Below are 227,725 nucleotides of genomic sequence, written 5' to 3'. Positions count from 1 at the left end.
AGGCCGTTGGTGACGCGGCCGAGCTGTTCCTCGATCGCCGTCTGCTCGACCATCGACAGGCCAAGCCCGCCATTTTCCTTGGCATGATTGATGCCGGCCAGGCCCCAGTCACGCACCTGCTGCCTCACGGCCTCGCGGCGCTCCATCGGCAGTTCGCCGTGCTCGTCGGTGATCTGCTCCAGCGGCAGCAGGACCTGGTCGCAGAAGTCGCGGCCCTTCCTGGAGAGTTCCTTTTCGCGTGGGCTGAGATCGAAATTCATGGACGTCCTCGATTTATCGTGATGAGCGGTTGGCATTCCTGCCAACGACAAGTGCGTCGACGGCGACGCAGCCGCGATCGGAAACCAGCAGCGGGTTGACGTCCATCTCGTCGATGAGATCGCCAAGATCGGCGGCCAGCATCGAGAAACGGGCAAGTGCCGCGTAAAGCGCCGGTTTGTCGGCCGGCGGCATGCCGCGCGCGCCATCGAACAAGGGGCTGGCTCTCAGCCTGCCGACCAGGGCTCGCGCCTGTTCGAAGCTCAGCGGCGGCAGGGCGACGGCGCGGTCCTTGAGGATTTCGATCCAGATGCCACCCGAGGCGACGACCAGATAGGGCCCGAACTGTTCGTCACGGATCAGGCCAAAGGCGATCTCGACGCCTTTGTGCGCCATGGCGGCGACGAGCACCTGGGGGCCGAGCCGTGCCGACATGTCGCAGTAGCTCCGTCCCAGCGCTGTCTCGTCGGCGAGCCCGAGCACCACGCCGGCCTGGTCGGACTTATGCTGGATGCCGGCCGCGGTCTTGAGGGCGACGGGAAAGCCGATGTCGCGCGCTGCCTGGAGGACCTCGGCCGATGTGTTGGCCCTGATCGAATGGGGTGTGGCGATGCCGTAGTCGGCCAGCAGCGCCAGCGCTTCGCTTTCGTCGAAGGGCAAGCCTTGGCCGAGGCGGGTCCGCCAACGCTCGCGGATACCTCTGGGCACCGCGGGCGGGTAGGTATGCTGGAGGGAGCGGCGGTCGCGGAAGGCCAGGAGATTGCGGATGGCGTGCAGCCCCTCGTCGGTGCCGTCGATGACCGGCACGCCGGCTTCGGTGGTGGCAAGCGCCAGCGCGCGGTGATTCACCGTCGCGTAGTTGCTGACCACGGCAACGGGCTTGCCGGTCTTGGCGCGGGAGCGGATCACCGCCCGGGTAAAGCCTTCGGCGATATACGAGCCGTCACGGATGTCCTGGAACAGGACCCCGACGGCGGTGTCGGGATCGGCCAGCATGGCGTCCATGCAGGCCTCGACATGCGTCTCGAAATCAGAACCGGAACCCCAGACATCGAGCGGGTTCGCCGGCTGCAGCCCGCTGTCGAGATGAAGCCGCAGATCCTCTCTGGTCGTTTCAGAGATGGTCGCGAACGGCACGCCCGCCCTTGCCGCGAGATCGGCGACCATTTCGCGCTCGCCGCCGGAATCATGCAGGCTGGCAAGGCCGCCGCTCGCGGCCGGCCTGCCCGCGGAAAACAGCAGCAGATTGGCCGCCAACTGGTCCAGCGTATCGACGCTGACCACGCCCCATCTTGTGAACAGCGCCTCATAGGCGCCGTCATCACCGGCAATGGCGCCGCTATGGCTGGCGGCGAAGCCCGCGCTCAGTTCCGTGCGCCCGACCTTCAGCACCACGACGGGAATGCCGCGACTATCCGCCTTTTCGAGGCAGCGCGCGAACTCCCTGGGCTTGCGCGCCGTTTCCAGGAACAGGCCGACGACCTTTGTCGCGGGCTGGTCGAGCGCCCAGTCGACATAGTCGGCGGCCGTGGTCGTCAGTTCGCGGCCGCTGGAAACACAGAGCGAGAATTTCAGCCGCTGGTCATTGTAGGCCAGCGCGCTGAACGCCGAACCCGATTGGGTGATCAGCGCCACACCGCCAGGTTTCATGGCGAGATCGGACGCGTAGCCGGAGACGCGCAGGCCAATGCCAGGGTTGCAGAAACCCATGCCATTGCCGCCGCAAATGACGATGCCGGCGTCCTCGGCTATCCTTGCCAGCCGATCGGCGAGGCCGTCATTGGCGGCACCGGTCAGGTCGCAACTGGCGAAGATGGTGACAGCCTTGGCGCCGTGGAGCACAGCCGCCAGCAGATTGTCTTCGAGGTAATCGTTGGCGACGCCGAGCACGACGTGATCAACCGTCTCGGGCAGGCTTGCCAGATCTGGAAAGCAGGGCACGCCTTCGACCGCATCGTATTTCGGGTTGATTGCGTAGAGCCGGCCCCGAAAGCCGTCCATCGCCGCCGCGCGGACCATCGTATTGCCCGGCGTATTGGGGCGGATGGATGCGCCGACAAAGGCAATCGATGCCGGCCGCAGCAGCGGATCGAGGCGATGCCCGGCTTCTGTCATGCCGTCAACGGCGGCAATGGCTCCAGTCAACAATCTGCTCCCTCGGCTCGTTCCCAAAGCCTCGTCCGTCGTGCTGCGGGTGTTCTTGGTTTCGCGGCTTCGCGGACAGGGATGACTATAGGACGCGGAATCGATCGCGCACGGTCCGAAATAGTCACGAGCCGATGACTACAGGTCATGGCCCCGGGACGCGCCGGCTTTCCCCGATTGCTCAGCTCGCCAGGATTTCCTGTTTCAGCACGGCCATTTCGTTGAGCAGCCAGTCCCGCACCAGGATCGCCGGCTTGCGCAGCGGACGCCTGGCCGTTGCCACCAGGTAATAGTGGTCGCCGGTGCGCAACTCATGCCGGCCGCCCTTGACCAGGCCTTTCTGGAGCAATTCATGCGCCACGACATGCCACCAGCCGAGCGCCATGCCTCGTCCCTTGATGGCCGACTGGATGACCAGCGTATAATCCGAGAAGGTCAGGCTGCGGCTGCCCGCCGGCTGCGGATAGTCGAACTGGGCCAGGTAGCGCTGCCAGGGGATGCGGATCGAGCCGGAAAGATGGGCAAGCGTGTGCCGGCCGAGATCGGCGCAATCGTCGAGGCTGCCATGTTCCGCAAGGTAGGCAGGGCTGCAGACCGGCAGCACGACCTCTTCCATCAGCTCCCAGCTCTGCTGCTCGGCGTTTGGCGGCTGGTTGTAGCGGATGGCCAGGTCGACATCCTCGACCGGTCCGCTCGGCTCGCCGCGCACCAGCTGAAAGCGCAGGTCGATGCCCGGAAAGCTCGCCTGGAAGCGGTCGAAACGCGGCATGAACCAGTGCATGGCGAAGGCCGACGAGAGGGACAGCGTGACGGTTCCCGCTTCACCCTGCCGCGCGCGAATATCGTCCAGCGCGATCTCGATCTGCTGGAAACCACTGCCGACGGCGCCATACAGCATGCGGCCCTCATCGGTCAGTTCGATACCGGTCGGCGAGCGGATGAAAAGCTTGACGTCGAGATGGCTTTCCAGCCGCGCGATCATACGGCTGACCGCCGACTGGGTGACATTGAATTCCCGAGCCGCGACGGTAAAATTGAGATGGCGCGCGGCGGCCTCGAACATGAAGATCGCGTTGGGCGAGGGAAGCAGTTTGCGCAGTGTCATGAAAGCCGGACGCCCTCGCGGTCCAAGGAGGTTTTAGATTATCGTTGACTGATCAATCAGTCTACGGAATTATATCGGTACCATCATCATCAAACGGGGACCGCCTTGGTTCCAGATGGGGCCACGATGTCGCCGATTGCGAATGGTACGGGATCGGTGAACTGCCAGCCACACAAATCCGGGCACAAGCCGATGCAACGCCTCCATGTGAATGCCGCCGACGGCATGGCCGTCCTTGATGCGCGGGCCGATAGCTGGGCAGCGCTCTGCGCTGCCTTGCCGCCGGACGTTGCGAGGCATGTGTCTGCCTTGCAGGCCATCGCCGGCGTCCTCGGTGTCGTGCAACACAGCGCCGAAGGTCGCCCTGTCGCGGTCATGATCGGCCAGCGTCGCCCGGTCGCGGCGATGATGCGCATCGTTCTGTTCTGGACCGCGCCAAGCTTTTTCGCGGCCGACACCGCCCGTGTCCTCGAAATGCTGGAGAAGGAGGCGTTCAGCCGAGCGGTCCTGTGCCTGCGTGCCGACGAAGACATCTCCCGGCGCATCGGCGCGCATTCCTGGCAAGGCAGGGGCGCGTTCCACGAGCACTGGATCGGCATCCGCCCGGACCGGCCGGATGCTATACCCCCATTCTATCCGCAAAGCGCCGGATTCACCTGCGGTCCCTCCGCACTCGCCATGGCGATGGGCGGCCTCGATTCGGCGATCCAGCCTGATCGCACGCTTGAGATCGACCTGTGGCGGGAAGCCACGACGATCATTGGCCCGACCGGCCCGGGCGGCTGCGACCCCTATGGCCTCGCGCTAGCCGCGCATCGGCGCGGCTTGCGGGTCGAAGTGTTCATGAGCAGCGCGCAACCGATCTTTCTCGACCGCGCGAGCACGGATGAACGGCGTGGCCTGATGGAGTTCGTCCAGGCCGGCTTCAAGCGTGAGGCCGGGCTGGCGGGCATTCCCGTCGAGCGTCGCGCCTTCGCGATCGACGAACTGGGGCAGGCGCTGGATCGCGGGCTTCTGGCGCTGGTGCTGATCGATCAGGCGCCGATGATGGGCTACACCTGTCCGCACTGGATCCTGGTGCATGGCCATGGCGATGGGGTCTATTTCATCAACGACCCGTGGATCGAGCCGGAACGGTTCGAACTACCGGCCGACGTGTTCGATCTTTCCGTCGCCGGACCGATGCTGGACCGCATGGCCTGGTATGGAACGCCGGCCTATCGCGCCGCCGTGCTGATCGGCTCTGCACAGCGGATCGGGTAAAGGGTATTCGGGCCACGCCCATCGGGCGCGGCCCCTCCAGTCCTCCGGCTGCCGCGATCAGAAGGTGATGGCGGAGCTCAGGAAGAATGTCCGGCCCGGCTCGGGAAAACCGTCGGCCAGTTCGTAGTCGGTGTCGAGGATATTCCTGACGCCGAAGTCGAAACTCATGTTCTCGCGCAGCCTGTAGTTCATGCTGAGATTGACCAGGGCAAATCCCTTGGTCTGGAAGAAATTGTTCTCCAGACGGTCTGTCGACCAGCGCGCGCTGTAGAGTTCGATGCCCGGCGACACGGTAAGATCTTCCCACGGCAGCCACTCGGCATAGATATAGGCGCTGTGGTCGGGCGTACCGATCGGCTGCAATCCGGGCCGCACCGGATCGATCAACTGCCGCTTCAGATAGGTGTAGCGCGCACCGAGCGTCAGGTTGGACAGGGCCTCCCACTCGCCATAGAGCTCGACGCCGTAATACCTGCCGTCTCCGACATTCTGGTTCTGAACCTTTCCACCGCCGACATTGTAGGACTGGATCACGTCGGTGAGGTCGCTGTAGAAGACCGAGCCGCCGAGTTGCAGCGTCTTGAGCGGCCTGCCCGACCAACCGATTTCATAGTTCGTGGCGCGTTCGGGACGAAGGTCCGGATTGGGCAGCGCGTCGCCGAAGCGCGTGCTGAAGCGTTCGAACAGCGTCGGGAACCGGCTGCGCGACGATAAGCTGGCATGGAATTCCGAAATGTCGCTCTGCCGGAAGATGCTGGCGAACTGCCAGTTGACGGCGGAGCTGCCGCCACGCGGATATTCGTAAAGGCCGGCGCCTGTATTGTATTCCTGCGCGATGCCCAGACTGTTGGTGTCGTAGCTGACACCGCCAACGAAATCCAACCTGTCGGTGGCATGGAACGTGTCCTCAGCGGCCACGGACCATGTGTCCTCGGCCGTCTTCTGCCAAGGTTCGATGACGGATGTCGGAAGGCCAGGCGCCACCAGCTGCTGCTCGTTGTGAATGTCGCGGCGGAAGTGAAGCGCGGTCTTCAGCGTGTTCATCGCGATCAAGTCGGTGCCGCCTTCGAGGCTGAAACCGAGCGCGTGATCCCTGTAGTAGCTGTCGAAAGAGCGTGTCGTCACCCGCTTTTCGAACTTCGCGTCGTCGTAGGCCGAAAGCAGATTGTCGAAGCTGTTGTAGTAGACCTTGGACTTTACGTAGGACTCGTTACCGATGGCCGTGTTGGAATTGAAAGCCAGGGTGCCGATGTTCCAGTAAGGCCAGTTCCAGTTGCGCTGGTAGGTCGTGCCGGGTGGTTGCGATGTGATGCCGCGAACCGGTTCATGGACGCTGAAGGGCGCCCCCTTGTCGCCTTCCTGGTGGGTGTAGCTGATCACATATTCGTCGGTGGCATTCGGCGTGAAGCCGGCCTTCACGTTGGCTCGCCAATCCCTGACGTTCGAGAAATCGCGGCGGCCACCATCCTCGACCACGCCGCCGCCGATGGCGACCGGATCGTAGTGGCGCGACAGGAACCAGCCGTCGCTGTCGCGGAACGAACCGCTGGCCAGCAGATAGAAGTTCTCCTGCTTCGAGCCTACGGAACCGGATGTGGTGAACGCTGCCAGCTTGCCGGTGTTGCCGACATCGACCCCGGTGCGAAGCTCGCCCTCAAGCTCGCGCGTCGGCTTCCTCGTCACCAGGTTGATGGCGCCGCCCATGCCGCCGGGGCCGCTGAGAACCGAGACATAGCCCTTCTGGATCTGGATCTCGGCGAGGTCCGGCGTCAGGAACCGGCCATAGTCCAGGCGGTTGTCGGCGGGAAGATAGATGCGGACGCCATCGACATAGAGCGGCACCTGGAAGCGGTCGAAGCCGCGCACGAAGATCAGCCGCTCGTTGCGGCTGCCACCGGTGTTGGCGACCTCGACGCCTGGCGTGGTCACCACGGCATCGTCCAGCGTGTTGCGGTTGCTTTCATGAATGTCCTCGACCGTCACGACGCCTTGCGAGATCGACTGGCCGCCAATCTCGGACTGCTTGCCGGTCCCGCCATAGATGACGATCTGGCCAAGTTCGAAGACGGGCGCTGTCCCGCCGGCAAAACGTTCCCGAGCGGGTGCGTGCTGCTCGTCCGGCTTCTTCTTGATCTCCTGCTTTTCCTCGGCTGCAGCGCCAGCCAAGGGCACGGTGCTCGACAAAAGTACCAACGAAATTCCAGACAATATGCGTCGCAATGGATCGCCCCCCGATCGTATTTCAAACCCAGTTTTCGACCACCGAAGCGCATGTTTCGGTTGCGCGGCTTCCCACAGCGTTGCCAGTCGTTATATTTGTATGAATACAGAGGATTTTGGTTTGTTCAAGCGTCGTTAGCCGATTGCGCGAATGGACCAACGTATTGGTGGATCATTGGTCCTGAACTGGGCCGGTGGCTCCAGTGGTTCCGCTTGACCGGTGTATCCGATCAACCATAACTATGGCCCCATCCACGGTTGCCGGGCACGGAGACGGTCATGAATCGCCGCGGTTTTCTGATCGCACTCAGCCTGATGCTTCAGGCGCTGTTCTTGTTTCCACAACCAGCCGGCGCTGAAACACGCAGCTTCGTCGATGCGGCTGGCCGCAAGGTCGAGATCCCCGACACCGTGCACCGCGTTCTGGCGGCCGGGCCACCGGCTTCGGTGCTGCTCTACGCGCTGGCGCCGGACAAGATGGTCGGCTGGGTGCGCGAACCGGGCGCCGACGAAAAGGCCTTCATCGCCGCACCCTACCGCGACCTGCCCGCCTATGGCCGCCTGACCGGCAAGGGCAACACGGCCAATATCGAGATGGTGCTGAAGATGAAGCCCGACCTCATCATCGATGTCGGCACCGTCGATGCGACCTATGCTTCGCTCGCCGATCGCGTCCAGCAGCAGACAGGCATCCCCTACATCCTCATCGACGGTACCTTCGCCAGGACGCCGGATTCGCTGCGCACGCTGGGCGACCTGCTTGGCGTCAAGGACAAGGGCGAGGAACTGGCTGGCTATGCCGAGACGACGCTGAAACGCGTCGATGCCGTGGCCGCCGCCATTCCCGCCGACAAGCGGCCGCGCGTCTATTATGGCCGTGGGCCCAAGGGGCTGGAGACCGGGCTGGCCGGCTCCATCAACATGGAGGTTCTGGGCGCCGTCGGCGCGGCCAATGTCGCCGAGGCCGCGGGTTCCGGCGGGCTGGCCAATGTCTCGCTCGAGCAGGTGCTGTCTTGGAACCCCGAGGTCATCCTGACGCTCGATCCCAATTTCCAGGCCTCGGTGCTGCGTGACCCGCTATGGGCTGACATCGCGGCGGTCAAGCAAGGCCGGGTCTACCGTGCGCCGACCTTGCCGTTCGGCTGGTTCGATTCACCGCCCGGGGTCAACAGGCTGATCGGCGTCGCCTGGCTGACCAGCGTGCTCTATCCCGGCAGCCATGTCGATCTGCGGTCGGAAACACGCGACTTCTACAAGCACTTCTATCATGTCGAGTTGACGGACGCGCAGCTCGACGGCCTGCTTGCCCAAGCTGCGGCGAAGCCATGAGCCAAGGCCAGCCAAGGGCCGCCGCCATTTTTCGGACCGCCGCTCCGTCGTTGCTGCTGGTGGTCGTGGTCCTTATTTCGTTGGTTATCGGCAAATATAACGTCTCCATGCGCGATATCGTCACGGTCATCGGCGCGAAACTGACGGGAGTGCCAAGCGGCCTCCCGGCGACCGCGGAGGCCGTGGTGTGGAACGTGCGGCTTCCGCGCGTCGCCTGCGCCCTGTTCGTCGGGGCCTCCCTTGCCGCCGCCGGAACAGTCTACCAGGGCCTGTTCCGCAACCCGCTGGTCTCGCCGGACATACTCGGTGTCTCGGCAGGCGCGAGCCTTGGTGCCGTGCTGGGCATCTTCCTGTCGCTGCCTGTCCTGGCCATCCAGGGGCTGGCCTTTGCCGGCGGGCTGGGCGCGGTCGGGCTGGTCTATATGATCGGCGCCGCCGTTCGCGGCCATGACCCTATCCTTGTGCTGGTACTCGCCGGCGTTGCCATCGGCGCGCTGCTCGGCGCCTGCATTTCGCTGCTGAAAGTGCTTGCCGATCCCTATAACCAGTTGCCGGCCATCACCTTCTGGCTGCTGGGAAGCCTGGCAAGCGTGACGCGCGGCGATTTCCTGTCGGTGCTGCCGGCGATGATCGTCGGCCTGATTCCGATGGTGCTGCTGCGCTGGCGGGTCAACCTGATGACGCTGGACGACCAGGAAGCGCGCGCGCTCGGCATCGAGACGACACGGATGCGGATCATCCTCATTGCCGCGGCGACGCTGATGACGGCGGCGGCGGTGTCGATCTCCGGCATCATCGGCTGGATCGGCCTTCTGGTGCCGCATGTGGCGCGCCTGCTTGTCGGCCCGAATTTCTCGAAACTGCTTCCGGCCTCGCTGCTTCTGGGCGGCGGCTACCTCGTCGCCGTCGATATGCTGGCGCGTAGCATGGCGCAGATCGAGGTGCCGCTGGGCATCCTGACGGCGGCGATCGGCGCGCCGTTCTTCATCTGGCTGCTGATGACGACGCGGCGGGGATGGCAATGATCCTGTCCGCCGTCGATCTGGCATTTGGCTATGGTGGTGCGCCGATCGGACGCGACCTGACGCTGTCGGTCGACCAGGGCGAAGTGCTCTGCCTGCTAGGGCCCAATGGCTGCGGCAAGACAACGTTGTTCAAGACGCTGCTCGGCCTCATTCCGAGCCTTGGTGGCCGGCTGGAGCTGGACGGACGGGCGGTGTCGGCGTTCTCACGGCCGGAATTCGCACGGCGCGTCGGCTATGTGCCGCAAGTCAGCGCCGGCTATTTTCCGTTCGAGGTGATGGATGTCGTGCTGATGGGAAGGGCAAGCCGCATCGGCGCCTTCGCGCTGCCTTCAGCCGCCGACCATGCGGTGGCACGTGACGCCCTCGAGACGCTCGGCATCGGGCATCTCGCCTCGCGAAGCTTCTCGGCTATCAGCGGCGGCGAGAGGCAGATGGTGCTGGTCGCGCGAGCGCTGGCGCAGGAGCCAACGCTGATCGTCATGGACGAACCAACCGCCAGCCTCGATTTCGGCAACCAGGCCCGGGTGCTCGAGCGCATCGGCGCGCTGGCCGCGTCCGGCCTGACCATCGTTTTGTCGACGCATGATCCAGGCCATGCCTTCGCCTGCGCCGACAAGGTCGCGCTGATGAAGGCTGGAACGATCGTGGCCACGGGCTCGCCCGAAGGCGTGCTGACGCCACGAGCGCTGGGCGAGCTCTACGGCGTCGAGGTGACGGTGGCGTGGCTGGAGGAGGCAGGCCGTTACACCTGCGCTCCTTCGCTGAGGGCGCTGAACAGGCCAGTCTAGCTTCCGAGCGGATACGGCATATAGCCGACGAAGCCGGCGATCTTCCAGCTTCCGGCGACCTTGCGGCAGAAATACAGCGTTTGCCATTTCAGCCTGTCGACACTGCCGTCGGCCTTGGCAACGGAGCCGTCGAACTTCTTGTGCAGCACGGCGCGGTCGCCATCGACATCGATGTCGCGCAGATTGGTGACGCGAAACAGCGCCTCGCGCAGCGGCTCGGCGAATTTCGTTGCCGCCGTCTCACTGGCCTGGCGCAGCCATTCGTCGCGATAGACCTCAAGCCTCGGGAACTGCAGCCGCCAGGCGTCGGCGTTGCTTAGGAAATGCGCGTGCATGCCGAAGAAGCTTTCGGCCGCGAAATCATCCTCGACCATCGACCAGTCCTGGCCGATGAAGGCGTCGATGTCGCGCCGCACCAGCATTTCCCAAAGCGCATGGCGGTCGGCGTCACCCGTGGGAAACGGGTTCTTGTCGAAGGTCATTCTGTTCTCTCCTGTCCGGCACTATGCTGGCCGCGCGGCCAGCTTCGTTGTCTGCGATGACATCAGCGGTGACGCAGAATGCGGAGACGCATGTAATAAAGCAACATTTTTCTCGGAAAATGTTGCTTTCCAACAAGAGCTCTATGAGGATCATGGCGACAGGGCTAGAGCACGAGCCCGTCAACTCAACAGGAGGTTATGCCTTGCCAAAGCAATGTTTCGGAACGTCCCATGTCCCGCTCTCCCCTGCTGTCCGCGCCGGCGACACGGTCTATGTCTCGGGCCAGGTGCCGGTCGGCGGCGACGGCGTCGTGGTCAAGGGCGGCATCACCGAGCAGACCGAACAGGTTCTGGCCAATGTGAAGGCCGCCCTGGCGCTCGCCGGCTGCACCATGGACGACGTGGTCAAGACCACGGTGTGGCTCGAGGACGCGCGCGATTTCGGCGCCTTTAACGCTGTCTATGCCCGGCATTTTCCCAGGAACCCGCCGGCGCGCACCACGGTCGAGTCGCGGCTGATGATCGACATCAAGATCGAAGTCGAAGCGGTCGCCTACCGTCCTCTTTGACGCGACGAAGCAGACAGCCGGAGGAAGCGCGAATGCAGTTTGATCTGCTGCTCAAGGGGGGACGCCTGATCGATCCGGCGTCGGGCATCGACGCGCAACGCGATGTCGCCATCGCCGACGGCCGGATCGCCGCCATGGATGCGGATATCCCCGCCGAGCGCGCGGCGCGTATCGTCGATGCCTCAGGCTGCATTGTCGCGCCCGGCCTCGTGGACCTGCACAGCCATGTTTACTGGGGCGGCACGTCGCTCGGAGTCGATGCCGACCGGCTCGCAGCCAAGAGCGGGACCACCACCTTCATCGACGCGGGCAGCGCTGGGGCTGGCAATTTCCTCGGCTTCCGCCGCCATGTCATGGAGCGGTCGAAGGTTCGTATCCTCGCCTATGTCAACATTTCCTTCGCCGGCATCTTCGGCTTCTCGCAGACTGTCTCGGTCGGCGAGTGTGGCGACCTGCGGCTGTGCGAACCGCGCGAGGTGGTGGCTGCGGCGCGCGAGCATGTCGAGGTGGTGGTAGGTGTGAAGGTCCGCTCCGGCAAGCATGCCGGCGGCACCAGCGGCATCGCGCCGGTCGATCTGGCGCTGGAGGCCGCCGACCAGGCAGGCCTGCCGCTGATGGCGCATATCGACGAGCCGCCGCCGGGCCGCTCGGAAGTGCTGCCGCGCCTGCGCAAGGGCGACATCCTCACCCATTGCTTCCGCCCCTTCCCCAACGCGCCGGTCTTCGCCTCCGGCGCGGTGCGGCCCGACATGCGGCTGGCGCGCGAGCGTGGCGTCATCTTCGACCTTGGCCACGGCATGGGTTCGTTCGACTTCGAGGTGGCGCGGGCGATGCTGAAGGATGGGCTGGCGCCGGACGTCATCTCAAGCGACGTGCATCTCTACTGCGTCGACGGGCCGGCGTTCGACATATTGGTCTGCATGTCGAAACTGCTCGCGCTCGGCATGCCGCTGGTCGAGGTGCTGCGCGCGGCCACGCGGCGGCCGGCGGAAGCGATCGCGCGACCTGAGCTCGGCGTGCTCAATCTCGGCGGCGTGGCCGACGTCGCGCTGCTGCGCATGCGCGCCGGCCGCTTTACTTTCGTCGATGCGGTGGGGGCGTCCATGGTTGCCGACCAGAGGCTGGTGTCGGAGGGGATCGTTGTCGGCGGCACGTGGTGGCCGAACAAGGCGGTGAACGATGTCAGCGAGACGGAGCGTTTTCAGGCGCATGCCAGCCATACGCATGTCGAGGTGGCGGCACGGCACTTCGGGCACCGGCATGAGTGATATCTTCCCCTCGGGGAGATAGCCGCCAGGCCTGTCTTTCGGCAGCGCATTTGGCGAATGGCTTCCCCCACTCCGTCGCTGCTTCGCAGCGCCACCTCTCCCCCCTCCGGAGGGAGAGGAAGGGAGCCAACCGTGTTTAAGCTCGCGCCGTTCCTCTCCCCCGTCGATCGGGGGAGAGGTGTCGAGCGAAGCTCGACGGAGTGGGGGTCGAACCTTACCCAGCGTTGCTCGGCTCCCCGTAAACCGGCGTCGCAAGACCCTCCATGCGCGCCTTGAGCTGCAGCGCGACATATTTCGAGTAGAAGCGCGACAGCGCCAGGTTGCCGCCGTGGAACCACAGCGCTTCCTGAGCCGTCGGCTTCCACATGTTGCGCAACTCGCCCTGCCACGGACCCGGATCGCCTTTTACGCCCGAGCCAAGGCCCCAGCACGGCCCGACCTTGTCGGCGACGTCGCGCGAGACGATCGCCGCGACGGTCTCGTTCATCGACTGGTAGCCGGTGCAGGCGATGATGGCGTCGACAGCCAGTTCGGTGCCGTCCTCGAACAGGATGCCGCCCGGCGTCAGCGACTGGATGGCGACGCCGCTGCGGATGCCGATCTCGCCGTCGATGATCAGATCGGAGGCGCCGACATCGATGTAATAGCCGGAACCGGTACGGTAGGCCTTCATCAGCAGGCCGGTCTCGTCATGGCCGAAGTCGATGGCGAAGCCGGTGGCGCGCAAGCGGTCGTAGAAGGCCGCGTCGCGCGCCTTGATCACCTCGTAAAGCGCGCGCTGGCCCTTGGATACCAGGGCGAAGGGCGTCGAGGCGACGATCATATCCGCCTTCTCGGTGGTGATGCCGCGCGCCAGCGCACCCTCCGAAAAGATCTCGAAGCCGACATCCATCAGCGTGTCGGACTTGACCACGGTGGTCGGTGACCGCTGGATCATGGTGACTTCCGCGCCGGCTTCCCAGAGATCGACGCTGACATCATGCCCGGAGCTTGCCGCGCCGATGACCGCGACGCGCTTGCCGCGAAATTTTTCGCCGCTGGAATACTGGCTGGAGTGCAGCACCTCGCCCTTGAACCGGTCGGACCCGGGCAGGTCGATTTGCCGGGGCGGGCCATAGGCGCCGGTGGCGAAGACGATATGCCTGGGCTTCAGCGTGATGTGCTGGCCGACACGATCGACAACGACGGTCCAGGCCTTTTCGGCCTCGTCATAGGTGGCGCTGACGCATTTCGTGGCGACCCAATAGTTGAGCTCCATGACGCGCGTGTACATTTCCAGCCAGTCGCCCATCTTGTCCTTGGGCGTGAACACCGGCCAGTTTTCCGGGAACGGGATGTAGGGCAGATGGTCGTACCAGACGGGGTCGTGCAGCACGAGCGAGCGGTAGCGCTTGCGCCAGGAATCGCCGGGTCGGGCGTTCTTCTCGATCACGATGGCGGGCACGCCGAGTTGCCGCAGACGCGCGCCCAGCATGATGCCGCCCTGGCCGCCGCCGATGACCAGGCAGTAGGGTTGCTCGCTGGCGCCGAGATCGCGTGTCTCGCGCGCCCTTGCCTCCGACCATGTCTCGCGGTGGGGGTCGGCCTTGTGGCGGACGCCCAGCGGCCGCGCCGGGCCCCTGCGTTCCTCGAAACCCTTGAGATCCTTCATCGCCGTGAACAGCGTGCGGCACCGGCCGTCGCGCAGACGCATGACGCCCTGCCCCCAGGCCGACGCCGTCTCGAAGGTGAACCAGGCCTCGATCGTGCCTTCGGTCTCGGTCGCCTCGCCGGTCAGTTCCCATGCGGCCGGCTTCGTCGTTGCCAGCGTTGCGTCCAGCATGTGCTCGATCGCCGCGCGTCCTTCCATGGTCTTGATGTTCCATGTGAAGGTTAGCAGATCGCGCCAGTAGCAAGCATCGGCGAACAGCTTGCTCACGGCCGCAAGATCGCGCGCTTCGAGCCCCCGCGCAAAGGCCGCAAGCCAGGTGGTCGCCTGTTTCGATGGTGCGATTTCGAGCATCTGTGTCCCCCTCATGCAATGCGCCCAATCCTTATTGGGCGATAGATATCGAAATCGGCGCTGCGCCGCTTCCCTTCTCACTTGAGGGAGAAGGTGGATCGGCGCGTAGCGCCGAGACGGATGAGCATCTGTGTTTGTTGTCAAGGACGATAAGGCTCCAGATGCGGTCTTTTGTGATGGGTGCATCGGCCATGGCGACGAGCTTTCGCATAACAGCGGCGAGGACGATCTTTGCGGGTTTGCCCGCCTTGCGCAGCTGCCGCGCCCCCTGGGCTACTACGACATGTCGGAAACGGACATCGACCGCTACAACGCCAAATGGGCGGACTCGGTCTTTGCCTTCCCTTTCAACATTTCGGGACAGCCGGCGATCTCGCTGCCGCTCGGTTGGTCGAAAGGCGGCGTGCCGATCGGCGTGCAACTGGTTGGCCGCCATGGCGACGAGGCGACCGTGCTGGCGGCGTCGGCGCAGCTGGAACAGGAGATGCCCTGGAAGGGCCGCCGGCCGCCGAGTGCCTTATGACGATCGAACGCTTCGAGCCGTTTTCCCGGCGCGGCGCCTATCGTTCCTGCTTCAGACGCCGGCAGAGCTCGTCAAGCTGCTCCAGCGTCCGGTAGGAGACGCGAAGCACACCGCCACGTTCCTTGTGATCGATCGCGACCATCATGCCGATCGTATCGGACATCAGCTTTTCCAGCGCCAGCGTGTTGGCATCCTTTTGCACCGGCTCTTTCGGCTTTGGCGCGGTCGAAGCGCCCGCCGGCAGCTGCGCGAGCGCTTCGGCCTGACGTACCGAAAGGCCCTCTTCGACGATACGCTTGGCGAGGCCGGCCGGATCCTCGGCCGTCACCAGCGTGCGGGCGTGGCCGGCCGACAGCGCACCGTCGACCAGCATGTCGCGAATGACGTCCGGCAGCTTCAAAAGCCTCAGCGTGTTGGCAACATGACTGCGGCTCTTGCCGATGACCTGGCCGAGATCAGCCTGGGTGTAGCCGTGGTCGTCGATCAGCTGCTGATAGCCCAACGCCTCTTCCACCGGATTGAGGTCCGTACGCTGTACGTTTTCGATGATGGCCAGCTCGAGCGCCGTGCGATCATTCACCTCACGGATGATGACCGGTATCTCGGTCAGGCCGGCGCGCTGCGCCGCGCGCCAGCGCCGCTCGCCCGCGATGATCTCGTAGCGTCCTGCCTGGGTGGCCGACGGCCGCGCCACGACCGGCTGGACCACGCCGTGTTCGCGGATCGACTGGGCGAGATCCGTCAGATCGGCATCGCCGAAATGCCGGCGCGGATTCTTCGGGTTCGGGATGACGAACTCGATCGGCACCTTGCCGTCGGCCGTCATGTTCGGCTTTTCCGGCGCGCTAGGGCGGTCGATCTCGCCGATCAGTGCCGCAAGTCCCCGTCCCAGTCTTTTTCTCGAAAGGTCTTCGCTCATCGTCATTCCAGATCGTTTCGGTATCGAATCGGCTTCTTGTACTTAAGGGAGGCGCCTCCGGAAGCCGGGATCCCAGCCCTTTCGACCGCCCGCGTCAGGCGGCGCGCAATTTGCGCTCGCGACGGATCACCTCGGAGGCCAGTTGAAGATAGGCTTGGCTGCCCGAGCATTTCAGATCGTAAAGGATTGCAGGCTTGCCATAGGACGGCGCTTCCGAAACGCGCACATTGCGGGGGATTATGGTTTCGTAAACCTTGTCGCCCATATGCGCCCGCACATCCTGCACCACCTGGTTGGCAAGATTGTTGCGGCCGTCATACATTGTCAGCACGATGCCCTGGATGGTCAGGTCCGGATTGATCGAGCGGCGGACCTGCTCGACCGTCTCCAGCAATTGGCTGAGGCCTTCAAGCGCGAAAAACTCGCATTGCAACGGCACCAGCACTGAATCGGCCGCTGCCATCGAGTTGAGCGTCAGAAGATTGAGCGATGGCGGGCAGTCGATGAGTACATAGCCAAAGCCCGCCGAACGAGCCGACGCGGCGCGCAGCGCATTGCGCAGCCGCAGGACCCGGTCCGGCGCCGACGCGATTTCCATTTCGATGCCAAGCAGGTCGAGCGTCGACGGCACGATCGACAGGCCAGGCACAGCGGTTGGGACGGCCGCGGCTTCCAGCTCCAGTTCGCCGGTAAGCACATCATAGGACGAGACCTTGCGGTCCTTGCGGTCGATGCCGAGCCCGGTGCTGGCGTTGCCTTGCGGGTCGAGGTCGACGATCAGCACTTTTTCGCCGATCGCCGCCAGCGCGGTAGCCAGATTGATGGCGGTGGTCGTCTTGCCGACACCGCCCTTCTGGTTGGCTACGGTGATGATTCGAGGGCCATTCTTCATCATGGGTTTATGCCAGAAGTTCATTCTTGGGTCGCCACAAGCAGGTCAGATGGGTCAGATCAGACAGGTCTGAGATCGGACAATTCGAGGATGACGCCGTGCGGGTCGGTCATGCTTGGATGTTCTACCAGATCGAACGCCCAGCGGTGAGCGCTTTCTTCGACCTCCGCGCGGTAATCCCGGCCTTTGTGGAAAAGACCCCGCGTTCCCCTTGTCAGCCACGGCGCCGACAGGTCGAGCAAGGTCGAAAGCGAAGCCAGCGCACGTGCCGTGACGATCTGCGGCGCCGGCACCAGCGGGTAACTGTCGTCGATTCGCTTGGCGACGACGCGTGCTGGCAGATTGAACTGTCCGACAACGGATTGCAGGAAGGACGCCTTTTTCCGATTGCTTTCAACGAGATCGATGCTGGCGCCCTGGCGCTCAGCAAGCAGAAAGGCCAGCACCAATCCTGGAAATCCCCCACCCGAACCAAGGTCTACCCATTTCGTGGCCCGCGGCTCGATCCGTGCCAACTGGGCGCTATCGAGGATGTGCCGTTCCCAGACATGCCCGAGTGTCGACGGCGCGACGAGATTGATGCTGCGGTTCCACTTCTGGAACATCGTCTCGAACGCTGCCAGACGATCGAATGTTTCACGTGAAACTTTGCCTGCTGCTTCTTCCAGGCTCACCAGCGATGCACTGGTCACGCAACAACTCTCCTTGCCGCGCTCTCGGCGTTACGTACGTGGGCAACAATGATCGCAAGTGCCGCCGGTGTCATCCCTTCCATGCGCTGCGCGTCGGCAATGGAGCGCGGACGTCTGACCAGCATCTTCTGCTTCAGCTCATTCGACAATCCCGGAACATCGGCGAATTCCAGATCCTGGGGAATCAAGCGGCTCTCTTCATGCCGCATCTGCGCCACATCCGCTTTCTGCCGGTCAAGATAGACCGAATACCTTGCTTCCGTTTCGAGACGTTCCGCCGTTTTGCCGTCGATGGCGCCGAACTCGGGCGCGACACGCGTCAGCCACGCGACATCAACACCCGGATGCGCGAGCAGCTCGTAGGCCGAGCGCCGAACGCCATCCTTATTGATCTCAAGCCCATGTCGCGCAGCCTCGTTGGGGGTCATGCTGACGCCGACAGCAAGGTCGCGCGCCCTGGCGAGATCATTCATTACGGTCTCGAATCGAGTTGCCCGCTCAGGCGAAACGATGCCAAGCCCAATTGCGATCGGCGTTAGCCGCTCATCGGCATTGTCGGCACGCAGGGATAGCCGGAACTCGGCCCGTGACGTAAACATGCGGTAGGGCTCCGCGATGCCGCGGCTGGTCAGATCGTCGACCATCACGCCGATATAGGCTTCGGTACGGCTGAACACGATCTGGTCACTCGCGGAAGCCCGGCGCGCTGCATTGAGGCCCGCGAGCAGTCCCTGCGCGGCAGCCTCCTCATAGCCGGTCGTGCCGTTGATCTGCCCCGCCAGGAACAGGCCGGCGACCCGCTTGGCTTCCAGCGTCGGCTGGAGTTCGCGCGGGTCGACGTGGTCATACTCTATCGCGTAGCCGGGCTGCAGCATTACCGCGCGTTCAAGGCCCGGAATTGTCTTGAGAATATCGAGCTGGACGTCCTCCGGCAGCGAGGTCGAAATACCATTTGGATAGACCGTGTCATCGTCGAGCCCCTCTGGCTCGAGGAAAATCTGGTGCCCTTCCCTGTCGCCGAACTTGACGATCTTATCCTCGATCGACGGGCAGTAGCGGGGCCCGACACCTTCGATAGAGCCAGAATACATCGCCGAACGGCCAAGATTGGCGCGGATCAACGCATGCGTGTCGGGCGTCGTCCGGGTGATACCGCAATGGATCTGCCGATTCTCGATACGATCGGTCATCAGCGAAAATGGAACCGGATCCTCGTCGGCGGCCTGACTTTCAAGTGATGTCCAGTCGATCGTGCGGCCGTCGAGCCGGGGCGGCGTGCCCGTCTTGAGCCGCCCAAGCGCGAAACCGGCTCTCGTCATCGTCGTCGACAGGCCGATACTGGCCCGTTCGTTCATGCGGCCAGCGACGATCTTCTTTTCCCCTATGTGGATGAGCCCGCGCAAGAAGGTGCCGGTGGTCAGCACCACTGCGCCACAGCCAAGCCTTCTGCCGTCAGCGAGGAGGACAGCAACAAGCCGACCGTCCTTGATCTCGAAATCCAGAACCTCTGCCTCGACCACGTCGAGATTGTTCTGTTGCCGAATCATCTCCTGCATCGCCAGGCGATAGAGTTTCCTGTCGGCCTGCGTACGTGGCCCCCTGACCGCGGGTCCTTTACGACGGTTGAGCAAGCGGAACTGGATACCCGCGGCATCGGCGACGCGGCCCATCAAGCCATCCAACGCATCGATCTCACGAACGAGGTGGCCCTTGCCGAGGCCGCCGATCGCCGGATTGCAGGACATGACGCCGATCGTGTCGAAGCGAAGCGTCACCAGCGCGGTTCTTGCGCCGGCACGCGCGGCGGCACTGGCGGCCTCGCTCCCGGCATGGCCTCCACCCACCACAACGACATCGTAGTGATCGCTCATCTCATTGTCCCGGATTCGATTTCACCAGACACATGTCCCCAAGGTCATGCGCTGTCAAGAAAGCTCAGTGCACGTTTCACGTGAAACACTTCTTGGCACACCCTTTTGCGATGTTTCACGTGAGTCAGCCGACACGCCGGTTTCACGTGAGTCATGGACTACCTGCTTGATGCGACATTGGAAATGTTTCACGTGAGTCATTTTCCTATGCAGAACTGAGAGAAGATGACGTCCAGCATGTCCTCGACATCGACCGCCCCGACAATGCGGCCAAGCCGATCAGCAGCCAGGCGCAGTTCCTCGGCCCGCAACTCCTGTTCCGCTGAGCCTTTGGCCATCGCGCCGGCCAAAAAGTGCTTCGTCTCCTTGAGAAGCTCGACGTGCCGGAGACGCGATGGCAGAATGTCCCCGGACCCTCCAACCTCGGCAGTTGCGCGATCCGCAATATGCTTCATCAGTTCTCCGAGACCCCTTCCGTCCATGGTCGAGATGGCCAACTCATAGCGCCCGCGGGATGAATCGGCTTGTAGGCCCAGGAGATCCAGCTTCGTTCCAACCCTGAAAACCGGTGCATCCGAGGGCAGTTCCCCGACATCGATTGGCTCAAGCATATCTTCCAGCCAGAGCACCAGATCCGCGCCGTGCGCCCTGGTCCTCGCCTTCTCGATGCCAATGGCCTCGATCTTGCCCGGCGTCTCGCGCAAGCCGGCTGTATCGACAATCCTGATCCGCATGCCTTCGACGTCCAGCGCCAGCTCTAGAATGTCGCGGGTCGTTCCGGGCTCATCCGTTACAATAGCGGCATCACGGCGCGCCAGAGCGTTGAACAGACTCGACTTTCCCGCATTCGGAGCGCCAAGGATGACGACCTCGAACCCGTCCCGGATGATCTCGGCGGCGCGAAAACCGGCGACATGACGATCGATCTCTTCAATCATCACATTAACATCGCACCAAACCGTATCCGAAACGGAACCGGGCACATCGTCCTCGTCAGCGAAATCGATCTCAGCCTCGATCATGGCCCGAGCATGGATGAGCCGGCGACGCCAGGCGAGGTAAAGCTCGCTCTGGACGCCCTCGGCGTTGAGAACGGCGAAACGCCGCTGGGCCTCGGTCTCCGCGTTGACCAGATCCGCCAGCGCCTCCGTTTCAACCAGATCAAGCTTGCCGTTCAGAAAGGCGCGCCGGGTGAATTCGCCAGGCTCGGCGTGCCTTACGCCCTCGAAGCCGGTGATGGTCTCCAGTACCCTTGCCACCACCGCGCGGCCGCCGTGAACGTGAAACTCCGCCACATCCTCGCCGGTGAAACTGTCTGGACCGGGAAAGAACAGCACGAGACCCGTGTCCAGCAGGGTTTTGTCCGGCGCCTTGAGCTTGTGCAAGGTCGCCACTCGGTCTTTAACCGTGCCCCCAGCTATCGTTTCGATAACGAATCGAGTCTTTGGGCCTGAGATCCGGATAACGGCGACACCCGCCGGCAGGCGCCCGCTGGAAAGCGCGACGATCGAATCCCCTGAAATCATTTGCCCGCCCCGTCGAACCGACCTAGCCTCGCTGTCCCGATCATACTGTCCCGGATTGCTTCATTGTGACATTGCCTCCCAAAAACCTGCTCGCCGAAGAGGCCAGCCCTTATCTGCGGCAGCACAGCGACAATCCCGTGCATTGGCGGGCATGGTCGCCGGCATCGCTCGCCGAGGCCAAAACGCTCAACCGGCCGATTCTGCTCTCCATTGGCTATGCCGCTTGCCATTGGTGCCACGTCATGGCGCACGAAAGCTTCGAACATGACGGAGTGGCGGCGGTCATGAACCGTCTCTTCGTCAATATCAAGGTGGACAGGGAGGAACGGCCGGACATCGACCAGATCTATATGGCGGCATTGTCCTCCATGGGCGAGCAGGGCGGATGGCCGCTGACAATGTTCCTTACCCCCGACGGAAAGCCGTTCTGGGGCGGCACGTACTTTCCACGCGAGCCGCGCTATGGCCGTCCAGGCTTCATCCAGGTCATGGAAGCCATCGACAAGGCCTGGCGTGAGAAGAAGGAGAGTCTTGGCCAAAGCGCGGATGGGCTGACTTCCCATGTCGAGGCCCGCCTCGCCGGCATCCATGCAAAGGCCACGCTCGAGCGCGGCACACTGGCAAATCTCGCCGCCGGCATCGACGGCATGATCGACAGGGATCTCGGCGGCTTGCGCGGTGCGCCAAAGTTCCCCAATGCACCCTTCATGCTGACCCTATGGCTGTCATGGCTGCGAGACGGAAATACCTCGCATCGCGACGCCGTCCTCGTCAGCCTTGAGCGCATGCTGGCCGGTGGTATCTACGACCATATCGGCGGCGGCCTCAGTCGCTATTCGACCGATGCGGAGTGGCTGGTGCCGCATTTCGAAAAGATGCTCTACGACAACGCCCAGCTGATCCGGCTGTGCAACTGGGCGTATGCCGAGACGGGAAACGATTTGTTCCGGATACGAATCGAAGAAACCATTGACTGGCTGCTGCGCGAAATGCGCGTCGAGGGCGGTGCATTCGCTGCAAGTCTCGATGCCGATTCCGACGGCGAGGAAGGGCTGTTCTACACCTGGGAAAGGGCCGAGCTCGAAACCGTTCTAGATACCGATTCCGCATTATTTTTCAGATACTTCACGCTTTCCAAGCCGCACAGCTGGGAAGGCAAGCCGATTGTCCACCAGTCAGCCTCCCAGCAAACCAAAAGCGTGGTTGATCGTGATCGGCTTGCCCCGTTCAAGGCCAGACTGCTCGCCGCCAGGGAGACCCGCATCAGGCCCGGCCGCGACGGCAAGGCGCTCACCGACTGGAACGGCCTGATGATATCGGCGCTTGCCGAGTCCGGCCGCTCCCTCAACCGCGCCGACTGGATCGAGGCAGCGGAGATTGCCTTCGGGCATATCGACGGTGCAAGCCAGCACGACCGCTTGCCGCATTCGATGCTCGGCGAACGCAAACTGTTCCCTGCGATGTCCAGCGACTACGCGGCGATGACCAACGCAGCTATTTCGCTGTACGAAGCCACCGGCCGGTCAAGCTATATCGATCGCGCCCGCCACTTCATCGAACAACTCGACCAATGGCATCAGGATGCCGGGAAAACCGGGCACTACCTGACCGCCTCCGACAGCACCGACGTGCCGATCCGGATCAGGGGCGATGTCGACGAGGCTATTCCTTCGGCAACCAGCCAGATCATCGAAGCGCTGGTTCGCCTGTCCTCCGCTACCGGCGATCTCGTGCTTCAGGAGAAAGCCTGGAGCGCCGCCGAGCATGCGGCCGGTCGCGTCGCCCGCCAGGCCCATGGCCAGGCCGGCGTGGTCAACGCCTGCGCCCTGGCCATCGAGCCGATGAAGCTGGTTCTGGTAGACAACCCTGATGATGCAAGCCTTGTTCCGGTAGCGAATCGGAGTCCGGATCCGCGTCGAGTGGATATTGTCGTGGGGGTTGGTTCGGAAGCGAATCGACCCACCCTGCCGGGCGGGATCTCGCCTCCAACCGACAAGCCCGGCGCCTGGCTTTGCACCGGACAGGTCTGCTTGCCGGTGATCATCGACCCCGAGGCGCTAAAACGTCTGCTCCACCGCGAACACACTATTATCGCGCCGTAACGGAACGGACCCGATTCAAATCCGCCGCCAGTATGCCACAAGAAAAAGCCCCGGCCCGAAGATCGGACCGAGGCCTTTAAGGAACGTTCTCATTGCCGAGGCAGCCAGTGCACCAAGTGGCGTCAGGCCACCGACAATCCGATCAGGTGTTCATCGAATCGAAGAAATCGGCGTTGGTCTTGGTCTGCTTGAGCTTGTCGATGAGGAACTCGATCGCGTCGGTGGTTCCCATCGGCGCCAGGATGCGGCGCAGCACGAAGATCTTCTGCAGGTCCGAACGCGCGACCAGCAGGTCTTCCTTGCGGGTGCCGGACTTGAGGATGTCCATGGCCGGATAGATGCGCTTGTCCGCCACCTTGCGGTCGAGCACGATTTCCGAATTGCCGGTGCCCTTGAACTCTTCGAAGATCACTTCGTCCATGCGGCTGCCGGTGTCGATCAGCGCGGTGGCGATGATGGTCAGCGAACCGCCTTCCTCGATGTTGCGGGCGGCACCGAAGAAGCGCTTCGGACGCTGCAGGGCGTTGGCGTCGACACCGCCGGTCAGCACCTTGCCGGATGACGGCACGACGGTGTTGTAGGCGCGGCCGAGGCGGGTGATGGAATCCAGCAGGATGACGACGTCGCGGCCATGTTCGACCAGGCGTTTGGCCTTCTCGATGACCATTTCCGCCACCTGCACGTGACGCACCGCCGGCTCGTCGAAGGTCGAGGAGACGACCTCGCCCTTCACCGATCGCTGCATGTCGGTCACTTCCTCGGGACGCTCGTCGATCAGCAGAACGATCAGGTAGCATTCGGGATGATTGGTGGTGATCGAGTGGGCGATGTTCTGAAGCAGCACAGTCTTGCCGGTGCGCGGCTGCGCCACGATCAACGCGCGCTGGCCCTTGCCGAGCGGCGCCACCAGGTCGATGACGCGGGCGGAGATATCCTTGGAGGTCGGGACCTCCATTTCCATCTTCAACCGCGAGGTCGGATAAAGCGGCGTCAGATTGTCGAAATGGATCTTGTGGCGGATCTTTTCGGGATCGTCGAAATTGATCGTGTTGACCTTGAGCAGCGCGAAATAGCGCTCGCCCTCTTTCGGGCTGCGGATCGGCCCTTCGACCGTGTCGCCGGTCTTCAGCGAAAAGCGACGGATCTGCGATGGCGAAATGTAGATATCGTCGGGACCCGGCAGATAGTTGGCATTGGCCGAACGCAGGAAGCCGAAACCGTCCTGCAGCACTTCGACGACGCCATCACCGATGATCTCGACATCCTGTGCGGCCAGCTTCTTCAGGATCGCGAACATCAGTTCCTGCTTGCGCATGACGCTGGCGTTCTCGACCTCGAGCGATTCGGCATAAGCGATCAGCTCTGGCGGCTTCTTGTTCTTGAACTCTGCGAGTTTCATTTCCTGCATAGACGGACCTTGAGTAGATGGAGTCTGGGAATAGATGGAGTCTGGGTAAGCTTTGGGAAAAATAGGCGGGATGCGATGAATGCCTGGCGCGGCCGGATGCAATGAAGGGCGGCGCATGACGGGAAGGAAGGCCCGTCTTTTATCGTCGGTCCGTTGAAAGAGCAAGCTGCCTTTTGCGGCCGTACGACGTCAGAATGGCTTGACGATCACCAGGATGACAATCGCGACCATCAGCAATGTGGGGATCTCGTTGACAATCCGCCAGTGGCGAGCCGGCTTTTCGTTGCGATCCTCGGCGAATTTGCGCACCGCGCCGGCGAGGTAGCCATGAATGGCGGACAACAGCAGCACGGCGCCGATCTTGGCGTGCAACCAGCCGCCTTGAAAGCCAAAGCCCTTCCAGGCCAGCCACAGTCCGAACACCCAGGTGAGTATCATCGCCGGATTGATGATGCCGCGCAGCAGGCGGCGTTCCATCACCTTGAATGTCTCCGACTGCACGGAGCCCTTCTGGGCATCGGCATGATAGACCAGCAACCGCGGCAGATAGAGCATGCCCGCCATCCAGGAGATGACGGCAAGGACATGGATCGCCTTCGCCCACGGATAGAAGCTGTCCGGCGCCAGGAAAAAAAGCGCCGCCGTCAGGACGATGAGAACACCTATCCCGATGGTCATGCGCATCATCGCCTGCCCCGTGCCATTGGTATTGCTCATCTGGGCCATCAGCGTATCGCGCTCCGCACCATCTTCACCATCGCTTCGACATGCGCGATCGGCGTCTCGGGCGTGATGCCGTGACCAAGGTTGAAGATCAGCGGACCGTTCCCAAGCGACTTCAGGATCGCTTCGACCCCATCGGACAGGGCGTTGCCGCCAGCCACGAGCCGCAAGGGATCGAGATTGCCCTGAACGGCACCCGAGCGCTGCAAATCCTTCGCCGCCACCAGGGGCACCGTCCAATCGATCCCCAGCCCTGTTACGCCGGTCTTCTCGCGATAGGTCTGATAGCGGGCACCAGCGCCCTTCGGAAAACCGATGATGGGAACACCGGGATGGACGGCGCGGACCTGCCTGACGATCTCCGCCACCGGCGCGATGCAAAACAAGTCGAAAGACGCATCGTCGAGCACGCCCGACCATGAATCGAAGATTTGCACCACATCCGCGCCCGCTTCGATCTGACGGATCAGATAGGCCGCGGAATGATCGGCGAGCACCTTGAGCAACTGAACAAAAGCCGCCGGCTCGCGATATGAAAACAGTCTCGCGGGCGCCTGATCCGGCGTGCCATGGCCGGCGATCATGTAGGTCGCCACGGTCCAAGGCGCGCCGCAGAAACCGATCAGCGTCGTTTCCCCGGGCAATCTTGCCCGCAAGCGCCTCACCGTTTCATAGACCGGTTCGAGATTCACGTGAAACGTTTGGCCATCGAGAGCCCCGATTTCCGCCGGCGTGATCGGCGTCAGCAGCGGCCCGCGTCCCTCCTCGAAGCGGACATCGCGGCCAAGTGCATGGGGAACGACAAGAATATCCGAGAACAGGATCGACGCATCGAAGCCGAACCGCTCGATCGGCTGCAGCGTCACTTCCACGGCCAGGTCGGGGTTGTAGCACAGATCAAGGAATGAACCGGCCTTCCTGCGCGTCTCGCGATACTCCGGCAGGTAGCGCCCGGCCTGTCTCATCATCCAGAGCGGTGGTGGGAACACCGCTCCGCCTTTCAGGACGTCCAGCATGATCCGGTTTTCGGGCATCGAGCGCTCGCTTCTCCCTGCGTCCCTATAATCAAATATCTTATTTTAAAGAATCTTCTGATTCTAAGAGTCTGTTGGTTGTGGTGGTTGTCACCTGTCCCGCTTTGGCTCGAAAAAGGCCAGCCTCCATATTGTCGCGTACATCTTCCAGCGGCTTGGAGGGTTCTGGGGACAGTTCGATATTCCAGAACGGAGTCAACGCGTTATCGTTGCCGATAAAAGATTGGCCTTGTGGATAGAGCAAGGCCTGTTCAGCCCGTCCCCAAACTTGTCCCCAGCCGCCCGACGAAGCCGACAGAGCATCGAATTGTGGACAAACTGCCATCTGATACAGTCGCCTCCGACCGGCCTGTCTTTTCATCCCGCTTTATCCACATCCGCCCACAGCCCCAGGTGACCCCTGTGAACAAACCCCAGAGCTTCTTCCATCTGCATCTGATTTCAGATGCGACCGGCGAAACGCTGCTTGCCGCCGGCCGAGCGGCCTCCGCGCAGTACAAGGATGCGCGCGCCATCGAGCATATCTATCCGCTCATCCGCACCGAAAAGCAGGTCGCCAAAGTGTTCGAGGATATCGAGGAGGAGCCGGGCATCATTCTCTATACCGTCGTCGACCAGAAGCTTGCCCGCGGCATCGACGAGCGCTGCGCGACCATGGGCCTGCCCTGTGTTTCCGTGCTGGAGCCGGTGCTCACGGTCTTTCAATCCTATCTCGGTACGCCCGCGGGCCGCCGTGTCGGCGCCCAGCATGTTCTCGACGCGGAATATTTCCGCCGCATCGACGCGCTCAACTTCACCATGGAGCATGATGACGGTCAGCTGCCGGCCAATATGGATGATGCCGATATCGTGCTGATCGGCATTTCGCGGACGTCGAAGACACCGACCAGCATCTATCTTGCCAATCGTGGCATCAAGACCGCCAATATACCGATCGTACTCGGCGTGCCGGTTCCCGAAAGTCTGGTCAACGCGAAGGTCCCGCTGATTGTCGGTCTGATCGCCACCGCCGAACGTATCTCGCATGTCCGCCAGAACCGCATCCTGGGCAACAGCAGTTCCTACGAGGCGACCGACTATGTCGACCGCGCGGCCATCACCGAGGAGCTCGCCTATGCCCGCCAGATCTGCACGCGGCACGGTTGGCCGATGATCGACGTCAGCAGGCGCTCGATCGAGGAGACGGCGGCGGCCATCGTTGCCCTGCGGGGGAAGACGCGCTAGGCGTGTCGAAATTCAGGATGCTGGCCTGACCTGAATCTCTAGACCTTAGTGACGGTCAGGAACCGGGTGGAAAAAATGACTGAGAAAATCATCCTCGCTTCGGGCAGTCCGTTCCGGAAGGCAATGCTCGTCAATGCCGGGATCGACGTCGAGGCTGTTCCCGCCGAAGTCGATGAGCGTGCGCTCGAAGCGCCCTTGCAAGGCAGTGGCGCCTCCCCCGAGGATGTCGCCCTGGTGCTGGCCGAGGCCAAGGCCACCGAGGTCAGCGAGCGCCGGCGTGGTGCTCTGGTGCTCGGCTGCGACCAGACGCTGTCGCTCGGCGACGAAGTCTTCCACAAGCCGGCCGACATGGAAGGCGCGCGTCGCCATCTTTTGGCGCTGTCGGGCAAGACCCATCAGCTCAACAGCGCCGCGGTGCTGGTGCGTGACGGCCAGGTTCTGTGGCGTTACGTGGGTATCGCCTCGATGACCATGCGCAAGCTCGACCCCGGCTTCATCGGCCGTCATCTCGCCCATGTCGGCGACAAGGCGCTGGCAAGCGTGGGCGCCTACCAGATCGAAGGCGAAGGCATCCAGCTGTTCGACAAGATCGAAGGCGATCATTTCACCATCGTCGGCCTGCCGCTTTTGCCGCTGCTGGTCGAACTGCGCACGCTCGGAGCGATCGATGGCTGAGGCGACGAAGAAGGCTTTTGTCACTGGCCACCCGATCAAGCATTCGCGCTCGCCCAGGATTCACGGTCACTGGCTCGCCAAACACGGCATCGACGGCAGCTATCAGGCGATCGATGTCGCGCCGCGGGACTTCGCCGAGTTCCTGGCGACGCTTCAGGCAAACGGTTACCGCGGCGGCAATGTCACCATCCCGCACAAGGAAGCCGCTTTCGCGCTGGTCGACCGCCGTGATCAGGCGGCGGAAGAGATCGGCGCCGTCAACACGCTGTGGTTCGAGGACGGCGGACTGTGGGGCGGCAACACCGACGACCATGGCTTTGCCGCCAATCTCGACGAACATGCGCCGGGCTGGGCGAACAATGGGCCAGCGGTCGTGCTGGGCGCCGGCGGCGCCTCCCGCGCCATCATCCATGCGCTGAAGCAGCGTGGCGTCAGGGACATTCGCATCGTCAACCGCACGCTGGCACGGGCGGAAGAGCTGCGGCATCGCTTTGGCGCCGGCGTCTCGGCCCATGCCATGGCCGCGGCCGACGAATTGCTTGGCGATGCCGGCCTGCTGGTCAACACCACCGCACTCGGCATGCATGGCAACGAAACTCTGTCCGCCGATCCGACCCGACTGCCGGACCATGCCATCGTGACCGATATCGTCTACGTGCCGCTCGAAACGCCGCTGCTCGCCGCTGCCCGCGCGCGGGGTCTGCGCACCGTCGATGGCCTCGGCATGTTGCTGCATCAGGCCGCGCCCGGCTTCGAGCGCTGGTTCGGCGTCAGGCCACGGGTCACGGCCGAGCTGCGATCCCTCGTCGTTGCCGACCTGGTGCCGAAAGCATGATGGTTCTTGGTCTCACCGGATCGATCGGCATGGGCAAGTCGACGACGGCGAAGATGTTCGCCGAAGCCGGCGTGCCCGTTCACGATTCCGACGAAACGGTGCATCGCCTCTATGCGGGCAAGGCTGTTCCTCTGGTCGAGGATGCCTTTCCCGGAACCACCGCCTCGGGTTCGGTCGATCGCACCTTGCTGGCTGGGCGCGTGCTGGGCGATGCCGCCGCGCTGAAAAAGCTCGAATCAATCGTCCATCCGCTTGTGCGCGCCGAGGCCGACGCCTTCCTGGCCCGCAATCTGGCGGCCGGCGCGCCGATCGCCGTGCTCGACATCCCTCTCCTTTTCGAGACCGGCGGGCGCGATCGCGTCGACAAGGTGGTGGTCGTCACCGCGCCCGCCGACATCCAGCGCGCGCGTGTGCTGGCGCGCCCGGGCATGACCCAAGAGAAGCTGGCGTTGATATTGGCCAAGCAGGTTCCCGACGCCGACAAGCGCAGGCTTGCGGATTTCGTCATCGACACCGGCAACGGTTTGGACGCCGCCCGTGCCGCGGTGAAGGCGATCATAGCCGAGCTGAGCGGGGATAAGGCCGGCGGCGACCGCCGCTGACCTTGCTGCGGGCGCCGCGCACCGCCATCATTAGCCAGACAAAGCTTCAGCAGACTGATTCGATGCGCGAGATCATCTTCGATACCGAAACCACTGGCCTCGACTCCCGCGAGGACCGGGTCATCGAATTGGGCGGCGTCGAGCTGGTCAACCGCTTCCCGACGGGAAAGACCTTCCACCACTACATCAACCCACAGGGTCGCGCGATCCACGCCGAAGCGCAGGCCGTACATGGCATCAGCGCCGCTGATCTGCAGGGCAAGCCGACATTTGCCGAAATCGCCGAGGAATGGCTGGCCTTCACCGACGGCGCCAAGCTGATCGCGCACAATGCCACCTTCGACGTCGGCTTCCTCAATGTCGAATTCGGCCGGCTGGGTCATCCGGTCATCGACAACGGCCGTGTCGTCGACACGCTGGCGCTGGCGCGCCGCAAGCATCCGATGGGTCCCAATTCGCTTGACGCGCTCTGCCGGCGCTACGGCATCGACAATACGAGGCGCACCAAGCACGGCGCCCTGCTCGATTCCGAACTGCTGGCCGAGGTTTATATCGAGCTGATCGGCGGCAAGCAGGCCGCCCTCGTCCTCGACAGCGCAACGGCGCCAGCCCAGGGCGGCGAAAACGTACGCCAGATCGAGATCATCGTCGGCGAGCGCCCCGCGCCCCTGCCATCCCGTCTGACCGACGCCGATCGCGCCGCGCATGCCGGCCTGGTCGCCACGCTGGGCGAGAAAGCCCTGTGGCTGCGGGTTCTCGGCAACTAGAGCGTGATCCCGAAAAGTGGAATCCGGTTTTCGCGGACAAACGGTTCCCGTTTGTCCAGAGATCATGCTCAAACAAACAGATAGAGCCCCATCCCGATTTCCATCGGGATGGCACAGGACCTAGAGCAATTCCAGGAAAAGTGTGAAACGGCTTTCCGTCCGGAACTGCGGAGAAACGACGCTTCAAAGCCAATCCCAACAAAAAACCCGGCGCGAGGCCGGGTTTTTCAATTCGAAACCTGAAGAGCTGCTTAGCTGACCTGGACCTTGCTCGCGGCGGCCTGATCCTCGGCCAGCTTCTGCTGGAACATCTGCGCGAAATCGATGGGGTCGAGCATCAGCGGCGGGAAGCCGCCATTGCGGGTTGCCTCGGCGATGATCTGCCGGGCGAACGGGAACAGCAGCCGGGGGCATTCGATGAACAGGATCGGCAGCATGTGCTCCTGCGGGAAGCCACTGATGTTGAAAACGCCGCCATAGACCAGTTCGACGTTGAACAGCACTTCCTGGTCGAAGGACGCCTTGGCGTTCAGGGTCAGGTTGACGTCGAACTGCTTGTCGGACAGCGGATTGGCATTGACGTTGACATTGATGGCGATACCGGGAGCCTTGTCGCGGCCGCGCAGGGAATTCGGTGCGCCGGGGCTTTCGAAGGACAGGTCCTTCACATACTGGGCGAGCACGTTGAGCGAGGGCTGCTGCGCCGCGTTGCCGTTACCATTGGCCGCGCCGGTGGGCGCATTCTCATTGCTGGCCATAAGCCGTTGTCCTTTTGCCTGGGCAGCCGTGCTGACCGGATTGAAATCGGGCGTTCGCTACCATGGTCGGCATGACAAGACAAGGTTTGCCGCCTTCAGGTCCGGTCCAATCGCCTTGACCTTTTGTGGGTGGAGATCGATAGCCTAAAGCCAGTGTTGACCTTCGCCGCTGAGCCTCCTCCCCCGCATGAGACAGGCAGCGCGACACTTCCGGTCACGGTTCTGCCAATCGCCAGCGTCGCAAGGGCGGCGGCTATACGCCTGGTGACAGGGCGGTTCAATCGTCTTTAAGGCGGCGCCAGGGGGAGTTGTGGTCGGGTCCGCGCTTGAAGTCGTCCTCGCGCGAATAGTCTCCGTCTTCGAGATCGATGACCTTTTCGCGCCGCTGGGAGCGAAAGCCGCCGGTGCTGAAACTGGTCGCCAGCACGATACGGCCCTTGAACAGGCGCCAGGCCAGATCGCGCACCGGCGGCAGGAACAGCAGCAGGCCGAAAATATCGGTGATGAAGCCCGGAATGATCAGGAGGATCGCCGCCAGCACGATCATGGCGCCATGCGCCAGCTGCCGGCTCGGATCGTGACCGGCATCCATCTCGGCGCGCACCCGTTTCATGACCCCTAGACCCTGGTGCCTCAGCAGCAAGGCGCCGGCAACGCTCGAAGCCAGTACCAGTCCGACCGTCGCCAGCGCGCCGATCTGGCGGCCGACAATGACGAAACCGGCGATTTCCAGGAAGGGAAGCGCGAGGACGAACAAAGGGAGGAGCGAAATGCGCAAGTGGTGACCGATCGTTTCGATGTTTTGCCGCCCGCGGGCAATCGCCGCTGGCTCTGAGCCCGTTAGATAGGTATGCCTGCCTTTGATTTGAATGATTGCGCCTAGCGTTCTATATGGTTTGAATGTTGAACGCTATGCGACCGTGGCCATTGCTTGGCCGGGCGGTCCGGCCAGGGCAGGGATTGATTGGCGGAAGATATGGGATTCTTCGACTTCGGCACCATCTTCTTTCTGATTGCGGCAGTGGTGATCTTTTTCCAGCTGCGCAATGTTCTGGGCCGTCGCACGGGCAATGAACGTCCGCCCTTCGATCCCTATACGGCGGCGCGCGCCGGTGAAAAGGATCCCCCGGCGAAAGCCGAGAACGTCGTGTCGCTGCCACGCAAGCGGGCGCCGGGCGAGCCGGCCAGCGACGCCTATGCCGCGATCGATGCTTTCGCCAAGCCCGACACCGACCTCAACAAGGGTCTGCGCGCGATCAAGGACAACGACCCGACCTTCGATCCGAAGACTTTCGTCGACGGCGCCAAGATGGCCTACGAGATGATCGTGATGGCTTATGCCGACGGCGATCGCAAGACGCTGAAGAACCTGTTGTCGCGTGAGGTCTATGACGGTTTCGTCGCCGCCATCGGCGAGCGCGAGGCCAAGTCGGAAAAGATTCAGTCCTCCTTCGTCGGCATCGACAAGGCCGACATCGTCTCGGCCGAGATGAAGGGCGGCGAGGCTCATGTCACGCTGCGCATCATCAGCGAGCTGATTTCGGCGACGCGCGACAAGGCAGGCGCCGTCATCGACGGCGATCCGGAAACCGTCGCCGAGGTCAAGGATGTCTGGACCTTCGCGCGCGACACACGCTCGCGCGATCCGAACTGGAAGCTCGTCGCTACCGAGGAAGAAGACTGAATCTGCCACGTCGGCGAGGCTTCCGTGTCGTTGTCGACCCTCTTCACCGAAAGATCCTTCGCCGAGTTGCCCGGCTGGGATGATGACGATCATCTCGCCGCCTTCGCGGCGTTTCGGCGCTCGGCATTCCATATCCTGGCAAAGCCCTATCGCTCCGGCGCACTCGGCGTTGATTTCAACGCCTTCTCCCCGGCTTACGACGAAGCCCGTACCATTTCGCCAGCGAATCGATCGGAGGCGCGGGCATTCTTCGAGCATCATTTCGTCCCCGCGACCATAAATCCCGACAATGGCGCGCGTGCCGGGCTTGTCACCGGCTTCTACGAGCCGGAAGTCGCGGCCTCGCCGGTGCGGACGGAGCGTTTTTCGGTACCGCTGCTGGCGCGTCCAAAAGATCTCATCGATATCGGTGACGAGAACCGGCCAGCCGGCTTGGATCCTTATCTGGCCTTCGGCCGCGAGACGCCTGACGGACCGGTCGAATATTTCGATCGCGGCGAAATCGAGCGCGGCGCGCTGGCCGGCAAGGGTCTGGAGATCGCCTGGCTTGCCGACAAGGTCGACGCTTTCTTCATCCACGTGCAGGGCGCGGCGCGGTTGCAGATGACCGATGGCAGGCTTTGCCGCGTCACCTACGCCGCCAAGTCCGGCCAACGCTTCACCGGTCCGGGCAAGATCCTCAGCGAGATCGGCGAGATCCCGCTTGAGAAAGTGACGATGCAGTCGATCCGCGCCTGGTTCAAGGCGCACCCGGACCGCGTCGACGAGATCCTGTGGCGCAACCGTTCCTATATTTTCTTCCGCGAAGCCGCGGTCGAGGACGCAATGCTCGGCCCCATCGCCGCCGCCAAGGTGCCGTTGACGCCGGGCCGCTCCGTCGCCGTCGACCGGTTGCTCCATACCTTCGGCACGCCATTCTATATCGACGCGCCGTCCCTTCTGGCGTTCGACGGAAAACCGTTCCGGCGCCTGATGATCGCGCAGGATACCGGTTCCGCCATCACCGGCACGGCGCGAGGCGACCTGTTCGCCGGCTCTGGCGACGCTGCCGGAGAGATCGCCGGCGTTGTCCGCAATGCGGCCGATTTCCATGCCCTGCTACCGCGCGCGCTCGTTTCGGGGGCGAATCGATGACGCGGACGACCGACAGGTTGAACGAAGACGACCGGGTTCTCTGGAACCTGGTGGCACGGACGGCAAAGCCCCTGAAGGGCTATCGAGCCGTTGACATTCCCGTGGTGGTCGAGGCCAAGCCGGCATCGCCTCAGCAGGTTCCGGCCGTTGCAAATGCGGGCGCGACGCCAAAACCAAAGGCGCAGCATGTCTCCCACGCCCTCGACGAACCGACACTGGACAAGCTTGCCAAGGGCCGGCTGCCGATCGAGGGCCGCGTCGATCTGCACGGCCTGACCCAGGAGGCAGCCTATTCGCTGCTGTTCTCCTTCCTGCACCGGGCCCATGCCGGCGGCGTCCGCTATGTGTTGGTGATCACCGGCAAGGGCTCTTCGTCGGGTGGGGATGGCGTGCTGCGCCGTTCGGTGCCGGCATGGCTGTCGACGCCGGCTTTCCGGCCCCTCGTCTCGAGCCACGATCATGCCGCCCGCAATCATGGCGGCTCGGGCGCGCTCTACGTGCGGCTGCGGCGCATCCGTTCGTGAGGGCGATGTCGTGACCCCGTTCGGCGAAAGACTGCGTTCGTTGCGGCATGAGCGCGGTGTGAGCCAGAAGGACATGGCGGCGGCCATCGGTGTCAGCGCCGCCTATCTGTCGGCCCTCGAACATGGCCGTCGCGGCGCGCCGACCTGGACGCTGATCCAGAAGATCATCGGCTATTTCAACGTGATCTGGGACGAGGCGGAAGAGCTGGCGCGGCTGGCCGAAGCCTCGCATCCGCGCGTCAGGCTCGACACGTCGGGTCTTACCCCGGCGGCAACGGAACTCGCCAACCTGCTGGCCGAGAATATTGAAAAGCTGCGCGAAGAAGACCTTCACAGCATAACCGCGTCCATCCGCGCGGCACTGGGCCGGCGATAACGCACGCCCGTAACTACTGCACCGCGCCGACCAGCACCTGTTGCCCGCCGCGGATCGAGACCCAGCGGCCGGGATTGTCGATCGCCTGCCGCTTGAGGAAGCGGTAGCCGGTCTGGTCCCAGGCCTTGACCTTGTCGTTCAGATTGTCGAGCACATAGTCGCCTCTGTCGGTGCGCACCGTCAGCACCGCGTGGCCCTCCCCGTCGGGCTTGCGCACCACGGTGATCAGCAGATCGGCGAGCGACACGCCGATGCGGTTGAGCTGCCGGCGCTTTTCCAGCACATAGTCCTCGCAGTCGCCGACGCCGTTGTCCGGATAGGCCCAGACCTCGTCCTTGCCATGGATTTCAAGGTCGCTCATTGGTTTGACGGCGGCGTTGACACTGGCGGTGACGCTGGTCAGCTTGCGCAACAGCGCTTTGTTCATGTTCGCCGGTGCAAGATCGCCCGGGCGACCAGAGCATTCGGCCGGGTGGGCCTTGCAGAAGTCATAGTGGCCGATCGGCTGCGATGTGGGCCCGCCGGTTGCCATCGACGTTTGTGACATGGCCGGCGCCGCCCAGCATCCCGAGATCGCAATGCCGGCCGCCGCGTACCGCGGCAGCTTTCGCGCCATTGAAACCATTGTCCCCGCCCGCCCCTGTTTGTTAACGAAACGTTAAAGGCGGTTTATAGTCCGTGTCAAACAGGGACACGGCCAGATTGACGGCATGGTTACCTGGGATGGCGGGGAAGGTCGCGCGGCAGCTCCATTCACGCAGCCGCACGCACTGTTCAAAACCGTGTCGGGTAGAGCGTCGCCTACCTCTTGGCGGTACGCACCAGCTTGGGCTTCACCGCAACGCGGTCCTGCCGGCCGTAGCTGGTGATGAAATCGACGATGCGCGGCACGATTTCGGAGCGGAAGCGCGAGCCGTTGAAGACACCATAATGGCCGACGGCTGGCTGCATGTAGTGGGCCTTCTTGTCGGCGGGAATGTTGATGCAGAGATCCTGCGCCGCCTTGGTCTGGCCGAGGCCCGAAATGTCGTCGTTCTCGCCTTCGACGGTGAACAGGGCAACGTTGCGGATCGCCGAAGGATCGATCTTCGTGCCGCGGTGCGTCATCTCGCCCTTCGGCAAGGCCTGGCGCACAAACACGGTGTCGACGGTCTGCAGGTAGAATTCGGCCGTCAGGTCCATCACCGCCAGGTATTCGTCGTAGAAATCGCGGTGCTTCTCGGCATTGTCGCCGTCATGCTTCACTAGGTGCATGAAGAAGTCCTTGTGGGCGATGATGTGGCGGTCGAGATTCATGCTCATGAAGCCCGAAAGCTGCAGGAAGCCCGGATAGACTTCGCGGCCGAAGCCGGGGACCGGCCATGGCGCGTGCATGATGACATTGTCGCGGAACCAGTCGATGCCCTTTTCCTGCGCAAGCAGGTTGACGGCGGTCGGATTGCGGCGCGTGTCGATCGGCCCGCCCATCAATGTCATGGTCGAGGGCACGAAGGGATCTCCCTTCGCCTCCATCAGCGCCACGGCCGCCAGCACCGGGACCGAGGGCTGGCACACCGCCATGACATGGGTATCGGGGCCCAGCGCGTGCAGCATGTCGATGACATAGTCGATATAGTCGTCGAGATCGAAGCCGCCGTCCGCCAGCGGCACCATCCGGGCATCGACCCAGTCGGTGATGTGCACGTCGGCATAGGGCAGCATGGCTTCCACCGTGCCGCGCAGCAGCGTTGCATAGTGGCCGGACATGGGCGCCACGATCAGCAGCTTCGGATCCGGCCGGCGTCCTTCGGGAACGGCGCGCTCGAAGCGGATCAGATTGCAGAAGGGTCGCGACCAGACGGTCTTTTCGACGACGTCGACGCTTTTCCAGTCGACCACCGTCTTGGCCAGTCCAAAACTCGGCTTGCTGTAGCGGCGCGTGGTGCGCTCGAACAGTTCAGCGGTCGCCGCGACCGAACGGCCCCAGGCCGTGTGCGAAAACGGGTTGAGCGGATTGGTATAGAGCATGCGCACCGCATCGGCGTAGAGCCGGGCCGGCTGCAGGGCCGCATGGTTCATTTCGTAGAGCTGGTAGAACATCGAGAACCCCGCTGCTGCCTGCGACCGAAGGGACGACGGGCAGCGCCGAGCCTTGAATGTCTCGCGGCGAAGTTAACAACTAATTGCTGCGATGCAATACGTTACGTCGGGTAATCATTGCTCGTTCTTTGGTCCTAGGCGTTGGGAATCCGCTTCGAACGGGGGCTGCCGGCTCATTGTGCGACTGCGAAGTGTCCGGCCGAGGCCGGACACTCAAACCCTCAGACGCGCGCCATGCAGACGGCGGTCTGGCCCGAACTGATGAAGCCCAGTTGATTGGCGGCACCCTTCGACAGGTCGAGGACACGGCCCTTGATGAAGGGACCGCGATCATTGATGCGCACCACGACACTGCGGCCATTGCTCTTGTTGGTGACCTTCAGCTTGGTGCCGAAGGGCAAGGTACGGTGGGCGGCCGTCAGTGCCGATGGGTTCATGCGCTCGCCGGATGCGGTCTTGGAGTGCAGTGAATACCAGGAGGCGCGACCACACTGGGCGGCGCCGGCCGAGGCGGATGCACCGCCGACCAACAGGCCAGCAGCTATCGTTACCGCGACAAGCGCGGTCTGGTTTGTTTTCTTCATCTTTTGAGGAGGGCTCCGTTTTTGACAGGGCCAATCCGTTAGGTGGCGAATAAGGCATGAAATGCGGCAGTGATCTGTCGGTTCCGTGGCGAGGGCACACGTTTGGAGTCACCGGGAAACAGTTTGTCAGGCATTTTCCCTGAGAAAATTACGATTCCTTGATGAATTTCGCTCCGGTATTCGGGATGTCTTCGGCCCGATCAGGTGCTAACATCCAAGTAGAGCCAAAGACTGATTGGTGACTTCCTTCGGCTCTTTCATCGCGGTGCGCGCGCAGCGCACGATCGACTTGGGAAGGGGATTCAGGCGGTGAGATTGATCAGGAATTTGCTGGCCTTGATTGTGCTGGCCATCGGTGCGCTCTGGGCGCTCCAGGGGATCGGCGTTGTCGGGGGAAGCTTCATGACCGGCCAGTCGCAATGGCTCTACATCGGCATCGTCACAATGCTGATCGGTGTTGCAGGGCTGGTATGGGCGAACCGATAGGGGTGAACTGTCGAGCCAAGCGCGACGGGTTGTGGAAGCCGCGCTTCAATCGCGCCGCCGCCGCGAGCCAACCCCGAAGGCCCTGCCTGCGACAGCCTTATGCAAACAGCTGATCCAGGATCTTGCCTTCCAGCTGGGCGAGCTCGGGTGAACCGCGCCGGCGCGGCCGCGCAATTGGCACCTCCAGGTCCAAGGCGATGCTGCCATCACGGATCACCACGACCCGGTCGGCCAGCGCGACCGCCTCGGCGACATCATGCGTGACCAGCACCGCCGTGAATTTCTGCGCGACCCAGATGCGTTCGAGGAGCTGTTGCATCTCGATGCGGGTCAGGGCGTCGAGCGCGCCCAACGGTTCGTCCAGCGCCAGGATCTGCGGGTGGCCCACCAGGGCACGCGCCAGCGCCACGCGCTGCTTCTGGCCGCCGGACAGCACGGAAGGCCACTCGTCGGCACGATCGACAAGGCCGACTTCGCCAAGAATGGCGAGCGAGCGCTCTCGCGCCTCCGCGCCTGAAGCGATCCCCGTCAGGCCAACCTCCACATTCCCCACCACGCTGGCCCAGGGCAGCAGACGTGGTTCCTGGAACATGAAGCGCGTGCGGCTGTGCCCGTCTTCCTCGGCCCCAAAGGTCAGCGATCCGGCCGTGGGCCGGTCAAGCCCGGCCAGCAGCCGCAGCAATGTGCTCTTGCCGCAGCCGCTCTTGCCGATGACGGCGAGAAACTGCCCGGCCGGTACGTCGAGATCGATCCCGTCCAGCACCACCTTGTCGCCAAACCGCTTGCCCACGCCCTTGAAGGCCAAGGCGCGCTTTCTTGCGACCCGCGCAGGCTGCGCCTGGGGCGCTTCGACGAATGAGCGGACGGCGGCGAGGCTGGCAGCAGGCATCGGAAACCCTCACACGTTCTGGAAGGCGGGATGCCAACTCAGCGACACCCGCTCGAGCAGGCGGGCAAGGCTGTCGGCGAGCTTGCCGAGCAGCGCGTAGATGACGATCGACAGCACCACGACGTCGATCAGCAGGAATTCGCGCGCCTGCATGGCCATGTAGCCGAGGCCCGAACTGGCCGAGACGGTTTCGGCGACGATCAAGGTCAGCCACATGATGCCCAGCGCATAGCGCAGGCCCACGAAGATCGCCGGCAGCGCGCCGGGCAGGATCACACGGAAGAACAGCGTGCGGCGGTCCATGCCGTAGACGCGGCCCATCTCGACCAGCTGCGGGTCGACGCTCTGGATGCCGAGCAGCGTGTTGACATAGATCGGAAAGAACACGCCGAGCGCCACCAGGAAGAGCTTGGCTTCCTCGTCGATGCCGAACCACAGGATGACGAGCGGGATCAGGGCCAGATGCGGGATGTTGCGGATCATCTGCAGCGTGGTGTCGGTGAGGCCTCGGCTCAGCGTCGACAATCCGTTGGCGAGGCCGAGCGCAAAGCCGATCGTCCCGCCGACGGCAAAGCCGGAAAGCGCCCGCGCGGTGCTGACGCCGATGTTGCGGACCAGCTCGCCCGACAGCGTCAGACGCCAGAAGGCCTCGGCGACGGCACTGGGCGCCGGCAATACGTTCGGCGACATGACACCCGCGCGCGAGGCGATCTCCCAGCCGGCGACGATCAGCACGGGCAACAGCCAGCCGATGCTGTTGCGGCCGAGACGCCCGCTGGCGCTCATGACGACGCCTGCAGTCGATTGGCGCCGTGGAAGCCGACCGAGAATTCGTTGGCGATGTCCTTGCGCGCCCTTTGCCGTTTGGTGCCGAGCCCGAGTTTTGGAAACAGCAGCTCGGCGACGCGGTAGGCTTCTTCCAAATGCGGGTAGCCTGAACCGATGATGGTGTCGATGCCGATCGCCTGATACTCCCGAATACGCTCGGCGATCTGCTCGGGTGTGCCGACCAGCGCTGTCCCGGCGCCGCCACGCACCAGCCCGACGCCGGCCCACAGATTGGGCGACACGACCAGCCGGTCTCTGCGACCGCCATGCAGCTCGGCCATGCGGCGCTGGCCGACCGAGTCCATCTGGTTCAGGAAACGCGCCTGTGCGTTATCGATCTGGGCGTCGGTGACATGGCTGATCAACCGCTCGGCGGCGCGCCAGGCTTCGTCCTCGGTTTCGCGAACGATGAAATGCAGCCTGATGCCGAAGCGCAGGTTGCGGCCGCGCCGTGCCGCCTTGTTGCGCGCCGAGGCGACCTTCTCGGCCACCTGAGCTGGTGGCTCGCCCCAGGTCAGATACATGTCGACCAGATCGGCGGCCAGCTCCTGCCCGGCATCCGACGATCCGCCGAAATAGAGCGGCGGCCGCTCCTGCAAAGGCGGAAGGTCGAGGCGTCCGTTCTCGACACGGTAATATTTGCCGTCGAAGTTGACGCGTTCGCCCGACACCAGCGCCCGCCAGATGGTCAGGAATTCATGCGCCTGGGCATAGCGCTCGTCATGCGGCAGGAACACGCCGTCGCCGGCGAGCTCCGTCGGGTTGCCGCCGACCACCACGTTGAGCAACAGACGGGCGTTGCTCAACCGGTCGAGGGCCGCGGTCTGCCGCGCGGCGAAGGTCGGCAATGTCACGCCGGGCCGTAGTGCCACCAGGAATTTGAGCTTTTCGGTCAACGTCGCGAGGCCGGTTGCGGTGATCCAGGAATCCTCGCAGTTCTGCCCGGTCGGCAAGAGCACGCCGGGAAAGCCGAGCCTGTCGACCGCTTGGGCGATCTCCTTGAAGTAGCCGAATTCGGGTGGCCGCTGCTGCTCCTCGGAGCCGAGATAGGAGCCGTCGCCATGCGTCGGAATGAACCAGAAGAAGTCGAGCGGCGCGGTGTTGGCTGGCACGGTCATGTCGGACCTCCTGGAGATGCAGGCGCAAAGGGCAAGGCGCGCGGGCGTTGCCCGGTGAGGGATCAGTTGCCGGGTGCGGTCCACACCGCGTCGGAAATCCGCACCGCCTTCGGGATCAGCCCGAGCTTGTAGAAGCGGTCGGCTGTCGCCTGCTGGCCGGCGATGATCTCGTCGGTGATCGGGAAGATGCCGAATTTGCCGCGGTTGGCGGCGATCGTCTGTGCGTCGAGCGGCACGCCGGTCACCTCATGCAGGGCGGCGGCCACCTTGTCGCGGTTCTGGTCAGCCCATTTCGCGGCCTCGCCAAGCGCCGCGATGGTCGTTGTGACGACCTCGGGATGCGCCTTGGCGAAATCCTTGTTGGCGATGAAATAGGTATTCACCTTGAGCACGTCGCTGGAACGCGCCAGCACGCGCGGCTGATAGCGCGTTTCGGCGATGGCGAAGAAGGGATCCCACACGGCCCATGCATCGATCTGGTCGCTGGCGAAGGCGGCGGCCGCGTCCGCCGGGCTGAGATAGACGGGTGTGACCTGATCGAACGGAATGCCCGCCTTTTCCAGCGCCGCGACGAGCAGATTGTGCGCGCTGGTGCCTTTGCCGACGCCGACCCGCTTGCCCTTGAGGTCCGCGACTGATTGTACGGGCGAAGCCGGCTTGACGAAGATCGCTTCGCCATCGCCATTGGAGGGCAGTGCCGCCGCATAGACGATGTTGGCGCCGGCGGATTGGCCAAAGATCGGCGGCGCATCGCCTGTCCAGCCGACATTGACGGCGCCGACGTTCAACGCCTCCACCAGCGGCGGTCCGGCCGAGAATTCGACCCACTTCACCGTGATGCCCTTGTCGCTCAGCGCCTTCTCGATCACCTGCTGTTGTCTGGCGATCACCGGCAGGCCGGTTTTCTGGTAGCCGATGTTGAGCTGTTTCAGCTCCTGCGCCGTGGCGCCGAATGAGAGGCAAATGCTTGCGGCAAGCACGCCTGCGCCGAAGGCACGTCGCGTCAGATTGAACATGATCCCACTCCTTCAACCCGGAGACGGCGCGGAAAACTCCCGCCCGGCCGGAACTGGAGTCAGGCTAGGTAGGTCTATAAATTTAGTAGAGAAATAATTTTGCGACTTCTCGATGCCTTTTGGAATTGTTTCCCGCCAAGAGCCGGGACGAGGCGCAAATCGCGACGATATCAATGAGACCAATATTGCCAGGCCCAGTAGAAGCTCTCGTCGCGCGGCGGAAGACGATTGCGCTCGGCATCCCAACGCACTGGCGCCGGCGACCGGACCTCGCTGTCGGATGACGGTTTATCGTTGGCCCTGGGCAGGCGAAGCAACGCGCCCAACTGGGCGAACAGCACTGCTGTGGAATGGGTCATTGCCATCTCTCCGTTTTTCGATCACAGCCGTCCGTCGGCGGCATTGCTGTTTCCTTTGACAAAGGGCCTGCCGCGCCGGCAGGCCCGGCGATCAGTCCTAGACCGGGCGCCCGGCGGCGGTGGCCGCCTTGACCTCGACCAGACGTCCGCTGTGCACATCGTAGACGTAGCCATGGATCGGGATATGGCTGGGCACCAACGGGTGCTCGCGGATGCGGCGGACATCCTGCTCTACGCTTTCCTGCTGGTCGTTGATCGTGTGCCATTTGACGAAATGGCCATGCGAGCTGCCGTGGCCATGCTTGGGATTGCTCCACACCTTGCCGTCGAACGATGCGGTCTCGAGGCTGTCCTCGAGCAGGTCGCCGATGATCTCGTCCGAGAACAGCTCCATCCCGCAATTGGTGTGATGGATCACGAACCACTCATTGGTGCCGAGCAGCTTGTGCGAGATGACGAGGGAGCGGATCGCGTCGTCCGTTGCCCGTCCGCCGGCATTGCGGATGACATGCGCGTCACCCTCGGCAAGCCCGGCATATTTGGCCGGATCGAGCCGGGCATCCATGCATGTCAGGATGGCGAAGCCGCGCGCCGGCGGCAAGGCCAGATCCTTCTTGACGCCGAAATCGGCGGCATAGCCAGCATTGGCCTCGAGAACTTCGTTGAGTATCCGCGAATTGTCTCTTGTCGACATGGTCGTCTCCATTGGAGGGTTCAGTCGCGCATGGACGGCGTTCGAGCCTCTGAACGGGCCCCGTTGTCAGTCACGTCCCGCCCACGGAACGAGAACGCGCTCGATCCTGCGGATGGTGAATTCAAGGACGAAGGCGATGGCCGCGATCACCAGAATGCCCATCACCACAACGTCGGTGACGAGGAACTGGGCCGCCGACTGGATCATGAAGCCGAGCCCGCGCGTCGCCGCCACCAGTTCGGCCGCCACCAGCGTCGACCAGCCGGCGCCGAGCGCGATGCGCAAGCCGGTCAGGATCGCGGGCAGGGCGCTGGGCAGGATGACCAGCCGGATGACCTGCAGCCGGGTCGCGCCAAGCGAACGCGCGGCATTGACCCGCTCCTGCGAGACGCCGCGAACGCCGGAGGCGGTCGAAAGCGCTACAGGCGCCAGCATGGCGATGGCGATGACCAGGATCTTGGACGGCTCGCCGATGCCGAACCAGATGATGACCAGTGGCAGGTAGGCGAGCGGCGGGATCGGCCGCAGGAACTCCAGCAACGGATCGAAGATGCCGCGCCCGATGGTGCTGATGCCGATGGCCAGTCCCACGGGAACGCCGATGAGGATGGCGGCGACCAGTGCCGCGAAGACCCGGCCCAGGCTGGCGACGATATGCTGGGCGAGCGTCGCATCGACGAAGCCGTCACGGGTCACGACGATGAACTTGTTCCATACGGCTATTGGGGAGGGCAGGAACACCGGCGACACGAGCTGGAGGCGGGCGGATAGCGCCCATACGGCCAGCACAGCGAGGATGGTGACGGCGCTGACCACGCGTGCCGAAACGCCTTTGCGCTTCGGGCTTGGTCGCGACCATGGCACGGACAGGCCATCGGCCTCGTCGACCCTGGAGCTTGGGCGTTCGCTGTAGGAGGACATGGTCATGCCGCCTCTCCCTCGAAGATGGCGTCGGTGAGTTCGCCGCGAGCCGCCGCGAATGCCGGATCGGCCTTGATGGCGCGAATGGCTTCGCCGCTCGCGTAACGCCGGCTGAAGCCGGGCTCGAATGTCCGCACCACGCGGCCTGGTCCGGGCGCCAGCACGACGATGCGGGTGGCGAGAACCAGCGCCTCCTCGATGCCGTGCGTGACCATCAGCACGCCGACGCGGCTTGCCGTCCACAGATCGAGCAACGTCGTCTGCATGCGCTCGCGCGTCAGCGCGTCGAGCGCCCCAAGCGGTTCATCGAGCAGCAGGAATTCAGGTTCGGCGGCGAGCGCGCGGGCGAGGCCGACGCGCTGGCGCATGCCGCCGGAGAGCTCCCAGATATGCTTGTCGCCGGCATCGGTGAGCTTCACCAGCGCCAGCAATTCGTCCGCACGCCGGGCGCGCTCCCGTTGCTGGATGCCGCGCAGCCGCGGCGCGAAGGCGACATTCTCGCGCGCCGTCAGCCATGGAAACAGCGCATCGTTCTGGAACACCACGGCGCGCTCCGAGCCCGGCGCGGTGATCGGTTTGCCGTTGATCGAGGCGTTGCCGCGCGCCGGCGCCACCAGGCCGGCCGCGACATTGAGCAGCGAGGTCTTGCCGCAGCCGGAACGGCCGACAAGCACGACGAAGTCGCCCTTGGCGACATTGATGGACACGCGCTCCACCGCGGGTGCCGGCTGGCCGTCATAGTGAACGGAGACTCTGTCTAGCACGAGATGCGGCATTGGTTCCCGCGGGTCGGGTGGATGAACCCACCTGCCCCGGACCACCCCTCGTCGGCGGGTCCGGGGCAGGCAGCACGCGGCGTCAGGGAAGAGAACCGCGCGTGTTACGAGAGCGTCGTGAGTCCACGAACCGGCGCTCCAAAATACTCGCTCAGTTCGAGGCCAGGGCCTGGGTGGCGTATTTCGACGACACGTATTTCGAATAGTCGGGCAGCACGGCGTCGATCTTGCCCTGCTCCTTCAGGAAGGCGGACGTCGCCTCGATCGCCTTGACCGTGCCGCCGCCGAGGAATTTGTCCGATGCCTGCTCCTCCAGCGTCGGGAAGACGTAGCCCTTCAGGAGCTGCGGTACTTCCTCCAGCTTGGCGCCGGTGATCTTGGCGATCTTGGCGGCCTGCGGCGACGACACCGACCACGCGTCCGGCTTGGCCAGGAAGTCCGCATAGGCCGCACCCGTAACCTTGACGAAGTCACGCACCGCTTCCGGGTTCTTGTCGGCAAAGTCGGTGCGCACGATCCAGGCGTCGAAGGTGGGCGCCCCCCATGCGGCGACCTGCGATGAGTTCAACACCACCTTGCCCGTCGTCTTGATCTGGCCGAGCGCCGGATCCCAGACGTAGGCCGCGTCGATGTCGCCGCGCGCGAAGGCCGCCGCGATTTCCGGCGGCCGCAGGTTGAGGATCCGCACCGACTTCGGATCGACATTCTCGTGCTTCAGCGCGGCAAGCAGGCTGTAATGCGTCGTCGAGACGAAAGGCACGGCCACCTTCTTGCCGGCGAGGTCGCCGACCTTTTCGATGCCGGTCCCGTTGCGGGCAACGAGCGCCTCGGATTCACCGATCAGGCCGACGATGTAGATGGTCTGGATGGGAAGCTCGCGGCTGGCGGCGGCGGCCAGGGGGCTCGACCCGACATAGCCGATATCGACGGAGCCGGAAGCAACGGCGGCGATGACGTCGGCGCCGGAATCGAACTTCCGCCAGTCGATGGCAGCCTTGGTTGCCTTTTCGTAAGCACCGTCGGCTTGCGGCACTTTCGAGGGTTCGACCACTGTCTGGTAGCCGATGGTGATCTTGAGATCCTGCGCTTCGACCGGGCCAAGGAAGGCGGCGCCGGCAAATGCCGCGGACGACAGGAGAATAATGCGTCGCGAAATGGTGGACATGAAAGGCTCCATGAAAACAGGGAAGACCGGATTGCCCATCCATAGTCGGTTAATTCTATCGCCCTTGTAGAGTTAAATCCTTCTAGTCGGACTGGTTCGTTGGGAAAAACTTACCTGCCGGAGGCGGGCAAAGCGGATTCGGCGGCTGGAACAGGCTTCACCGCCCCGGGGATCAGTCAGGCCTGGCTTCATCGATGCATGGGCAAAGCCGGCGTGCCGCAGCCGGTTTGACTGACGCCATCGCCAATTTTTTACCGTGGCCTCCATGGCGGCAAATTCCAACCATTCGAGGCCTGGGAATTGAAAACCCTTTCCACGTGTTCGGCGATAACTATAGTATTCTTATCGACATTAGGGAGTTGGAGAGGACGATGAGCGACCATCATACGCCTGCGATCGCTCGCGGCACGCATCGGCCTTCGGAGTTCCTCATGCCGCACGCGGCGACGATCGATGCCTCCGCACTTCGCGCCGCTTGCCTGCCGCCGCAATTCTGTGTCTTGAATGGCACAAAAGCAGGCTAAAATGGCCACAGCGGCTTGAAAACGAAGCAAAATCAACGTTTCTTGGCTTGTACATAATGTCGCTAGAATTTATCTATGAAGGTGGGCTGGTCCTGGTGGCGATCCACCGGAGCACCCACGATTTTGACGCGGATGGCCTGGCGCCCTCGCATGACAGAGAAATTTTGATTTCATGCTCACAAAAAAGGGCAAGTACGGCCTCAAGGCGCTCGTCCATCTCGCGCAATTGCCCGCCGGAGAGCTTGCATTCGTCAACGACATCGCTGCCGGCAGCAACATCCCCAAGAAGTTTCTCGATGCCATCCTGGGCGAGTTGCGCAATGCCGGCTTTGTCCAGAGCCGCAAGGGCAAGGACGGCGGCTACCGCCTCGCACGGCCGGCCGATGAAATCAAGGTCGGCCACGTCGTGCGTGTCCTCGACGGGCCGCTGGCTCCTATTCCCTGCGCCAGCCGCACCCAGTACCAGCGCTGTGAAGACTGCAATGAGGCGACATGCCAAGTCCGACATCTGATGCTGGAAGTAAGGCAGGCAATCGCCGAGGTGCTGGACAACCGCAGCCTCGCCGAGATGCGCGATATCGGCCTCGACGACCTGCCGGTCGCGAGGGGCATCGACGACCTGCCGGTCGCGGTGAAGGTGCAGGCCTGACGCTGGCGCTTCTTGCACGGCTGGCATGCGCATGACCGGGCGCGCGAACTCCATCATCATTGTTGGCGGCGGTGCCAGTGGCGTCGTGCTGGCCGCGCATCTCTTGAAATCGCCCAATCCCGATCTGCGCGTGACGCTGATCGAGAAACGCCCGCATTTCGGGCAAGGCATCGCCTATTCCACGCTGCTATCGGCCCATGTGCTCAACGTCGCCGCGACCGGCATGAGCGCCTATGCCGATGATCCCGGCAATTTCTGGCGCTGGCTGCTGGAACGCGGCCTGGCAACGGCGGACCAGGCGCCGGTCTATGCTCCGCGCAGCCTCTATGCCCGCTATCTTGGAGAATTGCTCGACGATCTCGAAGCGCGGGAACAGCAGACGGGGCGGCTTCGGCTGATCCGCGAGGAGAGCCGGTCGATCAAGCCCACCGCGTCCGGCGTCGAAGTGACCTTGGCCAACGGCACCAGCGTCGTCGCCCATCTGGCCATTCTGGCTACCGGCCATGACGAGATGCCAGCCCAGGGGCATGCCATCAGGATGGGGTCGGAAGCCGATACCGAGCTTCCCCCCGATGCAAGCGTCATGGTGCTGGGCACTGGCCTGAGCATGGTCGACGCATTCCTGGCGCTCGAGCAGCGCGGCCATCGCGGCGACATCATCGCGGTGTCCAGGCGCGGCCTGCTGCCGTCGCCGCATCGCAAGGGCAACCCGATCAAGCTGGATGTCGCCGACATTCCGCTGGGCACCCAGCTTTCCTACTTCGTCGGCTGGTTCCGCGACCTGATCCGGGAGAATCAGAAGGCAGGCAGGGATTGGCGCGACGTCGTCGACGGATTGCGGCCGTTCAACCAGAAGATCTGGCAGAACTGGCCCGCGTCGGCCAAGCGCCGCTTCGTCGAACACACAAAGGCCTGGTGGGATATCCACCGCCACCGCATGGCGCCGGAAGTCTATGCCAAGGTGACCGAGGCCGTGCAATCCGGCCGCATCCGCCTCGTTGCCGGCCGCGTCGTCGACATCGCGCAGGGCAGCGAATTCACCGTCCAGGTCCAGTCGCGCCACACGCAGCGCATCGAAACATTCGAGGTGGCGCGCATCTACGATTGCAGCGGCATCGTCAGGGACATCTCGACCTCGTCGAACAGCGTGGTGCGCTCGCTGGTCGACCGAGGGCTGGCGCGGCCCGACCCCATGAGGATCGGCCTCGACGTGTCGGCCAATTGTGAAATCATTTCCGGCGACGGCGTGGTTTCCAAAAAAATCCTCGCCGTCGGCCCGCTGACGCGCGGCACGTTCTTCGAGATCGACGCCATTCCTGACATTCGCGTTCAATGCGCCAGGCTGAGCAAGCAGCTTCTCGGTTAGAGGCCTCGCGCCGCGAAAACCGGAATTTCATTCCCCGTCTGGCCGGTTGATTGGCACGATCTATCTTCTTTCTCGCAACAAACGGCTGGAAAAGAGGATAAGCTGCCGCTCTGCTTGGAGACGGTTGCTTGACCATGGAGCATCGAGCATGAGCGAGCACGGAAATGCCGCTGCGGACAGCGGATCCTCCCGCCTGCGTCCGCCCTACAAGTCGGTTCTCGACCTGATCGGCCAGACGCCGGTGGTCGAACTGACCAAGTTCGACACTGGCAAATGCCGGCTGTTCATCAAGCTCGAAAGCCAGAATCCCGGCGGCTCGATCAAGGACCGCATCGCACTGTCGATGATTGCCGCGGCCGAGAAAGAGGGCAAGCTCAGGCGCGGCGGCACCATCGTCGAGGCAACCGCCGGCAACACCGGCCTCGGCCTCGCCCAGGTCGGCATCCCCAAGGGCTATCGCATCGTGCTGGTCGTGCCCGACAAGATGTCGCGCGAAAAGATCCAGCACCTGCGTGCGCTCGGCGCCGAAGTGCGCATGACCCGCTCCGATGTCGGCAAGGGCCACGCCGAATACTATCAGGACATGGCCGAGAAGCTCGCGGCGGAAGTGCCCGGCGCCTTCTATGCCAACCAGTTCGCCAACCCGGCCAATCCGATGGCGCATGAAACCACCACCGGCCCGGAAATCTTCGCGCAGCTCGACGGCAACGTCGACGCGGTGGTCGTCGGCGTCGGCTCGGGCGGCACGCTGACCGGGCTTGGCCGCTATTTCGCCAGGGTCTCGCCGAAGACCGAGATGGTGCTGGCCGATCCCGTCGGTTCGGTGCTGGCGCCGCTGATCAAGACGGGCAAGATGGAAGAGGCCGGCAGCTGGACGGTGGAGGGCATCGGCGAGGATTTCGTGCCGCCCAATGCCGACCTGTCGCTGGTCAGGAAGGCCTACTCCATCCCCGACAAGCAGAGCATGCTGGCCGTGCGCGACCTGTTGTCCAAGGAAGGCATCCTCGCTGGTTCGTCCTCGGGAACGCTGTTGTCGGCGGCGCTGCGCTATTGCCGCGAGCAGACGGTGCCGAAGCGCGTCGTCACCTTCGTCTGCGACAGCGGCAACAAATATCTGTCGAAGGTTTTCGACGATTTCTGGCTGGCCGAGCAGGGCCTGGCCGAGCACGAGCAGCATGGCGACCTGCGCGACCTGGTGATGCGCTCGCACCGCACCGGCGACACCGTCTGGGTCGGCCCGGACGAGAGCCTGCTCAACGCCTATGGCCGCATGCGCCGCTCCGATGTCTCGCAGCTGCCGGTGCTCGACAATGGCAAGCTGGTCGGCATCGTCGACGAAAGCGATATCCTGGCCAAGGTCGACGGCCCCTATGACGGGCGCTGGGAGCGCTTCAACGGTCCGGTGCGCACGGCGATGACCTCGAATCCGCACACGCTGCAGGCCAGCCAGACGCTGGATGCGCTGCTGCCGGTGTTCGACCGCAACGAGGTCGCCATCATCTTCGACGGCGACGAATTCGTCGGCCTTATAACCCGTATCGACCTGATCAATCATTTGAGGCGCGCACGATGACCATCAACGTATCTGGCAAGAACCGCCTGGCCTTTTCCACCCGCGCCATCCATGGCGGCCAGAGCCACGATCCCCTGACCGGGGCGGTGATGGTGCCGATCTACGCCACCTCGACCTTTGCCCAGCAGTCGCCCGGCGTGCACAAGGGTTTCGAATATGCCCGCAGCCAGAACCCGACGCGCTTCGCCTTCGAGCGCGCCGCGGCCGACCTCGAGAGCGGCACGGCGGCCTTTGCCTTCGCCTCCGGCCTGGCGGCGATATCGACGGTGCTGGAACTGCTCGATTCCGGTGCCCATATCGTCGCCACCGACGACATCTATGGCGGCTCCTTCCGCCTGATGGAGCGGGTGCGCAAACGCTCTGCCAACCTGCAGGTCAGCTTCGTTGATTTCACCGATCTCGAGGCGGTCGAGGCCGCGATCCGCCCGGACACGAAGCTGCTCTGGGTCGAGACGCCGACCAACCCGCTGCTGCGCATCGTCGACCTCGAAGGCGTCGCGGCCCTCGCCAGGCGCAAGGGGGTTCTCACCGTCGCCGACAACACCTTCTGCAGCCCCTATATCCAGCGTCCGCTGGAGCTCGGCATCGACATCGTCGTCCATTCGACGACCAAGTACCTCAATGGCCATTCCGATATGGTCGGCGGCGTCGCGGTGGTCGGCGACAACAAGGACCTCGCCGCCCAGCTGAAATTCCTGCAGAACGCCATCGGCGCCATCTCCGGCCCGTTCGACAGTTTTCTGGCGTTGCGCGGCCTGAAGACACTGGCGCTGCGCATGGAGCGCCACTCCACCAATGGCCTCAAGATCGCGCAATGGCTGGAGACCCGCAAGGATGTGCGCCGCGTCATCTATCCCGGCCTTGCCAGCCACCCCCAGCATTCCATCGCCGTGCAGCAGATGCATGCCTTCGGCGGCATGATCACGGCCGTGCTCGACCGCGACCTTGCCGGGACAAAGCGCTTCCTCGAACGCACGCAGCTGTTCACGCTGGCCGAAAGCCTCGGCGGGGTGGAGAGCCTGATCGAGCACCCGGCGCTGATGACGCATGGGTCCATCCCCGCCGAGAAGCGGGAGGCGATCGGGATTTCGGATTCGCTGGTGCGGCTGTCGGCGGGCATCGAGGATGGCGACGACCTGATCGCCGATCTGGAGCAGGCGCTGGGGGGATAGCTCCCCTCAACTGTCGAGGTCGGCGCCGCCCCTCATTGTCCTGCCGGACATTTCTCCCCGTAAACGGGGCGAAAGAGGCTAACCGCGATTGGCGAAACCATCGATGTCCCTCGCCCGTTTACGGGGAGCGGATGCAGGCAGGGAGGCGGCGCCTACCTGACATGGGCCGTGACGATCGACGGTTGAAGCCATAAACCCGGTTGACCCGCACCCTCGAGCGGGGACTATGGCGCTGATCCAAACGCCGCCCGAGGACCCGCCGTATGAAATCCCCCATCTCCATCAGGCGCGGCGCCGTGGCCGCCATCTTCATCGACCTGCAGGAGGAGCACCGGCAGGACAGCCGCTACCTCGTCGATGGGTTCGCCGCCATTCTCGCCAATGCCCGCCGGCTGCAGGCGGCGGCGCGCGCGCATGGCGTTCCGCTCTGTCACTGGGCCTATATCGTTGATCTCGACACGCAGCACCGGCCCTTTCATCCGCTCGACGCACAGGGCAGGTCGGCCTTCTCCGACAAGAGCGATCCGCTGACCGAGATCTGTCCCGAAGTCGCGCCGGCGCCGGGGGAAGCCATGCTGGTCAAGGCCGAGGCCAGCGCCTTGCGCACCGGCCCCGCCGCCGACGGGCTCAAGGCACGCGGCGTCGAATGGCTGGTCGTCGCCGGCGTCTGGACCGAGGCCTGCGTCGACGCCACGGTCAAGGATGCAGTCGCGCGGGGCTTTCGCGTGCTGCTGGTCAAGGATGCCTGTGGCTCCGGCAGCGCCGCCATGCACCAGACCGGCATCCTCAACCTCGCCAACCGGCTCTATGGCGGCGCCGTCACCGACACCGAAGGCGCCTGCCGCCTGCTGGCCGGCGAAACGGTCACCGCCTGGCAAGTCGAAGGCTCCGTGCCGCTGCGCTTCACCTTCGAGACGGCGGCTGGGCTATACGAGGCGCTCTGAGGCCGGTTCGGCATCCAGGCGCTGGACCGGCATTTCGAGAACATGTGGCTGGCGAGCTAAGCCGTCGCCGTTCCTGGGTTCCTCTCCCTCCGGAGGGGGGAGAGGTGGCCCGGCGAAGCCGGGACGGAGTGGGGGAAGCCCTCCGCGAGGCCAAAATTATGAGGACAAAGGGCTCAGCTATTGCGCGCTTTCCGGACGCCAGCGCCCGAAACAAGAGGCGAACCCGACGCGTCAGGCTTGCCTCACCAACGTCCAGATCCGCCCCACAAAAGTCAGCACCAGGAACGGATAACTGGCGGCGGGCAGCGGCGACAAGGTCGGCAGCAAGCGCGCGCCAGATGATCATGCCGGCCGAGACGACAAACAGCACGGCGGCCACAAAAGCGGCGAGCCGCATCCACCGCGCAAATGTCCTGGGCGCGCTGACCATGACCAGTGCGGCCGCCCAAAGCGTGATGCCGCCGACATAGGAGGGCACGCTGGCCTCCAGCCCCGCCGCATTGCCCGCCATCAGCAGCGTCTCGCCCGCCAGGAAGGTCAGGAACCCCGCTGCCACGCAATCATTGCCCAGCCGCTGGTATTTCATGGTCAGCAGCGCGGTCGCGACCACGAGTGCTGCGCCGTCGATCGTCCACAGCGTGTCGTTTAGCGGCGCGCTGGCTACGAAGGTGCCTGCCAGGCCAACGCGCCGATGGCGAGGCCGAGAGAGGCGATGGTGTCCAGGGTGGAATGTATTTGAGATCTCCCCAAGCCGTGCAGAGGATAAGCCAATTTGTTGCGGGTTCAATGGCGGTTGCCATCCGAGAACAGCATTTCAGACGGCACTAACCGGGCCGCGTAGTGACACCCTTGAATACCCGAGAAAGGTAGCAATCTAAAATATCTGTAGGATCAGAAATCCCTTTAGCCGTCCATTCTTGCTCTCATATCGAAGTGCCGAAAACCGGATTTCTGCATTTTCATCGAACCTATCGAGTGCGTTTGCGGATAGGCTGCGTACCACTTTAAAGACTGTTCCAGGGCTCCGGCTCACGTCAGCTAAGGTGAATGGAACAGGTCGGCCTTCGTTCTCAATATATATGCGACCTTTAAACGTATTTGAATTGTAGCTTGAAACTTTTCCGACGAATTTTTCCTGATCGCTCGTCAGATTGGTAACATTGATGTACTCGAAGGTATCCTTGTCAAGGACAGGTCCCGTCTGTCGGACGATTTGTCCTGCCTGACTTGCACCCAAAATAGCAGTTTCAGCGGTTCTCGAGTGGCTTATCGGTCGGTGTAAATCACGAACAGCGGGTTCTACCTTCTCAATTAACGATTCAAACTTGCCTTGATCAAGTTCGCGAGGGATTTCGTCTGACGTCGATCGATGTTCTTCGATCTGCTGCCCAAGGGACTTATCATAATCAACGTGAAAGCCGAGGCTTTCCGAAATTACATAGTCATAAGCAGATGTCAGCAAGTGTCCCAGAACAGAATCTTTTGAAGCAACGCCAGCACTCAATAATACGCTACCAGTAACGATCGCTACTGCACGCCAGCTACCTGGCTCTGGGGGAAGCGACAATATTACCGCATTTTTTAGCGACGGAGCTTGAGTTATTATTTCCCCATTTACAACTAGGTGCGTAGTCAATGCCAATGTACGTTGGAAAGCTCCGCACGCTTGCACGGCATCATAGAAGTCCAACAGATTACGGTCGGCTTCATTACCTTCAAATTGCAGAGTGAATTCCATGTTGCCCTCCCGATTGCCCAACTCATTGATACAATTATTTGAGGGAGGCGCATCTCATTTTTTAGGTCACTCACAATTACCAGACCGCGAGACAGCCATCGACGGGTGCGTTACCTCATGGTGATGTCGGAAAAGTGGGGCGGACTTCAATCTCAGCTGCGCAGACGTCTGACACACAAGATGTTGGGGTCACAAAAGCTACGCAAACGAATCCTTGACGGCGCAAAACGATTCGCCTTTTATAAGACATGTGCTCCTGTTGAGAGTGCGACCGGAAGTTCTGAGCCCGGTCTTTTTCACTGACTAGGTGCCATTTTTGCCCGCATTTTCTGTCTGTTACGAGGCTGGCGGAAGCGTTGGGATTATGAGGTAATTAAGCGACTAAAGAGAGAATAGTCGGACTGCACAAGTATCGGTCACCGCAATATTTAGTGTTTGCAGGTCGAATCGCTGGCAACTAATCTGAGAGTTCCTTTAGCGCAGATTTGAGAGAGGAAAAGAAATGCAGCGGGAGCGTCACCAAACAGAACCCGCTGCATTTTTTGTGACCAAACAATAGGAGGCCAAAAATGCAGCCGCCATAGGGTCAATCACTTCCCGGGGAAAGCCGCTTGTACCGGCCCAACTCGGCAGTCACCGGCAGGGTGACACGGGGCAGGGACGCGAATGTCCCTGCTCCACCATATTCGGGATTCTAACATGGGTGAATCTGGCGTCAAACGACTTCATAGTTTTCATCGGATTTCCCATCTTTTCTGGCTGTCCTAACCATGCATCTTTGTTTCGTAGATGAGAGCGGCACCCCTGCCAAACCCGGCGCTCAAACACCTCGCTACTTTGTGATTGCTGGTCTTGTTATACAAGAAGACCGGTGGCATCGAGCGTCAGGCATGTTGCAGGGACTAAAACTAATCGTGGATATCACGGTGAACTAAAGTGGCGCTTCTTTGCACCAGGAAATGCCGAGCCGAATAACCCGATGCGGGCTTGGCGGCAGACCGATCGGAATTCGTTTCGGACCGCAATCTTCCGCATCCTTATAGCCGACCGATCGATAAAGCTCGTAGCAGGAGTTTGCGATTCCACCCTCGCTTACCAACTAGGTAATGTGAATGATCAGTCAGACATCTATTTTCGTACTTACAAGGTAGTGACGGAACGGTTTCAGTATGCTCTCCAAGACATATCACGCGAAAGTGGGAGGACTTTTCACGGAATTATTATCGCTGACCACAGAGGTTCGGGTGACGACAAACGTCTTAGAGAGCAACATCAACGGTTGGTTGAACAGGCCGGTTCGTTCACCTCTAACTACCCCAACCTAATCGAGGGATGCTTCTTAACCCCGTCACAACTAAGTGTTGGTGTTCAGCTTGTTGATATGGTTGCTGGAGCGATTTGGCGGAGGTTCGAACATAATGATCCCACCTACCTAGAACAAATCAGAACGCTACTTCGAACAAGTCCCGCTGGAGTGATTGACGGGTTTGGAATCGCACGTTTCCCTAAACAGGGCTGGGATGGACCAATCGTCAATTAAGAGGGACGCCGGGTGGGGCCGTAACCCCACCGTGCAATTTGACGCACTCCCGGCTCCCATGATGTAAGCCAATCCGCCTTTATAATCAACGCTTATTCCGCTCCCGAAACGACCGTTCCCGTGCCGATGTCGGAATGGTCCAAGTGGCGGAAGTTGCATTTGACAAGATAGAGTGCGTTGAGATCGTCTGACGACGTTTTCTAATGATGCCCTCAATCACCCATCTTCAAGGCCTGGATAAACGCCTCCTGCGGGATATCCACCTTGCCGAACTGGCGCATCCGCTTCTTGCCCTCTTTCTGCTTGTCCAGCAGCTTGCGCTTGCGCGAGACGTCGCCGCCGTAGCACTTGGCGGTCACGTCCTTGCGCAGCGCCGAGATGGTTTCGCGGGCGATGACCTTGCCGCCGATGGCGGCCTGGATCGGGATCTTGAACAGATGGTTTGGGATAAGCTCCTTGAGCTTCTCGCACATCTGCCGGCCGCGCTTTTCCGCCGCCGTGCGGTGCACCAGCATCGACAGCGCGTCCACCGGCTCCTCGTTGACCAGGATCGACATCTTCACCAGGTCGCCTTCCTTGTAGTCGGTCAGGTGATAGTCGAAGGAGGCGTAGCCCTTGGAGATCGACTTCAGCCGGTCGTAGAAGTCGAAGACCACTTCGTTGAGCGGCAGGTCGTAGGTCAGCATGGCGCGCTTGCCGACATAGGACAGGTCGGCCTGGATGCCGCGCCGGTCCTGGCAGAGCTTCAGGATGCCGCCGAGATAATCGTCGGGCGTCAGGATGGTGGCGCGGATCCACGGCTCCTCGATATGGGCGATCTTCACCACGTCGGGCATGTCGGCGGGGTTGTGCAGTTCCTTCACCGAGCCGTCGGTGAGCATCAGCCGGTAGACCACGGATGGCGCCGTGGCGATCAGGTCGAGGTTGAACTCGCGCTCCAGCCGCTCCTGGATGATTTCCAGATGCAGCAGGCCGAGGAAGCCGCAGCGATAGCCGAAGCCGAGCGCCGCGGAGGTTTCCATCTCATAGGAGAAGGAGGCGTCGTTGAGGCGCAACTTGCCGACGGCGGCGCGCAGATCCTCGAAATCGGCGGCGTCGACCGGGAACAGGCCGCAGAACACCACCGGCTGCGCCGGCTTGAAGCCGGGCAGGGCCTGCGCGGTCGGCCGCTTGTCCTCGGTGATCGTGTCGCCGACGCGCGTGTCGGCCACTTCCTTGATCGAGCCGGTGAAGAAACCGAACTCGCCGGGGCCAAGCTCGTCGACATTGATGCGAGCCGGCGTGAACACGCCGGTGCGCTCGACCAGGTATTTGGCGTCGGTGCCCATCATGCGGATGGTCTGGCCCTTCTTCAGGACGCCGTCGATGACGCGCACCAGAACGATGACGCCGAGATAGGCGTCGTACCAGCTGTCGACCAGCATGGCTTTCAGCGGAGCCGTCGCATCGCCCTCGCGCGGCGGCGGCAACTGGTGGACGATCGCCTCCAGCACGTCGGGAATGCCGAGGCCCGTCTTGGCCGAGATCAGAACGGCGTTGGAAGCGTCGATGCCGATGACTTCTTCCACCTGCTCGCGGATGCGCTCGGGCTCGGCGGCGGGCAGGTCGACCTTGTTCAGCACCACGACGATCTCGTGGTTGTTGTCGAGCGCCTGGTAGACATTGGCCAGCGTCTGCGCCTCGACGCCCTGCGAGGCGTCGACCACCAGCAGCGAGCCCTCGCAGGCGGCCAGCGACCGCGACACTTCATAGGCGAAGTCGACATGTCCGGGCGTGTCGATGAGGTTGAGGATATAGTCCTCGCCATTGTTGGCGCGGTACTTCAGCCGCACGGTCTGCGCCTTGATGGTGATGCCGCGCTCGCGCTCGATGTCCATCGAGTCCAGCACCTGTTCCTTCATGTCGCGCAGTTCCAGCCCGCCGGTGGACTGGATCAGGCGGTCGGCCAGCGTGGATTTGCCATGGTCGATATGGGCGACGATGGAGAAATTGCGGATATGGTCGAGGGGCGTGCTCATGTCGCGCGCTTTAGCAGGGGCACGAAGCATCGGCAAGCCGCCCGGCATGGCGCGCATCCCTGCCGTTGCAGCGGTTTCAGCGCCAATCGCTAAAATTTAACCGATCGCGTTAGAGCAAAATTTCCAACCGGCATGTTAGCTGGATGGAATATTCCAGTTGCGAGGGGTCAACGAATGCTGCGGCTTGCAGGCAAGTTTCTCGGTTCCAAGAGTGGTTCTCTCATCCCGATCTTCGCCATCGGCATGATCCCGATCATCGCCGCCGTCGGCCTTTCGGTGGACTACACCTCGGCGGTCACCGACCGGGGCAACATGCAGGACGCGCTGGACGCGGCCACGCTGGCGATCATGACGCTGCCGACAACGACGACGCTGGCGGCCCGCCAGCAGGCGCTGTCGGACCAGTTCACGGCCAACAACGGTCAGGGCACCGCGACGCTCAACAGCTTCACCATCGCCGCCGACGGCACCGCCTCCGCAAGTACATCGGCCAGCTATTCCATGCCGACCAGTTTCATGCAGGTCGCCAGGATCAGCACGGTGCCGATCGGTGTCACATCCTCTGTCACCAAGACGCCGGCCCTGGTGCAGGCCACCTTCAAGATCGACAAGGCTTCGGGCTGGTGGAACAAGACCATCTACCTCTGGGGCACGCAGTTCGGCGCGACCACGGCGCAGAAGCTTATGCAGATCAGCTATACCTACAATGGCGCCGGCGATCCCAAGGGCTACGGCACCACCACTGTCTACACGGTCAACGGAAGCCAACTGACCCAGGTCCAGCAGCAGGTCTGCTCGACCAGCACCGTGTCGAATTTCAAGAACGCCCCCGCCGGGTCGATCCAGCAGACGAGCGGCAACAAGAACTATCTGACCACCTGCACCATGACGCCGGCCAACAGCTCCGGCGCGGTGATCGATGTCAGCCAGATGAACAGCCTCTACCTTGAAATGGATGTTCCTTCGGGAAACCCGACGGTCCTGAAGTCGAACGATCCAACCAAGTCGAACTACCTGTTCATTGGCGCGACCGACACGACGGCTGTCGAAATGCCGCTCGGCCAGGCCATCGACATCTTCACCGCAGTGCCTTGCGGCCAGCAGAGCACCCAGGCCTGGGAAGATGGCGGCTCCTCGGTGCCGGAGCCCATCACGGATGCCGACTTCTTCTACAACGTGACCGGCAAGTGCGACTTCAACCAGCGCCCGTCGCAGACGGTGCTGACGCAATAAGGGTGGTGACGCTCGACATCTCCCCCTCGAGGGGGAGATGTCGCCCAAGGCGACAGAGGGGGTCGCCGCGCGTGAAGCTCCAGCCCCTGTCGCCGCGGGAGGTCGCTCCCGGGCGAGCCGACCCCCTCTGGCCTGCCGGCCATCTCCCCCTCAAGGAGGGAGATCGGCTTTGGCGCTGGCCTTCGCCAATCTCCTCCTTGGCAAAGACGACAGATCCGTCATCACAAACCGGTGAGCGCTGTAACGAAGCGGCGCATGGCGGCGAAGTGGGAACATGAACGGCGCATCCAGGCGCCGCCACCCACGGAGCAAGCCGATGCCGCGATCAACAGCCAAACGCAGGTTCGTCACCTTGTCCAGCCTGGGCGCGCTTGCGCTCACGGCGTCACTCGTCACGGCGCACGCCCAGCCGCTCACCGTCGTCGAGCTGTTCACCAGCCAGGGCTGCTCGTCCTGCCCGCCAGCCAACGCCAACCTGATCAAGGTCAAGGACCAGCCGGGCGTGCTGGCGCTGTCCTTCAACGTCACCTACTGGGACTATCTCGGTTGGAAGGACACATTCGGCAGGCAGGAATTCACCCAGCGCCAGGTCAGCTACGAGCCGCCGCTCGGCCATGACGGTCCGTTCACGCCGCAAGTGGTTGTCAACGGCCATGCCGATGTTGTCGGCGCCGCGCCGGGCGAAATCGAGCATCTGATTTCGGCCAGCGGCCGCACCAGCGGGCCATCGCTGTCGCTCGATGGCGGCAAGATCAGCATCGGCGCCGGCTCGGCGCCGGGCGGGCGGGCCGACGTCTGGCTGGTCCGGTATCAGCGCGGCGTTGTCGAAGTCCCGGTGGCGCGCGGCGAAAACACCGGCCGCACGCTTCCCCACGCCAATGTCGTCCATTCGCTGCAAAAGCTCGGCAGCTGGACCGGCGGCGCCACGTCATTGTCGCTGCCCGCCGCGTCCGGTGGCTTCAGCACCGCCGTTCTCGTCCAGTCGCCCGGCGGCGGACCGATCCTGGCCGCCGCCACCAATTGAAGCTCGCCGGAAGCGATCCCGGCGGGATCGCGCTCCGACACGACCTCCGCACCGCCGCGCGACAGCGGCGCTGCCCATGCCGGCGGCCGACAAGGCCGCCACCCCAACCACCAACCCAGACCAACCCAAAGGAGACCATCATGACCAATCTTTCCCGACTGACCCTGCCAGCCCTCGCCCTCGCTCTTTGCTCCACGGCGCTGTTTGCCGGCGGCATCGCGCGCGCCGACGATGCCGTGAACGCCATGAAGCCAGCCGCCAACGCCATGAAGCCCGCGACGGATGCCATGAAACCGGCCGATCCGATGGCCTCCAATGCGATGAAACCCGCCGTCAACGCCATGAAGCCGGCCACGGATGCGATGAAGCCCGCCGATCCGATGGCATCGAACGCGATGAAGCCGGCGACCGACGCCATGAAGCCCGCGACCGACACCAACTGAAACCGGCCCCGCGCCATATCCGGTCCCGGCTTCAGGCCGCGGCCGGATGAGCGGGCGCACGTGAAAGTGACGCGCCGCCGCAACTCATGCGTCGCATGATCGTACCTAATGCAATAATGTCCCGTCCGATGGACGTCACAGGAGCTCAAGCCATGACCGACATTCAAAAACCAGCCGCGACGAAGACGCTGAATTTCACCAGGGGCGCGCTCGCCGCGCTGGCCCTGGCGGCCGCGGGCGCCGTTTTCTGGCAGTCGCCGGCAATCTCGGCCGAGGATGCCGTGGTGATCCCGCCGCCGGCGGTGGACGAGAAGGCCGCCAGCGGCACCGAGACGGCGATCTTCGCCGGCGGCTGCTTCTGGGGCGTGCAGGGCGTCTTCCAGCACGTCAAGGGTGTGACCAGGGCTGTATCCGGCTACACCGGCGGCAAGAAGGACACGGCCGTCTACGAGACGGTCGGCACCGGCCGCACCGGACATGCCGAATCCGTCGAGATCACCTATGAGCCGTCCAAGGTCACCTATGGCCAGCTGCTGCAGGTCTATTTCTCGGTCGCGCACAATCCGACGCAGCTGAACTATCAGGGTCCGGACGAGGGCACCCAGTACCGTTCGACGATCTTTGCCGAGAACGGCGCGCAGAAGAAGATCGCCGAAAGCTACATCGCCCAGCTCGACAAGGCCAAGGTGTTCCCGAAGCCGATCGTGACCACGCTGGAGATGGGCAAGACCTTCTATCCGGCCGAGGGCTACCACCAGGATTTCCTGACGCTGAACCCGACCTATCCCTACATCGTCTACAATGACCTGCCCAAGGTGGCGAACCTGAAGCAGCTGTTCCCCAACCTCTACAGCGAAAAGCCGGTGCTGGTGCAGTCGGCCAGCAACTGACGTTCCTCGCCTTCATCTCCCCCTCGAGGGGGAGATGTCGCCCAAGGCGACAGCGGGGCTCGCCGCGCGCGAAGCGCCCGCTTCTCTGTCGTGGATACGTTATCCAACCCCCAACACGGTCAGTCGTAGGTCAGATCGGTCGCCTTTCCGCCGAACACCCGGTAGGCGTAGAACGAATAGAAGATGATGACCGGCAGCACCACCACGGTGCCGACCAGGATGATGGCCAGGCTTTCTGGTGCCGATGCCGCCTGCCAGATGGTCAGCCTGTCGGGAACCACGAACGGGTAGAACGACCAGGCAAGACCGGCAAAGCCAAGCGCAAAGATGGCCGCCAGCGTCAGGAACGGCGTCAGCGAATGGCGATCGCCTGGCTTCGGCAGATGGAAGGTCTGCCGCCACAGCCACAGGAACAGCAGCGCCGACAGGATCGGCAACGGCGACAGATAGAGCATCTCCGGCCACAGGAACCATTTGTCGAAGATGCGAGGGCTGGCGAAGGGCGTCGCCAGCGACACGGCGGCCATGCCGAGCGCGGTCAGCACCAGCGCGGTCCGCAGCCAGAGCACGGCCTTCTTCTGCAACTCGCCCTCGGTCTTGTAGATCACCCAGGCCGCGCCCATCGCCGCGTAGGCCGCCGAAAGGCAGAACGCCACCAGCGCGCCGAAGGCCATGCCGCCCAGCCCGATATCGAGGCCAAGCACATAGACGCCCAGCATATAGCCCTGCGCCAGCGAGGCGATGACCGAGCCGAGGAAGAAGATGCGGTTCCAGCGGTGCTTCCTTCCGGCCGGAACCTTGGCGCGGAAATCGAAGGCGACGCCGCGCAGGATCAGGCCGACCAGCAGCACGAACACCGGGATGTAGAGCGCGGTGAGGATGATGCCGTGCGCCAGCGGGAAGGCCACCAGCAGCAGGCCGACCGCCAGCACCAGCCAGGTCTCGTTGGCGTCCCAGAACGGACCGATGGCGGCGATCATCGTGTCCTGCTCGCTGTCCTGGGCCACCGAAAACAGGATGCCGATGCCGAGATCGAACCCATCGAGGATGACATAGATCAGGATCGCCAGCCCCATCAGGCCGGCGAAGATCAGGGGGAGCAGGGTTGGCCAGTCGAAGGTCATTTTTCACGCTCCCAACCACGACAGGCCGGGTGTGCGGCCCTTGAGGCAATCGTTTCAGATTGATTGTCGAGACAGGCGCTGCCCCTCGTCGCCCTGCCGGGCACTTCTCCCCGTGTAGTGACGGGGAGAAGGAGGCTGGCCGCAACGCCAGCGCCCTTCCTGCTATCACGATGATGATTGGCGAAACCGGCGACTAGAGCGCCCCTCTCGCCGTCCCTATAGGGGGAGAGGATGCCGGCAGGCAGGTGAGGGGCGGCGCTGGCCTTGAACATCCGGGTCATCCCTACTCTCCCGCTGCCGGCTGCGACATCGGCGCGTTGAGAACCCCCGGCAGCGGCGAGGTGTCGCCCTCCTTCGCCGCCTTCAGCGCCAGGTGCACCAGCACGCCGAGATAGGCGATCAAAAGCAGCGCGTAGAGGATGAGATAGACGACGAGCGTCAGCGCGACATGGCTGCCGGCCACGGGTCCGACGGCGTCGGCTGTCTTCAGCACGCCTGTGACCAGCCAAGGCTGGCGGCCGATCTCGGTTGTGTACCAGCCGGCCAGCGTCGCCAGCCAGCCCGACAGCGCCATCGGCACCATCAGCATCGCCAGCGGCTTCGGCAGGCTGTGGCGACGCTTGAGGAAGAAAGCCGCCGACCAGGAGACGGCGAGCATCAGGAGCCCGGTGCCGACCATGATGCGGAAACCCCAGAACACCGGAAACACCGGCGGATGGTTGCCGGCATAGTCGTTCAGGCCCGGCACGACGCCGCTGGCGCTGTGGCGCAGGATGAGGCTCGCGCCATCGGGAATGGCCAGCTCGAACTTGTTTTCCTTGGCCGCTTCGTCGGGAATGGCGAACAGGATCAGCGGAACGTTGGGGCCGGTGTTCCAGTTGGCCTCCATGGCGGCGACCTTCTGCGGCTGATGCTCCAGCGTGTTCAGGCCGTGCTGGTCGCCGGCGAATATCTGGATCGGGATCAGGATGGCGGCGGTGAACACGCCGGTGCGCAAAGCCTTCCACATCGATTCCGAACGGTCGCCATGGAGGTAGCGCATCGCCGACAGGCCGGCGATCAGGAACGAGACCGTCAGGCCGGAGGCCAGCAGCATGTGCACCAGCCGATAGGGCATCGACGGATTGAAGACGATCGCCCACCAGTCGACGGCATGCGCCACGCCGTCGCGGATTTCGTAGCCGGCCGGTGTCTGCATCCAGGAATTGAGCGCGATGATCCAGAAGGCGGAAAGAGTGGTGCCGCCGGCCACCAGCACGGTCGCCATCGTGTGGACGCGGTTTGAGACGCGGCGAAAGCCGAACAGCATGATGCCGAGGAATGCCGCTTCGAGGAAGAAGGCGGTCAGGATCTCGTAGGCAAGCAACGGCCCGGCGATGTTGCCGACCTTTTCCATGTAGCCCGGCCAATTGGTGCCGAACTGGAAGCTCATGGTCACGCCGGAGACGACACCCATGGCGAAGGACAGCGCGAACACTTTCACCCAGGTAAAATAGGCGCGCATCCAGGCTGAATCGCCTGTCGCGTTGTAGCGAAGTTTGAAGAAGAGCAGCACCCAGCCCAGCGCAATGGTGATCGTTGGAAACAGGATGTGAAACGAAATATTCGCGCCGAACTGAATGCGCGAAAGTATGAGCGGGTCCATGGCGGGCTCCGGCTGCTGCCAATACTGGCGAAGAATAGGCTTGAAGCGGGTTCGGGTCAAAGCGGCGTCCTGCCGCGAGGCTCAACGCCACAGGACAATTTTACCGGTTGCGGGCGGTTCATTGCCCGGCGATTGCCTCCAATGTCCAGAACTGTCAGCAGCACCATTGACTTCCGGTTGCACGCGGCGGCATTCGGCCTATATCAGGGGACCTCTTTCAAGCAGCCGTTCAGCCATGCCCTCCATCCTGTCCATTTCCGGGGTCTCAAAGACCTACGCCACCGGCTTCACCGCGCTCAAGGAAGTCAACCTCGACATCCAGCGCGGCGAGATCTTCGCGTTGCTGGGGCCGAACGGAGCCGGCAAGACGACGCTGATCTCGATCGTCTGCGGCATCGTCAACCGCTCGACGGGCACGGTCACGGTCGACGGCCATGATATCGGCAGGGACTATCGCGCCGCGCGCGGCCTGATCGGCCTGGTGCCGCAAGAGCTGACCATCGATGCATTCGAGAGCGTCTGGGCGACGGTCAACTACAGCCGCGGCCTGTTCGGCAAGCCGGCAAACCCCGGCTTTGTCGAGAAGGTGCTGCGCGACCTGTCGCTGTGGGACAAGAAGGACGCCAAGGCGATCACGCTCTCCGGCGGCATGAAGCGGCGGCTGATGATCGCCAAGGCACTGTCGCATGAGCCGCGCATCCTGTTCCTCGACGAGCCGACGGCCGGCGTCGACGTCGAGCTGCGCCAGGACATGTGGGAGATGGTGCGCCGGCTGCGCGAGGACGGCGTCACCATCATCCTCACCACGCATTACATCGAGGAAGCCGAAGCGATGGCCGACCGTGTCGGCGTCATCAATCGCGGCGAGATCATCCTGGTCGAGAACAAGGCCGAGCTGATGCGCAAGCTTGGCCGCAAGCGCCTGGTGCTGGAACTGCGCAATCCGCTGACGGCCATTCCGGAGGCTTTCTCGCGCTACGCGCTGGAGCTGTCGCCGGACGGCGGGCAAATGACCTACACCTACGACAATCAGGCCGAGCGTCCCGGCGTCGCCTCGCTGCTCCGCGACCTCGAGGCCGGTGGCATCCAGTTCCGCGACATCGACACGCAAAACAGCTCGCTCGAGGAGATCTTCGTCAATCTGGTGAGGAGAGAGCCATGAACCTGCGTGCGGTCTGGGCGATCTACCGGGTCGAGATGGCGCGTGCGTTCCGCACCGTGCTGCAAAGCATCGTCTCGCCGGTCATCTCAACGTCGCTCTATTTCGTCGTCTTCGGCTCTGCCATCGGCTCGCGCATCACCGAGATCGACGGCATCAGCTATGGCGCCTTCATCGTGCCCGGCCTGATCATGCTGTCGCTCCTGACGCAGTCGATCTCAAACGCCTCCTTTGCGATCTATTTTCCGAAGTTCGTCGGCTCGATCTACGAATTGCTGTCGGCGCCGGTCTCCTATCTCGAGATCGTCATCGCCTATGTCGGAGGGGCCGCGACAAAGTCGATCATCCTTGGCCTGATCATCCTGGCCACCGCCTCGCTGTTCGTGCCGCTTCACATCCAGCATCCGTTCTGGATGGTCGCTTTCCTGGTGCTGACGGCGGTGACCTTCAGCCTTTTCGGCTTCATCATCGGCATCTGGGCGAAGAGTTTCGAGCAGCTGCAGCTGGTGCCGCTTCTGATCATCACGCCGCTGACCTTCCTTGGCGGCAGCTTCTATTCGATCAACATGCTGCCGGGCGTCTGGAAAACGATCACGCTGTTCAACCCGGTCGTGTACCTGATCAGCGGGTTCCGCTGGAGTTTCTACGGCAAGGCCGACGTCTCGGTCGGCGTCAGCCTGGGCATGACGCTGGTCTTCCTGGCCGTCTGCATCGCCATCGTCGCCTGGATATTCAAGACCGGCTATCGGCTGAGGAACTGACGCGGCATAGCGAGCTCCAGGCCTCGCGGACCTCAGATTGCCTTGAGCAGCCGCAGCAGCCCGAGCATCTCGACGTAGGTCCCCTCGCGGAAGGCGATGTAGACCGGCTCCTCGACGCCATGGAACCGGCGCTTGAAAGCCGCCTGTCCCTGCAGGTTGAACCGGCGGCGGTTGACCCATGCCGAGTCATAGGCGCGCTGGAAGGCATTGCGCCAGAAATCGCTTTCGGCAAATCCGCTTGGCCCGATATCGAGCAACGGCGACAGGCCCAGCGTGACGACCGAGACGCCTTCCTCGCGAAAGCGGTCAACGGCGAATTTTGTCAGGCCGATCTCGGCATGCGGCGAGGCATCGAGATGCTTGCGCTTGAAGGCCGTGGTGTAGCCGATGACCTTGCCGTCGCGAAACAGCGGATCGAAATCGAGCAGGGCGACCAGCCCGCCGTCCGGGCCATGCAGTACGAAGCGGCGCATGTCCGTGCCGAGATGTTCGTAAAACGGTCGGTTGAGGAAGCCCATTTCCGTCCGCTTGACGATGCGGTTGCCGCGCCAGTTGTCCGAAAGCCGGGCGATCTCGTCGAGGAAGACCGTCCGCTTGTCTTCGTCAAAGGTGAAGCCTTTCTTCAACAGCCAGCGCTCGGAATAGCGCACGGTCTCGTTGCGCTTTCCGGAAAAATCATGTCCGGGCAGGTTGAGTCGGGTGTCGATGCCCACGCGATTGATCTTGTAGCCGAGCCCGGCCAGCACCCGCGCCGTCGGCTCGCCGATCTGCACGAACCATGGACTTCCGGCGCTCTCGACGAAGCGCCTGATGTAGTCCGGCCGATCGGCCGGCGCCACGACCGGATCGCCGAGGGCGAAATGATGCTTCATCTTGGTGCCGAAAGCGATGTAGCCATCGGCATCGCCGAAATAGGAGAGCTTGCCCTGGACGGCGGTCGAATAGGCGAGAGAGAAGTCACCATGCCGGCGAACCAGTGCCAGGCGCTCGACATGCGTCAGCTCATGCCGTTTCACCTTGGGCGCCGCGCCTTCGAGTAGGCGATCGAAATAGATGCGCAAGGGGGGCATGGTCGAACTTCCGCGTGCCGGCTACCGCGCCGCGTGTCCCCTTGGACACGCAAGGAGCGCTGCACCGCTTTGATCTCTCCGCACGACCCGGCGTATCTTGGGGCCATGCCATGTTAATACGAAATCCACCAGCCCATGGACCTCGAATCAATCGCATTGACGCAACCTGATTATCGACCATATCGCGCAAGTGCCATATAGGGCGCAACTGGCGGGAATGCATCGAAAAAGGATTCGCGACGCAATGGCGGCAAGAACGACCGGGCCGGTGCCGAACGAGCCGGTGATCGTCATCGGCGCGGGCGCCGCGGGATTGGCGGCCGCGGACGCGCTGCGCAAGCGTGGCGTGCCGGTCGTTATCCTGGAAAGGGAACTTCGCCTTGCCGAGCCGTGGCGGCGCCGGCACCAACAGCTGCATCTCAACACGCACCGCGCGCTTTCCATGCTGCCGGGACTGGCCTACCCGCCCCGCACCCCGGCGTTTCCGCACAAGGGCGTCATCGTCGATTATCTGGAACGGTTTGCCGCCAAGCGGGGCCTCGCCGTCGAATTTGGCACGACGGTCGAGCGCATCGAGCGCAAGGATGGCGGCTGGCTCGTGCGCACCAGCAATGGCACGCGCCATGCCAGCCATGTGATCGTGGCCACGGGACGTGATCGCGTGCCGTGGATCCCGGACTGGGACGGGATACGATCCTTTGAGGGCCGGCTTGTCCACGCCGGCGATTTTGGCGCGGCGCAAGCCTATGCTGGCAAGAGCGTGCTTGTCGTGGGCGCCGGCAATTCCGGCTTCGATGTCCTCAACCACCTTTCCCGTGCCGGCACCGGCAAGATATGGCTTTCTGCAAGGCAAGGCCCGTCGCTGCTGCCCAAACGGATCGGCAGCGTGGCCGTCCATCGCTTCGCCGGCATCATGGCGAGTTTGCCGACATTCGTCGTCGACATGATGATTTCCGCCACGCAGCGCCTGATCTTCGGCGATCTCACCCGCCATGGGCTGCCGCCGGCGCCAAAGGGCGGCGCCAGCCGCCTCGGCACCGAACAGATCGCCATCGCTGTCGACGACGGTGCCGTGGCTGCACTCAAGGCGGGCCGCATCACGGTGGTCGCGCCGGTTGCGTCGTTCAATGGGAGAAGCGTGCGGCTTAGCGACGACAACGTCATCGAGCCGGACGTGGTGATCGCGGCGACCGGTTATCGCAGCGGTCTCGAAACCATGGTCGGCAATCTCGACGTCCTCGACGGCAAGGGCGTTTCAAAGGCCAATGGCGGCACGCCAACCGGCCAGCCCGGCCTTTGGTTCATCGGCATGCGGCCGAGCCTAACCAGCTATTTCCACAGCGCCGGCATCCAGGCCCGCGCCATCGCCAGGCAGATCGCAAAGGCGAGATGACGCGGCAGTCGGCGTCATCTCCCGGATACTATTTCAGCACTTTCCCGTCGGCGCCGAACCGATATGTCCTGGCTGGATCCGGCGTCGCATAAAGCGTCGCGCCGGGCTCGGCGTCATAGACGCCGAAGATACGCACGGTGATCAGCCCGGCCTTCTCGCAGTCGAGGTAGAGATTGGTGTCGGCGCCGAGATGCTCGGCATGGACGACGGTCCCCTTCCACGTTCCCGATGTCGGGTCGACGGTCAGATGCTCGGGACGCACGCCGATCGTCTTGGCAGTCTCGCCGAGGCGGCTTCCGTCGATGAAATTCATCTTCGGCGAGCCGATGAAGCCGGCGACGAACTCGTTGGCGGGCGAGTTGTAGAGTTCCATCGGCCCGCCGATCTGCTCGATCCTGCCCGCGTTCAGCACCACGATCTTGTCTGCCAGTGTCATCGCCTCGACCTGGTCGTGGGTGACGTAGATCATCGTCGCCTTGAGCCTGCGGTGCAGCTGCGCGATCTCCAGCCGTGTGTTGACGCGCAGCGCCGCATCGAGGTTCGACAACGGCTCGTCGAAAAGAAAGAGCTTGGGCTCGCGCACCACGGCGCGGCCGATGGCCACACGCTGGCGCTGGCCGCCGGAGAGTTCGGCCGGCCGCCTTTCCAGATAGGGTTCGAGCGACAGCATCGACGATGCGATACCGATGCGACGCTCGATCTCGGCCGCCGGCGTACCCGCCTGCTTGAGGCCAAGCCCCATATTGTTCTTGACCGTCAGATGTGGATAGAGCGCGTAGGTCTGGAAAACCATGGCGATGCCGCGTTTGGCCGGCGGTATGGTGGAGACGTCCACGCCGTCGATGACCACCCGGCCAGACGTCGAATCCTCCAGCCCGGCGATGACCCTGAGCAGGGTCGACTTGCCGCAGCCTGAAGGACCGACGAAGACGACAAATTCGCCATCGTTCACCTCGAGGTTGATGCCCTTCAGCACCTCGACCGGCCCGAAGGCCTTCTTCACGTTCTCGATGTTCAGCGAGCCCACGGCTTTGTCCCTGTTCTAGAGTTTCACGGCGGCGCCGCTGCGCACGCTCTCGTCGGCGGCCAGGCAGACGGCGAGCGACTTCACCGCGTCGTCCATGTGCTTGGTGAGATCCAGATCCTCGCGGATCGCCTTCAGCACGAAGGCCTGTTCGAGATCGCAGAGATCCTGATGGCCGGGTTCGCCCGCCATCGACAGCATATCGTCCGCCTTGATGAACTTGCCATCCGCGCCGGTCGCGGCACTGTGCAGGCGGATGGTCGAGGTCTTGGTATGGGTGTCGATGTCGTCGGACTTGACGCCCTCCTTCATGACGATCGACACGCAGCCATTCGGCGAAATAACATCCTTCACGAAGAAGGCGGTTTCCGAAATCATCGGCCCCCAGCCGGCTTCGTACCAGCCGACCGACCCGTCGTCGAACAGCACCTGCAGATGGCCGTAATTGTACATGGTCGGCGCGATCTCCTCGGTCAGCCGCAGCCCCATGCCGCGCACCTCGACCGGCTTGGCATCGGTGATCTGCAGCATGACGTCGAGATAATGCACGCCGCAGTCGACGATCGGCGATGTCGTCCGCATCAGCTGCTTGTGCGTCTCCCAGGTGTGGCCGGAGGATTGCTGGTTGAGGTTCATGCGAAACACGTAGGGTCCGCCGAGCTTGCGTGCCTCGGCGATCAGCCTGATCCATGACGGATGATGGCGAAGGATGTAGCCGATCACCAGCTTCTTGCCGTTGGCCTTGGCGGCCGCGACGACGCGTTGGGCGTCGGCCACCGTCGTTGCCAGCGGCTTTTCGACGAAGACGTGGCAGCCGGCCTCGAATGCCCGAACCGCATAATCGGCATGGCTGTCGGAGTAGGTGGCGATGCAGGCGACATCAGGCTTCTCGTCGCGCAACGCATCGTCGAAGGAACGCTTGATGCCGTAGCCTGAAAGCCCTTCGGGCAGCGGCACGTCGGAACGGTTGATAAGCGCCGCGATCTCGAAGCCCGGATTGCTGTGATAGGCCAGCGCATGGCTGCGGCCCATATTGCCGAGGCCGGCGACGACGACGCGAAGGGGTTTGTGCGAACTCACTTGACTGCTCCGGAAGTAATGCCGCGGATCAGCTGCCGCGAGAAGATGACGTAGAGGATGAGCACCGGCATGATCGCCAGCGAGAGTGCTGCCAGGATGGCATTCCAGTTGGTGACGAACTGACCAAGGAACAGCTGCGCGCCCAAGGTCACGGTCTTGGTCTCTTCCGACGGCGCCAGGATCAGCGGGAACCAAAGGTCGTTCCAGATCGGGATCATGGTGAAGACGGCGACCGTCGCCATCGATGGCCGCACCAATGGCAGCACCAGCCGGAAGAAGATCGTGTATTCGGACAGCCCGTCGATGCGCCCGGCGTTCTTCAAATCGTCGGACACCTGCTTCATGAATTCCGACAGGATGAAGACGGCCAGCGGCAGGCCTTGCGCGGTGTAGACCAGGATCAGCGATGTCAGCGTGTTGACCAGTCCGCTCGCCACCATCAACTGCAGGATGGCGACGGTGCCGAGCCTGATCGGGATCATGATGCCGAGCGCCAGATAGAGGCCCATCAGCGAATTGCCGCGAAACCGGTATTCCGACAGCGCGAACGCCGCCATCGCGCCGAACAGCAGCACGAAGAACAGCGAGGCGACGGTGACGACGAGGCTGTTCTGGAAATAGTGGATGAAATCGCCCTGGCCGATCACGGTGGTGTAGCCGATCAGGTCGAAGGTTTTTGGCGTCGGCGGGGTCAACGGCGCGCCGAAGATGCCGGCGCGGGACTTGAACGAATTCATGATGACCAGGATCACCGGAAACAGCGCGATCGCCGTGTAGGTCAACAGGATCGCGTGGGCGCCGATGGTGCGGGGGAGCGATCGGGTGGCGGTGCTCATCTCTTGCCCTCAGAACTGGTAGCGACGCAGGCGCGTCTGAACGAGGAACAGGTAGACGCAGACGCCGCCGAGGATGATCAGGAACATCATCGTGGCGATCGCCGCCCCCATGTTGGGGTCGCCGGTCTGCAGCTGGAAGCCGAAGAAGGCGCGGTAGAGAAAGGTGCCGAGGATGTCGGTCGAATAGTTCGGCCCGGCGAGCGCGCCTTGCGCGGTGTAGATCAGGTCGAAGGCGTTGAAATTGCCGACGAAGGTGAGGATCGAGATGATGCCGATCGACGGCAGGATCAGCGGCAGCTTGATCTTCCAGAACTGCGACAGGCCGGTGATCCCGTCGCATTCGGCCGCCTCGATCACTTCCTCGGGGATCGACAGCAGTGCCGCGTAGATCAGCATCATCGGGATGCCGACGAACTGCCAAACCGATATCAGGCTGAGCGCGGTCAGCGCGTATTGTTCCTTGCCGAGCCATGGCGTGAACAGGCTTTTCAGGCCGACCAGATCCATCATATGCGGCGCCACGCCCCACAGTGGCGAGAGAATCAGCTTCCAGGCGAAACCGACGATGACGAAGGAGAGGATGGTCGGCACGAAGATCGCCGTGCGGTAGAACGCGGCGAATCTGAGCCTTGGGCTGGACAGCAATGCGGCCAGCATGACGCCGATCGGGTTCTGCACCAGCATGTGGATGATGAAGAACCAGACATTGTTTCTCAATGCGTTCCAGAAACCCACGGACCAGTTGGGATCGCCGAACAGCGTCCGGAAATTTTCCAGCCCGATGAAGACCTGGTGCTGCTCGATGTTGCGGAACAGCGAAAGCTGCAGCGTGCCGGCCAGCGGCAGGATCATGATCGCCGTATAGACGAGCACGGCCGGCGCCAGGAAGATGCCTATATGCCAGCGGGTGGGTCGTTTCGGTCGTGTTTCTGCGGCCATGAGTTCGGTCCCCGCCGTCTCTCGGTTCTGAAGGGTGTGATGCTAGAAAAAGCCTCGATGCAATGCCCGTGTCCGTCCCCGGAGGAGGACAAGGCTTGCGACAGGTCAGCTGGCCTTGCCCGAAGAAAAAGGAGGGTAAGGCCGAGAGGCGGCGCCGACAATCGCAATCTGAAGACATCAGCACTCTGGAAGCCGGCCGGGCGTGTGCCCGGCCGGTCCGTTCCGGGAGTGCTTATTTTGCCGGCTTGTACCAGCTGTCGAGACCGGTCTGCAGCTTCTTGGCGGCGGCTTCCGGCGTGTCGGTGCCGTTGATGACGTTGGCCGATTCAACCCACGTCTCGTTCTCGAGGTTTGGCGTGCCGCGCGACAGGATCTGGTAGGTCGAGCGTATCGTCGACTTGCACTTGCCGCGCCAGGAGACGAATTCCTGCGCCAGCGGGTCCGCCATCTTCACCGGCGAGGAGTTCAGGCTGAAGAAGCCCGGCAGCGCGTTGGCGTAGATGGTGGCGAAGTCCGGCGAGGCGACCCAGGACAGGAAGGTCTTGGCCGCGTCGGCATTCTTCGAAGCCGCATTCAGGCCCATGCCGATATCGGTATGGTCGGAAATGTAGCAGGTGTCGCCGGCCTTCTCGACCGGCGGCGGGAAGGCGCCCATCTTGAACTGGGCCTGCGTGTTGAACAGGCCGATTTCCCACGAGCCGGCCGGGTAGATGGCGGCGCGGCCGAGCGTGAACAGGTTCTGGCTGTCCGGATAGGTCTGTGCTTCGAAGCCGTCGCCGAGGTAAGGCTTCCACTTGGCCAGTTCCTCGTATGGCGCGACCCAGTCCTTGTCGGTCAGCTTCTGCGTGCCCTTGATCAGGGCGGCGCGGCCGTCCTCGCCCTTCCAGTAGTTCGGACCGATGTTCTGGTAGCCCATGGTCGCGGCTTCCCACAGATCCTTGGTGCCCATCGCCATCGGGATATAGGTTCCGTCGGCCTTGATCTTGTCGAGCGCGGCGAAGAACTCGTCGCGGGTCTCCGGCACCTTGATGCCGAGCTTGTCGAAGGCGTCCTTGTTGTAGATGAAGCCGTGGATGACGGAGGCCATCGGCACGCAGAAGCTCGACTTGCCGTCGTCGGTCTGCCAGGCGGCCTTGGCCACCGGCGAGAAGTTCTCCATGCCGGGCAGCGACGTCAGATCGGCGAGGTTGCCCTTCTTGAACAGTTCAAGCGACTTGTCGAACGGGCGGCAGCTGATCAGGTCGCCCGCCGAGCCGGCGGCGAGCTTGGCGCCGAGGGCCGCGTCGTATTCGGTTGGAGCCGATGGTGCGAACACCACCTTGATACCGGGGTTCTTGGCTTCGAAAGCCGGGATCAGCTTGTCCTTCCAGATGGCAAGGTCGTCGCCGCGCCAGCTTTCGATGTTGAGCGTTACGTCGGCGGCATAAGCCACGCCGGCCGAGCCGAGAATGCTTGTACCGAGAAGAAGTGCCGTCAGTAGTTTCGTTTTCATGCTCAGTCTCCCTGTTGACCTTTTTCAGGTTCGGTTTTGATGAGAACAGAGGCGTTGCGCCCCTTGCTCCCCTCGATCTCGGAAAGGGCGGGCCGCAGCTTCTGGCCGGTCCCGTCCAGTAACTTCTCGGCCGCATCGGCGCTGTCGGCGCCGGCGGCGAGCAGAATGGCGGTCTTGACCGCGCCGCCGCTCTTTTCCAGCAGCCGGGCGGCCTCGTCCCTGCCGCGCCCGGTGACAGCGGCCACGATGCGCGCCGCGCGGTCGCGCAGCTTGATGTTGTCGGCCATGAGGTTGACCATGTAACCATCATGCACATGGCCAAGATGGACGGCGGTCAGCGTCGACAGCATATTGAGCGCGATTTTCTGGGCGGTGCCGGCGCCCATGCGAGTCGAGCCGGCGATCACCTCCGGCGGCGTTTCGAGCAGGATGGCCACGTCGGCCAGCCGCAGCAGCGGCGTGTCCTTGTTGTTGGCGATGGCGACAGTGGCGGCACCCCGACGCCGCGCGTCCTCGATGGCCCTGACCGCATAAGGTGTCGTGCCGCTGGCGGAGATGGCGATCAGGCAGTCCCCCTTGCCGATGCCGGCATCGGCAATCGCGGCCGAAGCCTCTTCGGTGTCGTCCTCCGGGCCGCCCGCAAGCACCTTGAAGGCGTCGTCGCCGCCGGCGATCAGGATGGCGATGCGTTCCCGCTTGATACCGAACGTTCCCGGCAGTTCCAGCGCATCGGCCAGCGCCATCAGGCCGGAGCTGCCGGCCGCCGCGTAAGCCAGCTTGCCACCGCCGTTCAGCCGGCTGGCGATTATTTCGGCGGCACGGGCAATGGCTGGAATGGCGCCGCGGACCGCCTTGGCGGCCTCGATCTGGGCGTCGGCGAGCGAGGAAAGGATGGCGTCCGGCGTCTGGATGTCCAGACCCCTGGCATTCTGGTGAAGCGCTTCGGTGCGCGTTTCGGCCATCCCATTTCCTCCAACCTTGGAAACAATACCAAAAAAATACCACTTGTCCACACGCATTAACGAATTTGCAGTCTGGAAATCAATGAGCCGGCGAAATGTCTAAGCTTTTCAATAAAATACGCCTTAATCTTTTTGGAACGGAAATTAATCCTTGGCTATTGGTATTTTATTGGTATTATCGGATCGGAGGAGAAATCGCGTGAATTTCGTGCTCGGTATCGATGGCGGTGGCACCAGCTGCAGGGCCGCCCTGGCAACGGCGGACGGCACTGTCGTCGGCCGCGCCAAAAGCGGCGCCGCCAATATCCGCACCGATCTCACCGGCGCGCGGGCCAACATAGTCGAGGCCGCGCGTCAGGCCTTTATCGCCGCCGGCCATGATCCGGAATTGATCCCGCGAACCCCCGCCATTCTCGGCCTCGCCGGCGCCAATGTCGGCACCTACCGGCAGCAGCTCGAGGCAATCCTGCCGTTCAGCATCAGCCGCGTCGAGACCGATGCCGAGATCGCGCTGGAAGGCGCGGTGGGCTCTGGAGATGGCGCCATGGCGATCCTCGGCACCGGCACCGCCTACATGGCGCGCAGGAACGGCATGTCGCGGGCGATCGGCGGCTGGGGGTTCCAGGTCGGCGACCAGGGCAGCGGCGCCCGCATAGGCCGTGACCTTCTCGAGCAGACGCTGCTTGCCTATGACGGCGTCCGCGAGGGTTCGCCGCTGACCGACAGCATGTTGGCCGTTTTCCGCGACAATCCCGAGGACGTGGTCGAATTCACCACCAACGCCAAGCCCGGCGATTTCGGCGGCTTCGCGCCGAAGGTCTTTGAGCACGCGGCGAAGGGCGACAGCGTAGCCAACTGGATCGTCGACAAAGCGGTCGCCGATGTCGAGGCTTCGCTTGGCGCGCTCGATCTTGCCGACGATGCGCCACTTTGCCTGCTCGGCGGGCTTGCACCGCTCTACGCGCCGCGTCTATCCGCGCGCTACCAGGCGCTGCTGATGCCGCCGCTCGACGACGCGCTTGGCGGCGCGGTGCGGATGGCGGCGCGTCTGTTCGCCAAAGCGGAGGCGGCACGATGAGCGAGGCCGCCGACCAGATCTTCGCCACGCTGAAACAGTCGGCGCAAAGCGGCGCCCCGCTTTATCTGCAGCTGCGCAAGAGCATCGAGGACGCCGTCAATCGCGGCCTGATCGGGCCGGGCGACGCGCTCCCTTCGGAGCGTGACATCGCAACCAAGGCAGACATTTCCCGCGTCACCGTGCGCAAGGCGGTGCAGGACCTCGTCAAGGGCGGCATTCTCGTCCAGCGCCATGGCTCCGGCACCTTCGTCGCGCCGCGCATGGAGCGCGTCGAGCAATCGCTGTCGCGGCTGACCTCCTTCACCGAGGACATGGCGCGGCGTGGCATGGCGGTGCGTTCGGCCTGGCTCGACCGAGGCCTTTACGCGCCTTCGCCCGACGAGATGATGGTGCTCGGCCTGTCGTCCAGCGAACTCGTGGCCAGGGTGGCGCGCCTGCGCATCGCCAACGACACGCCGCTGGCGATCGAACGCGCCTCGCTGTCGGCCAGCGTGCTGCCCGATCCGGCCGGTATTGGCTCCTCGCTCTATTCGGCGCTGGAGTTGACCGGCAACCGACCGGTGCGGGCGGTGCAGCGCATTTCCGCCGCCAATCTCGGCGATGGCGACGCGCGTCTGCTCGAAGTGCCGCCCGGCATCGCCGGCCTGCACATTGAACGTATTTCCTATCTGGCGAGCGGCAAGGTGATAGAATTCACCCGCTCCATCTACCGGGGCGACGCCTATGATTTCGTCGCCGAACTGCGGCTGACAGGGCCGAGCGAAGAGGGCCGACCATGAGTGCAGTGCCGACAATGACGACGGAAATGACCCATATGCGACGCGAGATCGAAGAGATCCCGGAGGCCGTCGCCCGCCTGCTCGATGGCTCTGGAGCGGCGCTGACCGCGGCCGGTCGCGGTATCCGCGAACGCGATCCGCACTTCGTCGTCACCGTCGCGCGCGGCTCGTCCGACCATGCCGCCACCTTCATGAAATACGCCGTCGAGCTCACAGCCGGCCTTGCGGTCGCTTCGGTCGGCCCGTCGATCGCATCGATCTATGGCGCCAGGCTCAGGCTCAACGGTTCCGCGTGCCTTGCGATCTCGCAGTCCGGCAAAAGCCCGGACATCGTCGCCATGGCGGAAGCGGCAAGGGCCGGCGGCGCACTGACCGTCGCCATCACCAACACCGCCGACTCGCCGCTGGCCCGCGCGTCGGACTATTCCATCGACATCCTGGCTGGGCCGGAGCGCAGCGTCGCGGCTACCAAGACCTTCATCAATTCCGCCGTCGCGGGCCTCGCCTTGATGGCGCATTCCACTGGTGACGAGGCGCTGCTGGCGGCACTTGCCCGCTTGCCCGATCATTTCCGCAAGGCGATCGCCTGCGACTGGATGAGCGTGCTGGCCGAGACGATCGAGAAGCAGAAGTCGCTGTTCATCCTCGGCCGCGGCCCATCGGCGGCGATGGCCAACGAGGCGGCGCTGAAGTTCAAGGAGACCTGCGGCATGCATGCCGAGGCCTACAGCGCGGCTGAAGTCATGCATGGGCCGCTGGCGCTGATCGGCCCCGACTTTCCGGTGCTGGCGCTGGCCGCGCGCGACGCGTCCGAACCGTCCGTCGCCGAGGCCGCCGACAGCCTGGCGGCCAAGGGTGCGCCCGTGTTCGTCACGTCGGCGCTTGCCAATCGCGCCACGCGCCTGCCGCATGTCGCCACGGGGCATCCGCTGACCGATCCGCTGACGCTGATCGTCTCCTTCTACATGTTCGTCGAGGCCTTCGCCCGCCATCGCGGCCTCGACCCGGACACGCCGCGCAATCTTCGCAAGGTTACGGAAACAGTATGAGCGACCGTTTTGCCCTGACTGGCGCCCGCATTTTCGACGGCGACGACTGGCATGAAGACCACGCGCTGGTCGTGCGCGATGGCCTTATCGAAGCCATCTTGCCGGACGGCGCCGTGCCTTCCGGTATCCGCGGGCTCGACACCGGCGGCGGCATCCTCGCGCCGGGCTTCGTCGACCTGCAGGTCAATGGCGGCGGTGGCGTCATGCTCAACGACCATCCCGACGTCGGCTCGATCGAGACCATCTGCCGGGCGCATGCGCCCTTCGGCACGACAGCGCTGCTGCCGACATTGATCACCGACACGCCTGAAATCACCGCCGCCGCGATCGCGGCGGGTGCGGAAGCCGCGCGGCTGAAGGTGCCCGGCTTCCTTGGCCTGCATCTCGAAGGGCCGCATCTGTCGGTCGCCCGCAAGGGCGCGCATGATCCCAAGCTGATCCGGCCGATGACGGATGCCGACCAGGCGGCGCTGATCGCAGCGCGCCAACAACTGCCGGTGCTGCTGACGACGATCGCACCCGAATCCGTCGATCCCGCCCGGGTTTCAGCCCTCGCCGGTGCGGGCGTCGTCGTCAGCCTCGGCCATTCGGACGCGGGCTATGCCAGGGCGCGTGAATTCGCCGATGCCGGCGCATCGATGGTCACGCATCTGTTCAACGCCATGAGCCAGATCGGCAACCGCGAGCCGGGGCTGGCGGGCGCGGCGATCGATATCGGCACGCTCTCCGCCGGCATCATCGCGGACGGCATCCATGTCGACCCCGCCACCATGGCGATCGCTCTTCGCGCCAAGCAGGGACCGGCAAGGATCGTCCTGGTCACCGACGCCATGGCGACGATCGGCACCGACATGACATCCTTCACGCTGAACGGTCGCACCATTTTCCGCAAGGATGGCTCCCTGCGGCTGGCGGACGGCACGCTGGCCGGCGCCGACCTCGACATGATTTCGGCCGTCCGCTTCGTCCATCGCGTCATCGGTATCGACCTGGGTGAGGCGTTGCGCATGGCTTCACTTTATCCGGCGCGGGCGATCGGCCAGTCTCACCGGCTCGGGCGGTTCGCCAATGGCACGGCGGCCGATATCGTCGCGCTGTCGGATGGCCTCGACGTCAAGGGCGTCTGGATCGACGGCGCCAGCGTCTTCGAGGCGGGCGCGAAGATCTAGAACAGGCCGCAACCTCATGTTTTGTTGCGACAGGGATTCGTGTGACACGAGCCTGCCGCGATCAAGGGGAATGAGCCCATGCACGAAGTCGACTGCGTTGTCGCCGGAGCGGGTGTCGTCGGCCTTGCCATCGCCAGGGCAATCGCCTTGTCAGGCAGATCGGTGCTGGTGGTCGAAAAGGCGGATGCCATCGGCACGGCCACGAGTGCGCGCAATTCCGAAGTCATCCATGCCGGGATCTATTATGCGCCAGGCAGTCTGAAAGCCCGGCTTTGCGTCGAAGGCCGCGAACGGCTCTACGCCTACTGCCGCGAGCGCAACATCGGCCATGCGCGAACCGGCAAGCTGATCGTCGCCGTCGAGCACGCCCAGCTCGATAAACTGTCCACGATCCGGACCAATGCTGAACGCTCCGGCGTCGCCGACCTCGAACTGCTGACGCGCGCGCAGGCGCGAAACCTCGAGCCTGCCCTGAATTGCGCCGGCGCATTGCTGTCGCCGTCGACCGGCATCATCGACGGCCATGCGCTGATGCTGTCGCTGCGCGGCGATGCGGAGGCAGCGGGCGCATCATTTGCATTCCTGACCACGGTTACCGGCGCCACACCCACAGCCGACGGGATCGAAATTCGCACGCGGGATGCCAATGGCGAGCCTTTCGCGCTGGAAACCGGCGCCTTCATCAACGCCGCCGGCCTCGACGCGCAGGCGCTGGCCGGTCGTATCGAGGGCTTTCCGCGAAACCGCATCCCGCCCTTGTGGCTCGCGCGCGGGAATTATTTTTCCCTTTCGGGCCGCTCGCCTTTTTCGCGGCTGATCTATCCGGTGCCTGTCGATGGCGGACTCGGTGTCCACCTGACCCTCGACCTTGCCGGCAGTGCCCGCTTCGGTCCGGATGTCGAATGGGTCGATGGCGTGGATTATACGGTCGACCCCTCCAGAAGCGCGGTCTTCCATGACGAGATCAGGCGCTATTGGCCCGGTCTGGCCGACGGCGCCCTGCAGCCGGCCTATGCCGGCATCAGGCCGAAGCTTACCGGTCCCGGCGAGCCGGCCGCCGACTTCGTGATCCAGGGACCGGCCGATCATGGCGTCGGCGGGATCGTCAATCTCTTCGGCATCGAGAGCCCGGGCCTGACGGCGAGCCTGGCGATCGCCGACCATGTTTGCCAGCTGCTATACCCGGAGCTTCACCTCAAGCGGACGTCATGAAACCTTTTGATTTCGAGGTCGTTGTGGGGCGCATGTCCGAGGCGAAACCCAAATCCAAACCGGCCGACGGTGTTACACCGCGCGGCGCTCCCGGCCCGCGCCAGCGAAAGCCGCGGCGCTCGACGCCGCCTGACGAGAAGTCGCGCGAAGAAACTCCACGTAAGAAGAAGCCGCGAGCCAAGAAGCTATCGATCGTCGAGGCGGCCGCGTCCGAAATGGCCGGCGAAGCTCCGCCGCCCGAGGCCATCGAACCCGACCCGGAATTGACGGCCGAGGAAACCGAGCAGGCGCGCAAGAAATACCTGCTGCGGCGCTTCTGGATCAGCGGGCGCGGATATTGGGGACGGCACGGCGACAAGCTCGGCTGGCCGCTGACCATCGGGCTGCTGATCCTGATCGGCGTCAATGTCGGCTTCCAGTACGGCATCAATGTCTGGAACCGCGCGATCTTCGACGCCATCGAAAGGCGCGACGCCCACACCGTCTATGTCCTGAGCGCCGTGTTCGTGCCGCTCGTGCTTGGCAGCATGAGCCTTGTGGTTGCCCAGGTTTACTTGCGCATGACGATGCAGCGCCGGTGGCGGTCCTGGCTGACCACCTCCGTGATAGCGCGCTGGCTTGCCAACGGCCGTTACTACCAGCTGAACCTCGTGAAGGGCGATCACCAGAACCCCGAAGCCCGTCTTTCGGAAGACCTGCGGGTCGCCACCGAATCGCCCGTCGATTTCGTCGCCGGGGTCATCTCCGCTTTCCTGTCCGCCTCGACCTTCATCGTGGTGTTGTGGACGATCGGCGGTGCCTTGAGCTTCACTTTGGCGGGATCGACCTTCACCGTGCCTGGCTTCCTCGTTGTTACCGCGGTGTTCTATGCCGCGATCACCTCCACCTCGATGTTCCTGATCGGCCGCGATTTTGTTCAGCTGTCCGAGAAGAAGAACCAGGCGGAAGCCGAATTCCGCTACGTGCTGACGCGCGTGCGCGAAAACGGCGAGAGCATCGCCTTGCTGGGAGGCGAGGAGGAGGAGCGCAGTGGCATCGACAAGACCTTCGCCGGCGTGCTCAAGCAATGGGCTCGGCTGACCGGCCAGCACATGCGCACGGCGGTGGTCTCGCAGGGCTCGAGCCTGTTCGCGCCGGTTGTGCCGGTTCTGCTTTGTGCCCCGAAATTCCTCGAAGGCTCGATGACGCTCGGACAAGTGATGCAGGCTGCTTCCGCCTTCGCCATCGTGCAGGGCGCCTTCGGCTGGCTGGTCGACAATTATCCGCGCCTTGCCGACTGGAACGCCTCGGCACGCCGCATCGCCTCGCTGATGATGTCGCTCGACGGACTCGAGCGCGCCGAACAGAGCGATGAACTCGGGCGCATCCAGCACGGCGACACGAAGGGTGATGCGATGCTCTCCCTCGACGATCTTTCCGTGACGCTCGACGACGGCACGTCCGTGGTCAAGGAAACCGAAGTGGTTGTGGAACCGGGCGAACGCTTGCTGGTGTCCGGCGAATCCGGCTCGGGCAAGTCCACGCTGGTGCGGGCGATCGCCGGCCTTTGGCCATGGGGAAGCGGCAGGGTCAATTTTCATCCCGAGAGGCGGCTCTTCATGCTGCCGCAACGGCCCTACATCCCGTCAGGCACGCTACGCCGTGTGATCGCCTACCCCGCGGCCGCCGACAACTGGAAGATCGAACAGATCAAGGCCGCCCTCGACAAGGTCGGTCTCGGTTACCTCGCAGGCCGGATCAAGGAGGATGCGCCCTGGGACCAGACGCTGTCGGGCGGCGAAAAGCAGCGGGTGGCCTTCGCACGCCTTTTGCTGCATCGCCCCGACATCGTCGTGCTGGACGAGGCGACCTCGGCACTGGATGAGAAGAGCCAGGACCAGATGATGGAAACGGTGATCCGTGAACTGCCCGAGGTCACCATCGTCAGCGTGGCGCACCGCGCCGAACTGGAAGCCTTCCATACCCGCAAGATCACGCTGGAGCGCCGCAAGGGCGGTGCGAAACTGGTCGGGGATATCGACCTTGTGCCCCGCAACCGCAAACGCGGCCTGATCCAGCGCGCCTTGTGGGGTTCCGGCACCAGGATCGAAAAGCCGCGCAAGCCGAAGTAACGCGCCGCGTGGGAGCATGATCCCGATTCCATCGGGATGGAACAGGCTCTACGATGCGTAGAGATCCTTGTAGGCATCGCGCAGCAGATTCTTCTGCACCTTGCCCATCGTGTTGCGCGGCAGTTCTTCGACGAAGATCACCCGTTTCGGATGCTTGTACTTCGCCACCCGTTCCGCGACGGCGCCGAGGATCTCGGCGGCGGTGATCGTCGAGGCGGGCGAGCGCACGACGACGGCGGTGACGCCTTCGCCGAAATCCGGATGCGCGACGCCGATGACCGCGCTTTCGCTGACCCCGTCGAGCGCGTCGATCTCGCTTTCAAGCTCCTTCGGATAGATGTTGTAGCCGCCCGAAATAATCAGATCCTTGCCGCGCCCGACGATGTGGACATAGCCATCGGCATCGATCATTCCGAGATCGCCGGTGATGAAGAAGCCGTCGCCGCGAAATTCGGCCTTGGTCTTTTCCGGCATGCGCCAGTAGCCGCCGAAGACGTTCGGGCCCTTCACCTCGATCATGCCGATCGTGCCTTGGGCAAGCGTCCCGCCGCCGTCTGGATCGGCGATGCGCAGAGACACCCCGGGCAAGGGAAAGCCGACCGTGCCGGCGCGCCGTTCGCCCTCATAGGGGTTCGACGTGTTCATGTTGGTCTCGGTCATGCCGTAGCGCTCGAGGATCGCGTGGCCGGTGCGCTCGCGCCAGGCCTTGTGCGTCTCGGCCAGCAGCGGCGCCGATCCGGAAACGAACAGGCGGATGGTCTTTGTCGATTCGTGATTCAAGCCGTCCTGCTGCAGCAGGCGCACATAGAAGGTCGGAACGCCCATCAGCGTGGTGGCACGCGGCAGCAGGGAGACGATGCGGGCGGGGTCGAACTTCGTTTCGAACAGCATGGAGCCGCCGGCCATCAGGATGACATTGGTGGCGACGAACAGGCCATGCGTGTGGAAGATCGGCAGCGCGTGGACCAGCACATCATCGGTGGTGAAGCGCCATTGGTCCACCAGCACCCGCGCGTTCGAGGCCAGGTTGTCGTGGCTGAGCATGGCGCCTTTCGAGCGCCCGGTCGTTCCAGACGTGTAGAGGATCGCCGCGAGATCGTGCGGCCCCCGCTCGACATCGTGGAAGTCGGTGGGCTGCCGCGAAGCCTGGTCCGTCAGCGATCCCTCGCCATTGCGGTCGAGCGTGACCACGACGGCGCCGGATGTCCCGACCAGTTTTTCGATATCAGCAGCCCTCATCGGATCGCAGACGATGACCCGTGGCTCGGCATCGCCGAAGAAATATCCAAGCTCGGTCAGAGTGTAGGCGGTGTTGAGAGGCAGGAAGACGGCGCCGGCACGCACGCAGGCGAGATAGAGCAGCAATGCCTGCGGGCTTTTCTCGACCTGCACGGCAACCCGGTCGCCCGGCTCGACATCCAGCTGCAGCAGCGCGTGCGCCAGCTGCGCCGAACGCGCCAGCATGTCGCCATAGGTGAGCCGGCGTCCGTCATCCGCCTCCAGCAGAAGCCGCTCTGGCGCGGGCATTCGCGAACGGAAAGCGTCGAACAGGTGATTGGTCATGATACCCTCCGACCGCGCGTCAGCGGGCCGCGCCGTCGGCCGCCGACCTAATCGCCTCGATGTTCGCCCGGTAGGCCTCGACGCTGTTGCCCTTGAAGACAGCCGCGCCCGCCACCAGGACGTTGGCGCCGGCGGCGGTGACCAGCGGCGCTGTTTCGGCGGAAACGCCGCCGTCGATCTCGATATGGATGGGGCGGTCGCCGATCAGCGCCTTCACCCGCTTCACCTTCTCGACGATGCCGGGAATGAAGGCTTGGCCGCCGAAGCCCGGATTGACGGTCATGATCAGGATCAGGTCGAGACGGTCGAGCACATATTCGATGGCGCTCTCGGGCGTTGCCGGGTTGAGCGAAACGCCGGCCTTCTTGCCGAGGTTGCGGATGGTCTGCAGCGAACGGTCGAGATGGGGGCCGGCCTCTGCATGCACGGTCATGCCATCGCAGCCGGCATCGGCGAAGGCGGCCAGATAGGGATCGGCCGGCGCGATCATCAGGTGGCAGTCGAAGAATGCCTTGGTCCGGTTGCGGATCGCCTTGATCACCGGTGGGCCGAAGGTGATGTTGGGCACGAAATGCCCGTCCATCACGTCGAGATGGATCCAGTCGGCGCCCGCCGCCGCGACCGCTTCCACTTCGTCGCCGAGCTTCGAAAAATCCGACGCCAGCACCGAGGGTGCGATCAGGGTTTTCTTGCTCATGGGACGGCCTTTCAGAATGCGGTTGCCTCGATCGATTGCCTAATGCCCGGAATGTGCCTTGTCGAGTGGGCACATCGTTCAGGCGAAGACGTTGGAGACGCGCTCCTGCATCACCCAGGAAAAAGATCCCGCCGGCGAACCGGCGGGATCCTTGTGCCTGCTGCCAGATCCTACTGCAGGTTCGTCAGAGGCCGTCTGGGCTGCTGCAGGTTCGGGTTGAGGAGCAGTCCAGGGTTGACCTCCATCGACGGGTTCCTGCGGCCCGGGATGCAGTTCGGGAACCGCCCGACAGTCCCTGGCGGGCAGAACCGCCTGCCGCCGACCGGCTGGCAGTGGCCGTTGATCATGCGGGCGCCGGGCGCGCATTCCTGCGAGGGTCTGCGGCATGCGCCGTCGATCACCTGGGTTCCACGCGGGCAGATGCAGGCGCCGCCCTTGCCGTGGACCTGACCGCGAATGTCGCACTGTTCCACGGTCCTGACTGGCACGCAGGCTTTGCCGCGCAGCTGTGTCCCATCCGGGCAGACGCAAGCGCCGTCCTGGGTGCGGACCTGGCCGCGCAGCAGCGTGCATTGCGAAGGCTTCGGCCGGTCCGGCACGCATGCCCTGTTCTGCCGGTGCGTCCCGTCAGGGCAGGTGCAGCTGCCGTCCTGTGTCCGCACCGCGCCGCGGATCGTGCACCCCTGCCTGATGACCTGGCAGGCGCCGTCAACCACCACGCCCTGCCGGCATACGCAGTCGCCATCGACGGTGCGGTACTGGCCAGGCAGCAAGGTGCACTGGCCCGAGGGTTGCGGGTTGCCCGGCGCGCATCGTCCGTTCCGCGGATCGGTTCCGTGCGGGCAGATACATTGCCCGTCGGTGGTCCGCACCTGGCCTGGCAGCAGCACGCAACGTTGCGGGATGGGAAGCGGCAGAAGGTTGATGCCGCCACCCGATGAGCACTGGCCGTTGCGGAAGCTGGTGCCTTGCGGACAGACGCAGTTGCCGGCGTCATTCATGACGAAGCCCGTTGAACACCCCTGCTTCAGCGGATGCGTGATGGTGAAGGGGTGGCAGGCATAGGCTTTGCCACGCTCGCCCTGCGCATTGGTGGCATTGCCTGGAAGCACGTCGGCTCCGCCCTGCACCTGCGTGTCCGGAGGCAGGACGCCGACACAGTTCTGCCCGTTCACCGTGCCCTGCAGGTTGGCCAGGCGGCCGTCGTCGGGGATGACCACGGTCACATGGTGGACATGGCTTTCCCCGGCGCCCAGCGACAGGTTGGCGATGCAGGACGCTGGCAGCGTCGCCGGTTCCGGCGAGCAGCCGAAACGCGGGTCGATCGAGGTGATCGCAACGCCATCCAGCCGGCCAAGACCGTCCACCCCGATCGCATCACCGATGCGGACCGGCCCCGAGAAAGCACTTGGCCCATCATTGGTGATGGTGATGGTGAACGAGCAGGGCCGACCGACCTGGCAGCTGCTGTCGCCGGTCTTTTCGACACGGATGCTGGAGCCGCCATTGGGATGACGGAAGCGTTCGGCAGCACAAGCCTTGTTGTTGGACAGGTCGGTTTCGCCGGGGATGGGCTTCACCTCGGCGCAGTTCTCGACCGTGTCCGACCGGTACCCCGCGGGCATCGTCGCCCTGACGACGATCGATGTCGAGGCGCCCGGCACGAGCGTGATGCTGGCATCGTCGCAACGGAACTGGCCGGGGCCACTCGGTCCGCACGTCCATGGCGGGGTCGGTCCGAAGGTCGAGGATGCCGGCGCGCCTCCAGGATAGGTATCGGTCACCGTCAACGGGCCGCTATAGGTGGCGGTGCCGTTGTTGATGACATCGATCACGAAGGTGCAGACGCCGTCGGCCGTGCACACTTCGCCGCGCGCCCGCTTCTTCAGGATCAGGTCGACCCTCTTTTCCACCGGAGGCTGGCAGTCGCGGTCGCGATCGCCACGCTGGCAGATCGGGATAGAGGCGCAGCTCCGGTCGTTCTGCTGGCTGCCGAACAGCGGCTTGCCACTTGCGCCGTAATCATAGGTGGCGCAGTTGCGCAACTCGTGGCCTTGCCAGGCCGGCGCCGGCTTGAAGCCGATCTTGAGCTCGACAAAGGCGCCCGGATTGAGCGTGGTCACCGGATAGGTGCACGCCATCGGGCTTGTGGTGGGCGTGCACACCCAGGGTGCGTTCGGCCCTGAATCGATGGTCGAACCGGCCGGCAGCGTCACCTCGTCGAGCACGATCTTGCCGTTGTAGGGAGCCGTGCCGACATTCGTGACCCGGATGGTGAAGTCGCAGCCGCCGGCCATCGTGCAACGTGGCACGTCGGCATGCTTTTCCACCTTGAGGTCGGGTTCCCCGTCCCGTGGCGGACATTTCAGGTCTGGCGGTATGACGATGTCGATCGTCTGCGTGCAGCAGAGCCCCCAGCCTTCCCTAGGGCCGCCATAGGCGTTGATCCCGGTGATGACGATATGGATGGTTTCGCCGGGCGACGCGCCGACGATCTTCCAGGTCAGCACGCCGCCGCCGGCCGGCACCTGCTGGGTGTCGGGAACGATGGTGATGCCGGCCGTGGTCGTCGAAAGCTGAACCCACTTTCCGCCCATCTCCGGACCGACCGGCATGTGGTAGATGAATGCGCCGCCGCCAGGCACGCAATCGACCGTGCCTCTTTCGATCTTGAAGCACTCGTGCTGGGCAGGCGGAGGCGGTGTGGGGCGGGGCGTGTCGCCACCGACGCTGGGAGGAGTGGCGCTCTGAGGCGCCTTGGCCGCGAGGTCTTCGGTGAAGCCCGGCGTGGTGCCGAGCATGGCGACCGCGATACCGGCCGCCATCAGCCAGAGCGCGCCGCGCCTGGCAAATGACAGGGGTTTCATGATGGTCTCCATGACGTTTGGCTGAGTGCTCGTCGCGAGCGGGGACAGGGCAAGAATGGTCATCTTTCCCTCCTCAGCGTTCGCAACTGACGGCAGGCGTCCGCAGCGGCACGGTCATCTTGCAGCAAGGGTAGTAGCCGCCCTTGTCCCGGTCGGACTTCCTGTAGAAGCAGAGCCCAACATTGACTGTGTCGCCCGGAGAGTGGCCGGTGATATCGATCGTATATGGCGCGCCAGGCGCGTGCGACTGGGGTGTGGTCACCCCGACGCCCGGCGTCCTGGATTGAGCCGTGATCGAATCGCCGCCCAAGCCGGCATGGTCATGAAGATAGAGATCGGCCTTGAGTCCCGACGGCGTGCAGAAATACTGGACGTCCTCGACATCGAGACAGGGAGGCAGGTTGCCGGGCGGTGGAAGGTCCGGCGGATAGAAGGCTGGCAGGTAGCCGCCACCCGGAATCTGTTCGTAATAGCCGGCACGGCCCTCGCAGGGGTGCCAGACCCTGACGTCGCCGACATGGCCTTCAACATCAGGGTCTTCGAAATAGCCGTCGAAATCGGTGAACCACGAGCCAAAGGGCGGCACGTTCGCCGGCTTGACCAGCGCTGAGGGCGTGATCTGCACGCCATGCACGGCCAGCGGCCCGCCGGCGGCGAGCCGGTCGGCAAGGGTGGGGTTCTCGCGCAGCTTGTCGCCGGTGTTGACCAGCGTGTCCGTGCAGACGCTGGTCTCGAGATTGCCGTCGGCGTCATAGCCATATTGCAGGTCGACACCCCCGGCCGACTGCCGGTTGCCCTCCGGGAAACCGACCGCGTATTCCTGCGGCACTGGCACCCAGGCCGATTCCGTTGCCGGATCGTCCGGATTTTCGCGCCAGTAGCGAATGACCTCGCCTTTGCCAGAATCGGCGAACAGGCTGTAGTCGTAGCGGTTCTCGACCGGGCCGCGCTGGGCCAGGTACATGAAGCCCTTGTTGTCGAAGGCGATGTCTGTGACGGCATTGTCCTGGTCGGCCTTGACCGTCAGTTCCCAGCGCGGATCGCCGGCGAACTTTCCGTCGCGGGCAATGCCGATCGACCAGATCTCGGCCTTCTCGCCGACCGAATAGTAAAGCCGGCCACCATGGTAGGCGACGGCCCAGACGCGGCGCTCGTCCTGCGTATAGCCCCAGGTCGCTGGGTTTTCCGTATCGAAGGCGGCGCCCTGTATGTCCATCACCGCGCCGTCATCGGCGACCGGGGCCAGACCGTGCGCCGGGCGTCCAGCCACGCCATGGTCGAACGTGTCCACCAAAGCGCCGTTGGCGTCGATGCGGTGGATTAGGCCGGTGTCGAGGTCGGAGGCGAAGAACTGGCGGTGGTTGATGTCGAAGGTGATGTTGCCGATGCCGGGACCGCTGTTGGTGTCGAGATCGGCGAATTTGCTGACTTGGCCGGTGATGCCGTCGATCTTCCAGATCGTGCCCGGTCCGCCGCCGTTCTCGGCGCCAAACTGGCCTTCCATGAAGGTGGCGCCGGCCGTGCCGTGCTGCTGCCGCCGCGGCCTCCCCGTGCCCTTTGTGTCTGGCGTGACGATGCGAATGCCATGCAGCGAACTTGCCGCCGCATAGAGGTTGGGAATGCCGGACGGAACGCCGTTGCGCACGCCGTCATCATAGGTGAGGCCGAAAACCTGGCCGATCTGGCCGGCCGTCACCTCGAAGGGCGGCGGCGTCGAGACAAGCTGGCCGGAGGCCGGCCCGCCGAGATGGGAAACATCGAACACGCGCAAGGTGGCGCGCGTCGTATCGATGAAGGTTTCGTCGACCGGATCGACGCCGGGCGGCAGGCCCTGGTCGAAGTTGGGGATGGTCGTGCCCGAAAAGCCGGTCACCGCCATCGAGCCGGGATAGATGATCTGCATCTGCGCGTCCTGCGCCCCGGCGGATCCGCCGGACCACAGGCTGGCGGTGAGGGCCAGCGCCAGGAAGGCACCGATCGTGTGGACGGCGTGGCGAAGGCGGCCGGCGGGGAGGATGAACGATCCGTGGACGCGAGACATGGAGCTATCCCCGTAGGCTGGGGGAGAAACGCCCGGACTTGCCGCGCGAATCAGGGCAAGGCGCGGCGCTCCGTCACGTTTTTCCCTGATCGAATTGTCTGCTTTCCTCGTTGTCACGATACGCCTGGTCTTACGCAGGGTCAACGGAATCAGCGGAAAGCCCAGCGCATCCGATCCGTCCCGAAGGCGGTGGTCGCGCAGGGCTCCCGCTGTTCCCGCAGACCGTGGAGCCTCGGGATTTCTGGTCATGGGGGCTTCCTTTCCGGGCCGCGCCATGCGGCTCCTGAGCGTCAGTCGCTGCTCGGAACGGAAAGGTTCATGGGCCTTGGCAGAAGGCGAGGCCTTCAGCTCATATGGCTGATCGGACAGTGTTCGCGCACGCAGACGGACTCGTCGCAGACCCGGCAGACGACATGCTGGTCGTCGCCGATGTCGACCAGCGCCGGCAGCAGCTTTTCCACGAGCGTACCCAGGATCTGCGTCTCTTCCGGGCTTAGAACGCCGATAGCGCGGTCGATGACGGAGCGGCGCGCGGCCAGGTTGCGCTGGAAAACGGTTTCACCGGCTTCGGTCAGGCGCAGCGCCTTCGACCTGCGGTCGCCGCCGATGCCGCTATCGCGCAACACCAGCCCCTGCTCGACAAGGTGGTCGATCAGCCTGACAGTCGCCGAATGCGACAAGGCGATATAGCGCCTGAGCACCTCGATCGACAGGCCGGGGTTCGAGCCGATCTGGACGACAGCGGCCACGGCGCTGGCGCCGAGGCCGGTTTCGGCGCTGAACGCCTTCTCCACCTTGTCGACCAAAGCGAGACCCATCGCGCCGAACATGTTTTCCAGCCGGAGCTTTTCCCGGCTTTCACTTGCGACGTCTTCTGCCATCACCATATCCTGGCGGGGATAGTCATATGCATGATGCATAGTTATGCCGTTCTCCGCCGGCCGGCAAGGACGGTGGACGTCTTCAGCAGAATGCTTGCGCGTTGCGAAGCCTGTTCTTATATACGCGCCAAGCCGTTCAGCGCCGGAATGCCGGTTGCTGGAACGGAATTTCTTGTGAACAGGGGCTTTCGTCGGAACGCCTGTACGGGTCCTGAGAGCCTGCTTAGCGGAGAGACTAGAAAAATGGCAAAAGTAATCGGTATCGACCTCGGCACCACCAACTCCTGCATCGCCATCATGGATGGCAAGGAGCCCAAGGTGATTGAGAATGCTGAAGGCGCGCGCACGACGCCTTCCATCGTCGCCATCTCGAGCGACGGTGAACGTCTGGTCGGTCAGCCGGCAAAGCGCCAGGCTGTCACCAATCCTGAAAACACGATCTTCGCGGTCAAGCGCCTGATCGGCCGCCGCTACGACGATCCGGTCACCGACAAGGACAAGAAGCTTGTCCCCTACAAGATCGTCAAGGGCGACAATGGCGACGCCTGGGTCGAAGCGGGCGGCAAGAAGCAGTCGCCCTCGCAGATCTCGGCCATGATCCTGCAGAAGATGAAGGAGACGGCGGAAGCCTATCTCGGCGAAAAGGTCGAGAAGGCGGTCATCACCGTTCCCGCCTATTTCAACGACGCCCAGCGCCAGGCCACCAAGGACGCCGGCAAGATCGCCGGCCTGGAAGTGCTGCGCATCATCAACGAGCCGACGGCTGCCGCGCTCGCCTACGGCCTCGACAAGAAGGATGGCAAGACCATTGCCGTCTATGACCTTGGCGGCGGCACGTTCGACATTTCGGTGCTCGAGATCGGCGACGGCGTGTTCGAGGTCAAGTCGACCAATGGCGACACCTTCCTCGGTGGCGAGGATTTCGACATGCGCCTCGTCGAATATCTGGCGGCCGAGTTCAAGAAGGAACAGGGCATCGACCTGAAGAACGACAAGCTCGCCTTGCAGCGGCTCAAGGAAGCCGCGGAAAAGGCCAAGATCGAGCTGTCGTCGACGACCCAGACCGAAATCAACCTGCCCTTCATCACCGCCGACGCGACCGGCCCGAAGCACCTGACGCTGAAGCTGACGCGCGCCAAGTTCGAAAGCCTGGTCGAGGATCTCGTCCAGCGCACCATCGAACCCTGCAAGGCGGCGCTCAAGGATGCCGGCCTGAAGGCTGGCGAGATCGACGAGGTCGTCCTGGTCGGCGGCATGACCCGCATGCCCAAGATCCAGGAGATCGTGAAGCAGTTCTTCGGCAAGGAGCCGCACAAGGGCGTCAACCCCGATGAGGTCGTCGCGCTCGGCGCCGCCATCCAGGCCGGCGTGCTGCAGGGCGACGTCAAGGACGTGCTGCTGCTCGACGTGACCCCGCTGTCGCTCGGCATCGAGACGCTGGGTGGCGTGTTCACCCGACTGATCGAGCGCAACACCACGATCCCGACCAAGAAGAGCCAGGTGTTCTCGACGGCCGAGGACAGTCAGTCGGCCGTGACCATCCGTGTCTTCCAGGGTGAGCGCGAAATGGCCGCCGACAACAAGGCGCTCGGCCAGTTCGACCTGGTCGGCATCCCGCCGGCACCGCGCGGCGTGCCGCAGATCGAGGTCACTTTCGACATCGACGCCAACGGCATCGTCAACGTGTCGGCCAAGGACAAGGGCACCGGCAAGGAGCACCAGATCCGCATCCAGGCATCGGGTGGCCTTTCGGACGCCGACATCGAAAAGATGGTGAAGGACGCCGAGGCCAATGCCGAGACCGACAAGAAGCGTCGCGGCCTGGTCGAGGCCCGCAACCAGGCCGAGGCAATGCTGCATTCCTCGGAGAAGTCGCTGAAGGAATATGGCGACAAGGTTTCGGAAGCCGACCGCAAGGCGATTACCGATGCCATCGCCGCCCTGAAGACGGCTTCCGAAGGCGATGACGCCGCCGATATAGAGGCCAAGTCGCAGGTGCTTGCCGAAGCTTCGATGAAGCTGGGCCAGGCCATGTACGAGGCTTCGCAGAAGGAAGCGGCGGAAGCCGACGCCAAGGCGGATGCCGCCAAGGACAGCGACGTGGTCGATGCAGATTTCGAGGAAATCGACGAAAACGACGACAAGAAGAAGTCGGCCTGAACGGCCTGACGGCTGAGAAAACGGAAAAGCCCGGCGCAAAGCCGGGCTTTTTTGCAACCTTGGCTGAAAAAAATATCGGCTTGGCCGAAAAAAAGCGGGCAAGCGCGCGCTGACACTGGCATCCCGGCTCCATCGCACCTAAATCGGAACGGCGTGCCGGCAAACGACGCCACAATGCATCAAGACGTTGAGCATCCGGACAGCGGGAAAAAATGAAAGCTGATTTCTACGAAACGCTGGGTGTCCAGAAGGGCGCCGACGAGAAGGAACTCAAGAGCGCTTTCCGCAAGCTCGCCATGCAGTTCCATCCCGACCGCAATCCGGGTGATCATTCCTGCGAACACAAGTTCAAGGAGATCAACGAAGCCTACGAGACGCTGAAGGACCCGCAGAAGCGCGCGGCCTATGACCGCTTCGGTCACGCCGCCTTCGAGCAGGGCGGCATGAATGGCGGCGCGCAAGGGTTTGGCGCCGGCGGCTTCGCCGACATCTTCGAGGACATTTTCGGCGACATGATGGGCGGGCGCCAGCGGCGCTCCTCGGGCGGCCGCGAGCGCGGCGCCGACTTGCGCTACAATATGGAAATCTCGCTGGAAGAGGCCTTCGCCGGCAAGACCGCGCAGATCCGCGTGCCGGCCTCGATCTCCTGCACCGAATGCTCGGGCACAGGCGCCAAGCCCGGCACCCAGCCTGTCACCTGCTCGATGTGCAACGGCCATGGCAAGGTTCGCGCCACGCAGGGCTTCTTCTCGATCGAACGCACCTGCCCGCAATGCCAGGGCCGTGGCCAGACCATCAAGGATCCGTGCCCGAAATGCGCCGGCCAGGGTCGCGTCACCGAGGAGCGCTCGCTGTCGGTCAACATTCCCGCCGGCATCGAGGATGGCACCCGCATCCGGCTTGCCAATGAAGGCGAGGCTGGGCTGCGTGGCGGCCCGTCCGGCGACCTCTATATTTTCCTGGCGGTCAAGCCGCATGAATTCTTCCAGCGCGACGGTGCCGATCTCTATTGCAAGGTGCCGATCTCAATGACGACGGCCGCTCTTGGCGGCTCCTTCGAGGTGACGACGCTGGACGGCAGCCAGACCAAGGTGAAGGTACCCGAGGGCACCCAGAACGGACGCCAGTTCCGCCTCAAGGGCAAGGGCATGCCGGTGCTGCGTCAGCCCAATATCGGCGATCTCTACATCCAGACGGCCGTCGAGACGCCGCAGAGCCTGTCGCGCCGGCAGCGCGAGCTGCTGGAAGAGTTCGAACAGCTTTCGTCCAAGGACAATTCGCCTCAGTCGAGCGGCTTTTTCAACCGCATGAAGGATTTCTTCGAATCCTTCGGCGAGCGCTGATGGATCTCGTCCAACAAGGCGAAGCTGTTTCGGCGCACGGCATGTCGTCGGCGGGAATCCCCTGCATGGCGCATGAAGACATGAAACGCGCCGTGCTTTGAGACGCGACAAAATATATCTTGTCCACGACATAGGCATGGCTACGCCTTGCCTTGCGCCGCTCAGGTGTTAAGTAACTTGAGGGGAGCGCTGAGGAGAGCTTGCATGACACGTGGTCCTGGACTGCGGAAAGCGCTTGTCGACAAATTCGACGACGAGCTCAAGTTCTTCAAGGGCTGGATCGACAAGCCGAAAACCGTCGGCTCGATCGTGCCGACCAGTTCCATCACCGCCCGCAAGATGGCCTCGATCGTCAATCCCAGGTCCGGGCTGCCGGTGCTTGAAGTCGGTCCCGGCACCGGTGTCATCACGCGCGCTATCCTGGCTCAAGGCGTGCGGCCCGAAAATCTCTACGCGGTTGAATATTCGACGGATTTCGTCCGCCACCTGCGCCAGCTCTATCCCGGCGTCAACGTCATCGAGGGCGACGCCTTCAACCTCAACGCCACCCTGGGCGAGAGGAGCGGGATGATCTTCGATTGCGTTGTTTCGGGCGTGCCGCTGCTCAACTTCCCCGTCGCCCAGCGCATCGCCTACATAGAAAGCCTGCTCGACCGCATCCCCGCTGGCCGGCCGATCGTGCAGCTGACCTATGGTCCGATGTCGCCGATCCCGGCAGGCCGTGGCGACTACACGGTCAAGCATTTCGATTTCATCTTCCGCAATATTCCGCCGACGCAGCTGTGGATCTACCGCCGCGAAGCGCATTAGGCGTGCTGGTGTTCAGGTGAGGCCGGCCTGCGAATGGCGGCTCCCAGCGCTTCCGCTGCTTACATACGAAAAGTACCCTCCGCTTCGGTTACCGGAAGCCGCCGTTCTAGACGCGGCCTGACCTTATCCTCGGCACACCCATCCCGCATGTGGCCCAAACCGGTTTCGTTTTTTGGGCCGGCGCGTTGATTTGAACAGCCTCTGGCTGTACCTGTCCGGGAACAAGGTTGGCCCATGGCAGTGATCCCGAAAATCCTCGTCTTCGCCGGTTCGGTCCGGACCGGAGCCTTCAGCGGCAGGACGGCCGACGTGGCGCAGACGGAACTCGCGATGCAGGGCGCGGTCGTGACCCGGATTTCGCTCGCCGACTATCCGCTGCCGATAGTCGACGAGGATCTGGAAAAGGAAAAAGGCATTCCCGAGAGTGCCATGAAGCTCGCCCGGCTGATCGCCGCCCATGACGGGCTCCTGATCGCGACCCCGGAATATAACGGCTCCATCCCGCCGCTGCTCAAGAATACGATCGACTGGGTGAGCCGGGTGCGCAAGGACAATGGTCGGCCCGTCAGGCCGCTTGCCGGCAAGGTCGCTGGCCTCTGTTCGTCCTCCAATGGCCACTTTGCCGGTATCCGCTGTATAAATCATCTGCGCGCCGTGCTGGTGCGTTGCCAGATGGAGGTGGTAACGCCCGAATGCTCGGTGCCCGACGGCGGCGACGCCTTCGACGAGGACGGCCATTTCCGGGATCAAAGACTGCAAAAATCGATGGAGCATCTATGCCGCACGTTGATCGAAACATCGCGCATGCTGTCGACCAGGGTCGAGGCGTGATCACGGACGCCATGCAGGCCCAATCCATCCAGGAAAGACTGATCGTCGGCCTGGACGTGCCGACGGTGGCTGAAGCCGAGAAGGTGGTGCGAGAGCTCGACGGCGTCGTCTCGTTCTACAAGATCGGCTACCAGCTCGCTTTTGCCGGCGGGCTCGACTTCGCCCGGGAACTGGCAAGCGGCGGCACCAGGGTCTTCCTCGACATGAAGCTGCTCGACATCGACAACACGGTCGCCAAGGGCGTCGAGAACATCATCAAGATGGGCATGAGCATGCTGACATTGCACGCCTATCCCAGGACGATGAAAGCGGCGGTCGAGGCGGCCAGGGGCAGCGACCTCTGCCTGCTAGGTGTCACCGTGCTGACCTCCATGGACGAACAGGATGTGATCGACGCCGGTTATGAATATGATCCGCATACGCTCGTGCTGAGGCGCTCCGAACAGGCGCTGCATGCCGGCATGGGCGGCATTGTCTGCTCCGCCGAGGAAACCGAGGCGGTGCGGCGTGTCGTCGGGCCGAACCTGGCGGTGGTCACCCCGGGAATCAGGCCCAAGGGCAGCGACCATGGCGACCAGAAGCGCGTGGTGACGCCGGCCCAGGCCATCCGCAGCGGCTCCAGCCATCTCGTGGTCGCCCGTCCGATCATAGGAGCGACGGACAGGCGTGCCGCGGCGGAAGCCATCCTTGCCGAAATGCGCTCGGCCTGAGCACCGGTTCCGGAACTCTACTCCAGCGCGGTCTGGCGACGTTTTCCGCGCTTCCGGCGCTCGCATAGTTTAAGTACGCTCCGCTCGTCACCCGCGGTGACCCCAAAAAACACCACCAGCCGTCTCGCCGGAGCGGCTTTCAAAACAGGTCCTCGCCTGCGCGGACAGCAACAGGAGAACAACCATGCCCAAGGGATACTGGATCGCTCGCGTCGATGTGCGCGACGCCGAAGGCTACAAGGAGTATGTCGCCGCCGCGAAGCTGGCCTTCGACCGTTTCGGGGCGAAATTCCTGGCACGCGGCGGTGAGCATGAGAAGGCCGAGGGCCCTGGCCGTGCGCGTAACGTCATCATCGAGTTCGAATCGCTTGGCGTGGCGCATGACTGCTACCACTCACCCGAATATCAGCGCGCGGTCGCCATCCGCCAGAAAGTCGCCGATGGCGAGATCGTGCTGGTCGAAGGCATCTGACGCACGGACGGATACCGCACCGGCGGGCGCGCGCCCTCTCTCAGTGCAGCGTTTGTCGCGCGTCGAGCGCCAGCGATTGGGCCTGGTGCCGGTGGCCGTGGATTTCGTAGCCGACGACGGTGACCGCCGGCGCCAGCGTCAGGATGATGAGGCAAACTGCCATGTCGACGCCTGCGAGCGCGGCGACAATGGCAAGCGCGACCGCCGCCGCGGTTGCCGCCAAAAGCCAGATATGGAAAAGGTCGAACCGAGGCACGAGGTAGTAGTAAAGCCCGTAGATCGCACCGAGGAAAATGGCGAGCGGCACTGCGGCGCAAAGCAGGGTCGCCAACGGGCCGATATGAGCCTTGTGCTCGATAAAATAGGCCGCGACATGCAGGCCGGCACCCGTCGCTACGATTGCAGCCACGACCAGCATCTGGCCATAGCCCCAGACGAAGGCGCGTTCCCGGTGCGCGTGGAGGACCGGTGCTGACGGCAGCATGTAATAGACCCACCACATGCCGAAAGTGAGCCCGGTGCCAGCAACGCCGACAAGCGCGGCATCGAGGTTCCAGCCCTGCTCCTCGACCACGGCCGACAGCGTCGCCAGCGTGCCGACAATGCTTTCGCCCAGCGCAATGATGGCGAACAGGCTGTAGCGCTCGGCCATATGGTGGGCATGCCAGGGGGTGCCGCCATTCCTGCGCTCGGCAATCACCGGCCCGGCAAGTTCGATGACAAGCAGGATCGCGCCAAGCACCAGGCTGGTCAGGACCGAGAAGTCGAACAGAATCTGCATCACCCAGCCGACCTGCGCGATGGAGATGGCGGTCACGTAAGTCAGGCAGATTTCGCGCCGCGCGGGGTCTTGCCTCGCCGCGCGAAGCCACTGGAAAATCATGGCTACGCGCATGATGACGTAGCCGAGCACCATGATGGAATTGTCGAGATGCTCGCCGTGCTCGATCGAGGCGAACATGCGCGGCAGGCCCATCGCCAGCACCAGCACGCCGATCATCTGCACCATGGTGACGAGGCGGAAGATCCAGTCATCGGTGTCGTAGGCGGACGAGAACCAGGAAAAATTGATCCAGGCCCAACAGATGGCGAAGCTCGCAAAGCCGAAGCCAAGCAGCGCGGCGGTATAATGGCCTTCGGCCAGGGAATGCGCCAGTTGCGACGATGCCAGGCCGAAGGCGGTGGCGAAGGTGAGGTCGAAAAGGAGCTCCAGCGGCGTGGCGACGCGATGCGCCTCATGCGGATCGCGTCCGCTCATGCGCCGGATATGGTGGTGCAGGCTTTCGGAGCTGACAGGCGGGGTGGTCATCGCGCGGCCTTCGTTGACAATACAGCGACAGTAGAGGCGATGCGGAAGGCGTCAAGGCAAGCTACCGAGCCGCAAACCTCTGCGGGCCGGACAGCCGGGCGGCCGCTGTTTCAGCCATGGCGTCGGCAAGGCTCATGCCCCATTGCGAGCCGCAATAGGCGCGAAAATCGAAGCAGGGCAGGCCGGGGCAGACCTCGAATTCAATCAGGTGAACGGTATCGTCGGCCTCGACCCGGAGGTCGATTGAAAACACATCGCGCAGGCCGAGCCCGCTCATCAGCCGCTCGGCGATGCGGCGTATCTTCGCATCGGCTCCCGGCTGGCTTTCGGCGACGGGCAGCAGTTTCGGCTCGGCGTATTTCCCTTCTGCCTTCGCCGCTTCGCCGGTCTCGCCGTAAAGCGCCATGCTGTCTTCCATGGTCTGGAAATCCGCGCCGGAATCGACAAAGGCGACACCCAGCGACTCGACCCCGGCCCCCGGCGTCAGACCAAGAAAACTGGCGCGTACGTTGCGCCCAGGGACGTAGGGCTGCACGACGACATCGTCGCGATAAGCCACGAAGACGCGCCGGCTCAGTTCCAGGGCATGGGCAAGATGATCGCAGCGCGAGTCCGGCCAGATACCGATCTTGGCGCCGAGACGGTTCGGCTTGACGAACCAGCCCGCGGCCGACGCCGGCGGCTCGACCAGCCACTCGCCATTGCGGGCAAGCCCCGCCTGCGGCACCGGCAGGCCGAACGCGCCAAGCACGGCGCCGGAGCGGAACTTGTCCTGGCAAAGCGCGAACAGGGAATCGTCGGCGCCGATCGTCCTCAACCCCTTCAGCCTGGCGAGTGCTGGTGCCGCGCCGCCACGGAAGTAGGCGATGCCGTCGGACAGCGTCCAGACCAGCGTGTTGCGTGGATCCTCGCCTTCGAGCGCCTGGGCGGCATCGTCAAGCTCCACTGGCGCGAAGGAGAGGCCGCGCTCCACGCAGGCGGCCCCAAGCATGCCGAACTCATGCGCAATGTCCGTCGACTGCGCCAGATAGGACGAAATTTCAGTGGCCCGATCGGGTGCGTAACCATCGGCGATCAGCCGATCGAAACAGGCCTTTTCCGGCTCGTAGACAAGGATCAGCTTCGGCTTGGTATCGGGCATGGTCGGACGGTTCCTGGCGGGCGGGTTGGCCTACCATCGCATGGCCGGGAGAAACGGCTTTCGCGAAACCGACGCGTCCCGGACGCCTGGGTGACAGCGGCAGGACTGCAACGACGCGGTGCGTCATCTCGCGCGCGGCAAACTCAGGCGATCAGCACGCGCGGCTCGAAGCGGCCGTTGACGGGAATGTCGAGCAGGAACGTCATGCCGGCCTGCGGATCGAGCTGCCGCTGTTTCTCATCCTTCCCCGACCACGCCGAAGTCACCGCCAGCCGGTCGGCTTTCCTGCCGACAAAGGCCGGGCAGGAGGGCTGCGTCACCGGCATGGCGACCGAACGGACAAGCTTGCCGTCGGGACCGTAGGCCTCGACGGCCTTGCCGCCCCAGCAGGCATTCCAGAGGATGCCGTCGCGATCGAGCACGGAGCCGTCTATATAGCCCCTGGACGAGCGATGATCGACAAAGACCTTCGGTTCGCCGGAAGGCAGGCCGGTTGCCGGGTCGCAGGCGACGCGCATCAGCAGGCCGCTGCTGGTATCGGTATAGTAGGCGATGGCTCCATCCTCGGAAAAGCAGATCGAGTTCGAGACCGTGATGTCCGAATACAGCTTGCGCAGCTCGCCCTTGAAGAACCAGTAGATAGCGCCGGCGCCCTTCTCTTCCTTCTTGCCCATCGTGCCCACCCAGAAGGCGCCGCAGGGGTGAACGCGCGAATCGTTGGAGCGGGTAACTGGATTGTCGGCTTCGATCGCCGTGTGCAGCGTCAGTTTGCCGGTCGCGACATCGCGCACGTGCAGGCCGGTTTCGGTGGCGATCAGCTGACGGCTGTCGTCGATGATGGCGACCGCGCTTGCCATCTGGCCGAGTTCGTGGACCTTGACCACGCCGCTGGAAAGACCCTTCTCCAGCATGTGGCCGTTGACGATGTCGAACCAGAACAGCGCGTCGCTGCCGGGGTCATAGCTCGGCCCCTCGCCAAGCTGGCAGACATGGTCGGAAAAGACGGAAACGATCTCGCTCATCATGCGTCTCCGAAAGCCGCGTCCCAGGCCGCGACGGCGGCGTGCGCGCGGGTCGCCACCTCGTCCACGCTCATGCCCGGCTTGAACAGACTGGAACCGAGCCCGAAAACAGTGACCCCGGCCGCCTTGTAACCGGCAAAGTCCTTGTCTGAAACGCCGCCGACCGCACCCACCAGCGTCGAGGGCGGCAGCACCGCGCGCATGGCGGAAATGCCGGCCGCGCCGATCACGCTGGCCGGGAAGAACTTCAGCGCCGACGCCCCGAGCCGGATCGCCAGGAAGGCCTCGGTCGGTGTCAGCACGCCCGGCATCGTCACCATGCCGTAATGCATCGCGCGGCCCATGACGTCGGCATCGATGTTGGGGCTGACCAGCAGCCGCCCGCCAGCCGTGTGCAGGCCGTCGACATCGGCGGGCGTCAGCACCGTGCCGGCGCCGACCAGGGCGGTTTTCGGAAGCACTTCCACGATTCTGGCGATGGACGAAAAAGGCTGAGGCGAATTGAGCGGCACCTCGATCGCCTCGATGCCTGCGTCGAAGATTGCCTTGCCCATTTCTATCGCGTCGGACGCTTTAAGACCGCGAAGGATAGCGACCAGCCCGCGCTTGAGCTTTGGAAAGGCGGCTGTCTGCGTCATCGGGCAACTCCGTTGCGGGCAATCATGCCATTCTCTCTTGCCGCTTCGATCAGGCCGGCGCGTACGGCTTCGTCCGCGTCGACGGGCCTGACCGCCAGCCCGGCAAGGCCAAGCGCCTCTCCGTAGAGTGACGCCAGCGCGCCGGAAGCAATCAGCACGATGGATGTGGATGTGGCTCCATAGCGGCGCCGCGCCGAAGCGATTTCGCCGCCGATCAGCAGGCCAGACAGGCAAGCCGCCGCATCATCGGGCTTGAGGTCCTGAAGCAGGCCGGCGGCGCGGATCGAGAACAGCCTCGATGTGACATCGCCGCCCTCGGCCAGCGCCGTCTCGCACCAGCGCCGGAAGAACGGGTTATCCGCCGTGACCGGCTTCGGATGTTCGCCCAGCGAATGGCGCAGGATCGAATGATCGGCCAGCACCGAGAACAGTTCGCCGGTCGGCCAGGTGCAGAAGCCGGCGACGCCGCCATCCTCGACCACGACCCATTTGGAATGCGTGCCGGGCATGCAGACGATATGACGTCCCTTTGCCGGCAAACCAGCGCCCGCGAGCTGCGTTTCCTCGCCGCGCATGACGTCCGGTGCGTCGGCTTGGCGCTGGGCAAGGCCCGGAACGATGCGGATGTCGCGCCTCTGGCCGGGAACGCGGGCAGCGCCCGCGAGGATGGCGTCGATCGGCGAGGGCACGGTGACATAGGGCGCCTCCAGCCAGCCTTGGCGCGAGCCTGCCATGCCGCAGATGATGACAGGCAGCTCGGCGGGCGCGCCCATGGCCGCCAGATGGCCTTCAAGAATGGTCGAAAAGCCTTTCTGCTGCGCGGTGATCAGCCCATCGTCGCCACGGCGCTCGGCAAGGACCTTTCCCGTTTCGTCGATCAGCCAGGCCCTCAGGCGCGTCGTGCCCCAGTCGATGGCGGCGACGGAAGCTGTCCCGCTCACAGGAAGCCACCGTCGACGATCAGCATCTGCGCGGTCAGCATGCGCGAAGCATCCGACGCCAGGAACAATGCCGTCCCGACCATGTCGTCGGGCTGCATCACTTCCTTGATGCACTGTTTGGCGACATGGGCGGCGAGAGCCTGCTCCGTCACCCAGAGCTCGCGTTGCCGTTCGGTGATCACCCAGCCGGGGGCGACCGCGTTGACGCGGATGCCGTCGTTCCCGAGCTTGCCGGCCAGGCCCTTGGTCAGGCCGACGATCGCCGCCTTGGCGGCGGTATAGGAGGGCATGTCGGGATGATTGATCAGATAGGATGTCGAGGTGAAGTTGATGATCGATCCGCCTCCGGCCAGCTTCATGCCCGGCGCCACCGCCTGCGCGGTGAAGAAGTGCGGCCGCAGATTGATCGCCTGGTTGTTGTCCCAGAATTCCACCGTCACATCCTCCACGGCGTGGCGATCGTCGACAGCGGCATTGTTGATCAGCACGGTGACATCGCCATGCGCTTCGGCCGCCTTGGCCGCCGCGGCGCGCAACGCATCGATGTCGCGCAGATCGGTCTTCAGATAGAGGGGCCGGCGTCCGTGCTCTTTCTCGATGCGGTCGGCAAGCATCAGGCTGGGGCCATCGGCGATGTCGATGAAGGCGACATGCGCGCCCTGGCGCACGAACCCCTCGGTCAGCGCGGCGCCGATGCCGGAACCACCACCGGTGATCAGCACCGAAGCACCTTCGAGGTCGGCAAAATGCGCCGATGGCATCATGATCTGTATCTCCAAGCGTGACCGGCGCGCATCCTAGCCAGACACGTCCGTCGGGCAAGGGCGAAAAGCAGATTCGTTTTGCTTATGTCTGACAAAAAGACATCGAGCCGCATCGTCAGCTCGGCCGCATCGCGGTCGGATCGCTGATCGGCTTTCAGATCGCCTTGGCGTGAAGGGCGCCCCGGAATGAATCACGCAGGTAGCCGAGCGTCGCGTCGGCGTCGACCGGCCTGCCGAACAGGTACCCCTGCCCCCCGGCACAGCCGAACTGGACGAGCCGGTCGGCCTGCGCCTCCTGCTCGATGCCTTCGGCGACAACGTCCATGCCAAGCCCCTCGCACATGGCCAGGATGGCCCGGATGATGTGTTCCGAAGGACGGTCGTCGAGGATGGAGGAGACGAAGGCGCGGTCGATCTTGAGCTTGTCGAAATGGAATTCGCGCAACCGGCCAAGCGAGGACTGCCCGGTGCCGAAATCGTCCAGCGACACACGGATGCCGACGCGGCGCAAATCCTCGACGATCTTTTCGGCCGAGGCCGGATCGTTCATCAGGCCGGTTTCGGTGATCTCGATCTCCAGCCGGCGCGGATCGAAGCCGGTGCGGTCGAGGATCGCCAGTATGTGCAGGCCGGTGTTCTGGTCGACGAGCTGCGACGGCGACAGGTTGAAGGACAGGAACAGGTCCTTGGGCCAGCTCCGGGCGGCTTCGGTGGCCTTGCGCAGCACCAGCTGCGACAGCGGGCCGATGATGCCGCGCTCCTCGGCGATGGGAATGAACACCGTTGGCGGCACCGAGCCGAGATCGCGGTCGGTCCAGCGCGCCAGCGTCTCGAAGCCAACGGTGCGGCGCGTGTTGAGATCGACGATGGGCTGGAAATGCGGCTCCACCTCGCCGGCCGAGACGGCGCGGCGCAGGGCCTGTTCGATGCGGGTGACGCGTTTGGCCGCCTCTTCCATCTCGCGTGTGTAGACGACCACCCGTCCGCGTCCCGAACGCTTGGCGTGGTACAAGGCGGTCTCGGCCTTGTTGACGAGGATTTCGGTGGTCTCGTCGCCCGAATAGAACAGCGAGCAGCCGACCGAGGCCGAAAGCCTGGCGGTGCGTTCGCCGACATCGTAGGGCGCCGACAGGATCTCGATCAGCATGCGGGATTTCTCGGCCGCGGCCTCCTCGCTGAACACCATCGGATAGAGAAAGGCGAACTCGTCGGCGCCGATGCGGCAGACCGTCGAGTAGCCGTCCATCGAGGCGCGCAGCCGCATCGCCACCTGGATCAGGATGTCGTCGCCGGCCTTGTGCCCGAACAAATCGTTTATCGGCTTGAAGCCGTCCAGGTCGAGGATGCCGACGGTGAACGGCGCCGGGTCGTCGGCCCGATCGCTGATCAGGCGGTCGACCTTGTCGAAGAATCGACGATGATTGCCAAGCCCGGTCAACGGATCTGTAAACGCCAGATCCGTCGTCTCCCTGTTTGCCTGACCGGTGCCAAACGAAGTTTGCATCGGTGTCCCTGTTCTAGAACTCGGAATTTATTTCCAGACTGGCAGCAAACCCTTTAGGAAACGTATCCCCAAGTCGACTTTTGTCAGGGCAATCTAGTCTGGCCCGAACAGTTGAAAAATACTTCTCAACTGTTTGGCCGCACGCGGTAGAGTTCGAGCTGGCTACCCTGCGTTGGTGCGACCGGTTCAAGCCATTCCGGTACGCTGCCGCTCACAAGACCAGCCAGAAAACCTCCTGGCGCGTTGAAGGTGAGAAGTCTGGTTTCTGGGTTGCCGCGGCACACCGCGACGAGACCGACGTGATGATCACTGATGATCGTCCTGGCGGTAGCGGCCGGGCCCATGAAGGCGTCGAGCGCCAGCAGGTTTCCGGCGATGTTGCGATGGTAGGGCCCGGCGAAAACGCGATGTCCGGTGTAGGCCAGGATGGGCGACCCGAGATTGGAAGTCGCCAGCACCGTGGTTCGCGGCTGCTGGCCAAGCATGGCGAATGTGGCCTTGCTCTCGCAGACGGCATCGGCGCTGATCCCGCCCGCGGCAGGCTTGCTGGTGTCGAAAGCGATGGAGGCGGCGGCCGCGGCGCCTGTCCACACGGCATTCACGGAAACCAGCCAAACCGCCGCCATCCGCAAGGCGACGCCGCGCGAGGCGCTCGTTTCCGCCCGTTCGCGCCATTTCGCGATCCAGGCCGAAAGCGGGATTACCGCGAAGGCAATCGAGAATGTCGAGGCGCGCACTTCCCAGGCGCTGACGACGAAGGCGACGAGGAGCAATGCGCCGACGAAGCTGTCCTGTCGGCGCCAGCCGCCGCGGCGCAGGCGAAGCGCCATCAGGATGATCGCAAGCAGGGGCGTGGCATAGCGCGCCGCGACCCGCGCCGGGTCCGAGAAGACGAGTTTGTAGAGGGACTGCGCCTCGTCGATATGGTCGAGCCACAGCGTCTTGATCCGGGGGTCGAGATTTGCGTAGGGCATCGCCAGGCATTGCGGGAACATGAGCACGACGATGGCGCCCAGCGCCGCCGCAAGCAGGCCGAGCGACATCACCCGGCGCTGCGGCGTGCGGTTCATGGCATCGACCGTGGCAATGGCCGCAAGGCCGGCGCCGCCGACGGCGGCGACCACGAACTGCACGATCGAGAATGCATCGCATTGCCCCTGGCCCCATGCGGACATCGGCACCGTGGTGACGAAAACGAAGGCGGAAATGCCGGCAAAGCCGAGGCCGAAATCGCGGGCGATCGTCCGCTCTCCGTGCCCCCCTGCAAGGAACAGCATGGCGACGATGACGCCGAGGGCTCCGGCATAGGGGGCGCTTTCCATGCCGATGGCTATGGTCAGCGCCGCGCAGATCCCCGACGGCAAGGCCGCCCATCCGCGGGCCGGCGCGTCGAGCAGCAGGCTGAGGCTCGCCAGGGTCAGCGTCAGCTGGATATTGTGGTGGTCGAGCGAACCCGGTGAAAAAATCCCGAGATAGTAGAGCGCCGCGCCGCCGACAATGACCGCCGGCACGACAGCGCGCTCTCCGCCGAAATTGCGCGCCGCGCGAATGATGAAGAACATCGAAAGCCACAATTGCAGGGCTGGCCAGAGCACCTGCACGATTTTCTCGGCAAGCGGCATGCTGCCGGTCAGGCCCGAGACGGCGAGGATGCCGAGGGCAAGGGGAGCGTCGAGCAGCCGCGACCAGTGCATGACGAAACCGCCTTCGGGCCCCATCCTGTATTGATGCATGTCGAACCAGCCCTGGCCGGCCAGGAGGTCGCGAACCTCGACCAGCTGCAGCAGGCTGTCGTTGTCGCCATGGGCGTTGGCCAGTTGCGGGAAACCCGCATAGGCACCGACGGCAACGGCCGCCAGCGCGGCAAGCAGCGCCAGCGCGAGATCGAACTTCCAGGCGCCGTCCTTGGCTGTGCCCATTTCATGACCTTTGGAGGAATGTCGACCGGTCCTAACCTAGCCTTAACGGCTTCAATAAATAGTAAAGCCGCCTGGGGAGGCCGGCTTTCAGCGCCGCCATGTCGCCGGGCGAGGCGCCGGAGACGAAAATGCCGCAAGAAGTTCGCTATGAACCGTCCATCGCCGTGCTCTTGCCTTGCTACAACGAGGAACTGACGATCGCCGAGGTGGTCAGGCGGTTTCGCGAAACGCTGCCTTCGGCGCGGATCTATGTCTACGACAACAATTCCAAGGATCTGACCGCGCTGCGGGCACGCGCGGCGGGCGCCATCGTCGTGCGCGAGCCGCGCCAGGGCAAGGGCAATGTGGTGCGCCGCATGTTCGCCGACATCGACGCCGACATCTACCTGATGGCGGATGGCGACGGCACCTACGCCCCCGAGGACGCGCCGCAGCTGATCAACACGCTGCTGACCGAACGCTCCGACATGGTGGTCGGCACCAGGCGCGGCGTTACCGACGATGCCGGCAGGGCCGGCCACGCTTTCGGCAACCGTATCTTCAACAGCCTCTACAAATGGCTGTTCGGCACCGACTTTACCGACATCTTCTCCGGCTATCGCGCCTTCACCAGGCGTTTCGTCAAGAGCTTCCCGGCCGTGTCCGGCGGCTTCGAGATCGAGACCGAAATGTCGGTCCATGCCTCGCAGCTCAAACTGCCGGTCAGCGAGATCGCGCTCGACTATGGCCGCCGTCCGGAAGGGTCGTCCTCGAAACTGTCGACCTATCGCGACGGCGCCAGGATCCTGTGGATGTTCGCCATGCTGTTGAAGGAAACGCAGCCGCTGCGCTTTTTCGGCGCCTTTTCGATATTCTTCCTCGGATCAAGCCTGTTCCTGATGGCGCCGGTGCTGATCGTGTTCGTCGAGACCGGCCTCGTCCCGCGCTTGCCGACCTGGGTGCTGTCCGTCGCGTTGCTGCTGCTGTCCATGCTGGCGGCGGTGACCGGGCTGATCCTCGATTCCGTGTCGCGCGGCCGGGCCGAGCAAAAGCGCATCTTCTATCTGTCGATGCCGTCGGGCCGCGTCGAGCGCCGCGAGCCTGCGGGCGAGCCCGAAACGCTCAAGACCCCGCACGGCAAGACGCCCCGCGCGGCCTGACGACTGACCATGAAACGCATCGTCCGTTTCATTTTCGCCGGCGGCATCGGCTTTTTTGCCGATGCGGCGGCACTCTGGTTGCTTCTGGACGTGACGCCGCTAGGGCCTTTCGTCGCCCGCATACTTTCGATCGGCTTCGCGCTTTGCGTCACCTGGTCGATCAACCGGAACCTGACCTTCCGGCCCTCCAGCCGTGGCATCGCACGGGAAGGCGCGCGCTATGGCGGCGTCGGCATCGCCACCAGCATCGTCAACTATCTCGTCTATTCGGCCATCCTGCTGGCGCTTCCGGCGGTACCGCCCTTGGCCGCACTCTTCGCCGCCTCGCTGGTTGCCATGACCCTGTCATTCCTCGGCTATTCGCGGCTGGTGTTCGACCGCTGAGGGCCCGTTCCGCCAAGCCTCGCCGGCAGCCCCAAGCCGCATCCGGCGCTGGCCCGATTGGCAGAACGCCGCGGGTTCCTTATATCGCTCTGGTCGACTGCGCTGGGGACCCGCCATGAAGCTGAAAATCGCCGTCCAGATGGACCACATCTCCACCGTGTCGATTGCCGGGGATACGTCCTTCGCGCTGTCACTGGAAGCACAGCGGCGCGGCCACCTCCTGTTCCACTACACGCCCGACCGGCTGTCGCTGCTAGATGGCAAGGTGTTTGCCCGCATCGAGGAAATGACGGTGCGGGATGAAAAGGGCAGCCATTATTCGCTGGGCGAGAAGGTGCGCACCGACCTGTCGGAGATGGATGTCGTCCTGCTCAGGCAGGATCCGCCCTTCGACATGAACTACATCACCACCACGCACATCCTCGAGCGCATCCATCCGAAGACGCTGGTGGTCAACGACCCTGCCTGGGTGCGCAACAGCCCGGAAAAGATTTTCGTCACCGAGTTTTCCGACCTGATGCCGGAGACGCTGATCACCAAGGATCCGCTCGAGGTCGCCGCCTTCCGCAAGGAGTTCGGCGACATCATCGTCAAGCCGCTCTACGGCAATGGCGGCGCCGGCATCTTCCATCTGCACGAGGCCGACCGCAACCTGGCCTCGCTGCTGGAAATGTTCGGCCAGATGTTCCGCGAGCCCTACATCGTGCAGCGCTATCTCAAGGACGTGCGCAAGGGCGACAAGCGCATCATCCTGATCGACGGCGAGCCGGTAGGCGCCATCAACCGCGTGCCGGCCGAGCACGATTCCCGCTCCAACATGCATGTCGGCGGCCGCGCCGAGAAGACCGAGCTGACGGAACGCGAACGCGAGATCTGCGCGCGCATCGGCCCGTCGCTGAAAGCGCGCGGTTTCATCCTGGTCGGCATCGACGTGATCGGCGACTACATGACCGAGATCAACGTGACGTCGCCGACCGGCGTGCGCGAAGTCCGCCGCTTCGGCGGCGCCGACATCGCCAGCCTGTTCTGGGATGCGGTCGAGGCGAAGCGGGCATAAGCCATTTTCATTTCGTGCAGCGCGGTTGATCGCACTGGTGATCATCAGACAGTCAGTTCAGCGGCACATTGATCCGCGCCTGTGCAGCGATGGCGGAGTAGCCGGTGGCTCCTATGCCATCATAGGAAATGGCAGTCGCCATGGCCACACCCCCCTGGGTACGGAAGTCGAGGCCAGCCTTGATCCGGCCGCGCAGGCCTGTCGGGCCCGTTGCTGTGTCGGATAGCGCGCCCAGGCCATCCACATTGGTGGAGGCGAAGTTCCAGATCAGTTCCGGCGTGAGCGATGGCTCGACCCACAGTCCGCCGTCGGTGGCAAAACCGTAAGAGAGTTCAGGAGAGAATTTGAGCTGGCCCAACTCGGTCTTCACGCCCGGAATGGTGACGCCAAAAGTGTCCTTGTAGGCGTCGGTCGTGTCCTGGAAGTAGGTGAAGCCCAGATTGGGTGTGAAGGTCACGCCCTGCCCCAGCGTCCACTTGCCCGCGACTTCCGTCGAGGCCAGCCACCTTGTAGACGTGAAGTCACCAGACTCAGGAAGGCTGTTGCCGGAGCGGCCCCAGCCGGCCCGCAACGTCCAGAACATCTGGTCGGTGAGGCGCACGGTGGCGTAAGGCCCGGCCATCCAGCCGGTGCCGGAGATCGTCGTGCCTGACGTCTGTTTCATCGCGTCGACCTGCGTGAACGCACCAATCAGTAAATTGGGGTTGATCACATAGTCGGCGCCAGCGGTGAACAGGCCGAACTGGCCGGTGCGTTCGCCATTGTAACCGGCGTAGATGCCCTCTGCCCACAGGTCGAAGGGCGAGTAGGAATGCGAGCCGCCGCCCTGTGAACCGTTCACGCCAAGTACCGCATCCTGCCACTTCCTGAACTGCGATAGCGAGCCGTGGAACGAAGCGGCAAAGCCGTCATGGGCATTCAACGTGGCATCAAAGGCGCCGGAATAGCTGAGCCGGTCCATCGATCCTGACTGACCGGCGTTCTGCACGGCACCCAGCAGCGTGGCCTGCAGGCCATAGGCATCCTGCAGGCCACCGGTGGCTTGATAGGCCATGGCGGCAATCGGGATGAGAGTACCGCCCGCTCCCGCATGTGATCCGAAAGCCGAAAGTGGCAGATCGGACTTCGGTGTCGCCACTACCTCTTGATTTGTGGAGCCCGAAGAGCCGCCGCCATTTTGGCCTGCGGCCTCGTTCAAACGGTCCATGCCATGACGACCGAAGTCAGCCTGGTTGCTGACGATCTGGTTGGCACGGTCCGAGATGAAGCCACCGATCGCCTTGGTCACCGCGCCAACATCCGTCGTCAAGACCGTGATCGTCTGCTGTGCTTGCTGGGCCGCCGCGTACTGGGCATTGCCTGCCTGGTTGGCGTTCACCACGCAACTGCCCGCCGCCGAGAGGAAGGACACGGTGCTGCCGGAAATGCTGCATACGCCCACGCCGCTCGAAGCGTCGATCGAGAACAGGACGGGCTCGCCGGAAGCGCCGCCGGTGGCCGACACCAGATAGTCCGGCGAATGGACATGGACGGGGCTGGGCGGTGTGGAGGTGAAGGTGATGGTCTGTCCGATGCTGTCGACCTTCAGGCTGAAGCTGTTCGTCGCCGTCGCACCGTTGGCGTCCGTGACCGTCACCTCATAGCTGGCCGCTGCACTGACCACGGTTGGCGTGCCGCTCACCAGCCCGTTGGTGGTGCCAAAGCTCAGACCTGCGGGCAGGGCGGGCAAGACGCCATAGGAGAGGGGGCTGGTTCCACCGCCGCCGGTAACGGGCGTGAACGGCGTCACCGGCGTGGTGACAGTGAGGGACTTCGTGGCCACCGCCTGTGTCGCGGTGACGGCGCTCTCGACGGCAAGCGAAAATGTGCTGGATGCCGTGGCCGCATTGGCGTCGGTCACCGTCACGGTATAGGTCGTGGCGGCTGATGTGACGCTTGGCGTGCCGGTGACTTGCCCGTTCGCCGTATTGAAGTTCAGTCCGGCGGGCAGGCCCGGTGACACGCCGTAGGTCAGGCTTCCGGCACCACCCGACCCGGTGACAGGGGTGAACGATGTCGCTGCATGGTTCTCGGTCAGTATTGTCGTCGCCACCGCTTGCGTGGCGGTGACCCCGCTGGTGACGGCGAGGCCGAAGGTGGCGGTGGCGGTGGCGCCTTGAGCGTCGGTGACTGTCACGGTGTAGGTGCCAGCCGCCGATGCGGTGGACGGCGTGCCGCTGATCTGTCCGTTCGAGGTGTCGAAGCTCAATCCTGCGGGCAGGGGCGGCGAGACGCCATAGGACAGCGGACTGGTTCCACCAGCGCCGGTTACTGGGGTGAATGATGTGGCCGCGTGGTTCTGGGTCAATATCGTCGTCGATACCGCCTGCGTCGCCGTGACCGCTCCGTTGACCGTCAGGGTGAAGATATTGGTTGCCGTTGCGCCATTCGCATCAGTCACCGTCACGGAATAGGACGAGCCCGTTGACGGAATGGTTGGCGTGCCGCTGATCTGCCCGGTGGAACTGCCGAAGCTCAGTCCCGTGGGCAACGCCGGGGATACACTATAAGTCAAGGGCGCGAGGCCTCCCGACCCGGTGACGGGGATGAAGGGCGTGGCGGCATGGTTCTGGGTCAGGTCTGTCGCACCAACAGCCTGCGTGGCGGTGACCGCACTGTTGACCGCCATCTGGAACGTGTTGCTGGCCTGGGCGCCCAAGGCATCCGTCACCGTTACAGTATAGGTCACGGCACCGCCTGCAGCCGACGGGGCACCGGAGATGCCGCCGGTTGTCGGGCTGATCGACACGCCGCTGGGGAGAGAGGGACTGATGCTATAGGTCAGAGGTGCCGCGCCGCCTCCGCCTGTGACGGGCACGAAGGCGGTCGCGGCGTAATTCTGGGTCAAGATTTTTGCGGGCACCGTCTGAGCGGCTGTCACTGCTGCGTTGACGGTCAAATCGAATGTCTTGGACGAGTTTTGTGACGGATTGGACTGATCGGTTGCCGTTACGGTGTAGGTTTTTGTCGCCGAAGTACTGGTGGCGGTTCCGGTGATGGCGCCGGTTGAAGTGTCGAATTGCAGGCCTGTCGGCAAAGCCGGCGATATGCCGAGCGTTATTGCGGGTGCGCCACCACCCGCCGCGACGGGTATGACAGAATTGATGGCCACGCCTTGATAGAAGTTCAACTGGCCGACAGCTTGGGTGGTCGTGAGCAAGTTATAGAAGTTGAGGGTCGCGTAGCCCTGGGTTCCAGACGCGCTGCCGGATTCCGTGGCTGTAGCAGCCTGTGTATTCGTATCAATGGACGTAAAGCCTGCGGACGATGGAAGCCGAATGTCGACTGTAAGGGTGCAACTGCCAAGGCCTGGAAGACTTGCGCCTGAGACAACAAGGCCATTGGGCCCATTGCCGACGTTGACACTGCCACCACACCCGTTGACCAGATTGTCTGGTGAGGGAAAGCTGGCGCCATTGCTGTTATGGATACTGACGGCAATGCCTGTAAGCGCCGCCGGATTGGGATTTGTCAGAACCAATTGCCCCTTCACCACCTGGCCAGCAATCGGCGTGCCTGAATAGATATATGACAGTGCGGCGTTCGGTGGGGACAGAGCCGTCACGGTCAACGGCGTGGCCGTCGTGGCTTTGGTTCCAGTGAGGGTTAGTGGTCCGGTGGCCGAAACGACGCCGGTCGTATAGCTGTAACCCGCGGCTACGGACGAAGTCACCTGCACAGTCACCGTGCAGCTTGAATGGGCGTCCAGCGTAACGCCGCTGAGACTGAGAGTCCCCGCGTTGAACGTGCTGTTGGTGCAGGAGTTGGTGGAATTGCCGCCGCCGGCCAGGGTGAGATTGGCGGGCAATGCCGAAGCCGCGAGGGCAATCCCGGTCAACTGATCACTGCCGGTATACTGATTGGGATTGGTTATGGTCAGGGTCAGCGTTGACGTCTGCGCCGCGGTGATCGAGGTTGGGCTGAACGCTGCCGCCACCGATGGAGGAACAGAAATGGAGAGTGCCGCATAAGCATCCGTTCCCTTTGCGCTCCCAGATTCGTTGGCTGTGGCGCCATTGGAGTTGCGGTTGTAGAGTGACGTAAATCCGGGGGAGGGTGGCAGCTGCACGTCGACATTGATTGTACAGCTTGCGCCGCTTGCCAAACTCGCGCCCGAGACGCTTGCAATGGAATCTCCGGAATTTGCATTAACGCTGCCGCCGCAGCTGTTGGACAAGTTGGCCGGCGAAGCGAATGCCGCGCCATTAGAAATGACGAATTGAGTCGCTATACCCGTGAGGATCGTGGCGGCGTTGGGATTTGACAGGGTCATTGTCGCTGTAACGACCTGGCTAGCCAGTCCATGTGCGACATTGAACGACACCGCGGAGTTGGGTGGCAATGGGCCGGCACCAGCGCTCGCGGTCCACGGGCCAGTGCCGGTCAATCCTGTGAAAAGGACCGCCGCACCAACAAGAAAGCGGGCCAGAACGGCCCAGCGCATAAAGTGATTTCCCACAGCCACGATAACCCCTGCACCCTGATGAAGGTGCTGGAAAACCATGTTCGCACGCACCCATTGCCCCACCGGGACTGTTCCAACGGCCTTGCGTTGCATTCAAGCCGAATGTGGCCGCTTGGGACGCTGGGTTAAACAATTGGGATCACGGGTAAAGCGTCGCTTCGCGAAATAAACCTGTGGGGATCGTTTGAGCTTATCTCCGCCGTGTGACAATCTCGCAGGCAACGACAAGAGTGTGTCTTCATGAATTCGCTTAAAGGCAAGCAGACGGTCTATATCGATTGTTACCAGGGGGTATTTCCTGAAAATGACCCTCAAAGCACTGTGTCTTTTGCGAAAATGATATCGCCGGCCTTCGATTTCGAGGTGCCGCCTTTCGCGAAGGATGTCCCGTTCTTTGCGACATCCGAAATCTATGGCCTGCCCCACGTGACGGTTTCGCGGGCCAAGAGCAGCGCCGGCCGTTTCACCCGCACGATGAGAACCATGGCGCGTCACGGCATGGATCAAATCCTGCTCGTCTGCTACACGCGCGGCCATCTCACCATGACGATTGCCGGCAAAACCAAACGTGTCGAGGCCGGGGATTTCGCGTTCATCGACCTTTCGCAGGAAGTGACAATCGAAGCGCCGGTGGTCGAGAATGTCAGCCTGGCCGTGTCGCGCCGCAGGCTTGAGCCAATGGTGCCATTCCTTGACGACGCTCACGGATTCGTACGCCCGCAAGGGCCGCTGACGACGATCCTGCGCGGCGTGATGGAAAACGTGATCGCAGTGGGACCGGGTCTCCCGGTTTCCGAGGCCGGTGCTGTCGCCGACACGATCATCCAATTGGCGGCGGCATGTCTTGAACCTTTGTCAAGCCAGCCGAACGAAGCCAGGTCAGGCCGTAGGGCGGTGTCACTGGCCGCAATCAAGGCCGCCATCGAGCAGCGGCTATCCGGTTCCGAGCTTACACTCCACACACTCATTGACGATTTTGGCATTACCCGCTCGACGCTTTACCGGATGTTTGAGCCGCTTGGGGGTGTCAGCGCCTATATCAACGAACGGAGGCTTCGCCATGCTTTTCGCCGGATGGCGGACGCGATGGAGCCAGAGATACGTATCTCGCAATTGGCGTTCGATCTTGGGTTCAGCCATCCGTCGGCATTCACGCGCGCCTTCAAGAAGCTTTTTGGCATGTCGCCGAAAGACGTCCGCCGTCTCGCCTCGCAATCGAAAACGGAAGAAATGGAGTTGATGGCGTCCCGCGACCTCCTGCAATATCTCAGGCCGATTGAGCGGCAATCCTTTACGATATCTGGCCTGGACCGCGTCCCAGGACAGGCAGGCAACGTCGGCGCCGCCGAAACGGCCGACTTCGCTCGAGCCTGACGGTGAGGGGCAAGCGATCGTTAGACGTTTTTATTTTGTATTAACCATGTTCCAATTCTACAACCAGCCTCAATCGGGTTGCAACTTAAGCGGCCACATGTTCTGACAATGTTCTTGATTTGATCAAGCAATTGATTGTGCTCGCGGGGGCCGGATCACCAGACTCCAACCGCACCCAACTGGTTGGTTTCGGCAGCGCCGAAACCGGTCGGCTAAAGCTCCGGAGCGTGCATGGACTCTCGCCACTTGCCCGGGTACCCTGAGCGAACCGTTCAAGGCTCTTCTTTTTTACCAGAAGCGATCGGGCGGAGCTTCATGAAGCAGGGCACGACTATGGCGGATGGACGTGCGATGGCCTCGACACTTCTCACCAACGGCAGCGCTCCCCGGAACGCTTCGCGCTTCTATGATGTCGAAGCGGATTGGACCCTCCTGCGGGGCTGCAATTTTCGCTGCACCTATTGCTTCTCGCCGCCAGAAGTCCTTGCCACCAAGATAGGCGCTCACGCCAGGCCGGAGAAGTGGCAGGAGGCATTCGATGCCACCGGGCTGACCTGGCTCCTCCACATCACTGGAGGGGAGCCGACCGCCTATCCCGAATTCGGTCGCCTGTGCCAGTTGCTGACGCAACGCCATTACCTGTCGATCAACACCAACCTGTCCCTGGATACGATCCTGTCGTTCATCGGTGCGGTTGACCCGGGGCGTATCCGTTTCATACACGCTGCCTTCCATCCCAACGAACGGGAGAGGAAAAATGGCATTGCCGCCTTTGTGCGACGCGCGGTGATGCTTCGCGACGCCGGCTTCACCATGCTGATCACCATGGTGGCGACGCCCGAGGTGCTCGCCAACTTCGACGAGATGGCCGGTCCCATCCGCGATGCCGGACTTGCCGTGACGCCCAAGATCCTGCGCGAAAATTTTCAGGGCAAACGCTATCCGGATGCCTATAGCGAGGTGGACAGAGCGCGATTCAGGAAGGCGCTCGCCGGCGGCCAGACCGCCTACAGGAATGTTCTCGACGGCATGGGCGAGGCGCCGACCATCAACTTCTTCAGCGACGAGGACTATCTCGACGGCGTGCCCTCCTTCAAGGGACGCACATGCGATGCGGGCCACAAGTTCGTGGCCATCACCCCCGAGGGCGATGTTTCCCTGTGTGGGGGACCGCAACTCGGCAACATGCTCGACGGCTCGCTCCGCCTGCGGGACAAGAGTTCGGTCTGCAATACGACCTATTGCGTCTATTTCTGCGCGAAGTACGCGCAGCCCGTCGTGGAGAAACCCAAGGGAGCATTGCTGGGTTGGGGACGCCGTCTCCTGTCGAGGACAAACACCCTCTCCAGATAGAACGTCGTGTAACCTTGGCGTCGAGTGGCTGCGGTCGCCTGACCACGGCGATGGCTCTCGGGTGTCGTCGAGCCTTTGACTTGCGAGCATTCAACTTAATTGCGCGCTGTAAGACCCCCGGTTGAAGACCGCGCATGGGCGACAGATGATCTTGTGCAAGCAGATGTTCCTGCAATGTTCTTGCTCAAGACGAAAATCCATGGTTGTATGGGCTGACCTCTCTCGCGGCCTGATCGCAGCCGCGAGAGAGCCCGTCTCTTGGGGGCTTGAGAAGAAATGGTAGCGCGGGTTCGCACGGTGGCTTTCCAGGGCATCGAGGCCGTGCCGGTCGATGTCCAGGTGATGATCGCGCCCGGCAAGGTCAACATGCATATCGTCGGCCTCGCCGACAAGGCGGTGGCCGAGAGCCGCGAGCGGGTGCAGGCGGCACTTCACGCCTCGGGCCTGTCGATGCCCTCGAAGAAGGTCACCGTCAATCTGGCGCCCGCCGACCTGCCGAAGGAAGGCAGCCACTACGACCTTCCCATCGCGCTCGGCTTGATGGCGGCGCTCGGCGCCATACCCGGCGACATGCTGGCCGGCTATGTGGTGCTGGGCGAACTGTCGCTCGACGGCACCATTGCCGCCGTCGCCGGCGCGCTGCCGGCGGCGATCGGCGCCAATGCCGAAGGCAAGGGCCTGATCTGTCCGTTCGCCTGCGGACCGGAGGCAGCCTGGGCGGGGCGGGAGTTCGATATCCTGGCGCCACGCAGCCTGATCGCGATCGCCAATCATTTTCGCGGCACGCAGGTGCTGTCGCGACCCGAGGCCGGCGTCCATGCCTCGGCGCGCGACCTGCCCGATCTATGCGATATCAAAGGCCAGGAGACCGCCAAGCGCGCGTTGGAAGTGGCGGCGGCCGGTGGCCACAATCTGCTGATGGTCGGGCCTCCCGGCTCGGGAAAATCGATGCTGGCGCAGCGTCTGCCGTCGATCCTGCCGCCGCTGGCGCCGAAGGAATTGCTGGAAGTCTCGATGATCGCCTCGGTGGCCGGCGAACTCGGTGAAGGCAAGCTGACCGACCGGCGCCCGTTCCGCGCCCCGCACCATTCGGCCTCGATGGCGGCCATGGTCGGCGGTGGCATACGCGCCCGACCGGGCGAAGTCTCGCTCGCCCATCACGGCGTGCTGTTCCTCGACGAATTCCCCGAATTCACGCCGCAGACGCTGGATGCGCTGCGCCAGCCGCTGGAAACCGGCGACTGCATGATCGCGCGCGCCAACCACCGCGTCACCTATCCGGCGCGCATCCAGCTGGTCGCGGCGATGAATCCTTGCCGTTGCGGCATGGCCGGCGAACCCGGCTATCGCTGTCTGCGTGGCGACCGCTGCCGCACCGACTACCAGGCGCGCATTTCCGGCCCGCTGCTTGACCGCATCGATCTGCGCATCGAAGTGCCGGCGGTCTCGGCCAGCGACCTGATCCGGCCGGACCGGGCGGAGAAGAGCGAGGCCGTGGCGTTGCGCGTGGCGCGCGCCCGGACCATCCAGCGCGAGCGTTTGGAACGCCTCGGCGTCATCAGCGCCACCACCAACGCGCACTGCTCGCCATCGATCATCGAGGCGATCGCGACGCCGGACGCCGCCGGCCTGTCGCTGCTGAAGGACGCCAGCGAAAAGCTCGGCTTTTCCGCCCGCGCCTATCACCGTGTGCTCAAGGTCGCGCGGACGCTCGCCGACCTCGACGCCAGCGAAACGGTCGGCCGCATTCATCTCGCCGAAGCGATTTCCTACCGGATGATGTCTGAACGGATGGCGCAGGCGGCCTGACGTTCCCCTGCCCCTTGAGGGAGGGTGGCCGCGAAGCGAACGGGAGTGGCCGCAACGGCGGTGCGCCTACTCCAATTCTGACGATGTGCCTCGGCAGGAGGATCGTCGGAATGGCCCGGATTCGGGCGGCGTTTCGAAATAGAGCGAGGCCGAGGGTTTTCGGCGACCCCTCCCGACCCTTCGGGCCACCCTCCCCTCAAGGGGGAGGGAGATGTCGGCGCCTACCCAGCCCTGTCCCTCGCCTTCAGCTCCAGCCGCCGCGCATGCAGCACCGGCTCGGTGTAGCCATTGGGCTGCACAGTGCCCTTGAACACCAGGTCGCAGGCGGCCTGGAAGGCGATGGAACTGTCGAAATCCGGTGCCATTGGCCGATAGAGCGGATCGCCGACATTCTGCCGGTCGACGATGGCCGCCATGCGCCGCAGGGAATCCATCACCTGGATGCGCGAACAGACATCGTGGCGCAGCCAGTTGGCGATGTGCTGCGAGGAGATGCGCAGCGTGGCACGATCCTCCATCAGCCCGACGTCGTTGATATCAGGCACTTTCGAGCAGCCGACGCCCTGGTCGATCCAGCGCACGACATAGCCCAGTATGCCCTGTGCGTTGTTGTCGAGTTCCTTCTGGATGTCGGCGTCGCTCCAGTTAGGGCGTACCGCGACCGGCACCGACAGAATGTCGTCGAGCTTGGCCTTGGGCCGGCTTTTCAGCGCCGCCTGCACCGCGTGGACATCGACCTTGTGATAGTGCGTCGCGTGCAGCGTCGCCGCCGTCGGCGACGGCACCCAGGCCGTGTTGGCGCCGGCCTTGGGATGGGCGATCTTCTCCACCAGCATCGCCGCCATCAGGTCGGGCATCGCCCACATGCCCTTGCCGATCTGCGCGTGGCCGGCCAGCCCGCATTCGAGACCAGTGTCGACATTCCACGCTTCATAGGCGGAAATCCAGGCGGCCTGCTTCATGTCGCCCTTGCGGATCATCGGCCCGGCTTCCATCGAGGTATGGATCTCGTCGCCGGTGCGGTCGAGGAAGCCGGTGTTGATGAAGACGACGCGCTCCCTGGCGGCGCGGATCGCCTCCTTGAGGTTGACGGTGGTGCGCCGCTCCTCGTCCATGATGCCCATCTTGATGGTATTCGGGGCCATGCCGAGCAGCGCCTCGACGCGGCCGAAAATCTCGGCGGCGAAGGCGACTTCCTCCGGACCATGCATCTTGGGCTTCACCACATACATCGAACCGGCGCGGGAATTGGCACGGCCGCCCCGCGGGCCGACATCATGCAGCGCGATCAGCGCCGTGATGGCGGCATCCATGATGCCTTCCGGCACTTCGTTGCCTTCGCGGTCGAGGATCGCCGGATTGGTCATCAGGTGGCCGACATTGCGTACCAGCATCAGCGAGCGGCCTGGCACGGTCAGCGTGCCGCCGTTGGGCGCCGTGTAGGTACGATCGGGATTGAGCTTGCGGGTGAAAGTCTTGCCGCCCTTGCTGATCTCCTCGGCAAGATCGCCCTTCATCAGGCCCAGCCAGTTGCGGTAGACGACCACCTTGTCCTCGGCATCCACGGCGGCAACCGAATCCTCGCAGTCCTGGATGGTGGTGACAGCCGATTCCAGGATGATGTCTGCAATGCCGGCCGGATCGGTCTTGCCGATCTGGTTGTCGCGGTCGATGACGATCTCGACGTGCAGGCCGTTCTTCACCAGCAGCACGGCATCGGGGTTGGCCGCATCGCCGCGATAGCCGGCGAATTGCCTGGGGTCGGCAAGCGTGGTCGAACTGGCGCCCACGCTCAGCCGCAGCGCGCCGTTCGCCACCGAAAGCCCGTTCACACCCGCCCATTTGCCGGAGGTGAGCGGCACGGATTCGTCGAGGAAATTCTTGGACCAGGCAACCACCTTGGCGCCGCGCGCGGGGTTGAAACTCTTGCCCTTCTCCGCGCCGCCCGTTTCGGGAATGGCGTCGGTGCCGTAGAGCGCGTCGTAGAGCGAACCCCAGCGCGCATTGGCGGCGTTCAGCGCATAGCGCGCGTTCATCACCGGCACCACCAGCTGCGGCCCGGCGACCACCGATATCTCCGGGTCGACATTCTCCGTCGTCACGCTGAAGGCCGGGCCTTCCGGCACGAGATAGCCGATCTCCTTGAGAAAGCCCTTGTAAGCGTCCATGTCGACGGGCGCGCCATTGTCGCGATACCAGCTGTCGAGTTTTTCCTGCATGACGTCGCGCTTGGCGAGCAGCGCGCGGTTCTTCGGGGCGAGCTCGTGGACGATGGCCGAAAAGCCCAGCCAGAATTTGCCCGGATCGATGCCGGTGCCCGACGCGGCTTCTTGCCCCACGAAATCATGAAGCTCGCGGGCAATCTGCAATCCGGCGATCTCGACGCGATCGGTCATCAGCGGCTCTCCAATGCTTGTGGCCGGCTTTGCCGGCCCCGGGGCCTTTGGCATGTCGGGTTTGCCCGGTCAATTCGGCTTAAGGTGCAAAGCGGCCATTTGCAGGCCGGCGTCGGCTGAATCTACACCGCGATCCTTGGCCTTCCAGATGCCACCGCCACAACATGCGCCTCGATGAACATGCGTTGGCCTTCCACGGTCGAGACCCGGAAATCAGTCACGACCTCGATTTCGGCGCTGTCCGTGCCGGCGTCCATGGCGCGCGCGGCGGCAATGGCGCGGACATCGCTTTCCGCCGACGCGATTGCCGTTGCCTCGTCGAGAAAGTCGCGCACGGTTTCGCCGGAGGCGACGCGGAACAAGCCTTCCTTGGGCTGGCTGACCCGCGCTTCGGCCGAAACCCGCACCTGGCCGACGACCGCGCCGAGCGCGTTGGCGACATCGGTATCCTCTGGCACCACGCAGTCATTGCCGATCAATGGCGGCAGGCCGGCATAGTGCAGCGGCGCGGAAGCGCCGAGGCCGATGACCGGCCGGTCGAGCGCGACGCTGAAGCGCGCAATACCGGGATGCGCGTCGACGGCGCGCTGCACCAGCGCGTGCGCCACGGTCGATGCGCCATCGAGCCCATCCTCGGCAAAGGCGGTTTCGAGGATGTATTCGGCCGACCAGCGGGTCAGCGTCACCAGCACCCGTTCCGAAATTGCCTCGGGCGAAGCGGCAATGGCTTGCCCCCGGCCGTCGCGCCGGCGCGCGAACAGCTCGGCGCCGAGGCGCGCCGAGGCCGCGTCCCAGTTCGCCTGCTTGGCCAGCACATGCGCGGCGTCGGAGGGCGTGAAGCCGGCAATGTGCACCAGCCCGCGCGACACCAGCCGGTTCAGCGTCGCGTTCTGCGCGTTCGAGGTCAGAAGCTTGTCGATGGCGATCGGCGTGGCCGTTATCACCTCATAGAGCCGCGCCTCGGCACCGGTCAGCCCGGCGGCCAGCCGGTCGGGCACGCCGGTCCTGACGGCGAACCGGCCGTCCATGCGGCCTGGGTTTGGCGAACGCAGCTGGCGCTCCAGCTCCAGGGTGACGGCTTCCTTATGCATCATGCCGGCCAGCGCCAGCGGCACCAGGCGGCGGGGTCCGAGCAGGATCTTCGGGTTGAGCGCGCCCTCTTCGAGCGTCACTTCGGAATCGCCGCCAAGGCCGAAGGTGCGCATGGCGACAGCCTCGACCATGGTACGGAAGCCGCCGACCGTGGCGCCCTCCGGGTCAAGCCGCGGCCGGCCCTTGTCGAGCACCGCAACGTCGGTGGTGGTGCCGCCAATGTCGGAGACCATGGCATTGTCCAGGCCCGTCATGTGGCGGGCGCCGACAAGGCTGGCGGCTGGCCCGGACAGGATGGTCTCGATCGGCCGCTGGCGGGCGAAAGCGGCCGACACCAGCGCGCCGTCGCCACGCACCACCATCAGCGGGGCCGCGATCTTGCGGGCTTCGAGGAAACCTTCGGTTGCCGCAACCAGCCGGTCGATCATCGAGATCAGTCTGGCATTGAGCAGCGTCGTCAGCGCCCGGCGCGGGCCGCCGAGCTTTGCCGACAGTTCATGGCTGGTGGTGACCGGCAGGCCGGTCTTCTGGCGGATCAGGTCGCGCGCGGTGATCTCATGCGCGGGATTGCGGGTGGCGAAATAGGCGCAGACGGCGAAGCCGGAAACGGATTTCTCGAGCTCGGGCAGCGCCGTCTCCAGCGCCGAGAGGTCCAGCTTCGCGGCATTGCCGTGCACGTCATGGCCGCCGGTGCAGAACACCACCGGGTCAGTGCCCAATGCCGTCTTCAGGCCGTCGCGGGCGAGATCCGCCTCGGAAAAGCCGATCATGATCAACGCCACGCGGCCGCCCTGGCCCTCGACCAGCGCGTTGGTGGCAAGCGTGGTCGACATCGACACCAGTTTTATCGCCGCCGGGTCCGTGCCGGCCTTCGCCAGCACCGCGTCGACCGCGCCGGAAATGCCCACCGCAAGATCGTGGCGTGTCGTCAGCGATTTGGCCTTGGCCAGCACCTTGCCCTTGCTTGGCGCCTCCGGCGGCCCGCCCGCCTCCGACCACAGCACGGCGTCGGTATAGGTGCCGCCGGTGTCTATCCCGAGGAACAGGGGCAGCGGTTTGCTTCTGGGGGTCATCTTTGGCGGGTGTCCGGACAGGCGAGGAACTTTGCTGTCCCGCCCTTAGCCGATACGGGTCAGCCGATAAAGATGCGAGAGATAGGCCAAGGGTGATCTCCCCCTCGAGGGCGGAGAGTCCTGGCTTCAGCCCACAAACCCGACCTTCTTGTGCGTGCCATCGCAGTAGGGCTTGTTGGCGGAATGGCCGCAGCGGCACAGGAAGGCGACAGTCGTCCGGTCGACCGTATGGCCGGTGCCGGTAACGATCTCGAGATTGCCTTCGAGCTTGAGCGGGCCATTCGCGGTTGGCTTTACGGTGAGCGGTCCGTCCCGCGCTTCGAGCGCCGGCGTGTCCTTCAGCACCGGCTCGCCGGTGGCGGCAAAGCCGGCCTTGGTGTGGCTGCCGTCGCAGAACGGCTTGTTTTCGGAGGCGCCGCAGCGGCAGAGCGTGGCGCGGAAGGTGGTTTCATCGCCGATCACGATCTCGGCATGAACAGCCAGCGGGCCGTTTTCGCGGATGCGCACGGTGTTGACCACCGGCGGCTTCTCCTGCGGTCCGCCATCCTTGCGGACATAGGTGATGGCGCCCGAAGGGCAGTTTTCGGCGATGGCTACGACCTTCTCGACGCTGGCCGCGTCGGGATGGATCCACTGCCCCGGCGCGTTGGGCACGAAGACGTGAGGATCGCCAAGCACGCAATTGCGTGAGTGGATGCAGCGCTTGCCGGAAAACCCGACGTCGATCTTTTCGCTTTCGACCATGCCAGCCACGGCTGTGCTCCTGTTGCCTGAAGCGCGCCGCCTCCCAGGCGGAAGCAGCGCACTTTGGGTATTTGCCTTTGCGTAGGCTATGTTCCAGCCAGGAAAAGCGTCAAGCTGGCAAACCGGTCAGGGGACGAGGTTGATTTCCTCGGTCTCGCCACCGGTGCATTTATAGCAGCAATCCTCGCATTTTTCCTTGTTGCCGGGCCCGACGCCCCAATATGTTCCCTCGTCGCCGTCGACCCAGGCGCCGTAGCAGATCGACTCGCCCTCGTTGCAGGATATCGGCAGCTGCTTGGTCTCGCCGTCATCAAGGTAATAGTCCTTGCCTTCACCGGGCCAGACATAGTCGCGGTCCTGGCTGTAGAGCTCGACACGCATGGCATTGGGATGGCTGTTCTTGATGGCAAAGGTGATGTCGGCGGCCTGCGCCGCGGGTGCGAGCATTACGGCAAGAGAAAGCGCGGCCAGAGTGCGGCGCGCATAGGTGTGAAACATCGTAAACCCCCGAAAAGAAACGGCCCGTCCGACCGCAACACATCCATGGCATGCCGCCGTGCCGCGAGGAAGGGGATCGCGGCGATCCGGTCCCGATTTCTGCGGTTGCATTTCATGCCGGCGGCTGCCGGATCGTGCGTGGCGGCGTTACGAAAACATCGACGGCGGTCCGCTCTCCTGACACTGCCCTGTCTGGAGGCCCTTGCTATCAAACGCATGCATCCAGGGTTGGAGACAGCAGGGGGACGATGAGCGGATTTGACGATTTCAATTTCCTGGTCGGCGAATGGTCGATCACCAACGAGTTCCTGCGCGGCCGGCTGATCGGCTCGACGGATTGGGAGACCTTCCCCGCCAGCTCGCGCGTCGAAAACGTGATGCCGATCCCGGGCGGCGGCTTCGGCGGCAATCTCGACCAGATGTTCGTCCCCGTGCGCGACTTCACCGGCATGACGCTGAGGCTCTACAATCCTGAATCCGGCCTGTGGTCGATCTACTGGTCGGACACCAAGAGTTTCAGGCTGTTTCCGCCCACGATCGGCCGCTTTGTCGATGGACGCGGCGAGTTCTTCGGCGACGATGTCGAGGGCGGCCGGCCCGTGCGCGTGCGCTTCCTTTGGACGGCTGGCGCCAGTCCACGCTGGGAACAGGCGTTTTCGACCGACGGCGGGGAGAGCTGGGAGCTCAACTGGGTGATGAAGTTCGAGCGGATGGCGGGGTAGTGCCCCGCGCATTGCCCTTCGCTATGGCTTCCTGCCCTTCGGGCGTTCAGGGCCTTCAAAAGGTTCCACTGGACCTTTCGATCCGCCCGAAGGCGGACCGGGCCTTCACCGTTCGTCGCTTCAATCGACAAATCGTTGTCTATTGATCGGCCTGCGGCCGACCGCTTCTCACTCGACCAGATCGATTGTCTCGGTCGAATGCTCGACGCAGGTGAAGCAGCAGGTGTCGCAGGGCTGGTCGTTGTCGGGCCCGACACCGGCGGAAATGCTGTCATTGCCGTTCACCCAGGCGCCGTAGCAGATGCGCTCACCGGCATTGCAGGAGATCGGGATCGATTTCTGCGAGCGCGGATCGATCAGGAAAACCTTGTCGTTGCCCGGCCAGACGGTCTCGCGGTCATGGCTGAACAGTTCGATCGCGATGGCCTCAGGACGCTTGTTCTTCGCGAAGAAAGCCATGTCCGCCGCATGCGCGGACGTGGTGAGGACCAAGGCGGCGAGAGCGGCAATGCGAAACAGCGTCACCATGGGCACCTCCCGAATCATTCCGGCAGATTCGCATGGACGCCCGAAACTAGGAAGATGCACCGGCCTTCCCGATCTCCGCTGCCAGCCGCACCACCTCCCGCACCAGCAGGTCCAGGTCCTCGCGCCGGGTGCGGTGGTTGTTGATCGCCACGCGCAGGCAGTGTTGGCCACGCACCGTCGTGTCCGAAAGTGCCGCGATGCCCTGTTCCTGCAGTCGCAGCATGATCTCGGTGTTGAGTGCCTTCAGCGCGTCGCCAGTCATGTCGCCAGTCATGCCGCCGGGCCGGCAGCGGAAGCAGACGATGTTGATGGTCGGGGGCACAACCAGTTCCAGCAGCGGCTCGGCCGCGATCAGGTCGGCGAGATAACCCGCCTGCGCGATGTTCTGGTCGATCAACCGGCCGAACTTCTCGATCCCATGTTCCTTCAGCGCCATCCACACCTTGAGCGCCCGAAAACCGCGCGTGGTCTGCAGCCCGTAATCGTGCAGCCACTGGCCGGAGGCCAGGCCGCGCGGCGTCGATTCCAGATATTCCGGCGTGACGGCGAAGGTGTTGCGATGCGCCGAGGCGTCCCTGACCAGGGCGCAGCCAACCTCGAATGGCGCGTGCAGCCATTTGTGCGGATCAAGGGCAACCGAGTCCGCCCATTTGATCCCGGCGACCTGATGGGCATTCCGTGGCGCGACCGCGATCAGCGCCCCGATGCAGCCGTCGACATGGAACCAGAGGTCTTCCTCGTGCGCCAGCTTGGCAAGCACCTGCAGACTGTCGATCGCTCCGGTGTTCACCGTGCCGGCGTTGCCAATGACACAGGCCGGCCTGAAACCCGCCTTGCGGTCCTCGGCGATCGCCGCCCGCAAGGCACCAATATCGATGCGCAGGCGGGCGTCGGTCGGAATACGGCGCAGCGCCTGGTTGCCAAGGCCAAGCGCTTCCATGGCCTTGCGGTGGCAGGAGTGGATTTGGTCCGAACCGTAGAATCGCAGCGGCTTCTCGATGGCGGCAACACCGTGCTCGCGCACGTTGATGCCTGCCTTGGTGTTGCGCGCCACGGTCAGCCCGATGATGTTGGCCATGGAGCCGCCGCTGACCAGCGTTCCGCTGGCCGAAGCCGGAAAGCCCAGCATCTGCTTGCACCAGCTCACCACCTGGCCGTCCATCAGCGCGGCGGCGTGGTCGCCGCCGCCGAGATTGGAGCCCTGGACCGCCGCGAGGAAATCGCCGAGCGCTCCGGCAAGGTTGCTGGATCCCATGTACCAGGACCAGAAGCGCGGATGGATGTTGCCCATCGGATAGGGCATCACCTTTTCCAAGACCTCGCCATAGACGTCGGTCAGCGGCGATGGCGATCGCGGCAGGGGAGCGGTGAAGAACGCTTTCACGTCACCGGGCATCGCCTGCCACACCGGGCGATCCCTGACATCGCGCAGGTAGGCGACGGCGTCGTCGACGATCCGATGCGACAGTGTCCGCACATCGGCCCAGTCCGAAGGGTCGAGCGTTTCCTCGGCCACCATGCCGAATGTGTCGTGCGCGGCATCCATGCCATGGCTCCCGTCAAGCCGCCGGGAACTGACAGCCAGGCGTCGAGCGCGACAGGGCGATCTCGTCGGCATCCATCTCGGCCTCGATGCCGTCGAACAGCGGCGTGGTCATGTAGCGTTCGCCCGTGTCGGGCAGCATGCACAGGATCACCGATCCGGCAGGCGCTTTCTCGGCGACCTGAAGCGCCACGGCAAAGGTCGATCCGCCGGAGATGCCGGTGAATATCCCTTCCTCCCGCGCCAGCGCCTTGGCCCATTTGATGCCTTCGGGTCCGGCAATCGGCATCACCTCGTCATAGAGGCTTGCGTCGATCGCCTCCTGCAGCACGTTAGGGATGAAATCCGGCGTCCACCCCTGGATCGGATGCGGCTCGAAGGCGGGATGGCTGGCCGACGGCGCGCCGTCGGCACCGCGCTCCTGCACCTTGCCGCTGCCGACGAGCTGGGCGTTCGCCGGTTCGGAAAGCACGATGCGGGTTTCCGGCCGTTCGCGGCGCAGCACCCGCGCAATGCCGACGACCGTGCCACCGGTGCCGTAGCCGGTGACGAAACAGTCGAGCCGCGATCCGGCGAAGTCGTTGACGATCTCGCGCGCCGTCGTCGCCTCATGGATGGCGGCATTGGCTTTGGTTTCGAACTGGCGGGCAAGGAACCAGCCATTCGCCTCGGCCAGTTCCACCGCCTTCTTGTACATGCCGAACCCTTTCTGGGCGCGCGGCGTCAGCACCACCTTGGCGCCCAGCATGCGCATCAGCTTGCGGCGCTCGACGGAAAAGCTGTCGGCCATCGTCACCACCAGCGGATAACCCTTCTGCGCGCAGACCATGGCCAGCCCGATGCCGGTGTTGCCGCTTGTCGCCTCGACGATGGTCTGCCCCGGCTTCAGCGCGCCGCCGCGCTCGCCCTCCTCGATGATGTTGAGGGCCAGCCGGTCCTTCACCGAAGCCGCCGGATTGAAGAACTCGGCCTTCACATAGATGGTCGCGTGGGCCGGCCCGAGATTGTTGATGCGGATCACCGGCGTGTCGCCGACCGTATCGAGAATGCTGTCGAACAAGCGCCCGCGCCCGGCCGTGGTCCTGATTTTCTGCTGATGCAACATGTCGGCTCACCTGTCCTCACAGGCCGGTTACAAACCGGCGGTTTGGGCGGCGAGGTTTCGAGACCTTGCCGCGCTACAACTCATTGACGCGCCGGCAATGCGGCGCGGGCTGCATTGGTTGATGCCGCCCTGTCGTTTTGGTGATAAAGGAGAGACCGACTGGTCAGCGTGGGAACAGGCGTGGAAACGCACGTGGAATCCGCCCGATCGAGCCCTGACGGCCGCAAGGCTGGCCTTGCCGTGCGGCTTTTTGGGCCGCTGACGGTTGTCCGCGATGGCGTTGACGTCGAACTGCCACGATCGCGCAAGCTGCGTGCGCTCCTTGCCTATCTGGTGCTGGCGCCGCATCCGGTTGGGCGCAGCCGCCTGTGCGAACTTTTGTGGGATGTGCCGAACGATCCTAGGGGTGAATTGCGCTGGTGCCTCAGCAAGCTGCGCGGCGTTCTCGACGAGCCGGGTCGCCGCCGGGTCGAGACGCAAGGCGATACGGTTGCGCTGCGGCTCGAGGACGATTTCGTCGACGCGACGGCCATTGCAAAGGCCGCCACGGAGGGCATCGCTGCGCTTGGCATGGCGAGGCTTCAGGCTCTGTCCAAGCTGTTCGCGGGTGATTTTCTCGATGGGTTGGAGCTTGATCGCAACCCATCTTTCAACGGCTGGCTGATCGCGCAGCGCCGCCGCTTCCAGTCATGCCATGCCGCTATCCTCGAACATCTCATAATGGGCCTCCCGGCGGGCTCGGAGGAGGTGTCGGCGCATCTCGACGGATGGGTGGAACTGGCGCCCTTCGATGTGCGCGCGCATGCGGCGCTGCTGGCAAATCTGGCCGGGCGCGGCCAGATTTGCGCGGCCGAGGCGCATATGCAGGCTACCGCTGCGCTGTTTCAGTCGGAGGAGCTGGATTTCAAACCGGTTCATGCTGCCTGGCAGGCGATCCGGAGACAACAACCCGGTCCGGCATTGCGTACATTGCCACGCTTCTTGCCGGCGGAACCCGTGGCGGCGGCAATCGTGGCCGACGCTTCCCCCGTCGAGAACCATCACGCCAGCCTTGCCGTGATGCCGTTTGTCGACGAGGCCGGCGCGGGCGGCGTTCGCGGCGGCCTGGCTGATGGCCTCACCCACGACATCATCACCCGACTGGCCAAGCTGCGGGATTTCTTCGTGATCGCGCGCGGCTCGGTCTTCGCGCTTGGCGAGAAGAACATCGCGCCGGAAGAAGCCGGCCGCCGGCTGAACGTCGACTATGTCACCACCGGCTGGGTACGCGGCCTGGCGGGCCGCATCATTGTCAGCGTCGAACTCGTCGAGGTGCGCACGGCCAGGATCGTCTGGTCCGAGACATTCGAACGCAGGCCGGACGATGTCTTCGCCGTGCTCGATGACATCGGCAACAGCATCGTCTCCTCGATCTCCATCGAGGTCGAGACGGTGGAGCGCAACCGCGCCATGCTGAAAGCGCCAAACTCGCTGAACGCCTGGGAGGCCTATCATCGCGGCCTATGGCACATGTACCGCTTCACCCGGTCCGAAAACGAGTTGGCGCGGCATTTCTTCGAAGTGGCCGTGCAGCGCGACCCGACATTCGCGCGCGCCTATGCCGGCCTGTCCTTCACCCATTGGCAAAGCGCTTTCCAGCGCTGGGGCGACCGCGACCGGGAAAGCGCGCTCGCCTTCGAAAGCGCCGGCCGCAGCCTGCTGGTCGACGACCACAATCCGGCCGCGCACTGGGCCATGGGCCGCGCCATGTGGCTGCGTGGCGAGCAGGACGGATCCTTGATCGAACTGGAGAGAGCCGTGGACCTGAGCCCGAACTTCGCGCTCGGCCATTACGCGCTGTCCTTCGTGCACTCGCAGTCAGGCGATCCGGCCGCCGCGATTGGCTCGTCCGACCATTCCCGCCACCTCAGCCCGTTCGATCCGCTGCTCTTCGGTATGCTCGGTGCTCGCGCCATGGCGCATGTCCGCCTCGGCCAGTTCGACGAGGCGGCCGAATGGGCTCTGAAGGCCGCCGCCCGGCCGAACGCCCATGCCATCATCCTGTCGATTGCCGCGCATTGCCTGGCGCTGGCGGGCCGGCTCGACGAGGCGCGGGGCTTTGCCGCCACCATCCGCAGGGCGCTGCCGCACTATTGCGCGGATGATTTCATCGATACCTTCCGTTTCGAGCCGGATGCGGCCGCGCTCTTCCGGCAAGGCGCCAGGCGCATCGGGCTGGGCTGAGGCCAATCGTCGCGACGAAACGTGGCGTCGGCGCCAACATAAGCCTCGCCATGGACAGCCAAAAAGCCGCGCCCAGCGCGACGGGTTGAACATCTTGTTGCCTTGGTGTCCGGTCAGGACCCAGAAGGCGTGATCCCGCCCGCGGCTTTTATTTGCCGCGCGGCCGGCTTACAAAGACTCTGAACAGAAATCCGAGAAGACAATTTTGCCCCTATCGCCTTCAAACCGTCTGAAGTCTCTGGCTACATTGCTGTGCGTGGCTGTTGCTTCCTGGGCAACGCCTGGCCTGGCAGCGGGATTCGACACCGGCATGATCCCGGGCGGACACATCGTCCTGCCGGCGCAACCGCCATCCGTCACCGTGTTCGTCTTCTCCGCTCTCGACGGCTGGTCGGCGGCGGACGAGGATCTTTCGAAGCGCCTGGTGGAGAAGGGCGCCGCCGTTGTCGGCGTCGACATGCCCAGCTACCTCGCCGCGATCAACAAGACCGATGGCGATTGCGTCTATCTGGTGTCGGACATCGAGACGCTGAGCCATGAGGTGATGCGCGCCGGAAAGGCTTCCGTCTACAAGCCGCCGATCCTGGCCGGATCCGGCACGGCCGGCGGCCTGGTGATGGGCATCGCCGCGCAGACGCCTCCGGCGACCATCGGCGGCAGCGTCGCCGTGGACCCGACCGAGACATTTCCGTCGAAGCGCACGCTGTGCAGCGGCGCGCCCCGGCATGATACCGCCAACGGCATCGTCTACGACCTGCTGCCGGGGCAGCTTCCGGAAAAACTGAATGTCGTGTTCACCCCCGCCGGCTCCGCCGACCAGCGCGGCCATATAGACAGCCTGATCAAGCAGGGCCACGCGATCAACCTCACGCAGAGCACCAGCGCCGCGGGGGACGCGCTCGAATCGGCCGTGGATGTCTTGCTCGCGCCGGCAGCTGGGTCCATTTCCGACCTGCCGCTCGCCGAGCTGCCGGCAACGCCGACCGAGGACACGATGGCCATCGTCTATTCGGGCGACGGCGGCTGGCGCGACATCGACAAATCGATCGCAACCGTCCTGCAAAGCAAGGGTATCCCGACGGTCGGAATCGATTCGCTTCGCTATTTCTGGTCTGCCAAGACGCCGCAGGCCATCGCCACCGACCTGGAAAACCTGATCGCTACCTACAAGGACCGCTGGCACGTCAAGCATGTCCTGCTGGTCGGCTATTCCTTCGGCGCCGACGTGCTGCCTTCGGTCTACAACGTCCTGGACAAGGCCACGGCGGCCGACATCGCGCAGATTTCACTGCTCGGCTTTTCCACGGGTGCGTCCTACGAGATTTCCGTCGAGGGCTGGCTTGGATCCAGCAGCGGCGACGAAGTCCCGACCCTGCCCGAGCTTCGCAAGATCAATCCGGCGATGATCCAGTGCTTTTATGGCGAGGACGAGGACGATACCGCGTGTCCGCAACTCGTGGGCACCCCGATCCAGACGATCAAGACCACCGGCGGACATCATTTCGATGGCGATTACAATGGTTTGACGCAGAAAATCATTGACGGATTGCACAAGCGGCTGGCGGCGCAACCTGCTCCTTGATTTGAGGTCAAGAATTTTGCGGCGCCCAATTGACGCCAAATTCTGAAGGGAATTATGCCACCCTTCAAGTATAACAGGCCAAGATTCGCAGTTCATCATCCACGCGGGGATCACCATCTTCGTCTCGGATGCTGAAGGCGTTTCCAGGCCGGCGTGGAAAATCCGGCCGCGCCGCGGGATATAGCAAGAGAGACGAAGGTAGGAATGTCGAATACAGACGATGTGGCGATGGCGGAGCCCAAAAGGCTGCGCTCCCATGCCGGCAAGGTGCTGGCCATTGCCATAGCGGCAGTGGCACTTGTGACGCTTCACCAGATGATTTCGGGGATGGACCCGTCCGAGATCCGGCGACAGGCGTTCACGCTCAGCCCCCATGCCATCCTTGCCGCTATCCTCGCGACATCTGCCAGTTTCGTGGCGCTGGGCCTTTACGACGTCATCGCCAGCCGCTCGGTTGCCCCCGGCCGCGTGACATGGCAGACCGCCGCCCTGTCCGGAATGGCCGGCTATGCCTTTTCCAACCTGCTTGGCTTCCATCTGCTGACGGGAGGCGCCATCCGGTTCCGCACCTATTCGCGCAGTGGCCTCGATGCAGGCGAGATCGGCCAGATCGTGCTGCTCACATGGCTGGCCATCTGGCTCGCCTTCGCCGTGGTGGTCTCCATGGCACTGATCTTCGATCCCGCCGGCATTCCGCTGATGGACCTGATCCATCCGGCGGCCGATCGCCTGCTGGGGGTCGCGATCCTGCTCGGCCTCATCTTCGCCATCGTGCGCGCGCGCGACCATGCCAGCACGATCAGCCTGTTTGGCTGGACGATACCGCTGCCCCAGCGAAACATGATCCTGCTGCAGCTGCTGGTGGGCACGTTCGACATCGTCGCCTCCGCCGCGACGCTCTACGTGCTGCTTCCCGCCGATGTCGCGGTCGGTCCGGCGCTGTTCCTGACCGTGTATGCGACCGCGCTGGTGGTGGGCGCGATCAGCCATGTTCCCGGCGGCGTCGGCGTGTTCGAAGCAACCGTCATCGCCGGTCTCGGACTGGCGGGCAGGGCGGATGTCCTTGCCGCGCTGGTCGTCTACAGGCTGATCTATTACGTGCTGCCGTTCGTCGTTGCGGCTGTCCTGCTCGCCGCGTTCGAATCGCGCTATTTCGTCTCCCGCCTGCCGGCCAGGCTGTCGGCGCCTCTGCGCAGCCTAAAGACCATGATGCCGCTGATAACGTCAGCGGTCGTCTTCATGTCGGGCATCGTGCTCCTGTTCTCCGGTGCCACGCCGGGCATTCCCGCCCGCCTCGACGCGCTGGAGGACGTGCTGCCGCTGTCGCTGGTCGAATCGTCGCATTTCCTCGGCAGCCTGCTCGGGCTGGCGCTGCTGATCGTGGCCTATGGGCTGCGCCGGCGCCTGTTCCATGCCTGGGCAATCTCCATGGTCCTGCTGGTTCTGGGGGCGCTCGCCTCGCTGGCCAAGGGGATCGATTGGGAGGAAGCGATGGTGCTCGGCGCCACCGCACTGTTCCTGCTTCTGTGCCGGGACGCATTCTATCGCCGGGCGCCGCTGGATGTCTCCAGGGTCTCGTGGCGCTGGCTCGGCCTGATCGGCCTGGTCGTGGCCGCCAGCACATGGCTCGGCTATTTCTCCTATCGCGACGTGGAATATTCCAACCAGCTGTTCTGGCAGTTCGAGTGGAGCGGCGACGCGACGCGCTTCCTGCGCGCGACGATCGGGCTGGCCATCGGCGTTTTCGCCCTTGCCATGTACCGCCTGATCCATCAGCCCGACGGCGGCAAGGTGCGGGCCAAGACCGAGGTTCACGCCGATATCGCCGACATCGTGGCGCAATCCCCGGATACGCAGGCCAACATCGCCCTGCTCGGCGACAAGGAGTTTCTCCTGTCGCCAAGCGAAAAGACCTTCATCATGTATGGCCGGGCCGGCAATTCCCTTGTGAGCATGGGCGACCCGATCGGCAATCCGGCGGAAGCCAATGAGCTTGTCTGGCGTTTCCGCGAAGTGGCCGACAAGCAGGCCAAACGCGCCGTCTTCTATGGCGTTCAGCCGGAGAACCTGCCGCTTTACCTGGACATGGGCTATTCCCTGCTCAAGCTTGGCGAGGTGGCCAGGGTCAATCTCCAGACCTTCAATCTCGAGGGCCAGAAGAACCAGGAGTTCCGATACGCCGACAGGCGGGCGACCCGCGAGGAAATCGCCTTCGAGATCATTCCGGCGGAGCAGGTACCGTCCATCATGGCGGAACTGCGCGAGGTTTCCGATACCTGGCTCAAGGAGAAGAACGGCTCCGAAAAGAGCTTCTCGCTGGGTCATTTCGACCCGGTCTATCTCGCCCGGTTCGATTGCGCGGTCATGAAGCAGCATGGGCGCATCGTCGCGTTCGCCAACATCTGGCGCGGCGGCGGCGTCGAGCTTTCGGTCGATCTCATGCGCTACAAGTCGGGCGTCTCGAAGGTGCTGATGGACGCCTTGTTCGTCCGGCTGTTCCTTTATGGCAAGGAACAGGGCTACACCTGGTTCAATCTGGGCGCGGCGCCGTTGTCGGGAATTCCCGACCATTCGCTTGCATCGCGCTGGAGCCGTCTTGCCCGGCTAGCTTTCCGCTACGGCGATGAGTTCTACAATTTTGGCGGCCTGCGCGCCTTCAAGCAGAAGTTCTCGCCCGTCTGGACGCCCCACTATCTTGCCTGCCCCGGCGGCTTCAACATTCCGCAGGTGCTGCTCGACATCAATTTCCTGGTTTCGGGCGGTCTGGGCAGGCTTATCGGGGCCAACAGCAACAAGGCGCCGGGACAGAAGTCCGAAGCTGCGTGATGCCCGCCAGTCGCGACCGAAAGTTCGCGACAGGCCCTTCCGGTTAACGAAGTCGGAAGGAGTTGTTTAACGGTTCCCCGCTATGTCTCCCTCCGAGGGGCACCAGCAAAGTGAGTACCAATGAGCGACAGCCCTGAAAAGCGCGGCGAATGGCGCGCCATTTTTTACGTCCAAGCCCGCGTTGCCATCCTGTTTGTGCCGGTTGTCGCCAGCCTGCTGATCATAGCGGCACTTGCCGGAAACGACCGCAAATCCGTTCCCGACGTCGACCGGACGGTCACGGGGTCCTTGAGATAGCGACTCGGGCCCCGGCTCAGTAAAAGCGGGGGATCGGACCGTTCTGTGGCGTGGTTCGGTCGCCAAGGTCCAGGAAAACCTCGTCGACATAGCACCAGCCCCAGCCTTCCGGAGGATCGTAGCCCTCGATGATCGGGTGGCTGGTGGCGTGAAAATGCTTGGTGGCGTGGCGGTTGGGCGAGTCGTCGCAGCAGCCCACATGGCCGCAGGTCCGGCACAGCCGCAGATGCACCCACCAAGATCCGCTCTTCAGGCATTCCTCGCAGCCAAGCGCGCTCGGCGTCACGTCCTTGATACCGGCCGCGTGTTTGCATTCATCCGCCATCACATTCTCCCGATCCGTTCAGGCGAGACGGCGTGGCTGCCGTCCTTCGCAAGATAGGCATGCAGCGCCGCAACCACCTGGGCGCCCTCGCCGACAGCCGCCGCGACGCGTTTGACCGAACCGGAGCGCACGTCGCCGATGGCAAACACGCCCCTGCGGCTTGTCTCCATCACGCCATGCGCCGATCCTAGCTCCGATCCGGTGCGCACGAAACCCTTGGCGTCCAGCATCACGTTGCAGTTCGCCAGCCAGTCGGTATTGGGGTCGGCGCCGATAAACAGGAAGAGATGCCGGATCGGCCGCGTCGCTTGCGCGCCGCTCACGCGATTGCGCCAGCGCACGGTGGCAAGATTTCCCTCGTCGCCTTCCAGCGCGTCGACCTCGGTTTGGGTCAGCACCTCGATGTTCGGCTGTGCCCTGATGCGCTCGACCAGATAACGCGACATGCTGGCATCCAGGCTGCCGCCGCGCACCAGCATCAAGACCTTTCGCACATGGCTCGCCAGGTAGACGGCGGCCTGCCCCGCCGAGTTGCCGGCGCCCACCAGTGCCACTTCCTGGCCGCCGCAAAGCCGCGCTTCGATCGGCGATGCCCAATAATGCACCGACGTTCCCTCGAACTGCGCCAGATTGGCGATGTCGAGGCGGCGATAGCGCGCCCCGCTGGCGATCACCACCGTGCGCGTCCGCAGCGTCTCGCCGTCGCCGACTTCAAGCCTGTAGCAATCGCCATCGTTCGCGGAGCCCAGCAGCTTCGCCTCGTCCGGTATCACCATTTCGACGCCGAATTTCTGCGCCTGGTTGTAGGCGCGCGCCATCAGCGCCATGCCCGAGATGCCGGTGGGGAAGCCGAGATAGTTCTCAATGCGCGAGGAGGCGCCCGCCTGGCCGCCGAAGGCTCGGCAATCGAGCACGATGGTGGACAGCCCCTCGGAGGCAGCATAAACGGCGGCGGCCAGCCCCGCGGGGCCGGCGCCGACGATGGCGACGTCATACAGCCTGTCGGCATCGATCGGCCTCAGCAGGCCGATGCAGCGGGCAAGGTCCTTCTCGCCGGGGTTCAGCAACAGCTTGCCGTTCGGACACAGCACGATCGGCAGGTGATGAGGATCCACCTCGAAGCGCTCCACCAGGGTCCTGGCGCAAGGGTCGACCGTGGAATCTAGCACGCGGTAGGGCTGGCCGCTGCGGGCCAGGAAGCCCTGCAGCCGCAACACGTCGCCATTGTCGACGGGCCCGATGATGATTGGCCCGCTCGTGGCGCTTTCCAGCAGCCCGACGCGGCGCAGGATCAGCGCCCGCATGATGCGTTCGCCCAGATTGGCTTCCTGCACCATCAGGTCGCGCAGCCTGTGCGAGGGGATGACAAACGCTTCTACCGGCCCAGAGGCCTCCGCGTTCACCAGCGAGGGTCGGGCCGACAACTGCGCCAACTCGCCGACAAAACTGCCCGGACCATGGGTGACGATCGTTTCGCGCCGGCCAAGCCCGCCATCCTGGGTGATGTCCACCGTGCCCGACAGGACGACGATCAGGCCTGGCGCGACGTCGCCGGCCTTTATGATGCGCTCGCCTGCGGCATAGGCGGTGGCCTCGCCGAAACGGCGCATGTGATCGATATCGGCCTCGGCCAGCGTGGGGAAGGCCTGGTCGCGACGGGCGCCGAAGATCGGGTTGGTGGCTTGAGACATGGTTTTGAGCCTAGCCCCATGATGGTGCGGTTTGAAGGGGTTTGTTCAGAGCCTAGCCGGGAGACGAGGTTGGCTGATAGCCGCCGCCTGCTCGTTCCGGCGGGCAATGTGAGGATCGCAAGGATTGGTGCTTTCGGCGGCCGCGAGCGCTGACAGCCAGTTGTCAGCTATGTCGTGGCACATTGTTTCCGAATTGCCGCGAAACCGACTCGCCGGCGCAGGATCCAGCTTGGAACGCAGCCCATGAAACAGATTGCCTTGTCGCTTTTCGTGATCGCGTCTTCGGGCGCCTATGTCTGGGATCAGTCCGGCAAGGCCCCCACCGGCGACGTGATCGACAACGCGGGCCCCGCCAGTGCCGCCGAGGAGAGCGTGTTGACGCCTCCTGTGCTGGCCAGCCCGGCTCCTGCGAATCCCGCTCCGGCGCCGGCCGCGCCATCGCCTGGAATCCCCCAACAAAATGTGCGGCTCGAGTCGCAGCCGACCACTCCTGCCGAGGTCGGCAGCGAAACCACGGCGGCGATCGCGGTTCCCGCGCAAGAGCCGCCAGCCGCCGCGAAGCCGCCCGCGGTCAGCCAGCCCGGGATTTCTCAGACAGCCGCTTCAACGCCGGAACAGGCTTCAGCCAAGCCTACCGCCTATGCGGCGGCCTTCGCCGCCACCCCGGCCGTTTACATCCCCATTCCCCAGCCGAGGCCGGACTATCAGCAGGCACCGGCCCGCGTCATCAAAGCCGCGATGAAGCCGACGGTGAGTGCAGCCACCAAGCCGGCAGCCCACGGCTTGACCGACGGCACCTACACTGGCCCTGTCGCCGACGCCTATTACGGTCTCATCCAGATCCAGGCTTCCATTCAGGGCGGCCGTCTCACATCCCTGAAAGTGCTGAAATATCCGAATGACCGCCGAACCTCGATCAGCATCAACCGGCAGGCGCTGCCGATGCTGCGTGACGAGGCGATCAGCGCGCAGAGCGCCAATGTCGACATCATTTCGGGCGCCACGCTGACCAGCAAGGCCTTTATCCAGTCACTTGGCGGCGCATTGAAGAAGGCGTCGTCCTGATCCATGCGCGATACACGGATTCTGATGGGCATGCCCGTTACCGTCGACATCGGCGGTGCATCGAGCGGCGTGCTTGTCGATACTGTCTTTGATTATTTCGAGCAGATCGACCAACGCTTCAGCACCTACCGGAGCGACAGCGAGATTTCGGCCATCAACCGGGGTGATCTTCCCGTCAGCGACTGGAGCGGCGAGATGATGGAAGTTGTGGCCCTCGCCGCACGGACGAAAAACGAGACGGACGGATATTTCGACATCCGCAAACCCGACGGTTCGCTGGACCCGTCGGGCATCGTCAAGGGATGGGCCATACGCAACGCGGCCGGGATCGTTCAGCGGGCCGGCATCGGCGATTTCTTCATCGAAGCTGGCGGCGACATCCAGTCCCGCGGCAGGAATGCCTCGGGCTTCGACTGGAGCGTCGGTATCCGCAATCCCTTCAAGGCCGACGAGGTCATCAAGATCGTCTATCCGCGCGGACATGGCGTCGCCACCTCCGGTACCTATGCGCGCGGGCAGCACATCTACAATCCGCTCGGGGTTGGCGGCCCGATCACAGAAATCGTCAGCCTGACCGTCATCGGCTCTGATGTGTTCGAAGCCGACCGTTTCGCCACCGCCGCCTTCGCGATGGGACGGGACGGGATTCTCTTTCTCGAACAGACGCCGGGCCTGGAGGGCTACGTTGTCGACAGCAACCACCGCGCCACGCCGACGAGCGGCTTCGGAGCATTCTGCCAACCATGATCAAGGCCATCGACAGGTTCCTCGACCACCAGACCATGTACCGTCTGGTCCTCTACTATCTGATGGCGTTGCTGGGCACGGCCCTTGTGCTCGGCTTCTTCAGGCTTGCGCCGCATGACCCGGTCGCGCTCGCCTTCACCACGGGATTGATGCTGGTCGCCTGCTGGATCACCAACAGGATTTTCGCGGCCGTCTTCAAGGTCCCGGCCAACAACGAGTCCGTCTACATTACGGCCTTCATCCTGGCGCTCATCCGCGATCCGGTCGCCGCCACCGACCTCAAGGGGATCGGTGCGGTGGTGTTCGCCTGCGTCTGGGCGATTTCGTCCAAGTTCATTCTCGCCATCGGCAGGAAGCATCTGTTCAACCCCGCCGCGCTCGGCGTGGCGCTGACCGCGCTGCTTCTCGACCAGCCGGCCACCTGGTGGGTCGGCGGCAATTTGCCATTGCTCCCCGTCGTGCTTGCCGGCGGCGTCCTCATCGTGCGCAAGTTGCGCCGGCTCGATCTGGTCGCCACATTCGTCGCCGTCGCGCTGGCGACGATCCTGGCGACCACCGAGCCATCGCAATACGTCGCCGCGCTGAGGGAGACGCTGGGGTCGTCGCCGCTGTTGTTCTTCGCCTTCGTGATGCTCACCGAGCCGCTGACGGCTCCGACGACGCGCTGGCCGCGCATAGCCTTCGCCGCCATCGTCGGCTTCCTGTTCGCCCCCAACATCCATGTCGGCTCGCTCTATTTCACTCCGGAACTGGCGCTTCTGGCCGGCAATCTCTTCGCCTACGCCGTGAGCCCGAAAGGACGCTTCGTGCTGACGCTCGAACGCATCGAACAATCGGCCGTCGACAGCTACGATTTCATCTTCAGGTCACCGCGAAAGCTCGCCTTCCAGGCCGGCCAGTATCTGGAGTGGACGCTTGGTCTCGACCGTTCCGACAATCGCGGCAACCGCCGCTATTTCACGGTGGCATCGGCGCCCACCGAGAATTCCGTGCGTCTTGGCGTCAAGTTCTATCCGCAATCGAGCGCTTTCAAGCAGGCGTTGGGCACGATGAAGCCGGGGAGCACGATCCACGCCTCCCAACTCGCCGGCGACTTCACATTGCCCACCGACCCCGAAACCAAGATCGCCTTCCTGGCCGGCGGCATCGGCATCACGCCATTCCGCTCGATGCTGCAATATCTCGTCGACAGTCATGAAAAGCGGCCGATCGTCGTCCTCTACGGGGCCGAGACCCAGCAGGACATCGCCTATCGCGACGTGCTCGGCGCGGCGAGACGGGAATTGGGCATAAAGACGGTGTTTGCGGTGGCGCGTGGGGCAGAGCGCGGCCAGTATCCCGGCTATATCGACGCGCGCCTGGTGCGTCTGGCCATCCCCGATTACCTGGAGCGCATATTCTATATTTCCGGCCCGCAGGCCATGGTCACGGCGGTACGCGGCAAGCTGCTGGCCATGGGCATTCGCCGCTCGAAGATAAAGGTCGACTATTTTCCAGGCTTTGCTTGAGTCAGCCGTGCCGGGGCAACGCGATGGTCACGACCAGGCCGGGTTCGGCATTGGTCATCGTCAGGCGGCCGCCATAAGCTTCCACGATATCTGAAACAATGGCCAGGCCCAGCCCGCTGCTGCCGCCCTTGCTGTCGAGCTGCACACCGCGAGACAAGGCGGATCCCCGGTGTGCGTCGGGAATCCCCGGGCCGTCATCGGCAACGGCGATCGACACCTCACCGTCGCTTGCCCACGCCTTGACCTGAACCGAGGATTTGGCGAAGCGCGCCGCGTTCTCCACCAGATTGCCAAGGATCTCCGAGAGGTCGCCTTCATCGACTGGCGCCAGGAAATCCTGCGCGACGTCGTTCACGAATGCGAGTTGCTTGCCGGCCGGCGTGCGTTTGACGACGCCGATGACGCCGGCCGCGGCTTCCCGGACCCGGCACGACGCCTTGCTGGAAACGCCGGGCGCCAGACGGGCGCGCGCCAGTTCCCGCTCGACATGGCGGCGGATCGCGCCGGCGCTCTTTTCGATCTCGTCGGCGAGCTCGGTCTCGCCCTTCTTGCGCAGGGCGCGGATGTCGGCTGACAGCACCTGAAGCGGCGTCTTGAGGCCGTGCGCGAGGTCGGTGGCGCGCGACCGAGCCCGTAGGAGGGCCTTCTCCTGCGCATCGAGGAGGCGGTTGATTTCGTCGGCGAGCGGCCGCACCTCGCTTGGCGCCCCCACCTCAAGCCGCGCGGTTCGCTGCGCGATGACGTTTCGAACGGCGATCCTCAGAGTCTCCAATGGCGCGAGGCCGACGGTGATCTGGATGAAGAAAGCCGCCATGAGAGCGGCGGCGAGCAGGATCAGCGCGGGGACGAGATCCCTGACATATTCGCTTACCGACACCGTGACGCTGCGATGGTCTTCCGCTGCGATGGCTCGAAAGGACCGGCCGTCGGCATCGGTTATGGTGCGTTCGACGGCGACGGTGAGCACGCCGCCCGGCCCCTTGAGTTCCTCGATCTTTCGCAGTTCGCCGCTGCCATCCAGCGCCGGCAAGGCAAGCGTTGCGTCCCACAGCGATCGTGAGCGCACCAGGGTGTGGCTGGACAGGTCTTCCACCTGCCAGTAGTGGCCGGACAGCGGATTGGCGAAGCGTGGATCGGTCAGGCCCGGCGCGACCGACAGCCGGCCGTCCGCCGCGAAGCCGGTTGCGCCGATCAACTCGTTGAGATCGACGGTCAGTTCGCTGACGATACGCCGCTCGACATTCAGTTCGAACAGATAGCGCAGCCCGACCCCGGCAATGGCAAGAGCGACCAGGATCGAGATGGTTGCCGCCGACCAGAGCCTGAAGCGGATCGAGTTGCCCATCAGGAGGGCTCGTCGGGCACGAAATATCCGAACCCGCGCCGCGTCTCGATGACATCGTTGCCGAGCTTGCGGCGCAGGCGCGCGACGATCACCTCGATAGCGTTGGGATCGCGGTCATTGCCCGAATCATACAGATGCTCCGCGAGTTCCGTCGGCGCCACGACGCGCCCGGCGTGATGCATGAGGAACGCCATCAGCCGGTATTCCAGCGGCGACAGGGAGACGGGAACGCCGCGCAGCGAAATACGCATCTGGCGGGTGTCCAGCAGCAAGGGGCCGGATTTCAGCACGGGTGCCGCCTGGCCCGCCGACCGGCGCAGGATGGCGCGCAGCCGCGCCAAAAGCTCCTCCATTTCAAACGGCTTGGGCAGGTAGTCGTCGGCGCCGGCGTTGATGCCCTCGACCCGCTCTGTCCACAGGCCCCTCGCCGTCAGGATGAGGACGGGAAAGCGGCGCGCATTGGCCCGCCAGCGCTTCAGCACCGTGAGGCCATCGAGCTTCGGCAGGCCGAGATCGAGAATCGCGGCGTCGTAGTTCTCCACATCGCCCGCGAACCAGGCGGCTTCGCCGTCGCGGACGCTGTCCACCGCCATTCCCGCGGCCTTGAGCACCGTAGCGATGTCGCCGGCAATGCGGGGCTCATCCTCGGCGAGCAGTATCTTCATCAGTCGCCGCCCCTGTTGCGCATCAGCACGCCGTCGCCGGCATCCACATCGACGATCCTGCGGCGCCCGTCCGCGGCAACCACCTGGAACCGATAGACCCACCTGTCGCCTATCTTGATGAAATCGACGGCCACGATATCGCCGGGGGCTTCGGCGCGAACCACGCCCAGTATGTTGGACAGGCCCTTTATCTCGCCGCGCTCGTAGAGATCCCGTGCCCGATCATGGTCGCCATCATCATCCCCGTCCGCCCGCGCGGCAAGCGGCCAGGCCAGGACGAGCCCGTACAGACCCAAGGTCGCAACGTATTTCAGGGTCCGTTTCATCCGCTTTGGTCTGAACCGCGATCAGGAGCCACTCGTCCCCGGCAGCATTCGCTTGAGGACGTCGTCCCTGCGGATGAAGTGATGCCAGAGCGCGGCCGCCGCGTGCAGTCCGGCAAGGATAAGGATCGCATTGGCGCAGAGGCTGTGAAGCTGTTTGATGAAACCAGCCGTGGCGCGGTCCGGGGAAACTGGAGCCGGAATGGTGAAGAGCCCGAAGAAACTCAAGGCGTCACCCCGGTACCAGGTCAGCAGGATGCCGAGAACCGGAATGGCCACAAGCAGCGCGTAGAGCAGAAGATGCGCGATCTTGGCCACCCATCGTTCAAGCTGTGACATTTCAGCGGGAAGGCCAGGTGTTCCCAAAGCAAGGCGCAGGCCGACGCGCACGACAACCAGCGCGAAAAGCAGCATCCCAAACGATATGTGAAACCACCAGACGAGAGCGCGGCCGGGATCGCCGCGCGGAAAGAGATCGACCACGTAGGTCAGGCCGTAAAGCCCGATCACAAGGAGAAACACGGCCCAGTGAATAGTCTTCTGGGCACTTGTGTAGGTGGGGTGCATCCGCGCATTCCAGTTTTGAATAGTTCTAAACTAGCCGCAATCATGTCAAAGCTTTGTCGAATCGCCATCCCCTTGGGGACCGAAATCGAGAGCCCTTGATTGCGACGACGAGAGGGGTCCCGGCACCAGACCTTGGCGATCGGGATCTGGCGGGACATTGGCTGAGGGAACCTGTCAGTTCGCTGACAGTCGGACCTCGGACACGGCGGACAAAGAAAAACCCCGACGGGACCGCGAATGGAATGGGACAGGATCAGGTGGTAGTTGTTGGATAGATGCCGAGCGCCCCGCCTGATATAAACGGATGGGGGCAAGCATATGGTCGAAGGCGAACAGGAACTCGTAGCCCGTGGCTGCGGTAAGTGGTCAGACCCGGACGTGCCAAAGGGTGGCTGGTCTTGCACATATGTCCGCGACCTTGGTTCGGGCAAAGATCGTCACAAGATCTGCGAGATGTGCGAGGCGATCCACATCCGCTTTGTTCATGTCATGCGGCATCCAATTGGTCTTGAGCTTGAGGCCGGCTGTATTTGCGCCGGCCACATGGAAAACAATCTCGCCGCTGCTAGGGCGCGCGACGATGACCGCAAGCGCGCGGCTGAACGTGTGGCACGCCGTGAGAAGGCTCTGGTCAAAGCTCGGACCCAACTCGGTAAGATCGATGTTGGAACGAAGAGCCACGATGATATGTCGTTGTTGGTGATCACGAAGCTGGAGCGGCTGCGCAAGATTGTTGCTCGTCGCGTTCGCGAAGCCGAGAAGGATGCGCGCGATCATGACTACATCGTAGAGCACATCGAGCATTCCAACTTTCTGGGTGAGGTGGAGCTGGCCATCAGCAAGGCCAAGGACCGGCTCAAGACACTGCTGGCTCGGGCACGGGCTGGGCAACTCGCCTTGGAGCTGGAACGCCCGGTCTGGTGGGAAACATCGAAGGGGCGACGCTTCACGACCTCGTACAACGACCGTGTCCAGATCTTCCGTCAAGGTGATGGGAAGTGGAGTGGGCTATACCAACTGGCCGGTGACACCGACCCAACATGGGCCAAGCAACGTTACCATGACATGGAAGCGGCAGCGAACGCCGCCCTTACCGTGCTGAGACACAAGCTTCGCAAGGCCGGTCGTCTTCCCGAATGAAACTGATCGAAGGGTCCTCCCCGGCCGTCAGGCGCAATGGGGGGCGGCTACGCGCGGATCGTCTGCAGCTATCAACATATTATCCGGCATCCAACATCGTGGAGGTCGGCGATAGGACAGTACGACTGTCGTATTGGCCTCCTTCGCCAACACGGCATAGTGTCGGCGAGGGGCCGGATTCTGGGTAGGACTGTATGCTGCCCGACCTAATCTATTTCAGCTCCGCCCAATCCACCAATCCGTGGTCTTTGACTGCCTCGATCTGGTCGGGCACTGTGTGCTGACAAAATATGACAAGGTTGCTGCAAGCGTAGCGGGCATTTGGGACAAGAATGCCGGACGGATCATTCGGCTCCATTGACCCTAGGAAGTGAGCGGCCTCGCCGACCTGCTGACAAGTTGGATATTCAGCTTTGCGGTAAAGGTAGTCTAGGCGTCCAAAGTTTGCGATATCGACACCAAGACGTGCCAACAAATGACGATCAGAGAGGTCGTAAATGCCGTTGAGAGAGACTTCAATTTCATGGAGAGTGTAGCGTAGCTTGGAGGGGAAAACTGGTTGCCCTGCTTTGAGGTGAAAGTACATCTCGGCTAACGCCAATCATGTTATGCCATCGTCACAATGAGTGGAACTGATTGGGAGGGGAAGTCAGGAGTGGTGAAGTTCATAGAGGTGGCTCCGACGCCCGATGTATTGATGGGCGTAAAGGCTGTATGGGGCCGCTCAAGTGAGCCGGTTATGTGCTTTGGGTCCCATGGCAACGCAGCACTTAAAGACAGGGCCCACTTCTCTCTCGCCCGAACTACAGCGGAACGGTCGGTCGATAAGCCGTATTTTCTTACGATTGGAGGGGGCGATCAAGTCCCTGACGACCTGCGAGGCCGCGTATTGGAACTCGTCAGATCAACTGGGGTCTACGGCGAGACCACCGCATTTGTACGCGATGACGAGTTGAAGGCCCGTCTTGCCCAATGGCCGGTGGCGGTTATCATCTCCGAAGTATACTCCGTTGTGGGCGAGCCTCGTCTTATCCAAGATCTCGGTCAGCCAGATCATCGGATTCTTACCAATGCCTTCGACCGAGTTAAGCGCGATGACGCCCAGATCCGCAGGCTATGGGAGACCCTAAAGGACCGGGAAATTGAGAGGCGATGGGAGATACAGCTCCCATCTGGTTTTCGAGATCCGGGTCGCGTGCAGATGTTTGGCTCGATGTATCCGCGCTTGGCCAGCACCTCCAGCGAAGGCAAGAGAGTGTGGAAACTTCAGAGGGAGATGGAACGTGACGCCGCCCTAGCTCGCGCGGCCAAGGCATCAAACCGCGCGAGAAATGGTGGCGTTATCATATGCGAGGCGTGCGGCTACTCAGATTCGCTTAGCATGATGTTCGATGCCCATCATCGTAGCCCCCTTTCAATTGGTCCACGAGAGACCCGAATGGACGATTTGGCCGTGCTATGCCCAACTTGTCATCGTTGGTCTCATGCGAAGGCGGAGGACAAGTTGTCGCCTATACCTGTGCATGAAATTGCTGAGGCTATGAGGCTGCAAGGTTCAACCTGATAGTAGCTGACGACTGATGGCAATCGATATGAAGTTGATCGGCCAACGGGCGGCACCTGCATGCCTGCGCGCGCGGCAGGAAATGCCCAACTCGGGCTGTGCAGGTAGAAGTGCATGTAGCGGGGGAGGTCTTGCAGCCGCTAAGGCGCAATTCTGCGTCTTAGCGGCTGAAAGATGGTGCCCAGAAGAGGACTCGAACCTCCACTCCTTGCGGAACACGGACCTGAACCGTGCGCGTCTACCAATTCCGCCATCTGGGCTGGTGCGGGCTCATGTAAGCGGGCAAGCTGTGTGTGTCAACGCGCTTTTTTCAAAGCATGATCCCGAAAGACGGGAACCGGTTTGGCGGACAAACGGTTTCGGTTTGTCCGCGGATCATGCTCGATCAAGAATAGCCGGCTCGCTTGCTGGCTCAGCTGTCCAGGACTTCCTTCGAAGCCACCGTCGAATCGGCGTTCAGCGTGTAGATGACCGGCACGCCTGTGCCCAGTTCCAGCTTGACGATCTCCTCGCCGGACTTGCCGTCCAGCGCCATGATCAGCGCGCGCAGCGAGTTGCCGTGGGCTGCCACCAGCACGGTGCCGCCGCGCAGAACGTGCGGCTGCAGATCGTGCAGATAATAGGGCCAGACGCGCGCGCCGGTGTCCTTCAGGCTTTCGCCGCCGGGCGGAGGCACGTCATAGGAGCGGCGCCAGACATGCACCTGCTCCTCGCCCCATTTCTGGCGCGCTTCATCCTTGTTGAGGCCGGAGAGGTCGCCATAGTCGCGTTCGTTCAGCGCCTGGTCGCGGATGGTTTTCAGATCGCTTTGGCCGACCGCGTCGAGAATGTGCTGGCAGGTCTTCTGGGCCCGGATAAGCGCCGAGGTGAAGGCGATGTCGAATTTCAGGCCACGTGCCTTCAGCTTCTGCCCGGCCGCCTTGGCCTCGGCGTGGCCCTGCTCGGTCAGGTCGACATCGCGCCAGCCGGTGAACAGGTTCTTCAGGTTCCATTCGCTCTGGCCATGGCGCACGAGCACAAGCGTTCTCGACATGTTTGCTCCTTCCGAAAGCAATTCCAGGAAAAGTGCGAGGCGGCTTTTCGTCCGGAATTGCGTTGAAACAGATTGATGATTCGCTCAGCCGAGGCCGAGCACGTCCCGCATCGAATACAATCCCGGCTTGCGGCCGCGCGCCCACAGCGCCGCCTTGACGGCGCCGCGCGCGAAGATGGCGCGGTCCTCTGCGTGGTGGGCAAGCGTGATGCGCTCACCCGTGCCGGCCAGCACCACGGAATGATCGCCGACCACCGACCCGCCGCGCAGCGCGGCGAAGCCGATCGTGCCTGTCTTGCGCACGCCGGTGTGGCCATCGCGCACCCGCACATCGTTGCCGGCCAGCGGGATGCCGCGCCCGGCGGCGGCGGCTTCACCCAGCAGCAACGCCGTGCCCGAAGGCGCGTCAACCTTGTGGCGGTGATGCATCTCCAGGATCTCGATGTCGAAATCATCGGCATCGAGCGCGCGCGCGGCCTGCTCCACGAGAACCGCCAGCAGATTGACGCCAAGGCTCATATTGCCGGACTTGACGATCGTCGCGTGGCGCGCCGCCGCGGCGATCCGGGCATTGTCGTCAGCCGTGCAGCCGGTAGTGCCGATGACATGGGCGATGCGCGCCTGCGCGGCATAGCCGGCGAATTCGACGGTCGAGGCGGGTGTCGTGAAATCGAGCACCCCGTCGGCCTTGGCGAAGGCCGGCAGCGGATCGTCGGAGATCGCCACGTTGATGATCCCGATGCCCGCGAGTTCGCCGGCATCCTTGCCAAGATGCGGCGAGTCGGCCCGTTCGATCGCCGCGGCGACGCGTGCGCCCGGGATCGTGTGAATGGCGCGGATCAGCGCCTGTCCCATGCGTCCGGCCGCGCCTACCACCACCAGACCCATGTCCCCTGCTTCACTCATGCGTCCCTCACCGCAGTCTTTTTCGAACGCGTCGCCCGGACCGGATTTTGAATCGGCTTGCTGTCGTCGACAAGCCCCAGCCCCTTCTTGCCCTGGATGCGGTGGAAACGGGAGTAGATGCTATCCGGGTCGGCCATCAGCGTCGCATGGGTGCCTTCCTCGACCAACCGTCCCTCTTCCAGCACGATGATGTGGTCAGCATTGACCACCGTCGACAGCCGGTGCGCGATGACGATGGTGGTGCGGCCCTGCATGACATGGGTCAGCGCTTCCTGGACGCGCGCCTCCGCCTCGTTGTCGAGCGCCGAGGTTGCCTCGTCGAGCAGCAGGATCGGTGCCTGCCGCACGATGGCGCGAGCGATCGAGACGCGCTGGCGCTGACCGCCGGAAAGGGTCGAGCCGCCTTCGCCGACCGGCGTATCGTAGCCTTGCGGCTGCTGGCGGATGAACTCGTCGGCTGCCGCCTGTTTCGCCGCCTGCTCGATCTCGGCGTCCGTGGCCGACAGACGGCCGTAGCGGATGTTGTCGCGGATCGTGCCCTCGAACAGATAGGGCGCCTGCGCCACATAGGCGATCGACTGCCGCAGCGAATGCTTGGTCACCTTGGAGATGTCCTGGCCATCGACCTCGATGCTGCCTTGGTCGACGTCGTAGAAGCGCTGCAAGAGCGCCACCAGCGTCGACTTGCCGGCGCCCGACGCACCGACGATCGCCGTGACCTTGCCGGCGGCGGCGGTAAAGCTCAGATCCCTCAGCACTGGCATGTCGGCGCTGTAGCCGAACGTAACATTGTCGAAGCGCACCTCGCCGGTGGTGATCCTGGCCTCGACAGCATCGGGTGCGTCGCCCTGTTTCGGCTCCAGGTCGAGCAATTCGTAGATCATGCGCGCATTGACCAGCGCACGTTCCATGCCCACCTGCGTGCGCGCCAGGCGTCTTGCCGGATCGTAGGCCATGATAAGCGCGGTGATGAAGGAAAACACCGCGCCCGGCGGCTGCCCAAGCACCAGTGCCCGGTAGCCGGAATAGCCAAGCACGGCGGTAATGGCGAGACCGCCCAGAATCTCGGAAATCGGCGACAGCCGCTCCGAGACGCGGGCGATCTTGTTGTTACGCTGCTCGGCCGTGTCCGCCATGATGCCGATGCGGCGCGCCAGCTCGGCCTCCAAGGTGAAGGCCTTGACGATGGCGATGCCTTGCGTGGCCTCCTGCACGGACCCGTTCAGCCGAGAATTGATAAGCACGGATTCGCGGTTGATACGCCGCAGTCGGCGGGTGATGTACACCACGGCCCAGATCAGCGGCGGTCCGATCAGCAGCGAGCTGAGCGACAACACCGGATCCTGGTAGATCATGACGCCGACGAGAGCGACCAGCGTGACCGCGTCGCGGCTGATGGAGGTCAGTGTCAGCGACAGCAGATCGCGAACGCCGCCCACATTCTCGCTGACCTGTGCCGCCAGCCGACCGGAACGTGTATCGTTGAAGAAGTTGACGCCGAGCTTCATCAGATGGTCGAAGCTGCGCTTCTGGTAGCGCGCGACCAGATTGTTGCCGATACTGGCCAACGCGACTGCCTGACCGTAACCGGCGAAGCCGCGCAGCAGGGAGGCTCCCATGAAACCGGCGCAGATCCACACGAGCATATCGCCGCGCCGTTCGTAGAAGATCTGGTTGATCATCGGGGCCATGATCCACGCCGTGAAGGCAGTGGTGCCGGAAACGATCAGCAGGCAGGTGACGGCAACGACATAGGTCCAGCGATACTCATTGCCGTTTTCAGCGAGGATGCGGCGGAGCACCGCTGTGACCTCGCCGGGCCGGACTTTCTGCTTTGTTGGGGTTTGAAGTGTCAAATCAGAGCGCTTTGTCGTTTTCCGCTGCCCGCGGTCGGGTTGCAATTTGGCCCCCTCTTAGCGCCACGGCGCCGGCTTGCCTATGCCTTGGGGTGACTAACTTCGTCGCGCCAGCGCCGTCCCGCCGTCTGGACGCCGAACATTGAGGGGTTGCGGGCATAGGCAGCGAGCCCTGACAGGGCGGCCAGCGGATGGGTGATCACGTAGACCGGCATGGTCCGCATCAGCTCGCTATGCGGCGCCTTGTCCTCGAAGGCGGCGCGGAAATTGCCCACCTTCAGCGCCGGCACGATCTTCTGAGCGATGCCGCCGGTCAGGAACACGCCGCCACGGCTCATGAACACCATTGCGAGATCGCCAGCGGTGCGCCCGAGGCAGGTGACGAACATCGACAGCGCTTCCTCCGAGACAGGGTCGGTCTTCGCCAGCGCGGCGGCGGTGATTTCGGCCGGCGTTGTGAACGGCGACGGTTTGCCGTCCGCCTTGGCCACTGCCCGGTAGGCATTGACCAGCCCACGCCCACTCAGGATCTGCTCGCCCGAAATGCGGCCCTCGAGCTTTTCGATATGCGGAAAGACCTCGAAATCGCGGGCAGAGCGCGGGCCGATGTCCATATGGCCGCCTTCGCCGGGCACCGGTATCCAGTGATTGAGCGCATGGACCAGCCCGGCGACGCCGAGCCCGGTTCCCGGGCCGAGCACGACGCGTCCCGCACCCGGCTCCGGCGTGCCGCCGCCGATCTTTTCCATATGCTCTTCGCCGAGTGCGACGACAGCCAGCGCCTGCGCCTCGAAATCATTGAGCACCACGATGTCGCTCAGACCCAGATTGGCGAACATCTTCCTAGGCTTGACGATCCAGGGGCAGTTGGTGAGCTGGATCTCGTCGCTGTCAACCGGTCCGGCCACGGCCAGCACCGCGGAATTGGGACGGATCGACGAGCGGTCGAGCACCGCCGCCTGGATGGCGTCGTCGATGGTGCTGTAATTGGCTGTTTGAACGATGGTCGGCTCGCCGGCCTCGGAATTCGCGTCGACAACGATCGAGAAGCGCGCATTGGTGCCGCCGATATCACCGATCAGGATCGGGAATCGCAACAAAGCGTCGTTGTCACCTGTGCTTGGCATGCTGTCGTCCGTCCCCGGCGCCCACGACGGCGTATCGCCGTTCATCCGTTGACTAGCGTATGAGTTTGAAAAGGGAAATCGCTTTTCGAAAGCTGCATCGCATAGAGACATGTTCTGCGGCCAAACAGCCACTATTTCGCGAAAACCGCAGGCTAAACCGATTCAACATCCCGAAAATGACAAGGACCTCAGTTTCCGGGGCGTGGCAACGGCAGCGGCGCGCCGCTCTCCGGCGTTGCCGTGAAGGCTCCAGTGGAGGCAGGCAAGCCGGCCGCGCCATCGGCCGTCGCGGCGGCCTCGGGCGCTGCTGTCGCGACAGGTGCGCCGCCGCCATGATAGGTGGCGGCTTCGGCGGAAGCCGGGCCGGGCGCGTCGAGCACCGCCTGGCATTCCTTGGGCAGGTTCGCCATCGTCATCAGGTCGCGCGCCTTGGGCGCATCAGGATTCTTGTTGGGCCGCCATGGCTCCTCGGTGAACCACCATGCCAGCGGCTTGCCGCAACCGTCGTCCGCCGGTGTCGCTTCCTGGCCCTTGCAGTTGGGCGAACCCGGCTGGCAGCCGATGCGCATGTGGAAATGATAGTCGTGGCCCCAGAATGGCCGGATCTTGCGCAGCCAGGCGCGGTCACCCTTGACCGTGTCGCACAGCTTCTTCTTGATCCCGGGATTGACCAGGATGCGCTCGACCTCGGGATAGCTCGCCGCCCGCTTCAGCAGTCGCGTATGCGCCGGCGTCCACAGCGCGTCCTTCACCAGATGTGTCTTCTCGTTGACCATCAAGGTAGCGCTCATGTTTTCGCGCTGCGCCATTGTCAGTGGACGGCTTGGCATCGGCGTGAGCCACATGTCGGCGTCGAGGCCGATCTGGTGCGAAGCATGGCCGGTCGTCATCGGGCCGCCGCGCGGCTGCGCGATGTCGCCGATCAAAAGGCCCGGCCAGCCGTCGGCCACGGCGTCGCGTGACAATTTCTCGATCAGCGCGATCATCGCCGGATGACCCCAGCGGCGGTTGCGCGACGGCCGCATCACCTCCCAGGTCGGGCCGTCCAGGGGAATGGCTACACCGCCGGCAAAGCAACCCTTGGAATAAAAGCCGAAGGATTGCGGCGCGGTCGCCGTCGGCAGCTTCTTGGCGCCGAACAGGTCCTTCGCCCGCTCCTGCGCCGCCGCCGGCTGTGCCAACAGAGCGAGCAGGCCGAACGCGGCGGCCAGCAAGGACGTTTTGCCAAGAGATGGCCGCTTCGCTGTCTTCATGAAACCGGATCCCCACCGCAATCCCAAGGCCGAATCATAGCACGCAATCAGGCATGCTTCGATCGCCTGGCATGATCTCGACAGTGGGAACCGATTTTCTCGGACAAACGGTTTCCGTTTGTCCAGATATCGTCCTCCAACAAAGAAGCTGGATCGAGACCACGATTCAAGCCTCGTCATCCTGGCCTAGCGCGTCATAGGGCTGCGCGCCGCGCCGTCGCGCCAGTTGCCATCCGCCCACATCCGGTCGAAGGCGGTGCGGTAGTCCGGAAAGCGGAAACCGTATCCCGTCGCCTTGATCGCGGCATTGGCGACACGCTTGTTCTCGCCATAGAAGGAGCGCGCCATGGGCGAGAGCTCGGCGCCGTCGAAGGGAATTTCGGGCGGCGGCGTGACACCCATCAGCGAAGCGGCATAGGTGACGACATCCTGCGGCGGCGCCGGCAGATCGTCGGTGATGTTGAAGATGCCGCCACGATTGCCGCCAGCGAGATGCCAGAGCGCGCCGGCGATGTCGTCGCAGTGGATGCGGTTGAAGACCTGGCCCGGCTTGACCAGCCGCCGGGCGGTGCCGTTCTCCAGATTGACGAATGCGTTGCGGCCTGGCCCGTAAATACCGGAAAGCCGCAGGATGGCGACCGGCCGGCTGATATCATCACCCAGTTTCAGCCATTGCTGTTCGGCTGTCACCCGAATCGTCGAGCGTTTTGAAACCGGGCGGCATTCGGCCGCTTCATCGACCCAATCGCCGCCATGATCGCCATAGACGCCCACCGTCGATAGGTAGGCGATCCATTCCAGTGCGGGCATGTCGGTCAAGATCGCCTTCCGGGCGGCGGTCAGCACGGGATCGCCGGCCTCCTCCGGTGCGACCGAGATCACCAGATGTGTCGTTTTGCGCAAAGCCTCACCGATCTCCGCGGTAAGCGTGCCGTCAAACGCCAGGGGTGCGATGCCGGCCTCGCGCAGCGCTTCGAATTTTCCCGGTGACCGCGTTGTCCCGAGGATCGTGGCGGCTTCGGAGTTGGCATCAGCGAAAGCCTTGCCCGAATAGCCGGCGCCGAAAATGAAGATATGCTTGTGGCTCATGCATGCGCCCCGGTTGGATTTGGCTTTGACAGCGCCAGCCGCCATTCGTCGCGCACGGCTTCGTCGCTCTCGGTCTTCAGGCCGGCAACGGCGCGTTCGCGGTATTCCGCGTCAGGCACCAGCCGCGCCAGCGCCCATATCGCCGCGCCCCGCACCAGCGGCGAGGTATCGTTTAGCAAAACCAGCACGATGCTGGCCAGCGCGGGCTCGCCGGAATTGCCGGTGGCGATCAGCACGTTGCGGACAAAGCGGTCGCGGCCGATGCGTTTTATCGGCGAACCGGAGAAGAAGGCGCGAAAGCCGGCGTCGTCGAGGACAAGCAGGTCGGACAATGCCGGCTCGCGCAGATCGTCGCGCGCCGCAAGCTTGGCTTCGGAAGCCGCCTGCGCGAACTTGTTCCACGGGCACGCGGCCAGGCAATCGTCGCAGCCATAGATGCGGTTGCCGATCCTTTCCCGGAATTCATGCGCGATCGGCCCCTTGTTCTCGATGGTGAGGTAGGAAATGCAGCGCCGCGCATCGAGCCTGTAAGGCGCGGGAAAAGCATCTGTCGGGCAGGCGTCGAGACAGGCGCGGCAGGAGCCGCAATGGTCGATCTCCGCCCGGTCGGGGGCCAGTTCGGCGGTGGTGAAGATGGTGCCGAGAAACAGCCAGGAGCCGTGCTCGCGGCTGACAAGGTTGGTGTGCTTGCCTTGCCAGCCAAGCCCGGCCGCTTCCGCCAGCGGTTTCTCCATCACCGGCGCGGTGTCGACGAACACTTTCACGTCGCCGCCGGCGCGCGCCACGATCTTGCCGGCGATCTCCTTCAGCCGACCCTTCATGACATCGTGATAGTCGCGGTTGCGCGCATAGGCGGAGATCGCGCCGCGGTCGCGCTTGGCCAGGATCGATCTGGGGTCGTCGTCCGGCCCGTAATTCATCGCCAGCACGATGATCGAGCGCACCTCGGGCCAAAGTGTGGAGGGTTGGCTGCGCCGTTCGAGCGTTTCGGCTATCCAGGCCATCGAGCCGTGAAAGCCGTCGGCGACGAATTCGGCGAGCCGTGCCGGCGCCAGCGGGATCGCATCGGGGGTGGTGACAGCGATGGCGTCGAAGCCGGCGCGCTGCGCCTCCGCGTCGATCAGCGCGCGCAGTTTCGACGCGTCAGAAGTCGAGGTCCGCATAGTGCGACACTGGCGATATCCCGCGCACTCGGTCGGTCAGAAGCGGCCGGAAGGAGGGCCGCGACTTCACCCGCGTGTACCATTCGCGCGCAGCGGCATGTTCGCGCCAATCGATCTCGCCGAGATAGTCGAGCACCGAAAGCGTCGCCGCCGCCGCCAGATCGGCATAGGTGACCCTGCTGCCGGCCAGCCAGTGGCGGGTACCGGCCAGCCAGTTGGTATATTTCAGATGCTGGCGGATATTGGCGCGCGCGGCGCGGATCGCCGCCGAATCGGGCGAGCCTCCGCCGGCGGTTTCCGGCATGACCGGCTTCAGCACGCGCTCGCGCACCAGATGCCGGGTCACCTCGCCTTCGGCCTTGGTGAGGTACCAGTCGGTGAGCCTGCGGATTTCGGCGCGCTGCATCGGGTCCTCGGCGAACAGCCGCTTGTCGCGCTTCAGGACGCCGCGCGTCTCATCGAGATATTCGGCGATCACCATGGCGCCGACGATCGGCACGTCGCCTTCGGCCAGCAGGATCGGCAGCGTCCCGGCCGGGTTCAGCGCCAGGAACTCCTTGCGCCGCGTCCACGGCTTTTCCTCGATCAGGGCCAATTCCTCGCCATATTCGCCAAACGCAAGGCGGACGAAGCGGCACGTGGCGAACATGGGATGATGGAAAAGCGTCAGCATGGGTCCGTGATGGTCAAAGCGCACTGGCGAATCGCCGGATGCGCCGGTAAGTCTTTGCCGCTCGTGTTAGCGGGCTGTCAGGGTGCAGCGACCTATAGGGGCACTTCCGCGCCATGACAAGCAAACCGTTCTATTAGCCGCCAATCGATTGCCGGGGTTGCCATGGAAAGCCAGACCATCGTCCAAGCCTTGCTGCTCGGTCTTCTGGAGGGGCTGACCGAGTTCATTCCGGTCTCGTCGACGGGTCACATCCTGCTCGCGGGCCACTTTCTCGGCTTCCAGTCCACCGGCAAGGCCTTCGAGATCCTTATCCAGCTCGGCGCGATCCTCGCCATTCTCGGCGTCTATTTCGGCCGTCTCTGGAAAATGCTGCTCGATCTGCCGCATGACCGGCTGACGCGGCATTTCGTCCTTGGCATCCTCATCGCCTTCCTGCCGGCGGCCATTCTGGGCGCTTTGGCGCATGATTTCATCAAGACGGTGCTGTTCGAATCGCCAAAGCTGATCTGCATCATGCTGATCATCGGCGGCGTCATCCTGCTGGTCGTCGATCGCATGAAGCTCAATCCCGTCTATCGCGACGTCGAGCGCTTCCCGACGCGGCTTTACCTTCAGATCGGCCTGTTCCAGTGCCTGTCGCTGATCCCGGGCACGTCGCGCTCGGGTTCCACCATCGTCGGCGCCCTGCTTCTTGGCGTCGACAAGCGCGCGGCGGCGGAGTTTTCCTTCTTCCTCGCCATGCCCACCATGGTCGGCGCCTTCGCCTATGACCTGTTCAAGAACCGCAACGTCTTGACATCCGCCGACCTGCCGATCATCGGCGTCGGCTTCATCGCCGCCTTCATCTCGGCGCTGATCGTCGTGCGCTTCCTGCTCGACTTCGTGTCGCGGCGCGGCTATTCGCTGTTCGGCTGGTGGCGGCTGGTCGTCGGCACCGTCGGCCTGGTAGCGCTGCTGATCTGGGGCTGACGCCCCGATCCGGCAGCGGGCGGGAATCCCGAAAACCGGGATCCCTGATGCCGTGCATCAACTGACGAAATAGCGCTGCCATTCGAAGTCGGTGATGTGCGACGCTTGCCAGGCATCAAACGCCGCCTGTTCGGCACGCCGGCTCTCAGCATAGTTGTCGCGAAAAGCCTCGCCAAACGCTTCGGCGCAAAAATCGGACGCGGCGAAAGCCTCGATCGAGGCGTTGAGCGTGCGCGGCAGCTTCGGCTTGTCGAGATTGGCAAGGTTCGATGTCACCGGCGCCTCCAGCGGCAGGTCTTTTTCAATGCCCTCGCAGCCGGCAGCCAGGATCGCGGCGATCGACAGATAGGGATTGATGTCGGCGCCCGGCGCGCGGTGCTCCAGCCGACAGGCGCCGTCATTCGGCGTCGTGATGGCGCGGATCGGCGCTGTGCGATTCTCGAAACCCCAGGCCACATCCTCAGGCGACCAGGCGCCACGGTCGAAACGGCGATAGGAATTGACCGTTGGCCGGAACAGGAGATGCGTTTCCTGCATCCGGTTGAGCACGCCGGCGAGGAATTTTTCGGCGACAGGCGTCAGCCGGTTCGGGCCGGCGGCGAAGGCCGGCTTGCCGTCGCGCCACAGGCTGACGTGATGATGCGCGCCGCAGGCGCTTTCCTTGCCCGGCGGCTGGAAGCGGGTCATGAAGGTGGCGACCAGGCCGCGCTCGGCGCAGAGTTCGCGCAGATGCAGCTTGGCGCGCATGGCATCGTCGGCCGCCTCCAGCGCCGACTTCGGCGTCAGCGCATATTCATACATGCCAAAACCATATTCGGTGACCAGCGAGGCGACGCCGATGCCGATGCTCTTCATGCGGGTGATGAATTCGGCGGCGAAATCCTGGTATTCGCCGCTGCGCACCAGATCGTAGTTGGTCAGCGAATGGCCCCAGGGCTTCAGTTCGCGGTAGCGCCCGGCGCGCATCAGGTCGTGGTCGGCGTGAAAAATGCCGAACTCGTATTCGAGCGCGAACATCGGCTCGTAGCCAAGCGCCTTGGCGCGCGCCTCGACGCGGGCCAGCACGCCGCGCGGGTCGAACGGGCAGACGGCACCATCGAGCATGTAGGAAGAGGTGATGGCCGAGGCGAATTTGGGCTTCCAGCCATGCTGAACCACGGTCGAGGGATCGATGATGCCCTTGATGTTGGGGAAGCCGTTTTCCTCATTCGCGCTTGGCGAAGCGAAGGCGACATCGCCCATCGGTTGGCCATCGCCATGGGTGACGCAATAGAGGATGGCATTGATCGATTCGCCATAAGGCGAAAGTTTCAACGGCGCGATCTTGGAGCGGAATGCTCCCGACGTGTCCACCGTATGCACCTCGACGAATTCGACGCCGCGCGATGCCAACTCTTTCTGCAACGCCTCGAGCTTCGGCGCGTACTCGGCCGTCCTGTCCTCAAATTCCACTGTCAGTCCTCCACCAAACCACGGGCGCCGCTATTTCGCGTTGCGCCTCAAAAATCGCGACAAGAGTTCGTCGAGCTCGTAGCGGCCACTGATGCCGCTTGGCCGGAAGGCCATGCACAGCACGATGACGACGCCGAGTGCCACACCCGACAGGCCGAGCATTTGCGGCAGCTGGATGCCGGCGATCGTCACGCCGGATTCGATGCTGCGGATGAATTCGAGCCCCACCGAAAGCACGATCACGCCGGTCACCGCACCCGTCACGGTCGCCATGCCGCCCAGGATCAGCATCGCCAGCGTGTTGAAGATCATCTGGAAGTAGAACAGCTTCGGGCTGATCGTGCCGGCGAAATAGGCGTAGAGGACCCCGGCGAGACCACAGATCAGCGCCGACAGCACCCATGACATCAGCCGCAGGCGCCGGGCATCGATGCCGAGCGCGGCCGCCGCTTGCGGGCTCTGGGCGCTTGCGCGGAGTTGCAGGCCCCAGCGGCTGTCCTTGAACAGCCGCGCCAGCACGATCACCACCACCGAAAACACCATCATCCAGGGCAGGCCGACCACTTTTGGAATGCCGAAGAAGGCCTGGTTGCCCTTGAACAGGTCGGTCCAGTTGAGAAACACCGAATGGACGATGATCAGCAGCGCCAGGCTGACGATGGTCGCGGCGACGCCTGACAGGCGGCTGATCACCTTGCCGCTGACGGCCGCGATGATGCCGACCACGATCAGCGCGATGAGCGCAGAAGACACCGGATCAAGCTGCAGCGTGGCGAAGCCGAAAGGGGCGTTGGGGATCGACAGTTTCTTCATCGCCAGCGGTGTCGACAGGATGGCGACGCCATAGGCGCCCAGGCCGACAAAGGCGCTGTGGCCGAGATTGGCGATGTTGCTGTTGCCCATGAACACCTGCAGGCCGACGACGACGATCAGGTTCACGAAGGCGCCAAGCGCCAGATAGGTGTAGTAGGTCGGCGCGAAATTCAGGATCGCCAGCCCGATCACCAAAACGGGCAGAGAGGTCACCAGCCCGCCGATCAGCGAGCGCGTCAGCGCGCCGCTGGGCGTAGCAGCAACCACCCGAGGCGCTGAATTTTCCAGGGCTTGCGACACTTCAAATCTCCTTGTCGCCAAGTTCAACCCGCTGGCCGAGCAGGCCTTCCGGCCGATAGACAAGCAGCGCGACGATGATCACGTAGGTGAGCGCGTCCTTGAAGCCCCCATATTCCTGCGGCAGCGCGACCAGCAGGCCGACCTCGATGAAGCCGAGCAGCATGCCGCCGGCCGCCGCCCCGGCCAGCGAGCCGAAGCCGCCGATGACGCAGGCGACGAAGGCCTTCAGCACCAGGCTGAAGCCGAGATCAGGCGAGACGCTGCCGCGCCGCGCGATGATGAAGACGGCGGCAATGCCGGCCAACGCGCCCGAGATGGCGAAGGCGGTGGCGATCACCCGGTTTGCCCGAATGCCCATCAGGCGCACCGTGGCGAAATCGCGCGACGCCGCCCGGATGGCGAGGCCGAGCGTCGAGCGGTTGAGGAAGAGCACCAGCGCCAGGATGGTCAGGCCGGAAACGACGAGTTCCATCACCTGCAGCGATGACACCGCGAAGGGGCCGAAGAACCACATCTGGTTGAGGCCGTTGAGGATCGAGACCGATTGCGGCTTGGGCGAGATCAGCAGCATGAACAGGTTCTGCACGACGATGCTGACGCCAAAGGCGGTGAGCAGCCCCGTCGTAGTCGGTGCATAGCGCACAGGCCGGAACGCCACCCGCTCGAAGGTGACGGCAGCCAGTGCCGCCGCCGTAACGGCGATCAGCACGGCGACGATCGGCGAGGTCAGGCCTAGTGCCGCCGCCACGAACACGCTGTAGGCGGACACGCCGATGATTTCGCCATGCGCGAAATTGACCAGGCCCATGATGGAAAACACGACGGCGAGGCCGAGTGCGACCAGCGAATATTCCGCGCCGAAGGCCAGCGCGTTGAGAAGCTGCTGCAAGGCATAGTCCATGTCGCCGCCTATCCGCCGATATAGAGGTTGAAGAGGCCGTGTTCGTCGGCAAGTTCGGAAGGCGGCCCGTCGTAGCGAAGTGTGCCGGCGCTGACGACGTAGACTCGGTCGGCGAAGCGCAGCGCCTGCTTTGCGTTCTGTTCGACCACCAGCAGCGTCAGCCCTTCCCGTTTGAGTTCGCCGATGAAATCGAAGATCTGCACCACGATCTTCGGCGCCAATCCGAGCGACGGCTCGTCGAGAAGCAAGAGCTTCGGCCGCGACATCAGCGATCGGGCAATGGCCAGCATCTGCTGCTCGCCGCCCGAAAGCGTGCCGGCGGCCTGCCCATAACGTTCGGCAAGCACCGGAAACAGCGCCAGGAAGCGCTCGATGTCTTGCCGGACGCCCTTTGGGTCACGCCGTGTCGCCGCACCCAGGCGCAGGTTCTCGCCAACCGTCAGGTTGGCGAAGATGTGTCGTCCCTCGGGCGTCGAGGTCAGGCCGGCGCGAATGCGGTCCTCTGTGCGGACACGCGAGATGTCCTGGCCGTCCAGCACGATGCGCCCGGAGGCCGGCGTGACCAGGCCGGTCAGCGCGTTGATGGTCGAGCTCTTGCCGGCGCCATTGGGTCCAAGCAGGGCGACGAGTTCGCCCCGCCCGACCTTCAGGCTGAGGTCACGCACAGCGCTTACCGCGCCGTAGCGGACGACCAGATTATCGACCGTCAACACGACAGGGCCTGCCAGGCTCGATCCATCATCACTTGACCCGTCTGCCCGTCAGTTCAATGCCGGAACGAAGGTCGGCGGCGTGTCGGTGATCAGCACCCGCTTGCCGTTCGAGAAGCCCATCACCGGGACGGCCTTGACGGGATAGCCTTTCTTCTCGGCGAAGGAGATGACCGGCGCCGTGGTGCCGGGATAGCCGCCCGGCGCGCGGATCGCCTCGCGCAAGGAGGCGGGATCGACGGTGCCGGACTTCTTCGCCGCCTCGTAGCTGATCTGCACCATGTCGGCGCCGAGCGCGTCGAAGATGCCGTTGATCTTGTAGCCGTCGGCCTTGCACTGGGCGAGGAACTTGTCGATCGGGCTGTCGATGCCGGTCGCGCCATGGGTGGCGAACATCACCTTTTCCAGCGACGCCGGATTGCCGACGGTGCCCTCCAGCGATTTGTCGTCAAAGGCATCGCAACCGGCGACCCAGCCGTCATAGCCATTGGCGCGCAACTGGCGAATGAAAATGCCGACATCCGGCAGCACGCCACAGATATGGATGGCGTCCGGCTTCTGCGGCAGTGCCTTGATGCTGGCGATCTGCGGCGACCAGTCGGTCGTGCCCCAGGAATAGTTGAGCTTGGAGACGACCTTGCCGCCGAGATGCTCGAACACTTCGCCGAACCATTCCGGCAGCTTTTCGGAGTAGGAGCCGGCATCGGGCGAGACCATCAGCGCCACGGTGCGCGCGCCCTTGCCGTAAAGCGCATTGGCCGTCGCCGCCGCGTTGATCGGATCGGGCACCGCGCCGGCGATGAAATTGTCCAGCCCGGCCTGCTGCATCTCGAGCTGCGTGTTCGGCGCCGAGAAGACGGTGGCGCCATAGGGCGCGGCGATTTGCGCCGTCGGGATCAGCGCATCCGGGAACGGCACGCCGGTGATGATCTGGGCGCCGGCGTCGAGGAATTTCTGGCCGAGCGACACCGAAAGCTGCGGATCCGAACGGTTGTCCTCGATCATCAGCTCGACCTTGGGATCACCGGCACTCGCCGCCTTGTTCAACTTGTCGGCCATGCAGCGCGCGCCTTCAGCCTCGCTATACGGCGCGTAGGTGCCGGTCATTGCCACCGCGAGCCCGATCTTCAGGTCGTTGGCCTCGGCATGCGCGACCTGCAACAGCCCTGCCGCGACAATCGCGGCTCCCAAAATCATCTTGTCCATTGAACCCCTCCTTCTCTCTTGTTGTTGCTGGCCCAGGGCGCCGTCACGATGTCTCGGACTGCCCGACATAGACCTCGATGACGCGTGGATCGCGCCACACCGCCTCGGTCTGCCCGGTTGCGATGACCTGGCCCTGGTCCATGACGCAGAGCCGGTCGCAGAGCCGGTTGATGAAACGCAGATCGTGGTCGATGACGATGGTGGCGCAGCCGACGTCGCGGCGGATGCCTTCGATCGCCACCGCCAGCGTCTCGGACTCGCCCTCATTGAGCCCGGCCGCCGGTTCGTCGAGCAGCAGCAGCGAAGGGCCGAGCGCCAGCGCGCGGGCGATTTCGAGCCGGCGCTGGCTGCCATAGGAGAGCGTGCCGGCCGGCACGTCGGCGAAGCCGTCCAGCTGATACTGGGCAAGCAACTGGTCGACGCCGATGCGCGCTGCCGCGTCGGGGCGAACCGCCTGGCACGTGATATGGGCGACCTCGACATTCTGCCGGACGGTCAGGTCCTTGAACAGCCGGATGGTCTGAAAAGTGCGGCCGACGCCGGCCCTCGCGCAATGTTCCGGCCCGCGACCGGTGATTTCTTTTCCCGCCAGCCTGACACTGCCGGTATCGGGCTTGAGCACGCCGGAGATGGCATTGACCAGCGTCGATTTTCCGGCGCCATTGGGGCCGATCAGGCCGAGGATCTCGCCGGCTTCGCAGGATAGCGAAGCACTGCGCAGGGCCTGCACGCCGCCAAAGGTCTTGCTGACTGACTTAACCGACAGCATCGGTCATCTCTCCCATCCCGGCCGATGGCTATTTCTCCTGTCGGCCGGTCAAAGAGATGCTAGACCTACGACTTTTCCATAACAAGTATTTTTTTCCATTTTAGAAAATATTCTTGAGACGGAGCCTTTTCCAGCCAGACGTTCAGCTGATCCGGACCCGTTGGGCGTCAGGCTCCGGCGGCTGCGGGAAGCCCATCGCGCGGCACGGTGTTCGACATCAGCATCACCACGGGCTCGTCGCCCAGCGCGATGTAGGCATGTTGCATTTCGCCGTCGAACAGGATGCTGTCGCCCGGCTGCAGCACCGTCGGATCATAATGGATCGTGTGCAGCTCCAGGCGACCGCTCAGCACGTGGATGAACTCCTCGCCGGAATGGCTGCGCCAGCCGCCATTCTCCTCGAAGCTCTTCGCCCGCAGCGTCACGCGCCAGAAAATGTTGGTCTTGTCGCGAAAATCGCTGCACAGGACCTCGAATTCCATGGCGTTGCCCTGGTGCAGGATGCCGCTGCCGGCGCGCGTGATCGAGCGGCGCGCCTGCATGCCGGGCTTGGGGCTGAACAGGAAGGACGCCACCGGCACGTGCAGCACGCCGGCGATCATCAGCGCGACATCGACCGTCAGCCGGGCCTTGCCGTTCTCGAGTTTCGACAGTTGCGACACCGAAAGGCCGGAGCGTTCGCTGAGGTCGCGCAGCGTGATGTTCTGCTCCTTGCGCGCATCGCGGATCTTGCTGCCCACATTGCCCTGCATCATCCACGCCCTTGGCTGTCGTGTTTCCAATTCGACAAGCTCTAGCGGCGCGCCTCGGGGGCGTCCAGCCTAGAGAGCAATTCCAGGAAAAGTGTGCGGCGGTTTTCCGTCCGGAATTGCGTCAAAACAACGAGATAAAGCGGTTCGCCGTTCGGCGAATCGCTTTAGACGGCTACGGCTGGTTTCGGCCATAGCGACATCGCGACGGTGGCGAAGACGGTCTCGAGCGTGCGGCTGACGAGCTCGAATGTTTCCGGATCGGAAAGCAGGTCGTTGCGCACTTCCAGATAGAGGCAAGGCCGGCCTTGCTCCAGCCCGTGCCGGTTCAGCGTGTAGCCGATCGCCTGGCGCCAGTCGTAAGGCTCGTTGTCGCCGATCCTCAAGCCTGCCGCCGCGCCGTGCGCGCCAAGGGTTTTCAGCACCGAAGTGACGAAAGGCGACGGCTCCCGCCACAGCACACCGATGTCGACATTGCGCCTGATGCCGCCCATCACCGGGGTGAAGGAATGCACCGAGATCAGCGCTTGCCGGCCCGCGGCGGCCTCGACAACAGCCTGTTCGAGCGGCGCCCAGGCAATGCGGGTTCGCAACTGGCGGTCCGCTGTATCAGCGGCCAGATTGCCGGGCACCGGGATGCCGCCGAGGTCCGGGCGCATGAAATCCCACTCATCGGCCGGGCGGTTGTAGTCGAGGAACAGCCGCGAATAATGCGCGATCACGGCCGGCGCCCGAAGCGTCTGCGAGAGCCGGCGCGTCAAGGCGTCTATGCCGATATCGACGGCGAAATGCGTGCCGAGATAAGGCCCTTCAAGGCCAAGGTCACGCCAAGGTGCCGGCACGAGATTGCCGGCGTGCTCGGCGATCAGCAGATAGGGGCTCGCCGCCTCGATCCGCAGCCGCTCCACGCTGGCGTCGGCCAGTGCGGCGACGCTCGCATCATCAAGCTTTCCAAGGCTCGCCGCGTTCACGGGCCGCTCCTCCGCTCAGCCGATAACCGAGCGGACATGGTACGACTTCGCCGCTGTCGCCTCCACCAGGCCGGCGCGGCCATTGGTACGGCCGAGCCCGGAATTCTTGATGCCACCCCAGGGCAGATGCAGGTCGGCATGGTCGCAGCGATTCAGATAGACGGTGCCGGCCTCGATCTCGTCGAGCAGCGCCACGCCGCGATCGATATCCCTGGTCCAGATCGAGGCGCTCAGGCCGAAATCGCTGTCGTTCATCAGGCGGATCGCCTCGTCGTCGCTGCCGACCGACTGGATGCAGGCCACCGGCCCGAACAGCTCGTCGCGCATGATCTGCATACTGTGATCGACTCCAACCAGCACCTCCGGCGCGACATAGGCAGCGCCGAGGCCAGAGGCCTTGAGCGTGCCGTCCTGCGGCATCAGGCGCCGGGCTCCTGCCCGCACCGCGCTGTCGGTAAGACCACGGATGGTGTCGGCGGCACTCGCCCGCACCACCGGGCCGACCATCGGCTTTTCGTCGAACGGGTGGCCGATGGACCATTTCGCCGTCTCGGCGACCAGCGCTTCGACGAAGCGGTCATGGATCGCCTTGTCGACATAGATGCGCTCGACCGAGCAGCAGGACTGGCCGGCATTGGAATAGGTGCCCTCGGCGATCAGCGGGACCGCCGCTTCGAGGTCGGCATCGGAGCGGACATAGGTCGGGTCCTTGCCGCCGAGTTCGAGATGGACCTGGGTGAAGGTGCCGGCCGCGGCGGCATGCACGCGACGGCCGCCATTGACGGAGCCGATGAAATTCACCGCGTTGAAGGCGCCGGACGCGATCAGCTTCTCCGCATCGGCATGGTCGAGATGCAGGCTCTGGAACACGCCTTCGGGACCGCCCGCGGCGCGAAAGGCTTCCTCGGCCTGCTCGGCGATCAGCGGCGTCTGCGGCGAATGCTTGAAGATCACGACATTGCCGGCAGCGAGCGGCGACGTGACCAGATAGCCCAGCATGGCGGTCGGATAATTCCAGGCGCAGATCGACAGGTGCAGCCCGCCCGCCACCGGCTTGGCATAGCGGCGGATGTTTTCATCCGAGGGGTACGGGATATCGGCCAGCGTTTCCGGCGCGACGCCGGCAAGCAGTTCGCCAACCAGCGCCAGGCGCGGCGTCTCGTCGGCCTGCCACAGCGGCCGGCCGATCTGCCATGCCACCATCTCGGCCAGCGGTGTCGCCCGCGCCTTCATCTCCTCGCCAAAGCGCAGCAGGATCGCCAGCCGGTCGGCCAGCTTCATGCGTCGCCAGGACGGCAGCGCGGCGCGCGCCCGGCTAAGCGCGCCCTCGATGGCCGGGCCATCGGCATAGGCGCGCGTCGTGTAGGTCGAGCCGTCGATCGGAGAGGTCACGGAAAAGGTGCGCACGCCCTGCAGGTTCATCGTCTTCCATCCGAGATGAGAGGTCATTTCGAGGCACGATATCGCGATTTTCCATTTTGGCAAATTTTTTCTAATCCGGCTTGATGGAATTTTTGTCCGCCCCTATTGTCCGCTCCATCGGCATTTCAGCAGAAGCAGACGAGGGTTCAGATGATCGCTTATGATTTCACCGGCAGGCATGCGGTCGTCGCCGGCGCGGGCGGCGGCATGGGCGAGGCGATCACGCTGGCCCTGCTCGAGGCCGGTGCGTCCGTCACCGCCATCGACGTCAAGGCCCGTCCGGCTTCGCTGGCCTCTTTTGACGACAGGCTCACCTTCGCCCAGGGGGATCTCACCGACGCCGGCTTTGTCGAGCAGGCAATCGGCACGGCCGGCCGCGAGCGCGGCGGCATCGACTATCTGGCCAATGTCGCGGGGGTGCTATGGTTCGGCCGCGACAAGTCGGCCCTCGAAATGGACCTCGACGTATGGGATGAGGTCTTCAACATCAATCTGAAATCCTTCGTGCACACCGCGCGCTCCGTCGTGCCGCATATGCGTGCGGGCGGGCGCGGCGGCGCCATGGTGCATTTCTCGACCATCCAGTGGTATCGCGGCGACGCCAACCCGCAGGACGCCTACCAGGCATCGAAGGCCGGCGTCTGCGCGTTGTCAAAATCACTCGCCATGCAGCTGGCCGGCGAGCGCATCCGCTCCAACGCCATCTGCCCGGGCATGGCGCTCACCCCGCTGCAGGCGCGCTGGGACACCGAGGAAAAGCGCTCGGCCGTGGCCAGCTACGCCCCGCTCGGCCGCATCGGCACGCCGCAGGACATGGCCAATGCCGCGCTGTTCCTGCTCTCGGACGCCGCGAGCTACATCACAGGCATCGAGCTTGCCGTCGATGGCGGCCTGCTCATGCGCATGTAAGTCGTCCCGACCAGGTCCGGTATCCTGCCTCGGCCTCCGGCGGAGGTGGGTAACCGGTCAGAAATCGTCGGGAAAGATGGCCTTGAGATAGAACCGGCATGCCATCTTCGCCATATCGCGTCCGGCGGGGCCGGTGGTTGCGAAAACCTGTCCGGAAATCCACAGCCCGTCGATCAGGGCGTTGAGGCTGCGGGCGACCAGGGCCGGGTCGAGATCGATCCGTCTCAGCTCGGCAAGGGCCGTGATATCGGCTTTCACGATGGCATCGTAGCGGGTCTTCAGCTCGGCGCAGCGCCGGCGATACTCCGGATTGCGCGCCGACTCCGCCCAGAAATCGGTGAAGACGGCGATGCGGCCGGCATTCGACATCTCGCTGTCGAAATCGAGTTCGATCATCCCCAGCAGGCGTGCGGTCGGCGAGTCATATTCGGGCCGGTTCAGACCGCGGTCGTACTCCTCGACCATGTGGTCGAGCGCGGCCAGCGTGATGCCTTCCTTCGATTTGAAATGGAACGACACGACGCCATAACTGCAGCCGGCTTCCTGGGCGATGTCGTTCATCGTGAAGCCGGCCAGGCCCTTGCGGGCGATGACAGTGAGCGCTGCCTCGATCAGCGAGCGGCGGCGCTCCTGCACCTGGTCCTCGCGCGTTGGTGCGCGCCGCTTGTCGGTCCGGTTCTCAGCGTGTGCCGCGGCTTGGTTCATGATCTCTGGTCTTGACCGGGATGTGTCCGGTCTGGATAGCAGCTTCGACGAAGCCGGCACAAGACTTTGCCGCCCGGGGCCGGAGGATCACGCCGTCCGATCTAGACGAGTTCCCCCCGCTCGATTTCGGCCGCCGCCCGCTCTATGCCCTGGCGCAGAATGCCGATCATGTCGTCGATCTGCTCCCTTGTGATGATCAGCGCCGGGGACATCACGCACATATTGCCGAGCGGGCGCACGATCAGCCCGAGTTCGGCGCAATGGGCGTCGATGCGGGCGCCAATCCGCTTGTCGAAATCGGTGACATCCGGCTTCGATCTGTCGACCAGGCATTCGACGCAGCCGACAAGGCCGCTGGCGCGGACATTCGCCACCAGCTTCAGGTCCGACAGGCTGTGAAGGCGCTGGGCGAAATAGCCGGAGATGTCGCGCACATGCTCCAGTATGCCGTCCTTCTCGATCACCGCGATGTTGGCGAGCGCGGCGGCACAGCTCACCGGATGGCCCGAATAGGTGTAGCCGTTCGAATAGTTGCTTCCTCTGGCGTTCTCGCCGCTGACCCTGTCCAGTAGCCGCTCGGAAATGGCAAAGCCGCCCAGCGGCACATAGCCGGAAGTGACGCCCTTGGCGAAGGTGATGATGTCGGGAACGACGCCGAACACTTTCTCCGACGCGAACCATTCGCCGCAGCGGCCGAAGCCGGTGACGACCTCGTCGGAGATGTAGACGATGTCATGCTCCTCGCAGACCGCCTTGAAACGGGCGTGATAGCCCTTGGGCGGGATGATGACGCCACCGGACGCCAGCAACGGCTCGGCCAGGAAGACAGCCACCTTGTCGGCGCCGATACGCGCGATCTCCTGGCGGAATTCGTCGACCAGGAAATCCAGGAACGCGGCCTCGTCCTTGCCGCCGGCAAGGCGGATATTGGGGCTTGAGATGAACGAGATCCTGTCCGAGACGATGTCGAAATTCGGCCAGTTGCCGGCGCGGCCCGAGCAGGCCGCCGTCAGCGTCGTGCTGCCGTGATAGCCCTCGCGACGCACGATGATGTGCTTCTTGTCCGGGCGTCCCAGCACATTGTTGTAGAATTCGACGAAGCGAAGCGCCGAATCCACCGCGGTCGAGCCGCCGGTGGTGAAGAAGACGCGATTGAGATCGCCCGGCGTCAGCGCGGCGATTCGCGCCGCGAGTTCCGCCGACGGCGAATTCGTTGTGTACCATGGCGAGTTATAGGCCAGTTGCAGCGCCTGCTTGGCGATGGCGTCGGCGATCTCATGACGGTTGTAGCCGATCTGCGTGCACCACATGCCGGCCGGGCCGTCGATCAGCCGGCGGCCCTTCGCGCCGATGACATAGATGCCCTCGCCACGGGCCAGCAGCGGACGTGCGGACTGGCCGAGCTTTTCCATGGCCTCGGATGGCGACAGCAGATGCCGTCGCGCGGCCTCTTCCATCTCCGTGGCATTCCATTGCGACCCGACCGCCTTGTTCATGAGGTTTCCTCCCGTCGCGGCGCGCCTTTGGTGCTGGCGCGACCTGTTCTTCTTGCCGAAGAAAAGGTCACAAATTGATTGTCCAGTCAATCAGTTTTCAACGGATGGACAGCTACCCCACCCTAAGCTGCTCTGCACTATGCGGAATGGGCGCGCCCCAGAACCAGCCTCAGGCCGGCGAAAGGGGAGGCAGTTCGAGTAGCGCTTGCGCGGCCGCGACGTCGGTGATCAGCAGCTTGGCGTTGGTCGCGGCGATGCCGGCGCGGATGGCGTGGATCTTGCGCACGCCTCCCGAGGAGATAATGACTTTCGGCACCCTGCTGATATCGGTGGGGTTGATGGCCATGGCGCGATGGTTGACGGGATGGTCGATGACGTTGCCGTCGGCATCGACGAAGTGACAGAGCACGTCGCCGACCGCGCCCGCGTCCTTCAGGCTCTTGGCGTCCGACCAGTTGAGGATGCCGCGGCGGAAGATAGAGGCCTGCGTGCTGACGTCGCCCACGCTGAGCAGCGCGATGTCGACGGCCCTCGCCCGCTCGTAGAGCTGCTTGAGGTCGTCCTGCTTCCACAGCGCGTCGGCCAGTTCGCGGTCGGGGACGAAGACAGGCGCGGTGATCTGGTAGAGCTCCGTCCGGTAGAATTCGGCGAAGCGCCATGCCACGGCGGAAGGGTTGTGCGCTGTGGCGTGGGTCAGGCCGCCGAGCAGCGAGATGACGGTCATGTCGTCGACCTCGCGCCAGATCAGCGACCGCATGCAGACCTGCAGCGTGGCGCCCCAGCCGACGCCGATCGAGAGCCCGTTGGTGACCTGTTCGGAAATGTAGCGCCCGGTGGCATGGCCGACGACGGCCGCGACGCTCTCTTCATCCGGGCTCGAAGCAGGTACCACGATCGCCTCGGTCAGGCCGAGATGCTTTTCCAGGTCGCGCTGCAGGCGGATCAGCGATTCGGCGTGCGAGTTGATGGTGATCTGGACGGTGCCGTCCTCGCGCGTCGCCGCCAGCAGGCGCAACGCCTTGATGCGGCTGATGCCGAGATGCTGGGCGACCTGTTCCTGCGTCAACCCTTCGACATAGTAGAGATAGGCGGCCCTGAGCTTGAGCTCGTCCTGGTCGGACTGGAATTTCGTCCGCCTCTGTTTCTTTTCGGACCCTGTCATGCCGCATCCCCCAAGATGATCCCCATTAGACGATTTGCCGGCGGAGGGAAATCGCGCCGGCGGTTCGCGGGCCGGTTGGCCCTGGGAATCTCGCAAGCTGAAAATAGCCGCGCTGACGCATGTTACAGAATTGTACAATAGTTATCAATATGGCATAAATGTACTAATTGTTAAGGCGCTTTGGCGCGGTCAGAAGGATACACTATGCGCATACTGCTCTCCAATGATGACGGAATCGACGCGCCTGGCCTGGCGATCCTGGAACGGGCGGCGTCGCTGCTGAGCGACGACGTCTGGACCGTGGCGCCCAGCGGCAACCGCAGCGGCTTCGGCCATTCGATCACGTTGCGGCAGGCCTTTGCCGTCGAGCAGGTGTCGGCCCGCCGCTATTCCTGCACCGGAACTCCGGCCGATTGCGTCATAGCCGCGATGCACTGGGTGTTCCGCGACGCCGCGAAACCAGACCTGGTGCTGTCGGGCATCAATGAAGGCCGCAACGTCGCCGAGGATGTCTCCTATTCCGGCACCATGGCGGTGGCGCGCGAAGCGGCGCTCTGCGGCATTGCCGGTGTCGCCTTCTCCATGCCGCGCGACAGCCAGGCCTATGGCGAGGACGATGTCGCGTGGCTGGCCGCACGCATCCAGGCGTTTTGGGACACGCGAAACGAATGGGCGCAGGAAGGACATTGGCTGAGCGTCAACCTGCCGCGCAATGTGCCGGCGCCGATGCGCGCGGCACGCATAGGCCGCGACAAATGCGCGACGCGGGTCGTCATCCATGCCGAGGACGCAAGCAGCGCCCGCATCGAGCCTCTGGCCGACCGCAACTACGCCACCACGCCTGGCGACGAGAACAGCCTGATCGATTCGGGCATCGCCTCGGTCACCTGCCTCAACTGGATGGGACATGGCGCCGTGCCGGCGGGTGCATTGTCGGAAGTCGAAGACGCGCTCGAACAGGCGGTCGCCTAGATCGAGGCGCACCAGATTAGGAACGAAAAAGGGCGCCGGGTTCACCGGCGCCCCCAGCATTTCAAAGCGTTGCGAAATCAGTATTTCGGGTAGACCTCGAGCAGGCAGTCGTCGAGATAGCTGTTGACGAAGCCGGGAATCGTCACCGCGCGGGTCTCGATGCCGCCGTCGTCGTGAAGCTCGTGCTCAAGATAGCCGACCTCGCGATTGCCGCCCATTTCCGGCACCAGTTCCTCGCGTGTCGTGAAGGCGATGGACGAGCACCATTCGAGCTTGACCCCGCCATGGCCGCGCGAGCGCTGCTGGTGCAGGTGTCCGCTGGCGATCATCTTCAACTGATTGTGCTCCATCAGCTCGCGCAAATTCGCGCGGCCGATTGGATCGACGGTCCAGTAGGTCAGTTCGGTGCTGTCGGGGGTGTCGACGTAAAGCGGCTGGTGCGAGAACAGAGCCAGGTGCCGCTCGCCCAACGTCGCCAGCTGTTCCCGGATCCAGTCATATTGCTGCCGCTCGCCATCGAGCCCCGAGCCGACGCGCAGCGAATTGATGCCGAGGAGCCGCCAGTTGCCGCGATCGATCGACCATCTGTCGGCGCCATAGTAGCGCTCGTAGCGGTCAAGCCTGGCCGGGCTGATGGCGCTGCCCATCACGGTTTCGGGCTGCGACAGGCGCGGATTGTCGCCGACATCGTGATTGCCTGGGATATAGCGGATGTCCTTGCCGGCCCGCTGCAGGAACTCGCGGCAGAACGGATAGTCCTCCTCGAAGCGGATGCCGTCGAGCGTGATGTCGCCGGTATGGATGATCAGGTCGTGATCGGCGGCCTTCAGCACATCGATCATGAGTTCGTTGTTCTCGTGAAAGCGGTGCGTTCGCGGCGACAGATGCGTGTCGGATATCTGCATGATTCGGATAGGGGACATGGAACTCTCTTTCGATGTGGTCGTGGATCTGACGCATAGCCGGCTCAGAAGTGTACAATTGTATTGACTTGTAAAAGATAGTTCAATATTCGATTTGAGCGATCAGCGGATCGCCGGCCTGATCGCGCATTTGCTGCGCTGGTTCCAGAGGGATCGGGTGGGGACGGGAATAGGGAGGCGGCCATGTCCGGCATTGAGATCAGGAATCTCAACAAGAGGTGGTCGACCTTCGACGCCGTCAAGGATGTCAACTTCGAGGTCAAGCCGGGCACGCTGACCGTGCTGCTCGGCCCGTCGGGCTGCGGCAAGTCGACGACCTTGCGCCTGATTGCCGGCCTCGACCCCGTCACCTCCGGCCAGATCTTCATCGGCGGCAGGGATGTCACCGGCCAGCCGCCGGCCAAGCGCGGGCTGGCCATGGTGTTCCAGTCCTATGCGCTGTTCCCGCATCTCAGTGTCGCCGAAAACATCGTCTTCGGTCTCAAGGTACGGCGGGTGCCGGCCGGGGAGCGGACGCGCCGCCTGAAGAAGGCAGTCGACATTCTCGGGCTGGGAGCGCTTCTTGACCGCAAGCCTTCCCAGCTTTCGGGTGGTCAGCAGCAGCGCGTCGCCCTCGGTCGCGCGATCGTCGCCGAGGCGTCGGTCTGCCTCATGGACGAGCCGCTCTCCAACCTCGACGCGCAGCTTCGCCACGAGATGCGCAAGGAAATCCGCACCATCCAGCAGGCGCTGGGCATGACCATGGTCTATGTCACCCACGACCAGATCGAGGCGATGAGTCTTGCCGACCAGGTCATCCTCATGCGCGGCGGCCGTATCGAGCAGAAGGCGGATCCTGTCGGCCTGTATCTGCGGCCGGCGACATCTTTCGCGGCGAAATTTATCGGCACACCGCCGATGAACCTGGTTTCCCTGTCGGATGGACCGGCCGGCGCCGTCGTCAAGGGATCGTCCGGCCCAGCGCTGGTCGAGGGCAATGGCGACGGGCTATTGCTGGGGCTGCGGCCCGAGGAAATCAGGATCGAGCAGGACGGCGTCGTGCCCGCGGTCGTCCGCTCCATCGAATACCATGGTGCCGACAGCATCCTCGAATGCAGTGTCGGCGACCAGCTGTTGCAGGTGCGCGTCGAGGGCATCCGGCGTCAGGCGGTCGGCGCCCAGGTGCGGCTGGGCTGGTTACCGGACGCCATGCATGTCTTCGACGACAGCGACGGCAGCCGTGTCGAACGCAGGGTGCTGATCGGCCAGGCCGCCGGCGAGCGCGCCTTGCGCGTCGTGCCCTGACGGCATGCCCGCCGCCCTGCGGCCCGGCTGAAGGCAATCACGAAAACATCGGAAAATCGGAGGAAACGATGCTGAACATCAGTGGTAAATGGATCGGCGCGGCGCTGCTGGGAGCAGGCCTGAGCCTTGGCGTGGCGCAGGCAGCGCCCGTCGAGATCAGCCTCTACTATCCCGTGGCCATCGGCGGCCCGGTGACCAAGATCGTCGACGACCTGATCACCCGGTTCGAGGCTGCCAATCCCGACATCAAGGTCAAGGCGATCTATTCGGGCACCTATTCCGAGACGATCAGCAAGTCGCTGACGGCGTTCAAGGCCGGCCAGCCGCCCGAGCTCGCGGTCATGCTCTCAGCCGATCTCTTCACGCTGATCGACGAGGGCGCCATCGCGCCGATCGACGATTTCGTGAAAAACGACGACGACAAGGCCTGGCTCGCAGGCTTTTCGCCGGTGTTCATGCTCAACAGCAAGAGCGAGGACAAGACCTGGGGCATCCCCTTCCAGCGCGGCACGACCGTGTTCTTCTGGAACAAGGATGCCTTCAAGCAAGCCGGCCTTGATCCGGATGTCGGTCCGAAGAACTGGGACGAGGTGGTCGACTTCGCCACCAAGCTCACCAAGCGCGACGCCGGCGGCAATGTCACCCGATGGGGCATGCAGGTGCCGTCGTCGCTGACATCCTACTGGCTGCTGCAGGGCTATGTCGCGCAGAATGGCGGCACGATCGCCGACATTTCCGGAACCAAGACCTATTTCGATTCTCCGGAGGTCGTCGAAGGGCTCCAGTATTGGGCTGACCTGGCTCTCAAGCACAAGGTGATGAAGCCAGGCGTCATCGAATGGGCGACCAACCCGAAGGACTTCTTCGAGGGCCGCGCCGCCATGATCACCACCACAAGCGGCAACCTGACCAACGTCAAGGCCAACGCGCCATTCCCCTTCGGCGTGCAGATGCTGCCCGAGCACAAGAAGCGCGGCGCCCCGACCAGCGGCGGCAACATCTTCATCTTCAATGGCACCGCGCCCGAAAAGCAGCAGGCGGCCTTCCAGTTCGTGAAGTGGCTGACCTCGGCCGATCAGGCCGCCGAATGGAGCATCAAGACCGGCTATATCGCGCCGCGCGACGATGCCTGGAACACGCCGGCCATGCAGGCCTATGTCAAGGAATTCCCGGGCGCTGCCGTCCCGCACGACCAGATCCCCTACATGGTGCCGGAACTCTCCACGCATGAAAACCAGCGCGTCGCCCGCGTCATCGACGATGGCATCGAGGCCGCGTTGACCGGCTCCAAGACGCCGGCACAGGCGATGAGCGACGCGCAGCAGGAAGCCGACCGCATCCTCAAGCAGTACCGCTGACCGACATGACGGGCGGCGGCGGGAAGCCGATCCGTCGCCCGGCTCCCCATCGCCGACAGGAAAGGCTGTTCCCGTGAACCACGGACGAAATCAGATCACCGCGTGGCTGCTGCTTCTTCCCGCCATCGTCCTGCTGGCGGCGTTCACCCACATTCCGGCGGTGATGACGCTGATCAACAGCTTCTACAACACCCCGCGTGGCGTGCGCCCGGCCAAATTCGTCGGCGTCGATCACTACACCGACATGCTGAGCGACCCGGTGTTCCTGGCCGCGTTGAAGAACAACGCCATCTATGCCATCGGCACGGTCCCCGTGGCGATCGGCCTCGCGATGCTGATGGCGCTCATCGTCAATTCCTCCATTCGCGGCAAGGGCCTGCTGCGCATGTCTTTCTTCCTGCCCACCATCCTGCCGATGATCGCGGTGGCCAATATCTGGCTGTTCTTCTACACGCCCGGCTACGGCCTCATCGACCGTTTCCTCGGCCTGTTCGGCTTTGCCGAACGCAACTGGCTGGGCGATGGCTCGACGGCACTTGGCAGCCTGATGGTGCTGGCCGTCTGGAAGGAAGCCGGCTTCTTCATGATCTTCTACCTGGCGGCGCTGCAGCAGATCAGCCCGTCGCTCGGCGAGGCCGCCGCTCTCGAAGGCGCGGGGCGCTGGTACTTCTTCCGCCGCGTCACCTTCCCGCTGCTGATGCCGACGACGCTTTTCGTGCTGATCAACGCCATCATCAACTCGTTCCGGCTGATCGACCACGTCATCGTCATGACACGCGGCGGCCCCGACAACGCCAGCACGCTGCTGCTCTACTACATCTACCAGACCGCGTTCCGCTTCTGGGACACCGGCTATGCCGCCGCGCTGACCATGGTCCTGCTGGCATTGCTCGCCGCGCTTGCCTTCGTGCAGTTCGGCATTCTCGACCGGAGGGTCCATTACAAATGACCGTCACCGCTCTCCCCCAGCCGATCCAGTCGCGCGAGCACGGTTTCTGGCACGCCATCGAGGTCTTCGGCTGCTATCTGCTCGGCGCGCTCTGGATCCTGCCGCTACTCTATGCTGTCTGGATGGCGTTCCATCCTGCCGAATTCGAGGTGCGCTTCGATTTGACGGCGCCGCTGACGCTGGCCAACTTCATCCAGGCCTGGAACGCGGCGCCCTTCGCCCGCTACTTCCTCAACACCTTCGTGCTGATCACGGTCATCCTGGCCTCGCAATTCGTCATATGCACGCTCGCCGCCTACGCCTTCGCCCGCTACGATTTTCGCGGCAAGACGGTGGTATTCATGCTGGTGCTGATCCAGCTGATGATCATGCCCGAGGTGCTGATGGTCGAGAACTACCGCACCATGGTCAAGCTCGGCCTCGTCGATACCGTGTGGGCGATGGGCCTGCCCTACATGGCCTCGGCCTTCGGCATCTTCCTGCTGCGCCAGGCCTTCCTCACGGTGCCCAAGGAACTGGACGACGCCGCCCGCGTCGAGGGCGCGGGGCCGCTCGGCATCCTGCTCAAGGTCTATGTTCCACTGTCGCGTCCCATCTATGTCGCCTACGGGCTGGTGTCGGTCAGCTATCACTGGAACAACCTGCTGTGGCCGCTGGTGATCACCAACTCTGTCTCGACCCGGCCGCTGACGGTCGGCCTGCAGGTCTTTGCCTCGCCCGACCAGGGCGTGCAATGGAGTATCATCTCGGCCGCCGCGCTGATGACATCGGCGCCGCTGCTGATCGGCTTCCTGCTGTTCCAGCGCCAGTTCGTCCAGAGCTTCATGCGGGCCGGTATCAAATAGCTGGCTCCAACCGGACATCGGGGCCCTTGCGCCCTATGTCTCACGCCTACCGGACCGACAGGACAGGCGGATCGACAGCCGGCTTTCCAAGGGAAAGGTTTTGGCTCGCGGAAGGCCTTGCGAAAGGGTCACAACGCGCGGAATTTTGGACATTAGTCTTGACAGAAATACAGATGTTCAATACCCGTCAAGCAGTTGAACAGCCTGTATTGTGGGAGGAATGATCGCTATGGCTTCCAATGTTTCGTTGACGGGCCTCGCCCGCGATCTCGAGGAACGAGCCAAGTCCGGCAAGCCGATTCGCATCGGCCTCATCGGCTCGGGCGAGATGGGCACGGACATCGTCACCCGCGTCGCCCACATGTCCGGCATCGAGATCGGCGCCATCTCCGAACTCAACCTTCCCGCCGCCAGCAAGGCGGTCGATATCGCCTTCCAGGAAACCGGGCACGCCCGCGAAGTCTCGAATGCGTCCGCGATGACCGCGGCAATGGAGGCCGGCAAGGTCGCCGTCACCAACGACGCCAACCTCGTCATCAACAATGATCTCATAGACGTCGTCATCGATGCCACGGGCGTCCCCGCGGTCGGCGCCGAGATCGGCCTGCGCGCCATGGAGCATGGCAAGCACCTGGTGATGATGAATGTCGAAGCCGACGTCACCATCGGCGCCTATCTCAAGAGCGAGGCGGACCGGCTGGGCGTCACCTATTCGCTGGGCGCGGGCGACGAGCCATCCTCCTGCATGGAACTGATCGAATTCGTCTCGGCGATGGGTCATCCGATCGTCGCCGCCGGCAAGGGCAAGAACAACCCGCTCAATATCGACGCGATTCCCGATGATTATGCCGAGGAAGCCAAGCGCCGGCACATGAACGTGCGCATGCTGGTCGAATTCGTCGATGGTTCCAAGACCATGGTCGAGATGGCGGCGATCGCCAATGCCACCGGCCTGGTGCCCGACAAGGCCGGCATGCATGGCCCGGCGGCGACGCTGGGCGAGCTTTCCAAGGTTCTCGTTCCTCAGAAGGACGGCGGCGTGCTGTCGCGTGTCGGCGTTGTCGACTACACGATCGGCAAGGGCGTCGCGCCCGGCGTCTTCGTCGTCGCCGACATGTCGCATCCGCGCATTTCCGAACGCATGGAGGATCTGAAGATGGGCAAGGGCCCGTACTTCACCTTCCACCGCCCCTATCACCTCACCTCGCTCGAAGTGCCGCTGACCTGCGCCCGCGTCGTGCTCTACGGCAAGGCCGACATGGTGCCGCTGGCCAAGCCCGTGGCCGAAGTCGCGGCCGTCGCCAAGAAGGACATGCAGCCCGGCGAGAAGCTCGATGCGATCGGCGAGTACTGCTACCGCGCCTGGATCATGACGGCGCCGGAAGCGCGTGCCGCCAAGGCCATTCCCTGCGGCCTGCTGCAGGGCGGATCGGTCACCGCGCCGATCAAGAAGGGTGAGCTCATCACCTATGCCAACGCCGCCCCCGCGCCGGGCTCCAAGATTGCCGAGCTGCGCGCGCGCCAGGACAAGCTCGTCTACGGCACTGTGGGAGCCTGATCATGCCCGAAGCCATCAAAGCCGTCGCGGACAGCCGCGCCAACCTGCCTTTTGTCTATCGCCAGTACAGCGCCGAGCAGCTCAGGCAGGTGCTTCACAAGATGTACCTCATCCGCCGCTTCGAAGAGGGCGCGGAAGAGAGCTACATGCGCGGCCTCATCCACGGCACCATGCACCTGTCGATCGGACAGGAAGCCAGCGCCATGGGCATCTGCATGCCGCTCGGCGAGGATGACCAGATCACGTCGACCCATCGCGGCCACGGCCACTGCATCGCCAAGGGCGCCGAGGTCAAGCGCATGTTCGCCGAGTTCTTCGGCAAGACCACCGGCTACTGCAAGGGCCGTGGCGGCTCGATGCACATCGCCGATGTCGCCAAGGGCAATCTCGGCGCCAACGGCATTGTTGGCGGCGGCATTCCGATCGCGGTCGGCGCGGCGCTCTCCTCCAAGATGATGAAGACCGGCAAGGTCGTCGTGTCATTCTTCGGCGACGGCGCCAACAATGAAGGCGCCTTCCACGAAGCGCTGAACATGGCCGCCATCTGGAAACTGCCGGTCATCTTCGTGTGCGAGAACAACGGTTACGGCATGTCGACGTCGACGGCGCGTTCCACCGCGGTCAAGAACATCGCCGACCGCGCCGCCGCCTATTCGATGCCTGGCGTCATCGTCAACGGCAACATCTTCTCGGAAGTCGCCGAGGCATCGCACAAGGCCGTCGAGCGTGCACGCGCCGGAGAGGGCCCGACGCTGATCGAGTCCAAGACCTATCGCCATCGTGGCCACTCCAAGAGCGATCGCAACCGCTATCGCACCAAGGAGGAGATCGAGGACTGGATGTCGAACCGCGACCCGATCACCCTGTTCGAAAACGAGCTGCGCGAGTTCGGCTTCATCGACGACAAGGGCATCGAGGCCGTGCGCGAGGCCGTTGCGAAGGAAATCGCCGACGGTATCGAGTTCGCCAAGAACAGCCCTTCCCCGGATGTCCGCGACACCGGCAATTATGTTTATACGGAGCAGGCGTGATGGACGCGATGGTGCGTGAGCTGAGTTATGCCCAGGCGATCCAGGAAGCCATGGCGGTTGCCATGGAGATGGACGAACGCGTCTTCCTGATGGGCGAGGATATCGGCGTCTATGGCGGCGCCTTCCAGGTCACCGGCGATCTGGTCGAGCGTTTCGGCGCTGACCGGGTGCTGGACACGCCGATTTCGGAACTGGGTGGCGCGGGCGTCGCGGTGGGCGCCGCCGTCACCGGCATGCGGCCGATCTTCGAGTTCCAGTTCTCCGATTTCGCCACGTTGGCCATGGAGCAGATCGTCAACCAGGCGGCAAAGATGCGCTTCATGCTGGGCGGCGAGGTTTCCGTGCCCGTGGTGATGCGTTTCCCGGCCGGTTCCGGCACGGGTGCAGCGGCGCAGCACAGCCAGAGCCTGGAGGCCTGGCTTGGCCATGTTCCCGGCTTGAAGGTCATCCAGCCGGCGACGCCCTACGATGCCAAGGGCATGCTGCTGGCGGCCGTCGCCGATCCCGATCCGGTCATGATCTTCGAGCACAAGCTGCTCTACAAGATGAAGGGCCCGGTTCCCGAGGGCTACTACACGGTCCCGATCGGCAAGGCCGACATCCGCCGCGAGGGCCGCGACCTGACCATCGTCGCCACCTCGATCATGGTGCACAAGGCCCTTGAGGCCGCCGCGATCCTGGAGGCCGAGGGCATCGACATCGAAGTCGTCGATCTCCGTACCATCAGGCCGATGGACAAGCAGACGGTCATCGACAGCGTCAAGAAGACGTCGCGGCTGATGTGCGTCTACGAGGCGGTCAAGACGCTGGGCATCGGCGCCGAGGTCAGCGCGATGATCGCCGAGAGCGACGCATTCGACTATCTGGATGCGCCGATCGTCAGGCTTGGCGGCGCGGAAACCCCGATCCCCTACAATCCCGAACTGGAAAAGGCCTCTGTGCCGCAGGTTCCCGACATCATCACCGCCGCGCGCGACCTCGTGAAGGGGGTTCGCTGATCCATGCCGACCGAAGTCATTCTTCCCAAGGTCGACATGGACATGGCGACCGGACAGATCTCGCGCTGGTTCGCGGCCGAGGGCGCGACGGTCAAGAAGGGCGATGTCCTCTTCGAGATCGAAACCGACAAGGCCGCGATGGAGATCGACGCCCCGGCCAGCGGCATACTGCGCGATGTCACCGGCAAGGAAGGCGTCGACATCGCGGTCGGCGCGCCCGTGGCCTGGATCTATGCCGAAGGCGAGGCCTATGAGGCTGGCGCCACCCCGGCAAGGGCCGAAGCGGCGGAACCGGTGTCGGAAACTTTCACCGCGGACGTTCCGCCGCCCCCCGCCGTCGATGGCGCGACGCCGGCACCTGTAGGCCACGATGCCGGCATCGGTCGTGCTACGCCGCTGGCACGTCGTCTGGCGCGTGAGGCCGGCCTTGCGCTGGCCGCCATATCCGGCACTGGCCCGCACGGCCGCGTGGTCAAGGCCGACGTCGACGCGGCGATTGCCGGTGGTGGCGCCAAGGCTGCTCCCGAAGCCAAGGCCGTGCCTGCCGCTGCTCCGGCTTCCGCCGCCACGGCCAGCGCGCCGGCGGCCAAGCCGGTGTCCGACGATCAGGTGCTGAAGCTGTTCCAGGATGGCTCCTACGACCTGATCCCGCATGACAACATGCGCAGGACCATCGCGCGCCGCCTTGTCGAAGCCAAATCCACGATCCCGCATTTCTACCTGACGCTCGATTGCGAAATCGATGCGCTGCTGGCGCTGCGCACGCAGCTCAATGCGGCCGCGCCGGTCAAGAAGACCGACAAGGGCGAGGCTCCCGCCTACAAGCTGTCGGTCAATGACATGATCATCAAGGCGATGGCCATGGCCTTGAAGGCGGTGCCGGATGCCAATGCGTCGTGGACCGAGAGTGCCATGGTCAAGCACAAGCATGTCGATGTCGGCGTGGCCGTGTCGATCCCCGGAGGCCTGATCACGCCGATCGTGCGCCATGCGGAAGAGAAGACGCTGTCGGTCATCTCCAACGAGGTCAAGGATCTGGCGAGCCGTGCCCGCAGCCGCAAGCTTAAGCCGGAAGAATACCAGGGCGGCACCACCGCGGTGTCCAACCTCGGCATGTTCGGCATCAAGGACTTCGCCGCCGTCATCAACCCGCCGCATGCGACGATCCTCGCGGTGGGCGCCGGCGAGCAGCGTGCTGTGGTGAAGAACGGCGAGATCAAGGTCGCGACCGTGATGTCGGTGACGTTGTCGACCGACCATCGTGCCGTCGACGGGGCGCTCGGCGCCGAACTGCTCGTCGCCTTCAAGCGGCTGATCGAAAACCCGATGGGCATGCTTATATAGCCTATCGTCGGTGTCGATCACCAAGCATGCGCGAGCAGGGGAATTCCCATGGCTGAGAACTACGACGTCATCATCATCGGTTCGGGCCCCGGCGGCTATGTCGCCGCCGTGCGCGCCGCGCAGCTTGGCTTCAGGACGGCGATCGTCGAGCGCGAGCATCTCGGCGGCATCTGCCTCAACTGGGGATGCATTCCGACCAAGGCCCTGCTGCGTTCGGCCGAGATCATGCACTATTCGGATCACCTCAAGGACTATGGCCTGAAGCTCGACGGCAAGGTCAGCGTCGACACGGCGGCCGTGGTCGACCGCTCGCGGAAAGTGTCGCTGCGTCTCAACAATGGCGTCGGCTTCCTGATGAAGAAGAACAAGGTCGACGTCATCTGGGGCGAGGCGAAGCTCACCAAGCCCAATGAGATCGTCGTTGCGAAGACGGCCAAGAAGCCGATAGAGCCGCAGCCGCCCGTGCCGAAGGGCGTCAAGGGCGAGGGAACCTATACCGCCAAGCACGTCATCATCGCCACCGGCGCCCGGCCGCGCGCGCTGCCCGGCATCGAGCCGGACGGCAAGCTGATCTGGACCTATTTCGAGGCGATGGTGCCACCGGAAATGCCGAAGTCGCTATTGGTGATGGGGTCCGGCGCCATCGGCATCGAATTCGCCTCCTTTTACCGCACCATGGGCGTCGACGTGACCGTGGTCGAGCTGCTGCCGGCGGTCATGCCGGTCGAGGATGCCGAAGTCTCGAAATTCGCGCAGAAGCAGTTCGAGAAGCAGGGGATGAAGATCATCCTCGAAGCCAAGGTGACCAAGGTCGAGAAGTCGGCCAATTCGATCACAGCACATGTCCAGATGAAGGACGGCAAGGTCGAGAAAATCACCGCCGATCGGATGATTTCGGCCGTCGGCGTGCAGGGCAACATCGAGAATCTCGGCCTTGAAGCGCTCGGCGTAAAGACCGATCGCGGCTGCGTGGTTGTTGACGGCTATGGCAAGACCAATGTTGCCGGTGTTTATGCCATCGGCGATGTCGCCGGCCCGCCCATGCTGGCGCACAAGGCGGAACACGAGGGTGTGGTTTGCGTCGAAAAGATCGCCAATTTCCCGGGCGTGCATGCCATCGACAAGCTCAAGATCCCCGGCTGCACCTACTGCAATCCTCAAGTCGCGTCCGTCGGCCTGACGGAAGCCAAGGCCTTGGCCGAGGGCAGGGAGATCCGTGTCGGCCGCTTCCCCTTCGCCGCCAACGGCAAGGCGATCGCGCTGGGCGAGGATCAGGGCTTCATCAAGACCATCTTCGACAAGAAGACCGGGCAGTTGCTGGGCGCGCATATGGTGGGCGCCGAAGTGACGGAACTGATCCAGGGCTTCGTCGTGGCAATGAACCTCGAGACCACCGAGGAAGAGTTGATGCACACCATCTTCCCGCATCCGACGCTGTCGGAGATGATGAAGGAAAGCGTGCTCGACGCTTATGGCCGCGCGCTGAACGCGTAGGCCAGGGTGTAGCCGGGACGGCTCGGATCGCTGCCGCCGGATCCGGGTGCCGACCTCGCGGCACCCGCGCAATCACGCGAAAAGCTACGCCGGAATGCCGATTTCGGCCAGTTGCAGGCTGACCTCCTGCCAGTCCGAACAGATGACGGACGCACCCGCGGCCGTCAATCGCGCCGCGTGCTCAGGATAGGTATGTCCGCCGCCCGTGTAGCCGATCGCCATCATGCCGGCGGCAACCGCGCCCTGGATGCCGAAGGGCGAATCCTCGATCACCACGCAATTGGCGGGATCGGCGCCCATTTTCGCGGCGGCGAACAGGAAGATATCCGGAGCCGGCTTGCCGTTCTTGACCATGGACGAACTGTAGATCGCGTCGCCGAAGAATTCAGCCAGTCCGGTCACCGACAGGCTGTGGTTTATGCGCTCGACGGAAGACGACGAGGCAACGCAGCGGTCGCCCTTGAGCGCCTTCAGGAAGGCGGTGATTCCCGGCGTCGGCTTCAACTCTTCTGAAAACAAGATCTTGGTCTCGGCCCAGATGTCGCCGTCGGCCGCCGCCGGAAACTGGTGGCCGGTCAGCTCCTTGATCCGCACGATGATGTCCGACTGCTTCATGCCGACGCACTGTGCGATGATGCCTCCATGGACGCCGCTCATGCCGTGCTTCTCATAAACGCGCTCGTAGGCCTTGGCGGCCAGCGGCTCGCTATCGACGAGAACGCCGTCGCAATCGAAAATGATAAGCTTTGAACGCGGCACGCGCTTCTCCCGAACGTCAATAGAATTCGCACATCGCTATCGATAAAAAGTCAAATGTTCAATAGCAGGCAAGCCCCGGTATCCCTGGCAAGGCCGCGAACGTTCACATCAGAGCTGGCGGATGGCGTCGCTCGGACGCCGTGACCCCAGTGCGCGCTGCATGGCCTGTCGGGACTGCGCATGGTCGGGCGTGATCCAGTTCGGTTCGGCGCCGAGGAAGCGGTCGAGGAAGGCCACCGCATAGGCCGGCATCTCCATCACGTTCTCGCGATAGGACCACCACGTGCGCAGGTCGTCAGCGCATTTGTCGATGCTGGGCGCACTGCCGAATTCCTGCTGATAGACGGCCGAAATCGCCGATACGCAATAATTGGTGTACAGAAATCCTTCGGGCCAGAAGCGGACGATCTCCAGCGTCTTGGCGTTCGCCTCCGTTTCGGTCAGCTCCGTGAGGCCCGATATCTCCTTGGCCGGCGCCTGCCGGATCAGTTCCCGCAGCACCAGTCCGGCGGCAAAGACGATGAAGTCGGCGCGGTCGATCTCGGCGAAGCGCTTTTGCGCTTCCATGATCTCGATCCAGTCAAGAAACGCCCTGGTGAGCTTCGTCTCATCGATCTCGTAGCGCACGCCGAACGTGTCCGAGACCACCTTGGCGCTGCTGCGGAAGGTAGCGCGAAACCAGCGCAACTGCCGCAACCGATGGCCCAGGTCGGGCATCAGGGCCAGTTCATCCTTGAATGGCAGATCCATTTCGCAATCCATCCTGTTTCGGCCAAAGCCAGGGTTGCGACCCTAGCATGCCTGCGCGAGCGCCGAAATCGCTCCGCGCTCCTGTGAATGACCTACAGAACGATTTATCATACATATTGACATTCGCGGAAACAAATGTTCTCACTTTGACGTTGGCTCGCAGTGCTGCAAACTGCGAGTCGACGGAGGCTTCGGGAGGAAACCGAAATGGCGATTTGGCAGTGGGGACTGCTTCTGCTTGTTATTGTCTGGGCGCTTCAGTCGCTCGGCGTCTGGCTGCAGATGCGACACTATTCCGATGTCTTCAAGGGCGTCACGGATCAGTACAAGGATGGATTTGTCGGCGCCGGCAATTTTCGCGGGCGGTTCGCCAAGGGCACCATAGTCCTGGTTGTGGTGACCCCCGACCTGGTCGTGCGTCGCCTGATGGTGATGACCGGCCGTTCGGTGTTCACCAAATTCAAGCGACATGAAGAATTCGAGGGCGTTCCCCTCGATCGACTCCGGTCCAACCCTGCGATCATGGGGGAGGGGGAACCCGGTGTGGCCGAGGCCGTGAAACGCGCGATCGAACAGATCGACAAGACACGGTCGGAGCCGGGGAAGAAGCCGGGCTTGTCCGGCTTGAATATGGCAAGGGCATAGAGGACGCCGCGCGCCGACTGGGATCAACCGGCAGGCGCGGCAATAAGGAGGAGAAATGTCTGTATTTTCGTTGTTGGCGCAGCATGCTGACATGGCCGTGCACAATCTGCATGTCGCGGGTGCCATGGTTTCGGATGCTGCTTTGCATGGCAAGCTCGCTGTCGAGCATGCCTCCGACCATCTCGTGGTTCTGGCGCAGGCGCAGACCGATAGCGCGCCGGTCACCGCCGATCAGCTGAAGGAACAGCTGAAAAACGTGCAGCAGGAAGAGCAGCTTGGCTGGCTCACGGCCATAGGCAAGCACTTCATCGGCATCTTCCAGAAAGGCGGCGAGGTTTTTGCCGGCTTTGTCACCGGCATCATCCCGACACTGGTCGTGCTGATGACGGCTTTCTACGCCGTGACCGAACTGGTCGGGGAAGAGCGTGTCCACGGTCTGGCGCGTGGCGCCGGCCGCATCGCGCTGACCCGCTATACGGTGCTGCCGCTGCTGGCGGTGTTCTTCCTCACCAACCCGATGGCCTACACCTTCGGCTCGTTCCTGGAAGAAAAGCACAAGCCCGCCTTCTACGACGCGGCCGTGTCCTACGTGCATCCGCCGCTCGGCCTTTTCCCGCACATCAACCCTGGCGAATATTTCGTCTGGGGCGGCATGCTCGTGGCCTTGCTCGACCTTGAGAAGCGGGGCGTCATCGCTGTCGGATACCACGTCAAGGTGGCGATCTGGTACGCGATCGTCGGCCTCGTCGTCATCCTGCTCAAGGGCATGCTGACCGAGCGCATCACCGCAATCATGGCACGCCGCCAGGGCGTCGAGCTGTAAGGGCGGGGAGGACATCATGGCCAAGATATACAAAGCCGTAAAGATTTCCCGGGGCAACACCGGCTGGGGTGGCCCGCTCGTGATCGAGCCGACCGCGCAGCGCAACAAGGTGGTTTCCGTGACGGGCGGGGGTATTCATCCGATCGCCGCGCAGATCGCCGAAATGACCGGCGCCGAAGCTGTTGACGGTTTCCGGGCGCCGCCGATCGAAAGCGAGATGGCGGTTGTCGTCGTCGATTGCGGCGGCACCGCCAGATGCGGCGTCTATCCGCGCAAGCGTATCCCGACCGTCAATCTGACGCCGGTCGGACAGTCTGGGCCGCTCGCCCAGTTCATCACGGAGGATATCTACGTTTCGGGTGTGAAGCCGGCCAACATCACCATGGCGGACGGATCCGAAGCGGCCACCACTGCCGGGGGAGCAGCATCGATGAGTTCAAGCAACAGCAATGCGCCTGCGGCGCCGGCACCGCTGCCGAGCGAAGGCGGCCTGATCGGCTTCATCAGCACGATAGGTCGCGCCATGGGTCGTATCGTCGGCATCTTCTTCAATGCCGGTCGCCGCACCATCGATCAGGTCATTCGCAATGTGCTGCCGTTCATGGCCTTCGTGACCATGCTCATCGGCCTGATCCTCTATACCGGCATCGGTGATATCCTGGCGCAGCCGATGGGTCCGCTGGCCAACAACATCGTCGGCCTGCTGGTCATCTCCGCCATCTGCGGTCTGCCGTTCCTGTCGCCCATCCTCGGGCCAGGCGCTGTCATCGCCCAGGTCATCGGCGTTGCCATCATCGGCCCGCAGATCGCCAACGGCACGATATCGCCCGCAATGGCCCTGCCGGCGCTGTTTGCCTACAACACCCAGGTGGGCTGCGACTTCGTGCCGGTTGGTCTCGCGCTCGGCGAAGCCAAGCCGAAGACCATCGAGATCGGTGTTCCGGCGGTGCTTATCAGCCGCCAGATCATGGGCCCCGTATCCGTGCTCATCGCATGGGTCGTCAGCCTGTTCGTTTTCTAGGGTAACAAGAATGAGGTTCGCCATATGACGGTTCTGTTGAGAACACGGGTCACTGCCATCGGGCCCGAAGTGGCGGATCTCGCCGAAGGGGGCGTTGTCATCCTGTTCGCGGATGGCTCGCCGCCCGAGCTTGCCGAGGTTTCCGTGCTCCACAAGACGGAGCACGGGCCAAGCGACGACGCGCCCGCCAGGGGCGCGTCGATCAGCCTTGGCGATGTTTCCGCTGTTATTACAGCCGTAGGCTCCAGCGCCTGGAGCAAGGTCCTCGAGATGGGCCACGTCGTCATCTCGTTCAATGGCGCCACCGAGGCCGAGAGGCCGGGCGAGATCTGCGCGGCGCAAGTCGACACGCAAGCGCTCGTGGCCGCCCTGAAGACGGGCGCGATCATCACCATCGCCGCCTAACGAATTCGCGCTGCCGCCATGTTGTGACGGCGCCAAGAAAAGCAGAGTATTTGCCATGGAACGCTCGACCATCGTCAGAGTGCATGAAGGTTTGCACGCCCGTCCCGCCACCCGCTTCGTCAAGCTGGCGAAGGGTTTCGAATCCGATGTCGAGATCATCAAGGACGGCAAGGCCGTCAGCGCCAAGAGCTCCGTCAAGCTGATGCTTCTGGGCGTCAAGGAAAACCAGGAAGTTGTGGTTCGCGCGACCGGCGCCGACGCCATCGAAGCCGTGGAAGCGCTGATCGGCTATCTCGAGAATCCCAAGGCGGGTCTCGACGATGAGGGCGAGACGCAGAGCCCGGCGAGCGGTGCTGCGGAAGCAGTGACGACCGCGCCCGAGTCGTTGAAAACAGAGCCTGCCGGCGCCGGCAGCCTGCGCGGCGTGGCTGCCAGCGAAGGCGTGGCCATCGGCCCGGCCTTCGCGCATTTCCCGCCACAGATCACCGCGCAGGCCCACACGCTCAAGGCCGACGAGATCGACGGTGAGATCGAGCGCTTCCGCGCCGCCGTTTCTGCCGTCCAGGCACGGATGGACCGCGCGCTGGCGCAGGACAGCCTGTCGGCCGGCGATCGCGGCATCATCGCGGCGCTCAGGGATATCGCCGCCGACGACACCTTGACCGGCGAGGCCGAGAAACAAATCAAGGGCGGTACCGATGCGGTGTCGGCCGTCGTTACCGCCGCCGCCACCATCGCCAGCGATTTCAGCGCGGTCGACGACCATTATCTCAACGCGCGGGCCGACGACGTGCAGGCTGTCGGGCGCCAGCTGTGCCTGGCGCTGCTCGGGCAGGACGACGTCAGCCTCGAAAATATCCCTGAAGGCGCGATCCTCATCGCCGACGACATCGGCGCCTGGGATCTGGCGCGTGCGCCGCTCAAGCGCATTGGCGGCGTGGTCTGCGGCCATGGCGGCGCCACCTCGCATATAGCCATCATCGCCCGCTCGCACGGCATACCGGCTGTGCTAGGCCTAGGCGACAAGATCAACGCGCTGCGCACGGCCCGCCAGGTGGCCCTCGACGGCAATTCCGGAGCTGTGATCATCGATCCCGACGCGGCCACGTCAGCCGATTTCGCCGAGCGGGTCGAGGCCGCCGCCAGGGAGCGCGCCGGGCTGACCGTGTTCAAGGGCGTCACGCCCAAGCGTTCGGACGGCACGGTCATCGAGGTCGCCGCCAACATCGGCTCGCTCGAGGAGATCGAGGCGGCACTCGACGCCGGCGCCATGGGCATAGGCCTGTTCCGCACCGAATTGCTGTTCATGCGCCACATGCATCTGCCCTCGGAGGACATGCAGGCCGAAACCTATTCGGCGCTGGCCAAGGCCTTCGCCCGGCATCCGGTCATCGTGCGCACGCTCGACATTGGCGGCGACAAGCCGATAGCCGGCATCGAATTTCCCGAGGAGGAGAACCCCTTTCTCGGCTGGCGCGGCATCCGCATGTGCCTCGACCGGCCCGACATCTTCAAGCGCCAGCTGCGCGCGCTGCTGCGCGCCGCCGTGCACGGCAACATCAAGGTGATGCTGCCAATGGTCTCCGACATCGGCGAGGTCCGGCAGACCCGCGTTCTCGTCGATGAATGCGCGGCCGAGCTTAAGGCCGAAGGCGTTGCGCATGCCATGTTCGACCTCGGCGTCATGATCGAAACGCCGGCCGCCGTGCTGATCGCGCCGGCGCTGGCGAAGGAGGTGTCGTTCTTCTCCATCGGCACCAATGACCTGACCCAGTACATCATGGCCGCCGACCGGCTGAACCCCACCGTTGCAAAACTCAACGACGTCACCAATCCGGCCGTCATGTCCGCCATCGAACTCACGGCGCGCGCTGGTGTCGCGGCCGGCATCATGGTCGGCATGTGCGGCGAGGCGGCGGGCCGGCCCGACCTGATCCCGATCTTCGTCAAGATGGGTCTGACCGAGCTCTCGATGAGCCCGGCCTCGATCCAGCGCGCCAAGAAGACGATATCGGCAATGGAAGCTTCAGCCTGACGATTATGGCAGGTGGGCGAGCAGCGCGGCGAAAACCCCCGTCAGCTCGCTCATCGGGTCCGCCTTGGCGAACGCCTGCAGGATCCGGTCATGGCGGACATTCGTCGCCAGCACCGCGATCTCCAGCATGTCGGGCTCCGACGAACCGTCCGTGGCGACGGTTGCCAGGCCGCAGGCCAGCGCCAGGGGCGCCAGACACCGTATGTCGAGGGCGATGCCATGCACGCCGGCAGGCATGTCCACCGGTGCCTCGCTGAAGCGGATCGGCCGCTGGCTGAGAAATTCCAGCAGCAATGCCGCGGTGGCGGCGGCGACCGGCGCAAGCTGTTCGGCTGGATTGCTGCCGGCCAGGGCGGCAAGCAGGTCGGCATGGCGCTTGCGCATCGCCGCGTGGACGGCGGCGAAATTCGCCTCGTGGATGCGGACGTCGGAAACCTTCAATTCGCCAAGCACCGTCTTTGCCAGATAATACATGTCGCGCCGGAACAGGCGCTCGCCGCCAAGCGGATCCTTGTCGCCGGCGGGGAAATAGCTGCGCAGGCTCTTCACCGTCGTGCCATCGACCTTGGCCGGGCGCTCATGCGGCACCAGTGATTCGGCCAGCGACAAAGCATCGTCGACGGCGCTCGCGGCATGGCTGAGCAGACCCTCTATGCCCTTGCCCGGAAAGGGCGGCAAATGGCTGGTGGCCTCTCGCAAGGCATCGCCCGCGCCGTCATGGCGGTTCTGGCGGATCGCGTCGCGCACCTCGCGCAGCCGGTCCTTCAGGTTGACGCGGACATCTTCGGATATTTGTCGCAGCATCGGGATCGCCTCAAATTGTCTGCCGGGTGCGGCCTTGGTGGCTGCCGTTAACCCTACATTGTTCCTATCGATTGGTCGATCAATAGGCGATACTAGACGCACATGCAGAATCGGTGACAGGCGCTGGCCTGGCGCCGCAGGGGGGAGGAACGGAAGTGGGAAGGCGGCGACAGAGCGAAACCGAAGGCGTGGCCGTGGCAGCCGAGCATCCCGTGAGCGAGAACCGCACCGACCGCCTGAGAATCCGTGCCGCCTGGATGTATTTCGTCGAGCAGATGACACAGAACGAGATCGCCGATGTGCTGGGCGTCGGCCGCGTCACCATCGTGCGCATGCTGGCTGAAGCTCGCTCGCGCAACGAGGTGAAGATCAGCATCGAGAGCGAACTGTCCGAGATCGTCAGGCTGGAACGCGGGTTGGAAAAGACTTTCGGCCTGCAGCAGGCGCTGGTGGCGCCGCTTTCGGCTCCCAATGCCGACCCGATCCCGGCCATCGCCGCCAAGACCGGGAGTTTCCTGTCCGACATGATGAAATCCGGCATGCGCGTCGGCGTCGGCTGGGGCCGGACGCTGTTCGCCAGCCTGCCCTTCATCAGCGCCAAATCGCTCACCGACTTCAAGGTCATTTCGCTGCTGGGCGGTGTCGGCGTCGTGCGGCGATACAACCCGGCCGAGTTCTCCTGGCGCTTCGCCCAGATATTCCAGGGCGACGGCTATCTGATCCCGACGCCGGCTGTCGTCGACAGTGTCGAGACCAAGATCGCGCTGGTCGAGCGCTGCGGCCTGCAGGAGGTTTTCGAAATGGCCAACGTGCTCGACGCCGTCCTGCTGAGCGTCGGCGGCATCGCTTCCGCCACGACCTTCTCTCGCGGCGGCTTTCTCAAGGAAGCGGACCGGGAGACCCTGCTCGCGCGCGGCGCCGTCGGCGACCTTCTGTTCCACTTCTTCGACCGCAATGGCGATCTCGTCGACCATCCCATCAACAGCCTGGTCATGTCCGTGGATGTCGACCGGCTGCGCAAGGCGCCGGTCCGCATCCTGACCTCTGGCGGCCCCGAGAAGATCGAAGCGCTGCTCGGCGCCATGCACCTCATCGCGCCGACCATCCTGATCACCGACGAGGACAGCGCCCGGCGCATGCTGGAGGCGCACGGCGCGCGGCCTGCCTCCTGAGGCTGCCAGCGCCCGTGGTGCAACGGACCGCGTCCCGCACGACGGACGTCGTCAGGCTTCTGGCCCGAGGCGAATGTAAATGCCGCTATGGACTTGTCGAGCGCGCCTTCGAGGCGACATCGACCCACCAGCGATTGACGACTTCGGGGCTTGTGAGCTGGGTATGCGCCGATGCCTCGAGCCGCGCTCCGCGATACTCGCTTGCGGTCGTGCCGAACCGCTGACGGAAGGCGCGGCTGAAATGAGCTTCGCTGTTGAAACCGAGGTCCAACGCGATCCGAGACAATTTGCGCGTTTCCAGAGGATCACTCAAGGCTGCCCGCACCGCGATGAGCCGGCGCTCCTGAACGTAGCGCATGATGCCGCCGTGAGGGGCGAAAACCCTGTAAAGCGTAGCCCGCGACATGCCAAGCTTTTCCGCCAGGAAATCCGGCGACAGTTTGCCGATGGCAAGATTGTCGCGAATTGCCGTTTGCGCCAGCGACAGCAAATCATCGTCGGCGTCTCGAGCATTTCGCGATGTGTAGTCCGATTGGCCGAACAAGCGCCTGAGAAAATCCGCAGTATCGGACACAGTGCTCGCCACCTCGTCCTCTGAAATCTGTGTGCTGCGCTCCTGAAGCGACCGGATGTGTGCGGCGAGGAGTTCGTTGCGGTGTGGGTCCAGCCGCGGTTTTAGCGTGCCCGGCGCCATATCGGGCAACATCGTGCGGGGGACGACAAGCGACAATGTGTTGGAGGCGAACGCCCGCGTCCTGACCTCATGGGCAAGGTCGATGACGGCTACCTTTCCGGAACCGATCGAAGCCTGCTCTCCGGAGATCAGACCATTGAAGCCGCCGCTCATATAGAGGTGCAGCAGAATGTGGTCAGGGGTGGCGCCGATTCGTGCCGCGTCGCGCACGAACATCTGCGGTCCGAACGCCACCTTGGCGATGATCATGTCGCCTAGGATAGCTCCGTTGGCGGACCCGGTGGGCAGGATCTTGCTTCGAGTCCAAGGCCGTGGCTCGAACAGGGGAGACAACACCGCGCTCCACGTCGCGAAGGCCGTATCTGCATCCAACCCAGTCGTTACATAATAGAGTCTAGGTATGGCCATGCCTGGAGATATTCTTCTTCATCTATGCTCGGGCCACAAAAGACAGTGGCGAAATGCAGTTCGAAATACCAATCCGCTGAAATTGCAAGGGCACCTATCGATTTAACGCATCTGGTTGCTCTCCGTTCCGACACGCCAAGCTAAGCAAATGTTCGATATTCCGCGAAATAATTGATCGAGCGTCTCAAAGCGACGCTTTTGCAAAAAGGGGGCTTTTCCGGCTGCTGACATCGACGCCGAACTCATGTTTCAACCGCCTGAGATTGGGGATCTCGCCGCAATTGCGGCGTGTGCTTGGGTGGGTAAATTGCATATTCTTTCTGACGTGGTCGCTTCCGGCTCGCGTGTTGCGAAGGTGTCTTCTCATCCGTCGACAGGTGGCGGCTCTCAAGGGCGATCCATCCTCACGGCGGGTCGCGCCAAGGTGGTTGCAAATCGAGCCTGGCGTCAAGGCCTGCTCGTCTGCACCGCGCTTGTCGGTGTGGTAGTGATGGCAAACGACGCCTTGGCGCAATCAGCCGGCGGTCGCGGCGGCAATGGAAATGCCGGCAGCCAGGGCGGAGCGGGCCAGACCTTCGGGGTTCCCGGCAATGCTGGCCAAAGCGATCCGCAATTTTACCCGGCAGCCGGCGGCGGCGGCGGCGCGGCGGCGGCCGGCGGCATGGGCGGCTCCAGCGGCGGCTCTACGGGCGGTGACGGCGGCGCGGCCGGCGCGAACGGCGATATCGCCACTCCCCTTGGCGGGAATGGCGGCAATGGCGGCAACACCAGTTATGGCGGTGGTGGCGGCGGTGGCGGCGGCGGCAACGGCGTTGTTCTCACGTCGACCGGCGCTCAGTTGCTATCGGCCACCGGCGGCAATGGCGGCGCGGGCGGCACCGCGGAGATCGGCGCCGCGGGCGGCGGCGGTTCGGGCGGCTACGGTATCGGTTCGACCGTCGGCACGTCGTTCCTGAACATATTGGGCACGGTGAAAGGCGGCGATGGCGGTGCCGGCGGCAACGGCGTCGGCGAGCCAAGCAGTGGCGGCTCAAGCGGCGGCGGCGGCGATGGCGGCGGTGGCATCTATTTCGGATCGGCCGGCTCGAGGCTCAATCTGGTCGCCGGCTCGGTGACGGGTGGCAACGGCGGCGCTGGCGGCATTGGCGGTCGTGGCAATGGCGTGTCTGGGCGTGGCGGCAACGGCATCGATTTCATTGGTGCCGGCGATAATGTGGTCAGCACACTGGCGGGCACCACGATCCAGGGCGGTAATGGCGGAGCGGGCGCGGCCGGTGGCGCCGGCATCGTCGGCAACGGCGTTGCCGTCACCAACCTCGGCACGATCTCCGGTGGCTTGTCGAATCTGGGCGCTCCGGGCGCCGTTCGGGCCGACGCGATCACGTTCACCGGCGGCAGCAACAGCCTGACGCTCGGCAATACCAGCGCGACCGGAACGATCATCGGCGGCATCGGTGTTACCGGGACACTCACCATCGATCCAGGCACGGCAGCCGGCGGAAGCGTCACGCTCGGCAACATCATCCATGATGCCACGGCGGCGGGCGGCATCATCAAGTCCGGCGCCGGCACGCTGGTGCTGACGGGCGCGAACACCTACACTGGCGGCACCACCTTCGCGGCCGGGGTTTTGAACGCAGGAAGCGCCGGCGCGCTTGGCACATCAGGCGCGCTCAGCTTCACCGGCGGCACGCTGCAATACAGCGCCTCGAACCAGGCCGACTATTCGAGCCGGCTTTCGACCGCCGACGGCCAGAAAGTCAGGGTCGACACCAATGGCCAGAACGTCACCTGGGCGTCGGACCTGACGTCGTCCGGCGGCAGCCTAACCAAGTCCGGCGCCGGCACGCTGACCCTCACCGGCAACAACGATCTAAGCGGCGGCGTCACATTCGCGGCCGGGACGATCAACCTTGGCAGCGCAGGGGCGTTGGGAAGCACCGGCACACTCACATTCAGCAACTCTAGCGGAATCAAGCTGCAATACAGCGCCAACAATCAAGCCGACATTTCGAGCCGGATTTCGACCGCCGCGAACCAGTATATCGGCATCGATACCAATGGGCAGAACGTCACCTTCGCCACCGGATTGGCCGCGACCAGCACCACGCTGGCAAAATTTGGCGCTGGGACGCTCATATTGACCGCCGCCAATGCGACGCGTCTGCGCATCGACGGCGGCTCGGTCGTGTTGACCGGCGACGGAAGCATCGCCCGCGACGTGTATTTCACGGGCGGTGGCCTGTCGTCCGTGCTGGACATTTCGCAGACAAATTCCGGAGCAACGATCGGCGGTCTTTCTCGCCTCGGCGTGCCCGGCACGGCTTCCGGAACCATCAAGCTCGGCAGCAAGACACTGACGATCGACGGCAACGGTCTGTTGAGTCCCTTTGTCGGAGTGATCGAAGGAACCGGGGGCGTCACGATAGCTGGCGGATATCTGAATCTCGGGGGGACGAGCACCTATACCGGCGCGACAACCGTAGAGAACGGTGATCTGATACTTTACTCCGACAGCGCCATCGCCGCCTCGAGTGAGCTTAATCTCACTGGCGAGGGGAGTGTGGAGTTCAGTACCACGACCGGCACAATACAGACCTTGCGCGGCGTTGCCTCCGGCATGGTGTACATAGACGACACACTCAAGATCACGAACGGGTCGACGTCCTATGCAGGCGTACTCGCCGACTCCTTCTATCCCGCCGGCCTCATAATAGCCGGAGGCCATCAGACACTCGACGGCATCAACACCTACACCGGCACCACGACCATCGAAGACGGCGGCACGCTGACGGTCAACGGCTCGATCGCGTCGTCCTCGCTGACGACCGTCGAGACAGGCGGCACGCTGGGCGGCACCGGCACGGTTGGCAACGTCGCCGTCGATGGCGGCACACTGGCGCCGGGCAATTCATCCGGCACGCTGACGGTGCAGGGCGACCTGTCGATGACATCGGCCTCCGCCTATCTCGTGGATGTGTCACCGGCCAGCGCGGCCCGCGTCGACGTCACCGGCACGGCCACGCTCAATGGCGCGACATTGCGGACATCCTACGCGCCGGGCAGCTATGTCGCGCGGCAATATACGATCATGACCGCCGCCGGCGGCATCGACGGCACCTTCGCCGGGCCGGTCAGCAGCAACATACCTTTGTCGCTGTCGCAGACCGTGAGCTATGATCCCGAAGGCACCGCTGTTTATCTCAACACCGAGCTGAATTTCGTCCTACCCGGTGGCCTGAACGGCAATCAGCAATCGGTCGCCAATGCGCTGACCGACTATTTCGACAGCACCGGCGGCATTCCGATAGCCTTCGCGGCGCTCGGTGCGGCCGGCCTGTCGCAAGCCGCCGGCGAAACCGCGACCGGACTGGAGCAGACCACCTTCAGCGCCATGGACCAGTTCCTGGGCGTTCTGGGTGACAGCTCGGTTCATGGCCGCACTCCCGGCGGCGACACCACCGCGTCGATCGGCGATGCGCCGTCGTCACGCTGGACCCTATGGGCAGTCCCCTTCGGCGCCTCGCAGACCACTGACGGCGACGCCGGCCAGGGCAGCAGCAGCTTGACCACCCGGCTTTACGGCCTGGCCGGCGGCGCCGACTACCGCCTTTCGCCCGACACGCTCGCCGGCTTTGCCCTGGCGGCCGGCGCGACCAACTTCAGCGTCGGCGATTACGGCTCGGGAAGAACCGACCTGTTCCAGGCCGGCGCCTTCATCCGCCACGATATTGGCGCGGGCTATGTCGATGCCTCGCTGGCTTACGGCTGGCAGGACGCGACGACGGAGCGGTCGGTCGGCGCCGATCGGCTCGAGGCGCGCCTTCACCCGCAATCATTCGCCGGGCGCCTCGAAGGCGGCTATCGCTTCGACACGCCATGGCTCGACCTGACGCCTTACACCGCCGCGCAATTCGCGACCCTGGCGCTGCCGGCCTACGGCGAGACCGCGAAATCCGGCACGGATACCTTCGCGCTGAACTACGACTCGAAAAACATCACCGCGACGCGGGCGGAACTTGGGTTGCGCACCAACATGTCCTTTGCCGTAGAGGACAAGGTGTTCACACTGCGCGGCCGTGTCGCCTGGGCACACGACTTCAACACGGACCGCAATGTCACGGCGACCTTCGGGGCCTTGCCCGGCGCGACCTTCGTCACCAGCGGCGCGGCGCGAGCGGCCGATGCCTTGCTGACGTCGGCGTCCGCCGAGCTGAAGTTCAACAATGGCTGGACCCTGTCGGGGACAGTCGACGGCGAGTTCTCCAGCACCACGCGTAGCTATTCAGGGCGGGGGGCCGTCCGCTACGCGTGGTAAGGAGCGGGCTTCGCGCCGGCGCGGCCGCCGCACTTCACTGAATGGTGGGGTGATGGCTGGCTGCCGGGCGCGAAGCCCGAATCTTGGCATTCTTGTGCATGAACAGCCGCTCGGCGGAGCCTGCGCCGACCTAGAGCATGATCCCGAAAAGTGGAATCCGGTTTTCTCGGACAAACGGTCCCCGTTTGTCCAGGGATCAGGCTCTAGAAGACAGCGCCCTCCATTCGGTTCAAGGGCGCTTCCCGGGCGATCCGGAAAGCAAACGAGCCGGCGGACTGGCAAACCACGGCTTCCCGCCGGAGGCGTGCGGTTTCAATCGCGACCGGAAGCGCGGCCCCGAGCCGCCTCAGCCCTTGCGTTCCTGAAGGCTGTTGCCGCCATCGACAACCAGAAGCGCGCCATTGACATAGCTGGCGGCCTCGGAGGCCAGGAACATCACGGCGGCGGCCACTTCGTCGGGCTGCCCGGCCCGCCCCGGCGGCGTATCCAGCGCCGCCATCCGCTCCATCTCGCTGGAAGAACCCGTCTCGATCCAGCCCGGTGCCACGGCGTTGACCGTGATGCAGCCTTTCGCCACTTCGAGCGCCAGTGTCCGGGTCAGCCCGACCATGCCGGCCTTCGCCGCCGAATAGGCGGCGGTGCCCTCGAACGACACCAGCGGCCCGGTCACCGACGCGACATTGACGATGCGCCCATACCCCGCCGCGACCATCGCCGGCAGAAACGCCCGTGTGACAAGGAACGCGGTCTTGAGGCTGACATCGATGCCCCGGTCCCAGTCGGCTTCGCTCATCGCTAGGAACGCCTTGTCGACCGAAGGCGACGCCAGCGACCCCATCCCGGCATTGTTGACAAGGATATCCACCGGACCGACTGCCTCCCGCAGCCGCGCGACATCGGCGGCAAGCGTGAGGTCGGCGACGGCGGCAGCCGCATCGATACCCTCGGCCGAAAGCTCGCCGGCCCGATCCAGCACCCGCGCGCTGGCGCCCGTGAGGAACACGGAATGCCCGGCCCTGCCAAGCTGGCGCGCAATGGCAAAGCCGATGCCGTCCGGGGCGCCGGCGCCGGTGATGAGTGCGCGGCGGGTGCTGGTGGGGCCTACGGTCAAGTCGGTCTCCTCTGGCGGTTAGCGTCGATCTCGCGCATTTGAAGCCGCTACGAGGTGCAGCGACCACAATCAACGAATTTCAACGCAACATGTGGAGTACTTGGCGCACCCGACAGGATTCGAACCTGTGACCTCTGCCTTCGGAGGGCAGCGCTCTATCCAGCTGAGCTACGGGTGCTTCCCGGTGATCCGGAAAACGAACCAGCCGGTGAACCGGCAAGTCACGGCTTCTTAGCGGAAGCCGGCGCGGGCTTCAACGGGCAAATGGAATGGCGTCGCCTTCCGATGACAGAGGTCACGGATTTGCATCCTGCCGGGTGCCGTGAGCCGCCGGATGGCATTCGGAGCCGCGCTGCCGGTGAACCGTGCGCTACCAACAGGCTGCGTCTTGCGGTATCCGGGGTTCGGCGCCAGCAATCGGAAGGAGCGCGATGTTCATCATTGAGCAGCCTGCGACCTTCACGCAGGAGATAAAGAAAAGCCGCTTCCTCGCGGTTGCCGGACCCGTTTCAACCGAAGAGGAAGCCAGGCAATTTGTAGCCGCTCACTCGGTTTTCGGCGCGAACCACAATTGCTGGGCGTGGCGTATCGGTATGAATTACCGGTTCAGCGATGATGGCGAACCGGGCGGCACGGCAGGAAAGCCGATCCTGCAGGCGCTCGACGGTCAGTCGCTCGACAATGTCGCCATCGTGGTCACCCGCTGGTTCGGCGGCATCTTGCTCGGCAGCGGCGGGCTCATGCGTGCCTATGGCGGCACCGCCTCCGCCTGTCTTCGGGCGGCTGTCAAAATCCCCATCGTGGCGACCGTCGAGGCAACCGTCATATGCGGATTTTCCGATCTGGCCCTTGTCCAGGCACGGCTGGCGACGTCGCCCGGGGTTCGGATACTGCATGAGAATTTCATCGCGACGGGCGCGGAACTCACCGTGGCGGTGCCCGAGGTTGAAGCCGCGTCGGTGGCGCGAATGATCACCGATCTGTCCAGTGGCCGCGCAACGGTCCTGCTGCCGGATTGATGACGCCGGAACGTTTGGGAACGTGCGGCGAGGGAGGACACGATGGGTCCGGTGCGCAACATCGCGCGTCGTCGCTTGATCCCTGCTAGAGAGCGATCTAGCCCAGCACCTACTGCACCGCCTTCGCCTTCGCCTTTACCGTCCGCCGCCGGCGGGGCGCGCGCTTCTGTGTTTTCGCGCCGGTCAGTTCGTGCATGGCGTCGAGCTGCATCTGCTGCATTTCGGCCAGCCGCGTCCATTGGCGCGAGATCAGGTAGTCGAGCTTCTCGTGCAGGTGGCGCACTTCGAGCTCGGCCTTGAGGTTGACCCGGTAGTCGTTGAACGAGCGCAGGCGGTCCTTGGTCTCCTGCCGCTTCTGGCTCATCATGATGATCGGCGCCTGGATGGCGGCGATGCAGGAGAGCAAAAGGTTCAGCAGGATGAACGGGTAGGGGTCGAAAGCGGTCACCGCGCCCTCGACCAGGTTGATGCCGATCCAGATCAGCAGCACGGCGCCGAACGAGATCAGGAACCACCAGCTGCCGCCGAAGGCCGCCATGTTGTCGGAAACGCGGTCGGCGAACGTCCGGTGCTCCTCGAACTCCTCCTCGCTGTTTTCGGAGATCGTGTCCTGTCTGGCGATGGATTCCACCACCTGCCGGTCCAGCTCGGAGAATTCGCCGTGTTCCTGCTGCAGCAGCTCCTCCGTGTAGCGCATGCGGTAGCGGCCGAGTTCCTCGCGGCTGATGCGGGCGCCGGCCGGCAGGTCCGGATGGTCGGTGCGGATCCGGTGCGCCAGGCTCGGGCGCAGGTCATCGACGCGCACGAGGTCGCGCTTGTGGAACTTCTTGCCCGATATCGCCGAAGGCTTCTTCTTCGGTTTCCCGCGCGGCGCGCCGTGGCCGGCGGGTTCGGAGTCCGAATCCGGCACCTCCGGCGCTTCGAGGTGCTCGTCTGAAATCCCGCCCGCATCGTCCGTCCCGATGGTGGGCGCCTCCAGATATTCGCCGCCGGTATCATTCTGGTTGGCCGCGGCCTTGGATTCGGGCGCCTTGGGGACAGTACTCATGGTGCGGGCTCCTGCTGTCGCTGCGAGAGACAATACGCCAACGGCGGATCATATCCACCGTCGGCTTGCATTTGATGCCCTATGGCATGTTTTTTAGTCGGTTATATGAAGGTCGCGCGACGCGCCGGCGCCAGCGCCTCAAAAAGCAGACTGGAACCTGCTGATGAGGCCTGTTCCATGCCGCCAGAAAGACCGGAAAGAACCTTCAGCCGGCAGCCGCCCTCTCGTGGGCTACTGCTGCTCGGCGAACATCAGCCTTGTCTTGGCATCGGCCGTCGCCGGCGACAGGGTGCGCTGGATCAGTGCCTCCACATGGTCGTTGCGCTGTCGCGCGCTGTCGGCGCCCATCACCACGACAACCAGCTGGCGGCCGTCGGCATCGTAATGGGTGACGATGTTGAAGCCCGAGGCACGGATATAGCCGGTCTTGATGCCGTCAACGCCGCGCACGCGGCCCAGCATGTCGTTATGGCCGCGTATCAGCTTGCCGCGGAACATGAAGTCGCTTTCGGAGAAATAGTGGAAATGCTGCGGGAAGCGGCTGTGCAACGCCATGCCCAGCACCGCCATGTCGCGCGCCGTCGTGTGCTGGTCGTCATCGGGCAGGCCTGATGCGTTGCGGAACACGGTGCCGGTCATGCCGATCTGGCGCGCCTTGGCCGTCATCATGGCCGCGAACTGGTCCTCGCTGCCGCCCAGATATTCGCCGACGGCCACCGCCACGTCATTGGCCGACTTGACCACGATCGCCCGGATCGCCGAATCGACATCGATCGTCTCGCCGCGCCGGAAACGCATCTTCGTCGGCGGCTGCGAGGCGGCATGGTCGGAAACCGGTATCTGCGTCGTCTTGGAGACCCGGCCGGACTCCATCGCCTCGAACAGGAGATACAACGTCATCATCTTGGTCAGCGACGCCGGATAGCGCTGCGCCGTCGAGTTCACCTCGAACAGCTGCTTGCCGGTCTTGGCGTCGACAACGATCGCCGCATAGCGCTCCGCCGGCGCCGGCACGGACAGCACCGCTTCGGGTGGCGCCGCCGTCGTCGCGCAGCCGGCGACGAGCACGGCCATGACAAGGGCCGCGAAGAGTTTCAGGAGGATCGGGGGGAAGCGCGAATGGGGCAAGGCGTATCTGTTCTGGAAGCGGCTGTTGCTGGGATGAGGCTAACGTAACCCATGCGCTGCGTCCATTTGGTTAACGCGCGGTCCACCGTTCGCTGGCGTGGGTTGATGTGAAATGCGGGCCGTGGCGCTTGCGCAACCGGCTTGGAACGGGTTCTGCTGGCGGCATCAGCAGAGAGGCGCGCAATGGACATCATCACGATCAAGGCAAAGGGCATCTCGGTTTCGGTCGACCTCGCGGTCGGCCATCTCGCCGACATGGTCATCGACAGGGACGGGCGCCAGCTGAAGCCGCTGCACCGCGCGCCTTGGGTCGGCGATCCCCGGCAGGCGCTGCCACAGGACCTGCCGGAAGGCACGGTGCATCTCTCCGGCGATTTCCTCTGCGCGCCGTTTTCGCGCGCCGATGTCGAGGAGGCCCCCTTGCATGGGTGGCCGGCCAACAGCGCCTGGGATGTCGTCGATAGCGAGGCCGCGGCCGATGGCTGGCGCGCCGTGTTCCGGCTGCGGCGCAAGGTCATGGGCGCCAGCGTCGACAAGATCCTGACCCTGCGCGACGACCATCCCTTTCTCTACCAGGAGCATGTCTTTACCGGCGGGTCCGGGGCGATCTCCGTCGCCCACCATCCGATGACGTCGATGAAGGAAGGCGGCACGCTGGCTTTCTCGCCAAAGCGCTTCGCCGAGACCCCTGCCGACCCGCTGGAGCCGGACCCCGCACGCGGCCGCTTCCTGCTCGCTTATCCGGCGCGGACCGCGGACCTCGCCCGGTTCCCAGACAAGGCCGGCGGCACGCTGGATCTCACCGACTACCGCATTGACCAGAAGCGGGAGGATTTCATCACGCTGGTGGAGGCCGACCATGGCGGGCCGGGCTGGACCGCACTGGCGCGCCATGCCGAGGCCGATCTGGTGTTGGTGCTGAAGAACCCGGCCGAACTGCCCATCACCATGCTGTGGTTCAGCAATGGCGGGCGCGACTATGCGCCCTGGAGCGGCCGCCATGTCGGCGTGCTCGGCATCGAGGACGGCCGCGCCGCCGTCGGCCACGCCGCCTCGATCGGCGACAACTGGCTGAAGCGGGAAGGGGTTGCGACGGCCTTTGCGCTCGGCGAAGGGCATAGCCTGTCGTTCCGCCATGTCATCGGTGCCGTGCCGCTCCCGTCAGGCCAGCCGCCGCGCGACATCGCGGCTGCGCAAGGGCGGATGCGCATCCTCGCGGCTGACGGTTCGGCTGATGATGTGCCCTTCGACAGTGATTTCCTGCGCATTGGCCAGCCCGCCGCGATCTGAGCGGCGACGGCGGCAATCGGGCATTTGAAATTTCAGTGAACTGTCGCCAAGATGCGGCCGGAAATATCCGCAGACTAGGCAAGAGAGGCCCCCATGTCCGAAATCGCCCATCTCGCCGCCACCATCTTCAAGCGCGCCGGCAAGGCGCCGCGCTTCATCGTCGCCATCGCCGGCCCTCCGGGCGCCGGCAAGTCGACGCTTTCGGCCGGGCTGCATGGCCTGTTGCCGGAGGGTACCGCGGAGGTCGTGCCGATGGATGGCTTCCACTACGATGATGTCGTGCTCGAGCGGCGCGGCCTGCGTGCCCGCAAGGGTGCGCCTGAGACCTTCGACTTTGCCGGCTTCGAAACCCTTCTGAAGCGCATCCGGGCGGCCGAGCCCGACATTGCCATACCGGTGTTCGACCGCGGCATGGAGTTGTCGCGCGCCGCCGCCGCCATCGTCTCCACCAGCACTAAGTTCATCCTGGTCGAAGGCAATTACCTGCTGCTTGACGAAGAGCCGTGGTCGCGCCTGGCACCGCTGTTCGATTTCTCGATTTTCGTCGACGTGCCGCGCACCGAGCTGGAGCGCCGCCTGCTTGAGCGTTGGCATGGCCATGGCCGGTCCGACGCGGATGCCCGCGCCTGGATCGCCTCCAATGACATGCCGAACATCGACCGCGTTCTTGCCCGCCGTCGGGCGGCCGATCTGGTGATCGACGATTCGGTAGGATTTGCCTGAAACCATTGCAGGAACTTTAAGACTTTCCGGTCGTTATCGCCGACACGGCATAGTGCCGGAATAAGGGACTCGCATGGCTACCAAGGCAAAAAAACCCGTGCTCGCCAAGGCCAGGGCAGTTCAGACAAAGATAGCGGCGGATGATGCCGCGCGACCGAAGGATTCGGCAAAACCAGCCTTTGGCAAGGCTCCTCCGAAGAAGGTCGTGCCGGCGGCAGCCAAGGTCGCGCCTAAGGCCAAGAAGCCGGCCAATGGCAATTCTACGATTGCCGGAAGGGCTGCGCGTACCGTCAAGGCCACGGCCAATGTGGCGGCTGGGGCGGTGATTGTCGCCGCCAGACTCGCGGCCTCTGTCGTCGGCAGAGGTGGTTCGAAAGCCAAGACCAAGGCGAAATAGCCGGGCTTCTGTCGGCGACCTCCGATCGGCCTGCGTCAACCCCTGGCGGGAATATTCAGGCCCGACTGCACCGCGGGGCGCGCCAGGCCGCGATCCAGCCATTTGGCAACATTGGGAAAATCGTCGAAGCCGACCAGTTCGCGCGCTTCGTAGAAGCCGATCAGGTTGCGCACCCAGCCGAGCAGCGAGATGTCGGCGATCGTGTAGTCGTCATCCATGATCCACCTGCGCCCCTTCAACCTGCCGTCGAGGACGCCGAGCAAACGTTTTGACTCGTCGCGGTAGCGCTCCAGCGGACGCTTGTCGGCGATCTCGCGTCCGGCGAATTTATGGAAGAAGCCGACCTGGCCGAACATTGGCCCGACCGAGGCCATCTGGAAGAACACCCATTGGATCGTCTCGTAGCGCCGCGTCGGATCGGCCGGGATGAGCTTGCCGGTCTTGTCGGTCAGGTAGAGCAGGATCGCGCCGGATTCGAACAGCCCGATCGGTTTGCCGCCTGGACCGTTGGGATCAATGATGGCCGGTATCTTGCCATTGGGGTTGAGCGACAGGAATTCCGGCGTCCAGCTCTCGTTCTTGCCGATGTTCACAGCATGCGCCTCATAGGGCAGGCCGAGTTCCTCGAGTGCGATCGACACCTTCACCCCATTCGGCGTCGGGGCCGAGTAAAGCTGGATGCGGTCGGGATGGCTGGCCGGCCAGCGCGTCGCGATCGGAAAGGCGGACAGATCGGTCATTGAAAGCTCCAGGATGAGATTTCGCGCCGGACGGCACGATCATGGCGGGTGCGCAAGAATTAGGCCGGCGTCGCACCACGATCAATATGGTGGTGAGCGTTGCGCCGTGCACGCACCGTAAACCGCCAGCATACGTCGAGTTGCCCGGGGATCAAGCTTTCCCTGGGATCAAGCTGCCCCTGATATCAGGCCGCCGAGGTAATCAGACGGCCTTGAATGCCAGCACCGCATTGGTGCCGCCGAAGGCGAAGCCGTTGCTCAGCGCGGCGCGCACCTTGCGTTCGCGCGCCACGTTCGGTGTGATGTCGAGATCGCAGTCGGGATCGGCCTGCCGGAAATTGGCGGTTGGCGGCACGATGCTCTCGCGGATCGCCATCACGCAGGCGATCATCTCCAGCGCGCCCGAAGCGCCGAGGCAGTGGGCGTGCATCGACTTGGTCGACGAAACCGAAAGCTTGTAGGCGTAATCGCCGAAGACGCGCTTGATCGCCGCGGTTTCGATCTGGTCGTTGGCCTTGGTGCCGGTGCCATGCGCGTTGAGATAGTCGACATCTTCGGGATTGAGCCCGGCGTCGGCCAGGCAGGCGCGCATCGCCGACTCCGGCCCTTCGATGGTCGGCGCAACGATGTCGGACGCATCGGCGGACAGGCCGGCGCCGGCAATCTCGGCCAGAATGGTGGCGCCGCGCGCCACCGCGTGTTCGTAGCTTTCCAGCACCGCCATGCCGGCGCCTTCGCCAAGCACCAGGCCCTGGCGGTCGGCCGAGAACGGCCGGCAGGTGTCGGGCGACAGCACCCGCAGCGCTTCCCAGCCTTTCAGGATGCCCCACACCAGCGGCGCGTCGGTGCCGCCGGCAAGCATGACATCGGCACGGCCGAGCCTGATCTGGTCGATCGCCGAAGTGATGGCGTGATTGGATGAAGAGCAGGCGGACGTAACGCCGAACACCGGTCCGCGCAGGCCGAGATTCATGCTGACCTGGCCGGCGGCGGCGCCAGGCATCACTTTCGGCACGGTGAAGATGCCGGCGCGGTTCTTGCCCTCCAGCAGAATGGCGCGGTAGTTCTCCTCGATCGCCTCCCAGCCGCAGACGCCGACGCCGACGATGGCGCCCATCCGGTGGGTGTTGGCTTCATTGGAGATCAATCCGGCCTGGTGAGCGGCTTCGCGCGCGGCGATCACCGCCAGCAGGCTGAAGCGGTCCATCGACACCAGCTGCTTGCGGTCGATGCCGTGCTCGGGGATCGCCTTGATCTCGCAGCCGACCTTGACCTTCAGGTCGTGCAGCAACGGATTGTCGATCGGCCCTATGGCCGAGCGGCCGTTGCGCATCTCTTCCCAGATGGCGGACCTATTGGTTCCGAGCCCGCAAATACCACCGAGGCCCGTGATGACGACGCGTTTGCGCATTCAGGCTTTTTTCGCAATCAGCGCGCGAACAGCCTCGACCATGTCTCCGACATTCTTCAGGTTGCTCCAGGCGTCGACCGTGTTCATCTCGATCTCGATGCCATACTCTTCCTCGAGGTCGAAGATGATCTCTGTCAATTCCAGCGAATGGATGCCAAGCGCGGTCAGTTCAGTACTGGGAGTGATTTCCTCGCCGCCGGGCTCGGCGTGAGCCTTGATCTTAGCGATGATATCCGTTGCCAGCTGGTCAGCCATTCGGTTTCTTCCCCAACCTTGTCGTTTCCTGACGCTATCTGATACCAGCGTCTTTCGTCCTCGGATCAATCCGCAATCATCGCCTTCCACGCCCTCCAGGCGCTGCGCGACCGCTCCAAGGTGGCTCCCTCTATAGAAAGGGAAACGCTGTCAAGCAACAAGCTATATATCGACAAAGCCGCCGGAGTGCTTAACGTTGTGGCATGGACGCGATGGAACAGACGAGAATTTCGGCGCAGCCGGCCCAGCGCGTTGCGGGGCTGGCACGGCTTGCATGCGGTAAAACGGACGGCCGCACGCGCCTGCGGCGCCTCTACCAGGATGGCTCGGCAAAGATAAGAATGCCGGCCGTCTGGGCCGATCCGCTGGAAGCGGTGCTGATCAACACCGCCGGCGGCCTGACCGGCGGCGATCGTCTCGGCTGGGAAATCGATGTTGGCGAGGCCGCCTCAGCGGTGATCACGACCCAGGCCTGTGAAAAGCTCTACCGCGCCGCATCGGACCGCGCCGAAGTGCGCGTCAGGCTGACGGTCGGCGAACAAGGCCGCATTGCCTGGCTGCCGCAGGAAACCATCGTCTTTGACAGGGCCGACTTTGCCCGCACGCTCGATGTCGAGCTTGCCGCGGGCGCCGAGGCGCTCGTGCTGGAGGCCACCGTGTTCGGCCGGCTGGCAATGGGCGAACGCGCCGCGCAAGGGAATTTCCATGACCGCTGGCGTGTCCGGCGGGAAGGGACGCTCGTCCATGCCGAGGATTTTCGCATCGGCCCCGACATCGCCGCGTCACTCGGCCGGCCCGCGGTGGCGGGCGGGGCCATCGCCGTGGCGACGCTGCTGATGGTTTCGCCCCGCGCCGAGGCCTTCCTCGAGCCGGTTCGGCGGATCATCGGTGGGCAGGGCGATGCCAGCGTCTGGACGGTGAACAAATCTGGCAAGCTTCTTGCGAGGCTTCACGCCGGGGACGGCTACCAGCTCCGCAAGCGGCTGGTGCCGCTGGTCGAATTGCTCAACGGGCGGGCGGGACTGCCCAAATTATGGTCACTCTGATTCTGTCCGCATCATTTCAGGGAAGCGCATGAACCTGACGCCAAGGGAAAAGGACAAGCTGCTCGTCGCGATGGCGGCGATCGTGGCGCGCAAGCGGCTCGAACGCGGCGTCAAGCTCAATCATCCGGAGGCGATCGCGCTGATCACCGATTTCGTCGTCGAGGGGGCCCGTGACGGCCGCCCGGTCGCCGAGCTGATGGAGGCCGGCGCTCATGTCGTCACCCGGGCGCAAGTCATGGAAGGCATCGCCGAGATGATCCACGACGTGCAGGTCGAGGCGACCTTCCCCGACGGCACCAAACTGGTGACCGTGCACGAACCCATCAGGTGAGGAGCGAAAATGCTTGAACTGCGCCCCAATTGCGAATGCTGCGACAAGGACCTGCCGCCGGAGGCCGCCGATGCCGTGATCTGCACGTTTGAATGCACCTTTTGCGCCGATTGCGCTGAAAACGTGCTGGGCGGCGCCTGTCCCAATTGCGGCGGCAATTTTTCCGCACGGCCCATCCGCCCGGCGGCGAAGCTGGGAAAGTATCCGGCTTCCACCAGGCGCGTTCTCAAGGCCGAAGGCTGCGGACCCCGCAAGGCTGCTTGAACACTCAGACCCGCAAACGAAAGGCAAACAGAATGATGTCAGCCAAACGCATATGCCTCTCCGCGATCCTGCTTCTGGCCGCTGCAATGCCCGCCTATGCGCATGTCGGCATCGGCACGACGTCCTCCTTTGCCGCCGGCTTCATGCATCCGCTCTCCGGCCTCGACCATATGACGGTGATGATCGCGGTCGGCCTGTGGGCCGCGCTCAAGGGCGGCAAGGCGATCTGGGCCTGGCCGGCTGCCTTTGTCGGCGTGATGCTTGTCGGCGGCGCGCTCGGCATGCTGCACATGCCCTTGCCCCTCGTCGAACCGGGCATACTCGCCTCGGTGGTGGCGCTGGGGCTGTTGGTGGCGCTGGCGGTTGACCTGCCCGTTTCGGCCGGTGTCGCCATCATCGGCCTGTTCGCCCTGTTCCATGGCCATGCGCATGGCACGGAGGTTCCCGAGAACGCCGGCGGGCTCGAATACATGGCTGGCTTTGCCGTTGCCACGGCCTTGCTTCATGCCACGGGCATCGCTGCCGGTCTTGCTCTCGGCATCAGGTTCCGCGGTCTTGCCCGGGTCGCCGGAGCCGCATGCGCCGCGGTTGGTGCCGGTCTCGTCTTCGGCGTCTTGTGAGGCACAGATGATTCCCGGAGAAGTCATCGCCCAGGCCGGCGACATCGAACTCAACAAGGGCTTGCCGACCCTCACCCTGAAAGTGGCCAACAGCGGCGACCGGCCGATACAGGTCGGCAGCCACTACCATTTCTTCGAGACCAATGAAGGACTGAGGTTCGACCGCGAGCAGGCGCGCGGCATGCGCCTCGACATCGCCGCCGGCACGGCCATGCGCTTCGAGCCGGGGCAGGAGCGTGATGTCACGCTGGTGCCGGTCGGCGGCAAGCGCGAGATCTACGGGTTCCAGCGGAAAGTGATGGGAAAACTCTGATGCCAGCAAGGATTTCCCGCGCCGCCTACGCCCAGATGTATGGCCCGACCGTCGGCGACAGGGTGCGGCTGGCCGACACCGAACTGTTCATCGAGGTCGAGAAGGATTTCACCATCCATGGCGAAGAGGTGAAATTCGGCGGCGGCAAGGTCATCCGCGACGGCATGGGCCAGAGCCAGGTGTCGCGCGCCCAGGGCGCGGCCGACACCGTCATCACCAACGCGCTGGTCGTCGATGCCAGCGCCGGCATCTTCAAGGCCGATATCGGCCTCAGGGACGGGCGCATAGCCGCGATCGGCAAGGCCGGCAATCCGGACACGCAGGATGGCGTCACCATCATCATCGGTCCCGGCACCGAGATCATAGCCGGCGAGGGCAAGATCCTCACGGCCGGCGGCTTCGACGCCCATATCCACTTCATCTGTCCGCAGCAGATCGAGGAAGCGCTGATGTCGGGCATCACCACCATGCTCGGCGGCGGCACCGGCCCGGCGCACGGCACGCTCGCCACCACCTGTACGCCCGGCCCCTGGCATCTGGCGCGCATGATCCAGTCCTTCGATGCCTTTCCGATGAACATCGGCCTCTCCGGCAAGGGCAATGCGTCGCTGCCGGCCGCCCTGGAGGAAATGGTGCTGGGCGGCGCCTGCTCGCTTAAGCTGCACGAGGACTGGGGCACGACGCCCGGGGCCATCGACTGCTGCCTGTCGGTCGCCGACGATTACGACGTGCAGGTGATGATCCACACCGACACGCTCAACGAATCCGGCTTCGTCGAAAACACCGTCGCCGCCATCAGGGGCCGCACCATCCACGCCTTCCACACCGAGGGCGCCGGAGGCGGCCACGCGCCCGACATCATCAAGGTCTGCGGCCTGCCCAACGTCATCCCGTCCTCGACCAATCCGACGCGGCCCTACACCGTCAACACGCTGGCCGAGCATCTCGACATGCTGATGGTCTGCCATCATCTGTCGCCGTCGATCCCCGAGGACATCGCCTTTGCCGAAAGCCGCATCCGCAAGGAGACCATCGCGGCCGAGGACATCCTGCACGATATCGGCGCCTTCTCGATCATCTCGTCCGACAGCCAGGCGATGGGCCGGGTCGGCGAGGTGGCGATCCGCACCTGGCAGACGGCCGACAAGATGAAGCGCCAGCGCGGAGCGCTTCCGCAGGAAACCGGCAACAACGACAATTTCCGTGTCCGCCGCTACATCGCCAAATACACCATCAACCCGGCCATCGCGCATGGCCTGTCTAAGGAGATCGGCTCGATCGCGGTGGGAAAACGCGCGGATCTCGTTCTCTGGAACCCGGCCTTTTTCGGCGTCAAGCCGGACATGGTGCTGCTCGGCGGCATGATCGCCGCCGCCCCGATGGGCGACCCCAACGCCTCGATCCCGACGCCGCAGCCGATGCACTACCGGCCGATGTTTGGCGCCTTTGGCAAGGCGCGGACCAATTCGTCGGTGACCTTCGTTTCCAGGGCGGCGCTCGAGTCGGGGCTGCATGGTCGGCTGGGTGTCGACAAGCAGTTCGTCGCCGTCGAGAATACGCGTGGCGGCATCGGCAAGCATTCGATGGTGCTCAACGATGCCACGCCGCATGTCGAGGTTGACCCGGAAACCTACGAGGTCCGCGCCGACGGCGAGTTGCTGACCTGCGAGCCGGCGACGGTGCTGCCGATGGCGCAGCGGTATTTTCTGTTTTGATGTGAGGGGCGATTCAACCGATCAGGCAAAACCCGTTGCGGCTCGTTCCATGACGCCGCAATATGTGGTCACGACACTCGCATTGTGATCGAGCATGGCCACCGAAATAGCGTCCGCCCACGATATTTTCCCGCATATCCGCGTCGTCATGGGCATGGTGATCGGCCTGGGCGTCGCGCGCCTTCTGTCGGGTGTGGCGCGCATCGTCCAGCATCCCGGCCAGTACAAGCTCTATCCCGTGCACCTCGCCTGGGTCGCCTCCATGCTGCTGCTGCTGGTGCATTTCTGGTGGTGGGAGTTCGGCCTCTACACGATCGAGACCTGGACTTTCGGCAAGTACCTGTTCCTCATCTTCTATGCCATCACGTTGTTCCTGCTGTGCGCGCTGCTGTTTCCGGATTCGATGCTCGACTACACCAGCTACGAGGATTTCTTCTATTCGCGCCGCGGCTGGTTCTTTGGCCTGCTGGCGACGACCTACCTGCTCGATGTCGTCGACACGCTGCTCAAGGGCCCGGAACATTTCGCCCGCTACGGCAATGAATATCTTTTCCGAACGCCGGTCTTCGTGGCGCTGTGCATTGCCGCTATCGTGGTGCGCGACCGCCGCTTCCACATAGCCTTCGTCGTGGGCACGCTGATCTATCAGGTATCTTTCATCCTGCGGCTCTTCGACACCATCGTCTGAGCCGGTGCTATGGTCTACGGTTCAGGAGAAAGAGGGTTCAACCATGTACAAGGCCATTGGATCGCGTGGCTCCCGGGTCAGCCGCGTTCTGTGGATGCTCGAGGAACTCGGGCAACCCTATCAATTCGTCGAGGTCAAGCTGCGCTCGCCGGAAGCCTACGCGCTCAACCCGTCGGGCAAGGTGCCGATCCTGATCGACGACGACCTGACGGTAACGGATTCGGCGGCGATCTGCGTCTATCTCGCCGACAAGCACGCCGACATGAGCATGGGCGCCAATCCCGGTGTCGCCGGACGCGCCGAAATGGATTCCTGGATGCATTTTGCCCAGAGCGAGTTCGAGGCGCCGCTGTGGAACAAATTGCGCCACCGCTTCCTGCTGCCGAAGGAGGTGCGGGTCGATGTCGGCCCTGCCGCCGCCTACGATTTCGCCTGCGAGACCAAGGCGCTTGACCGCCGGCTGGGCGACCGTACTTTTGCGCTGGGCGACCGGTTCTCCGCTGTCGATGTGCTGCTTGGCGACATGGGTGGCTGGGCACGCGCCGGCCGGTTCCCGATCGAATCGGACCGCGTCAACGCCTATCTGGACCGGATACTCTCACGGCCTGCCCGTGCAAGGGCCCAGGCCAATGGCGGAGCCATGAAATGAAACTCAACATCAACACCGACTTCACCAAGTTCCCGCGCGCCGTCTCCGTCCTGCCCGCCGGCGCGGCGGGAGCGACCGTGCCCTTTGGCCGGGCCGTGCTCGCCCATGACGAGCGTCATCTGCGCCGCCGGGCCATCGAGCTTGCCGACGGCGGCAAGGTTCTGGTCGACCTGCCCGAGCCCATCGCGCTGAACGATGGCGACTGGCTGGTGCTGGAGGATGGCCGCCATGTCGAGATCATCGCGGCGCCGGAAGATGTCTATGATATCCGCGCTCGAAATGCCGTGCATCTGACCGAGCTTGCCTGGCATATCGGCAACCGCCATCTGGCGGCGGGCATCGAGGCCAACCGCATCATCATCCTGCGTGATCACGTCATCAAGGCGATGCTGGAGGGGCTGGGCGCCACGGTGACCGAGGTGTCGGAGCCGTTCAAGCCGCTGCGCGGCGCCTATTCCGGCCATGGCGCCGGCCACAATCACAGCCATGCAGAAGCCCACGCGCACAGCCATGCCGAAGGCCATTCCCACGCGCACGGCGAATCGCATTCCCATTCGCACAGTCACGCAGGCCATCACCACGATCATGACTGACCAGCCGTCGAACATCGCCCTGCTGCGGCTGATGGCGTGGTTGTCGCCGGCTTTTCCGGTCGGCGGCTTTTCCTACAGCCATGGTCTTGAGCGTGCGGTGCATGACGGGCTCGTCGCCGATGCCGACAGCCTTGCCGCATGGCTGGAGACGCTGGTCGAAATGGGCTCGGGTTGGAACGACGCGGTGTTGTTCGCCGAAAGCTGGCGCCGTGCACGCCATGACGGCGATCTCGACGAAATTGCAGCGCTCGCCGAAGCCTTGGCCGGCTCGCGCGAGCGTCACGCCGAGACCATGCTGCAGGGCGCGGCCTTCCTGAAGGCAGCATCGGCTTGGCCGAATCCGGCATTGCAACGCCTGCCCGCCCAATGCGCCTATTGCATTGCCGTCGGCGCGGTCGCCGGGAGCAATGCGATCGCGCTGCGGGACGCGCTGTCCGCCTTCCTGCAGGCCTTCTTCTCAAACCTCGTCCAGGCGGCGATCAGGCTCGGCGTCGTCGGCCAGAATGCCGCGACGACCCTGCTCGCCGGCTTCGAGCCGTTGGCCCTATCGACCGCCGCCCGCGCCGCTGGCTCGACACCCGATGATCTCGGCGGCTGCGCCTTCGTCTCCGACGTCATGGCGATGAAGCATGAAACCCAGTATTCGCGGCTGTTCCGGTCATGATCATTCTCGCCTTCGCGCTTTCGTTCGTCCTGCTGCTGATCACCACGCTGCATGTCTATTGGGGCATCGGCGGCATCTGGCCGGGTAGGGACGCGGCCTCCTGCGCCCGCGCCGTTGTCGGCTTTCGCGGCATTGCCGAGATGCCGACGCCTTTCGCCAGCTTCGCCGTCGCCGCGTGCCTTGCCTTGGCGACGCTGTGGCCGATGGCGCTTGAGGGCGTGTTCGCGTCTCCCTTTCCCAAGGAGGGACTTGCCGCCACGTCGCTGCTTATCGGGCTGGTCTTCCTCGGGCGCGGCATTGCCGGCTTCACGCCGTGGTGGCGGCGGCTGGCGCCGGAACAGCCTTTCGCTCGGCTCGATATCCGCTACTATTCACCGCTGTGCCTGTTGATCGGGCTTGGCTTCGCCATTCTTGCCATCACGGAGTTTCCCGCATGACACAGACCAACGGTCCCCTTCGCATCGGCATCGGCGGCCCCGTCGGTTCCGGCAAGACGACGCTCACCGAAAAACTCTGCAAGGCGCTGCGCGACGAGTTCTCCATCGCCGTCGTCACCAACGACATCTACACCAAGGAAGACGCCATGATGCTGGCGCGGCTGCAGGCGCTGCCCGAGGACCGCATCATGGGTGTCGAGACCGGCGGCTGCCCGCATACCGCCATCCGCGAGGATGCCTCGATCAATTTGCAGGCGATCGCCGAGATGAATCGGAAGTTTCCGGATCTCGACATCGTCTTCATCGAATCCGGCGGCGACAACCTCGCCGCCACCTTCTCGCCGGATCTCGCCGACCTGACGCTTTATGTCATCTCGGTCTGCCAGGGTGAGGAGATCCCGAGGAAGGGCGGCCCCGCCATCACCCGCTCCGACTTCCTCGTCATCAACAAGAGCGATCTCGCCCCCTATGTGAACGTCAATCTCGAAATCATGGAAAGCGACGCCGCCCGCATGCGCGGCAAGCGGCCCTTCGGCTTCACGGACCTGTCGCGCGGCAAGGGTCTGCGGGAGGTCATCGACTTCATCATCGAGCAGGGCGGGCTGCGGGCCGCCCGTTCGGCGGCCTGACGCATCATGGCCGCGGGGAACGCAATCGAGCCCTGCTGCACTAACCGAAACCGGTTGCACGTGCATTCGGCGCACGGCATCCTCTGGTCTTTCACGGAGTATTCTCGATGAGCATCGCGCGCCTGCGGAAGGAAACGCTGACCAACCTGCCTTTCTACGAGGAGCGGGTCGATCTCGCCGCCGCCTTCCGCTGGACGGCGCGGCTCAACATGCACGAGGCGGTGGCCAATCATTTCTCGCTGGCCGTCAATGACGACGGCACGCAATTCCTGATGAATCCAAACCAGGTGCATTTCTCGCGCATCAAGGCGAGCGATCTGCTGTTGATCGACGCCAACGACCCGGACACGCTTTCCGGGCCGAATGCGCCCGACCCGACGGCCTGGGGCCTGCATGGCGCCATCCATCGCAATGTGCCCCACGCGCGCTGCGTCATGCATGTGCACTCGATTCACGCCACCGTGCTGGCCTCGCTGGCCGACTCGAGGCTGCCGCCGATCGACCAGAATTCAGCGGCGTTCTTCAACCGCCATGTCGTCGATGCCCACTATGGTGGGCTGGCCTTCGAGGAAGAGGGCGAGCGCTGCTCGCGGCTTTTCGCCGATCCCAAGGACAAGGTGATGATCATGGGCAATCATGGCGTGCTGGTCATCGGCGATACCGTCGCCGACGCCTTCAACCGCATGTTCTATTTCGAGCGCGCCGCCGAGACCTACATCAAGGCGCTTTGGACTGGCCGTGCGCTGCGCGTGCTCTCGGACGAGATCGCCGAAAAGACCGCCAAGGAAATGGATGACTATCCCGGCCAGGCCGACCGGCATCTTTCCGAACTGAAAGCGATCCTCGACGAGCAGGAGCCGGTCTACCGGAACTGAATATTCTCCCTTCTCCCCATTTACGGGGAGAAGGTGCCGGCAGGCGGATGAGGGGCGGCGCCGACGTGGGCGGGGTTTTTCATAGTCCTAATTGCTTCCGCAATTCATCGGCGCTGTTGATGACGATGGCGCCGGGTGGCCCATCCATCGGCGCTTCCGGCCAGAAGATCGTCTTCATGCCCGCCGCCAGCCCGGCCATGGCGCCCGTCCAGCTGTCGTCGACGGCGATCGCCTGCGAAGGGTCGACGTCCACCAGCCAGGCGGCGCGCAGGAAGGGCTCCGGATGCGGCTTGCCTTCGCGCACGTCATTGCGGCTGACCGTCTTCATGCCGGGATAGCTCAGGCCGACCACGCGCAGATTGGCGTCGACGACCAGGCGGTCGGAATTGGACACCACCGCCTGCGCCACGCCAAGCGCGCGCAACTCGTTGAAGATCTCGATCGCGCCGGGGCGCGGCTTCAGCGTCGCGGTCAGCGGCAGATAGTGATCGTATTTTCGGCTGATCCACTCGTCGAACGGCACGTCCAGCCCGAACTCGTCGCGCAGCATCTCGTAGACCGGCCATGCGGCGACGCCGAGCACCCGCTGATGCAGGTCGGCTGGCGGCGCGACGCCGGCGTTTCGCAGCGCCGCGATCAGCGCCGCCTCGTGCAGCGGCTCGCTGTCGACCAGCGTTCCGTCCATGTCCCAGAAAACCGCTTTCGGCGTCATGCTAGATTCCTTTTTGCGTTTCCCTTAATGCATGTCGCCCAAAAGTGCTCGCGGTTTTGGGAAGACGACATGCACAAAAATGCAGGCTTGTGCCGTGCGAGAAACCAGTTGGCCTGCCTGCCTCGTTCTTTCTTCTTTCCGGAACAGACTTCAGGATACGATATGCGCCCTCCAGAATGTCAGGCAATTGCTCTCAGGATTGGCAATTGCGCGTCGAAGCATTCCCTGCGAGACTATAGCGCCGGCTTGATATCCGGCGGGCTCTCTGGAGGCAGGACTTGAGTTCCCGGCAGGATGGCGGCAGCAACAGGTTGGACGACGCGGCGCGCGCCGGCTGGCTTTATTATGTTGCCGGCAACACACAGGACCAGATCGCCTCCACGCTCGGCATTTCCCGGCAGACGGCGCAGCGCCTAGTGTCGTTGGCCGTCTCGGAAGGCCTGATCAAGGTGCGCGTCGATCACCCGATCGCCAATTGCCTCGATCTCTCGGCCCGGCTGAAATCTCGCTTCGCGCTCGATCTGGTCGAGGTTGTTCCCAGCGACCCCAATTCGTCCTCGACCACGATCGGCATCGCCGAAGCGGCCGCCGCCGAAATCGAGCGGCGCTTGCGCTCGCCCAACCCGATCGTCATGGCGATCGGCACCGGCCGCACGCTCAAGGCGGCGATCGAGCAATTGCCGCCGATGGAGTGCCCGCAGCACAAGGTCGTTTCGCTGACCGGCAACATCTCGCCGGATGGCTCGGCTGCCTTCTACAACGTCATCTTCACCATGGCCGACAGGGTCAAGGCGCGGTCCTTCCCGATGCCGCTGCCGGTCATCGCCTCTTCGCCGGAAGAGCGCGAGATGCTGCTCAACCAGTCGATGATCCAGCCGACGCTGGCGCTCGCCGCGGAGGCCGACGTCACCTTTGTCGGCATAGGCGATCTCGGTCCCAAGGCTCCGCTCTACGAGGACGGCTTCATATCGGAGGGCGAGTTGAAGGCGTTGCAGAAAGCCGGCGGCGTCGGCGAAATCGTCGGCTGGGTGTTCGACCGCGAGGGCCGCATGATCGACGGCATCACCAACGACCGTGTGTCGTCGGCGGCACTGCCGTCCCGCGAAAAGTCGCTGGTCATAGCGCTTGCCATGGGCGAGCGAAAACTGCCGGGCATCCTTGCGGCCGTGAACCGCCGGCTGGTCAACGGGCTCATCACGGACGAGCGGACAGCCACCGCCCTGCTTGCGGCCGGCTGATCGGTCATAAGGCCAGCGAGGCTATTTGTGCCGCCCGAAAGGGTCGTTGCCATCGAGGAAACCGAGATCGCGTTGCAGATGCGGCGACAGGTCCCTGACGTCGAGAAGCGCGCGCTTCCTGATCGCGAACCAGCCGAATCCGTCCGTTATCCACGAAATCCAGCGATGATCCGGAGTGGAGGTGCATTTCTGCTGTGCCATGGTCATCAGCGTCAACCTTCGCTATCCTTGACCCGAACGACGGGTTGAGGCTGAATGTCGGTCTTGCCGGCCGCCTTTGCCAATCGAACATCGATAACGACCCATAAGGAGGTTTTATGCCGGACCTCAGCTCGCGACAGGTTTCGCAACTCCCGCCGCTGCAGGCGATCAGGGTTTTTGAGGCAGTCGCGCGGCATCTTTCCTTCACCAAGGCGGCCGGTGAACTGGGCATGACGCAGGCGGCGGTCAGCTACCAGATCAAGGTGCTGGAGGAGCGCGTCGGCGCCCCCCTGTTCCTGCGCCGGCCACGCCAGATCGCCCTGACCGAGGCCGGACAGCGTCTGGCGCCGGCCGTCAGCGAGGCCTTCGCCATTCTGGGCCAGGCCTACGCAACGGCGCGCGCCGGGGCCGACGGGCTGCTGTGCGTCACGACGGTGCTGACATTCGCCTCGAACTGGCTGGCGCACCGGCTGGGGTCGTTCCAGATCGCGCATCCGGCTCTTGCCGTGCGGCTGGAGACGTCGAGCAGGCTGACGGATTTTGCCCGCGAGGATGTCGACATCGCCATCCGGTCGGGCGGCGGCAACTGGCCGGGCCTGGAAGCGCACAAACTGCTCGACGCGGATTTCACGCCGATGCTAAGCCCCAAACTCGCTGCAAGCATTGGCGGCGTCAGCGAACCGGCCGATCTTCTGCGGCTGCCGATACTCGACCCCGGCGACATCTGGTGGAAGGAGTGGTTCGAGGCTGCCGGCGTCCACACGCATGATCTCGCCAGGCGACCCGGCAGCAGCATGGGTGCGCAAGCCTATGAGGCCAATGCCGCGATCGCCGGCCATGGCGTGGCGATCCTGACCAGGGCGCTGTTCAAGAACGAGCTTGCCGACGGCCGCCTGTACCAGCCTTTCGATCTTGTTGGTGACGATGGCCACGCCTACTGGCTGGTCTATCCCGAAGCGCGGCGCAACGTGCCCAAGATCCGTGCCTTTCGCGACTGGGTCCTGGCCGAAATCGCCTGCTGACCTGGGCCCAGCGGCCAGTCCGCCGTAAATAGGCAAGCCTCCTTCAATCATTGTTCGCCGTTACGACGGCGAGCGGTCTGCCTCGTCATGCCCTCACGCCGTCTCTTCTGGAGTGGTGCGTGCTGCGCTGCAGCATCGAATCCGGCTTGACATAATTAACGGCAGGTGAGTAATTGCTCAAAGCCAAGGCAAATGCTCATCTTGGTCCATGGGAGGAATTTGATGAAACTTCGCACGCTCATCCTGGGCTTGTGCTCGGCCAGCGCTCTGGCGTTCGCCGCACATGCCGAATCCATCACCATCGCCACCGTCAACAATGGCGACATGGTCCGCATGCAGAAGCTGACCGACGACTTCACCAAGGCGAACCCCGACATCCAGCTCAACTGGGTCACGCTTGAAGAGAACGTGCTGCGCGAGCGCGTCACCACCGACATCGCCACCAAGGGCGGCCAGTACGACGTGATGACCATCGGCACCTACGAAGTGCCGATCTGGGCCAAGCAGAACTGGCTCCTGCCGCTCGACAAACTCGGCGCCGACTATGACGCCAAGGACATCATCCCGGCCATTGCCGGTGGCCTTTCGGTCGACGGCAAGCTCTATGCCGCGCCTTTCTACGGCGAGAGCTCCTTCGTCATGTACCGCAAGGACCTGATGGACAAGGCGGGCCTGAAGATGCCCGACGCGCCGACCTGGGACTTCATTCGCCAGGCCGCCGACAAGATGACCGACCGCGCCAACGGCGTGAACGGCGTCTGCCTGCGCGGCAAGGCCGGCTGGGGCGAGAACATGGCCTTCCTCACCGCCATGTCGAACTCCTTCGGCGCACGCTGGTTCGACGAGAACTGGAAGCCGCAGTTCGACCAACCCGAATGGAAGAAGACGTTGCAGTTCTATGTCGACCTGATGAAGGCCGACGGGCCCGAGGGTGCATCGTCCAACGGCTTCAACGAGAACCTGGCGCTGTTCCAGCAGGGCAAGTGCGGCATGTGGATCGACGCCACCGTCGCCGCGTCTTTCGTCTCGGATCCGAAGAACTCGACCGTTGCCGACAAGGTCGGCTATGCGCTGGCCCCCGACAATGGTCTGGGCAAGCGCGGCAACTGGCTGTGGGCATGGTCATTGGCCATTCCGTCCGGCACCAAGAAGGCCGACGCCGCCGAGAAGTTCGTGTCCTGGGCGACCAGCAAGCACTATGCCGAGCTCGTCGCGTCGAAGGAAGGCTGGGCCAACGTGCCTCCGGGCACGCGTTCCTCGCTCTACGCCAACCCCGAGTACCAGAAGGCGGCTCCGTTCGCCAAGATGACGCTGGACTCCATCAACGCGGCTGATCCGACCCATCCGACCGTCAAGCCGGTGCCCTATGTCGGCGTTCAGTTCGTCGCCATCCCCGAGTTCCAGGGTCTTGGCACCACTGTCGGCCAGCTGTTCTCGGCGGCGCTTGCCGGCCAGTCGAGCGTCGACGATGCGCTGAAGCAGGCTCAGGACGCGGCCACCGCGACCATGACCGAAGGCGGTTATATCAAGTAAGGCTCCTCCCGGTGCCGAATGCCGGCCGCCTATCATGACCGGCAGCGGCCGCCCGAGTTCCCAGTTCGGGCGGCCGCCTTTAGAGTCCCAATTCTGAAAATTCAGTCTGACCTTGAAGGGTGACCGTCATGGCTACTCAGCAGACCCGTTCGCTTGCCCGTTTCATGATGGCGCCTTCCGTGGTGTTGCTGCTGGTCTGGATGATCGTCCCGCTGGCGTTCACGCTGTGGTTCTCCTTCCAGCAGTACAATCCGCTGAACCCGATCCGTGATGGCTTCGTCGGCTTCTCCAACTACGCCTTGTTCTATTCCAACCCGGCATTCCTGCAGTCGATCCTGAACACGCTGACCATCGTCGTCAGCGTGCTGTTGATCACGGTCATCGGCGGCATCCTGCTGGCGCTGTTGCTCGATCAGCCGATGTGGGGACAGGGCATCGTGCGCATCCTCGTCATCTCGCCGTTCTTCGTCATGCCGCCGGTGGCCGCACTGGTCTGGAAGAACATGATCATGCATCCGCAATATGGTGTCTTTGCCGATATTGCCCGCTTCTTCGGCGCCCAGCCGATCGACTGGTTCGGGCAACATCCGCTCACCGCCATCATCATCATCGTCGCCTGGCAGTGGCTGCCGTTCGCAACGCTGATCCTCTTGACCGCACTGCAGTCGCTCGACGGCGAACAGAAGGAAGCCGCCGAAATGGACGGCGCCGGCTTTGTCAGCCGCTTCATCTATCTGACGCTGCCGCACATGTCGCGCGCCATCACCGTCGTCATCCTCATCCAGACGATCTTCCTGCTGTCGGTCTACGCCGAGATCCTCGTCACCACCAATGGTGGCCCGGGTTACGCCTCCACCAACCTGCCCTTCCTCGTCTACCAGAAGGCATTGCTGGAGTTCAAAATAGGCCAGGCATCCGCCGGCGGTATCATCGCCGTCATCCTCGCCAACATCGTCGCCTTCTTCGCCATGCGCGCCGTCGGCAAGAACCTGGACAAGTAAGGGAGGACAAGATGGCACGTGCAGTCACCACCCGACACAAGACGATCGCGACCGCGGCAGCCTGGATCGTCGCCCTGCTGATCTTCTTTCCGATCCTCTATACGATCATCACCTCGTTCAAGTCGGAGCAGGAGGCCATTCAGGGCTTCAGCCTGATCCCCTCGGGAACGCTGGAGAGTTATTCCGAGGTCCAGGCGCAGAGCGGCTATTTCAAGTTCTTCCTCAACTCGGTCATCCTGTCGGTCGGCTCGACCATCATCGCCTTGCTGGTGGCGATACCGGCGGCATGGTCGATGGCGTTCTCGCCGACCAAGCGGACCAAGGACATCCTGATGTGGATGCTGTCCACCAAGATGATGCCAGCGGTCGCCGTCCTTTTCCCCATCTACCTGATCTTCCGCAACCTCGGCCTGCTGGATTCGCGCATCGGCCTGATGATCATGCTGATGCTGATCAACCTGCCGATCGTGGTGTGGATGCTCTACACCTACTTCCGCGAGATCCCCGGCGAGATCCTGGAAGCTGCGCGCATGGACGGCGCATCGTTGTGGAACGAGATCATCTACGTGCTGACGCCGATGGCGGTGCCCGGAATCGCGTCGACCATGCTGCTCAACATCATCCTGGCCTGGAACGAAGCATTCTGGACGATCCGCCTGACCACCACCGATGCGGCTCCGCTGACAGCCTTCATCAGCTCCTTCTCCAGCCCGCAAGGCCTGTTCTGGGCCAAGCTTTCGGCGGCCTCGACGCTGGCCATCGCTCCGATCCTGATCATGGGCTGGTTCAGCCAGAAGCAGCTGGTGCGCGGCCTCACATTCGGCGCTGTCAAATAGTGGGCATCGCCGGGAAATAAGGCCGCCGCAAGCAGCGGACGACGGACAATAACCCCTCGGGGAGGAAACCATGGGAAACATCACGCTCAAGAACGTCTCCAAGTCCTTCGGGGCGACGTCGATCATCCCCGGCCTCGACCTGGTGATCGAGAACGGTGAGTTCGTCGTCTTCGTCGGCCCGTCGGGTTGCGGCAAGTCCACGCTGCTGCGGCTGATCGCGGGCCTGGAGGACACCAGCGGCGGCACCATCAACATCGATGGCCGCGACGTCACCGGCGAAGCGCCGGCCAAGCGCAAGCTGGCCATGGTGTTCCAGTCCTACGCGCTCTACCCGCACATGACGGTGGCCAAGAACATCGGCTTCCCGCTGAAGATGGCGGGCGAGGACCAGGCAACCATCGACAAGAAGGTGAAGGACGCAGCCCGCGTCTTGAACCTCACCAACTATCTCGAACGCCGTCCCGGCCAGCTTTCCGGCGGCCAGCGCCAGCGCGTCGCCATCGGCCGCGCCATCGTGCGCCAGCCATCGGCCTTCCTGTTCGACGAGCCGCTGTCCAACCTGGATGCGGCACTGCGTGGCACCATGCGGCTGGAAATCAGCGAGCTGCACCATCAGCTCAAGACCACCATGGTCTATGTCACCCACGACCAGGTCGAGGCCATGACCATGGCCGACAAGATCGTCGTGCTGAACGCAGGCAACATCGAGCAGGTCGGCTCGCCGATGGAACTCTACAAGACCCCGAAGAACCTGTTCGTCGCCGGCTTCATCGGTTCGCCGAAGATGAACCTCATCGAAGGCGCGCCAGCCGCCAAATACGGCGCCAAGACCATAGGTGTCCGTCCCGAGCATATGCAGATTTCGACGACGGCCGGCGACTGGAAGGCGACCGTCGGCGTCGCCGAGCATCTCGGTTCGGACACGTTCCTGCATGTGCAGGCGGAAGGGGTCGGTCCGCTGACGGTGCGTGCCGATGGCGAACTGGCCGTCCATCATGGCGACACGATCTACCTGACACCGGACAAGACCAGGGTTCATCGTTTCGGCCCCGATGGCAAGGCGATCGCGCAGTGAGACTGAAGGGCAAATCGGCGCTGATCACGGGATCGGCGCGCGGCATCGGCAGGGCCTTCGCCGAAGCCTATGTGCGCGAGGGTGCGACCGTCGCCATTGCCGACATCAATCTGGAGGCCGCCGGCAAGACAGCCGCCGAGATCGGCGACAAGGCCTACGCGGTCAAGCTCGATGTCACCGATCCCGCCTCGATCGAGGCGGCGGTGAAGGCCGTCGAAGCGAAGACCGGAGGCTTGGACATATTGATCAACAATGCTGCCCTGTTCGACCTGGCGCCGATCGTCGAGATCACAAGGGCGAGCTATGACCGGCTGTTTTCCGTCAATGTCTCCGGCACCCTTTTCATGCTGCAGGCGGCGGCACGATCGATGATCGCGCGCGGCAAGGGCGGCAGGATCATCAACATGGCAAGCCAGGCAGGGAGACGCGGCGAGGCGCTGGTCGGCGTCTATTGCGCCACCAAGGCTGCCGTCATCTCGCTCACCCAGTCGGCGGGGCTCGACCTGATCAAGCATCGTATCAACGTCAATGCCATCGCGCCGGGCGTGGTCGACGGCGAGCACTGGGATCACGTCGATTCGCTGTTTGCCAAATACGAGAACCGGCCAAAGGGCGAGAAGAAAAAGCTGGTCGGCGAGGCGGTGCCCTATGGCCGCATGGGCACTGCACGGGACCTCACAGGCATGGCGGTTTTTCTCGCCAGCGAGGACGCCGAATACATCGTCGCCCAGACCTACAATGTCGATGGCGGCCAGTGGATGAGCTGAGGCACGAAAGCGCGCTTCTCCCCGTCCTTCACCGGGAGAAGATGCCCGCGGACAGATGAAGGGCGGCAACACCCGGCAACGGTATGCGCCGCCCCTCATCCTTGCCCTCTCCCGGTGAAGGACGGGGAGAGGCGGAATGACGAAGGCCTAGCCTGGCCAAAAGGGTAGACAAAATGACCGTGAAACTCTCCTCGTCCAACCTCTCCAGCCTGCCCGCCAAGGTCGCCGGTCCGAAATACGACCGCTCAGGATTGAAGGCCGGCATCGTCCATTTCGGCGTCGGCAATTTCCATCGCTCGCACCAGGCGGTCTATCTGGACGACCTGTTCAATTCGGGCATCGGCCACGACTGGGCGCTGGTCGGCGCCGGCGTCTTCGAGGGCGAGAAGGTCGGTCGCCTCAAGTTGGAAGAACAGGATTGGCTGACCACCGTCGTCGAGCAGGACAGCGGCCATATGAGCGCCCGCGTCACCGGCGCCATGATCGATTTCCTCACGCCTGGCGATGCAGCGGCGATCATCGAACGCCTTGCCGATCCGGCGATCAGGATCGTCTCGCTCACCATCACCGAGGGCGGCTATTTCATCGATCCGGCTTCCGGCGTGTTCAACCCGGCCCATCCCGACATCGTCGCCGACGCGCAGCCAGGCGCGACGCCGAAAACCGTGTTCGGCATCATCCTGGCCGGCCTGCTGCGCCGTCGCGAGGAGGGCACCGTGCCCTTTACCGTGATGTCGTGCGACAACATCCCCCATAATGGTCACGTCACCTCCGATGGCGTCATCGGTCTTGCCCGTCTGATCGACGAGGATCTGGCGACGTGGGTTCACGACAAGGTCGCCTTCCCGAACGCCATGGTCGATCGCATCACGCCGGCGACCACCGACCGCGAGCGCAAGATCCTGGCCGACGATTTCGGGGTGGAGGACAACTGGCCGGTCTTCTGTGAGCCGTTCAAGCAATGGGTGCTCGAGGATCATTTCACCGCTGGCCGCCCCGCCCTGGAGAAGGTTGGCGTGCAGTTCGTCAAGGATGTCTCGCCTTACGAGCTCATGAAGATCCGCATCCTCAATGGCGGCCACGCCACCATCGCCTATCCGGCCGGGCTCATGGACATTCATTTCGTCCATGAAGCGATGGAAGAGCCGCTTGTGCGCGGCTTCCTCGACAAGCTGGAACATGAGGAGATCATCCCGACCGTGCCGCCGGTGCCGGATACCGTGCTTGAGGACTACTACCAGCTCATCGACCATCGCTTTTCCAATCCCAAGATCGGCGACACGGTGCGACGGCTGTGCCTCGACGGCTCCAACCGTCAGCCGAAATTCATCATCCCGACCATCGCCGACAGGCTGAAGGCGGGAAAAGGCGTCGCCGGCCTCGCGCTGGAGTCGGCTTTGTGGTGCCGCTACTGCTTCGGTACTACCGACAGCGGCGCCGTCATCGAGCCCAACGATCCCAGCTGGGACCGGCTCCAGGCGACCTCGAAGGCGGCAAAGGACGCGCCGGCCGCCTGGCTTGCCATGGAGGACATCTATGGCGATGTCGGTCGCTCGGCCGTTTTCGCGCAAGCCTTCACCCATGCGCTCAACGTGCTGTGGTCGAATGGCGCGCGCGCGACGCTGACGCGTTATCTCGCCGGCCAGCTCTGAGACCCATTCCAGGCCATGGCGCCCGAACTGGTCATCTTCGACTGCGACGGCGTGCTGGTGGACAGCGAAGGGCTGTCCGTCTCCGCCTTGCTGGGCATGATCAGGCTTGCCGGCGTGGCCATGGACGAGGATACCGCCTACGAGCATTTCCTCGGCAAGAGCATGAAGAGCGTCCGCGAGATCCTTGGCCGCGACTTCGGGCTTGATATCACCGACCGGCAACTGACCGAGATGCGCGTCGAGCTGATGCGCAGGTTTCGCGAGGAGCTGAAGCCGGTGGCCGGTGTCAGGGAGATGCTGCCGAGGCTCGTCGTGCCCCGCTGCGTCGCCTCTTCCGGCACGCTCGACCGCATCCGCTACGCACTCGACGTGACAGGGCTGCTCACCCTGCTGGAGCCGCATCTGTTCAGCGCGGCCATGGTCGCGCGGGGCAAACCGGCGCCGGATCTTTTCCTGCATGCCGCCGGCGCGATGGGTGCCAGTCCGGAAAACTGCCTCGTCATCGAGGACAGTCCCGCCGGCGTCGAGGCGGCGCGGGCGGCGGGCATGCGTGTGTTTGCTTTCACCGGCGGCTCGCACGCCGGCAACCCGGCGCTCAAAGCACGGCTTGCGTCGATGCAACCGGACTTTATATTCGCTGACATGCTGCAATTGCCCGATCTCATTGCAGGCCTGGGAGCGAGAGTCAGAGCATCTTGACGAAACAGTTCGTTTGCGCGGTCGATGTCGGCACCGGGAGCGCCCGCGCGGGCATTCTCGATACAAGGGGCACCTTGCTCGGCCGCGCCGAACACCCGATCGCCATGAACCAGCCGAAGCCGGATCACGCGGAGCACGATTCGCTGGATATCTGGACGGCGGTCTGCACCGCCGTGCGTGCTGCTCGAAAGAAGGCTGGCGTCGAGGCGCGGGATGTGGTCGGCATCTCCTTCGACGCCACCTGCTCGCTCGTCGTGCGCGACCGTCAGGGCGGCCAGCTCAGCGTATCCGTCAACGGCGACAAGCGCTGGGACACCATCGTCTGGCTCGATCATCGCGCCATTGCCGAGGCCGATGAATGCACGACAAGCGGCCACGCCGTGCTCGACTATATAGGCGGCGTGATGTCGCCGGAAATGGCGACGCCGAAGCTGATGTGGCTGAAGCGGAACCTGCCGGCGACGTGGGCGCGGGCCGGCACTCTATTCGACCTGACCGACTTCCTGACTTGGCAGGCGACCGGCTCGCTTGCCAGGTCGCAATGCACGCTGACGGCCAAATGGACCTATCTCGCGCATGAAGCCAGCGGCTGGCGGCGCGACTTCTTCGACATCGTCGGCCTTGGCGACCTTTTCGAGCACGGCAACCTGCCGGAGAAGGCCAGCCCTGTAGGCGCCTACATCGGCCCGCTCACCGCACAGGCGGCGGCCGACCTTGGCCTGACGGAAAACTGCCGGGTCGGCGCCGGGGTCATCGATGCCTATGCCGGCGCGCTTGGCGTGCTCGGCGGCTTCGCCGGCGACGAGCAAAACATCGGCCGGCATCTGGCGCTGATCGCCGGCACGTCGAGCTGCGTCATGGCGATGTCGCCCGACCCGCAGCCCTTCGCCGGCGTCTGGGGCCCCTATTATGGCGCGGCCCTCCCGAAGCTCTGGCTGTCGGAAGGCGGCCAGTCCGCCACCGGCGCCCTGCTAGACCATATCATCCGCTGGCATGGCGCGGGTGGCGAGCCGGACGCCGCCATGCATGCCAGGATCGCGCGGCGTGTCGCCGAGCTGCGCGCCGCCGAGGGGGAGAACCTCGCCGCGAGGCTGCACGTTCTGCCGGATTTCCACGGTAACCGCTCGCCTCTCGCCGACCCGCATGCCGTCGGCGTGGTCAGCGGGCTGACGCTGGATTCCTCCTTCGACAGCCTGTGCAAGCTCTACTGGCGCACCGCCGTCGGCATCGCGCTCGGCGTTCGCCATGTGCTGGAGGCGCTGAACGAGAACGGCTATCTGATCGATACGCTGCATGTCACCGGCGGACACACCAAGAACCCGCTCTTGATGGAGCTCTATGCCGACGCCACCGGCTGCACGGTCATCGAGCCGCTGGCCGACGAGGCGGTGCTGCTCGGCACCGGCATGGTCGCGGCCACCGCCGCCGGGTTGTTCCCCGACCTCAACGCCGCCTGTCTTGCCATGCAGCAGGGTGGCAGGACACGCGCATCGAACCCGGCCTCGGCCCCACGCTTCGAGCGCGACTACCGGATCTTCCTGGAGATGCACCGGCAAAGGCAGATGCTGGACGCCATCAGGTAGGCGGAGGCAGGGCAGCGCCGACGCTTGGCAGGTCTCGGTTTCCGGCCGCCACGAGGTGCCCGTTGCCAAAATCCTGCAGGATCAGCTTCATCGGCGCCTCGCCGATCTTGCGGGTGGCGCTCGGTATCTCATGCTCGAGCCGGGCGAAGCGGCTCCTGCGCCGCGCCGGATCGGGCACCGGCACGGCTTCGATCAGGCGCCTCGTATAGGGGTGGCGCGGATTCGAAAAGACCTGGTCGCGCGTGCCCATCTCGACGATCTGGCCGAGATACATGACGGCGACGCGGTCGGAAATGTTCTCGACCACAGCCATGTCGTGCGAAATGAAAAGATAGGCGACGCCGAATTCGCGCTGCAGTTCCTTCAAAAGGTCGAGCACGCGCGCCTGTACCGAGACATCGAGCGCCGAGACGCTTTCGTCGGCGATGATCAGTTTTGGCCGCAAGGCGAGCGCGCGGGCAATGCAGACGCGCTGGCGCTGGCCGCCGGAGAATTCATGCGGATAAAGCTCCATCTGGTCGGCCGTCAGGCCGACACGCTCGAACAGCGCGGCGACCCGATCCCTGCGTTCTTCCTTGGAAGCGATGCCGTGGATCACCAGCGGCTCGGCGACGAGATCGCCCACGCGCATGCGCGGGTCGAGCGAGGCGAACGGGTCCTGGAAGATCATCTGCACGTCGCGGCGCACCGCCTTGCGCTCGTCTCGGCCAAGGCCTGACAGATTGCGTCCGCCAACCACGATGTCGCCGCTGTAAGGCACCAGCCCGGCAAGGGCCTTGGCGGTTGTCGACTTGCCGCAGCCGGATTCGCCGACCAGGGCCAGCGTCTCGTTGGGCGCGATCGAAAAGCTGACGCCTTCGACGGCGTGGACGCGGCGGTTGACTCGCCCGAAGAAGCCGCCATGCAGGTCGAAGCGGACGTGCAGGTCCTTCACCTCGGCGACATTTCTGGAAGCCTCTGCTTCCGGAACCCTGGACTCCTGCCGGCCGGCACCGGCGCCGATGCGCGGCACGGCCGCCAGCAGTTCCCTTGTGTAGGCAGCCTGCGGCCGGGCAAAGATATCGGCGGCCTTGCCTTCCTCGACCATGCGGCCATGCCGCATGATGATGACACGGTCGGCCATTTCGGCGACCACGCCCATGTCGTGGGTGATGAGGATGATGCTGGTGCCACGCTCGCGCTGCAGGTCGCGCAACAGCTCCAGCACTTCCCCCTGCACGGTGACGTCGAGCGCCGTCGTCGGCTCGTCGGCGATCAGCACATCGGGCTCCAGCGCCAGCGCCATGGCGATCATCACCCGCTGCCGCATGCCGCCTGACAGTTCATGCGGAAACTGCTTCAGCCGGCTTTCGGCTTCCGAGATGCGCACCGCCTTCAGCGCGTCGATGGCGCGCATGCGCGCCTCGGCGTGCGAAAGGCCGGTATGTGCCTCGATGGATTCGGTGAGCTGCCGGCCGATCGACAGCACCGGGTTCAGCGATGTCATGGGCTCCTGGAAGATCATGGCGACGCGGTTGCCGCGAACGCGCCGCATCTGCCGCTCGTTGAGAGCGGTCAGCTCGGTATCGCCGTGATCCTTGTCGCGAAGGCGGATCGTGCCCGCGGAGATGCGGGCGGCAGGCCGCGGCAGAAGCTGCATGATCGCCAGCGACGTCATCGATTTGCCGGAGCCGGATTCGCCTGCAATGCAAAGCGTCTCGCCGCGCGAAAGCGTTAGCGACAGGCCTGACACGACCTCGCGCTCGCCATCCTCGCCGCGCACGCTGACGGACAGGCCGGCGATGTCGAGCACCCGTCCTGTCGTCGTGGCAGTCTGCTTTTTGGTGGCGTATTTGCTCATTCAAACACGCAGCGCGGGAAGTAGAACGACACCACCCAGTTCGGCATGTCGACGATCTCACTGATGCGCAGGTCGCCGCACACCGAGGCCAGCATATAGGCTTCGACGGGATCGATCTGGTAGCGGCCAGCAAGCAGGTCGACCATCTGGGCGACCGCTTCCCTGGCGCCGGTCATCAGGTCCGGCCCGATGCCGGTCGTCACCTCATAGCCCTTGGCGTCGAGATGACGTGTCACCGGCCCGGGCGTGGTGAAGCGCGGTGTCTTCAGCCTGGCATCCTTGACCAGATCGAGCTTGAGCACGACGTCCATCGGGCTTTCGATCGCCGTGCCGCAGACCTCTCCATCGCCTTGCGCCGCGTGGGTGTCGCCGACGGAAAACAGCGCGCCCGCCACTTCCACCGGCAGATAGAGCGTGGTGCCGGCGGCGAGGTCGCGTATGTCGAGATTGCCGCCAACGCGCCGGGGCGGCACCACCGAGTGATGGCCCTTTTCAGCCGGCGCATTGCCGATGGTCCCGGCAAACGGCTTCAGAGGCACGCGAGCGTTCTTGCCGAACAATGCCGGTTCGAGCGAGGCGGCGTCGTATTTCCAGATGTTCAGCGCCGGCTCCTTGAAGTCGTCGGCGAGTAGCCCAAACCCTGGGATGTTCGCCGTCCAGCCGAAGCCGGACGGTTTGAACATCTCGATCGTCACCTTCAGCGCATCGCCCGGTTCGGCGCCGTCAACGAAGATCGGCCCGGTCACCGGATTGATCTTGCCGAAGTCGAGCCTGGCGATGTCGCTGACCGTGCTGTCCGGCGTCAACTGGCCGCCGGAGGAATCGAGGCACTTGAACTCGATGGTGGAACCGGGCGCCACTTTCTCGGCCGGAACGAAGGAATTGTCCCAGCCGAAATGGTGATGACGCCCGTGGATGGTGTAATCGCAGTTATTGCACATCTTTTACGTACACATTGT

The 227,725-nt window shown here is 63.8% G+C and carries 210 protein-coding genes and 2 tRNA genes (2 of these 212 only partly in view); 106 read left to right on the top strand and 106 right to left on the bottom strand.

Annotation, left to right across the window (positions count from 1 at the left end; genetic code table 11):
- The 3 genes from ACO07C_RS17715 to ACO07C_RS17705 form a co-directional block, all read right to left on the bottom strand.
- Positions 1–260, bottom strand: partial view of an acyl-CoA dehydrogenase family protein gene (locus tag ACO07C_RS17715; protein ID WP_421915445.1) — the beginning only. 910 nt of this gene lie to the left of the window's left edge; the window shows 260 of its 1,170 coding nt (coding positions 1–260); its start codon is at positions 258–260; its stop codon lies beyond the left edge, outside the window.
- A gap of 13 nt (positions 261–273) precedes the next feature.
- Complete coding sequence (locus tag ACO07C_RS17710) at positions 274–2,403, bottom strand: acetate--CoA ligase family protein (protein WP_421915444.1); 2,130 nt, start codon at positions 2,401–2,403, stop codon at positions 274–276.
- 181 nt (positions 2,404–2,584) lie between these two features.
- A complete protein-coding gene (locus ACO07C_RS17705; protein ID WP_421915443.1) occupies positions 2,585–3,508 on the bottom strand; it encodes a LysR substrate-binding domain-containing protein in 924 nt (307 codons plus the stop codon).
- A gap of 192 nt (positions 3,509–3,700) precedes the next feature.
- Between ACO07C_RS17705 and ACO07C_RS17700 the strand changes: the two genes are divergently transcribed.
- Positions 3,701–4,771: a peptidase C39 family protein gene (locus tag ACO07C_RS17700; protein WP_421915442.1), complete on the top strand. Its 1,071-nt coding sequence runs from the start codon at positions 3,701–3,703 to the stop codon at positions 4,769–4,771.
- Between the two features lie 57 nt (positions 4,772–4,828).
- On the opposite strand, the gene ACO07C_RS17695 is transcribed toward ACO07C_RS17700, so the two are convergent.
- Complete coding sequence (locus tag ACO07C_RS17695; RefSeq protein ID WP_421915441.1) at positions 4,829–6,964, bottom strand: TonB-dependent receptor plug domain-containing protein; 2,136 nt, start codon at positions 6,962–6,964, stop codon at positions 4,829–4,831.
- Positions 6,965–7,306: 342 nt separating this feature from the next.
- On the opposite strand from ACO07C_RS17695, the gene ACO07C_RS17690 reads away from it, so the two are divergent.
- The 3 genes from ACO07C_RS17690 to ACO07C_RS17680 are packed head-to-tail and all read left to right on the top strand — an operon-like array spanning position 7,307 to position 10,133.
- The gene (locus ACO07C_RS17690) at positions 7,307–8,320 is read left to right on the top strand and encodes an iron ABC transporter substrate-binding protein (RefSeq protein ID WP_421917558.1); all 1,014 of its coding nucleotides are present in this window, start codon (positions 7,307–7,309) and stop codon (positions 8,318–8,320) included.
- The gene (locus tag ACO07C_RS17685) at positions 8,317–9,345 is read left to right on the top strand and encodes a FecCD family ABC transporter permease (RefSeq protein WP_421915440.1); all 1,029 of its coding nucleotides are present in this window, start codon (positions 8,317–8,319) and stop codon (positions 9,343–9,345) included. Before ACO07C_RS17690 ends, ACO07C_RS17685 begins: the two co-directional genes overlap by 4 nt.
- Positions 9,342–10,133: an ABC transporter ATP-binding protein gene (locus tag ACO07C_RS17680; RefSeq protein ID WP_421915439.1), complete on the top strand. Its 792-nt coding sequence runs from the start codon at positions 9,342–9,344 to the stop codon at positions 10,131–10,133. The genes ACO07C_RS17685 and ACO07C_RS17680 overlap by 4 nt, the downstream gene beginning before the upstream one ends.
- On the opposite strand, the gene ACO07C_RS17675 is transcribed toward ACO07C_RS17680, so the two are convergent.
- Positions 10,130–10,615 (bottom strand): hypothetical protein, encoded by a 486-nt coding sequence (locus tag ACO07C_RS17675; protein ID WP_421915437.1) that lies wholly within the window; start codon positions 10,613–10,615, stop codon positions 10,130–10,132. The genes ACO07C_RS17680 and ACO07C_RS17675 overlap by 4 nt on opposite strands.
- Positions 10,616–10,767: 152 nt before the next feature.
- Here ACO07C_RS17675 and ACO07C_RS17670 point away from each other — a divergent pair, with 152 nt between their 5' ends.
- Together ACO07C_RS17670 and ACO07C_RS17665 are read left to right on the top strand one after the other, a co-directional pair.
- Positions 10,768–11,184: a RidA family protein gene (locus ACO07C_RS17670; protein WP_421915436.1), complete on the top strand. Its 417-nt coding sequence runs from the start codon at positions 10,768–10,770 to the stop codon at positions 11,182–11,184.
- 32 nt (positions 11,185–11,216) lie between these two features.
- Positions 11,217–12,452: an amidohydrolase/deacetylase family metallohydrolase gene (locus ACO07C_RS17665; protein WP_421915435.1), complete on the top strand. Its 1,236-nt coding sequence runs from the start codon at positions 11,217–11,219 to the stop codon at positions 12,450–12,452.
- A gap of 214 nt (positions 12,453–12,666) precedes the next feature.
- Here the strand turns inward: ACO07C_RS17665 and ACO07C_RS17660 are convergent, their stop codons facing one another.
- Positions 12,667–14,454 (bottom strand): NAD(P)/FAD-dependent oxidoreductase, encoded by a 1,788-nt coding sequence (locus tag ACO07C_RS17660; protein ID WP_421915434.1) that lies wholly within the window; start codon positions 14,452–14,454, stop codon positions 12,667–12,669.
- A 130-nt stretch (positions 14,455–14,584) separates the two neighbouring features.
- Here ACO07C_RS17660 and ACO07C_RS17655 point away from each other — a divergent pair, with 130 nt between their 5' ends.
- Positions 14,585–14,977 carry an amidase family protein gene (locus tag ACO07C_RS17655; RefSeq protein ID WP_421915433.1) on the top strand — a complete coding sequence of 131 codons (393 nt, stop codon included), beginning with the start codon at positions 14,585–14,587 and terminating at the stop codon, positions 14,975–14,977.
- Between the two features lie 37 nt (positions 14,978–15,014).
- Here ACO07C_RS17655 and ACO07C_RS17650 read toward each other — a convergent pair whose 3' ends face one another.
- The 5 genes from ACO07C_RS17650 to mnmE all read right to left on the bottom strand — a co-directional run bounded on the left by ACO07C_RS17650 (position 15,015) and on the right by mnmE (position 20,877).
- Positions 15,015–15,896: a ParB/RepB/Spo0J family partition protein gene (locus ACO07C_RS17650; protein WP_421915432.1), complete on the bottom strand. Its 882-nt coding sequence runs from the start codon at positions 15,894–15,896 to the stop codon at positions 15,015–15,017.
- A gap of 94 nt (positions 15,897–15,990) precedes the next feature.
- On the bottom strand, positions 15,991–16,791 hold the full coding sequence (locus tag ACO07C_RS17645) for a ParA family protein (protein WP_421917557.1): 801 nt from the start codon (positions 16,789–16,791) through the stop codon (positions 15,991–15,993).
- Between the two features lie 56 nt (positions 16,792–16,847).
- Positions 16,848–17,480 (bottom strand): 16S rRNA (guanine(527)-N(7))-methyltransferase RsmG, encoded by a 633-nt coding sequence (rsmG, locus tag ACO07C_RS17640; protein ID WP_421915431.1) that lies wholly within the window; start codon positions 17,478–17,480, stop codon positions 16,848–16,850.
- Positions 17,477–19,351 carry a tRNA uridine-5-carboxymethylaminomethyl(34) synthesis enzyme MnmG gene (mnmG, locus tag ACO07C_RS17635; RefSeq protein WP_421915430.1) on the bottom strand — a complete coding sequence of 625 codons (1,875 nt, stop codon included), beginning with the start codon at positions 19,349–19,351 and terminating at the stop codon, positions 17,477–17,479. Before mnmG ends, rsmG begins: the two co-directional genes overlap by 4 nt.
- 197 nt (positions 19,352–19,548) lie before the next feature.
- A complete protein-coding gene (gene mnmE, locus ACO07C_RS17630; RefSeq protein WP_421915429.1) occupies positions 19,549–20,877 on the bottom strand; it encodes a tRNA uridine-5-carboxymethylaminomethyl(34) synthesis GTPase MnmE in 1,329 nt (442 codons plus the stop codon).
- Between the two features lie 65 nt (positions 20,878–20,942).
- Between mnmE and ACO07C_RS17625 the strand changes: the two genes are divergently transcribed.
- A complete protein-coding gene (locus tag ACO07C_RS17625; protein ID WP_421915428.1) occupies positions 20,943–22,979 on the top strand; it encodes a thioredoxin domain-containing protein in 2,037 nt (678 codons plus the stop codon).
- A gap of 142 nt (positions 22,980–23,121) precedes the next feature.
- Here the strand turns inward: ACO07C_RS17625 and rho are convergent, their stop codons facing one another.
- The 4 genes from rho to ACO07C_RS17605 form a co-directional block, all read right to left on the bottom strand.
- Positions 23,122–24,387, bottom strand: coding sequence for a transcription termination factor Rho (gene rho, locus ACO07C_RS17620; RefSeq protein ID WP_027032049.1), 1,266 nt, complete (start codon positions 24,385–24,387; stop codon positions 23,122–23,124).
- A gap of 189 nt (positions 24,388–24,576) precedes the next feature.
- Complete coding sequence (hemJ, locus tag ACO07C_RS17615; RefSeq protein WP_421915427.1) at positions 24,577–25,113, bottom strand: protoporphyrinogen oxidase HemJ; 537 nt, start codon at positions 25,111–25,113, stop codon at positions 24,577–24,579.
- A complete protein-coding gene (gene hemE, locus ACO07C_RS17610) occupies positions 25,113–26,144 on the bottom strand; it encodes a uroporphyrinogen decarboxylase (protein ID WP_421915426.1) in 1,032 nt (343 codons plus the stop codon). Before hemE ends, hemJ begins: the two co-directional genes overlap by 1 nt.
- 40 nt (positions 26,145–26,184) lie before the next feature.
- On the bottom strand, positions 26,185–26,505 hold the full coding sequence (locus ACO07C_RS17605; protein ID WP_421917627.1) for a hypothetical protein: 321 nt from the start codon (positions 26,503–26,505) through the stop codon (positions 26,185–26,187).
- Here ACO07C_RS17605 and ACO07C_RS17600 point away from each other — a divergent pair.
- From ACO07C_RS17600 to dnaQ, 5 genes are all read left to right on the top strand, one after another.
- Positions 26,454–27,368: a pyruvate, water dikinase regulatory protein gene (locus tag ACO07C_RS17600; protein ID WP_421915425.1), complete on the top strand. Its 915-nt coding sequence runs from the start codon at positions 26,454–26,456 to the stop codon at positions 27,366–27,368. The genes ACO07C_RS17605 and ACO07C_RS17600 overlap by 52 nt on opposite strands.
- Positions 27,369–27,443: 75 nt before the next feature.
- Positions 27,444–28,043: a Maf-like protein gene (locus ACO07C_RS17595; protein ID WP_421915423.1), complete on the top strand. Its 600-nt coding sequence runs from the start codon at positions 27,444–27,446 to the stop codon at positions 28,041–28,043.
- Positions 28,036–28,878: a shikimate dehydrogenase gene (locus tag ACO07C_RS17590; RefSeq protein ID WP_421915422.1), complete on the top strand. Its 843-nt coding sequence runs from the start codon at positions 28,036–28,038 to the stop codon at positions 28,876–28,878. The genes ACO07C_RS17595 and ACO07C_RS17590 overlap by 8 nt, the downstream gene beginning before the upstream one ends.
- Complete coding sequence (gene coaE, locus ACO07C_RS17585; protein ID WP_421915421.1) at positions 28,875–29,480, top strand: dephospho-CoA kinase; 606 nt, start codon at positions 28,875–28,877, stop codon at positions 29,478–29,480. The genes ACO07C_RS17590 and coaE overlap by 4 nt, the downstream gene beginning before the upstream one ends.
- A gap of 62 nt (positions 29,481–29,542) precedes the next feature.
- Positions 29,543–30,247 carry a DNA polymerase III subunit epsilon gene (gene dnaQ, locus ACO07C_RS17580; protein ID WP_421915420.1) on the top strand — a complete coding sequence of 235 codons (705 nt, stop codon included), beginning with the start codon at positions 29,543–29,545 and terminating at the stop codon, positions 30,245–30,247.
- A gap of 251 nt (positions 30,248–30,498) precedes the next feature.
- Here the strand turns inward: dnaQ and secB are convergent, their stop codons facing one another.
- Together secB and ACO07C_RS17570 are read right to left on the bottom strand one after the other, a co-directional pair.
- Positions 30,499–31,005: a protein-export chaperone SecB gene (secB, locus tag ACO07C_RS17575; RefSeq protein ID WP_421915419.1), complete on the bottom strand. Its 507-nt coding sequence runs from the start codon at positions 31,003–31,005 to the stop codon at positions 30,499–30,501.
- Between the two features lie 277 nt (positions 31,006–31,282).
- Entirely contained in the window at positions 31,283–31,783 is a 501-nt protein-coding gene (locus ACO07C_RS17570) for an FxsA family protein (RefSeq protein ID WP_421915418.1), read from the bottom strand.
- A 198-nt stretch (positions 31,784–31,981) separates the two neighbouring features.
- On the opposite strand from ACO07C_RS17570, the gene ACO07C_RS17565 reads away from it, so the two are divergent.
- From ACO07C_RS17565 to ACO07C_RS17550, 4 genes are read left to right on the top strand one after another with little or no spacing between them, the layout of a single operon-like run.
- The gene (locus ACO07C_RS17565) at positions 31,982–32,689 is read left to right on the top strand and encodes a Tim44/TimA family putative adaptor protein (RefSeq protein ID WP_421915417.1); all 708 of its coding nucleotides are present in this window, start codon (positions 31,982–31,984) and stop codon (positions 32,687–32,689) included.
- A gap of 24 nt (positions 32,690–32,713) precedes the next feature.
- The gene (locus ACO07C_RS17560; protein WP_421915416.1) at positions 32,714–33,823 is read left to right on the top strand and encodes a murein transglycosylase A; all 1,110 of its coding nucleotides are present in this window, start codon (positions 32,714–32,716) and stop codon (positions 33,821–33,823) included.
- Positions 33,820–34,347, top strand: coding sequence for a Smr/MutS family protein (locus ACO07C_RS17555; protein WP_421915415.1), 528 nt, complete (start codon positions 33,820–33,822; stop codon positions 34,345–34,347). Before ACO07C_RS17560 ends, ACO07C_RS17555 begins: the two co-directional genes overlap by 4 nt.
- A gap of 10 nt (positions 34,348–34,357) precedes the next feature.
- Positions 34,358–34,723 carry a helix-turn-helix domain-containing protein gene (locus ACO07C_RS17550; RefSeq protein ID WP_421915414.1) on the top strand — a complete coding sequence of 122 codons (366 nt, stop codon included), beginning with the start codon at positions 34,358–34,360 and terminating at the stop codon, positions 34,721–34,723.
- 13 nt (positions 34,724–34,736) lie between these two features.
- On the opposite strand, the gene ACO07C_RS17545 is transcribed toward ACO07C_RS17550, so the two are convergent.
- The 3 genes from ACO07C_RS17545 to ACO07C_RS17535 form a co-directional block, all read right to left on the bottom strand.
- Positions 34,737–35,348 carry a transglutaminase-like cysteine peptidase gene (locus ACO07C_RS17545; protein WP_421915413.1) on the bottom strand — a complete coding sequence of 204 codons (612 nt, stop codon included), beginning with the start codon at positions 35,346–35,348 and terminating at the stop codon, positions 34,737–34,739.
- A 176-nt stretch (positions 35,349–35,524) separates the two neighbouring features.
- Positions 35,525–36,802 (bottom strand): polyhydroxyalkanoate depolymerase, encoded by a 1,278-nt coding sequence (locus ACO07C_RS17540; protein WP_421915412.1) that lies wholly within the window; start codon positions 36,800–36,802, stop codon positions 35,525–35,527.
- 221 nt (positions 36,803–37,023) lie between these two features.
- Positions 37,024–37,386 (bottom strand): septal ring lytic transglycosylase RlpA family protein, encoded by a 363-nt coding sequence (locus ACO07C_RS17535; protein ID WP_421915411.1) that lies wholly within the window; start codon positions 37,384–37,386, stop codon positions 37,024–37,026.
- Positions 37,387–37,701: 315 nt separating this feature from the next.
- On the opposite strand from ACO07C_RS17535, the gene ACO07C_RS17530 reads away from it, so the two are divergent.
- Positions 37,702–37,872 carry a hypothetical protein gene (locus tag ACO07C_RS17530; RefSeq protein ID WP_421917626.1) on the top strand — a complete coding sequence of 57 codons (171 nt, stop codon included), beginning with the start codon at positions 37,702–37,704 and terminating at the stop codon, positions 37,870–37,872.
- 97 nt (positions 37,873–37,969) lie between these two features.
- Here ACO07C_RS17530 and ACO07C_RS17525 read toward each other — a convergent pair whose 3' ends face one another.
- The 9 genes from ACO07C_RS17525 to tauA all read right to left on the bottom strand — a co-directional run bounded on the left by ACO07C_RS17525 (position 37,970) and on the right by tauA (position 45,638).
- Entirely contained in the window at positions 37,970–38,761 is a 792-nt protein-coding gene (locus ACO07C_RS17525) for an ATP-binding cassette domain-containing protein (protein WP_421915410.1), read from the bottom strand.
- 9 nt (positions 38,762–38,770) lie between these two features.
- Entirely contained in the window at positions 38,771–39,547 is a 777-nt protein-coding gene (locus ACO07C_RS17520) for an ABC transporter permease subunit (RefSeq protein ID WP_421915409.1), read from the bottom strand.
- Complete coding sequence (ssuD, locus tag ACO07C_RS17515; RefSeq protein ID WP_421915408.1) at positions 39,544–40,707, bottom strand: FMNH2-dependent alkanesulfonate monooxygenase; 1,164 nt, start codon at positions 40,705–40,707, stop codon at positions 39,544–39,546. Before ssuD ends, ACO07C_RS17520 begins: the two co-directional genes overlap by 4 nt.
- 62 nt (positions 40,708–40,769) lie before the next feature.
- A complete protein-coding gene (locus ACO07C_RS17510) occupies positions 40,770–41,723 on the bottom strand; it encodes a sulfonate ABC transporter substrate-binding protein (RefSeq protein ID WP_421915407.1) in 954 nt (317 codons plus the stop codon).
- A 170-nt stretch (positions 41,724–41,893) separates the two neighbouring features.
- Entirely contained in the window at positions 41,894–42,082 is a 189-nt protein-coding gene (locus ACO07C_RS17505) for a hypothetical protein (protein WP_421915406.1), read from the bottom strand.
- Positions 42,083–42,179: 97 nt separating this feature from the next.
- A complete protein-coding gene (locus ACO07C_RS17500) occupies positions 42,180–42,776 on the bottom strand; it encodes a beta-class carbonic anhydrase (RefSeq protein WP_421915405.1) in 597 nt (198 codons plus the stop codon).
- A gap of 66 nt (positions 42,777–42,842) precedes the next feature.
- Positions 42,843–43,703 carry an ABC transporter permease subunit gene (locus tag ACO07C_RS17495; protein WP_421915404.1) on the bottom strand — a complete coding sequence of 287 codons (861 nt, stop codon included), beginning with the start codon at positions 43,701–43,703 and terminating at the stop codon, positions 42,843–42,845.
- Complete coding sequence (locus ACO07C_RS17490) at positions 43,700–44,473, bottom strand: taurine ABC transporter ATP-binding protein (protein ID WP_421915403.1); 774 nt, start codon at positions 44,471–44,473, stop codon at positions 43,700–43,702. The genes ACO07C_RS17495 and ACO07C_RS17490 overlap by 4 nt, the downstream gene beginning before the upstream one ends.
- A 151-nt stretch (positions 44,474–44,624) precedes the next feature.
- Positions 44,625–45,638 carry a taurine ABC transporter substrate-binding protein gene (gene tauA / locus ACO07C_RS17485; protein WP_421915402.1) on the bottom strand — a complete coding sequence of 338 codons (1,014 nt, stop codon included), beginning with the start codon at positions 45,636–45,638 and terminating at the stop codon, positions 44,625–44,627.
- A 696-nt stretch (positions 45,639–46,334) separates the two neighbouring features.
- Here tauA and ACO07C_RS17480 point away from each other — a divergent pair.
- The 5 genes from ACO07C_RS17480 to ACO07C_RS17460 all read left to right on the top strand — a co-directional run bounded on the left by ACO07C_RS17480 (position 46,335) and on the right by ACO07C_RS17460 (position 51,866).
- Complete coding sequence (locus ACO07C_RS17480) at positions 46,335–46,811, top strand: RrF2 family transcriptional regulator (RefSeq protein WP_421915401.1); 477 nt, start codon at positions 46,335–46,337, stop codon at positions 46,809–46,811.
- A 31-nt stretch (positions 46,812–46,842) separates the two neighbouring features.
- Positions 46,843–48,177 (top strand): FAD/NAD(P)-binding protein, encoded by a 1,335-nt coding sequence (locus tag ACO07C_RS17475; RefSeq protein WP_421915400.1) that lies wholly within the window; start codon positions 46,843–46,845, stop codon positions 48,175–48,177.
- 148 nt (positions 48,178–48,325) lie between these two features.
- Entirely contained in the window at positions 48,326–49,750 is a 1,425-nt protein-coding gene (locus tag ACO07C_RS17470; protein ID WP_421915399.1) for a pyridoxal-phosphate dependent enzyme, read from the top strand.
- Complete coding sequence (locus ACO07C_RS17465) at positions 49,747–50,922, top strand: trans-sulfuration enzyme family protein (RefSeq protein WP_421915397.1); 1,176 nt, start codon at positions 49,747–49,749, stop codon at positions 50,920–50,922. Before ACO07C_RS17470 ends, ACO07C_RS17465 begins: the two co-directional genes overlap by 4 nt.
- 263 nt (positions 50,923–51,185) lie before the next feature.
- A complete protein-coding gene (locus ACO07C_RS17460) occupies positions 51,186–51,866 on the top strand; it encodes an isochorismatase family protein (protein ID WP_421915396.1) in 681 nt (226 codons plus the stop codon).
- Positions 51,867–52,740: 874 nt separating this feature from the next.
- Here the strand turns inward: ACO07C_RS17460 and ACO07C_RS17455 are convergent.
- Positions 52,741–53,604, bottom strand: a complete 864-nt coding sequence (locus ACO07C_RS17455) for a hypothetical protein (protein WP_421915395.1) — start codon at positions 53,602–53,604, stop codon at positions 52,741–52,743.
- Between the two features lie 770 nt (positions 53,605–54,374).
- Between ACO07C_RS17455 and ACO07C_RS17450 the strand changes: the two genes are divergently transcribed.
- Together ACO07C_RS17450 and ACO07C_RS17445 are read left to right on the top strand one after the other, a co-directional pair.
- Entirely contained in the window at positions 54,375–54,539 is a 165-nt protein-coding gene (locus ACO07C_RS17450; RefSeq protein ID WP_421915394.1) for a DUF3800 domain-containing protein, read from the top strand.
- 44 nt (positions 54,540–54,583) lie between these two features.
- On the top strand, positions 54,584–55,144 hold the full coding sequence (locus ACO07C_RS17445) for a DUF3800 domain-containing protein (protein WP_421917556.1): 561 nt from the start codon (positions 54,584–54,586) through the stop codon (positions 55,142–55,144).
- A gap of 212 nt (positions 55,145–55,356) precedes the next feature.
- Here the strand turns inward: ACO07C_RS17445 and lepA are convergent, their stop codons facing one another.
- Positions 55,357–57,162 (bottom strand): translation elongation factor 4, encoded by a 1,806-nt coding sequence (gene lepA / locus ACO07C_RS17440; RefSeq protein WP_421915393.1) that lies wholly within the window; start codon positions 57,160–57,162, stop codon positions 55,357–55,359.
- Between the two features lie 174 nt (positions 57,163–57,336).
- Here lepA and ACO07C_RS17435 point away from each other — a divergent pair, with 174 nt between their 5' ends.
- From ACO07C_RS17435 to msrA, 4 genes are all read left to right on the top strand, one after another.
- On the top strand, positions 57,337–58,395 hold the full coding sequence (locus tag ACO07C_RS17435; RefSeq protein ID WP_421915392.1) for a TadE/TadG family type IV pilus assembly protein: 1,059 nt from the start codon (positions 57,337–57,339) through the stop codon (positions 58,393–58,395).
- Between the two features lie 316 nt (positions 58,396–58,711).
- Complete coding sequence (locus tag ACO07C_RS17430) at positions 58,712–59,419, top strand: DUF1223 domain-containing protein (RefSeq protein ID WP_421915391.1); 708 nt, start codon at positions 58,712–58,714, stop codon at positions 59,417–59,419.
- Between the two features lie 140 nt (positions 59,420–59,559).
- The gene (locus ACO07C_RS17425; protein WP_421915390.1) at positions 59,560–59,862 is read left to right on the top strand and encodes a hypothetical protein; all 303 of its coding nucleotides are present in this window, start codon (positions 59,560–59,562) and stop codon (positions 59,860–59,862) included.
- A gap of 152 nt (positions 59,863–60,014) precedes the next feature.
- Positions 60,015–60,752 carry a peptide-methionine (S)-S-oxide reductase MsrA gene (gene msrA / locus ACO07C_RS17420; protein WP_421915389.1) on the top strand — a complete coding sequence of 246 codons (738 nt, stop codon included), beginning with the start codon at positions 60,015–60,017 and terminating at the stop codon, positions 60,750–60,752.
- A gap of 119 nt (positions 60,753–60,871) precedes the next feature.
- On the opposite strand, the gene ACO07C_RS17415 is transcribed toward msrA, so the two are convergent.
- Entirely contained in the window at positions 60,872–61,876 is a 1,005-nt protein-coding gene (locus ACO07C_RS17415; RefSeq protein WP_421915388.1) for a cytochrome d ubiquinol oxidase subunit II, read from the bottom strand.
- Positions 61,877–62,159: 283 nt separating this feature from the next.
- Entirely contained in the window at positions 62,160–63,521 is a 1,362-nt protein-coding gene (locus ACO07C_RS17410) for a cytochrome ubiquinol oxidase subunit I (protein ID WP_421915387.1), read from the bottom strand.
- A gap of 235 nt (positions 63,522–63,756) precedes the next feature.
- On the opposite strand from ACO07C_RS17410, the gene ACO07C_RS17405 reads away from it, so the two are divergent.
- Positions 63,757–64,683 (top strand): ABC transporter ATP-binding protein, encoded by a 927-nt coding sequence (locus tag ACO07C_RS17405; RefSeq protein ID WP_421915386.1) that lies wholly within the window; start codon positions 63,757–63,759, stop codon positions 64,681–64,683.
- The gene (locus ACO07C_RS17400; RefSeq protein WP_421915385.1) at positions 64,680–65,441 is read left to right on the top strand and encodes an ABC transporter permease; all 762 of its coding nucleotides are present in this window, start codon (positions 64,680–64,682) and stop codon (positions 65,439–65,441) included. Before ACO07C_RS17405 ends, ACO07C_RS17400 begins: the two co-directional genes overlap by 4 nt.
- Before the next feature lie 32 nt (positions 65,442–65,473).
- On the opposite strand, the gene ACO07C_RS17395 is transcribed toward ACO07C_RS17400, so the two are convergent.
- Positions 65,474–66,511 carry a phosphatidylglycerol lysyltransferase domain-containing protein gene (locus ACO07C_RS17395; protein ID WP_421915384.1) on the bottom strand — a complete coding sequence of 346 codons (1,038 nt, stop codon included), beginning with the start codon at positions 66,509–66,511 and terminating at the stop codon, positions 65,474–65,476.
- Positions 66,512–66,755: 244 nt separating this feature from the next.
- Here ACO07C_RS17395 and ACO07C_RS17390 point away from each other — a divergent pair, with 244 nt between their 5' ends.
- A complete protein-coding gene (locus tag ACO07C_RS17390; RefSeq protein ID WP_421915383.1) occupies positions 66,756–67,904 on the top strand; it encodes a flavin-containing monooxygenase in 1,149 nt (382 codons plus the stop codon).
- Between the two features lie 28 nt (positions 67,905–67,932).
- On the opposite strand, the gene ACO07C_RS17385 is transcribed toward ACO07C_RS17390, so the two are convergent.
- The 6 genes from ACO07C_RS17385 to ACO07C_RS17360 all read right to left on the bottom strand — a co-directional run bounded on the left by ACO07C_RS17385 (position 67,933) and on the right by ACO07C_RS17360 (position 74,237).
- On the bottom strand, positions 67,933–68,931 hold the full coding sequence (locus ACO07C_RS17385) for an ABC transporter ATP-binding protein (RefSeq protein ID WP_421915382.1): 999 nt from the start codon (positions 68,929–68,931) through the stop codon (positions 67,933–67,935).
- 15 nt (positions 68,932–68,946) lie between these two features.
- Positions 68,947–70,008: a Gfo/Idh/MocA family protein gene (locus tag ACO07C_RS17380; protein WP_421915381.1), complete on the bottom strand. Its 1,062-nt coding sequence runs from the start codon at positions 70,006–70,008 to the stop codon at positions 68,947–68,949.
- A complete protein-coding gene (locus ACO07C_RS17375) occupies positions 70,005–70,844 on the bottom strand; it encodes a carbohydrate ABC transporter permease (protein WP_172221463.1) in 840 nt (279 codons plus the stop codon). The genes ACO07C_RS17380 and ACO07C_RS17375 overlap by 4 nt, the downstream gene beginning before the upstream one ends.
- A 9-nt stretch (positions 70,845–70,853) precedes the next feature.
- Positions 70,854–71,783 (bottom strand): carbohydrate ABC transporter permease, encoded by a 930-nt coding sequence (locus ACO07C_RS17370; RefSeq protein WP_421915380.1) that lies wholly within the window; start codon positions 71,781–71,783, stop codon positions 70,854–70,856.
- A 232-nt stretch (positions 71,784–72,015) separates the two neighbouring features.
- On the bottom strand, positions 72,016–73,275 hold the full coding sequence (locus ACO07C_RS17365; protein ID WP_421915379.1) for an ABC transporter substrate-binding protein: 1,260 nt from the start codon (positions 73,273–73,275) through the stop codon (positions 72,016–72,018).
- Between the two features lie 2 nt (positions 73,276–73,277).
- Positions 73,278–74,237 carry an N-acetylmuramic acid 6-phosphate etherase gene (locus tag ACO07C_RS17360; protein WP_421915378.1) on the bottom strand — a complete coding sequence of 320 codons (960 nt, stop codon included), beginning with the start codon at positions 74,235–74,237 and terminating at the stop codon, positions 73,278–73,280.
- Between the two features lie 199 nt (positions 74,238–74,436).
- Between ACO07C_RS17360 and ACO07C_RS17355 the strand changes: the two genes are divergently transcribed.
- From ACO07C_RS17355 to ACO07C_RS17330, 6 genes are all read left to right on the top strand, one after another.
- Positions 74,437–75,315, top strand: a complete 879-nt coding sequence (locus ACO07C_RS17355) for a BadF/BadG/BcrA/BcrD ATPase family protein (RefSeq protein WP_421915377.1) — start codon at positions 74,437–74,439, stop codon at positions 75,313–75,315.
- A complete protein-coding gene (locus tag ACO07C_RS17350) occupies positions 75,312–76,094 on the top strand; it encodes a GntR family transcriptional regulator (protein ID WP_421915376.1) in 783 nt (260 codons plus the stop codon). Before ACO07C_RS17355 ends, ACO07C_RS17350 begins: the two co-directional genes overlap by 4 nt.
- A 14-nt stretch (positions 76,095–76,108) precedes the next feature.
- Positions 76,109–77,143, top strand: coding sequence for an SIS domain-containing protein (locus ACO07C_RS17345; protein ID WP_421917555.1), 1,035 nt, complete (start codon positions 76,109–76,111; stop codon positions 77,141–77,143).
- Positions 77,140–78,312, top strand: a complete 1,173-nt coding sequence (gene nagA / locus ACO07C_RS17340; RefSeq protein WP_421915375.1) for an N-acetylglucosamine-6-phosphate deacetylase — start codon at positions 77,140–77,142, stop codon at positions 78,310–78,312. Before ACO07C_RS17345 ends, nagA begins: the two co-directional genes overlap by 4 nt.
- Before the next feature lie 78 nt (positions 78,313–78,390).
- Complete coding sequence (locus ACO07C_RS17335) at positions 78,391–79,524, top strand: NAD(P)/FAD-dependent oxidoreductase (RefSeq protein WP_421915374.1); 1,134 nt, start codon at positions 78,391–78,393, stop codon at positions 79,522–79,524.
- Positions 79,525–79,556: 32 nt separating this feature from the next.
- The gene (locus ACO07C_RS17330) at positions 79,557–81,635 is read left to right on the top strand and encodes an ABC transporter ATP-binding protein/permease (RefSeq protein ID WP_421917554.1); all 2,079 of its coding nucleotides are present in this window, start codon (positions 79,557–79,559) and stop codon (positions 81,633–81,635) included.
- A 48-nt stretch (positions 81,636–81,683) separates the two neighbouring features.
- Here ACO07C_RS17330 and ACO07C_RS17325 read toward each other — a convergent pair whose 3' ends face one another.
- From ACO07C_RS17325 to ACO07C_RS17305, 5 genes are all read right to left on the bottom strand, one after another.
- Positions 81,684–83,198 carry a malonate--CoA ligase gene (locus ACO07C_RS17325; RefSeq protein ID WP_421915373.1) on the bottom strand — a complete coding sequence of 505 codons (1,515 nt, stop codon included), beginning with the start codon at positions 83,196–83,198 and terminating at the stop codon, positions 81,684–81,686.
- A gap of 19 nt (positions 83,199–83,217) precedes the next feature.
- Entirely contained in the window at positions 83,218–83,895 is a 678-nt protein-coding gene (gene rpe / locus ACO07C_RS17320; RefSeq protein WP_421915372.1) for a ribulose-phosphate 3-epimerase, read from the bottom strand.
- A 170-nt stretch (positions 83,896–84,065) separates the two neighbouring features.
- Positions 84,066–86,762, bottom strand: a complete 2,697-nt coding sequence (locus ACO07C_RS17315) for a hypothetical protein (RefSeq protein ID WP_421915371.1) — start codon at positions 86,760–86,762, stop codon at positions 84,066–84,068.
- A gap of 73 nt (positions 86,763–86,835) precedes the next feature.
- Positions 86,836–89,079 (bottom strand): hypothetical protein, encoded by a 2,244-nt coding sequence (locus tag ACO07C_RS17310; protein WP_421915370.1) that lies wholly within the window; start codon positions 89,077–89,079, stop codon positions 86,836–86,838.
- 68 nt (positions 89,080–89,147) lie between these two features.
- Entirely contained in the window at positions 89,148–89,684 is a 537-nt protein-coding gene (locus ACO07C_RS17305) for a MarR family winged helix-turn-helix transcriptional regulator (protein ID WP_421915369.1), read from the bottom strand.
- Positions 89,685–89,927: 243 nt separating this feature from the next.
- Here ACO07C_RS17305 and dnaK point away from each other — a divergent pair, with 243 nt between their 5' ends.
- From dnaK to ACO07C_RS17275, 6 genes are all read left to right on the top strand, one after another.
- Entirely contained in the window at positions 89,928–91,844 is a 1,917-nt protein-coding gene (gene dnaK, locus ACO07C_RS17300) for a molecular chaperone DnaK (RefSeq protein WP_421915368.1), read from the top strand.
- Positions 91,845–92,056: 212 nt separating this feature from the next.
- Positions 92,057–93,187: a molecular chaperone DnaJ gene (dnaJ, locus tag ACO07C_RS17295; protein WP_421915367.1), complete on the top strand. Its 1,131-nt coding sequence runs from the start codon at positions 92,057–92,059 to the stop codon at positions 93,185–93,187.
- A gap of 204 nt (positions 93,188–93,391) precedes the next feature.
- Positions 93,392–93,997 (top strand): phospholipid N-methyltransferase PmtA, encoded by a 606-nt coding sequence (gene pmtA, locus ACO07C_RS17290; protein WP_421915366.1) that lies wholly within the window; start codon positions 93,392–93,394, stop codon positions 93,995–93,997.
- A 234-nt stretch (positions 93,998–94,231) separates the two neighbouring features.
- On the top strand, positions 94,232–94,828 hold the full coding sequence (locus tag ACO07C_RS17285; RefSeq protein WP_421915365.1) for an NADPH-dependent FMN reductase: 597 nt from the start codon (positions 94,232–94,234) through the stop codon (positions 94,826–94,828).
- A gap of 11 nt (positions 94,829–94,839) precedes the next feature.
- On the top strand, positions 94,840–95,538 hold the full coding sequence (gene pyrF, locus ACO07C_RS17280; RefSeq protein WP_421917553.1) for an orotidine-5'-phosphate decarboxylase: 699 nt from the start codon (positions 94,840–94,842) through the stop codon (positions 95,536–95,538).
- A gap of 184 nt (positions 95,539–95,722) precedes the next feature.
- The gene (locus ACO07C_RS17275; protein ID WP_421915364.1) at positions 95,723–96,010 is read left to right on the top strand and encodes a DUF1330 domain-containing protein; all 288 of its coding nucleotides are present in this window, start codon (positions 95,723–95,725) and stop codon (positions 96,008–96,010) included.
- Between the two features lie 40 nt (positions 96,011–96,050).
- Here ACO07C_RS17275 and ACO07C_RS17270 read toward each other — a convergent pair whose 3' ends face one another.
- The 8 genes from ACO07C_RS17270 to ACO07C_RS17235 all read right to left on the bottom strand — a co-directional run bounded on the left by ACO07C_RS17270 (position 96,051) and on the right by ACO07C_RS17235 (position 105,248).
- Positions 96,051–97,319, bottom strand: coding sequence for a low temperature requirement protein A (locus tag ACO07C_RS17270; protein ID WP_421915363.1), 1,269 nt, complete (start codon positions 97,317–97,319; stop codon positions 96,051–96,053).
- A gap of 61 nt (positions 97,320–97,380) precedes the next feature.
- Positions 97,381–98,460 (bottom strand): D-alanine:D-lactate ligase-like protein, encoded by a 1,080-nt coding sequence (locus ACO07C_RS17265; RefSeq protein ID WP_421915362.1) that lies wholly within the window; start codon positions 98,458–98,460, stop codon positions 97,381–97,383.
- A 143-nt stretch (positions 98,461–98,603) separates the two neighbouring features.
- Positions 98,604–99,485, bottom strand: a complete 882-nt coding sequence (locus tag ACO07C_RS17260) for an SMP-30/gluconolactonase/LRE family protein (RefSeq protein WP_421915361.1) — start codon at positions 99,483–99,485, stop codon at positions 98,604–98,606.
- Positions 99,482–100,120, bottom strand: coding sequence for a 2-dehydro-3-deoxy-6-phosphogalactonate aldolase (locus ACO07C_RS17255; protein ID WP_421915360.1), 639 nt, complete (start codon positions 100,118–100,120; stop codon positions 99,482–99,484). The genes ACO07C_RS17260 and ACO07C_RS17255 overlap by 4 nt, the downstream gene beginning before the upstream one ends.
- Positions 100,117–101,061, bottom strand: a complete 945-nt coding sequence (locus ACO07C_RS17250) for a 2-dehydro-3-deoxygalactonokinase (RefSeq protein ID WP_421915359.1) — start codon at positions 101,059–101,061, stop codon at positions 100,117–100,119. The genes ACO07C_RS17255 and ACO07C_RS17250 overlap by 4 nt, the downstream gene beginning before the upstream one ends.
- Positions 101,058–101,825, bottom strand: a complete 768-nt coding sequence (locus ACO07C_RS17245) for an SDR family NAD(P)-dependent oxidoreductase (protein ID WP_421915358.1) — start codon at positions 101,823–101,825, stop codon at positions 101,058–101,060. Before ACO07C_RS17245 ends, ACO07C_RS17250 begins: the two co-directional genes overlap by 4 nt.
- A 154-nt stretch (positions 101,826–101,979) precedes the next feature.
- The gene (locus ACO07C_RS17240) at positions 101,980–103,329 is read right to left on the bottom strand and encodes a putative bifunctional diguanylate cyclase/phosphodiesterase (RefSeq protein WP_354461839.1); all 1,350 of its coding nucleotides are present in this window, start codon (positions 103,327–103,329) and stop codon (positions 101,980–101,982) included.
- 125 nt (positions 103,330–103,454) lie between these two features.
- On the bottom strand, positions 103,455–105,248 hold the full coding sequence (locus tag ACO07C_RS17235) for a GtrA family protein (protein ID WP_421915357.1): 1,794 nt from the start codon (positions 105,246–105,248) through the stop codon (positions 103,455–103,457).
- A 128-nt stretch (positions 105,249–105,376) separates the two neighbouring features.
- Between ACO07C_RS17235 and ACO07C_RS17230 the strand changes: the two genes are divergently transcribed.
- The 3 genes from ACO07C_RS17230 to gshB all read left to right on the top strand — a co-directional run bounded on the left by ACO07C_RS17230 (position 105,377) and on the right by gshB (position 107,828).
- Complete coding sequence (locus ACO07C_RS17230; RefSeq protein WP_421915356.1) at positions 105,377–106,387, top strand: glycosyltransferase; 1,011 nt, start codon at positions 105,377–105,379, stop codon at positions 106,385–106,387.
- Between the two features lie 9 nt (positions 106,388–106,396).
- The gene (locus tag ACO07C_RS17225) at positions 106,397–106,771 is read left to right on the top strand and encodes a GtrA family protein (protein ID WP_421915355.1); all 375 of its coding nucleotides are present in this window, start codon (positions 106,397–106,399) and stop codon (positions 106,769–106,771) included.
- 115 nt (positions 106,772–106,886) lie between these two features.
- Positions 106,887–107,828, top strand: coding sequence for a glutathione synthase (gene gshB, locus ACO07C_RS17220; protein WP_421915354.1), 942 nt, complete (start codon positions 106,887–106,889; stop codon positions 107,826–107,828).
- 52 nt (positions 107,829–107,880) lie between these two features.
- Here the strand turns inward: gshB and ACO07C_RS17215 are convergent, their stop codons facing one another.
- Positions 107,881–112,311 carry a putative Ig domain-containing protein gene (locus tag ACO07C_RS17215; RefSeq protein WP_421915353.1) on the bottom strand — a complete coding sequence of 1,477 codons (4,431 nt, stop codon included), beginning with the start codon at positions 112,309–112,311 and terminating at the stop codon, positions 107,881–107,883.
- 261 nt (positions 112,312–112,572) lie between these two features.
- On the opposite strand from ACO07C_RS17215, the gene ACO07C_RS17210 reads away from it, so the two are divergent.
- From ACO07C_RS17210 to ACO07C_RS17200, 3 genes are all read left to right on the top strand, one after another.
- Positions 112,573–113,706 carry a helix-turn-helix domain-containing protein gene (locus tag ACO07C_RS17210; protein WP_421915352.1) on the top strand — a complete coding sequence of 378 codons (1,134 nt, stop codon included), beginning with the start codon at positions 112,573–112,575 and terminating at the stop codon, positions 113,704–113,706.
- Between the two features lie 231 nt (positions 113,707–113,937).
- On the top strand, positions 113,938–115,059 hold the full coding sequence (locus ACO07C_RS17205; protein ID WP_421915351.1) for a radical SAM protein: 1,122 nt from the start codon (positions 113,938–113,940) through the stop codon (positions 115,057–115,059).
- 276 nt (positions 115,060–115,335) lie between these two features.
- Positions 115,336–116,868: a YifB family Mg chelatase-like AAA ATPase gene (locus ACO07C_RS17200; protein ID WP_421915350.1), complete on the top strand. Its 1,533-nt coding sequence runs from the start codon at positions 115,336–115,338 to the stop codon at positions 116,866–116,868.
- Between the two features lie 221 nt (positions 116,869–117,089).
- Here ACO07C_RS17200 and ACO07C_RS17195 read toward each other — a convergent pair whose 3' ends face one another.
- From ACO07C_RS17195 to ACO07C_RS17180, 4 genes are all read right to left on the bottom strand, one after another.
- Positions 117,090–119,264, bottom strand: coding sequence for a malate synthase G (locus ACO07C_RS17195; RefSeq protein ID WP_421915349.1), 2,175 nt, complete (start codon positions 119,262–119,264; stop codon positions 117,090–117,092).
- A 122-nt stretch (positions 119,265–119,386) separates the two neighbouring features.
- A complete protein-coding gene (locus tag ACO07C_RS17190; RefSeq protein ID WP_421915348.1) occupies positions 119,387–121,429 on the bottom strand; it encodes a hydantoinase/oxoprolinase N-terminal domain-containing protein in 2,043 nt (680 codons plus the stop codon).
- Positions 121,430–121,555: 126 nt separating this feature from the next.
- A complete protein-coding gene (locus tag ACO07C_RS17185) occupies positions 121,556–122,182 on the bottom strand; it encodes a CDGSH iron-sulfur domain-containing protein (RefSeq protein WP_421915347.1) in 627 nt (208 codons plus the stop codon).
- A gap of 117 nt (positions 122,183–122,299) precedes the next feature.
- Positions 122,300–122,671, bottom strand: a complete 372-nt coding sequence (locus ACO07C_RS17180; RefSeq protein WP_421915346.1) for a hypothetical protein — start codon at positions 122,669–122,671, stop codon at positions 122,300–122,302.
- Between the two features lie 248 nt (positions 122,672–122,919).
- Here ACO07C_RS17180 and ACO07C_RS17175 point away from each other — a divergent pair, with 248 nt between their 5' ends.
- A complete protein-coding gene (locus ACO07C_RS17175; protein WP_421915345.1) occupies positions 122,920–123,393 on the top strand; it encodes a hypothetical protein in 474 nt (157 codons plus the stop codon).
- 168 nt (positions 123,394–123,561) lie between these two features.
- Here ACO07C_RS17175 and ACO07C_RS17170 read toward each other — a convergent pair whose 3' ends face one another.
- The 3 genes from ACO07C_RS17170 to ACO07C_RS17160 are packed head-to-tail and all read right to left on the bottom strand — an operon-like array spanning position 123,562 to position 126,569.
- Positions 123,562–123,921, bottom strand: a complete 360-nt coding sequence (locus tag ACO07C_RS17170) for a hypothetical protein (RefSeq protein ID WP_421915344.1) — start codon at positions 123,919–123,921, stop codon at positions 123,562–123,564.
- A gap of 46 nt (positions 123,922–123,967) precedes the next feature.
- Positions 123,968–125,467: a pyridoxal phosphate-dependent decarboxylase family protein gene (locus ACO07C_RS17165; protein ID WP_421915343.1), complete on the bottom strand. Its 1,500-nt coding sequence runs from the start codon at positions 125,465–125,467 to the stop codon at positions 123,968–123,970.
- 13 nt (positions 125,468–125,480) lie between these two features.
- Positions 125,481–126,569 carry a PLP-dependent cysteine synthase family protein gene (locus ACO07C_RS17160; RefSeq protein WP_421915341.1) on the bottom strand — a complete coding sequence of 363 codons (1,089 nt, stop codon included), beginning with the start codon at positions 126,567–126,569 and terminating at the stop codon, positions 125,481–125,483.
- A 192-nt stretch (positions 126,570–126,761) separates the two neighbouring features.
- Here ACO07C_RS17160 and ACO07C_RS17155 point away from each other — a divergent pair, with 192 nt between their 5' ends.
- The 4 genes from ACO07C_RS17155 to ACO07C_RS17140 all read left to right on the top strand — a co-directional run bounded on the left by ACO07C_RS17155 (position 126,762) and on the right by ACO07C_RS17140 (position 133,497).
- Complete coding sequence (locus ACO07C_RS17155) at positions 126,762–128,792, top strand: transcriptional regulator (RefSeq protein WP_421915340.1); 2,031 nt, start codon at positions 126,762–126,764, stop codon at positions 128,790–128,792.
- A 256-nt stretch (positions 128,793–129,048) separates the two neighbouring features.
- Complete coding sequence (locus ACO07C_RS17150; protein ID WP_421915339.1) at positions 129,049–130,374, top strand: virulence factor family protein; 1,326 nt, start codon at positions 129,049–129,051, stop codon at positions 130,372–130,374.
- A 204-nt stretch (positions 130,375–130,578) separates the two neighbouring features.
- Positions 130,579–133,200, top strand: a complete 2,622-nt coding sequence (mprF, locus tag ACO07C_RS17145; RefSeq protein WP_421915338.1) for a bifunctional lysylphosphatidylglycerol flippase/synthetase MprF — start codon at positions 130,579–130,581, stop codon at positions 133,198–133,200.
- Between the two features lie 120 nt (positions 133,201–133,320).
- Positions 133,321–133,497, top strand: coding sequence for a hypothetical protein (locus ACO07C_RS17140; protein WP_421915337.1), 177 nt, complete (start codon positions 133,321–133,323; stop codon positions 133,495–133,497).
- Between the two features lie 16 nt (positions 133,498–133,513).
- On the opposite strand, the gene ACO07C_RS17135 is transcribed toward ACO07C_RS17140, so the two are convergent.
- Together ACO07C_RS17135 and ACO07C_RS17130 are read right to left on the bottom strand one after the other, a co-directional pair.
- On the bottom strand, positions 133,514–133,822 hold the full coding sequence (locus tag ACO07C_RS17135; RefSeq protein WP_023777710.1) for a UBP-type zinc finger domain-containing protein: 309 nt from the start codon (positions 133,820–133,822) through the stop codon (positions 133,514–133,516).
- Entirely contained in the window at positions 133,822–135,513 is a 1,692-nt protein-coding gene (locus ACO07C_RS17130; RefSeq protein ID WP_421915336.1) for an FAD-dependent oxidoreductase, read from the bottom strand. The genes ACO07C_RS17135 and ACO07C_RS17130 overlap by 1 nt, the downstream gene beginning before the upstream one ends.
- 243 nt (positions 135,514–135,756) lie before the next feature.
- Here ACO07C_RS17130 and ACO07C_RS17125 point away from each other — a divergent pair, with 243 nt between their 5' ends.
- Genes ACO07C_RS17125 through ACO07C_RS17115 form a run of 3 tightly spaced genes read left to right on the top strand, consistent with a single transcriptional unit; the run spans position 135,757 to position 138,833 of the window.
- Entirely contained in the window at positions 135,757–136,578 is an 822-nt protein-coding gene (locus ACO07C_RS17125; protein ID WP_421915335.1) for an FMN-binding protein, read from the top strand.
- A gap of 3 nt (positions 136,579–136,581) precedes the next feature.
- Positions 136,582–137,325: an FAD:protein FMN transferase gene (locus ACO07C_RS17120; protein WP_421915334.1), complete on the top strand. Its 744-nt coding sequence runs from the start codon at positions 136,582–136,584 to the stop codon at positions 137,323–137,325.
- Positions 137,322–138,833, top strand: a complete 1,512-nt coding sequence (locus ACO07C_RS17115) for an RnfABCDGE type electron transport complex subunit D (RefSeq protein WP_421915333.1) — start codon at positions 137,322–137,324, stop codon at positions 138,831–138,833. Before ACO07C_RS17120 ends, ACO07C_RS17115 begins: the two co-directional genes overlap by 4 nt.
- A gap of 1 nt (position 138,834) precedes the next feature.
- Here the strand turns inward: ACO07C_RS17115 and ACO07C_RS17110 are convergent, their stop codons facing one another.
- Genes ACO07C_RS17110 through ACO07C_RS17095 form a run of 4 tightly spaced genes read right to left on the bottom strand, consistent with a single transcriptional unit; the run spans position 138,835 to position 141,733 of the window.
- Positions 138,835–140,178, bottom strand: coding sequence for a sensor histidine kinase (locus ACO07C_RS17110; protein ID WP_421915332.1), 1,344 nt, complete (start codon positions 140,176–140,178; stop codon positions 138,835–138,837).
- A complete protein-coding gene (locus ACO07C_RS17105; RefSeq protein WP_421915331.1) occupies positions 140,178–140,843 on the bottom strand; it encodes a response regulator transcription factor in 666 nt (221 codons plus the stop codon). Before ACO07C_RS17105 ends, ACO07C_RS17110 begins: the two co-directional genes overlap by 1 nt.
- Positions 140,843–141,169: a PepSY domain-containing protein gene (locus ACO07C_RS17100; RefSeq protein ID WP_421915330.1), complete on the bottom strand. Its 327-nt coding sequence runs from the start codon at positions 141,167–141,169 to the stop codon at positions 140,843–140,845. Before ACO07C_RS17100 ends, ACO07C_RS17105 begins: the two co-directional genes overlap by 1 nt.
- A 21-nt stretch (positions 141,170–141,190) precedes the next feature.
- A complete protein-coding gene (locus tag ACO07C_RS17095) occupies positions 141,191–141,733 on the bottom strand; it encodes a cytochrome b (protein ID WP_421915329.1) in 543 nt (180 codons plus the stop codon).
- 318 nt (positions 141,734–142,051) lie between these two features.
- On the opposite strand from ACO07C_RS17095, the gene ACO07C_RS17090 reads away from it, so the two are divergent.
- The gene (locus tag ACO07C_RS17090) at positions 142,052–142,873 is read left to right on the top strand and encodes a hypothetical protein (RefSeq protein ID WP_421915328.1); all 822 of its coding nucleotides are present in this window, start codon (positions 142,052–142,054) and stop codon (positions 142,871–142,873) included.
- A gap of 211 nt (positions 142,874–143,084) precedes the next feature.
- Here the strand turns inward: ACO07C_RS17090 and ACO07C_RS17085 are convergent, their stop codons facing one another.
- Positions 143,085–143,474: an RES family NAD+ phosphorylase gene (locus ACO07C_RS17085; protein WP_421915327.1), complete on the bottom strand. Its 390-nt coding sequence runs from the start codon at positions 143,472–143,474 to the stop codon at positions 143,085–143,087.
- Positions 143,475–143,495: 21 nt separating this feature from the next.
- Between ACO07C_RS17085 and ACO07C_RS17080 the strand changes: the two genes are divergently transcribed.
- Complete coding sequence (locus ACO07C_RS17080; protein ID WP_421915326.1) at positions 143,496–144,437, top strand: HNH endonuclease signature motif containing protein; 942 nt, start codon at positions 143,496–143,498, stop codon at positions 144,435–144,437.
- A 175-nt stretch (positions 144,438–144,612) separates the two neighbouring features.
- On the opposite strand, the gene ACO07C_RS17075 is transcribed toward ACO07C_RS17080, so the two are convergent.
- The 9 genes from ACO07C_RS17075 to ACO07C_RS17035 all read right to left on the bottom strand — a co-directional run bounded on the left by ACO07C_RS17075 (position 144,613) and on the right by ACO07C_RS17035 (position 153,537).
- A tRNA-Leu gene (locus ACO07C_RS17075) sits at positions 144,613–144,697 on the bottom strand.
- A 152-nt stretch (positions 144,698–144,849) separates the two neighbouring features.
- Complete coding sequence (locus tag ACO07C_RS17070; protein WP_421915325.1) at positions 144,850–145,470, bottom strand: 2,3-bisphosphoglycerate-dependent phosphoglycerate mutase; 621 nt, start codon at positions 145,468–145,470, stop codon at positions 144,850–144,852.
- An 84-nt stretch (positions 145,471–145,554) separates the two neighbouring features.
- The gene (dapB, locus tag ACO07C_RS17065; RefSeq protein WP_421915324.1) at positions 145,555–146,376 is read right to left on the bottom strand and encodes a 4-hydroxy-tetrahydrodipicolinate reductase; all 822 of its coding nucleotides are present in this window, start codon (positions 146,374–146,376) and stop codon (positions 145,555–145,557) included.
- Positions 146,373–148,232, bottom strand: a complete 1,860-nt coding sequence (locus tag ACO07C_RS17060) for an ABC transporter ATP-binding protein (protein WP_421915323.1) — start codon at positions 148,230–148,232, stop codon at positions 146,373–146,375. Before ACO07C_RS17060 ends, dapB begins: the two co-directional genes overlap by 4 nt.
- An 80-nt stretch (positions 148,233–148,312) precedes the next feature.
- Complete coding sequence (locus ACO07C_RS17055) at positions 148,313–149,359, bottom strand: glucokinase (protein ID WP_421915322.1); 1,047 nt, start codon at positions 149,357–149,359, stop codon at positions 148,313–148,315.
- Between the two features lie 188 nt (positions 149,360–149,547).
- Complete coding sequence (gene mepA / locus ACO07C_RS17050) at positions 149,548–150,612, bottom strand: penicillin-insensitive murein endopeptidase (protein ID WP_421915321.1); 1,065 nt, start codon at positions 150,610–150,612, stop codon at positions 149,548–149,550.
- A 186-nt stretch (positions 150,613–150,798) separates the two neighbouring features.
- Complete coding sequence (locus ACO07C_RS17045) at positions 150,799–151,701, bottom strand: SDR family oxidoreductase (RefSeq protein ID WP_421915320.1); 903 nt, start codon at positions 151,699–151,701, stop codon at positions 150,799–150,801.
- On the bottom strand, positions 151,698–152,864 hold the full coding sequence (queG, locus tag ACO07C_RS17040) for a tRNA epoxyqueuosine(34) reductase QueG (RefSeq protein ID WP_421915319.1): 1,167 nt from the start codon (positions 152,862–152,864) through the stop codon (positions 151,698–151,700). The genes ACO07C_RS17045 and queG overlap by 4 nt, the downstream gene beginning before the upstream one ends.
- A complete protein-coding gene (locus ACO07C_RS17035; protein ID WP_354461801.1) occupies positions 152,845–153,537 on the bottom strand; it encodes a glutathione S-transferase family protein in 693 nt (230 codons plus the stop codon). Before ACO07C_RS17035 ends, queG begins: the two co-directional genes overlap by 20 nt.
- A 162-nt stretch (positions 153,538–153,699) precedes the next feature.
- Here ACO07C_RS17035 and ACO07C_RS17030 point away from each other — a divergent pair, with 162 nt between their 5' ends.
- Complete coding sequence (locus tag ACO07C_RS17030; RefSeq protein WP_421915318.1) at positions 153,700–154,506, top strand: undecaprenyl-diphosphate phosphatase; 807 nt, start codon at positions 153,700–153,702, stop codon at positions 154,504–154,506.
- A gap of 57 nt (positions 154,507–154,563) precedes the next feature.
- Here the strand turns inward: ACO07C_RS17030 and ACO07C_RS17025 are convergent, their stop codons facing one another.
- The 9 genes from ACO07C_RS17025 to ACO07C_RS16985 form a co-directional block, all read right to left on the bottom strand.
- Positions 154,564–155,958 (bottom strand): glutamine synthetase family protein, encoded by a 1,395-nt coding sequence (locus tag ACO07C_RS17025; RefSeq protein ID WP_421915317.1) that lies wholly within the window; start codon positions 155,956–155,958, stop codon positions 154,564–154,566.
- Between the two features lie 30 nt (positions 155,959–155,988).
- On the bottom strand, positions 155,989–157,071 hold the full coding sequence (locus ACO07C_RS17020) for a branched-chain amino acid ABC transporter permease (RefSeq protein WP_421915316.1): 1,083 nt from the start codon (positions 157,069–157,071) through the stop codon (positions 155,989–155,991).
- A gap of 1 nt (position 157,072) precedes the next feature.
- On the bottom strand, positions 157,073–157,972 hold the full coding sequence (locus ACO07C_RS17015; protein WP_421915315.1) for a branched-chain amino acid ABC transporter permease: 900 nt from the start codon (positions 157,970–157,972) through the stop codon (positions 157,073–157,075).
- A gap of 8 nt (positions 157,973–157,980) precedes the next feature.
- Positions 157,981–158,685, bottom strand: a complete 705-nt coding sequence (locus ACO07C_RS17010; RefSeq protein WP_421915314.1) for an ABC transporter ATP-binding protein — start codon at positions 158,683–158,685, stop codon at positions 157,981–157,983.
- A 48-nt stretch (positions 158,686–158,733) separates the two neighbouring features.
- Complete coding sequence (locus tag ACO07C_RS17005) at positions 158,734–159,888, bottom strand: ABC transporter substrate-binding protein (RefSeq protein ID WP_421915313.1); 1,155 nt, start codon at positions 159,886–159,888, stop codon at positions 158,734–158,736.
- A gap of 43 nt (positions 159,889–159,931) precedes the next feature.
- On the bottom strand, positions 159,932–160,657 hold the full coding sequence (locus ACO07C_RS17000; protein ID WP_421915312.1) for an ABC transporter ATP-binding protein: 726 nt from the start codon (positions 160,655–160,657) through the stop codon (positions 159,932–159,934).
- 167 nt (positions 160,658–160,824) lie between these two features.
- Complete coding sequence (locus tag ACO07C_RS16995) at positions 160,825–161,409, bottom strand: helix-turn-helix domain-containing protein (protein WP_421915311.1); 585 nt, start codon at positions 161,407–161,409, stop codon at positions 160,825–160,827.
- Positions 161,410–161,573: 164 nt separating this feature from the next.
- Entirely contained in the window at positions 161,574–162,377 is an 804-nt protein-coding gene (locus ACO07C_RS16990) for an N-formylglutamate amidohydrolase (protein WP_421915310.1), read from the bottom strand.
- Positions 162,378–162,392: 15 nt separating this feature from the next.
- Positions 162,393–163,799 (bottom strand): aldehyde dehydrogenase family protein, encoded by a 1,407-nt coding sequence (locus ACO07C_RS16985; protein WP_421915309.1) that lies wholly within the window; start codon positions 163,797–163,799, stop codon positions 162,393–162,395.
- Positions 163,800–163,949: 150 nt separating this feature from the next.
- Here ACO07C_RS16985 and ACO07C_RS16980 point away from each other — a divergent pair, with 150 nt between their 5' ends.
- Positions 163,950–164,708, top strand: coding sequence for an SDR family NAD(P)-dependent oxidoreductase (locus ACO07C_RS16980; RefSeq protein WP_421915308.1), 759 nt, complete (start codon positions 163,950–163,952; stop codon positions 164,706–164,708).
- A gap of 57 nt (positions 164,709–164,765) precedes the next feature.
- Here ACO07C_RS16980 and ACO07C_RS16975 read toward each other — a convergent pair whose 3' ends face one another.
- The 3 genes from ACO07C_RS16975 to ACO07C_RS16965 all read right to left on the bottom strand — a co-directional run bounded on the left by ACO07C_RS16975 (position 164,766) and on the right by ACO07C_RS16965 (position 168,071).
- Entirely contained in the window at positions 164,766–165,413 is a 648-nt protein-coding gene (locus ACO07C_RS16975; RefSeq protein ID WP_421915307.1) for a TetR family transcriptional regulator C-terminal domain-containing protein, read from the bottom strand.
- 101 nt (positions 165,414–165,514) lie between these two features.
- Positions 165,515–166,909 carry an aminotransferase gene (locus ACO07C_RS16970; protein WP_421915306.1) on the bottom strand — a complete coding sequence of 465 codons (1,395 nt, stop codon included), beginning with the start codon at positions 166,907–166,909 and terminating at the stop codon, positions 165,515–165,517.
- Between the two features lie 169 nt (positions 166,910–167,078).
- The gene (locus ACO07C_RS16965; RefSeq protein ID WP_421915305.1) at positions 167,079–168,071 is read right to left on the bottom strand and encodes a sugar-binding transcriptional regulator; all 993 of its coding nucleotides are present in this window, start codon (positions 168,069–168,071) and stop codon (positions 167,079–167,081) included.
- Between the two features lie 204 nt (positions 168,072–168,275).
- On the opposite strand from ACO07C_RS16965, the gene surE reads away from it, so the two are divergent.
- The gene (gene surE, locus ACO07C_RS16960) at positions 168,276–169,043 is read left to right on the top strand and encodes a 5'/3'-nucleotidase SurE (RefSeq protein ID WP_421915304.1); all 768 of its coding nucleotides are present in this window, start codon (positions 168,276–168,278) and stop codon (positions 169,041–169,043) included.
- A 77-nt stretch (positions 169,044–169,120) separates the two neighbouring features.
- Here the strand turns inward: surE and ACO07C_RS16955 are convergent, their stop codons facing one another.
- On the bottom strand, positions 169,121–169,966 hold the full coding sequence (locus ACO07C_RS16955; protein ID WP_421915303.1) for a metallophosphoesterase family protein: 846 nt from the start codon (positions 169,964–169,966) through the stop codon (positions 169,121–169,123).
- A 183-nt stretch (positions 169,967–170,149) separates the two neighbouring features.
- Between ACO07C_RS16955 and ACO07C_RS16950 the strand changes: the two genes are divergently transcribed.
- The 9 genes from ACO07C_RS16950 (at position 170,150) to lpdA (ending at position 180,827) form a co-directional block, all read left to right on the top strand.
- Complete coding sequence (locus ACO07C_RS16950; protein WP_421915302.1) at positions 170,150–171,250, top strand: ABC transporter ATP-binding protein; 1,101 nt, start codon at positions 170,150–170,152, stop codon at positions 171,248–171,250.
- 68 nt (positions 171,251–171,318) lie between these two features.
- On the top strand, positions 171,319–172,608 hold the full coding sequence (locus ACO07C_RS16945) for an ABC transporter substrate-binding protein (RefSeq protein WP_421915301.1): 1,290 nt from the start codon (positions 171,319–171,321) through the stop codon (positions 172,606–172,608).
- 73 nt (positions 172,609–172,681) lie between these two features.
- A complete protein-coding gene (locus tag ACO07C_RS16940; protein WP_421915300.1) occupies positions 172,682–173,557 on the top strand; it encodes a carbohydrate ABC transporter permease in 876 nt (291 codons plus the stop codon).
- Positions 173,554–174,402, top strand: coding sequence for a carbohydrate ABC transporter permease (locus ACO07C_RS16935; protein ID WP_421915299.1), 849 nt, complete (start codon positions 173,554–173,556; stop codon positions 174,400–174,402). The genes ACO07C_RS16940 and ACO07C_RS16935 overlap by 4 nt, the downstream gene beginning before the upstream one ends.
- A 229-nt stretch (positions 174,403–174,631) precedes the next feature.
- Positions 174,632–175,960 carry an NAD(P)H-dependent oxidoreductase gene (locus ACO07C_RS16930; protein ID WP_421915298.1) on the top strand — a complete coding sequence of 443 codons (1,329 nt, stop codon included), beginning with the start codon at positions 174,632–174,634 and terminating at the stop codon, positions 175,958–175,960.
- A 2-nt stretch (positions 175,961–175,962) separates the two neighbouring features.
- Complete coding sequence (locus ACO07C_RS16925; protein ID WP_421915297.1) at positions 175,963–176,991, top strand: thiamine pyrophosphate-dependent dehydrogenase E1 component subunit alpha; 1,029 nt, start codon at positions 175,963–175,965, stop codon at positions 176,989–176,991.
- On the top strand, positions 176,991–177,989 hold the full coding sequence (locus ACO07C_RS16920) for an alpha-ketoacid dehydrogenase subunit beta (RefSeq protein WP_421917552.1): 999 nt from the start codon (positions 176,991–176,993) through the stop codon (positions 177,987–177,989). Before ACO07C_RS16925 ends, ACO07C_RS16920 begins: the two co-directional genes overlap by 1 nt.
- Positions 177,990–177,992: 3 nt before the next feature.
- Positions 177,993–179,333: a pyruvate dehydrogenase complex dihydrolipoamide acetyltransferase gene (locus ACO07C_RS16915; protein ID WP_421915296.1), complete on the top strand. Its 1,341-nt coding sequence runs from the start codon at positions 177,993–177,995 to the stop codon at positions 179,331–179,333.
- A 48-nt stretch (positions 179,334–179,381) separates the two neighbouring features.
- A complete protein-coding gene (gene lpdA, locus ACO07C_RS16910) occupies positions 179,382–180,827 on the top strand; it encodes a dihydrolipoyl dehydrogenase (protein ID WP_421915295.1) in 1,446 nt (481 codons plus the stop codon).
- 84 nt (positions 180,828–180,911) lie between these two features.
- Here the strand turns inward: lpdA and ACO07C_RS16905 are convergent, their stop codons facing one another.
- Together ACO07C_RS16905 and ACO07C_RS16900 are read right to left on the bottom strand one after the other, a co-directional pair.
- Positions 180,912–181,586 (bottom strand): HAD family hydrolase, encoded by a 675-nt coding sequence (locus ACO07C_RS16905; protein WP_421915294.1) that lies wholly within the window; start codon positions 181,584–181,586, stop codon positions 180,912–180,914.
- 108 nt (positions 181,587–181,694) lie between these two features.
- Positions 181,695–182,336 carry a hypothetical protein gene (locus ACO07C_RS16900; protein ID WP_421915293.1) on the bottom strand — a complete coding sequence of 214 codons (642 nt, stop codon included), beginning with the start codon at positions 182,334–182,336 and terminating at the stop codon, positions 181,695–181,697.
- 207 nt (positions 182,337–182,543) lie between these two features.
- Between ACO07C_RS16900 and ACO07C_RS16895 the strand changes: the two genes are divergently transcribed.
- The 5 genes from ACO07C_RS16895 to ptsP are packed head-to-tail and all read left to right on the top strand — an operon-like array spanning position 182,544 to position 187,265.
- On the top strand, positions 182,544–182,981 hold the full coding sequence (locus ACO07C_RS16895; RefSeq protein WP_421915292.1) for a transcriptional regulator GutM: 438 nt from the start codon (positions 182,544–182,546) through the stop codon (positions 182,979–182,981).
- A gap of 55 nt (positions 182,982–183,036) precedes the next feature.
- Positions 183,037–183,804, top strand: coding sequence for a PTS glucitol/sorbitol transporter subunit IIC (gene srlA, locus ACO07C_RS16890; protein ID WP_421915291.1), 768 nt, complete (start codon positions 183,037–183,039; stop codon positions 183,802–183,804).
- Positions 183,805–183,820: 16 nt separating this feature from the next.
- Entirely contained in the window at positions 183,821–184,825 is a 1,005-nt protein-coding gene (srlE, locus tag ACO07C_RS16885; RefSeq protein ID WP_421915290.1) for a PTS glucitol/sorbitol transporter subunit IIB, read from the top strand.
- A 24-nt stretch (positions 184,826–184,849) separates the two neighbouring features.
- The gene (locus tag ACO07C_RS16880; RefSeq protein ID WP_421915289.1) at positions 184,850–185,230 is read left to right on the top strand and encodes a PTS glucitol/sorbitol transporter subunit IIA; all 381 of its coding nucleotides are present in this window, start codon (positions 184,850–184,852) and stop codon (positions 185,228–185,230) included.
- A 55-nt stretch (positions 185,231–185,285) separates the two neighbouring features.
- A complete protein-coding gene (ptsP, locus tag ACO07C_RS16875; protein ID WP_421915288.1) occupies positions 185,286–187,265 on the top strand; it encodes a phosphoenolpyruvate--protein phosphotransferase in 1,980 nt (659 codons plus the stop codon).
- A 3-nt stretch (positions 187,266–187,268) separates the two neighbouring features.
- Here ptsP and ACO07C_RS16870 read toward each other — a convergent pair whose 3' ends face one another.
- A complete protein-coding gene (locus ACO07C_RS16870; protein WP_421915287.1) occupies positions 187,269–188,069 on the bottom strand; it encodes a hypothetical protein in 801 nt (266 codons plus the stop codon).
- Between the two features lie 155 nt (positions 188,070–188,224).
- Here ACO07C_RS16870 and ACO07C_RS16865 point away from each other — a divergent pair, with 155 nt between their 5' ends.
- Entirely contained in the window at positions 188,225–189,241 is a 1,017-nt protein-coding gene (locus ACO07C_RS16865; protein WP_421915286.1) for a sugar-binding transcriptional regulator, read from the top strand.
- Between the two features lie 85 nt (positions 189,242–189,326).
- On the opposite strand, the gene ACO07C_RS16860 is transcribed toward ACO07C_RS16865, so the two are convergent.
- Complete coding sequence (locus ACO07C_RS16860; RefSeq protein WP_421915285.1) at positions 189,327–190,343, bottom strand: helix-turn-helix domain-containing protein; 1,017 nt, start codon at positions 190,341–190,343, stop codon at positions 189,327–189,329.
- 490 nt (positions 190,344–190,833) lie between these two features.
- Between ACO07C_RS16860 and ACO07C_RS16855 the strand changes: the two genes are divergently transcribed.
- Positions 190,834–194,661: an autotransporter domain-containing protein gene (locus ACO07C_RS16855; protein WP_421915284.1), complete on the top strand. Its 3,828-nt coding sequence runs from the start codon at positions 190,834–190,836 to the stop codon at positions 194,659–194,661.
- Between the two features lie 346 nt (positions 194,662–195,007).
- Here the strand turns inward: ACO07C_RS16855 and ACO07C_RS16850 are convergent, their stop codons facing one another.
- Positions 195,008–195,772 carry an SDR family oxidoreductase gene (locus ACO07C_RS16850; protein ID WP_421915283.1) on the bottom strand — a complete coding sequence of 255 codons (765 nt, stop codon included), beginning with the start codon at positions 195,770–195,772 and terminating at the stop codon, positions 195,008–195,010.
- A gap of 101 nt (positions 195,773–195,873) precedes the next feature.
- A tRNA-Arg gene (locus ACO07C_RS16845) sits at positions 195,874–195,950 on the bottom strand.
- A gap of 253 nt (positions 195,951–196,203) precedes the next feature.
- Here ACO07C_RS16845 and ACO07C_RS16840 point away from each other — a divergent pair.
- Entirely contained in the window at positions 196,204–196,791 is a 588-nt protein-coding gene (locus tag ACO07C_RS16840; RefSeq protein WP_421915282.1) for an IMPACT family protein, read from the top strand.
- Between the two features lie 109 nt (positions 196,792–196,900).
- Here ACO07C_RS16840 and ACO07C_RS16835 read toward each other — a convergent pair whose 3' ends face one another.
- Together ACO07C_RS16835 and ACO07C_RS16830 are read right to left on the bottom strand one after the other, a co-directional pair.
- Complete coding sequence (locus ACO07C_RS16835) at positions 196,901–197,839, bottom strand: DUF1003 domain-containing protein (protein ID WP_421915281.1); 939 nt, start codon at positions 197,837–197,839, stop codon at positions 196,901–196,903.
- A gap of 231 nt (positions 197,840–198,070) precedes the next feature.
- Complete coding sequence (locus ACO07C_RS16830; protein ID WP_421915280.1) at positions 198,071–198,913, bottom strand: D-alanyl-D-alanine carboxypeptidase family protein; 843 nt, start codon at positions 198,911–198,913, stop codon at positions 198,071–198,073.
- 237 nt (positions 198,914–199,150) lie between these two features.
- Here ACO07C_RS16830 and ACO07C_RS16825 point away from each other — a divergent pair, with 237 nt between their 5' ends.
- The 3 genes from ACO07C_RS16825 (at position 199,151) to ACO07C_RS16815 (ending at position 201,377) form a co-directional block, all read left to right on the top strand.
- Positions 199,151–200,257: a hypothetical protein gene (locus ACO07C_RS16825; RefSeq protein WP_421915279.1), complete on the top strand. Its 1,107-nt coding sequence runs from the start codon at positions 199,151–199,153 to the stop codon at positions 200,255–200,257.
- Between the two features lie 93 nt (positions 200,258–200,350).
- Positions 200,351–200,980 carry a nucleoside triphosphate hydrolase gene (locus ACO07C_RS16820; protein ID WP_421915278.1) on the top strand — a complete coding sequence of 210 codons (630 nt, stop codon included), beginning with the start codon at positions 200,351–200,353 and terminating at the stop codon, positions 200,978–200,980.
- A 73-nt stretch (positions 200,981–201,053) separates the two neighbouring features.
- A complete protein-coding gene (locus ACO07C_RS16815; protein WP_421915277.1) occupies positions 201,054–201,377 on the top strand; it encodes a hypothetical protein in 324 nt (107 codons plus the stop codon).
- A gap of 35 nt (positions 201,378–201,412) precedes the next feature.
- Here the strand turns inward: ACO07C_RS16815 and ACO07C_RS16810 are convergent, their stop codons facing one another.
- From ACO07C_RS16810 to ACO07C_RS16800, 3 genes are all read right to left on the bottom strand, one after another.
- Positions 201,413–202,117 carry a glutathione S-transferase family protein gene (locus tag ACO07C_RS16810; protein ID WP_421915276.1) on the bottom strand — a complete coding sequence of 235 codons (705 nt, stop codon included), beginning with the start codon at positions 202,115–202,117 and terminating at the stop codon, positions 201,413–201,415.
- Between the two features lie 202 nt (positions 202,118–202,319).
- A complete protein-coding gene (locus ACO07C_RS16805; RefSeq protein WP_421915275.1) occupies positions 202,320–203,528 on the bottom strand; it encodes a beta-ketoacyl-[acyl-carrier-protein] synthase family protein in 1,209 nt (402 codons plus the stop codon).
- Entirely contained in the window at positions 203,529–203,783 is a 255-nt protein-coding gene (locus tag ACO07C_RS16800) for an acyl carrier protein (protein WP_421915274.1), read from the bottom strand.
- Positions 203,784–203,986: 203 nt separating this feature from the next.
- Between ACO07C_RS16800 and ACO07C_RS16795 the strand changes: the two genes are divergently transcribed.
- From ACO07C_RS16795 to ACO07C_RS16735, 13 genes are all read left to right on the top strand, one after another.
- Positions 203,987–204,829: an urease accessory protein UreD gene (locus tag ACO07C_RS16795; RefSeq protein WP_421915273.1), complete on the top strand. Its 843-nt coding sequence runs from the start codon at positions 203,987–203,989 to the stop codon at positions 204,827–204,829.
- 28 nt (positions 204,830–204,857) lie between these two features.
- Positions 204,858–205,160 (top strand): urease subunit gamma, encoded by a 303-nt coding sequence (locus ACO07C_RS16790; protein WP_421915272.1) that lies wholly within the window; start codon positions 204,858–204,860, stop codon positions 205,158–205,160.
- A 9-nt stretch (positions 205,161–205,169) separates the two neighbouring features.
- A complete protein-coding gene (locus ACO07C_RS16785) occupies positions 205,170–205,424 on the top strand; it encodes a DUF1272 domain-containing protein (RefSeq protein WP_421915271.1) in 255 nt (84 codons plus the stop codon).
- Positions 205,425–205,456: 32 nt separating this feature from the next.
- Positions 205,457–206,044 carry a HupE/UreJ family protein gene (locus ACO07C_RS16780; RefSeq protein WP_421915270.1) on the top strand — a complete coding sequence of 196 codons (588 nt, stop codon included), beginning with the start codon at positions 205,457–205,459 and terminating at the stop codon, positions 206,042–206,044.
- 7 nt (positions 206,045–206,051) lie between these two features.
- Entirely contained in the window at positions 206,052–206,357 is a 306-nt protein-coding gene (locus ACO07C_RS16775; protein WP_421915269.1) for an urease subunit beta, read from the top strand.
- Positions 206,357–208,072: an urease subunit alpha gene (gene ureC / locus ACO07C_RS16770; RefSeq protein WP_421915268.1), complete on the top strand. Its 1,716-nt coding sequence runs from the start codon at positions 206,357–206,359 to the stop codon at positions 208,070–208,072. Before ACO07C_RS16775 ends, ureC begins: the two co-directional genes overlap by 1 nt.
- Positions 208,073–208,166: 94 nt before the next feature.
- Positions 208,167–208,760, top strand: coding sequence for a hypothetical protein (locus ACO07C_RS16765; RefSeq protein WP_421915267.1), 594 nt, complete (start codon positions 208,167–208,169; stop codon positions 208,758–208,760).
- 43 nt (positions 208,761–208,803) lie between these two features.
- Entirely contained in the window at positions 208,804–209,409 is a 606-nt protein-coding gene (locus tag ACO07C_RS16760; RefSeq protein WP_421915266.1) for a glutathione S-transferase family protein, read from the top strand.
- Entirely contained in the window at positions 209,406–210,002 is a 597-nt protein-coding gene (locus tag ACO07C_RS16755; RefSeq protein ID WP_421915265.1) for an urease accessory protein UreE, read from the top strand. Before ACO07C_RS16760 ends, ACO07C_RS16755 begins: the two co-directional genes overlap by 4 nt.
- Positions 209,995–210,666 (top strand): urease accessory protein UreF, encoded by a 672-nt coding sequence (locus tag ACO07C_RS16750; protein ID WP_421915264.1) that lies wholly within the window; start codon positions 209,995–209,997, stop codon positions 210,664–210,666. Before ACO07C_RS16755 ends, ACO07C_RS16750 begins: the two co-directional genes overlap by 8 nt.
- Positions 210,663–211,103, top strand: coding sequence for a DUF3995 domain-containing protein (locus ACO07C_RS16745; protein ID WP_421915263.1), 441 nt, complete (start codon positions 210,663–210,665; stop codon positions 211,101–211,103). Before ACO07C_RS16750 ends, ACO07C_RS16745 begins: the two co-directional genes overlap by 4 nt.
- A complete protein-coding gene (gene ureG / locus ACO07C_RS16740; RefSeq protein ID WP_421915262.1) occupies positions 211,100–211,732 on the top strand; it encodes an urease accessory protein UreG in 633 nt (210 codons plus the stop codon). The genes ACO07C_RS16745 and ureG overlap by 4 nt, the downstream gene beginning before the upstream one ends.
- A 107-nt stretch (positions 211,733–211,839) precedes the next feature.
- On the top strand, positions 211,840–212,607 hold the full coding sequence (locus ACO07C_RS16735; RefSeq protein WP_421915261.1) for a class II aldolase and adducin N-terminal domain-containing protein: 768 nt from the start codon (positions 211,840–211,842) through the stop codon (positions 212,605–212,607).
- Between the two features lie 79 nt (positions 212,608–212,686).
- Here the strand turns inward: ACO07C_RS16735 and ACO07C_RS16730 are convergent, their stop codons facing one another.
- On the bottom strand, positions 212,687–213,319 hold the full coding sequence (locus ACO07C_RS16730; protein WP_421915260.1) for an HAD family hydrolase: 633 nt from the start codon (positions 213,317–213,319) through the stop codon (positions 212,687–212,689).
- Positions 213,320–213,597: 278 nt separating this feature from the next.
- Between ACO07C_RS16730 and ACO07C_RS16725 the strand changes: the two genes are divergently transcribed.
- Positions 213,598–214,557: a sugar-binding transcriptional regulator gene (locus ACO07C_RS16725; protein ID WP_421915259.1), complete on the top strand. Its 960-nt coding sequence runs from the start codon at positions 213,598–213,600 to the stop codon at positions 214,555–214,557.
- A 21-nt stretch (positions 214,558–214,578) separates the two neighbouring features.
- Here ACO07C_RS16725 and ACO07C_RS16720 read toward each other — a convergent pair whose 3' ends face one another.
- Positions 214,579–214,764, bottom strand: coding sequence for a hypothetical protein (locus ACO07C_RS16720; protein ID WP_421917551.1), 186 nt, complete (start codon positions 214,762–214,764; stop codon positions 214,579–214,581).
- 110 nt (positions 214,765–214,874) lie between these two features.
- Between ACO07C_RS16720 and gcvA the strand changes: the two genes are divergently transcribed.
- The 9 genes from gcvA (at position 214,875) to ACO07C_RS16675 (ending at position 224,926) form a co-directional block, all read left to right on the top strand.
- Complete coding sequence (gcvA, locus tag ACO07C_RS16715; RefSeq protein ID WP_421915258.1) at positions 214,875–215,780, top strand: transcriptional regulator GcvA; 906 nt, start codon at positions 214,875–214,877, stop codon at positions 215,778–215,780.
- 222 nt (positions 215,781–216,002) lie between these two features.
- A complete protein-coding gene (locus ACO07C_RS16710) occupies positions 216,003–217,313 on the top strand; it encodes an ABC transporter substrate-binding protein (RefSeq protein ID WP_421915257.1) in 1,311 nt (436 codons plus the stop codon).
- A 128-nt stretch (positions 217,314–217,441) separates the two neighbouring features.
- Positions 217,442–218,314, top strand: coding sequence for a carbohydrate ABC transporter permease (locus ACO07C_RS16705; RefSeq protein ID WP_354461667.1), 873 nt, complete (start codon positions 217,442–217,444; stop codon positions 218,312–218,314).
- Between the two features lie 11 nt (positions 218,315–218,325).
- Entirely contained in the window at positions 218,326–219,150 is an 825-nt protein-coding gene (locus ACO07C_RS16700; RefSeq protein WP_421915256.1) for a carbohydrate ABC transporter permease, read from the top strand.
- A gap of 70 nt (positions 219,151–219,220) precedes the next feature.
- Complete coding sequence (locus tag ACO07C_RS16695) at positions 219,221–220,225, top strand: ABC transporter ATP-binding protein (protein ID WP_421915255.1); 1,005 nt, start codon at positions 219,221–219,223, stop codon at positions 220,223–220,225.
- Positions 220,222–220,992 carry an L-iditol 2-dehydrogenase gene (locus ACO07C_RS16690; protein WP_421915254.1) on the top strand — a complete coding sequence of 257 codons (771 nt, stop codon included), beginning with the start codon at positions 220,222–220,224 and terminating at the stop codon, positions 220,990–220,992. Before ACO07C_RS16695 ends, ACO07C_RS16690 begins: the two co-directional genes overlap by 4 nt.
- 173 nt (positions 220,993–221,165) lie before the next feature.
- Positions 221,166–222,644, top strand: coding sequence for a mannitol dehydrogenase family protein (locus ACO07C_RS16685; RefSeq protein ID WP_421915253.1), 1,479 nt, complete (start codon positions 221,166–221,168; stop codon positions 222,642–222,644).
- A gap of 15 nt (positions 222,645–222,659) precedes the next feature.
- Positions 222,660–223,343 (top strand): HAD family hydrolase, encoded by a 684-nt coding sequence (locus tag ACO07C_RS16680; RefSeq protein WP_421915252.1) that lies wholly within the window; start codon positions 222,660–222,662, stop codon positions 223,341–223,343.
- Complete coding sequence (locus ACO07C_RS16675; RefSeq protein ID WP_421915251.1) at positions 223,340–224,926, top strand: FGGY-family carbohydrate kinase; 1,587 nt, start codon at positions 223,340–223,342, stop codon at positions 224,924–224,926. Before ACO07C_RS16680 ends, ACO07C_RS16675 begins: the two co-directional genes overlap by 4 nt.
- Here ACO07C_RS16675 and ACO07C_RS16670 read toward each other — a convergent pair.
- The 3 genes in view from ACO07C_RS16670 to ACO07C_RS16660 are tightly spaced (each overlapping or abutting the next) and all read right to left on the bottom strand, a layout consistent with a single transcriptional unit that may run on beyond the window.
- Positions 224,919–226,766, bottom strand: a complete 1,848-nt coding sequence (locus ACO07C_RS16670) for an ABC transporter ATP-binding protein (protein WP_421915250.1) — start codon at positions 226,764–226,766, stop codon at positions 224,919–224,921. The two genes, ACO07C_RS16675 and ACO07C_RS16670, sit on opposite strands and share 8 nt — an antisense overlap.
- The gene (locus ACO07C_RS16665; protein ID WP_421915249.1) at positions 226,763–227,707 is read right to left on the bottom strand and encodes an acetamidase/formamidase family protein; all 945 of its coding nucleotides are present in this window, start codon (positions 227,705–227,707) and stop codon (positions 226,763–226,765) included. The genes ACO07C_RS16670 and ACO07C_RS16665 overlap by 4 nt, the downstream gene beginning before the upstream one ends.
- Positions 227,697–227,725 carry the 3' portion of an ABC transporter substrate-binding protein gene (locus ACO07C_RS16660; protein WP_421917550.1) on the bottom strand. 1,567 nt of this gene lie beyond the right edge of the window, so the window shows 29 of its 1,596 coding nt (coding positions 1,568–1,596); the start codon falls outside the window, past its right edge; it ends in the stop codon at positions 227,697–227,699. Before ACO07C_RS16660 ends, ACO07C_RS16665 begins: the two co-directional genes overlap by 11 nt.

It is taken from the genome of Mesorhizobium sp. (assembly GCF_965229135.1).
In the GTDB taxonomy this organism is placed as follows: domain Bacteria; phylum Pseudomonadota; class Alphaproteobacteria; order Rhizobiales; family Rhizobiaceae; genus Mesorhizobium.
The sequence above is the reverse complement of the archived record's forward strand: the minus strand, read 5'-3'. Positions and strand labels throughout refer to the sequence as shown.

Coding starts and splice junctions, on each gene's coding strand:
- ACO07C_RS16765 (WP_421915267.1), top strand. CDS start 208,167: ATGGCCACCGAAATAGCGTCCGCCCACGATATTTTCCCGCATATCCGC.
- ACO07C_RS17175 (WP_421915345.1), top strand. CDS start 122,920: ATGAGCGGATTTGACGATTTCAATTTCCTGGTCGGCGAATGGTCGATC.
- rho (WP_027032049.1), bottom strand. CDS start 24,387: ATGCAGGAAATGAAACTCGCAGAGTTCAAGAACAAGAAGCCGCCAGAG.
- ACO07C_RS17305 (WP_421915369.1), bottom strand. CDS start 89,684: ATGGCAGAAGACGTCGCAAGTGAAAGCCGGGAAAAGCTCCGGCTGGAA.
- srlE (WP_421915290.1), top strand. CDS start 183,821: ATGGCCAAGATATACAAAGCCGTAAAGATTTCCCGGGGCAACACCGGC.
- ACO07C_RS17310 (WP_421915370.1), bottom strand. CDS start 89,079: ATGGCGCGGCCCGGAAAGGAAGCCCCCATGACCAGAAATCCCGAGGCT.
- ACO07C_RS17705 (WP_421915443.1), bottom strand. CDS start 3,508: ATGACACTGCGCAAACTGCTTCCCTCGCCCAACGCGATCTTCATGTTC.
- ACO07C_RS17335 (WP_421915374.1), top strand. CDS start 78,391: ATGCACGAAGTCGACTGCGTTGTCGCCGGAGCGGGTGTCGTCGGCCTT.
- ACO07C_RS17230 (WP_421915356.1), top strand. CDS start 105,377: ATGCCGCAAGAAGTTCGCTATGAACCGTCCATCGCCGTGCTCTTGCCT.
- ACO07C_RS17045 (WP_421915320.1), bottom strand. CDS start 151,701: ATGAGCCACAAGCATATCTTCATTTTCGGCGCCGGCTATTCGGGCAAG.
- ACO07C_RS17015 (WP_421915315.1), bottom strand. CDS start 157,972: ATGGACTATGCCTTGCAGCAGCTTCTCAACGCGCTGGCCTTCGGCGCG.
- ACO07C_RS17545 (WP_421915413.1), bottom strand. CDS start 35,348: ATGGTTTCAATGGCGCGAAAGCTGCCGCGGTACGCGGCGGCCGGCATT.
- ACO07C_RS17200 (WP_421915350.1), top strand. CDS start 115,336: ATGGTAGCGCGGGTTCGCACGGTGGCTTTCCAGGGCATCGAGGCCGTG.
- ACO07C_RS17115 (WP_421915333.1), top strand. CDS start 137,322: ATGATCAAGGCCATCGACAGGTTCCTCGACCACCAGACCATGTACCGT.
- ACO07C_RS17125 (WP_421915335.1), top strand. CDS start 135,757: ATGAAACAGATTGCCTTGTCGCTTTTCGTGATCGCGTCTTCGGGCGCC.
- ACO07C_RS16720 (WP_421917551.1), bottom strand. CDS start 214,764: ATGACCATGGCACAGCAGAAATGCACCTCCACTCCGGATCATCGCTGG.
- ACO07C_RS17450 (WP_421915394.1), top strand. CDS start 54,375: ATGCATCTTTGTTTCGTAGATGAGAGCGGCACCCCTGCCAAACCCGGC.
- secB (WP_421915419.1), bottom strand. CDS start 31,005: ATGGCCAGCAATGAGAATGCGCCCACCGGCGCGGCCAATGGTAACGGC.
- ACO07C_RS17660 (WP_421915434.1), bottom strand. CDS start 14,454: ATGCTCGAAATCGCACCATCGAAACAGGCGACCACCTGGCTTGCGGCC.
- ACO07C_RS16840 (WP_421915282.1), top strand. CDS start 196,204: ATGTTCATCATTGAGCAGCCTGCGACCTTCACGCAGGAGATAAAGAAA.
- ACO07C_RS16785 (WP_421915271.1), top strand. CDS start 205,170: ATGCTTGAACTGCGCCCCAATTGCGAATGCTGCGACAAGGACCTGCCG.
- ACO07C_RS16705 (WP_354461667.1), top strand. CDS start 217,442: ATGGCTACTCAGCAGACCCGTTCGCTTGCCCGTTTCATGATGGCGCCT.
- ACO07C_RS16930 (WP_421915298.1), top strand. CDS start 174,632: ATGGCTTCCAATGTTTCGTTGACGGGCCTCGCCCGCGATCTCGAGGAA.
- ACO07C_RS17480 (WP_421915401.1), top strand. CDS start 46,335: ATGCTCACAAAAAAGGGCAAGTACGGCCTCAAGGCGCTCGTCCATCTC.
- ACO07C_RS17265 (WP_421915362.1), bottom strand. CDS start 98,460: ATGCCCGATACCAAGCCGAAGCTGATCCTTGTCTACGAGCCGGAAAAG.
- ACO07C_RS16920 (WP_421917552.1), top strand. CDS start 176,991: ATGGACGCGATGGTGCGTGAGCTGAGTTATGCCCAGGCGATCCAGGAA.
- ACO07C_RS16895 (WP_421915292.1), top strand. CDS start 182,544: ATGGCGATTTGGCAGTGGGGACTGCTTCTGCTTGTTATTGTCTGGGCG.
- ACO07C_RS17080 (WP_421915326.1), top strand. CDS start 143,496: ATGAGTGGAACTGATTGGGAGGGGAAGTCAGGAGTGGTGAAGTTCATA.
- ACO07C_RS17070 (WP_421915325.1), bottom strand. CDS start 145,470: ATGTCGAGAACGCTTGTGCTCGTGCGCCATGGCCAGAGCGAATGGAAC.
- ACO07C_RS17370 (WP_421915380.1), bottom strand. CDS start 71,783: ATGGCCGCAGAAACACGACCGAAACGACCCACCCGCTGGCATATAGGC.
- ACO07C_RS17195 (WP_421915349.1), bottom strand. CDS start 119,264: ATGACCGATCGCGTCGAGATCGCCGGATTGCAGATTGCCCGCGAGCTT.
- ACO07C_RS17055 (WP_421915322.1), bottom strand. CDS start 149,359: ATGCCAAGCACAGGTGACAACGACGCTTTGTTGCGATTCCCGATCCTG.
- ACO07C_RS16670 (WP_421915250.1), bottom strand. CDS start 226,766: ATGAGCAAATACGCCACCAAAAAGCAGACTGCCACGACGACAGGACGG.
- ACO07C_RS17490 (WP_421915403.1), bottom strand. CDS start 44,473: ATGCCGCATCTCGTGCTAGACAGAGTCTCCGTTCACTATGACGGCCAG.
- ACO07C_RS16665 (WP_421915249.1), bottom strand. CDS start 227,707: ATGTGCAATAACTGCGATTACACCATCCACGGGCGTCATCACCATTTC.
- ACO07C_RS16775 (WP_421915269.1), top strand. CDS start 206,052: ATGATTCCCGGAGAAGTCATCGCCCAGGCCGGCGACATCGAACTCAAC.
- ACO07C_RS16830 (WP_421915280.1), bottom strand. CDS start 198,913: ATGGCCGTGCTCGTCGCCGGCTGCGCGACGACGGCGGCGCCACCCGAA.
- ACO07C_RS17110 (WP_421915332.1), bottom strand. CDS start 140,178: ATGGGCAACTCGATCCGCTTCAGGCTCTGGTCGGCGGCAACCATCTCG.
- ACO07C_RS17410 (WP_421915387.1), bottom strand. CDS start 63,521: ATGGACCCGCTCATACTTTCGCGCATTCAGTTCGGCGCGAATATTTCG.
- ACO07C_RS17470 (WP_421915399.1), top strand. CDS start 48,326: ATGAGCGAGCACGGAAATGCCGCTGCGGACAGCGGATCCTCCCGCCTG.
- ACO07C_RS17460 (WP_421915396.1), top strand. CDS start 51,186: ATGAAATCCCCCATCTCCATCAGGCGCGGCGCCGTGGCCGCCATCTTC.
- ACO07C_RS17365 (WP_421915379.1), bottom strand. CDS start 73,275: ATGAAAACGAAACTACTGACGGCACTTCTTCTCGGTACAAGCATTCTC.
- ACO07C_RS16945 (WP_421915301.1), top strand. CDS start 171,319: ATGCTGAACATCAGTGGTAAATGGATCGGCGCGGCGCTGCTGGGAGCA.
- ACO07C_RS16995 (WP_421915311.1), bottom strand. CDS start 161,409: ATGCAGGGCAATGTGGGCAGCAAGATCCGCGATGCGCGCAAGGAGCAG.
- ACO07C_RS17275 (WP_421915364.1), top strand. CDS start 95,723: ATGCCCAAGGGATACTGGATCGCTCGCGTCGATGTGCGCGACGCCGAA.
- ACO07C_RS17425 (WP_421915390.1), top strand. CDS start 59,560: ATGACCAATCTTTCCCGACTGACCCTGCCAGCCCTCGCCCTCGCTCTT.
- ACO07C_RS16860 (WP_421915285.1), bottom strand. CDS start 190,343: ATGGCCATACCTAGACTCTATTATGTAACGACTGGGTTGGATGCAGAT.
- ACO07C_RS17465 (WP_421915397.1), top strand. CDS start 49,747: ATGACCATCAACGTATCTGGCAAGAACCGCCTGGCCTTTTCCACCCGC.
- ACO07C_RS17260 (WP_421915361.1), bottom strand. CDS start 99,485: ATGATGAGCGAGATCGTTTCCGTCTTTTCCGACCATGTCTGCCAGCTT.
- ACO07C_RS17590 (WP_421915422.1), top strand. CDS start 28,036: ATGGCTGAGGCGACGAAGAAGGCTTTTGTCACTGGCCACCCGATCAAG.
- ACO07C_RS17675 (WP_421915437.1), bottom strand. CDS start 10,615: ATGACCTTCGACAAGAACCCGTTTCCCACGGGTGACGCCGACCGCCAT.
- ACO07C_RS17095 (WP_421915329.1), bottom strand. CDS start 141,733: ATGCACCCCACCTACACAAGTGCCCAGAAGACTATTCACTGGGCCGTG.
- ACO07C_RS17180 (WP_421915346.1), bottom strand. CDS start 122,671: ATGTTTCACACCTATGCGCGCCGCACTCTGGCCGCGCTTTCTCTTGCC.
- ACO07C_RS17360 (WP_421915378.1), bottom strand. CDS start 74,237: ATGGCCGAAACGCGCACCGAAGCGCTTCACCAGAATGCCAGGGGTCTG.
- surE (WP_421915304.1), top strand. CDS start 168,276: ATGCGCATACTGCTCTCCAATGATGACGGAATCGACGCGCCTGGCCTG.
- dnaQ (WP_421915420.1), top strand. CDS start 29,543: ATGCGCGAGATCATCTTCGATACCGAAACCACTGGCCTCGACTCCCGC.
- queG (WP_421915319.1), bottom strand. CDS start 152,864: ATGCGGACCTCGACTTCTGACGCGTCGAAACTGCGCGCGCTGATCGAC.
- ACO07C_RS17645 (WP_421917557.1), bottom strand. CDS start 16,791: ATGATGAAGAATGGCCCTCGAATCATCACCGTAGCCAACCAGAAGGGC.
- msrA (WP_421915389.1), top strand. CDS start 60,015: ATGACCGACATTCAAAAACCAGCCGCGACGAAGACGCTGAATTTCACC.
- ACO07C_RS17165 (WP_421915343.1), bottom strand. CDS start 125,467: ATGGATGCCGCGCACGACACATTCGGCATGGTGGCCGAGGAAACGCTC.
- lpdA (WP_421915295.1), top strand. CDS start 179,382: ATGGCTGAGAACTACGACGTCATCATCATCGGTTCGGGCCCCGGCGGC.
- mepA (WP_421915321.1), bottom strand. CDS start 150,612: ATGAAGACAGCGAAGCGGCCATCTCTTGGCAAAACGTCCTTGCTGGCC.
- ACO07C_RS16795 (WP_421915273.1), top strand. CDS start 203,987: ATGGACGCGATGGAACAGACGAGAATTTCGGCGCAGCCGGCCCAGCGC.
- ACO07C_RS17495 (WP_421915404.1), bottom strand. CDS start 43,703: ATGACCATGTCCTCCTACAGCGAACGCCCAAGCTCCAGGGTCGACGAG.
- hemJ (WP_421915427.1), bottom strand. CDS start 25,113: ATGGCCCAGATGAGCAATACCAATGGCACGGGGCAGGCGATGATGCGC.
- ACO07C_RS17650 (WP_421915432.1), bottom strand. CDS start 15,896: ATGAGCGAAGACCTTTCGAGAAAAAGACTGGGACGGGGACTTGCGGCA.
- ACO07C_RS17285 (WP_421915365.1), top strand. CDS start 94,232: ATGGCAGTGATCCCGAAAATCCTCGTCTTCGCCGGTTCGGTCCGGACC.
- ACO07C_RS16800 (WP_421915274.1), bottom strand. CDS start 203,783: ATGGCTGACCAGCTGGCAACGGATATCATCGCTAAGATCAAGGCTCAC.
- dnaK (WP_421915368.1), top strand. CDS start 89,928: ATGGCAAAAGTAATCGGTATCGACCTCGGCACCACCAACTCCTGCATC.
- pmtA (WP_421915366.1), top strand. CDS start 93,392: ATGACACGTGGTCCTGGACTGCGGAAAGCGCTTGTCGACAAATTCGAC.
- ACO07C_RS17135 (WP_023777710.1), bottom strand. CDS start 133,822: ATGGCGGATGAATGCAAACACGCGGCCGGTATCAAGGACGTGACGCCG.
- mnmG (WP_421915430.1), bottom strand. CDS start 19,351: ATGAGCGATCACTACGATGTCGTTGTGGTGGGTGGAGGCCATGCCGGG.
- ACO07C_RS16985 (WP_421915309.1), bottom strand. CDS start 163,799: ATGAACCTGCAGGGCGTGCGCACCTTTTCCGTGACCTCTCCGATCGAC.
- ACO07C_RS17700 (WP_421915442.1), top strand. CDS start 3,701: ATGCAACGCCTCCATGTGAATGCCGCCGACGGCATGGCCGTCCTTGAT.
- ACO07C_RS17120 (WP_421915334.1), top strand. CDS start 136,582: ATGCGCGATACACGGATTCTGATGGGCATGCCCGTTACCGTCGACATC.
- ACO07C_RS17245 (WP_421915358.1), bottom strand. CDS start 101,825: ATGATGCCATCGGCGCATTTTGCCGACCTCGAAGGTGCTTCGGTGCTG.
- dnaJ (WP_421915367.1), top strand. CDS start 92,057: ATGAAAGCTGATTTCTACGAAACGCTGGGTGTCCAGAAGGGCGCCGAC.
- ureG (WP_421915262.1), top strand. CDS start 211,100: ATGACACAGACCAACGGTCCCCTTCGCATCGGCATCGGCGGCCCCGTC.
- ACO07C_RS16810 (WP_421915276.1), bottom strand. CDS start 202,117: ATGACCGATCTGTCCGCCTTTCCGATCGCGACGCGCTGGCCGGCCAGC.
- ACO07C_RS17345 (WP_421917555.1), top strand. CDS start 76,109: ATGACGACGGAAATGACCCATATGCGACGCGAGATCGAAGAGATCCCG.
- ACO07C_RS17000 (WP_421915312.1), bottom strand. CDS start 160,657: ATGCTGTCGGTTAAGTCAGTCAGCAAGACCTTTGGCGGCGTGCAGGCC.
- tauA (WP_421915402.1), bottom strand. CDS start 45,638: ATGTCCACCATTTCGCGACGCATTATTCTCCTGTCGTCCGCGGCATTT.
- ACO07C_RS16755 (WP_421915265.1), top strand. CDS start 209,406: ATGAAACTCAACATCAACACCGACTTCACCAAGTTCCCGCGCGCCGTC.
- ACO07C_RS17680 (WP_421915439.1), top strand. CDS start 9,342: ATGATCCTGTCCGCCGTCGATCTGGCATTTGGCTATGGTGGTGCGCCG.
- ACO07C_RS17205 (WP_421915351.1), top strand. CDS start 113,938: ATGGACTCTCGCCACTTGCCCGGGTACCCTGAGCGAACCGTTCAAGGC.
- ACO07C_RS16820 (WP_421915278.1), top strand. CDS start 200,351: ATGTCCGAAATCGCCCATCTCGCCGCCACCATCTTCAAGCGCGCCGGC.
- ACO07C_RS17240 (WP_354461839.1), bottom strand. CDS start 103,329: ATGCAAACTTCGTTTGGCACCGGTCAGGCAAACAGGGAGACGACGGAT.
- ACO07C_RS17500 (WP_421915405.1), bottom strand. CDS start 42,776: ATGTCGACAAGAGACAATTCGCGGATACTCAACGAAGTTCTCGAGGCC.
- ACO07C_RS16855 (WP_421915284.1), top strand. CDS start 190,834: ATGGCAAACGACGCCTTGGCGCAATCAGCCGGCGGTCGCGGCGGCAAT.
- ACO07C_RS17315 (WP_421915371.1), bottom strand. CDS start 86,762: ATGAAACCCCTGTCATTTGCCAGGCGCGGCGCGCTCTGGCTGATGGCG.
- ACO07C_RS17100 (WP_421915330.1), bottom strand. CDS start 141,169: ATGAAACGGACCCTGAAATACGTTGCGACCTTGGGTCTGTACGGGCTC.
- ACO07C_RS16750 (WP_421915264.1), top strand. CDS start 209,995: ATGACTGACCAGCCGTCGAACATCGCCCTGCTGCGGCTGATGGCGTGG.
- ACO07C_RS17235 (WP_421915357.1), bottom strand. CDS start 105,248: ATGGGCACAGCCAAGGACGGCGCCTGGAAGTTCGATCTCGCGCTGGCG.
- ACO07C_RS17255 (WP_421915360.1), bottom strand. CDS start 100,120: ATGACGCAGACAGCCGCCTTTCCAAAGCTCAAGCGCGGGCTGGTCGCT.
- ACO07C_RS17670 (WP_421915436.1), top strand. CDS start 10,768: ATGGCGACAGGGCTAGAGCACGAGCCCGTCAACTCAACAGGAGGTTAT.
- ACO07C_RS17505 (WP_421915406.1), bottom strand. CDS start 42,082: ATGACCCATTCCACAGCAGTGCTGTTCGCCCAGTTGGGCGCGTTGCTT.
- ACO07C_RS17375 (WP_172221463.1), bottom strand. CDS start 70,844: ATGAGCACCGCCACCCGATCGCTCCCCCGCACCATCGGCGCCCACGCG.
- ACO07C_RS17215 (WP_421915353.1), bottom strand. CDS start 112,311: ATGCGCTGGGCCGTTCTGGCCCGCTTTCTTGTTGGTGCGGCGGTCCTT.
- ACO07C_RS17605 (WP_421917627.1), bottom strand. CDS start 26,505: ATGAAAAGACAGGCCGGTCGGAGGCGACTGTATCAGATGGCAGTTTGT.
- ACO07C_RS17400 (WP_421915385.1), top strand. CDS start 64,680: ATGAACCTGCGTGCGGTCTGGGCGATCTACCGGGTCGAGATGGCGCGT.
- lepA (WP_421915393.1), bottom strand. CDS start 57,162: ATGAGCACGCCCCTCGACCATATCCGCAATTTCTCCATCGTCGCCCAT.
- ACO07C_RS17130 (WP_421915336.1), bottom strand. CDS start 135,513: ATGTCTCAAGCCACCAACCCGATCTTCGGCGCCCGTCGCGACCAGGCC.
- ACO07C_RS16710 (WP_421915257.1), top strand. CDS start 216,003: ATGAAACTTCGCACGCTCATCCTGGGCTTGTGCTCGGCCAGCGCTCTG.
- gshB (WP_421915354.1), top strand. CDS start 106,887: ATGAAGCTGAAAATCGCCGTCCAGATGGACCACATCTCCACCGTGTCG.
- ACO07C_RS17430 (WP_421915391.1), top strand. CDS start 58,712: ATGCCGCGATCAACAGCCAAACGCAGGTTCGTCACCTTGTCCAGCCTG.
- ACO07C_RS17475 (WP_421915400.1), top strand. CDS start 46,843: ATGACCGGGCGCGCGAACTCCATCATCATTGTTGGCGGCGGTGCCAGT.
- ACO07C_RS16680 (WP_421915252.1), top strand. CDS start 222,660: ATGGCGCCCGAACTGGTCATCTTCGACTGCGACGGCGTGCTGGTGGAC.
- ACO07C_RS17565 (WP_421915417.1), top strand. CDS start 31,982: ATGGGATTCTTCGACTTCGGCACCATCTTCTTTCTGATTGCGGCAGTG.
- ACO07C_RS16975 (WP_421915307.1), bottom strand. CDS start 165,413: ATGAACCAAGCCGCGGCACACGCTGAGAACCGGACCGACAAGCGGCGC.
- ACO07C_RS17105 (WP_421915331.1), bottom strand. CDS start 140,843: ATGAAGATACTGCTCGCCGAGGATGAGCCCCGCATTGCCGGCGACATC.
- ACO07C_RS17415 (WP_421915388.1), bottom strand. CDS start 61,876: ATGACCTTCGACTGGCCAACCCTGCTCCCCCTGATCTTCGCCGGCCTG.
- ACO07C_RS16745 (WP_421915263.1), top strand. CDS start 210,663: ATGATCATTCTCGCCTTCGCGCTTTCGTTCGTCCTGCTGCTGATCACC.
- ureC (WP_421915268.1), top strand. CDS start 206,357: ATGCCAGCAAGGATTTCCCGCGCCGCCTACGCCCAGATGTATGGCCCG.
- ACO07C_RS16980 (WP_421915308.1), top strand. CDS start 163,950: ATGATCGCTTATGATTTCACCGGCAGGCATGCGGTCGTCGCCGGCGCG.
- ACO07C_RS17325 (WP_421915373.1), bottom strand. CDS start 83,198: ATGACCAATCACCTGTTCGACGCTTTCCGTTCGCGAATGCCCGCGCCA.
- ACO07C_RS17390 (WP_421915383.1), top strand. CDS start 66,756: ATGGCGGCAAGAACGACCGGGCCGGTGCCGAACGAGCCGGTGATCGTC.
- ACO07C_RS17395 (WP_421915384.1), bottom strand. CDS start 66,511: ATGCCCCCCTTGCGCATCTATTTCGATCGCCTACTCGAAGGCGCGGCG.
- srlA (WP_421915291.1), top strand. CDS start 183,037: ATGTCTGTATTTTCGTTGTTGGCGCAGCATGCTGACATGGCCGTGCAC.
- ACO07C_RS16915 (WP_421915296.1), top strand. CDS start 177,993: ATGCCGACCGAAGTCATTCTTCCCAAGGTCGACATGGACATGGCGACC.
- ACO07C_RS17210 (WP_421915352.1), top strand. CDS start 112,573: ATGAATTCGCTTAAAGGCAAGCAGACGGTCTATATCGATTGTTACCAG.
- ACO07C_RS16825 (WP_421915279.1), top strand. CDS start 199,151: ATGGACATCATCACGATCAAGGCAAAGGGCATCTCGGTTTCGGTCGAC.
- mnmE (WP_421915429.1), bottom strand. CDS start 20,877: ATGATTTCAGGGGATTCGATCGTCGCGCTTTCCAGCGGGCGCCTGCCG.
- mprF (WP_421915338.1), top strand. CDS start 130,579: ATGTCGAATACAGACGATGTGGCGATGGCGGAGCCCAAAAGGCTGCGC.
- dapB (WP_421915324.1), bottom strand. CDS start 146,376: ATGAGTGAAGCAGGGGACATGGGTCTGGTGGTGGTAGGCGCGGCCGGA.
- ACO07C_RS16685 (WP_421915253.1), top strand. CDS start 221,166: ATGACCGTGAAACTCTCCTCGTCCAACCTCTCCAGCCTGCCCGCCAAG.
- ACO07C_RS17160 (WP_421915341.1), bottom strand. CDS start 126,569: ATGTTGCATCAGCAGAAAATCAGGACCACGGCCGGGCGCGGGCGCTTG.
- ACO07C_RS16955 (WP_421915303.1), bottom strand. CDS start 169,966: ATGTCCCCTATCCGAATCATGCAGATATCCGACACGCATCTGTCGCCG.
- ACO07C_RS17225 (WP_421915355.1), top strand. CDS start 106,397: ATGAAACGCATCGTCCGTTTCATTTTCGCCGGCGGCATCGGCTTTTTT.
- ACO07C_RS17665 (WP_421915435.1), top strand. CDS start 11,217: ATGCAGTTTGATCTGCTGCTCAAGGGGGGACGCCTGATCGATCCGGCG.
- ACO07C_RS16870 (WP_421915287.1), bottom strand. CDS start 188,069: ATGCTGCGACAAATATCCGAAGATGTCCGCGTCAACCTGAAGGACCGG.
- ACO07C_RS17520 (WP_421915409.1), bottom strand. CDS start 39,547: ATGAGCGCCAGCGGGCGTCTCGGCCGCAACAGCATCGGCTGGCTGTTG.
- ACO07C_RS17330 (WP_421917554.1), top strand. CDS start 79,557: ATGTCCGAGGCGAAACCCAAATCCAAACCGGCCGACGGTGTTACACCG.
- ACO07C_RS17350 (WP_421915376.1), top strand. CDS start 75,312: ATGAGCGAGGCCGCCGACCAGATCTTCGCCACGCTGAAACAGTCGGCG.
- ptsP (WP_421915288.1), top strand. CDS start 185,286: ATGGAACGCTCGACCATCGTCAGAGTGCATGAAGGTTTGCACGCCCGT.
- ACO07C_RS16695 (WP_421915255.1), top strand. CDS start 219,221: ATGGGAAACATCACGCTCAAGAACGTCTCCAAGTCCTTCGGGGCGACG.
- ACO07C_RS17140 (WP_421915337.1), top strand. CDS start 133,321: ATGAGCGACAGCCCTGAAAAGCGCGGCGAATGGCGCGCCATTTTTTAC.
- ACO07C_RS16835 (WP_421915281.1), bottom strand. CDS start 197,839: ATGAGTACTGTCCCCAAGGCGCCCGAATCCAAGGCCGCGGCCAACCAG.
- coaE (WP_421915421.1), top strand. CDS start 28,875: ATGATGGTTCTTGGTCTCACCGGATCGATCGGCATGGGCAAGTCGACG.
- ACO07C_RS17035 (WP_354461801.1), bottom strand. CDS start 153,537: ATGCTGACGCTTTTCCATCATCCCATGTTCGCCACGTGCCGCTTCGTC.
- ACO07C_RS16970 (WP_421915306.1), bottom strand. CDS start 166,909: ATGAACAAGGCGGTCGGGTCGCAATGGAATGCCACGGAGATGGAAGAG.
- ACO07C_RS17005 (WP_421915313.1), bottom strand. CDS start 159,888: ATGGACAAGATGATTTTGGGAGCCGCGATTGTCGCGGCAGGGCTGTTG.
- ACO07C_RS17510 (WP_421915407.1), bottom strand. CDS start 41,723: ATGTTCAATCTGACGCGACGTGCCTTCGGCGCAGGCGTGCTTGCCGCA.
- ACO07C_RS17455 (WP_421915395.1), bottom strand. CDS start 53,604: ATGGAATTCACTCTGCAATTTGAAGGTAATGAAGCCGACCGTAATCTG.
- ACO07C_RS17445 (WP_421917556.1), top strand. CDS start 54,584: ATGCGGGCTTGGCGGCAGACCGATCGGAATTCGTTTCGGACCGCAATC.
- ACO07C_RS16805 (WP_421915275.1), bottom strand. CDS start 203,528: ATGCGCAAACGCGTCGTCATCACGGGCCTCGGTGGTATTTGCGGGCTC.
- nagA (WP_421915375.1), top strand. CDS start 77,140: ATGAGCGACCGTTTTGCCCTGACTGGCGCCCGCATTTTCGACGGCGAC.
- ACO07C_RS17685 (WP_421915440.1), top strand. CDS start 8,317: ATGAGCCAAGGCCAGCCAAGGGCCGCCGCCATTTTTCGGACCGCCGCT.
- ACO07C_RS16900 (WP_421915293.1), bottom strand. CDS start 182,336: ATGGATCTGCCATTCAAGGATGAACTGGCCCTGATGCCCGACCTGGGC.
- ACO07C_RS17435 (WP_421915392.1), top strand. CDS start 57,337: ATGCTGCGGCTTGCAGGCAAGTTTCTCGGTTCCAAGAGTGGTTCTCTC.
- ACO07C_RS17540 (WP_421915412.1), bottom strand. CDS start 36,802: ATGTTCTACCAGCTCTACGAAATGAACCATGCGGCCCTGCAGCCGGCC.
- rpe (WP_421915372.1), bottom strand. CDS start 83,895: ATGAGCAAGAAAACCCTGATCGCACCCTCGGTGCTGGCGTCGGATTTT.
- ACO07C_RS17525 (WP_421915410.1), bottom strand. CDS start 38,761: ATGCCTGCTGCCAGCCTCGCCGCCGTCCGCTCATTCGTCGAAGCGCCC.
- ACO07C_RS17030 (WP_421915318.1), top strand. CDS start 153,700: ATGGAAAGCCAGACCATCGTCCAAGCCTTGCTGCTCGGTCTTCTGGAG.
- ACO07C_RS16735 (WP_421915261.1), top strand. CDS start 211,840: ATGAGCATCGCGCGCCTGCGGAAGGAAACGCTGACCAACCTGCCTTTC.
- ACO07C_RS17270 (WP_421915363.1), bottom strand. CDS start 97,319: ATGACCACCCCGCCTGTCAGCTCCGAAAGCCTGCACCACCATATCCGG.
- ACO07C_RS16780 (WP_421915270.1), top strand. CDS start 205,457: ATGATGTCAGCCAAACGCATATGCCTCTCCGCGATCCTGCTTCTGGCC.
- ACO07C_RS16880 (WP_421915289.1), top strand. CDS start 184,850: ATGACGGTTCTGTTGAGAACACGGGTCACTGCCATCGGGCCCGAAGTG.
- ACO07C_RS17690 (WP_421917558.1), top strand. CDS start 7,307: ATGCTTCAGGCGCTGTTCTTGTTTCCACAACCAGCCGGCGCTGAAACA.
- ACO07C_RS16815 (WP_421915277.1), top strand. CDS start 201,054: ATGGCTACCAAGGCAAAAAAACCCGTGCTCGCCAAGGCCAGGGCAGTT.
- ACO07C_RS16925 (WP_421915297.1), top strand. CDS start 175,963: ATGCCCGAAGCCATCAAAGCCGTCGCGGACAGCCGCGCCAACCTGCCT.
- ACO07C_RS16790 (WP_421915272.1), top strand. CDS start 204,858: ATGAACCTGACGCCAAGGGAAAAGGACAAGCTGCTCGTCGCGATGGCG.
- ACO07C_RS16760 (WP_421915266.1), top strand. CDS start 208,804: ATGTACAAGGCCATTGGATCGCGTGGCTCCCGGGTCAGCCGCGTTCTG.
- ACO07C_RS17190 (WP_421915348.1), bottom strand. CDS start 121,429: ATGACCCCCAGAAGCAAACCGCTGCCCCTGTTCCTCGGGATAGACACC.
- ACO07C_RS16700 (WP_421915256.1), top strand. CDS start 218,326: ATGGCACGTGCAGTCACCACCCGACACAAGACGATCGCGACCGCGGCA.
- ACO07C_RS17535 (WP_421915411.1), bottom strand. CDS start 37,386: ATGAAGAAAACAAACCAGACCGCGCTTGTCGCGGTAACGATAGCTGCT.
- pyrF (WP_421917553.1), top strand. CDS start 94,840: ATGCAGGCCCAATCCATCCAGGAAAGACTGATCGTCGGCCTGGACGTG.
- ACO07C_RS17170 (WP_421915344.1), bottom strand. CDS start 123,921: ATGGTGACGCTGTTTCGCATTGCCGCTCTCGCCGCCTTGGTCCTCACC.
- ACO07C_RS16935 (WP_421915299.1), top strand. CDS start 173,554: ATGACCGTCACCGCTCTCCCCCAGCCGATCCAGTCGCGCGAGCACGGT.
- ACO07C_RS17595 (WP_421915423.1), top strand. CDS start 27,444: ATGACTGAGAAAATCATCCTCGCTTCGGGCAGTCCGTTCCGGAAGGCA.
- hemE (WP_421915426.1), bottom strand. CDS start 26,144: ATGCCCGAAAACCGGATCATGCTGGACGTCCTGAAAGGCGGAGCGGTG.
- ACO07C_RS16965 (WP_421915305.1), bottom strand. CDS start 168,071: ATGACAGGGTCCGAAAAGAAACAGAGGCGGACGAAATTCCAGTCCGAC.
- ACO07C_RS17555 (WP_421915415.1), top strand. CDS start 33,820: ATGACGCGGACGACCGACAGGTTGAACGAAGACGACCGGGTTCTCTGG.
- ACO07C_RS17090 (WP_421915328.1), top strand. CDS start 142,052: ATGGTCGAAGGCGAACAGGAACTCGTAGCCCGTGGCTGCGGTAAGTGG.
- ACO07C_RS17405 (WP_421915386.1), top strand. CDS start 63,757: ATGCCCTCCATCCTGTCCATTTCCGGGGTCTCAAAGACCTACGCCACC.
- ssuD (WP_421915408.1), bottom strand. CDS start 40,707: ATGACCGTGCCAGCCAACACCGCGCCGCTCGACTTCTTCTGGTTCATT.
- ACO07C_RS16950 (WP_421915302.1), top strand. CDS start 170,150: ATGTCCGGCATTGAGATCAGGAATCTCAACAAGAGGTGGTCGACCTTC.
- gcvA (WP_421915258.1), top strand. CDS start 214,875: ATGCCGGACCTCAGCTCGCGACAGGTTTCGCAACTCCCGCCGCTGCAG.
- ACO07C_RS16730 (WP_421915260.1), bottom strand. CDS start 213,319: ATGACGCCGAAAGCGGTTTTCTGGGACATGGACGGAACGCTGGTCGAC.